Source organism: Breznakiella homolactica, assembly GCF_016616095.2.
GTDB classification, from domain to species: Bacteria; Spirochaetota; Spirochaetia; order Treponematales; family Breznakiellaceae; genus Breznakiella; species Breznakiella homolactica.
On sequence record NZ_CP067089.2, the window covers coordinates 3,858,036 to 4,088,721 of the forward strand.

Here is a 230,686-nt window from a genome sequence, read left to right on the forward strand (position 1 = left end):
TGGGCCCGCGGCAGAATGTTACGGCAAAGATCCTGGAAAAATACGCATCCCACATCCGGGCAGGGGACATTGTTGTCCTCAGAACCGGGTTTACCGATGATTACTACCTTCGGGAAGATTTCCTTACGTATACCCCGGGCTTTGCGAAGGATGCCGTACAATGGCTCATTGACAAGGGCATAAAGATGCTTGTCACGGATACGGCTTCAATAGAACCCGCTCCCTATGCCGGCAGTCCTGTGGCAAAGGAAAACACCTGGGCTCTGTTCAGCAACGGAATTCCCGCGGTGCTCTGCGCCGCCGATATGTGGCGGCTCCAGCATCCCCGCTCACTGGCTTTTGTATCTCCCATGGCTCTTGCCGGATTGAACGCGTCCCCGTGCCGGGTTCTTATTATTGAAGAATACAAATAGAAACCCAAGATCAAGGGGGAACCGGTCCGGCCGATGGGACTTCCGGTTCCCTCTTTTTATTGCCCGCTGGTAGGATCGCGGACCGGAGCGGCTCCGGTCCCGGCATTTTTTTCCAGATAGATAAACCGCAGTCCCGGTTTTATTTCCTTTTCGGCAAACGGCCGGTAGCCCTGTTTTTCATACAGCCGCAGGTTTCCCGCGCTCTTGTCACCGGTAAAAAGTTCGTACCTTGGCTGAGGGCAGCGGGTTTCAATGGCCGCCAGGAGCCGGGTTCCGGTTCCTCTGCCCTGGAAATCCGGGTGAACGATGAGCTTCCCGATATACAGCGTACCGTTTTCGGCATAAGCCCTGACGGAGCCGATTATCTGCCCGCTTTCGTCCACTGCTTTCAGCACAATCCCTCTGCGGAATTCCGCCTCGAATTCCGGCAGTGTCTGCAGGAGCGGCGGGATCGCGTAATCCCCGGCCAGTTCCGCTTCACTTTGAAACGCGCGGTACTGCAGTTCCAGAATCTCAGCCAAATCCCCGTTTTCTGCCTGCATAATTTCCATGGCGGATCTCCGTACAAAATGCATGATAGGCTTCTACTTCCGATGCCGGTCATAGTATACTCCGGATATGAAACAATTTGTATTATTTCTCGCCGCGGCTCTCTGTCTCAGCGTAATTATTATGGCTGCCTTTGCCGGCGGTTTCGCTGCTTTTCCGCAATGGCTTTCGGCGGCGGACCCCTTTGTGGTTGTGCTGCTCTGGGCCGCGGGTTTTTCGCTGTGCTCCTTCGGTACGGGTATTGTTACCGGGGATTATTCCTGGGTAGACCGCCTCTGGAGCACCCTGCCGGTGGCCTTCGTCTGGTTCTACGCCTGGCGGGGCGGTTTCTCACCGGTTCTTCTGCCCGCCGCGGGGCTGATAACGCTCTGGGGCATCCGCCTGACCTGGAATTTCGCGAAAAAAGGCGGGTATACCGGCACCGAAGATTACCGGTGGAATATCCTCAGGGGCCGGATTACCAATCCCGTGTTATGGCAGGTTTTTAATCTGCTCTTTATTTCCTGTTTCCAGCTGGGATTGTTCACCCTTTTTACCTTTCCGGTGTACCGGATGGCGCTGGCGTCTTCCGGGAATCTTTCGCTGCCGTTTATCTGCGCCGCGGCTCTGGCCCTGGGTTTTCTCGGGTTCGAAACCCTCGCGGACCATCAGCAGTGGATTTTCCATGAAGCAAAACACGCCGCCGCCGGCGGGGCGGTTCCCGCCGGTCCTTTTGCGCGGGACATTCCCCGGGGATTCCTTTCCCATGGGCTGTATTCGGTAAGCCGCCATCCCAATTATTTCGGGGAACTCGGTTTCTGGTGGTCCGTCTGGCTCATGGCTTTTTCCCTGTACGGCGCCCCGGTGCAGAGCGGCATCTTCGGCCCCCTGTGTCTTACGGCACTTTTTATCGGGTCCACGGTTTTTACCGAAAGCCTCAGTTCGGCCAAATACCCGGAGTACAAAAAGTATCAGGCTTCCGTAAGTCCAATTATCCCCTGGTTTCCCCGAAAGGGCGGTCCGGATACGGAAAAACCGGAATGAGCCGCAGGGCCATGTCTTTCGGCCCCGCGGAACCGTTTCTCCCCGGGTGCTTTCCGGCTTGGGAGGCTTTGTGTTTCCCTTCCCTCTTGACCTTTTTTCCATGAATAGGTATTATAAAATCCCATTGTGCAGTTTTGCGGAATCATTACGTATGGTTGCCGTTTAATATATGTATGTTTTTTATGACTCCGAGACAATAGACAGGGGTCTTTATATGCTTCGTCGGGTGCTGACGGCGTATATTAACAAGGGAGTTTTTAGCTCATGCCTACAATCAATCAGCTGGTTCGTTTCGGGCGGCAGAAGATTACGTCGAAAACGAAATCACCGGCTCTTCAGTCCTGTCCTCAGAAGCGCGGGGTGTGTACCCGTGTTATGACCGTAACTCCGAAGAAGCCGAATTCGGCTCTCCGGAAGGTTGCCCGTGTCCGTCTTTCCCATGGTACTGAAGTGACCGCGTATATTCCCGGTATCGGCCATAACCTGCAGGAGCACTCGGTGGTGCTCGTCCGCGGCGGCCGTGTTAAGGATCTTCCCGGTGTGCGTTACCACATCATCCGGGGTGCGAAAGATACCCTTGGCGTGGAAGACCGCCGGCGGGGCCGTTCCAAATACGGCGCCAAACGGCCTAAGGCATAAGGGAGGTCTATCGTGGGACGCAAAAAGAAAACCGTGGACCGGGGTATTCTCCCGGATCCTAAATATAACAGCGTGGTGCTTTCCAAATTCGTCAACCGGATGATGTGGGAAGGCAAGCGTTCTGTGGCGCTCCGCATTGTTCATGACGCCCTGGGGGTGCTCCAGACCAAGTCCGATAAGGAACCTCTGGAAGTTTTCCTCAAGGCTATCGACAATGTAAAGCCGGTGGTGGAAGTAAAATCCCGGCGTGTCGGCGGCGCGACCTACCAGGTTCCGGTGGAAATCCGGGAATCCCGGCGGGAAGCCCTGGGGATGCGCTGGCTTATCAATGCCGCCCGTGCCCGGTCCGGCCATGAAATGAGCGAACGCCTCGCGGCGGAACTCATGGACGCTTTCAATAATACCGGTACGGCCTTCAAAAAGAAGGAAGATACCCATAAAATGGCCGAGGCCAACAAGGCTTTCGCCCATTACCGGTGGTAGGAGACAAAAACCAGCGGTTTTTGTCTCTCGCAGAAAATGATTATTGATATAATTATTTTCTGCAGCCGTCACTGCCGGAAGCCGGATAAACCGGATGCGGCAGTGCAATAAGGCTGGAGTTTCAGTTTCCAGAAACTGAAACTCCGTAAATAGTTTTTTCTGAAAGAAAAAACTATTCAGGATCTTTGAAACGATTCTTCATATCCGGCTGTAGTGCCGGATGTTGAATTACCGCGCCGAGCGGAGTGTCGAGGAGGTGTAAGGACAGTAACTTCAGCATTACTGCTGACGATCATCGGCGGCTTCGCGGTGCGGTGTCTCGATGATCCAAACCGATCATCAGGGAGCAGATGCTTCTTCGGCAGTGTTTCCGGTGGGATAGGTGGAACGGGACGGATTGAATCTGCATGTCCGGTTTTTAGACGGACCTGTGCAAAAACACTTCGTATGTTCCAAATCCCATAAATCCCTGATAACACTGGTAGTTAATCCGGTCTCCGGATGGATAGTATGCCTTGCACTTGTTTGGTTGTTTCGGTATACTGCCCAAACTTGAAATCAATTTTTGTGTGCCCATATAGAATGTAAGGAGGACACGTAATGGCAAAAGATAAGTTCAATAGAACTAAAATCCACATGAATGTCGGAACCATCGGTCACGTCGACCATGGAAAAACAACCCTTTCTGCGGCTATTACCCAGCACTGTGCTAAAAAGTTCGGTGATAAGGTCATGAAATACGATGAAATCGACAATGCGCCGGAAGAAAAGGCCCGCGGTATTACCATTAATACCCGGCACCTGGAGTATCAGTCGGATAACCGGCATTATGCCCATATCGACTGCCCCGGCCACGCCGACTATATCAAGAACATGATCACCGGTGCCGCCCAGATGGACGGAGCTATCCTTGTAGTATCCGCCCCTGACTCGGTTATGCCCCAGACCCGGGAACATATCATCCTGGCCCGCCAGGTAGGTGTACCCAACATGATCGTATTCCTCAATAAAACCGACCTTGTGGATGATCCTGAGCTGCTCGAACTGGTTGAAGAGGAAGTTAAGGAAGTTCTTACCGTCAACGGGTTCCCCGGCGATGAGATTCCGATCATCAAAGGCTCCGCGTTCAAAGCTATGTCCGAACCGGACAATGCCGAAGCCACCGCCTGTATCGATGAGCTGCTCGCGGCTATGGACAGCTATTTCCCCGATCCCGCACGGGACGCGGACAAGCCCTTCCTTATGCCGATTGAAGATGTCTTCACCATTCCCGGCCGCGGCACCGTCGTAACCGGAAAAATTGAGCGCGGTATTATCAAGCTCAACGAAGAAATCGAAATCATCGGTATCAAGCCGAACAAGAAGACCGTTGTTACCGGTATTGAAATGTTCAACAAGCTGCTGGATGAAGGCCAGGCCGGTGACAATGTCGGCGCGCTGCTCCGGGGTGTTGAGAAGAAAGAAGTTGAACGCGGTCAGGTTCTGGCAAAGCCCGGTTCCATCACGCCTCACAACAAGTTCAAAGGACAGATCTACTGCCTTTCCAAGGAAGAAGGCGGACGGCACAGCCCGTTCTTTACCGGCTACCGGCCCCAGTTCTATTTCCGGACCACCGATATTACCGGTACCGTAAAACTTCCTGAAGGCAAGGAAATGGTCATGCCCGGGGACAATACCGAAATCTTCGGCGAACTGATTCATCCCATCGCCATGGAAAAAGGACTCCGCTTCGCTATCCGTGAAGGCGGCCGCACCGTGGCTTCCGGACAGGTTACCGATATCACCGAATAATTCGTATTGACAGAGATCGGACAGGCATTGGCTGCAAGCCGGTGCCTGTCTCCCTGGAGGAATAATGACAAAGGAACGAATTCGCGTGCGGCTGCGCGGTTTCGACGTTGAATTGATCGATCAGAGCGCGAAGTCCATCGTTCAGACGGTGCAGAAGGCGGGAGCGAAAGTAACCGGTCCCATTCCCCTTCCAACCCGGATTAATAAGGTGACAGTGCTTCGTTCGCCGCATGTTAATAAAAAGGCCCGCGAGCAGTTTGAAATGCGGACCCATAAGCGGCTGATCGATATTATCAATCCTTCCGCCGAAGTAATGGATTCCCTGATGAAGCTGGAGCTTCCTGCAGGGGTTGATGTTGAAATCAAACAATAACAGCTGCGCTTTTATTGTTTGATTTTCCGGAGTTTTTAATCTTTAAGATTAAAAACTCCATACTGATACTTGCAAAAGAAATCCGTTGGATTTTTACGTTAATCACTGAAGTTTTAATCCCAGATTAAAACTTCAAAAACCAAAAACAATCGAAGATTGTTTTTGGTTCGCAGACGGTCCCGGGACCTCGGGATAACGTGCGTATTGGAGTTGGCAGATGTTGGGTCTAATGGCCAAGAAAGTGGGCATGACACAGGTCTTCGACGATGACGGTAACCTCATTCCTGTGACGGTTATGCGCATCGATCCGAATATTGTCATCGCCCAGAAAACCCCGGACAAGGACGGATATTCCGCCGTGGTCCTCGGGGTGGACGACATGAAGCAGAATAGGGCAAGCAAGCCCTATGCCGGCCAGTTCCCGGAGAATATTGCGCCTAAAAAGCGTATCCGGGAATTCCGGGATTTCGAAAAGGAATGCGCCGTGGGTGATTCCCTGGGGGTGGAGCTCTTCGAGGACTGCCGCTATGTGGATGTGACCGGCGTATCAAAAGGTAAGGGATTCCAGGGCGTTGTGAAACGCTGGGGTTTCGGCGGCGGACGCAATACACACGGGTCCAAGTTTCACCGTGAACCCGGATCTACCGGGCAGGCTACGTCTCCCAGCCGGACTTTCAAAAATGTAAAGATGCCTGGCCGTATGGGTCGGGAGCGGGTCACTGTCCTCAGCCTCAGGGTCGTCAAAGTTGACGTTGATAACCAGCTCATCATGGTGCACGGCGCCGTTCCCGGTATTAACAAGGGAACCGTGGTGGTCCGGCCAGCGGTGAAGAAGTAGAGGGAAGCAATGAATCGGACAGTGTATTCCATTGACGGCAAGGAACTGAGGAAGATTGATCTGGATGAGACCGTATTCGGCCTTCCGGTGAATGAAGATGTTATCTGGTATGCCATAAACAATGAACTTGCCAATAAGCGCCTGGGTACGGCAAGTACCAAAGGCCGCGCCGAGGTTCATGGTTCAAACGCAAAGCCCTATAAACAGAAGGGCACAGGCCGTGCCCGACGGGGTGATAAAAAATCCCCCATTCTGGTGGGCGGCGGAACCATATTCGGACCCAAGCCGAGGGATTTTTCTTATGCCATGCCTAAAAAAGCCAAACGGCTTGCCATGAAGAGCATCCTCAGTCTTAAAGCCCAGAGCGACAGTTTGAAAATTATCGAGGATTTTTCCATTGAATCGGGGAAAACCAAGGATTTAGCCGGACTCTTGAAGAAGTTCGGATCCGAAGAGCGGACGGTTATCATTCTCAAGGATGACGACCCGAAGGTTAAACAGGCCGGGGCGAATATTCCCTGGCTCAGCTTCCTTTCGTATAACCGCCTCCGGGCCCACGATCTCTTTTACGGACGCCGGGTGATCATGCTGGAATCGGCAGCCAAAAACCTGAGTGTCTTTTACGGTGCCGAAGAAAAAGCAGACGGCGCGGCTAACAAGAAAACGGAGGCCGCAGAATGATCTACGAAAAGATCCTGATCGAACCGGTGCTTTCCGAAAAAGCGAATTCCATGCGCGAAGAAGGAAAGTACGTATTTAAGGTTGATCCTTCAGCAAATAAAACACAGGTAAAGGAAGCGGTGCGCAGGCTTTTTAATGTGCATCCTGTTTCCTGTACGATTATGGTGGTCGGCGGCAAGCCCAAGCGGCAGCGCTATAAAGCCGGTTATACCGCAACTTGGAAGAAGGCAATTGTTCGGATCCGCAAGGACGAAAAAATCAGCCTCTTCGAAGGCGTATAGAAACGGAGTTTAGGGTACATATATGGGAATAAAAACGTATAAGCCTATAACACCAGGTCTCCGGCAGCGGGTAAGCCTCGATTATTCAGGGCTTACCAAAAACGCCGAGCCTGAAAAGTCCCTTACCTCCGGCCGGTCCGAAAAAGCCGGGCGGGGCGCCAAAGGACGCATCAGTGTCTGGCACAAAGGCGGCGGACATAAACGCCGTTACCGGACTGTCGATTTTAAGCGGGACAAAATTGGGGTTCCCGGTACGGTCGTTACCATTGAGTACGATCCCAACCGGAGCGCCAATATCGCCCTGGTGCAGTATGCCGACGGCGACAAGCGGTATATTCTCGCACCCCGGGGTCTGGCGGAGGGCGCGAAAATAATGAGCGGCCCCGAGGCTCCGATCGAAGCGGGCAACGCTCTCCCTCTGGAAAATATCCCTGTGGGTTTTACGGTTCATAATATTGAATTGACCCTGGGCAGGGGCGGTCAGATGGCCCGTTCTGCCGGAACCAGCGCAATGATCGCGGCAAAGGAAGGGGACTATGTCACCCTCAGACTCCCTTCCGGGGAAATGCGGATGGTCTTCAAAAAATGCTACGCTACCATTGGTATCGTAGGGAATGAAGATCACATGAACGTGAACCTCGGCAAAGCCGGCCGCAAACGCTGGATGGGTATCCGTCCCACTGTGCGCGGTACCGCCATGAACCCGGTGGATCATCCCCACGGCGGCGGTGAAGGCCGCAACAAAGGTCGGAATCCGGTTACCCCCTGGGGCAAGCCCACCAGAGGATATAAAACCAGGAACAAGAGCAAGCCTTCCGGACGGTTTATTGTAAGCCGCGGGAAGAAAAAATAGGAGAGAAGGGTGTCAAGATCTATCAAGAAAGGGCCCTTCATTGAGAAGAGTCTGTACAAGAAAGTTTTGGAAATGGCCAAAAGCGGGGACCGGAAGATGATTAAAACCTATTCCCGCTGTTCCACCATCATTCCTGAGATGGTCGGCGGAACGATTTCCGTATACAACGGTAAAACCTGGGTTCCCGTCTACATAACCGAGAATCTGGTCGGCCATAAACTGGGGGAATTCTCGCCCACCCGTATTTTCCGGGGGCACGCGGGTTCCGATAAAAAGGCCGGAAAGAGGTAGGATGATATATGGAAACTAAAACCGGTTACAGAGCAGTAACAAAGTTCCTTATAGCGTCCCCCTATAAGGTCCGGCCGGTGGCCGATTTGATCCGCCGCAAACCCTATCCCGAGGCAATGTCCATTCTGGAAAATATGCCCCACAAGGGTGCCAAGCTTGTGCGGAAGACCGTTAAGTCCGCCGCTTCCAACGCGCTGAACAGAAACAAACAGCTGGATGAAGACATGCTCTACGTACGGGAGATCATGATTGATGAAGGTCCCAGGCTGAAGCGTGTATGGTTCCGCGCCCGGGGCCGTGCGGATATGCTTCTCAAAAGAATGTGCCACATTACCGTGGTAGTGGACGAAACCGGAAAGGCGGGGGAATAAAGTGGGTCAAAAAGTAAATCCAATCGGACTCCGGATCGGCATCAATAAGACCTGGGCTTCACGCTGGTACGTGGATCCCAAGGAGTACGCGAATACTCTTCATGAAGATCTTAAGCTGCGGAAGTTTATTCTGAATATGCCCGAGACCAAGGGCGCCGACATCGCTGAGCTGGAAATTATCCGGCACCCCCAGCGGATCACCATTGTGATTCATACCGCCCGGCCTGGTGTTATCATCGGCGTCAAAGGCGCGAACATCGAAAAGATCGGCGCCGAACTGCAGAAGTTCGTTTCCAAAAAGATTCAGATCAAGATCAAGGAAGTACGGAACGCCGACAATAACGCACAGATAATTGCCCAGAATATCGCCCGGCAGCTTCTGGCGCGGTCGTCCTTCCGGCGGACCATGAAGCAGGCGATTACCAACGCCATCAAAAAGGGCAATGCCCAGGGAGTTAAAGTCCGTCTTTCCGGCCGGCTCGGGGGCGCTGAAATGTCCCGCACCGAGGAAGCCAAGGAAGGAAGAATTCCGCTCCATACACTCCGGGCCGACATTGATTACGGATTTGCCGAAGCCATGACCACCTTCGGGGTCATCGGCATAAAGGTGTGGGTATACAACGGAATGAAGTACGGCAAAGAACAAAAAGAAGACGCGGGCGTCCTGGTCCGGAAGCGGCGTGAACGCGCCCCCGCGAGGAGTTAAGGTATGCTGAGTCCTAAGCGTGTAAGACATCGTAAGGTACAGCGGGGCAATATGCCCGGTAATGCCACCCGGGGAAACAAAATATCCTTCGGCGACTACGCACTGGTCGCCATGGACCGGATGTGGATTACCAACCGGCAGATAGAAGCCGCCCGTATTGCGCTGAACCGTCATATCAAGAGAGGCGGAAAAATCTGGATCCGCATCTTCCCGGATAAGCCGTTTTCCAAGAAACCTGCGGAAACCCGCATGGGAAAGGGAAAGGGAGCTCCGGAATACTGGGTTGCCGTGGTAAAGCCGGGAACAATCATGTTCGAACTTGGCGGCGTTGACCGGGCCCTTGCCGAAGAGGCAATGCATCTGGCCGGATCGAAGCTTCCGATTAAGACAAAGTTCGTCGCCCGCTCCGATTTTGAGCTGGGTGCGTAACCGTACGAGTAAAGGAACAGGTTATGAAGAATTCGTTTAAGAATCTGACCTTGCCTGAGCTCAAGGCAAAACGGGACGAGCTCAACAAGAAATATATGGAACTTCGCTTCCAGGTAGTTATCGGTCATGTGGACAATCCGCTGCAGAAGCGTACCATGCGCCGGCAGATTGCCAGGGTTAATACCTTGATCCGGCAGCACGAACTGGCTTCGAAGGCGTAAAGGAGCAAAGCGTGACAGAGCAGACTGTTAAGGCCAAAAGTGGCAAGAAAGAGTTTGTGGGAATCGTAAAAAGCGACAAAATGGAAAAAACCATTGTTGTGGCCATCGCGACCAAAACCCTGCATCCTCTGTATAAGAAGTACATTACCCGGATAAAAAAGGTAAAAGCCCATGATGAAAAAAATGAGGCGAATATCGGCGACCGGGTGAGAGTCGTGGAATGCCGTCCTATCAGCAAGGAAAAATGCTGGAAGCTGGCGGAGATTGTCGAAAAGGCACGGTAAGGAGCGCAGTAATGGTACAGGTAGAATCATACCTTAACGTGGCGGACAATTCCGGCGCCAAAACCGTTCAGTGTATTAAAGTACTCGGCGGTTCAAAGCGCAGGTATGCCAGCATCGGTGACATTATCGTTGTGGCCGTGAAGGATGCACTTCCCGGATCAGCGATAAAAAAAGGTTCCGTTGAAAAAGCCATCGTGGTGCGGATTCACAAGGAATACCGCCGCCCCGACGGCACATATATCCGGTTTGATGACAACGCCTGTGTTATCATCGACGCGAATATGAACCCCAAGGGCAAGCGTATTTTTGGACCCGTCGCCCGGGAGCTGCGGGAAATGGATTATATGAAAATCGTTTCCCTCGCACCAGAGGTGCTCTAAGAGTCCTGCGGACTCTGTGTACGGGAAAACAGGGAATGTGCGGTCATTCGTCCGCACGCAGAACAGGGCTTAAGAAGGCGCTGTTTAAGAGGAAAGTGATGGTGTGTGCAGCCATAGGGCCGCATACAGAAGAAGGAGCGGTATATGGCTGCAAACGCAGAACATAAGTTCAAGATAAAGAAAGAAGATACCGTTGAGATCATTGCGGGCAAAGACAAGGGCAAGCGGGGAAGGGTTTTAAAAATCCTCCGCGCCAAGGACCGGGTCATCGTAGAAGGCGCCAATATCGTAAAAAAAGCGATGAAGCGCCGGAGCCAGCAGGACCGCGGCGGAATCGTTGAAGTTGAGGCTGCGATCCACAGTTCAAACGTGATGATCGTATGTAAAAAATGCGGACCCACCCGGATCGGGTACAAGCTTGACGGGGACAAAAAGACCCGGGTCTGTAGAAAGTGCGGAGAGGCGTTATAATGAAGAACTACGAACCGCGGCTCAAGAAGATTTATAAGGAGCAGGTCGCTCCCGAAATGTTCAAGGAGTTCGGATACAAATCGACGATGCAGACGCCGAAGCTTGAGAAAATCGTCGTCAGCATGGGCGTAGGCGAAGCTCTTCAGAACAAAAAGCTGCTGGACGCGGCTATTACTGATCTGACCATCATTACCGGTCAGAAGGCCGTTAAAACCAAGGCCCGCAAGAGCATTGCAAACTTCAAAATCCGTGAAGGCCAGGAAATCGGAGCCAAGGTAACCCTCCGTGGTGCCATGATGTACGAATTCATGGACCGTCTGGTAAATGTTGCGTTGCCCCGTGTTAAGGACTTCCGGGGTGTTAATCAGAATGCGTTCGATGGCCATGGAAATTATTCCCTCGGTATTACCGAGCAGATTATTTTCCCTGAGATCGACTTCGATAAAATTGAGCGTGTTGCCGGACTGAATATCGCCATAATTACTTCGGCGAAAACCGATGCCGAGGCTAAGGCCTTCCTGGCAAAGTTCGGTATGCCCTTCAGGAAGTAGGAGGAATACATGGCAAGAAAATCGATGATTATTAAGGCTCTGCGGACGCCTAAATATAAAACAAGAAAAGTTAACCGATGCCGGATCTGCGGAAGAGCCAGGGGCTATCTGCGGAAATATGAGATGTGCCGCCTTTGCTTCCGCAAGCTCGCAAGCGAAGGGCTGATCCCCGGCGTCACCAAATCAAGCTGGTAAGGTAGGAGTACAGGATGAGCGTTTCAGATCCCATTGCGGATATGCTGACCAAAATCCGGAACGCCGGATTGGCTAAGCATGAAAAAGTCGATATCCCTACCTCCAAGCTGAAGCTTGAGATCGTCAAGATCCTCAAGACGGAAGGGTATATCAAGAACTTCAAGAAGATTACCCAGGATGGGGCCAATACTATCCGGGTTTTCCTGAAATACGATGAAGGAACCGGACCGGTTATTCACGGTATCGAAAAGGTGTCCAAACCCGGACGCCGGGTGTATGCCGGATACAAGAATATGCCGAGGGTTTTCAACGGATATGGAACCCTGATCGTTTCAACCTCGATCGGTGTTACCACTGGAAAAAAAGCCGCGGAAAAGAAAGTCGGCGGCGAAGTTATCTGCACAGTCTGGTAAGAGGGAAGCTATGTCGCGTATAGGAAAAATACCGGTTAAGGTTCCTCAGGGCGTCAAGGTCACCTTCCAGGATGATGTGATGACCGTTGAAGGCCCCAAGGGAAAATTAACCCAGCAGTACCACCCGGTGATAACCTTTGACCCCCAGGGGGATGAGATTGTTGTCAGCAGGGTAAATGAAGAAAAGCAGACCCGGGCTTTCCACGGATTGTACCGTAATCTGCTTAACAATATGGTGGTGGGAGTTTCCTCGGGATTCACCAAGGTTCTCGTCATAACCGGCGTCGGTTTCAGGGCGGAAGTCCAGGGTAAACTCCTGGTGATGAACCTGGGCTACTCAAATGATGTGTATGTCGGAATCCCCGATGACCTCACCGTGACCGCCGACGGCAGCGGAAAAGTTTCCGTCAGCGGAATCGACAAGCAGCGGGTCGGCCAGTTCGCATCCGAAGTCCGTAAGCTCCGGCTTCCCGAACCCTATAAGGGCAAGGGTATCCGGTATGAAGATGAACAGATCAGAAGGAAAGTCGGTAAGTCCGGCGTTAAATAGGATTTAAGCTATGATACGAAAAATGGTCGAAAAAGACAGAAAGCGGCTTAAGAGGAAAATTCATATCAGGAAGCGTATTTCCGGTACCGCCGAACGGCCCCGTATGACCGTGACCCGGAGCAATAAATCCCTGTCCATACAGATTATCGACGATACAAAGGGACATACTCTCGCTTCGGCTTCAACCCTTGAAAAGGATTTGAAGAAGATCAAACGGAATGTGGAAGGAGCCGGCCAGCTTGGAGAAATCATGGGAAAGCGGCTTCTGGAGAAAAACATCAAGACGGTGATTTTCGACAGGAACGGCTACCTGTACCATGGTTTGGTTAAAGCGATGGCCGACGGAACCCGGAAAGCCGGGATCCAGTTCTAGGGGGCATGATGGAACACTCAAGGGACAACAGAGACAGAGATAACAGGGACAGAAAATACGAAGAAAAGGAATTCGTGGAGAAGCTCGTCAAGCTTAACCGCACCGCAAAGGTCGTTAAGGGCGGCCGCCGGTTTTCCTTTTCAGCCCTCACCGTAGTGGGCGACCGCAAGGGCAATGTCGGTTACGGATTCGGAAAGGCCAATGACGTTTCCGAAGCGATCCGGAAAAGCATCGACAAAGCCAAGCGGAACCTCGTTAAACTTCCCATTAAAAATGGAACGATCCCCCATGAAATCCGGGGAATCTTTAAATCATCGGAAGTACTGCTCAAACCCGCCTGTTCCGGTACCGGAATCATCGCCGGGGGACCCGTGCGGGCCATCATGGAAGCCGGCGGCGTAACCGATGTGCTCAGCAAATCCATCGGCGCTAACAACCAGTACAACGTGGTTAAGGCAACCTTTGAATGCATCAGTTTAATGATGGACGCGAAGACCATAGCCAAGAACCGGGGCAAATCCCTGAAGGAACTGTGGGGTTAATATGGCACAGAAGATACGGATCAAGCTTGTACGGAGTACCATAGGAACCCTTCCCAAGCAGCGGGCGACCGTTAGGTCATTGGGTCTGCGGAAGATCGGATCAACCACCGAACAGGAAGCCACCCCCGCCATTTTAGGCATGGTCAGGACCGTGGCGCATCTGGTGGCGGTGGAGGAGATTAAATAATGCACGATTTTGATCTGCGCGCCCCCGAAGGCGCCAATAAAAAGAAGCGTATTGTCGGCCGCGGCCAGGGTTCCGGAAGGGGAACCACCTCCGGGAAAGGCAATAAGGGGCAGAAAGCCCGTTCCGGCGGAAAAACCTACGTTGGTTTTGAAGGCGGACAGATGCCCCTGTACCGGCGTCTCGCGCACCGGGGCTTTTCAAACTATCCCTTTAAGAAGGAATTCCAGGTAATCAATCTGGGAGAAATCGAAAAGCGGTACAGTGACGGGGAAACCGTTGATGCGGCTACTCTGATACAGAAAGGGCTCGCTAAGGGAACAGTGCCGGTTAAGATCCTCGGAGACGGGGAATTCACCAAGAAACTCAACTTTACCGCTGTTGCCATGTCCGCATCGGCTAAGCAGAAGATTGAGAAAGCAGGCGGTTCCGTTGCCGCCGCCGAAAACGGCGGCGATAAAGCCGACGCGTAAAGCGCCTTATATAGGGATGTTTCATGGCTAGCAATGCATTGGTTGGTATTTTTAGGGTTAAGGAGCTTCGCGAGCGGGTACTGTTTACCACATTGATGCTCATCGTCTTCCGTCTCGGGACGGTGCTTCCCATTCCGGGCATCAATGTCCGGGCGCTGAACGCTTACTTTTTATCCATGCAGAATTCCGGGAATGCCATTATAGATTACCTCGACTTTTTTGCCGGCGGTGCATTCTCCAATTTCTCGGTGTTCATGCTGGGTATAATGCCCTATATCTCCATGTCCATCATCATGCAGCTTCTGCTTATCGTCTTCCCCAGGCTTAAGAAAATATCCGAGGAAGAGGGCGGCAAGAAAAAAATCCAGGGATACCAGCGCATCGGTACGGTTGTGGTCTGTCTTATCCAGTCTTTCGCGGTCACCCAATACGCCCAGAGTATTTCACGGACCGTGGAAGATCTGCTTACCATGCCCATGCTTTCGTTCACCCTGATTGCCATGATGACGGTCACCACGGGAACCATGTTCCTTATGTGGATCGGCGAACAGATTACCAAACGGGGTATCGGAAACGGTATATCCCTGCTGATCTTTGCCGGTATCGTGGCACGGCTTCCCCAGGCAGTGTGGGAACTCATTACCCGGGTCCGGAGCGGGGATCTCAATCTCGTATTCGTTATTGTTGTATTCGTCATGTTTGTGGCCATCGTAACCCTGGTTGTGTTCGAGCAGCAGGGGCAGCGGAAAATCCCCGTGCATTACGCAAAACGGGTGGTCGGACGCAAGATGTACGGCGCCCAGAATACCTACATACCCTTTAAGATCAATCCCTCCGGAGTTATTCCGGTAATTTTTGCGTCATCCATATTGACGTTTCCATTGCAGATCGCATCCACCATCGGCGGTAATGTTGCCTGGCTCGCGGCAGTTTCCCGGGCGCTGAACCCCCAGGGTGTGCTTTACAATGTACTCTACGTTCTGCTCATCGTATTCTTCGCCTATTTCTATACTCAGGTCAGCCTGAATCCCATTGAAATAGCCAAGAATATCCGTGAAAACGGCGGTTCCATTCCCGGAATCAGGACCGACAGGATTGAAGAGTATTTGACCAAGATCCTGAACCGTATTGTTCTGCCCGGGTCATTGTACCTGGCGGTCATTGCGGTTCTTCCGACCATTATCCAGAGGCTGTTCAACTTTCCGCCTTCAATCTCCTACCTTATGGGCGGTACATCACTGCTGATTATGGTCGGGGTTGACCTGGATACCATGAGCCAGATTGAGGCGCTTCTTAAGATGCACCACCATGACGGGCTTACGAAAAAAGGTAAACTCAGGGGTCGGAACCTGTAGGGCCGCCGGCCGGAAAATGTGCATATTTCATTTTTCGGCGGAAAGCCCTAGGCGAATCGGAAAAAATTCGCTTTAATAGTATATTACCGAAAGATCCGGGCTGCCCTCATCTACAAAAAGCCCGGATTCTTGTACGGAACTAATTGTAAGTTACTTACAAGGGAGAAAAGAAGGATGAAAGTCCGGACAAGTGTAAAACCTATTTGCGATAAATGCAAAGTGATTAAGCGGAACGGTATAATCCGTATCGTTTGTCAGAATCCAAAGCATAAACAGAAACAAGGCTAGGGGGTGTTGTATCTATGGCTCGTATAGCAGGGGTTGACCTCCCTAACAAGCACGTAAACATTGCTTTGACCTATATCTTCGGGATCGGCCGGTCCAGCGCCGATGAAATCTGCGCCAAGGCCAAGATCGATCCCATGCGGCTCATCAATGACCTGTCCCAGGAGGAACTCAACGAACTCCGGCAGCTCATTGAAAATGAATACAAGGTTGAAGGCCGTTTACGGACTGAGATAGCCCTGAACATCAAACGGCTTATGGATATCGGCTGTTACCGCGGCCTCCGGCACCGGAAAGGCCTGCCCTTGCGCGGCCAGCGGACCCGGACAAACGCGCGGACCCGGAAGGGTAAGAAAAAGACCGTTGCCGGCAAGAAGAAATAGGCGGAGGAAACAGTGGCTGCTAATACCAAGAAACGGAAAGAGAAGAAGTCCGTATATGAAGGGAACGTTTACATTCAGGCTACGTTCAATAATACCATCGTAACTATCACCGACCTTATGGGCAACGCTATTTCATGGGCGAGCTCCGGCGGTTTGGGATTCAGGGGCGCCAAAAAATCGACCCCCTTTGCGGCCCAGTCGGTAACCGAGATCGCGGCCCAGAAGGCTATGCAGGTCGGGCTCCGGGAAGTGCATGTTTACGTTAAGGGTCCCGGAATCGGCCGTGAATCGGCAATCCGGCAGCTTGGCGCTCTGGGAATTAAAGTCCGGTCCATCAATGATGTAACCCCGATTCCGCACAACGGCTGCCGTCCGCGGAAAACCAGGCGTATCTAAGAAGGGAGAGAAGTTATGGCACGATATACAGGACCAGTTTGCCGTTTATGCCGGACTGAGCAGAAGAAACTGATGCTCAAAGGTGACCGGTGCAAAAGCGACAAGTGTCCCATTAATAGAAAACGGCCGGCCCCGGGAAAGGATCCCAAAGCACGGCCCGGAAAACGCTCTGATTACGGATTCCAGCTCAGGGAAAAACAGAAGCTCAAGAGAATATACGGAATGCAGGAAAAACAGTTCAGCCTTTTCTTTGACCGGGCTCTGCGCACTTCCGGCATCACCGGTGAGAACCTTTTTATTCTCCTGGAACGCAGACTTGACAACGTCGTGTACCGGATGCGTTTTGCCACAAGCAGAAGCCAGGCCCGTCAGATTGTTCTGCACGGTCATGTCACCGTAAACGGCCGGCGTGTTAATGTTCCTTCTTTCCTGGTCAAACCCAATGATGTTATTGAAATTAAGGAACCCAGCAAAAATATGGTGGTCATCAAAGAAGCTCTTAAGGAATTCGGCAAATCAGGAGTTATGCCCTGGCTGCAGCTCGACCCTGACACCATGAAGGGAACCTTCATGGCAATTCCCCGCCGCAGCGATATAACCGATCTGGCGGACATCAAAGAGCAGATGATCGTCGAATTATATTCAAAATAAGGAGCACCCATGGCCCGTAAGAACCTGCTTAAAGGATTCAAACGTCCCAAAGGCATCACCTTTGAGCACGGTGAACTCAAGCCGAATTACGGCAAGTTCATCGCCGCCCCTTTCGAACCGGGATTCGGAACGACAGTGGGAAATACCTTGCGAAGGGTTCTCCTCTCATCGATCCAGGGGTATGCGATCACTGCGGTTAAGATTACGTCCTATGACGCCGACGGGGTTCCCCACAGCGTTTCCAGTGAATTTGAAACGATTCCAAATATCGTTGAGGATACTCTGGAGGTAATCAACAACCTCAAACAGATCCGTCTCCGGCTTCCCGAAGACGTGGAGCAGGATATACTCCTGTATGAATGGTCCGGAAAAGGCGAAATCAAAAGTGATGATTTCGAACGCACCGGACAGGTTGAAGTACTGAGTGCCGGCCAGCACATTATGACCCTTATGGATGACGCCCATGTGGAATTCGAGATCCAGGTTGATCTCGGCCGTGGGTATATTCCTTCCGAGGTGAACGAACGCTACGTGGATGTAATCGGTACAATCCCCATGGATGCGATTTTCACACCCGTGAAGAAGGTCAAATTCGCGGTGGAACCCACCAGGGTCGGCCAGCGCAGTGACTACGACAAACTGGTGCTTGAGATCTGGACCGACGGAACGGTTAAGCCCGACGATTCCCTTGCGGAAGCGGCCAAGATCGCCAAGGATCATTTTTCGGTTTTTATCAACTTTGACGAAAATAACCTCGGAACCGAGGAAGATCTCGATGAAGACGACGAGCGGATCCGGCAGATCCTCAACACTCCGGTGGAGGAACTGGAACTTTCCGTAAGGTCTTCGAACTGTTTGAAGAACGCGAATATTAAGACCATTGGGGAACTGACCCGGAAAACCGAGGACGATATTGCCAAGACGAGAAACTTCGGCAAAAAATCCCTCCAGGAAATTAAGGAAAAACTTAAGGAATGGAACCTGGGCCTCGGCATCACGGACATGAATGTCCTGAAGAACGCGGTAAAGATTACCCCGGATAAGGAAGATAAAGATGAAGCATAAACGCGGATTTAATCCCCTTGAACGGACTTCGGCCCACAGGAAAGCCCTTCATCGCAGCATGGTTACGTCCTTATTCAGATATGAAAGGATAAGGACCACTAAAGCGAAGGCCCTTGAAATCCGCCGGAGCGCGGAAAAAATGATCACCCGGGCAAAGGTGGATTCCGTCCACAACCGGCGCCTTGTCTCGAGCCGTCTCTATGATGAAGGGGTTGTGGCGAAGCTGTTTACGATCATTGCTCCCCGTATGCAGGACAGGCCCGGCGGTTATACCCGGATCATCAAGCTTGGCGAGCGCGCCGGGGACGCGGCGGAAATCGTGATCCTCGAGCTCGTGGATTACCAGCTCGACACCGGCGATTCCAAAGACAAGGATAAAAAGGCCAAGAAGCAGCCTGCCAAGAAAGCCGCGGCGCCCAAAGCAGCCAAGGAAAAGGCCAAGACCGAGAAAAAGGAACCAGCCAAAGCTGCAAAGCCCGCCGCTAAGGCGCCCAAAGCTGAAAAACCCGAAGTTTCCGATGCGGAAAAGGCTGAATAGGGGAGGAGAAGAATATGTCTAAAGCACACAGAGGAAAAGGTATCCGTGAACTTCCTTCCCGCGGACGGGGTGAATGTCCCGTCTGCAAGCGGTCCAACATCAAAGTTCTGTATGAGCAGGAATCGGGTGAAACAAAAGTGAAAATCTGCAAAACCTGCAAGGCCGCGATCAAACACGGAACGAAAAGCGTATAATAGAAGCTGTAACAGCTGTATTCGAAAGCCTTAAAAGCCGCTGGTTTTTAAGGCTTTTTTTATTCGCTGGTCAGGTTATGCCAGTGTCTGGATACTGAATACCGACGGTATGCTCCGGATGTTCTTTAAGATAAGTTTCAGGTCGTTCTGCTTTTCAAGCTGCATGGTGAAAAAACCCGTCAGATGGTTGCTGCCGCTTTCCTCAAGGCGGCCTTCTATGAGATGCCCCTGGTGTTTGCGCACCGCGCCTTCGATTTCGGAAAAAAGATCCGTAGCCATCCGCGCTTCAACCTTGAACCGTTTAACCAGAAGGGATGTGGCGTTTTCCCATTCCACATATATTTTCCGTTCCGCAAAATCGGGGATGTTTTTGAGATTGCTGCAGTTTTCCCGGTGTATGATGATTCCCCGGCCCCGGGAAACGTATCCGATGATGGGATCCCCCGTAACCGGGTGGCAGCACCGGGCGAAGCGGATCATCATGTTTTTTTCATCCTCAACCTTGACATGCAGTACCTGGGCATCCAGAACCTGTTCGTTTATCACCCGCTGCTGGATGAGTTCGGCGGGTTTCGCCTCGGGCGCCGCGTGCTGTGGTTCAGCGGACGGAAGCGGCGGCTTCTTTTTCGCCACCACGTTCTTTTCGATAATAAGGGAATCGTCGTGCTGAACCAGCCAGGACCGGATTTTGCTCCGCGCTTTGGATGTCTTTACCGCCCTGAGCCAGTTGAGGTTTGGGTGCGCGCTGGGTGCGGTCAGGATTTCCACCACCTGGGTATTCCGAAGCTCCGACGAAAGAGGCACAATGGCGCCGTTCACCTTCGCGCCCATACAGTGTTCGCCGATATCGGAATGGATGTAATAGGCGAAGTCTATGGGAGTCGCCCCGGCGGGCAGTTCAATCACCTTGCCCTGGGGGGTAAATACATAAATTGAATCTTTCAGTATTTCCCGTTTAATATCCTCCAGGAATCCCGCGGAATTATCCGGTTCCTGTTCCGATAGGTTCCAGGTTTTAAGACGGTTAACAATGGACAGGTCTTCGGGACGGACAATTTCCGAAGTGCTTCCTTTTTTGTAAAGCCAGTGGCTGGCGACACCGTACTCAGCGGTCCGTTCCATCTCAAAGGTTCTGATCTGAATTTCGAGAAGTTTTCCGTCATAGGACATAACCGTTGTATGGAGGCTCTGGTAACCGTTAGCCTTGGGCATGGCGATATAATCTTTAAACCGGCCGTCGATTGGTTTCCATAACCTGTGGACAATGCCGAGCAGGGTATAACAGTTTTCTATACTGTCGCAGAGTATCCTGATTCCGAACAGGTCATAGAGATCCCCGGCGTTTTTATTCCGCTTCCGCATTTTTTTATAAATTGAATAAAAATGCTTGGCCCTGCTTTTTACCTCGATGGGGATATTCGAGACCGCGGCCTCCCCGCGGATGGCGTCCTGCACTTTTTCGAGGAACTGGTTCCGCTCGTCCCTTTTAAGGGAAACTATTTCTTTTATCTGGAGATAGGCTTCCCGGTTGAGCTGTTTGAGGGAAAGGTCTTCCAGTTCATCCTTGAGCCAGGAAATACCGAGCCTGTCCGCCAGGGGAGCGTAGATATCCAGGCATTCCTGTGCCCGCTGTTTCCGCTGTTCCGGCGGCAGGTGGTCAAGGGTCCGCATGTTGTGGAGTTTATCCGCCAGTTTGATAAGGATTACCCGGATATCCTTGACCATGGCAAAAAGCATTTTCCGGATATTCTCGGCTTCCTGGATTGTTTTGTTCTTCGCGGAAATATCGGCGATTTCCGAAACACCTTCCACCAAAAGCGCCGCCGTATCGCCGAACCGTTCGGCAATCGCCTCCTTGGTCGTTCCGGTATTGTCCAGAACTCCGTGGAGCAGCGCCGCAGTCACGGCGTCACTGTCCAGGTGCAGGTCAATGAGAATTGACGCGACCCCCAGCGGATGGATGATATAGGGTTCGCCGGATGCCCGCTTCTGCCCGGCATGGATCTCCTCTGCCCAGCGGGCCGCGCGGAGAATCCGGTCCCGTTCTTCCGGAGGATAGGGTTCAATTTTTGCCGTAAAGTCTGAAATATATTTTTCCATGGTTACGCGTTTCCCCTCGGCGGAAAACCGTTAATCCGGAAAAGCCGCGCCGATTACCCGGTCCTTCCCTGACAGATCCCGGTGAACTTCAATGTCGGTATACCTGTGTTCTCCCAGTATCACGGCAATGGCGGGCATTTGTCTAGGGTCGGCTTCAAGGAGCAGCTTCGCCGGGGAATTCATCTTTTCAGGGGCTTCGGCGATAATGCGCCGGATGTAATCGAGGCCGTCCGCTCCGCCGTCCAGGGCGAGCCGCGGCTCATGCCTGACTTCCCTGTCCAGTCCGGAGATCATGCTTCCGGGGACATAGGGCGGATTCGAAACAATGAGATCGAATTTTCCCGGCAGGCTGCGCAGAAGGTCGCTCCGGAAGAAGCTGATAGAGCGGCTTTCCGGTTTTCCGCCGAGAAGTCTCCGGGCGTTTTCCTCCGCGACCGCAAGTGCGGCTTCTGAAATATCCGAGGCTGAAACGGAAATATCCGGTATTTCGTGCTTTACCGCAACGGCTACCGCTCCTGATCCCGTGCAGAGATCGAGCACCCGCAGCGGTCCGGTCCGGGAAGCCGCCGGCATCTTCCGGATTTCCGCGATGGCCGCCTCAACCAGGATTTCCGTATCCGGCCGGGGAACCAGCACATCGGGGGTAATAAAAAAATCCAGCCCCCAGAACTCCTTGTGTCCGGTTATATAGGCCACATTTTCCCCGGCAATACGCCGCTGTATATGTTCGTCAAAAATGGTCTGGTTTTCTTCCGGAAGTTCCATGCCGTCATGTACCAGAAGGTAGGAACGGTCGATGCCGAGAATATCCGCAAGTATCAGTGAAGCATCGAGCCGGGGTGTTCCGATACCGGCGGCGGCAAGCAGGGCTGTCCCTTGGGAAAGGGCTTCCCCGCGGGTCATGACGCCGTCGCTGCGGTGCTGGAAGCCCGGAGCAGTTCTTCCCGGGCGTGGAGTTTGAGGGCATCCAGCATTTCCTGAATATCCCCCTGCATAATGAGGTCGAGTTTGTATAAAGTAAGGTTTATTCTGTGGTCTGTCAGGCGGTTCTGGGGGAAATTGTACGTCCTGATCCGCTCCGACCGGTCACCGCTGCCTACCTGGCTCTTGCGGGCCTCCGCCCGTTCGGCATGGGCTTTGGCTTCTTCCATTTCATAGATCCGGGCCCGGAGTATGCGCATGGCCTTGGCTTTGTTTTTGATCTGGCTTTTTTCGTCCTGGCAGTGGACGCTCAGTCCCGATGGCAGGTGGGTTATGCGTACCGCCGAATCGGTGGTGTTTACACACTGGCCTCCGGGACCGCCGGCGCGCATTACATCGATGCGGAGATCCTCCTGGCGGATATCGATTTCGGTTTCATCCGCCTCGGGAAGAACCGCCACGGTGACCGCGGATGTATGGATCCGTCCGGATGTTTCGGTCGAGGGTACCCGCTGTACCCGGTGGACCCCGGACTCGTACCGGAAGTTTTCATAGACATTGCTGCCGTTTATGGAAAAGATTATTTCCTTAAATCCGCCGAGTTCGGTTTCATTGGAGTTCATTATCTCGAATTTCCAGCCCCTGGTCTCCGCGTACCGGGAATACATTCTGTAGAGGTCCGCCGCGAAAAGGGCCGCCTCATCGCCGCCGGTTCCGGCGCGGATTTCCATGATAATATTTTTTTCATCCAGGGGATCCCGGGGAATAAGGAGAAATTTCAGCCGGTCTTCGGCTTCGGTGAGGCGTTCTTCAAGTTCCCGCAGTTCCTCCCGGGCAAGCTCCCGCATTTCCGGGTCCTTCTCATCCTGGACCAGGGTTTTCGCGTCTTCCATTTGGGCGGTGAGGGTTTCTGTTTCCTGATAAGCCGCGGAAACTTCCGAAAGCTGTGAATATTCCTTCATAAGGGTCCGGTATTTCTGCTGGTCTTTAACCAGTTCCGGATCCTGAATTTCTCCGCTCAGGTTATCGTACCTCTGGAGAAGGGATGCTAAACGTTCATTCACCTCAGGTTTTCTCCTGAAAAAGAGGACAGGAATAAACCACTATTTCCATGGGATTGTCCTTGTTTGAAAACGCTTCCATGGCCTTTAAAATGGTATTCTGGACTCTGCAGGTGCCATTCTGGCTGCACAGCGGACAGGCACCGTTCCCCCGGGGATTGATTTCTACTTCCATACCTTAATAATACCAGATGTGGAATTATTTCGCAATCGGTGTTTTTTGACATTTTTATAAATTGTGTAAAAATGTTTTTTATACTTTTTAGAGGTTTGCCGCGGGTCATCCGCTGTAGTAATATGGAATGAGAAGCAAAACGGCGGAATTACCGGCTGCCGGTACCGTACTGCTTGAAACGCTCTCCCATCAGACGGGACCCCCGGGATCGATATTTCCATGCTTTTGTGAAGAATTCTATGTATACCGCGGTTGTCCGGAATTCCGCTATCGGAAATCCGTTTTTTTTGTTACAATTAAACTATGCTGAATTTGCGGGAACAGTGGGAAAAACTGAAAGCCCTGATCACGGAAAAACCGCGTTTTTTTCTGATCGGCGCGGGCGCTGGCCTTTGTATCCTCATTTTCAGCCTGATACTGATGCTGGTGGTGCTGAATAACGGCCGGAATTCCCGGCAGGAAGAGGCCAGGGGCCTGGCGGACCGGTTCGGTCCAATGCCGGTAAACCAGGACGATCTTTTCTGGCCCGATGAACCCGATTTTATTCCCGGAGTAGAGCTCGACAGGATTCCCCGCAGGTTCCCCCAGGGGGATACGGATATTCCCTACTGGACGGATCCCGGGAAAAACTCGGACCTATGGAGTGAACGGATCGGTTCCGCAGTTGATGAATTGATGGAGAAGATACCATGATTAAACGGGTTTTCCCGGCGCTTTTGTGTGCTGCCTCTGTATTGCTGTTTTCCTGCAAATCTTCCCCTGAAGTCCAGCCTGACGAAACAGCCGGCGCCGGGAATGAAGCGGTCATGGACCTCCCGGAGCCCGGGGCTGATTATCCGGAAGAACCCGCCGAAGAATTCCGGGACGATGATGAACCTTCTGTGGTGTTCCCTCCTGAAGAGCCGATACTGATTCCGTATCAGGGCGAGCTGCTGGAACCTTCATATTCATTTGCTGAAGTAAATCCCGAAGAGCCGCCCCCCGCGGAGGCTCCCGATGAACCGTTCCCGGTCCAGGAACCTGTACCCGACGGTGACGCCCTTTCGGTTCTTTCGCCGGAAGATAAGCCGCCGGCTGGTCCGGGCCAGCTTCCGGACGGCTCCGGAGAGTCCGGGGACAGTTCTCCCGGCGGCACGTCCGGCGGCGGACCGGGACAGGATCCGTCTCCGCCCTGGTTTATACGCCCCGCGGAACCGGACGACGGGATCTCGCCGGTCCGGGAGCCGCTGCCGGTTCCGGTTAACCCCATTCCCGAAACTCCGGCGTCGCCTCCTCCGGTTATCGATGACGGGCAGATCGAATATTCCCGCACCGTCCGGGCCACGGTGGGGCAGCTGATAGAAATTCCCTTCCGGGGGACGGGATGGGTCTATCTTGGCGAGCTGAGTTCCCGGCGAGGGATTGCCTATGATTCCCGGCGGCTCGATCAGGAAGGTCAAAGCTTTATCTTCAGGGCGGAAGCCCCGGGAACCTATTCCCTTAAATTCTATAAACAGGATTTTATCCGGGATTATATTCTCAACGACCATGTTAAGGTAATTATCGGGGAAGCCCCTGAAATTTCCGGAGCCGGGTGGTTTAATGCGCCGGTGGACCGGGGCAGGGTTGTGGCGGAGCCGCGGTGGCCCCTGTCGGCGGCCGATGAGGAACGGTACCGGAATTCCCCGGCGGAAGAAACCCCGGACACTTCCGGCGCTGCGGGAACGGCGGCGGATACGGTTCCGGTATTGCCGGAGCAGGCCTCTTCTCCGGCTTCTCCCGAAAGTGCTGCGGCTTCCGGAGCTCAGCCGGCGGAAAGATACGATGACGGGATTGTACCGGTGACTCCGGTGTCACCGGCGGCCGCTCCGGAGACTTCCCAGCCCGATGGGGGGATAGCCATTCCCGCTGATTCCCCACCGGATTTCTATATTACCAAAGCTCAAGAGGAATTCGACGCCGGACGGGTAGGATCAGCGCTGTATATTCTGGACCAATTCAGGGAGCGGTTCCCCTCGGGAAGTGACGAAGCCTGGTGGCTCTACGGCCAGCTGCTGGAGGCAAACGGACCTAACAGGGATATCCGCGCCGCGGTGGGATACTACCGCCGGCTTATCCAGGAATATCCTCAAAGCCCCCGGTACGACGATGCCCGGCGGCGCATCGCGTACCTGGAACGGTATTATTTCACTATTCAGTAGAGATTAAATGCTCAGGCGTTCCGTATGGTGGTACGCCTGGGACCGGAGTTCCTTAACCGACTCATCTTTCAGATAATCGTCAAAGGGCATCATCCTGTCGATCATTCCTCCGGGAACAATTTCAATAATCCGGTTGGCCACGGAATTGACGAATTCATGGTCATGGGAATTGAAGAGAATAACCCCGGGAAAATCCTCCAGGCCTTTGTTGAGGGCGGTGATGGCTTCCAGGTCGAGGTGGTTTGTTGGTTCGTCGAATATAAGCACATTGGCTCCGGAGAGCATCATCTTTGCCAGCATGCACCGGACCTTTTCTCCTCCGGAAAGCACATTTACCGGCTTAAGGGCCTCATCGCCCGAAAACAGCATCCGCCCCAGGAAACTCCGTATGTAGGTATCATCCTGGTCCGGTGAATACTGCTTGAGCCAGTCCGTGATGGAATAGTCCGAATCAAAGAATGAACTGTTTTCCTTGGGAAAATACGCGACACTTGTGGTCTGTCCCCAGTAATAATCCCCGGAATCGGCCTTGGCCTCTCCGCTGATGATATCGAACAGCGCTGTTTTCGCCTGGTGTTCCGTTCCCACAAAGGCGATTTTATCGGTTTTGTTAACCATTACGGTAAAATCGTTGAGCAGCTCCGCGCCTTCGCTGGTATAGTTCAATTTTTCGGTGCGGAGAACGTTGTTGCCGATTTCCCGGTTCGGTTTAAACGCAATATACGGGAACTTCCTGCTGGTAATCACCACATTTTCCAGGTCCAGCTTTTCCAGAACTTTCTTCCGGCTGGTAGCCTGACGGCTTTTCGCGGCGTTCGACGCGAAGCGCTGGATAAATTCCCTGAGCTCCTTGGCTTTTTCCTCGTTCTTTTTCTGCTGGTCCCTGGCCTGGCGCTGAAGCATCTGGCTCATCTGGTACCAGAAGTCATAGTTACCCGAATACATGGAGATTCTCCCGAAGTCGATATCGCATATATGGGTACAAACCGAATTGAGGAAGTGGCGGTCGTGGGAAACCACGATTACCGTATTGGGAAAATCAATGAGAAATTCCTCCAGCCAGGAAATCGATTCCAGATCGAGTCCGTTGGTAGGTTCGTCCAGGAGGAGTATATCGGGATTACCGAACAGGGCCTGCGCCAGCAGAACCCGGACTTTTTTCGTTTCATCCAGTTCGGACATGGGTTTTTCGTGGTCGGCTTCATCAATTCCGAGCCCGGAAAGAAGCTGGCCGGCCTGGGATTCCGCCTCCCATCCGCCGAGGTCGGCGAAATCGGCTTCCAGCTCGCTGGCCCGCATGCCGTCCTCTTCGGTAAAATCCTCTTTGGCGTAAATGGTTTCCCGTTCCTTCTGTATTTTGTACAGTTTCGGGTAACCCATGATAACGGTTTCCATGACCGTAAATTCCTCAAAGGCAAAGTGGTCCTGCTTGAGGACCGCTATACGCTCACCGGAGCTGACCGAAATCTCACCCTTGTCGTGTTCGGTTTCTCCGGAAAGAATTTTGATGAAGGTTGATTTGCCGGCGCCGTTGGCGCCGATTATCCCGTAGCAGTTGCCCGGGGTGAATTTTAAATTAACATCCTTGAAGAGGGTTCTCTCTCCAAAGCCGAGACTGAGATCTGTTACTGTGATCACGGATCAGGACTCCTTCTTGAATAAACCTTTAATGCGGGCGAGCAGACCTTTTTTCGCGGGCGCGGGTTTTGCCGCCGGCGCCGGCTGGCGGGTTTCCTGTTTTTTCCCTGGGGCCGTTCTGTTCCGTTCCTGATTCTGCCGGTTATTGGCGGGGCGCCGGTCGTTATTATTGTTCCCCTGGCGCTGCTTATTGCCCTGAGGATGATTCCGTCCGCCGCCTTTTCCCTTCGCTGAAGCTCCATGGGCACCGCCGCCGGAAGCTTCCTTCGAGGGCGCGTCGTATTTCTTTTTGTAGTACGCCATGCGCTCGTCAAAGGAAAGATTCGAAAGATTCCGGTCTTCCCCGGGTTTCTGCCGGGGATTTCCCTGGGCTTCCCGCCGGGGCGGCTTTCTGGTTTCATTGCCCTGCCGCCGCCGGTCGTCGTTCCTTGTCCGGGACCGGCCCTGTCCGCCGTCCCGCTGCTGTCCGCTTCTGCCCCGGTCGCCGTCCCTCCGGCCGCGGCGGCGGTCATCGTGCCGGTCGTCATAGGTATCCGTGTGGATACGCATGCCTTCACTTTTATCGGCGCCGTACAGTTCTTCCGTGGCTATTTCCGAGGGGATTTTTTTCCCGATGTATTTTTCAATATCCGGAAGTTCATAAACATCCTGCTCGCTGGCAAAGGTGATGGCCCTGCCGGTTTTTCCCGCCCGGGCGGTACGGCCGATGCGGTGGACGTAATTTTCGGATTCCACCGGCAGATCGTAATTGACCACCAGGGCGAGACCTTCAATATCGAGACCCCGGGCGGCCACATCGGTGGCGACGAGATATTTCGTGTTTCCGGCTTTGACGTCTTCGATTATTTTGAGGCGTTTTGACTGGGGCAGATCCCCCATGATGAATTCACACTCGTACCCGTTTATCCGCAGCCGTTTCGCCACGATTTCAGCGTACCGTTTGGTATTGCAGAAGATGATGGCGCTTTCGGGCTTTTCCCGTTCCATGATGCCCAGGAGCATCTTCATCTTGTCATTGCTGGGAACATGGTAGAGCACCTGGTCTATTTCCTCTACGGTGACCTTTTCCGGCGCGATCTCGATTTCCACCGGTTCCTTGGTATACTCCCATGCAAGGTTTTTTACATAGGCGTTCAAGGTGGCGCTGAAGAGCATGGTCTGCCGGCGGTCCGCCGGGGGAACAACTCTGATAAGTTTCCGGAGATCGGGATAAAACCCCATGTCGAACATGCGGTCAGCTTCATCCAGAACCAGAAATGACAGATCCATGAGATTCATGTATCCCGAGCTGTTCAGGTCGAGTACCCGTCCGGGGGTCCCTACCATGACCTGCGCGTTTTCCCGGAGCAGTTTCTGCTGATGGGCGTACCCGACGCCCCCGTAAAAGCTTCCTACTTTAAAGGGAAGGTATTTGCCGAGAACCCGGGCTTCTTCTTCAACCTGGACCGCAAGTTCCCTGGTGGGAACCATGATAAGGGCCTTTTTGCCGTTAAGAAGCGGTTCGGTGAGCAGCCGCTGGAAAATAACAATCAGAAAAGCGGCGGTTTTTCCGGTTCCGGTCTGGGATTGGACGTAGAGGTCCTGCCCTCCAAAAGCGTTGGTAAGTACCTGTTCCTGAACAGGCATGCAGGTAACGTAGCCTGCATCGGCGATGCCCCGTTGGAGGTCGGGGTGTAAGTTTAGTTCATTAAATTCCATATTATGGTACATTTATACCTTTTTTTTGTAATAGTGAAAAGTAGCATGCGGGGCGGGCGGTTATGACAGAGATCATATCGGTCCGCTTCTTGTTTGAAATATACCGGCAGCAGTGAATATACTTGGAAAGTGGAACTAAAACGGCAGCTGCCCGGAAAGTTCCCGGAAACCATTTAAAAAAGGAAATGTATGAAAACGAACTGCAGGATTATTATGGCAGTACTCTGCGTGGTTCTTGTTGCCGCCGCAGGCTGTGCCCAGAACAAAAGCCAGAGCAATAACCAGTCCGGTTCAGCGCCGGCGGCCCAGGCGGGCAATACCCAGGCGCGGACATTCACCGCTGAAGAACTTGCCCGTTACAACGGTACTAACGGGAACCCGGCTTACGTAGCGGTGGACGGTACGGTTTACGATGTAACCAATGTTCCCCAGTGGGCCGGCGGGAAGCATTACCAGGGTCTTACAGCGGGCAAGGATCTCACCGAGGAAATCAAGAAGTCGCCCCACGGAACTTCTGTTTTATCGAAACTTCCGGTGGTGGGCACCTTGAAGAAATAGGAGGCAGCTCCATGTATGCGGTCCTTGGTTTTGTAAGTCTGGCGCTGTTTATAATAGTAACCGCTCCCTACTGGTTCAGACGGCTGAACCAGTGGTTCTTCCATCTCAAAGGACCGGGGTTCACGAAATTTATGAAGGGGCTGCGGTTAATCCATAAACCCCTTGGGGCGGCATTCGTGATTGTCCCCGCTATTCACGGATATCTGGCAATGGGAGGATTCAGGCTCCATACGGGAACCATCCTCTGGTTTTTTGTGGTCATCACCGCCGCTGCTGGTCATACGTTTTATCTGTTTAAAAAGCCGGGACTTCTGAGAGTCCACAGGATTTTAGCGCTGGTTACCTTCTGCTTTATCCTGGTTCATCTTTTCGTTCCGAATCTGATTTACTATATTACTGCGTAATAAAAGTCCTCTCCGGAGGGCTTTTTATTTTTTACTTCGCATTCAGGAAGCGTACAGATGGATCAGGGACAATGCCAGCGATACAACGAACGGCGGCAGGATATAAAAGAGGGTAAGTACAAGGAGAATAAAATGCCTGCCCAAAAAACCTGATGCCTTCCAGTTGTTGAGGACTAAGACCGGAACGAAACAGAGCAGCCATCCTGCCGGAGGCGCCCACGGGGTAATATAGCCCGGGTGTACCAAAAAGATGTGCAGGAGTACCCCGCAAAGAATCATGAAAATTGCTCCGGCGATCGGATTAAAATATTTCTGAACTACCTTCCTCGATATATAAAAGATAAAAAGGAATGGAAGGAACAGCACAGTACCAATAGAGCAAACAAGTTTTAAGTCCATTTTGTTTATCCTTTGTACCAAATTCCCACGGATTGAAAAGCCTGAACCGTTAATAATACTTATATTGCTTTTTTATACTATCAAATAAAACCGTTTTTCAACGATATCCATTCCCATCAAATGCTGCGCATTTGGCTCTGTAAGGTAGTGATTAAGGGTGCGGCGATGCCGCCGCCCTGCGGGTTCAACCACTTCGTGGTTGGCTCTAGAGGAAGTTATGGAATGTGCGGCTATACAGCCGCACGCAGAGTCCGCCCATCGGCGCAGATGCGCCGCCTGGAAACACCGGCGGCGGAATAGGCGCCGACAATAAAAAAGGATCGCCTTTCGGCGACCCTTTATCTGCAATATTTTTTTTACGGGTTAATTAGTAGTCCATTCCCATCAAACGCTGCGCGTTTGGCTCTGTAAGGTAGTGATTAAGGGTGCGGCGCTGCCGCCGCACTGCGGGTACCGCCCATCGGCGCGGTGCGCCGCTTGGAAACACCGGCGTCGGAATGGGCGCCAGCAATAAAAAAGGACCGCCTTTCAGCGGTCCCTCTAAGTCGCAATAACCTACTTTTCTGGCTGGATTAATAGTCCATTCCCATTCCGCCCATTCCGCCGCCGGGCATGGGGGGCGGATCTTTCTTTTCGGGGATGTCGGTGATGGCACATTCCGTGGTGAGCAGGAGGCTCGCGATGGACGCGGCGTTCTGCAGAGCGGAGCGGGTTACCTTGGCGGGGTCGATGATACCGGCCTTAACCATATCCACCCATTCCATCTTGGCTGCGTCGAATCCGACGCCTTTCTTTTCGGACTTCGCGCGGTCGGCGATAACCGCGCCGTCGAGACCCGCGTTCTCGGCGATCTGCCGGATCGGTTCTTCCAGGGCGCGTTTTACGATCTTGAAGCCAACCTTCTCATCGTCGGTAAGACCGGCGGTATCGGCCTTGTCCAGAGCCAGTGCGGCCTGGATCAGCGCCAGTTCGCCGCCGGGAACAATGCCTTCCTCGATAGCGGCCCGGGTCGCGGAGAGAGCGTCCTCGACGCGGTGTTTCTTTTCCTTGAGCTCCACTTCCGTGGCCGCCCCTACGTTGATGACCGCTACGCCGCCGGCGAGTTTTGCCAGCCGTTCCTGGAGTTTTTCCCGGTCGTAATCGGAGGTGGTATCTTCAATCTGGGCCTTGATCTGCGCGATCCGGTCCTGGATTTCTTTAGCTTTTCCGGCTCCGTTGATGATCGTGGTGTTGTCCTTGTCGATCTTAACGGTTTTGGCCTTGCCGAGCTGTGAAATATCGGTATTTTCCAGCTTGAGGCCCAGTTCTTCGGAAATAACTTCGCCGCCGGTGAGGATGGCGATATCTTCGAGCATGGCCTTGCGGCGGTCACCGAATCCGGGAGCCTTGACCGCGCAGGTGCGCAGGGTTCCCCGGAGGCTGTTGACTACCAGGGTTGAAAGGGCTTCGCCGTCCACATCTTCGGCGATGATGAGCAGGGGCTTGCCGCTCTGGGCGATTTTTTCCAGCAGGGGCAGCATGTCCTTCATGGAAGAAACTTTCTTGTCATGAATAAGGATATACACATCTTCGTACACGCTGGTCATGGTATCCCGGTCGGTTACGAAGTAAGCTGAAATATAGCCCCGGTCGAACTGCATGCCTTCCACGAATTCGATGGTGGTATCCATGGTCTTGGATTCTTCCACGGTGATGACACCGTCTTTACCGACTTTTTCCATGGCGTCCGCGATGGTATTGCCGATTTCGGAATCGTTGTTGGCGGAAACCGAAGCGACATGGGAGATTTCTTCCTTGTCTTTGATTTCCTTGGAATTTTTGCGGATTTCCTCAACCGCAATTTCCACCGCCTTATCAATACCCCGTTTCAGCTCAATGGGGGTCATTCCCGCGGCGACCGATTTAAGCCCTTCCTTTACGAGGGAATAGGCAAGAACCGTAGCCGTGGTGGTTCCGTCCCCGGCCACATCGTTTGTTTTGGTGGCAACTTCCTTAAGAAGCTGGGCACCCATGTTTTCATAAGGATCGGCCAGTTCCACTTCCTTGGCCACGGAAACACCGTCTTTGGTAACGGTGGGGGCGCCGAACTTCTTATCCAGAAGAACATTGCGTCCTTTGGGTCCAAGGGTTACCTTAACAGCCTTGGAAATCTGCTCAACCCCCGAAAGCAACTTGCGGCGGGCTTCTTCGTTGAACATCAACTGTTTCGCCATGATTCTTATTCTCCTCTTAAAAATACCGGTCTTCGGGCATACCTTTAACTTTTTTCACTGCCCTCTTTTTCCGGTTTATTGTGATATGTAGCTGTCCATTGTAGAAATACAAGGACTATATCCTAAAATACTAAAATGAAGGCTACCGCGGCAATAGGAAAACACCCCTATATGCAACAACCTGAACAAAAATATGAATATTTCCGTATATAATAGTAGTATAAAAACAAAAAAAATGTAATCATCCGGACAATCGTTTGCCTGATTTTTTTCTGTAAGAGGAGCCGCAATGAAAAAACTGCGTTTAGGTGTCCTTGGCGCTTCCCGGCATTACGGGCTGCGGGTCGCAACGCCCCTGCGGGATTCGCTCCTGATTGAACCCTACGGTATCGCTTCCCGGAACAGCGAAAAAGCCCGGGACTACGCGGAAAAATGGGATTTTCCCGTTTCCTACGGTTCCTATGAAGCCCTTTTTGGGGACCCGGATATTGATTTCGTGTTTATAACCCTGCCGAATCACCTCCACCTTGAATACATAAAAAAGGCGGCGGACGCCGGGAAACCGGTTATCTGCGAAAAGCCTCTGGGGCTCAATGCCGCCGAAGCCGCGGAAGCGGCGGCGTACTGCGAAAAACGGGCCGTGCCGCTTATGGAAGCCTTTATGTACCCCTTCCACCCCCAATGGCGGCGGGCCTTTGAAATCGTAAAATCCGGGGAGCTGGGACGGGTTATGACAGTCAGCGGGACCTATTCATATACCAACAAAGATCCCGGAAATATCCGCAATGTCGCGGCTTTCGGCGGCGGCGGAATGCTGGATATCGGCTGCTATCTGGTTTCCGCCTCCCGGCGGCTTATGGAAGCGGAGCCCCTCAGGTCCTGCTGCTCCATGGTCAGGGATGCCGAATTCGGCGTGGACAGCCACGCGTCGGCAATCCTCGATTTCGGCGGCGGCCGCACGGCGGTATTTTCGGTGAGCACCCAGCTGTTCCCGCGCCAGGAAGTCACGGCCCACGGAACCGCGGGAGTGCTCTCGGTGGAGCTTCCCTTCAATATGTATGCCGATGCTCCCGGCCGGGTCCACGTCCGGACCAATATCGGCGGCCGGTGCGTGGAAACCGAAATCGCGGACCAGTACCTTCTGGAATTCGACGCCTTCGCGGAAGCCCTGCTTGAAGGGGCTCCGGTGCCTATCCCCGTTTCCGACGCGGTGGACAACCTCGCGGCCATTGACGCTCTGTTCCGGTCCGCTGAATCCGGCGGCTGGGAACCGGTGGCCCGTCCGCGGGGGCAGGCCTAAGCGCGGCTCGTTTGCGGGAGTTTATTATGGAAATTGACATATATACCGACGGCGCGTGTTCCGGCAATCCCGGGCCCGGAGGCTGGGCCTACGTTGTCCTTGAAAAAGACGGCGCCGGGAAAGAAACGGTCCTCGCGGAAAACTCCGGCGCGGAAAAGGAAACCACCAATAACCGCATGGAGCTTACCGCCGCCGTGGAGGCCCTCCGGGCGCTCCGGGATATTCCCGGACTGCGTCCGGAAACCCTTACGGTTTACACCGATTCCCAGTACGTACAGAAAGGCATCACAACATGGGTTCATTCCTGGAAACGGAACGGCTGGCGTACCGCTTCGAAGGATCCGGTGAAAAACCGGGATCTCTGGATGACACTGGATGAATTGAATTCCGCGTTTTCCCCGCGGTGGCAGTGGGTCCGGGGCCACGCGGGAAACAAATACAACGAACAATGCGACCGGATGGCCACCGGGGCCGCCGCGGCGCTTCCCTCTTAGTTTTCGCCTTCCGCCAGGGCTTTCGCGAGAATTTCCTGCAGGGCCTGGGCTTCTTCCCGGGAAAGGGTGATCCCTTTGCCCATTTTCTCATGTCCCGGAGCCCAGTCCCGGATATCGAATTTGGGTGTTCTGCCGTTCCATGATACCAGGTTGATTTCCTTTTTCCAGCCGCCCCGTTCCTCCGAAAGAACTCCGAAATGCTTAACTACATCAAATGTTATATCCGCCATGGCCCTCTCCTGAGTTTGTATGACAAAATTAGTTCAAAATATGACGTATGATACAATAAAATTGCCAATAGTGCACTTCTAAAATATAATTATTTAGTGTTTCCTGTGCGGAAAAAAAGAATCGCCGCCGAATATATTATTTTTCTACCCTTGTTTTGATAAGAAAAGGGGGATACAATTATGAATAGTGCATATAATACACTTTCATAAAAGTATTATTCAGGAGCTGTGTATGAAAAGAAGATATATGTTCGGTCTTTTTAGCGTAATTCTGCTTGCAGCAGCGATGGTTTCTTGTAAAAGCAGCGGAGATGTGGTCGAACCGGAACCGGTTGTCGAAGCTCCTCCTGAACAGACGACTCAGCCCACTGGGGTTGACCAAAACTTACTTAATAACATGGAAGCTGCCAGGGCCAAGGCGGAAGCCGCCCGGCAGCAGTCAATAGATTATGAAGGGGATGTGTATTTTCCGGACGACTGGAACACCGCGGAATCCCAGTACACATCGGCGGGCGGAGCGAACCGGAACGACGCCAATGCCGTAACCGAGGCAATCCGGCAGTACAATGCCGCCGCCGCCGCCTTTGATGATATTACCGCCTGGGCGCTTCCCCTGTATGCGGCTGCCCTGCGGGACGATGTAATGGCCGCCCGGCGGGACGCGCTCAACGCGGGGGCCATGGAATTTTCCCCGGACCGATTTTACCTTGCCGATGAAAAAGGCGAGGCCGCGTACCTGAAATTCGACGCCGCCGATTATTACGGCGCCATCGACGCCGGTGAGGAAGCCCTGGTTTATTACATCGCCCTCAAGACGGGAAGCGATGCCTTTGTGGTCCGGGAAGCGATCATGGACCATAATTTCGTCCGCTACGACCGGAATAATTTCGATCTGGCGGAGAACAGCGGCATGGATGCCCTGGACGAATACGACGCCGGCAATATCGAAGTTGCCCTTGATTCCGCCGAAGAAGCCCTGTTCCGGTACCGCCTTGTCTGGCGGACCGCATGGCAGGCCGTTGCCGGTGAACAGCGGGACGCCGCGTCGGCGGAGCGCAAAGCCGCCCTGGATATCAAAGCCAATGTGGCGGTCAGGCATGAGTTTGAACTGGCCGATTCCGTCTTTACCCAGGGAGCGGCGGCGTACAATACCGAGGAATTTGAAGAAGCCGCGGGACTGTACAGCCGGTCCGAATCAATGTTCGCCATTGTATGGGAAGCGGCAAATTATAAACGCCAGATGGCTGAGGATGCGATCAGAGCGGCTGAGGAAAAAGTTGCCGAAAGTGACGAAACAGCCCGGGAAGCGGAACTTATTCTTGAAGGAGGCGCCGAATGAAACAGTTCGCCCCATTATTTGTAATACTCTCGCTTTTAGCGGGAACCCAGGCCGCGTTCGGACAGCAGATTGAGCTGTGCGAACCCATGCTGGATGAATCGGTCCTTTCCCAGGGCGCGGTATTTGTGTACATTCCCGCCGCCGATGTGATTGACCTTCCGGAATATGAGGATTTGGCGTATCTCTGGGCGTTTAACCCGGGCGATGCCGCGGAACCCCTGGAGTTCCTGTCCGTGGCGAGTCTCGCGGCGGCAGCGTCCTCGGATGCCGCCACCGGAATAATCCCCCGGCATATCCGCAACAATGAGTATTTCCTGGAAAGCGTCCGCCTCCGGGATATGGCCCAGCAGGCCTTTGACTACGGTGATTACGACGCGTCGGCGAATTACGCCGCCGAGGCCCTCCGCTACGCCCAGCTGTCCGATGAGTACGTTGCGCTGCAGCTTAAAATCCGGGACGCCGACAACGCCATAGCCCGGGCCAGGGACCGCATGGCGTGGGCAGCCTCCCGGGGTATCGATAAGAGTTATCCCGCCCGGTACGGCGAGGCCCAGACATCATACGATGAAGCGGTGACCGCCCGGGGCAATGAGGACTGGGACGGAGCCATAGCCGCCGCCCAGCGGGTTCTCTACGTTCTGGCTGACGCCACTGAGGTTCTTCCCCTCCCGGCGCAGTACACCGTGCGCACCTGGGCAACCGAACGTGACTGCCTCTGGAATATTGCCGGTTACTCATGGGTTTACGGTGATTCCTTCCAGTGGAAGCGCCTGTATGAGGCCAATAAGGCCAAAATGCCCGAAGCAAACAACCCCGACCTGATTCATCCCGGAACCATCCTGGATATTCCCAGTATCCGGGGCGAAACCCGCCAGGGCATGTGGCAGGCCGGCAGGTCCTACAGTCCCCTTCCTAAAGCCAGGTAAAGGGACAATGCCGAGGCCATGAGGGCGTGCACATACGGCGGCCGCCCCATGCCTCGGAGGACTTCCTCCGGTTTTACCAGTTCTATATCGACAAATTCATCCTCATCAAGATCCTGTTTTCCCGATTCACCCAGATCTTCGGCTAAAAAGAAATGCGCCGTATTGGACATGAGCGCGGGGTTCGGACTGAATTCTCCGATTTTTGTTATTTTCCTGGCGGCGTATCCGGTTTCTTCCTGCAGTTCCCTGAGCGCGCCCCTGCTGATATCCTCCCCGGGTTCAATAACGCCCCCGGGAAATTCAAGACTCATGGACTGTGACCCGTGCCGCCACTGGCGGACCATTACGAATTCCCTGCCCCGGGGGCTTTCCAGTACCGGCACGACTATTGCCCAGTCAGATGCGTCGATAACCGTAAAAATCCCCTCTCTTCCCCGGGGAGACCGGCTCCGGTTTTCTCTGACGGTAAATACCGGGGATGTGTATACGACTGTCCGTGATTCTTCTGTCCAGATAAGGTGGCTATATTCTTTCATATACATCACAGTATCCGCTTCCGTTAATTTCGTATAGCGGGATGAAGTCAGGGCAATCCGAAGCCGGTCCTGCCGGGAAGTGTCAGTCCAGAACCAGAAACTGCGGATCGATGTGGCTCCGCAGCAGGGTTTCAATATATTTCATGCTGAATTCCGGCTCATTGTGCCGGACCCCGTGGCTGGCGGCCAGTTCCTCGGAGTAATCCCGGAACAGATAATTGCGTACATTGCTGAATCCGGATCCGTAATGGGTCACCACCGGATGCGTCCGGACATTTTCTATCCATACTTCCCGCTTGGGCCCGGCCTGTTCCAGGGTCAGTACCAGTTCAAAGGTAAGGAATATACCGACGAGCCGGGGCGCCTCGCGCTGGGCGGATATAAAATTCCCCAGGGAGTACGCCGTAAGGGTTTTTCTTCCGTCATCGCCGGTTTCTATCCATTCTACCGGCTGGATCACATGGGGGTGGGTTCCGATAATTACATCCGCTCCCCAGGAAGCCAGTTCCTCCGCCAGGGCGCGCTGGTTTTTCGTCGGAACGTGGGTGTACTCATTGCCCCAATGGACACCCACAATAACCACATCCGCCAGTTCCGCCGCCCGGCGTACGTGGTCTTCCATGATTTTGCGCTGGGATGTATATATCACCCGGGCTTCGGCGGTATTCGGAACGTACATCCCATTGGTGGATTCCGTATAGGCGAGGTAAGCAAGGTTGAGTCCCTTTACCGTGTGCAGGGTAATTTCCGGTATGTTTTCAAACCGTTCATAGAGTCCGGCCGTCATGGTATACCGGGGCATGGATGCCCAGAACCGGCGGGTGGCGGCTATGCCAGGGGTTCCAAAATCGTATGAATGGTTGTTGGAGAGTGAAAAAACCCGCCAGCCGGCTTCGTATGCGGCTCTTCCCAGATCACCGGGGGTGGAGAAAAGCGGGTAGGTGGATGGTTCCAGCTCATCATTGACCAGGGTCTCCTGGTTTATCCAGTTTATGTCAAACTGCTCCAGAAAAGGCCTGATATTTTCATATATATAAGAAAAATCATACAGCCTTTCCTGCGGCGGATCGGCTTCTTGTGCTCTGCGCCGGGCCTGATTGTACAGCGTGTTATGGATTAGGTTATCCCCCGCCGCGGAAAAACTCACCCGTACCTCTATGGCGGGTTTTTCCTCCGGCTGGATATACTCAATCTGCTGCGGCGGATCGGTTATTTCTGCCGGAAGACTGTTGAGACAGGCAGTAAAACTGAGTGAAAATACCGCGGTAATTAAAACCGTCAGGGATAAACGGATGTTTTTTTTCACCGGCGGCTGCCTTCCCATCCCGGGAGCCGGATACCGGCAATTCCGCAGGGGCGTATACGATCCATACCTATAATTATACCCCTGAATTTGTATATTTTCATGAAAACGGCGGCTCCGGAACCTGTCCCCGGCGCCATGCCGGAACTGATGCAGAACCGTTCCTTCTCATCGAGGAACCCGAAGTGGGGGGAGTGGAAGACCCGCGAAGCGGGGCTGAAACGAGGGGGAGCAGCCCTCTTGACCGGGCAGCACCGAGCCGGTTAAGCCGGAACGCACCCGGGCCATAGCGGCAACGCCGGGTGTCATCAAACCAAAGGTTTGAGTAAAAGGGCGGATGAGCGGTTTTCTAGGCCGCAGGCCGACGCACCACCATCCGCCCTTTACATGACAGGCCCCGCAGAACCGGTAAACATGGGTGCGTTCCGGCTTGAAAGACCCGGTGCTCCCCCTCATCCTTTTGACAAGTTTTCCCAATCGCTTTATGCTTTAAGGGTACCGGAGGCACAGGGGTGCTCCCGGGGACCATCCGGACCGGGATCCGGCGTATCCGTATACGGTCCGGCCACGCAAGTCCAAGGAGGTTACCATGGCAATCATTACGATTTCACGCGAATTGGCGGCCCTCGGCGATGAGACAGCCAACGAATTATCTAAACTTCTGGATTACCGTTTCGTGGACAAACATGCCCTGGAAGAGCGGATAAAATCGTACGGATTTTCCGAGCGGAAACTGGAAAAATACGATGAACGCAAGCCGTCGTTCTGGGCGTCCCTGTCACAGGACAGGGATGATTACCTTCATTACCTGAAGACCGCCATGCTTGCCGAGGCGGGGCAGGGAAACTGTGTCTTTATCGGCCGGGGCGCCAATGTGGTGTTCAAAGGAGTTCCCGGGGTTCTTTCGATTTTTCTGGTCGCCCCCGATGAAATCCGGGTTGAACGGGTTAAGAGTTATTTTCACAGCGATGATAAACGGGCCCGCCAGATTGTGGAACAGAGCGACCATGACCGGGACGGTTTCCACCGTTATTTCTTTGATATGGAATGGAAAAATCCGGATTATTACCATCTGACCATAAACACCGGCCACCTGCACCCGGCGCTTTGCGCGGAGCTGATTCAGGGGCTCAAGGACCGGCTGATCACAAATGACGTGGAATCCCTCTGCAAAGTCCGTATCCAGGAAATGACCCTGGCCCAGCAGCTGGTGCACCACATCCTGTACGAGAAAGAAATACCCATTCATTTCCTGGAAGCCGCTGTTTCCGGGGGAACGGTCACACTCTTCGGGGTGGCCAATTCCCAGTCCCTGGTGGAAGCCGCTGTTTCCTCCGCCCGGGAAGTGCCGTCGGTTACTGCGGTGCAGTCCGAAATCCAGGTGGTCCAGGAATACAGCGTAATGCCCTAAGGCCGGCTGCCGCGGGGTAGTGTCAGAATAATCTTGTTGCGGAGCGGTAATGAAAACTGAAGCACTTCTTGAACGTCTGCATGTAATTGACAGTGAATACCGCCGCCTGGAACACGCCGCCGCGCTCCTTCAGTGGGATCAGGAAACGTACCTGCCCCGGGACGCCGTGGAGGAACGGGCGGAACAGCTTGGGCTTCTGGAGGGCATCGCCCATGAACGGATCGTTTCCCCCGAAGTGGGGAAACTCCTTTCAGAGCTGGGATCAACCTCGGAAAATCCCCGGGGCGATGAAAGCCTCCCCGCTCTGGAGCGGGATTTCCTGCGGATACTCCGCAGAAACTATGACCGGCAGATAAAACTGCCTCCGGATTTTGTGCGCAGCTCCGCCCGGGCCGAAGGCCTGTCCCAGGCAGCCTGGATCGCCGCCCGCAGTAACGATGATTTTACGGCGTTCGTCCCCCATCTTGCGGAAATGGTCAGCATCTCGCGGAAAAAGGCCGAATACTGGGGGGCGGGCGGGGCTGTGTACGATGCCCTTCTTGATATTTACGAACCCGGAATTACCGCCCGCGAAATCGAAGGGCTTTTTGAGCCCCTTAAACTCCGGCTCAAGACGCTGCTGAACAGGATCGGCTCGGTTCCCCAGATTCATGCTCCCTTCCTTTCGGAGGCCTATGACTGCGGGGCGCAGCATACATTCAGTATGTACCTTCTGGATTACCTCGGATTTGACCAGAACCGGGGACGGCTCGATACCAGCGCCCATCCCTTTACCACAACATTGGGGGCCGACGACGTACGAATCACCACCCGGTTTATAGAAAACAATGTGGTTTCGAGCATTTTCTCAACCATCCATGAAATGGGGCACGCTTTTTACGAAATGGGCTTCCCCGCGGAGCTCCGCGGAACCTCCCTGGGGGAGGGTGTTTCCATGGGTATCCACGAGTCCCAGTCACGGCTCTGGGAGAATGTTATTGGCCGGAGCGCTTCCTTCTGGCAGGGGCTGTACCCGGAATTCCGGCAGCGGTTTTCCGGCCGGCTCAAGGCCGTATCCATGGAGGATTTTGTCCGGGGGATCAACCGGGTGGAGCCTTCGCTTATCCGGATAGAAGCCGATGAAGTCACGTACTCGCTGCATATCATCCTCCGTTTTGAACTGGAACAGCAGCTTTTTTCCGGGGCGCTGTCCCCGGAGGACCTTCCCAAAACGTGGAACGCCCGCATGAGGGATCTCCTGGGGACGGAACCGCAGACAAACGCCGACGGTGTGCTCCAGGATGTGCACTGGTCCATGGGCGCGTTCGGTTATTTCCCCAGTTACGCGCTGGGTAATTTGTACGGTCTCCAGTTCTGGCGGAAACTGAACGCCGACATACCTCACGCGGAAGCTGCCATAGCCCAGGGGGAATTCGCCGGAATCCGGGAGTGGCTCCGGGATACCCTGTACGTATGGGGCAGCCGCCTCGAACCGGCGGAGCTTCTTTTTAAGGTGTGCGGTGAAAAATTATCCGTGGATCCCTTTGCGGAATACCTGGAGCGCAAATATTCGGATATCTATGGATTTTGATAATCTTCCGCTTTCGCGGGACCTGCTGTACCTGGCCGCCGCTTTGCTGGGAGCCGCCGCGGGACTGCTGCTGTATCTGGTGTTTCCCCGGAGACGCTCCGCCAGGAGCCGGAGCCGGATTGTGACCGTCTGCCTGTGCGTTCTTTCCGCCGCCGTCGTATCCGCGGCGGGGGCAGTGGTTTTTTCAGCGGGAACCGTATTTTCGGATACAAATATTCTGGCAGTTTCCCTGGCCGCGGCCGCGGTTTTCCTCCTTGCCGTCCGGTTTCCCCGGGCCGCGGGGTTTCCTCTGGTTATTCTCGGCGGAATCGCCGTGGTGGGGATTGGTTTTGCCTTTCTCAGGTTTCCCGTACTCGACACCCGGGGAATTGCCCTGGCCGCGGTCCGCAATGACGGCGGAGACCAGTTCTCCATGAGTATTGCCGATGGAGCGGGAAACGGCGCGTACCGGGGTTTTTCTCCCATAGAAGGTACCGGCAGCGAGGGCATTCTTGAATTTTCCGCCGCGAAAATCAGCTTTGCCGGGTATTATCCCCTTATCGGCGGCGGAGAACGGGGCATTCTGGCTTCTGTGCGCCGGGGAGATACGGAACTCTATGCCGATCCCCGGCTTGCTGAACCCCCGCTGGCCGGATTTTACGCTTTGTTTCCCGTGCCCGGCGGCCGCCTGGGGATTTCACTTGCATCATACAGCGGCAATCTTTCCCTGGGCACAATTCCCCCGGGAGCGCGGCGCGATGCGGTATTTGACGGAGAAACCGTCCGTTTTATTTCCCCGGGACTTCCCGTAACTCCCTGATCCGCGGAACCATCAGGCCCTGATGGATTTGATGAAGTATACTGCTTTATCGATAATAGACAGGCTTATCAGGATCCCCACGATAATTTCCGGATAAATAAGATACGGTACGAGCGAAGGAAACACGATCCGTACCAGTTCCAGGGCAAACAGCACCATGGTGGACGCCACCGCAACCTTGCCGAATATCGTTGTCTGGGGGATGAGCTTTTGCCGTCTTATATACAGTATCAGCATTAATATGCCCTGGAAAAGCAGCCGGAATACGATAAGCCAGAACAGCCAGGCCGGCAGAAGCTGGAATATGTAATAGGCAATCCCTACCACCATGAGCAGCGAATAGTCGCTGATGGAGTCGAGGATCTTCCCCATATAGGTTTCTTCTTTCCGCGACCGTGAAACATGCCCGTCGATCAGATCCGTCAGGAAGGTCAGCGCCGTGGCCGGCACCAGTATGGGGCCCACCGGATATTGGCTGGCCGCCAGGATCAGAAATAACAGGAAGGGAACCATGCTGATCCGTATCATGGTGATTTTATTGGCAATGTTAACCTTGGTCATGTGTTCGCCGCTGCTGAGGTTGTAAAAAAGCGCGGAGTTGTACAGTAAAAAGAGGATCAGACCTATATGGAAAACGATCTGCACCGCCGCAAACAGCATGGTAAACCCCGCGGGGAAGGAAAGCGAAAAAGCCACCGCAAGAAAACCCGCCATTTCAAGCAGGCAGTACAGGACCGCGGTTCCTATAATAGATTTGGACAAAGATTTGGATAAGGAATCTGCCCGTAGAGAGCCCATAAAATCCTCCTGTTGTATATGCCTCTAAAACCTAGCGCTTGACAGGGGTCTTGTCAAACCTCATACTGAAATTATGACCATCGCGGACAAAATAACTTTTTCGCGCCTTGTTATGGCGCCGTTGTTTTTTATAGTGTATCTGCTTCAGGTTTTTTTTCCCCGCTGGGACGCGGCTGGGGCCTTTTGGACAATTCCCGTATTATGGCTTCTATTTATCGTTTCGGAAATCACGGACCTGGTGGACGGAAAGGTCGCCCGGGGACGCAATGAGGTCACCGATTTTGGAAAACTCTTCGATCCCTTCGCCGATGTCTTGGTTCGGATCACCTATTTTCTGTGTTTTGTGGTGGATGGGATTCTTCCGGTACTGCTTTTCCTTTTAGTGCTGTACCGCGAATTCGGTATTCAATTCCTCCGTACCCTTATGATGAAGCAGGGTATTGCCATGGGCGCCCGCTGGGGCGGCAAGATTAAGGCTTTCACCTATATGCTTTCCGGCGGGGTCGCGCTCATCGCGTCCACCGTCCGGCGGCTTGGCATGGATGAATCGCTCTTTTCAATATTTAAGTATATTGCGGTTGGTATTTTCGCGGTTTCCGTGATTATTTCCGTGGTTTCGTTCTTTGACTATGTTTCGGTGTACCGGAAAGCGGGAAAAAACTGATTTCAAAAATTCTCTGATTTTTATTTCAAAATAAAATATTTTTTGCCGGAAAAGTGTGAAGAAGACGGTAAAATGTATTGACTTTTTCTTCGTATAAATACTATATTTGTTTCTGCGCCGCTGGGTAAGCGGTGTACATGGAAAGCGTTGTAACCGTAAGTTCTTTTGGTCTTTTTGAAAAACTTATACATTAAAATGCTTGACAGAAATGAGCGGATGTTGTAATGTCTGCAAACCGCCTGAGAGGCGTACTGCGGCCTTGGCATAGAAGTTGCTGTGGGTTGAGGCAGAGGAAACGATCTGAGGGTCTGTTTGAGAGAACGGACAGAAGATAGAGCGGTGCGAAGCGGAAGCTAAAGCGCCGGAGATATTTGGAAATACAGGGAAGGGGAGGAATGAAAAAGCGGAGCTTTTTCATTTTCGAAGAAATAAACCTCGGTTTATTTTTTCATAAAGGAAATGAGGAAGCGAAGTGGATTTATTCAAGAAAGAAGAAAGAGAAAAGCCAGCAGAGATAGCTTTACGGAAGTGAAGTTATGGAAGCGAAGCGTATAGAGAGATTGTAGAGATATGATCTCCCGTCTTTTTGAGGAAGGGGCTTGAAATGATATCTACCAGTCTTCGGACTGATAGAAAATATATCATGGAGAGTTTGATCCTGGCTCAGAACGAACGCTGGCGGCGCGTCTTAAGCATGCAAGTCGAGCGGCAAGTCGGTGCTTGCACCGGCCTAGAGCGGCGGACTGGTGAGTAACGCGTGGGTGATCTACCTTAAGGTTGGGGATAGCCGTTAGAAATAGCGGGTAATACCGAATGTGGTTTCCGGACTGTGGTCTGGAAAAGAAAGGAGCTTTGGCTCCGCCTTGAGATGAGCCCGCGTCCCATTAGCTAGTTGGGGGTGTAAAGGACCACCAAGGCGATGATGGGTAGCCGGCCTGAGAGGGTGAACGGCCACACTGGGACTGAGATACGGCCCAGACTCCTACGGGAGGCAGCAGCTAAGAATATTCCGCAATGGACGAAAGTCTGACGGAGCGACGCCGCGTGGATGACGAAGGCCGAAAGGTTGTAAAATCCTTTTGTTGATGAAGAATAAGCATGGGAGGGAATGCCCGTGTGATGACATTAGTCAACGAATAAGCCCCGGCTAATTACGTGCCAGCAGCCGCGGTAACACGTAAGGGGCAAGCGTTGTTCGGAATTATTGGGCGTAAAGGGCGCGTAGGCGGTTTTATAAGCCTGGCGTGAAAGCCCGCAGCTTAACTGCGGGACTGCGTTGGGAACTGTAAGACTAGAGTCATGGAGGGGGAGTTGGAATTCCTAGTGTAGGGGTGAAATCTGTAGATATTAGGAAGAACACCGGTGGCGAAGGCGAACTTCTAGCCAATGACTGACGCTGAGGCGCGAAAGTGTGGGGAGCAAACAGGATTAGATACCCTGGTAGTCCACACCATAAACGATGTACACTAGGTGTTGGTCCGAGCGGATCAGTGCCGAAGCTAACGTGATAAGTGTACCGCCTGGGGAGTATGCCCGCAAGGGTGAAACTCAAAGGAATTGACGGGGGCCCGCACAAGCGGTGGAGCATGTGGTTTAATTCGATGATACGCGAGGAACCTTACCTGGGTTTGACATAGCGAGGGATGTGCTAGAGATAGTACAGCGTAGCAATACGTCTCGTTACAGGTGCTGCATGGCTGTCGTCAGCTCGTGCCGTGAGGTGTTGGGTTAAGTCCCGCAACGAGCGCAACCCCTACTGCCAGTTACTAACAGGTAACGCTGAGGACTCTGGCGGAACTGCCGGTGACAAACCGGAGGAAGGTGGGGATGACGTCAAGTCATCATGGCCCTTATGTCCAGGGCTACACACGTGCTACAATGGTCGGTACAAAGCGAAGCGAAACCGCGAGGTTAGAGCGAAGCGCAAAAAGCCGGCCGTAGTTCGGATTGAAGTCTGAAACTCGACTTCATGAAGTTGGAATCGCTAGTAATCGCGCATCAGCACGGCGCGGTGAATACGTTCCCGGGCCTTGTACACACCGCCCGTCACACCATCCGAGTTGGAGGTACCCGAAGCCGGTAGTCTAACCTGTAAAGGAGGACGCTGTCGAAGGTACGTTTAGTAAGGAGGGTGAAGTCGTAACAAGGTAGCCGTACTGGAAAGTGCGGCTGGATCACCTCCTTTCACAGTGAAAGGGGACAAAAACCTGACGGTTTTTGTCACGGAGTTTCCTGATGGAAACTTCATAATGCAGTCGCCGATGGTAACATCTGATCAGACTGAAGGCTTTGTACAGCCGAAACCGGTACGGATCTTCAGGGATCCGTACCACCCTTCCTTCTTCTTTCTGCTCCCTCTCCCTTTTTTTGAATGTAACATCGGGTTTTGCCGGATGATGCATATAGATTCCTTCTGAGCGGGGATATAGCTCAGCTGGCTAGAGCGGCGGCTTTGCAAGCCGTAGGTCAGGGGTTCGAATCCCCTTATCTCCAGTAAACGCCGCTTTGGCGTTTATACAGATGTAAAATTCTGTATGTAAGATGATCTTTGAAACGAATAGGGAAGGGACGGAAACGTGCGGAAGTGCTGAGAGGCACAGACGCATGGGAAGGATATTTAGGGCGCGAGCTGTGGATATCCTGGAACGATAATATGGTCAAGCGAAGAAGGGTTTATGGTGGATGCCTAGGAGTTAAGAGGCGAAGAAGGCCGTGGTAAGCTGCGAAAAGCCAGGGGGAGGAGCACACATCCATTGATCCCTGGATGGCCGAATGGGGTAACCCGGCGGACGCGAGTCCGTCATCCGGCTGCTGAATACATAGGCGGCGGAAGTAATACTGAGGGAACTGAACCATCTAAGTACCTCGGGAAGAGAAATCAATAAGAGATTCCGAAAGTAGCGGCGAGCGAAATCGGAAGAGCCTAAACCGTTAGCAATAACGGGGTTGTAGGGCCGCTTTGGGGTAACCCGCGGAGTAAGAAATCATAAGTATAGTGGAACGGTTTTGGGAAAGCCGGACAGAGAGGGTGAAATCCCCGTACACGAAATAGTTATGACTCCGTGGAGCGGTACCTGAGTACGGCGAGACACGAGAAATCTTGTCGGAATCTGGGTCGACCACGATCCAAGGCTAAATACTCCTTAACTACCGATAGTGCAGAAGTACCGTGAGGGAAAGGCGAAAAGAACCCCGGTGAGGGGAGTGAAATAGAACCTGAAACCATAAACCCACAACAGGTCAAAGCCGGCGTAAGCTGGTGATGGCGTGCCTTTTGTAGAATGAGCCTGCGAGTTACGGTATGCAGCGAGGTTAAGTGATGGAAGTCACGGAGCCGGAGGGAAACCGAGTCTGAAATGGGCGAATTAGTTGCATGTCGTAGACCCGAAGCCAAGTGATCTAGTTATGAGCAGGTTGAAGCTCAGGTAAAACTGAGTGGAGGACCGAACCCTAGTCTGTTAAAAAAGGCAGGGATGACTTGTGACTCGGAGTGAAAGGCTAAACAAACTTGGAAATAGCTGGCTCTCCCCGAAATGCCTTGAGGGACAGCCTCATACAAATGTGCTGGAGGTAGAGCACTGGATGGACTAGGGGGCTTCACCGCCTACCAAACCCAATCAAACTCCGAATGCCAGTACACAACGTATGGGAGTGAGACTGCGGGCGACAAGGTTCGTAGTCAAGAGGGAAACAGCCCAGACCGTCAGCTAAGGTCCCGAAATACCGCTAAGTGTAAAATGATGTGTGATTGCGAAGACAGCCAGGAGGTTGGCTTAGAAGCAGCCATACCTTAAAAGAGTGCGTAATAGCTCACTGGTCGAGTAATGATGCGCAGATAATGTAACGGGGCTAAGCGGTATACCGAAGCTACGGAATCATATCGTAAGATATGGTTGGTAGGGGAGCATTCCACGGACTGATGAAGGTGATCTGTAAGGATTGCTGGAGGGGGTGGAAGAGAGAATGCAGGTATAAGTACACGAAAAGACGGGTGAGATCCCCGTCCGCCGAAAGCCTAAGGATTCCTGGGTAAAGGTCATCTGCCCAGGGTAAGTCGGCCCCTAAGGCGAGGACGAAAGTCGTAGTCGATGGGAAACTGGTTCAGATTCCAGTACCTTGATAAGTTTCGAAGGGATGACGCATGAGGTGAAACCCGGCCGGAGAACGGTTGTTCCGGTCGAAGCAGTAAGCCGTTGATTCTGGCAGGCAAATCCACCAGAAGAGGTGAGCTGTGACAGCGAGTGGAGCTACGGCAAAGCGAAGCGGGCGTAATCATGGTGCCAAGAAATAATCTCTAAGGTTAGGCTTATCAAGACCGTACCGTAAACCGACACAGGTAGGCGGGATGAGAAATCTAAGGCGCTCGAGAGAACTCGCGTTAAGGAACTCGGCAAAATACATACGTAACTTCGGGAGAAGTATGACCCCTGGCAGTTTAGCAATAGGTTGTTGGGGGTGGCACAAAGCAGTCCCAGGCGACTGTTTACCAAAAACACAGGCCTCTGCGAATCAGCAATGAGACGTATAGGGGCTGACACCTGCCCGGTGCCGGAAGGTTAAGAGGAGCGGTTAGCGGTAACGCGAAGCTGTGAATTGAAGCCCCGGTAAACGGCGGCCGTAACTATAACGGTCCTAAGGTAGCGAAATTCCTTGTCGGGTAAGTTCCGACCCGCACGAATGGTGTAACGATCTGGGAGCTGTCTCAACGCGAGACTCGGTGAAATTTAAGTACCGGTAAAGATGCCGGTTACCCGTGGTTAGACGGAAAGACCCCGTGAACCTTCACCGTAACTTATCATGGGGACTTGATGCGACATGTGTAGGATAGGTGGGAGACTATGAACTGTGGTCGTTAGGCTGCAGGGAGTCATTGGTGAAATACCACCCTTGTCGGATTAGGTTTCTAACCCTGGCCATGAAGCTGGTTAGGGGACAATGATAGGTGGGCGGTTTGACTGGGGCGGTCGCCTCCTAAAGAGTAACGGAGGTGCGCGAAGGTCTCCTCGCGCTGGTTGGAAATCAGCGTATGAGTGTAAAGGCACAAGGAGGCTTGACTGCGAGACTGACAGGTCGAGCAGGTACGAAAGTAGGTCTTAGTGATCTGGCGGTAGCGAGTGGAAGCGCCGTCACTTAACGGATAAAAGGTACTCCGGGGATAACAGGCTGATCTTCCCCAAGAGTTCACATCGACGGGAAGGTTTGGCACCTCGATGTCGGCTCATCGCATCCTGGGGCTGAAGCAGGTCCCAAGGGTTTGGCTGTTCGCCAATTAAAGCGGTACGTGAGCTGGGTTCAGAACGTCGCGAGACAGTTCGGTCCCTATCTGCCATGGGCGTTGGATGGTTGAGAGGAGCTGTTTTTAGTACGAGAGGACCGAAATGGACGAACCTCTGGTGTACCAGTTGTCCTGCCAAGGGCAAGTGCTGGGTAGCTACGTTCGGAAGGGATAACCGCTGAAGGCATCTAAGTGGGAAGCCCACCTCAAGATTAACCATCCCTGGGGGTTCAACCCCCCTGAAGGTACCAGGAAGACTACCTGGTTGATAGGTTGGAGGTCTACGCATGGTAACATGTTCAGCCGACCAATACTAATCTACCGTGAGGCTTGACCATATTATCGTTCCTGAACACAAAATCCTTTGGATTTTGTGTTTCCCAAGAAACTATTGCATAGTTTCTTGATGAATACTGAGTTTGTGGGGTAACCCCACAAACTCAAACGTACAAACACGCAGTTGTTTGTACGATCCGTCCTTGTGAGCAGCACCCGCTCGGGTTTCTGTTCACCCCTAAACTGGTTAGTAATTGCCTGGTGATTATGGTGGAGGTGTTATACCCGTTCCCATTCCGAACACGGAAGTCAAGCCCTCTCACGCCGATGATACTGCCTCTCTAAGGGGTGGGAAAGTAGGTCATCGCCAGGCTTTTTTATTTGTCATGGATAGAGGGGCTTTCAGTTTTTGTGGCTCCTTTTTTCTTGGTTTCGCTTATTTTTGTCCACAAAAACTGTGATTCAAAAACCTGAAGGTTTTTGTACGTCTTCGCCAGACGTTATCTGGCGGGTCTTTCCCTTGATTGTTGATATGCTGAAAAAAGCCTCCCGTACTGGGAGGCTTTTTTATTCCGCTGCGGCCCCTCTCTTATTTCCCCGCAAGCAGCTGCTTCAGATTCGTTATTTCAGCAGAAGTCATACCGTTATTCTGAAGGTACGCCTCCGCGGCTTTTGAGAAATCGGTACCCCGGAGAGTATTGGTTCCGGTGATGGTTTTGAGCATAACCACGGCGTTGTCGTCGGCAATAACCGTATATTTCGCGGTGCCTTCCTCAACGCCGTAATAATTAACGTAGCTGAGCATGTAATCCCTGGTGATTTCCTCCTGGGTCGCGCCCATAAGAGCTTCCATCAGAATGAAGATAAAACCGGTCCGGTCTTTTCCTTCGTTGCAGTGGAGATAATACGGAGCGGGATGGGAGAGCATAAACCGCAGCCCTTTGATCATGCTGTCAATAAAAACCGGGTCCGTATAAGTCATTCCCATGCTGAGGCAGATAACGTTCCCTTCAGAATAAATCTTTTTATAATACGATGATGCGTAGGGATTGGAGCTGTCCAGATACGCCTTGAGTTCCGCTTCGGAATCCGACATGTTGATCACAGTCCGGATCCCGGCTTTTTCCATCAAGGCCGATACGTAGGGAGCCCGGGGCCATTCTGTCTTTGTGGGATGGCTGCCGCGGTAGAGCACCCCGGGAGCGATACTTCCGGCGGTCACTTCCCGGAAATTGGCGAAAACCGCGTCGGAGGAATAATCGGACCGTTCGTCGGTCCTTGTGAGCTGGCGTATTTCATACTGCGATAAATAGCCTGCCTTCTGCTTCATGGAGAAGGTTACCGTATCTCCGACACCAACCCCCGCTTCCTTGGCCAAATCGCCGTAATTGATACACGCGGCCACATATCCGTTGCCGTATTCGGTACGTACCAGATACTGTCCCCGTTCGACATCATAGGCCGAAACCAGAGGCGCATCAAAGGTATACCCGTTGGCAAAGGTCACCGTAAGTATATCCCCATGGGCATATCCGGCGCCGAACATATCCGCTACGGCCACATCGGTAACCGTATGGCCGTATTTTTCAACTTCCGTAATGGTGCCGGTAAATTCCGGATAGGAAGCAGCCTTTGCCGGACTGCCGGCACAGGAAGCGGAAAAGACCAGCAAAACAAGACATAAGCCGATAAAAGGTGTTTTTTTCACATATTCCTCCTAAATAAGCACTGATTTTTATGACTATATCCTTTTCTAAACGCCGGCACAAGATTATAACGGAACCTGCTGACCGCGGTAAATTCCGAATACCGCCATATAAATTTCTCCAAAAAATCATTTTTTATAAAAATTTTATTTGACCTCCGGGAAATTCAATGTTATAAATAACAATAATGTTAGATATAACATTATTGTTCGAACAATTTTAGTTCGGTTCTTATTTCATTTTGGAGGTTGAAATGAAAAGAATTCACGGTTCAAAGTTTCTAGTTTTTATGCTGCTGATGATTATTTCAGCGGTCTCGCTGTTTGCCGGCGGTGAAAAAGAGGGGAGCGCTCCCGCCAAACCAAAACTGGTGATGCTGTTTTCCGCGGGGGGATCGGGAAATTCCCTTAAATCATCCGCGGAACGGTTCGGAGAACTCTATGGCGTTGAGATTGAAGCGCTTCTGTTCTCTATCACCGAAGTGTACGAGAAGGAAGTCCTGGCCCTTACTTCAAGGCAGGGTACGCCGGATATTATCTCCATGGATGATACCTGGTTCCCCCTCATGAAGGATTTCCTGGAGGAACTCAATTTTTCCCAGGATTACTACGACCAGTTTATTCCATCTATGCTCGGCACGTTCCGGTGGCCGCAGAATGAGAGCGGCAAGCAGTACGGTATTCCGGTGCGGATGGGCGGCGAAGTCATTGTCTACCGGGAAGATGTATTCAGGGCGGCGGGAATCGATCCCCTTTCCTTAAAAACCTGGGAAGATCTGTACGCCGCGGGGCAGAAAGTAACGGACCGCAACAACGGTGTCTGGGGCTGGGTCGGCGGCTACAGCGAACCGGCGTATATCACCGCAATCTGGCTTAATATCATGAGTTCCTACGGTGTGGATATTTTCAACGATGATATGACCGGTTTCGTGTTCAACACACCCCAGGGTGTCGCGGCAACTCAGATGTTTGTCAATCTTACCGCGAATCTGGCGAGCCCGGGCATCCTCAGCTACGGATACGCCGAAGAAATTGAAGCCCTCCAGAACGGCAGCGCCGTCATGGGACAGCTTTGGTCCGCCCGTTATTCCGCGGTGGACAAAGCCGGACTCCCCAACACCGGAAAATTCAAGGTGCTTCCGTTCTATCCCTACGGGCGGAACAGCGGCCTTACCACCGGCGTGGACCGGGTAAACGGCTGGGGACTGGGTGTCAACAAGAATTCAAAGAACAAGGAAATCGCCGCCAAGTTCCTGGAGTTTATCGGATCCTATGAAGAACAGCTCCGCCTCGCGGTGGAAACCAGCAACTCCCCGGTTCTTTCCGGTATCTTCAATGAGTCTTCGTATCTTGAGGCCGTACCGGAGGCAAAGAATATGGAGCTGGCCATGAAAGACGGTATCGCCCGGCCGATGCACATTAAATGGCAGGAAATCGAAGGTTCCATCGCCCTCAATCTGCAGAAAGCCGTAATCGGTGAGCTGACCGCAGCGGAAGCGCTGGCAAAAGCCGAAGCCGACGCGATCAGGATTCTCAGCAGGTAACGCAGCCGGATGAAGTATTCCCGGAAAAACTCCGGGAATACTTCCGAAAATCCCTTTCATGGAGAAAGGTCTATGGATAAACGTGAATTGAATAACCAGCGCTATGCGATGCGGTACATTTATCCGGCTCTGGGATACCTGGCGGTTGTACTGTTTATTCCCCTGGCGTACAGCATTGTGGTTAGTTTTTTCAAATGGGACTTGATCGGAGACACCACCAGGAAATTCATCGGCTTTAAAAATTACATTGATATTTTTAAGGATGAAGAAGTCCTGAGGTCCTTTGGTGTCACCTTTAAATATTTATTCTGGTCCGTGGTTCTCGAAATGCTTTTCGGTTTCCTGATCGCTCTGTTCCTCAACCGGAAATTCTGGGGCAATAAGGCGGTACGGATTGTGGTGCTGCTTCCGATGATGTTATCTCCCTCGATTATCGCCCTTACCTGGAAGCTTATTCTCAACGCCGACCGCGGGATTCTCAATTATATACTGACGGTTCTTTTCGGAAGGGACGCCGCTCAGGTCTGGCTCGGCAAGGATTTTGCCATGGCCACACTTATCGCTATTGAAGTATGGATGAACACCCCCTTTGTGGTGCTGATGGTACTCGCGGGGCTGCAGTCCATTTCCCAGGATGTCATCGAGGCTTCCCTGGTGGACGGAGCATCCAAAATGCAGCGGGTGTTTTATATAACCCTTCCGCTTATGCGGCCGGTCATGTTCGTTGCGCTTATTTTCAGAACTACCTTCGCGCTCCGTAACTTTCCGCTGCCGTGGGTGCTCACCGGCGGCGGTCCCGCCAACCTGACCAATGTGTTCGGGATTGAGCTGTACCGCCAGGCTTTTACGTATTACCACATCGGATACGCCTCGGCCCTTTCGTGGGTCCTGGTGATCATCACATTCGGCTTCAGCATAATTTACGCGAAAATGACTTTAAAGAAAGAGGGATAGTATGGCTGTTGAAAAGAAATACGATGTCGTAGTGGCCGGCAGCGGCCCCGGCGGAATCGGCGCGGCCTTTGCCGCAGCCCGGGCGGGAGCGAAAACGCTTATTATTGAAAAGAACGCCGTTCTCGGCGGTCAGATGACCTCCGGCCTGGTAACCGGTTTCCACGGAATGCGGGTGCATAAAGGATTCACGAAAAAGGGACTTGGCTCCATTCTTATGGAAGACAAGCATACCCCGGTGGTGGCCCGGGGCCTTTCCCTGGAAATAATGAACCGCCTTACCATGGAAGGCGCGGCGTATTCCACCATAGACGATCCGCCCATGCGTATCGAATACGATCCCGAGGCGCTCATTCCGCTGCTGTTTAAAATGGCGGACGGATTCAAGCTGGATGTTCTCGTGGACAGTTTTGTATTCGGTGTTGAAATGGACGGCGACAGAATCGCCTCTCTGCGGGTGGCCAACAAATCCGGTGAAGTGCGGATTAAAGCAAAGACCTTTGTGGACGGCACCGCCGACGGTGATCTTATCGACTGGTCCGGTGCGGGATTTCTCATGGGTGATCCCAAGACCAAACGGTGTATGCCCCTTTCGGTATACCAGGTTCTGGGCAATGTGGATCTTCAGAAAACCATGGATTACTTTAAGGAAAATCCCGACGATCTCCACATTTCAACAATTGAACGCTGGCAGGAAATGTACGACAAAGGCGCGCCGGTTTCGCTGATCGGTCTCAAAAGCCTTGTGAACAAAGCCGCGCGGAACGGGGAGTATCCCCGGGCAATCGGGCTTGAGGCTGAAATACCTTATCCCATTTTCGATATCCAGACGAGCTTCCTTCCGCGGGGAACGGTAAAACTCCTGGTGGATATGGCCTACGGCGTGGACATCACCGACGGTGACGCTCTGTCCGCGGCGGAAAAGGATATGCGGATGAACCAGGTTCCGGGGATTTTCAGATTCATGAAAAAGTATGTCCCGGGATTCGAGAAGTGCTACATCATCAGCACCTCTCCGCTGATCGGTACCCGGGAATCCCGTCGCCTGGACGGGATCTACCAAATAACCAAAGACGATGTGCTTTCCAACCGGAAATTTGAGGATTCCATCGGCCGCTGCGGCCGGGCCATGAATGTCCACAGTTCCGGCGGCGGAAACCAGAATCAGGACCGGGGCGGACAGCAGTGGATAGAAGCTGAAAACCCGATCGGATTCGATATTCCCTACCGTTCGCTGCTGCCCAGGAAAATAAAAAATCTCGCGGCGTCGGGCCGGTGTATTTCCGTTGACCGTGACGCCCTGGGATCCATCCGGGGAGAAGCGACCTGCATGGTGGCCGGCGAAGCCGCGGGCGCCGCGGCCGCGCTGGCCGCGGGGAAAAATATTTCCATGCAGGACGTTCCGGTTCCGGAACTCCAGGGTGAACTGACGAAACACAACGTCATAATTTAGGAGACCGAAATTATGAAGATCAGGAAACTGGGAAACGGGGTTTTCAATCTGGCGGTTTCCCTTGTACTGGTAAGTATCATTGTACTGCCCCTTCTGTGGATGATTTCTTTGTCATTCAAGAATCAGTCGGATATACTCGCGTGGCCGCCAAAATTCATTTTCAGGCCGACCATGGAAAACTACCAGGCCATTTTCGGGTCAAAATCGACCCAGCATCTGCCGTTTCTGCGGGTCCTGACAAACTCACTGATCGTCACCGCCTGCAGCCTTACGGTATCACTGACCCTTTCGGCGCTGGCCGCCTATTCCTTGGGCCGGCTTAAGCCGAAGGGCAAGACCGGGATCAACTACCTTATCCTCGGTCTCAGGATGATTCCGCCCATCGCCATTGTGGTGCCCCTGTTTATTATCTGGAACAGGATCGGCCTCTACGATACGCGGCTCGGGCTGATCATTCCCTTTATTGCCCTGGATATTCCTCTTTCAACGTGGCTGCTCCAGGGGTTTTTCGAAAGCATCCCGGGGAATCTCGAAGACGCGGCGGTGATTGACGGATGCACCCGGTTCCAGGCGTTTTACAAAATTATCCTGCCGTTGGCGGCGCCGGGAATCGCGGCGACATCGATTTTCTCCTTCAGCCTGTCCTGGAATAACCTGACCCTGCCGCTTCCCCTGACCCTGACCAAGGCCGCCACCATGCCGGTGCTGGCCTCCCAGGTCAGGACCGATGAGGGAATCCTCTGGGGGCAGCTGGGGGCGTATTCGACCCTGATGATCGTTCCGATGGTGCTGTTTACAATTTTTGCCGCCAATTACCTGATCGGCGGAATTTCCAGCGGGGCCGTAAAGGAATAACCCTATTGCAAAAGACCGGGAAGTATGTAGCCCGGTCAGGATATAAGATAAGGAGATTACTATGAAGAGGATTATTGACTTGTCCATGCGGCCGCTTCCCGCACCTGTGGGCAACGGCGAAGCGCTGGTCCGGCCTTCGTTGAGCGTCGTTCCCCAGCCGGAACTTCTCAGGGAACCGGTTTCCAAGGAACGGTCGATGTCGGAGATTTTATCCTACTACGAATTCAACCATGTGATGAGCGGAGTGCAGGCCGGGGAAATTTTCACCAAGGGGATACTGACCACCAAACCCTATACAACCTGCGCGACGTATTACAATGGCAAATTCACCGAAAACCGGCGGCCTCAGTACCTGGCCGACCTTACCAGCGACCACCTGGTAGGTCACTATACGTTGATCGACCTGTCGGATTCGGTACAGCCGAAAACGGTCATTACCGCGGATATGCTGAAAGCGGTTATGCCGAAGAAAAAGGCTGAACGCATTCTCGTGATCCGGACGGGGTACAGCAAAAACCGTCCCGCGGAGCCGAGCGAAAAATACCTGACGGATTCCCCTGTTTTATCAGCGGACGCCGCGGAGTTAATCGCGGCATCCGGTGTGTATTCGGTAGCCATCGATATCCGGTGCATGGACGGCAGGTATACCGGCGCGTCCGGTGACAATATCCATGGAATACTCAACAGCAATGGTATCCTTGTGGTTGAGGACCTGACAAACCTTCAGGATATTAAACCTTCCCATGACTGGATCTTCATCGGTATTCCCCTGCCTATCCGGGGAGTCTCCGGCGGCGCCGCCCGGGTGTTCGCGGTAAACATGAAGAAGCCCACCGACTTTGTCGACTGCAGCCATGAACTGGAAAGCTATCCCGATAATCCCTACGATTACGACCTGCCCTTTGAACCACCGGTAACGAAACGGCGGCTGGATGAGTTCGGGGATTATCCCAACGTGCTTCCGGGCAGGATTGAGCCCCGGGAAATCCAGGGGATTACCCAGAAGACAGCCCGGCTTACCCCGTTTTCCATTGTCAATGATAAGCAGGAAACCATCGCCAATGAAATGTACATGGAATACGGCCACGGTACGGGGACCCACATCGAAGCGGCGTTCTACGACCCCTGGGGCCGCCACTGCGTACCGGAGGAAGTGCTTAAACGGTACGTCCGGATTCCCCGGGACCGCCTTGTGGCCAACGCGTGCCTCCTGGATCTTTCCACCGTGGTCGGTCCGAACCAGATGATCGATTCCACTCACCTCAGGGACGCCGATCCCGGACTCAAGAAAGGGGACATCGCGGTTATCCGCGCGGACTACTGCGACTGGTTCTTCTACGGAACGGTCTCCGCGTCCGGTCCCGGCCTGTCACCCGACGCGGGCATGTACCTGCTCGAAAAAGGCATCCGGGCTCTGGTCTGCGACTTTGCGGTGGAAAAGAGCGATCCCGTGTCATCCAATCCGGCGATCAAGTACACCCCCAACAAAGTCCATTACCTGCTGCACAAAAACGATATTCCCGTGGTCGAATGGGTCTGCAACCTGAAGCTTATCAAGAAAAAGCAGTTCACCATGGCTATCTGCTGCCTGCCGGCAAGCCATCAGGGCGGATTCCCGGCCCATGTTTTTGCGGTTGAAGATTGGGCTTAAAAGTACTATAGTGAATCGCTTCCGGATTTTGTGAAAACAGATCCGGAAGCGATTCACCGTTGAGAAATGATGATATGAAAAAAACAAACGATTCCAGCAAACTGGACCAGCTCGTAACCGTCTCCATGCTCAAGTATAAACTGGGGTACTCCCAGGCCCAAATTTCAAAAATGCTCGGAGTCTCAACCATGACGGTCTCACGGATGCTGGATGCCGCCATTGATCAGGGCATCGTGAAGATTTCCGTAAAAACTTCGATTGACGACGATGAGGAACTTTCCCAGGAAATAAAAGCCAAGTATAAACTCCGGGACGCGCTGATCGTCAGAACAAATCCCTATGAAGATGTGGTGACCCGGCTCGCAAAGGCGACGGCGTTTTACCTTGACCTTTCAATCTGCCGGGGGGATGTGCTTGGGGTTGCCGCCGGAAGGACCCTGTCCCAGGTTATGCCCTACATGACCCTTCCGGCTATCGGCAGGGATAAGCAGCATTTTGAGGTTGTCCAGCTCCAGGGAGGATATACCTCCATGGGAGACCGGAATCCCACTATTTCAATCATTAATTTCGCCAACCGGTTCGGTATTGAGGGCCATCTTCTGCAGCACCCTATGTACGCGTCGTCCCCGGAGGCTGCCAAAGTTATCCATGAACACTATATGGCCGATATGGAGAAGCTCTGGAAAAAATGTACCCTCCTGGTATCGGGTGTCGGTATCTGGGGACCCCATTGTTTCCAGCGGGAGGAGAAGCTCCTCGGTGAGGATGATCTCAATGAACTGAAAGAAGCCGGCGCTCTGGGGGATCTCTTCGGCCGGTGGTTTGATACCAACGGGAATTATCTCGACTGCTGCTGCAACCAAAGGGTCGTGTCCATTCCGCCCCGGATACAGAAATTCATCCCCCGGCGGATTCTCGTTTCCTATGGAGAAGAAAAACTTCAGGCCATCGATGTGGTTCTTGCCCACGGTATGATGAATATTTTCATCAGTGATGAAGATACCGCGAAACAGCTTCTCCGGAATCCCTGACCCGGAAAACATTCCCGCTTACGGCTTTTATTCGGAGTCCTCCGTTCCATCCTCCAGACCATAGGTTTTAATTTTATTGATTATGGTTTTTCGGCTTATGCCAAGCTCATCCGCCGCCTTGGTCCTGTTCCCGTCCCAGCGGGAAAGAGCTTCGGAGATAGCCTTTTTCTCGATATCCTCCAGGGAAGGCCCGCCGGAAACGTCACCGGCGGCTGGTTTTCCGCCGGTCCGCTGCGGCGGCACGCCGCCGGGTTCCATGGTGTGGAGATCAATATCCTCCGGTCTGATTTCGTTTCCGTCGCAGTAAATCAGGGCCCGCTCCAGGACATTTTCCAGTTCCCGGACATTCCCCGGGTATGAATAGTCCATGAGTTTCTTCTCCGCCTCCGGGGAAATCGTATGGGCCGGTTTCCCCATACGGGCCGCGGCTTTGCCGAGGAGATTCTCCGCCAGCAGGGGAATGTCCTCCCGGCGCTCCCGCAGCGGCGGCAGACTGACCTTGAAAACATTGATCCGGTAATACAGGTCTTCCCGGAATTTACCTTCGGAAACCAGGGTTTCGAGGTTTTTGTTGGTCGCTGAAATTATCCGGGCATTGACCGGAATGTCGCTCGTCCCGCCGAGCCTCCGGATTTTCCGTTCCTGGAGGACCCGGAGCAGTTTGATCTGCAGTGCCATGGGCATTTCGCCGATTTCGTCGAGGAACAGGGTGCCGCGGCCTGCCAGTTCAAAGAGCCCCGGTTTACGGGCCGCCGCCCCGGTGAAGGCTCCCTTCTCATGGCCGAAGAGTTCACTTTCCATAAGGGTATCATGGATGCCGCCTATGTTTACCGCCACAAAAGGGTCGGCGCTGTTGGGGCCCCGCTTATGTATTTCGTGGGCCACCACCTCCTTGCCGGTACCGCTCTCTCCGGTTAAAAGCACCGTTACATCGGTATCCGCGATTTTGTCGATCCGGAGGGAAAGTTCCTTCATAACCGGGCTTTTGCCGATAAGGCTTGTCTCCTGGGGGGCGGTTCTTTTTTCAGCTTCCAGCAGGTTTTCCCGGCGTTTGTTTTCCACCAGGCTTTTCAGTTTTATAATCAGTTCCGCGGGGTCAAAGGGTTTTGTCAGGTAATCCTTGGCGCCGCTCTTGAGGGCTTCCACCGCGTCGGGAATTTCCCCGTGGGCGGAAATCATAATCGCCGGCGACAGTATTCCCCGGGCCTGGATCCATTCCAGAACTTCCTGGCCGCTCATCCCGGGAAGTTTGAGATCCAGAATTACCGCGTCAAAATGTTCTTTTTCCATAAGTATAATGGCTTCTTCTCCGGTTTCCGCGCTGTTTGAGTCAATGCCTTCGAGGCTGAGGTATTTTCTCAGGGATTCCCGGATATTCCGTTCATCATCGACAATTAAAACGTGCATAACTACAGATCCTTTTTTTGTGTTTCCGTGTATTCCGGAAAAGTTACGGCCACCACCGTTCCGCCGCCGTCCCGGGATTCAATGGCAATCGATCCATTGGCCGCTTCGGTAAAGCGCTTGCTGATGCTGAGCCCGATGCCGGTGCCGGTACTTTTGCTGGTAAAAAAAGGATCGAAGATCCTTTTGCGGTCCGCCGCGGGGATGCCTTTGCCCCGGTCGGCTATTTTTATAACAATATTCCCATTTGATCTGGCCGCGGATAAGGTTACCCCTTCCGGGGAGCTGCCGCTTTCCAGGGCATTCCTGAGGATATTTTCGAGGACCGACCGGGCCCTGTCGCTGTCAATAAATACGGCGCAGTCCCTGCAGGTGCCGGGATCAACTATGTTTTTTCCGCAGATGCGCTGGGATATTTCCTCCAGGAGGGCATATACATTCTGGGGAACGGGAAATCCCCGGGCGTCCCTGAGATAATCGTTTACCCGGTATACCAGGGCGGACAGCCGTTCAACCTCCTGGTCGATGATGGCAATTTCTTCGGTTCCATTTTCAGGGCCGAGCTTTTTCAGGATCCCGGTCTGAAGCCGTATGGATGAAAGCGGGTTCTTTATCTCGTGTGCCAGGGTGCTGGCGGCGGTTCCCAGAACCACCAGATTTTTCTGGCCTTCGATGCGTTCCCGGTACTCAATGTTTCTCAGGAAGAGCCTGCGAATATAGAATACGATGAACAGCAGGGCAAGTTCGCAGATGGGGAAAAGAATTTTTATGGTGCTGTCGGTCCGCCAGTATTCGGGGTTGTACAGATCGATGTACAGATACGAACCCCGGTCAAGGGTGCTGAAGAACGGTGGCTGCCGTCCCCGCATCATCATACGCTGATCCTGCATGTGGCCGCCCCGGTGGGGGTCAGGCTGGGGCGGCGGCGGGGCCATGATTTCTGTCCGCACGATAAATTTTATAGACTTTCCCTGGGGATCCGCGATGGTAATCCTGCCGTTTTTACTGATTATTTGTTCATCCAGAAGCTCCTGATCGAGCAGGGCAGGGGGTTCTCCCCAGGAATACACCATCCCGAGGTCTTCCCGGTACACGGCCAGACCGGTGATATGGCTTTTAAGAACCGCTGAATCGTCTATGGCGGATCCGAAATCTTCGTAATCCCGCAGGCTGGCAAACAGCGTGGTGAGTATACGTTCGTTGTCGTTGTCGCGGATCAGCCGTGCCCGGTCATACATCTGCAGAAAAATAAATACCGTCAGGGCAGAGCCAAGGATCCAGCAGGCTAAAGCTACAATCAACGACGACGTCCGGGTGGCGATCTTCATTAAAATAGTTCCTTTTTATAAAGATACCGGCATAAACAAGTGTATCACCTGATCTTCCGATTCAAAAGCCCCGAGGGACCGTATAGCCGAAAGGCATGACAAAAATCCGTACTGGGCGTTGATAAGCTGGTTCCGGTTTGAGCTGACCAGGGCCGCCGCGTCGGAAAGATCCGATACCGACGCCTGGGAAAGCCGGTACAGTTCAAGACTGTTCTCGAAATGTTTTTCCGCGTATTCCAGGGCCTTCCGGGAGGAAATCACCGAGCTGGCCTGGGCTATACAGTCCAGCAGCCCCGTCTGTATTTCAATATCCAGATTGCTTTCGGTGCTGTAATAATCAAGCATGGTCTGTTCCAGGGCGATTTTTTTCGTATCCACATTGGTGCCGGTTACCCAGAAATCCAGCGGAATCGAACCGTTTATCGAAACCTTTCCCGGCGCCGTGCTGAAATTGTCGTTGTAGCTGTAGTTTATCCCGGTTGAAATACTGGCGCTCAGGCTCGGGAAATAATCCTTTTTCGCCAGGTTAACGGACTGGTCCGCTTTCTGTGTCTGGAGGACCGCCTTTGACAGTTCCGGGTTTTTCGCGGCAACCGCCGTCCACAGGGACGCTGTCAGGGAATCGAACTGATCGTCACTGAAGCCTGCCAGCGCCTGGATAAGCGTTTCATAGTAATCGAAATCCACCGCTTCAACCTCTGATATTCCCGAGAACCCGGTGACGGATCTGAGCTTCGCCATGCCCAGGGCAAGGTCACGTTTCGCCTGGCTGATGCTTGTTTTTTTCGACTCATGCTCCGCTACCGCCTGCAGATACTCTCCGTAACTGATAACGCCCCCGGCCAGCCGGATCTCGGCGACGGACAGACTCAGCGCCGCCACTTCCAGGGCCGCGTCCGCCGCGTCCATCGCGGCCTGGGCTTTCAGCACGCCGTAATACGCGGTATCCGCGGAATCGAGGACCGCGAAATATTCGGCCAGGGCTTCCTGCCGGGTGATTTGGGTGGCGATCTTCTGGATGGAACCCAGGACGGTATTTTTACCGCCGCTCCAGAGCGTCTGGGACAGACTAATGCTGGCCCCCGCGGAAAGGCTGTCGGTTACATCGGTATCACCGCCCCACAGGGTGGCGGACCCCGAAACCCCCAGGGAAAGGGACGGAAGGTTGCTGAACAGTTGGGTCCGTTCATCCAGCAGGGCGCTTTCCGTGGCCAGGCCGTATTTTGAAAGGGTTTTTGAATTGGAAAGCGCCAGGGCCCGGGCCTGTTCAAGGTTTATATTCTCCCCGGCGAAACAGGTAAACCCGGCGGCGGCTGTAATCAGAATAAACAGTAAGCGTTTCATGGTGTCTCCTTATGATGGAACCTATTCATACCGCAGTGCATCGATGGGGTAGAGTCCCGCGGCTTTTTTCGCCGGATAGTATCCGAAGAAAATTCCGACCATGGCGGCGAAAAGGGCCGCGACGGCAATTACCGCCGGATTGATTACCGTTGCGATGGACAGGAGCGAAAGCACCTGGCAAAGTCCGAATGCCAGCAGTATTCCCAGTATGCCGCCCATGAGGCTCAGGAGCAGGGATTCCGAAAGAAACTGCAGAAGAATATCCCGCTTGCGGGCACCCACGGACATACGGATGCCGATCTCGCGGGTCCGTTCGGTAACCGAGACCAGCATGATGTTCATGATGCCGATTCCCCCTACCAGGAGCGAAACGCCGGCGATCGCCGCCAGAAGGTTCGTCAGGGTCTGGGATGTTTTTGACGCGGTGGCGATCATGTCCGACATGTTCATTATCTCGAAGTCCGCCGCGGCGCCGGGTTTGAGTTTGTGGACTTCCCGCAGGATGATCTCTATTTCCCGCTGGGCCGCTTCCATATAATCCTTGCGTACCACGCTGACGGATATGGAGTTGAGGTTCTGGGTTTTGTTCAGCCGGGTCATGGCTGTGTCCAGGGGAACCAGAATAATATCGTCCTGATCACTGCCCATGCTGCCGGCGCCCTTGCTTTCCAGGACCCCGATGATTTTGAAGTGATTCGTCCCGATCCGGACGGTTTGACCCACGGGATCACCGGCGCTGAAAAGTTTCGCCGCCACCGTGGAACCCAGCACCGCAACCTTGCTGCGCGCCGTAAGATCCTCCTCACCAAAGAAGCTGCCTTCCGTGACATCCCAGTTTTTGATTATCAGGTAATCCGGTTCAACCCCCATAACCGTGGTTGACCAGTTGCTCTCGCCTCCCACCACGGTGTAGGTCCGCTGGCTGATTCCCGAGACCGCCTGGATATAGCTTGCCTCGGATTTCAGCTTTGCCGCGTCGTCCTTGGTAAGCCGGTTCGGGTAGTCGCGGCCCCTGCGGGGCAGTATGGTCAGGAGATTCGTGCCCATGGCTTCAATCTGGGCTTCAATTTCCGCCTGGGACCCTTCGCCGATGGCCACCATGACGATGACCGAACCGACGCCGATGATGATACCCAGGGAAGTCAGGAGACTCCGCATGCGGTTGCGGAAAATATTGCTCAGGGAAGATCTGATCAGTTTTACCGGGCCCATTATCCGGCCTCCTGTTCCCGGGAAAGCTGGGCATGGTCTTTTTTCCACTGCTCCAGATCTTCCTGGGCGTTCCTGCGTTCCGTTACCGGGAGGTCGGAGATTATTTCCCCGTCCCGCATGGTTATGATCCGTTTGGTATACGCCGCGAGTTCCGGTTCATGGGTTACCATGACGACAGTTTTCCCGTTATTGTTGAGCGCCTGGAAAAGTCCCATGATCTCCAGGGTCATTTCCGTGTCGAGGTTGCCCGTGGGCTCGTCGGCGAGGATAAACGCCGGGTCGTTTACCATTGCCCGGGCAATGGCGACCCGCTGCTGCTGTCCGCCGGAAAGCTGGGACGGCATATGGTAGAGCCGTTCTCCCAGGCCGACTTCCCGGAGCACGGCGGCGGCCCGTTCCCGCTGGTTCCGTTCCTGTTTTTTCCGGTTGTAGAACAGGGGGAGCTCCACATTTTCCAGCGCGCTTGTCCTGGCCAGAAGATTGAACCCCTGGAAGACAAACCCGATTTTGCTGTTCCGGATCAGGGCAAATTCATCGGAATTCGCCTTAGCTGTCTCCATGCCGTCGAGTATGTAGCTTCCCTCGGTGGGTTTGTCCAGGCAGCCCAGTATGTTCATGAGGGTTGATTTTCCCGAGCCCGAAGGGCCCATGACGGAAATAAATTCCCCCGCTTCCACCGAAAGATCGAGTCCCCGGATAGCCTTTACGGTAATTTCCTCAAGCTCGTACAGCCGCTTGATACCCTTAAGTTCTATCATTGCCATGGCTATACCCGTTCCCTGAGGATTATTTCTTTGCCCGACAGTTCGGGGCTGCCGATTATTTCCGTAAAGGAACCGTCGCTGATGCCGACAAACACCTCGGCGGATTCCGGTTTTCCCGCGTCGTTCAGAAACCAGATGGTTTTCTGGGTAACCGGAGCCGTCTGGGCAGTGCTGTTTTCCTGGTTGTTCCTGCCACCCGGAGGCGGGCCACCTCTTCCCATGGGCGGGCCCGAGGGCATGACCAGCGCGGTCAGGCCTGACTGGCCGGAGGAGGATGTGTTTTTTTCCGCAACCGCTGCGGTGCTCGCCGGCTGATACCGGAGCGCCGCGTTGGGCACCATCAGAATGTTTTCCCGCCGTTCCTGGATAAACTCCACTTCGCAGGTCATCCCCGGGAGCAAAGCCCCGTCCCTGTTGGAAACCGCAATGATGACCGTATAGCTGACCACGTTATCCGACGTGGTGGGCATCAGATAGACCGTCTCGACCGAACCGGAATAGTTTTTGCCCGGCAGTGCCTCCAGGGTAAACCGGACTTCCTGTCCGTTCCGAATCGCCGCAATATCAAGCTCATCCACGCTGGCTTCAATCTGCATTTCCTGCAGGCTTTCCGCCAGGGTAAACAGGCTGGATGAATTGCTGCTCGATCCTTCGACAACGTTCTGGCCGGTGCTGATATTCCGTTCCAGCACAATACCGTCAATGGGAGAGGTGATAAACGCGTACTGGTTGATTTCGGTTTCGATGACCTTAAGGGCCGCTTCCGCAGCGGACAGTTCCGCCGCCTGGATATCCAGGGTTGTTTTTCCTGTTTTAAGCTCGTACTCGGAGATAAGGTTCTTTTCCGCCAGTTTTTCCTGGTTGCCGTAGTTCAGCTGCTGGAGTTCGTAATTGGCCCGGGCTTTTACCACCGACGCAAGCTGCTGTTCCCGCTGGAGCCTGAGCATATCGGTGTTCAGTTCCGCCAGGATGTCGCCTTTGCCGATGGTATCGTTGTAATCAACGTATATATGCTCGACCTTTCCGCTCATCTGGGCCAGGACATTCACCGTGGAAACCGGCTGCAGTGTCCCGCTGGCGGAAACGGTTTTTTCCAGAGACCCCACGGTAACCGTGGTGAATTCATAGGATTTGCCGCCGCCATTTGTCCCGGCGCAGGCGCTGAATATAAGCGCCGCCGCAAAAGATGCAAGTATCGGGCCAAGTACTGATTTTATTTTCATTTCCCATTGCTCCTTGCTTATATATAAGCAGATATCATGCCAAGGGAAATAAATATACGATAAACATTTTGTTATATAATAATTTGTTGTATTGTATTGAATTACGCACACAGCCGGGATAGCGGCGCGGATCGGCGCGGCTTTTCCGCGGTCTTTTTTGTTTTTTTTACGATACCCCCGTATCGCGGGCTTAGTGTGAAAAAAATACACACCCGCGGCTGTCCGGGAAGAAATTACCCGCACGGGGGCCGGGATCGGAGAAGCTTATTCCTTGGGAGATTCCTCTGAGTCGATCGCCGAGAGCGGAATGATGACTGATATCTCAAAACCCAGGCCATGGTTCCGTATGCGGACGGTGCCGCTGACCTGGCGGATGTAATCTTCTATAGAAGCAATCCCGATTCCCCGTTCTATGGGGAGCTCCGCTCCCTTGCCGTTATCGGTGATTTTCATGCTGATATCCGTGTCCGTACGCCAGCACTGGATATTGATGGCCGTGGAATTCCCGTGTTTAACCGCGTTGGTCAGGGCTTCCTGTATAAACGAAATAAAAAAAGAATCCAGCTTGGGAGACAGGGTTTTGGGCCAGTTTCCGTAATCGATGGTGACCGAAGTCCCCGTGGCCTTCTGGAAAGACCGGCCGGTATCGTGGATTTCGTTCTGCAGGCTCAGCCGGGACGGGCCGTTATCCCGGATATTCCGCAGAATATGGCGAATTTCGTTGACACCCCGTTCGGAACAGTCCCTGGCGTCCATGATTATTCCCGCGGCTTTATCCGTATCCTTATACAGGATGGCCGAAGCCGCCTGGAGCATCATGATAACATTGGTAAACACGTATCCCGCGGTATCGTGTATTTCCTTGCTGATCCGCCGCCGCTCCTCCATGGTTGAATCGTTCTCCAGCCGGAACATCTTGGAGGTGATGGACTGGTTCATCTTTTCTAGCTGCTGGTTGACGGCTTCGAGGCTTTCCGCGGTGGTATTGAGCTTCTGCGTTTTGACCCGGAGTACGCTGATCGTGATGATCAGGGCTGTGACGGGAACGTAAAACAGCAGTATCAGGATTGAAAGGGGGTATTCCCGCTCCTGTACGGATACCAGGATCGCGGTGGACGCCTGGGTGGCGTAGCTGAAAAAAATACTCCCCGGTATACCCAGGACCAGGACCGCGGCAATGCTGGCCGGGGGTTTGAGAATAAGGGCAATCTCCATGAGTATACCCGGAATCCACAGGAACTCCATAAACAGGATGTGGGGTTCAAAATAGGCGTACAGGAGAACCGCGAAATACTCCAGCACCGCCAGGCTTAACAGGGTATACATGCTCCTGAAGAGGGGAATATACAGGACCAGGCCCATAAACAGGAACACCAGATACCAGAAATTGTGTAAAAAAAAGGGAGAAATCAAGGCGTCGTGCATATAACCCAGCAATACCAGGGTTATGATAAAACAGAGTACCTTGTACAGCAGGACCAGCTTGAGAAGTTTCTCCTGGGTAGTATTACTGGTTCTCAAGCTTGACCTTTTGGGCAATGGAAATTACCTGGAGTCTGTCCTTTGAGCCTACTTTGGCGTATATGGAACTGATGTAATTGCGGACCGTGGGTTTGGATATAAAAAGGGTTTCGGCAATTTTGCTGTTGTTGTACCCCTTTGCCACCAGTTTCAGGATATCCTTCTCCCGTTTGCCCAGCTTGTTGACGATTTCCTGGTATTCTTTATCGCTTTCATCGCCGGGAGTGTCGGAATCCATCCGGCGGGTCAGTTTTGTCAGAATATCCTGGGAAAAAAGCACCGCCCCCCGGGATATGGCCCGGATTGAGGCGATAAGGTCCTCGGGATGGATGTTTTTGAGAATATATCCGTATGCCCCGTAGTTGAGGGCATCCTGCACATAGGTATCGTCGAGAAACGTAGTGAGCATCACGATTCTTATGTCCGGATACATCTGGTGGATGGTTTTTGTTGCCTCCACGCCGTCGAGCCGGGGCATGCGGACATCCATGAGAATCAGGTTCGGATCGGTGCCTTCTATCATCTCGATGGCTTCCTGGCCGTCCCGGGCAACACCCACCACCTGGATATCATCCGCCAGGGTTTCCAGCATGAGCTTAAGATTCTCGGAAAAAAGCAGCTGGTCGTCGGCCAGCAGGATCCGGATCTTTGATGCGGCAGTATTGTTGTTTTCTGTCTTATTCATCGAAATAAACTTTCCTTACTAATACAAGAGTATATTGTAAATTAATAAAATAATTAATATAGTATTGCCCATAATGCGATTTGTGACAATTGTCACCTGACAAAATAGTAAAAAGTGTGAATTTGATATTATTGGAGGTCTATAATCCAATGATTGAATAATTCCCGCTCCACACCAAAAGGGGGATCCATGAGAAAAGGAATCGCGCTGCTGTTGGCGGCTATGCTGCCGGGAATACTTTTCGCTGGGGGGAAGAAGGAAATGGATGATAGTGTAACGACCATTCAGCTATGGCACCGGTATTCCGGAAGAAATGAGGCATCACTTAATCAAATTATAACCTTATTCGAGGCTCAAAATCCTGATATAAAAGTGGAAGTCACCCCAACGCCGGGTGAATTTATGGAACTGCTTCAGAAAATGATCGCCGATATTGCCGCAGGAAATCCGGCTCCTGATCTATTTATTGGCGGATATAATCTTCTTGAATATATCTACTCAGAGATGGAACCCACTCGAATTAATGATCTTGCTCCAAACCGGACTGCATATAGGAATTTTACTGAAAAATTTTTACCTGGTATGTTAAAGCTTGGGGAAATAAATAGAGAACAAATTAGTATTCCCTTTGGATTAACCAATTTTGTGATGTATTATAATGAAGATCTTTTTAAAGCGGCAGGCCTTACTGAGGCAGATGTTCCGAAAACTTGGGACGATGTCATTCGGGTTGGTCGGATAATCAAAGAACAAACTGGAAAGTATGCGATAGCCCTCTGGAAGGGAACTGCTTCATTTGATATCTGCCTTATTAACTCGAATGGTGGAAAAATGCTGACAGATGATAAAACTCAGGTTGCTTTCAATAACCCGGAAACAATTGAAGCAATACGGTTTTGGCAATCGTTAAATCAATTAGGTCTCGAACAAATGAGTACTACCGATGAGGATATGACCAATTTTATTGCTGGTGAAGTAGCAATGTATGTTGAAGTATGCTCAATGCTTGCGTCCTTAACGCGGTCATCCAATTTTAACCTAAAAGTTGCGGAAGTTCCTGCATTTGGAAATAAAAGAAAAGCGCTGCCAGCACAGGGTGGAACTATAATGAGTTTCACTAAAGATCGCACTAAATACGATGCCGTCTGGCGCTTTATCAATTTTGCTACTGATCCTGAAGCAATGGAAATTCGGACTGGGACCGGAGCTCTTTGTACAACTAATGCGGATGTACCCATTGTACCAGGGCAGGAGCCAGCCTACGCTCAAATGCAATACATGATCCCCATGCTGAACTGGCCCGGCGGTGCCGCCGGCCTGGAAATTGACCGAATGTACCTCAACAAGCGGACCGAAATTATCCGCAGTAATGTTGACGTCGCCGCCGCCTTACGGCAGCTCGAGGACGACTGCAACCGGCTTCTGGCGGATAACCGGTAGTCCAAACACTGCTTCGCCGGAAGGCGGGATTGGTTTGGTTTTATACAGCGCTGCGGGAAAAACACCACCCGCGGCGTTGTTTATTTTTTTCGGTTTCTTTCAAAATAGTCTAATATGGTAAATTGGTTGTATTATACTAATATATGTGTTAGTTTGTTACATATGTCACGCCGATTTGTGATAAAAGAAAAGTCACTGTTAATTGCTGCGGAAAACGGTCTTATGGTACAGTCACTGAATTAATTGCGGTGCTGTCCAGTCATTTTATGGAGGAAAAATGAAGAAGGTTCTTGTATTGCTGCTTGTACTGCTCCCCGTAATACTTTTTGCAGGAGGGAAGAAAGAAATGGACGATACTGTGACGACAATCCAGCTATGGCACCGGTATTCGGGGCGCACAGAACAGGCAATAAACACTGTTATTGCTTCTTTTGAAGAGCAAAACCCCAATATAAAAATCGAAGTTACCGCAAAACCCGGTGAATATATCGAATTACTTCATAATTTGATCGCCGACATCGCCGCCGGAAACCCTCCCCCGGATTTATTCATCGGAGGGTATGAATTGATGAATTATATTTATTCTGAAATTCACCCCACAGTTCTTAAAGACCTCGCTCCAAACCGGCGGGAATATAACAATTTTGCAAATAAATTTCTGCCTGAGATTTTAAGAATTGGAGAAATCAACGGCGACCAGATCAGTATCCCCATGCGGCTTACTAATTATGTTCTATATTATAATGAAGATCTTTTCAGCGCAGCGGGGTTAACCAATGCCGATGTTCCCAGAACCTGGGATGACGTTATCCGGGTTGGACAAATTATTAAAGACCGAACCGGGAAGTACGCTATTGCTTTGTGGAAAGGTACGGCAAACACTGATGTAGGACTTATTTATTCCAATGGCGGGCAAATGGTTTCCCGTGACAGAAAGAGCGTTTCTTTCAGTAATCCTCAAATGGTTGAAGCGGTGAGTATGTGGCAGCGTCTTAATCAATTGGGTCTTGAACCGGTCAGTACTCCCGATGAGGATATGGTTAATTTTATGGCCGGAGAAGTGGCTATGTATATTGAAACCTGCGCTATGCTTGCGACTTTGGATCGATCTTCAGATTTTTCCTTGGGAGTCGCGGAATTTCCCGCGTTCGGCAGCAAAAGAAAGGCATTGCCGGCTGGCGGCGGCGCTATTTTAAGCTTTACCAAGGACAGACAGAAATACAACGCAGTCTGGCGGGCCATCGATTTTTTTGCCGGCCAGGAAGCAATGGAAATTATTACACAAACCGGCGGCCTCTGTTCAACAAAAGCTGTGGTTCCTATTACTCCAAAACAGGAACCGGCCTACGCCCAATTGCAGTACATGATTCCTCCGCTTAGCTGGCCGGGCGGGGCAAAGGGTCTCGAAATTGACCGTATGTATATCAACAAACGGACCGAGATTATCCGCAGCAGCATGGATGTGGCCGCGGCCCTGAGACAGCTCGAGGCCGACTGCAACCGGCTGCTTTCCGAATAATAGGAATTTCGCGGTTGCTGCTGCGGGCAGTGGTCCCCCGGTCTTTGTGGGGCCGGGGGATCTTTTTACACTCCGCCGGTGGTGGATTAATTGCACTCTTTAGAGAAATAGGAGTAATAATGAGGAGCTGGGTGCCATTGGTATTTGCCGTACTGCTTCCGGGGCTTTTATTCGCCGGAGGCGGCAAAGAGGGTGAAAACCCTGTGGCGATACAATTGTGGCACCGGTATTCGGGCGTTAATGAAAGCACGATCCGTGAAGTGGTCAGTGTCTTTGAGAAACGGAATCCCGATGTAAAGGTCGATATCGTCAGCCGGCCCGGCGAGTATATCGATCTGTTCCAGAAGATGTTCGCCGAGATTGCCGCGGGCAACCCGCCGCCGGACCTGTTTATCGGCGGCTATGAACTGATGGACTACATCTATTCCGACTTGAATCCTACCATGATCAGCGACCTGGCGCCCAATCCCGGAGCATACCAGGCGTTCGCGGATAAATATCTTCCAGGAATGCTGGATCTCGGACAGGTCCGGGGCGATCAGATGGGAGTCCCCCTGGGAATTAGCAGCTTTGTCATGTATTACAACGAGGATATTTTCAAAGCCGCGGGACTGACCGACCAGGATGTCCCGAAAACCTGGGATGATGTAATCCGGGTCGGGAAAATCATCAAGGATCGGACCGGTAAATACGCGATTGCGATCTGGAAAGGGACCGTCACGTCCGACATGGCCCTGGTCTTTTCCAACGGCGGACAGATGCTTTCCGATGACGGAACCCGGGTGGCGTTCAGCAACCGGGAAATGGTGGACGCCTTAAGCGTATGGCAGACCATTAACCGGCTCGGGCTTGAACCGGTGGGTACCACCGATGAGGATATGGCAAATTTTATCGCCGGGGATGTGGCCATGTTCGTTGAAGTAAGTTCCCTCATGGGGTACATCGCGGATTCTGTGGACTTCAACCTCAAGGTCGCGGAATTTCCTTCCTTTGGTTCAAAACGGAAAGCCATTGCCGTGGGCGGCGGCCTGATTATGAGTTTTACCAAGGATCAGGCAAAATACAACGCAGCGTGGCGGTTTCTTGATTTTCTGACCGGCCCCGAAGCAATGACAATAATGAGCCGGACCGGACGGCTGTGTCCCACCACGGCGGAAGTCCCCATTTTTCCGGGGCAGGAGGTTGCCTACGCCCAGCTTGAATTTTCCGTTTCCCGTCCAAGCTGGCCCGGCGGTGTGCTGGGGCTGGAGATTGACCGGCTGTATCTCGCCAAACGGACGGAAATTATCCGCGGTACCATGGATGTGGCCGCCGCGCTGGAGCAGCTGGAACGGAACTGCAACAGGCTGCTGACGTACCAGACGGTATTCCAGTGAGACCATCCGGTAAAATGCTTATCTTTTTGGATTTTTTTTGATATAGTAAATTAGATATTTAATAAGGAATTAATATGGTTCTACTTTCCCCTGGAAAATCCTCCCGCGGATTTATCAGGAAACATAAATCTACGATCGCGTTCTTTTTATATGTAGCTCCCGCATTAATTCTGTTTTTCATGTTCAAAATCTGGCCGATTATTTACAGCTTTGTCCTTGGGTTTTTTGACTGGAATTTCGTCCGTTCCATGAAGTGGGTGGGCATGAAAAACTACGCCGGCATGTTTTTCCGGGAAGAATTCCAGACCGCGCTGAAGAATACTTTTATCTATATTCTGGGGCTGATTCCCAGTTTTATGGTCCTGCCCCTTCTTTTCGGGGTTATGCTTACCGGGGTAAAGTCAAAACGGTTCGAAAATGTCTACAAGGCCCTGCTTTTTATTCCCACGATTCTGGCTCTATCAATTATCTGCTTTGTATGGATGTGGATGTTCAACCCGAATTTCGGGCTGCTGAATAAGATACTCAATATCTTCGGCCACCGGGGTTATTCATGGCTCAGCGACCGCCGGACAGCCCTGTTTTCGGTGATCCTCGTTTCGGGCTGGAAATATATGGGCTCCCATCTGATCCTGTTTTACGCGGGGCTTTTGGGGATTTCCCGGGAGTACATCGAAGCCGCCATTATCGACGGCGCGTCGAGCTGGCAGCTTTTCTGGCGGATCAAATGGCCCCTGCTCAAGCCAACCACGGTGTATATCTTTATTACTTCGGTTATTTTTGCCGCGGAGCGGGCTTTTACGCCGATCAATATCCTTACCAAAGGCGGACCAGGAAACGCGTCCACCAACCTTTCATTTGCCATTTACCGGTTCGGTTTCCAGTATTTCAACATAGGCCTTGCCAGCGCTACCGCCATGTTTACTTCGATCTTTTTCCTGATCATAACCCGTGTCATGATACGGACCCTGGACGGATACGGATATGAAGCGTAACAGTTATCTGCGGACCAACCCCATCCTCCATGTGGTTTTTATTGTTATCGTTGTGGTCAATATTTTTCCGCTTTTCTGGATGGTGTCGTCGGCGTTCAAGCACCCCAACGAGCTTTTTACCCCTGATATCCGGCTTATTCCCCATAATCCGACCCTGGAAAATTTCAAAGTGGCCCTGTTTGAATACAACTTTTTCCGGTGGCTCTGGAACAGTGTCGTCACGACCTTGGGTATTTCCGTGGGGCAGATGGTGGTCTGCCTTCTGGCCGCTTTTGCGCTGTGTTATTATAAAACACCCTTTAACGCGGCGGTCTTTTATATCCTCATCGCGACCATAGTCGTTCCGTTCCAGGTGACCATGATCCCGAATTACATCCTCATAAGCAAAATGAGGCTGCTCAATACCACCGCAGCGGTTATTATTCCGAATCTGGCGGTGGCTTCGACTTTTTTCTTTCTCCGGCAGCACATCAAAACTATTCCCACGGATTTTTACGAAGTCGCCCTCATGGAAGGGGCAAAATCGCCCTGGATTCTGCGGAATGTAGCTATTCCGCTCTGCAAAGGGTCCATATCAGCTATGTTCATTTTGTGCGTCATCGACGGCTGGAATATGTATTTCTGGCCTTTGCTGGTCCTTTCGAAACCCGAAACCCGGACCATTACCATCGGTCTGCAGCAGTTCCTTGATTTTGAAGTCGGGAACCGGTGGGGGCCTTTTATGGCAACCGCGTCCCTGGCGTCGCTGCCGATAATTGTCCTGTATCTCTTTATCCAGCGCAGGATTATCGAAGCCTTTGTGAGTTCCGGGATAAAGGGTTAAGCCGCCGCTCCCGAGCAGTAAAGCCGTTTAAAAAACACCTCCATACCATTATACCCGACCATTATACCCGGATTGGTTCCTCATGCCGGGACTCTGCGCTTTGAACCGGCAGCTTAGCCGGAAAATAGGCACTAATAAATCTCTTTTGGCTAAGAAATAAAAATTTAAATAAATAATTGAAAGAAATATGATATACTAAATCGAAGTGATATAGTTAATATATAAAAAAATCCGACAAAAGAAAGTAAAAAACCCCAATAAGAGAGGCCGCGTTGCTGAGAACCGCGCGTACGGACTCGGTCTGTATCAGTATTATCCCCTCACCGGGGCGGCGGGCGGAGCGGGGCGGAGAGAAACGAGAAGGCGGGGAATGATGGCGAAGGAACGGGTCGGAGTGAACGCGGCGGCAGTGGTGAGCGGAGCCGGGCTGGCAGTAGTGATAGGACTGCTGGTGAGCATGTTCTTTTTTTTGGAGAGAGAACATTCATTCATTGAAGAGAGAATAGATGTTCTAGAGGGATTGGTAGTTCAAGCGGTGGAAGACGAAGTGAGCCGGGCGACCGGGGAGTACCTGCGTGCGATCGGGGATCTTGAAGCGTCGCTCGCCGAGGTGATCACTCTGTCGGGGAGCGCGGGGACGGCAGCGACGGCCGGCCGGATAGCGAGCACGAACACGCGGCTTGAGCGGCTTGAGGGAGTGTACGCGGATTTGCTTGCGGAGCAGAAGAAGAAGACGGTGGAGAGTCTGTACAGTGACCGGGATCTCGCGGGGCGGTATGGGGAGGGGCTCAGGTTGCTGGAGCAGGGGAAGTACAGCCAGGCGTACGGGGTATTTTCGCTGGTATCGGGGGAGCAGCCTGAAAACATGGACGCGCGGTTTTATATGTATTACGCGCTGTTTGAGCGGAACCGGCATGACCGTGAGCAGTACAAGAAGATCCGTGAGGGGCTGACGCTGCTGCAGCGGAACGGGTACACGCGGGAAGAGATCGGCGCGGTGCTTGATTTCATGGCGGCGGAGGAGCTGGGGAAGCTTGCCGGGGAGGCGCGCTGAGATGGTGATGGTACGGAGGGTGATGACGATTTTGGTGCTGCTGCTGGTACCGTATTGTGTGAAGGGGATGACGGTGCACATGGCGCCTGTTCTGTATATTGATGAGACGAAGGACATGCTGAAGGACCATAGGTTTGCGTACCGGGAGATACTGCGGGAGCTGCACGGGATAGAGACAGGTATGGTTTTGAACTTCACGGCGCTGAGTGACGAGCTGATAGCGCCGCCGCAGTCGATGGTGGACGCGGCGACGGTGTGCCGGAATGAGAAGGCGGATTTTCTGCTGTACGGATTTATCGTGAAGCGGGACTACACGGTACAGATCGAGATCAAACTGTTTGATTATTCGAACCGGGAGATTATCCGGAGTTTTTACGCGATAGATGACCATGGAAATTACGAGCGGATGATCGGGGACGTAGCGGTAAAGATTGTCAGTTACTTTAATGAGACGTTTAACCTGGGGCTTGCCGGCGGGCGCGGGTCTTTTGTACAGATTTCGATGCCGGCGTCGGTGGGGTATTGGACACCGCTGGGGTCGCGGTGGAATGACCTGCTGATCGGGACTGGCGCGGTGACTGTTGGGTTTGAGATTATACCGAGTGATAACTGCTTTATCGCGTTTGGGAAACGGTTTTACTTTTCCACTGGGATTGAGGCGGAATACCGGCTTGGGCTTGGGCGGCCTGACGCGTATGGCGGGTATTACCACAGCATACTGCTGACGGTGCCGGTACGGCTGCACCTTGCGGTATCGGAGCACCATAGTTTTTTTATGGGAGCTGCGTTCCAGTATGTGCTGGACATTCTGAGCGTGGAGGAGCCGTACGCGGACGCGGAGACGCGGGTGTACAACAACCTTGGCGCGGGCGCGGATATTGGGTACCAGCTGCATTTCAGCGAGCGGGTATCATTTTATTTTGACAATCTGTTCACGGTGCTGTTTACGGAGGAGCCGCTGTTTTCGTATTCGCCGCATCTTGGGGTGAAGGTCATGCTGTACACAAAGGAGCTGAAAAGGACATGGTAAAACTCCTGAACTGTTTGGCCGTGGCGGTGCTGCTGGTATCGTGCCGAGCCGGGATGTATGAAGTATTGAGCCGGGATACGGGAGACCCTGTGGTGGAGCGGCCGCGAGCGGAGTCGTTTGTGCGGTCACAGACGATTCTGCTGTCGTGGGATGAAGACGCGCGTGCGGACGCGTATATTCTTGAGCGGGCGGAGGACGCGGAGAACCTGGTGTACCGGACGGTGTACCGTGGGGCGGGCACGGAGTATACGGATACGGCGGTGGCGGCGGACACGCGGTACGTGTACCGGCTGTCGAAGCAGCGAGGGAACCGGGTATTCGGGCCGTCTGAACCGGTGCTGGGGGTGAGTTCTCTGGTAACGCGGGATGAATACGAACCGAACGGCACGAAGGAGACGGCGGTTTTGATTGGGACGATCGATACGATAGCGAATATGTATTATTACCGGTCGTATAACGGGCTGCTGCTGTCGGATGAGGACTGGTACTGCATTGAGGTGCCGCCGCTGCGGAAGGCGTCGGTAATTGTGCGTGATTCGCAGGTGACACACATAGAGGCGAATTCGCATTTTAAGGTGTATGAAGAGGAACGGTCGGAGCAGGTGGTGCTGCACATGAAGAAGTTCTGGATAGAGAACAATGAGATGGCGCCGCGGGTGATGTATTTCAAGCTGTATCCGAATGAGGATATTTTTTTCGCGTCGAGCCTGGTGAAGGTGGGCGGGAAGATCGTGCGGTACACGATAGGCGTTGAGGAAATAATTCCGTATTAAGAGGAGGAACGGCGATGAACGTGCAGAGCATACGAGCGGAGCTGTGGGCGCTGTTTCTCGCGGCGGCGGTATTAGGCGGGTGCGCGCAGCCGCAGGGCGCGGCGGATGAAGAGGCAGGAGAAGACGGGGGCATGGCCCTGGTCAATGAGCTGTTTGTCGCGACGGAAACGGCGGCGGGAACGGTGACACGGTTTACCACGAGTGATCCGCAGTACTGGTCGCGGAATGGGTTTACGGTGTGGACGGTATGGGATGAGGGAGCGAAGGATCCGTTTGAGGAACGGACGGTGCTGGTGAACAAACCGAAGGGGAACAGCTCGGCCGGGTATGGCCTGGTGATCTGCCAGGGAACGCGTGAGGTCGGCGGGGAGAACACGGTAACGATGCTCACGGTGATGGTGAATAACAACGGGGAGTACGCGCTGGGAAAGGTGATAGGGGGGAATTACGAGAGCAAGCAGTGGTGGACGGCCACGAGTTATCTGACCAGCGGCGAGGGGATGGTAAATACGCTTACGGTAACGTATACGGCGGCAAGCCAGGAATACCTGCTGAAGATAAATGGGTATGACGTGCAGCGGTTCACGGATGAACTGGCACCGGTGCACACGGGCGGCCGGAACGGGTACGTGGTGGTGATATCGCCGGTGGACCGGTTTCCTGCGTCTGAGGTGGATGTGTATTTTACGGAAGAGAAGTGAGCCGCTGGGGCGGCAGGCAGAAAAAGAGCAGTAAGAAATGAAACCGGGATCAAGAAGGAGCGCGCGATGACGGGGAGCCGGATAACAGCGGGAATACTCGCGGTGATATATGTGGGGATGCTGCATCCGGTGTGGATGTACGGAGAGACGGGCCCTGAACCGGCGGCGGGGGTACGGCTCCCCGGGATTGTGCGGGAGAGTGCAGCGGAAGTGATTGCTGCGGAGGCGGGGGGTATTGTCCGGCTTGGGGAGACCGAGGTGGCAATCCCCGCGGGTGCCTTGGAACGGGATACGGAGATCCGGATAACGCGGCTGCCGGTGACGGAAGGGACGGGGGAAGACCTGTCGAACGTAACCTGGGGCGGTGGCGGGTACCGGTTTGAGCCTGCGGGAACGCAGTTTAAAAAAGCGGTACAGATCCGGATGGCGTATGATCCGGGGATCGGGAACAATGAAGAATCGCTGGAGAACCTGTACACGTATTATTACAATACGGCGGGCCGGGAATGGGAACGGCTGGAGCGGGTTGGTCTTGAGGAGGAGCGGCACCGTATCATCAGCGAGACGACGCATTTTACGGATATGATCAACGGGACGATCACGCTGCCTGAGGGTCCTGGCCCGCTGGACTTCAATATCAATTCGATTAAGAACCTGGAGGCCGCGAATCCGGGAGCTCTGGTGATCCCCCTGGACGGGCTGGAGGGCGGGAGCAGCGGAGCGGCGGAATTCCGGCTGGATGTGCCGGTGCCTTCCGGGCGCGCGGGGATGCAGCCCCGGGTGGCGGTGGTGTATTCCAGCGGGAACGGCAGCGGGGTGATGGGCAAGGGGTTTGACCTGCAGTACGGGAGCCGGATAACGATAGACACGCGGTGGGGCCTGCCCCGGTATGACGGGGAGGATGAGTACCTTCTGGACGGGGTGAAGCTGTCCCGGAGCGGAGTATCGGGGACCACGGTGACGTACCGGCCTGAGCGGGAGAGCGGATTTGAGCTGATAGAGCGGTACGGGAGCGGCGGCGCGTATTATTGGGTTGTGACGGACCGGACCGGACGGCGGCGGACCTACGGGGCATCGGCGGGGAGCCGGATCGGGCGGAGCGCCGCAGAGCGGTACGTGTGGGAACTGGAAGAGGAGCAGGACGTATACGGGAACACGGTAACCTATGAGTACCGGAATGACGGGAACCGGCTGCAGATACACCGGATCCGGTATACGGGGAACGTGAAGCAGGGGCTTACCGGACTGTACACGGTAGAGTTCGGGTATACGACCGGACGGACTGATGTGCAGACGGACGGGCGCGGCCGGTACCTGAGTGAGCAGGTGCTGCTATTGGAACGGATTACCCTGGCGTACGACGGCCAGGCGGTGCGGTCCTACTACGCGGAATACGGCAGCAATTACTTCGGGATACCGGAGCTGAAACGGTTCGGGCAGGAGAAGACCGGAGCCACGGAGGCGGACCGGTACCTGTGGAGCTACGGGTTTGCGTTTACGGAGCCGGAGAAGAACGGGGAAACGCTGGTATTTTTCGGCGCTCCGGAAGAATGGGCCATGCCCAATGGGCTGCAGGTACGGCAGGGGGTAAGCGGGGGCGGCCAGTCGTCGGTGTCCGCCGGCGGTGGTGTGGGGACCTCTGTTGCGGATGTGCGGGGTACCGGGGGACTGACCTTGGCGACCGGGAACGGTGATGCGCAGAGCCGGCAGACCCTGGTAGACCTGGACGGGGACGGGCGTCCTGACAGTATCAAGAAAGTGGGGAGCCGGATCGAGTTTTACCGGAACACGGGGAGCGGGTTTGTGCGCACCGATGACTGGCCTATTGTGGGCGGCAGCATCGACATGCTTGAGAAGGAACGGAGTTCGAGTACGAGCCTCGGCAAAACGGTGTACGCGGGCGCGGGCGCGTTAAGCAGTGCTCTTGAGGCTGGCGTCAGTTATTCGGAAACGGACCAGGACGGCTGGACCGACGCCAAGGGCGGGTTTGTTGATATTGACGGGGATGGACTGGTTGATTACGCGGAAGCGGGAGCGGGATATTACTTTAAGAACACGGGCCGTTCGTTTGTGCGGACGGCGTATACAAGCAACGGTGTGGTGATCCCGCCGCGGGCGGATCTGCTCAGTGAAGAGCAGCGGACAAAATACGAGGAGGGATATTACCAGCAGTCGCCGCTGCGTTCGTGGCGGGCGCCGTATACGGGGAGTCTGGAGGTACGGCAGACGGCGCGGACCGATCCTGAGTCGCCGGAACCGGTAAGCGGAGACGGGATAACGGCCAAGACCTATTTCGGGGCGGCGGAGCAGCCGGAGATACGGCTGAAACTGGAGCCCGGAACTGAGACGGTATCGGACACCCGGCAGTATGAAGCCCGGGAACGGGAATCGATCTATTTTCTGGGTGATCCGGGAACGGACACCCGGGGGGATACGATTCTGTGGGATATCACGCTCCGGTATGAGAATATCCGGTACTTCGCGGACATGGATAAGGGGAATGTGTATCTCCCGCCGAAAACAATTACGGACGCGGGTTTTGGAAGCGGGTACGGTTCAACAAAGCTGCCTGATATATACGAACTGATTTACACCGAGTCTTCATCCGATGATGGTGATGATGGAACGACTTACACCTGCACACTGAAATCGGAGTGGGAGCGGGAAGCGGGAAGTGAGTATTACACCGTGGCGGCGCAGCTGGTGAAGGACAAGTGGTTTATCCCGGGCTGGATGAGCCCGGCTGGGTTCGCGATACTGTGGAACCATACGGAAACGGATGAAGAGAAAATAACCCTGTGCAGTCTGTACGGGTATGATCCGGGGAAAAACCGGTACTATTTCAATGAGAACAGCCGGATACGGCTGGGGAGCACATGGGAATCTCAGGCGCGGGTGATACAGACCCTGATTGAAAAACGCTGCACCGAAGCGGAGGTGCGAGCCCTGGCGTACTACACCATGCCCTGGGGGCAGACGATCCTGCCCGCCGGCATACACGGCAAACTGGGGTATGAGCAGAGCGGCGCCAAAAAAGACCATGAGCGGCAGGCGGGGAATCCGGGGTATGTGCACGGCAGCGGGGATGTACTTGATCTGGATATCTATGAAGGGAAGCTGCTGCAGATAGATCTTGTTCCGCCCTACGCGGTACGGCACGGCGGGGAGGTTTTCGGGTACGGCAGCGTGACCCGCGACGGAGAGAACGTAAGTGTTGATATTCCCATAACACAGCAGATAACGGTACAGGGGGTTCCGACCGAAAGCCTGCTCTATACCCAGGGATACACCTATACGAACTATGAAGGGGCGGGGAAGATCATCACCGCGGCGGAACTGGACGCGATATGGGCGGACCTGCGGGGGCCTGAGTATGACAGCCGGCACAGCCGGTGGCAGAGTCTGACCTACGCGGAGCTGACGGACGTTATGAACGGTGCTGCCGTGGCCGACGCGGCGGTCTTCCGGGCCGCCTATGACCGGATTGTGCCGGATGCATACGCGGCAACGCCGGAACTCGCGCCGGATACGGAGTGTACGTTTATTCAGAAGAGCCTTTCGGACGCGGAGCGGACCGAGGTTGACGGGGTGCTCAAGGGGTATTCCTGGAACGGGTTTATGGCCACTGACGTGCCGTTTTACGTACGCGGCGGCAGTCCGGGAATCTATGTGATGACTGGTGACTGGAACGATATCGTCGATATGAAGGATTCTGCCCGGGAAAATTACTTCAATGGGAAGAGTGCTGAAGAGAAAGCGCGGTATGAACTGCTCTATGACCGGATCATCCACTACAGCGCTGTGCTGCATCTGGAGAGCTGGCGAACGGTGCAGCGTTCGATCCGGTACTACGCGGACAGCCGGTACGGGGTGAGCGCGGAACCGATCAAAGTTTCCTATCTATCGGATGACGGGGAAACGTACCTCAATACGTACATTAATCTGGGCGGCATGAAGCTGGAGTGGAACAGCGGTGATGATTTTTCGACGGCGAATGCGGCGGTCCCGCCCTATAGCGTGACCATACACAAAAAGCTGGGGGAAGACGAAGACAGTACCGTTGAACCGGAAGTCGTGGATGTGCTGTACGGCGGGGTGCACAGCTGGTATTACGGCATCTGGGTGGGGGACCAGGCAAAGAACCGGTTCAGCGAGGCCCGGCTCTACCAGCAGCGGAACGAAAACAGCATCATCAGTGAGGAAGAGGCAGAAGCGAAAAGGACTTTTTATAACAAGAAGAAAGAGAACCTGGAAAATAACCCGCAGCTGGATGACACGGCTGAAATCATCTTCCTGCCGGTGAGCACCCGGAAAGACGAACACAACCAAAACATGATCAGCCGGGATGACGACAGCGGGCGCGCGATAACCGACGGGACGCTCATCGGCCCGATATCGAATATTGTTACCAATGAGATGGTCGAGAGCAGCAACGGCACGGTGACGGTCCAGCCGGCAGACAAGGAGTTCTGTCCGTATATCCAGGGAACCCGGGTCCATACCAACCGGGTGGGCGGGACCAGTTACTATGACATCCCCGGCATGACCAACGAGCTTGGGGGCAGTGAGTTCACCATGGTGAATATCCAGGAAAGCGTGAATACGGGCACGGATACGGTGTATAACGCGTCACTGAAACTACCGGACCTGCCATTTTCCGACTGGATTAACATATTCCGGACAATAACCCTGTACGTGGAAAAATTAAGATCCCTGGGAAACATTCTGGCGCTGGGGTTGGGAGGAAGCAACAGCTGGGGAACGAATGCGGGGACCACGGTGATGCGGCAGTCGGTGCAGGACATCAACGGGGACGGGATCGCGGATGTGCTGCAGTACACCAACGGCGGGATCCGGGTAACCCCCGGGGGCCGGGAGGGGTATACCGGCAGTTATCCCATGGCGAACGGGAAGGAACTGAGTAAGAATACCAATACCCTGACAATCTACGGCGCCGCGATCAATCCGTCCGGCTCAGCAAAGGTAGGTGTTTCGCCGTCAGGACGGATAACGGACATAACGGTTACCGGAAGTGCGGGAACAGGCTATACGGGTTCCGAGGGAACGAGTATCCAGGAGGCGGCCCTGATGGATATCAACGGTGACGGGCTGCCGGATTACGTATCGGGCAGCACGGTGCGGCTGAATCTGGGGGATGGTTTTTCCGATTCCCGCAGCATCGGCGCGCAGCTGCGGAGTTCAACAGTCCAAAGCATCGGCGGTTCATTTTCCTTAAGCAGCAGCGGCGGGGGAAAAAGCTCTAATTCCACGGCGAATGGATCCTCCACCGGATTCAGCCTCGGTGTGGGCGGTGCGATCAACTATTCGGTAACCGGAACCGAGACCACGGTGATGATGATGGACATCAACGGTGACGGGCTGCCGGACAAGGTCCGGAAGGACGGCAGCTCGAATACTATGACCGTGCAGTTCAATCTGGGCAAGAGTTTTTCCTCCCCCCGGACCGTAGAAGCCCGGGACTGGGGACTGGGCAGCGCTGATAAGAACGCCATAGATACCAAGACCGACGGCAATCTGCTGTACGGCGCCATCGAAAACCTGCCGGTGATCGGATCTCTGCTGGCAAGCACCAGTATGTTTGATCCGTCATCGGGAAACTACGCGAATCCCTACAGTTCTTCGGGGAAACTGAACAGCCTGGAACTGAGTACCTCCGTAAGCCTGGGTATCAGCGGAAGCCTGAACGCCAACATTAATATTCCGATTCAGATTCTCTGGCTCACCATTAATATTACCACCGCGTACGGCGGGGGTGTCAACGCGGGAACAAACTTAACCGGGATATCCGTGCGGACCATGGACATGGACGGCGACGGACTGCCTGACCGGGTGCTGCGGATCCCGGGATCGGAAAAGATCTACGTGCAGCGGAACCTTGGCGGGGAGGTGGGGCTGCTCAAAGCTATTGACCTGCCCCAGGGCGGCCGGACCGAACTGGCCTACGAATGGATATACGGCACCACCGCCGCGCCCCAGACCCGCTGCGTACTCCGGGAAGTGGTCACCACCGACGGAACCGGGCAGGGTATCAAGGGCATGCCCGAAGGCGCTCACCGCTACACCGTGCGGTACCAGTACTCAGCGGACGGATACTACGACCGGGCGGTCAAGGAATTCTACGGGTACGAAACCGTTACCGAAACCCGGTACCGGGACGAAGGGGCGGTCCAGGCGGACACCATCAAGACCACGGTCTACTACAATGACGCGTATTACCGCAAAGGCATGGTCAAGCAGGTAACCCTGCAGAACGCCGAAGGAACCGTCCGGCGGACCACCGAGTACCATATTGATGCCGCCCCCTTTGCGCGGATCCTCAGTGAAGACACGGAACTGCGGGAACAGGACGGCAGCACCGTGACTACCAAAACCGAATACACCTACGAAACCGTACAGGGCTACGGATACGGCAATGTGATCCGGATGGTGGAAACAGGCGGCCCGGGGACGAACCCCATCCGCGCGGAAATCAGCTACAACCACAGCCTCAGCGGCTACCTCCACGCGCACCCGGCGGAGATCAAAGTCTACGGGGGGGCCAACAGTCTCCTGCGGTGGCGGACCGCCGAGTACGATACGGAAACCGGGGCCCTGAAAAAAATCACCCAGTACCAGGACCGGAACGGTACCGGGAAAAGTGTGAGCACCGTGGACTGGGACGGCTACGGGAACCTCAGGAAAATCACGGACCCCAACGGCGCGTGGATACAGTACTCATACGACGGGGACTACACGAACGCCGGGGAAGCGGACAGCAAAAAGCAGTACCAGTACCCCGTCCGGATAGAGCGGGGCGGCACGGGCACGGGCACCTATACCTCCACCATCGGGTGGGATAAACGGTACGGGCTCAGGACCCTGGAAGTGGATGAAAACGGCAACCGGATGGAATACGTACCGGACGAGTACGGCCGGCTCGCGGAAGTCTGGAGCCCCTACGACCACGGGGGCAGCACCCCCGCGGTGCGGTACCAATACAGTACGGAAGCGGGAACGAACTGGTACGCGGTAACGGAAAACCGTATCCGCTACGATCTGACGGACAACCCCTCCTATGACCCGGTGATGGTAACAGTGGTGATGCTGGACGGCCTGGGCCGGGGCCTCATAACCGCCAAGAACGGGGAATACCGGGCGGACAACGGCACGGACATTTCCGGGTGGAACGTATCAGGCCTGGCTTCGTATGACGGCAAAGGCCGGACCATTGCCGAAGGCCAGATCCGGTTCATCGCGGGAAACCTCGAGACCCTCCTGGCCAACCCGCTCTCGGACAGCCTCAAGAATCCGGTCAGGACCACCTATGACGGCCTTGACCGGCCCGTGGTAATAGAGTTCCCGGACCCCTCGGGTCCCGCCCGGCAGTATACGGCCTACGGCATCGGGAACGGCCTGAGCTACGCGGTGACCACGGATCCCAAGGGCAACGCCACCCGGGAAGAACGGGACAGCCGGGGGAATATCCTGACCGTCACGAAGATAGACCAGCAGAACACCATCCTGACCCGGGCCACATACGAGTACAATGAACTGGGTGAAATGCTGCGGGCTCTGGACTACAACGGAAACCCCTTGACGGTTGAGTACGACCTCCTGGGCCGGCGGACCGCCATGCAAAGCCGGGACATGGGGCGGAAGGAATACCACTACGACAACGCCGGGAACCTGGTGCTGGAAACGGACACGGTGCTGCGGGACCAGGGCATGAAGATCGAGTACGAGTACGACGGCCTGAACCGGCTGACCGCGATACAATACCCCAGTGACGTGAGCGGCCGGACGAAGTACTGGTACGGCCTTCCGGGCGCGGGCAGCAACAGCGCCGGCCGGGTAACGAAGATCGAGGACGCGTCGGGAAGCATCACGTACACCTACGGCAAGCTGGGCCAGGTCGTGGAAGAAACCCGGACCATCGGGCTGCTCCCGGCGAGCCGGAATGAGACAAAGACCAAGAGCATGGCCTACGCGGGCAACTACCTGGGGCAGATGGAACGGATCGAGTATCCTGATGGTGAAGTGGTGCGGTATGAGTATAACTCAGGCGGGCAGATCCGGAGCGTGACCGGGAAACGGGGCGTGACGACCTATCCCTATGTGAAAGACATCGGGTACGATGAGTACGGCCAGCGGCGGTACATCAGGTATGGGAATGATGTGGAGACGTGGTACACGTACCAGGCGGAACGGCGGTGGCTGGACGGAATAGAAACGAAACTGGGGATTGGGAGCGCGCAGCAGTACCAGAACATCACGTATGATTTTGATACCGTGGGAAATGTGAAGGGCTATGAGAACCGGAACAGTACGTACAGTACAGCGCAGAGTTACGAGTATGATAATCTCTACCAGCTGACAAAAGTAACCGGGACCAGCACGAATGAACTGGGGACGCGGTATGAGGCGACATACCAGCAGACGTACCGGTTTAATGAAATCGGAAACATGGTGAACAAGAAGAGCGTGAGCGGGGTGAGCAACGGGAGCGGGATCGGGAGCAACCTGAACTACGAACAGAGCTACCAGTACTACGACGGGTATGCCCACCGGGTAGAACGGATTGGGAACCGGTATTACCAGTATGACGGGAACGGGAATGTGGTGATTGAGCGGGATAACGGGCACGCTGAAATAGTGGTGACGGATCACCCGGTATATGAGGATGGACACTTACAGTACACGGAGTACGGATTTGCGCTGCAGCAGCCGGGGGTGGGTACCGGGAGTGAGTCGGTGTATCAGCGGGTATACACGTGGAACGAACGGAACCAGCTGCTGGGCAGCAAGGACAACCGGTATACGGTCCAGTACCGGTATGGGGCCGATGGGGAACGGGTAGTGAAGTATGTGGAGGAGAGCGGGAAGCATACTTTGTACTACAACCGGATGTGGCAGATGAACAGTGACGGACAGGGGTGGCGTCAGAGTAAGCATGTGTATGTGGGTGACACCCGGGTGGTGACGAAGCGGAACTATGAGGGAGAGAGTAACCCGGGGTATGAGCAGGTGAGCCAGTACTGGTACCATGGGGATCACTTGGGGAGCGCCCAGGCGGTGACGGACTACAATGGGGTGATGTATGAACGGCTTGAATACACGCCGTATGGGGAGGTATGGATCGAGGAACGGGGGAATGGCGAGGAAGGGTTACCGTTCCGGTTTACGGGAAAGGAGATGGACGAGGAGACGGGGTTATATTACTATGGAGCGAGGTATCTTGATCCGAAGATGAGCCGGTGGCTGTCTACAGATCCGGCGATGGGTGAGTATGTGCCGGGGGCGCCGGTGAATGAGGAGGTGCGGAAGCGGAACGGTAACTTACCGGGAATGGGTGGGGTGTATAACTATGTGAATCTGCATACCTACCACTATGCGGGGAATAATCCGGTTAAGTACACTGATCCTGATGGGATGGAGATTAAGTGGGCTCGAGGTGAGGGTGTTTCAGACAAGCAATTTGAACGAATTCAAAAAATTGCAGAACAGCTGAAAGCTTCTGGGACAGAAGCTGGAAATAGATTTTTAGAGATGGATAGTAATACCAAACATACGGTAACAATCCATGTAACTGCAGACTTGCTTTCTGAGCAAGGTGGGGGATATACAGTGGCAAATAGTGAATATGGTGCAAGAAATGAAACAATAGGTAGTGGTACTGATGTATATATTTCTGCAAAAGGACCCTTAATAAATAGAAATAAAGTACTAGGGGCTCGCCTAGCACATGAAGTATCAGGGCACGCATATGATAATTATAACGGGACTAGTATTTTTTATAGTTATCTTCCAGGACTTGACCGGGAGACTATTGGCAGAACTGCTGCAGAAGAATATGCAGTTGGTATAGAAAATGAGTATCGAGATTTCATAGGTCTAAAACAGAGGGATAGTTATTATATACCTGGCTATGGTAAACATATGCCAATGCCAATTTATGATGGTGCAACAGGCACATATTCGGTGAATAGATGAAAAAGTATGTTCAGATATTATGTATAATGATTATGGGGCAAAGCTTGCTTAGTGCACAAAATGTGTATGAAGTAAACTTTGTGGAAAAGGATTTTTTCTATAAATTATCTTTGCCATATCAGTGTAATGAAAGACTTTCTAAGATATTTACTGACGATACAACTCTTGCAATCAATATAAAAGAGATGTTAGTTGATGGAGAGCTAATTTTTCCACAATCTGATGGTATTTTAAGAGAGTTTATTCCTAAAATAAAAACTCGAAGAACAAGAAGAAATGAATCAATTTTTTATATTACTATGACTTGGCTTCCAACTAATACAAATGATATGAGGCATATAGTTTGGAACAATTTGAGGAGTTCATATAGTTATATGATACCAGAGGGGAGTAAAACTTTATTGATTCTTTATAATGTAATATTGCCATTTCCATTCGCTAATGTGGAAAAATTAATAAATAATCAAATTCCAGAAGGTTTTTTTACGGAAGATTATTTGGTAAAAGTAAATTTAGATAATGTTTTTAAATAATAAGAATTCAATCTTTTTATTTTTAGTACTTTTATTATATTATTCGATTTTTTTATTTGGAATCATGTATTGGTATAGATCTTTGCATGATGAAATATTTGTTTTTCTAGTTTCAATAACAATATTATCCATTATAGGATCATGTATTCTTTTAAAGAATAGTACTTTCTCGAAAAAAAATATTTTGATATATTTTTTATATATAGTTATAATAACAGTACTTAGTATGTGGATTGCATCAGTAGCTTATTCAAAAGAATTATTATATTTCTTTACACTCATTGATAGCTTTCGTTCTTTTATGTTTTTTCTGGTTTTCTTATTAATTTCAATGGTTTTGCACATTCCTATTTTATTAATTTATATTATTCGTACTCGAAAGAGTTAAGTGTGTGCAGCGAGCCCGAAGTGTCAGCAAATTAAGAAACAGTGAAAAAAGAAATAAAAAGAACTGAGAATGAGGCAGAGAAAAGTTATCTTAGGATCGAACTGAGGAAAAATTCTAAAATGATGTTTAGCAAGAGAGAGAAGATAGCAGCACCGTGAGAGCAGCAAACTACCCCAGGAACCCGAAGAGGGGGTAGCGTAATAACTATTTTAGACACTGTCTAAAATAGTTATGAAGCGAGGGGGAGCCGCCCGCGCGGAAGGGCAGCATAGAGCAAGCAGAAGCAGACAGCACACGTGTGAAACAGTATCGCCGGGTGCCGCATGAAAACGGGGATGAGCGACTTTCGAGGCCGATAGGCCGACGAGGAGCCATCCCCATTTTTATGCGGCAGGACCCGCAGGTACGGTAACCCGTGTGCTTACTGTATGTAGAGACTCTGTGCTCCCCCGCATAATGAGCTGGGGACGCGGTATGAGGCGACCTACCAGCAAACCTACCGGTTTAATGAAATCGGGAACATGGTAAACAAGAAGAGCGTGAGCGGGGTGAGCAACGGGAGCGGGATCGGGAGCAACCTGAACTACGAACAGAGCTACCAGTACTACGACGGGTACGCGCACCGGGTAGAACGGATCGGGAACCGGTATTACCAGTATGACGGGAACGGGAATGTGGTGATTGAGCGTGACAACGGGCACGCGGAGACGGTGGTGACGGACCACCCGGTGTATGAGGACGGCCACTTACAGTACACGGAGTACGGGTTTGCGCTGCAGCAGCCGGGGGTGGGGAACGGAAATGATTCGGTGTACCAGCGGGTGTATGCGTGGAATGAACGGAACCAGTTACTGAGCAGCAAGGACAACCGGTATACGGTACAGTACCGGTATGGGGCCGATGGGGAACGGACGGTTAAGTATGTGGAGGAGAGCGGGAAGCATACTTTGTACTACAACCGGATGTGGCAGATGAACAGTGACGGACAGGGGTGGCGTCAGAGTAAGCATGTGTATGTGGGAGACACCCGGGTGGTGACGAAACGGAACTATGAGGGAGAGACGAACCCGGGGTATGAGCAGGTGAGCCAGTACTGGTACCATGGGGACCACTTGGGGAGCGCCCAGGCGGTGACGGATTACAATGGGGTTATGTATGAGCGGCTGGAATACACGCCGTATGGGGAGGTATGGATCGAGGAGCGGGGCAATGGGGAGGAAGGGTTACCGTTCCGGTTTACAGGAAAGGAGATGGACGAAGAGACGGGGTTATATTACTATGGAGCGAGGTACCTTGATCCGAAGATGAGCCGGTGGCTGTCTACAGATCCGGCTATGGGTGAGTATGTACCGGGGGCGCCGGTGAATGAGGAGGTGCGGAAGCGGAACGGTAACCTGCCGGGGATGGGTGGGGTGTATAACTATGTAAATCTGCATACCTACCATTATGCGGCGAACAATCCGGTAAAGTACACAGATCCTACAGGGATGATGTCGGAATTTGATTCTACCTATAGATATTCAAATGATAAGAACGTAAAGGATGCTGCTTCTGTTGGATATGATACTCCTAGAGAAGCAGCTGTTGCAATGATAGATGCAATAAACCCAATATCAATCAAAGAAAATGTGGAATATGGAGGTGTAATAACAAAAAATCCTAAAGATGGAAAATATTATGCATCAATACCAGTAACAGAAGATTCTAAAGAAGGTGTAGATCCATTTAGAAGTCAAAGAGGTCGTAAAGGTGACATTGTAGGTGATTATCACACGCATGGAGATTATTCAATTATTGATGCTGATGGTAACTATCAGGCAACTGGTGTAAGATTAACAGATCCAAGAAATGATGATTTTTCTGAAAAAGATTTGAAATCTTCATTTAGGGATGCAATGGATTCTAAAAATCCGAGAGAGTATCAGTCTTGGCTAGGGACTCCCAGAGGTATACAAGAATATCATCCTTATTCTAGAAGAATAATACCACTTAGGCCATAATTATGGAGGTGTTGCTATGAAAAAATATATAATATATATAATCTTTTTTATTATGTCCTCTGAATTGTTTTCTGATGAAAAGATAATTCAAATATATGAACAAAAAAAAGAAACAATGTCTCTTATACAACTTGAAGATATAATAAAAACTTATAATGAAATAAGAACAAGAGGAATTGATCTTACCGGTTACGAGGTTGTAATTGAAGAAGATGAGGAAAACTTATACATAACATATTATAAAAAAGATAGTAAATACCGAGGGAGGGGCTTCGCGCCTGGAGAGCCAGAAGTATTATATATAATTGATTTAAAAACACGGGAAATAAAAAATATATCTTATAGAGGATAGAGAAGACGACACCACAGTGAGAACAGCAACCTACCCCAGGAACCCGAAGAGGGGGTAGCGTAATACTAATTTAGGCAAAGCCTAAATTAGTATGAAGCGAGGGGGAGCAGCCCGCGCGGACGGGCAGCATAGAGCGAACAGAAGCAGAAAGCACACGTGAGTGGTGGTATCGCCGGGTGCCGCATGAAAACGGGGATGAGCGACTTTCGAGGCCGATAGGCCGACGAGGAGCCATCCCCGTTTTCATGCGGCAGGACCCGCAGATACAGTAGCCCGTGTGCTTTCTGTGTATAGAGACTCTGTGCTCCCCCGCATAATGAACGGAACCAGCTGTTGGGCAGCAAGGACAACCGGTATACGGTACAGTACCGGTATGGGGCCGATGGGGAACGGACGGTTAAGTATGTGGAGGAGAGCGGGAAGCATACTTTGTACTACAACCGGATGTGGCAGATGAACAGTGACGGACAGGGGTGGCGTCAGAGTAAGCATGTGTATGTGGGAGACACCCGGGTGGTGACGAAACGGAACTATGAGGGAGAGACGAACCCGGGGTATGAGCAGGTGAGCCAGTACTGGTACCATGGGGACCACTTGGGGAGCGCCCAGGCGGTGACGGACTGCAATGGGGTGATGTATGAGCGGCTTGAATACACGCCGTATGGGGAGGTATGGATCGAGGAGCGGGGCAATGGGGAGGAAGGGTTACCGTTCCGGTTTACGGGAAAGGAGATGGACGAGGAGACGGGGTTATATTACTATGGAGCGAGATACCTAGATCCGAAGATGAGCCGGTGGCTGTCTGCTGACCCCGCTATGGGGGACTATGTGCCGGGGCCTGGGATGAGTCCTGATAAGCTTTCTGGGTTGGGAGGTGTTTATAACGTGATAAATCTGCATACGTATCATTATGCGGCGAATAATCCAGTTAAATACACAGACCCTACTGGGAGAGAAGTTGAAATACTAGGTACTCCTGAATATATAGCAGAAGTTAATAGGTTATTAGAAGAAGCTGAATTAGCATCCCCTGATTTTAAGAGTAAAATGAAGGAGTTAAGAGATAATAAAGAAATAAAAGTAACCATAAGAGCTCCAGAAACTCAAGCTGAAAAGAATGGCGGTTCATCAACTCTTTATTCGGATGTTGAAGCTTTTGCGAATAATAGACCAAGTGGGTCTGAAATAGTGTTTGATCCAAGCAAAACAGTGTATGATACTAATACAAACTTCGCATTACCTCCAGTAACAGGTATTGCTCATGAAATTGGACATGCATACTTTAATATGAAAGGTGGATTTAATGGTAAAGCAAATGTATGGGACATGAGTACTAATCCCCCAACATTTATTTATAATAAAGATTCAGAAAGTAATGCAATCAATTTTGAGAATGAAGTAAGATTGGCTCTCGGATTACCTTATAGATCTAATTATGGTGGCTTCCCGGTTAATATTATGCCAGAGTCTATTATAAGATTAAGGATGAAGAATTGAAAAAAATAATTTTATTATTACTTATTAATCAATGGGTAGTATTTTCCATGGAATTACCAGAAACATATAAGTATACCAATTTATTTGGAGAACAAGTATCAATTGTAGATAAAGACTTTATAAATCATATAGAGAAATATGAGAATAATTCTTTTGGTTATTTTTATGAATTTTCAATTTATGATTATATAACAGGAAATGTATTAGAACATATATTTATTGGAGTTAATGATAAAGAAAATTGGATATACAAAAAAAGAAAGAATTGTATTTCTTTTGTTTCTGTATTTGAGTTAAATTATTTTAAGGCTTTTGCGGAAGATTTTTTGAGAATTCTTGATAAGAAAGAAATATCAGAATATTTACCTGGCAGTAGAAATGCAATGCCTTTATTTTTTATTATTAGATATGGAACAATTTATAATTATGAAATAATAATAACAAACTTATCTAATCTTAAAGAAGATGATTATCGCCTAAAATTATTTCTTGTTTTTAAAAAATTATTATTGTAGTGTCAACGGGCAAAGGATAAGAGCTGCAAGGAAGATAGTCATAGAGAGCAGAATAAGTAAAAGCGGGAATAAAATAAAGTAATGAATAAAAATGAGAAGTATGATATAGTGAGAGTAGTAAAAAGATCTTTGACAAGTGAGAGAAGGTGACCTCATGGAGGGACCCGAAGAGGGGGTAGCGTAATAACTATTTTAGACACTGTCTAAAATAGTTATGAAGCGAGGGGGAGCCGCCCGCGCGGAAGGGCAGCATAGAGCGAACTAGAACAGCAAGCACACGTGTGAAACAGTATCGCCGGGTGCCGCATGAAAATGGGGATGAGCGACTTTCGAGGCCGATAGGCCGACGAGGAGCCATCCCCGTTTTTATGCGGCAGGACCCGCAGGTACAGTAGCCCGTGTGCTTGCTGTGCATAGAGACTATGTGCTCCCCTTTACGGGGAAGGAGATGGACGAGGAGACGGGGTTATATTACTATGGAGCGAGGTACCTTGATCCGAAGATGAGCCGGTGGCTGTCGACTGATCCGGCTATGGGTGAGTATGTGCCGGGACCGGGGATGAGTCCTAATAAACTCGGCGGAATGGGAGGAGTGTATAACGTGGTGAACTTACACACATACCATTATGCGGCGAATAATCCGGTCAGATACACAGATCCCGATGGGCGGATGAATGATGATGGAACAGGGAATGATCCTACAGGAGGAGTAGGTAAAAAATATGTAATAATAGCAATGTTCCCTGGTGGTGGAAATGAGAATGTGGGGACTACCTTTGTTGACGCAGCAAATACAAGAAAAAACGAAATCGAATCAAGTTCTGGGTTTAATCAAAATAAAGATACTGTTAGTGTATTTAATATTGATAGTATAGATAAATTTAAAAATATATTGGACACAGGCAATATTGATCAATTGGATGTATTCTCTCATGGTGGAGAACAACATCTCGTTGTGGGTTCTGGAGAGGGCTCTGGAAAACGGGAGTTATTATATGCTGATGATTTAAAGAATTTTAACAGAAATGCCTTTAATGCAGGTGCCTCAATAAACTTCTTTGGCTGTAAGACTGCCTCTGAAAAAAGTTTAAACTTTTTTCAGAAAGCTTTTGGAAAGAAAACAATAGCTGATTCTTTTGCAGATTATTTTAGGGGTGCATCTGTAACTGGGTATACAGGAGGTGCAATAGCTGTCCCCTCTCCTAATGCTGAAATTGATCCAAATTTCATTCATCAAAGAGGTGATCCTGTATGGTACAAGACTTGGGGTGGTTCAAGGACTTATAAATATGATAAATAAAAATAAAATCTATTTGGGTATACTTTTTCTTTTATCTGTTTTCTTTATTGGAAATGTAATAATGAAAAAGGATTTATATTATTTATTTTTGTTTAACCAGTTGTGTAAAGAGAAATCTCTATATAGCGTAAATACTCACAATATTGAAAATGTAAATAACTGGTACAGATTATTATTCAAAAATGGAAAAAAAATAAATCCTTTTTTAGAAAAACAATTTCTCAATAAAGAAAAAACAGCCATAATTTTTAATGGGTTAGCATTGAAAAAATCCGATGTAAGTATTTTTTTATATATTGATATTAATTATGACGACATAGCTATGAATAATGTAATGCAACAATATAATATTGATAATATGAATGTTTTTTGGGTTGAAATTATGCAAAATGAGTTTCTTAAGAAAGATTTTATTAATACATTAAAAAACTTTGAGGCTTTAGATTCAAATTAACCCCCGTAGTGCCAACAAATAGAAAATAGAGAGAAAAGAAAGCTCAGCGAAAAAAATCCGCTGAGCTTTTTTGTAAAAGATCAGTTTATGCAAATAAAAATAACCATGTTTTGCTAAAAAAGTATATGAAAAATCCAAAGAAACGAGAAAATGCATCACAAAATGACTGGAAACCCAAACCTTCGGAGAGAGTAATCCCTGATAACGAGATACGAGAATAATAACCCTAGAAAACCCTTTTACTTACGCTGCATCCCTAAAGTAGTGGTTATGAAGTCCAAAAAGAACCGGCTGTTTCCTGATCTTCCCTGTGGTATTCGATATTGGTACGGGCCTATTCGGAATAGCGTTAATCCCTTGATGAGGTCTATAGTTATTGTAGTAGTGAATATAGTTGGAGACCAGATTTCTCAGCTGTCTGATGGTAACGATATAGAAGGTGAAATAAGAATTACATGGGTTCAAGGTGGTTATAATTATCATAATTACGGACTTGCAATTGACCTTGAATTTTATACTGACATTGATAATAGCTGGGCAAAAGATTGGACGATGAAAGGGCTAACTGGCAGGCAGTAATAACTACAGCGGAAAGTTTGGGGGTTTCAGCAGGTTATCGATGGGAAGGAGATCAAAAAGATTCCCTCATTTTGAGAATGGCCATGGGTTATCTGCAACTGAGCTAAAAGCTCTATATGATGCCGGTAATGTAAATAATGGATTTTTTACTTTACCGGAATAAGGGAGGGTAATATGATTAATGAAAAAAAGATTTTGGGTATATGCTTTTTGTGTATATTTATATCATGTATCGCGGAATCCCAAGAAAATCCCGCAAAGATGTTTACCGAGCTGTATGATAAATATAAAAAGACGGAATATAAAACTGTTGTTCTGAGTCAACGTGGTGAGGGTGCAGGAATGTTTATATTCGATATCAATAAGAGAATCTCAAATGATGTATTTTGTCGAGTCGAGTTAATGTCAACCTTAGGGCAGATTCAATACATTGTTTACAAAAGAGATGGTGAAAATATCTGGTATTTCTATAAAAAAGCATATTTCTATGAGGCGCCTATGAAATTAGAAAATGCTGAAATACAAGAAACATATTTCAAATATTTAAATGATTTACCATATGTTTTTAATGAAGTAACAGAAAAATATGATATACAGGCAGACACTGAAAAATATCGGGCAATAACGGATGTTGATTCATTATTGGATTTACTTAAAATAGTTCAAAATGCCATTAGCGAGAATAGAGTGTCTACTTATTCTCAGAATTGAATGAAAAACAAAAAAATATTTTATAAAAACTTTGAGGTGAGAACCTCAAAGTAGCCCCCTGCAAGGGAGAGTGTTGTGATAACTGGGCCTTTTTTGTGTGCACGCATATGGTTGCATGAAAAAGTTAATAAAAGTTATAGATCCTATTCTGGAATCCCTAGTAATGAAATTAAGGAATTTAATCCTTTTGGTATACGTGATCCCGAATCACGGTTAAGAATATTGAAAATTGAAGGTTATATGGAATGAAAACAAAGAAATTATCAATACTCTTCTTTTTATTTGTTACCAGGTTTTTATTTGCTGATGGGAATGAAGTTCCTAATTGCCTGTTTAGGCAATATGGTGATTTTTATACTATACAGTAATTCGAAGCTATCATTGAAACATATAATAATATAAAAACAAAAATACCTGATTTAAGTAATTATGACATTATGATAGAGGATGGTGAAGAATTATTGATTATATCCTATATAAATAGAATTGTGTATAGTAATGAGAGATCTAGAAAAATAGTTGGTGAGGATATAATCACATATGAAATTAGTAAAACAACAAATGAGATATTGCGTGGTTATTACAGTATTAGATGATGAAGTAAGTAGAAAAAGAGATCTTTGAAAACCGAGGGAAGATAAAACTACGGTGAGAACAGCAACCTACCCCAGAAACCCAAAGAGGGGTTAGTGTAATAAAGATTTTTGGCTTGCCTAAAATCTTTATGAAGCGAAGGGGGCAGAAAGTATACGTAATAAACGGTACCGCCGGGTTCCGCATGAAAACAGGGATGAGCGATTTTTGAGGCCAAAGGCCGACGAGGAGCCATCCCCGTTTTTATACAGCAGGACCCGCAGGTACAATAGCCCGTAAATAGGATAAAAAATGAATTAATGGAATTGCGTTAACAAATGAATTAAGATCCAATTTACAAAGAGTGGGATTATGCAAAAATGTTAGAAATAATACTTTTATATATTTTCTTTATTTTAATTATTGATATTGGTACGGTGATAAGACTAAGATTTTCATCTCATTCGGGTAAAGAAATAAGAAAATATATTGTGATAGAAAATATATTAGTAACTCTTTTTTACATTATTTATGTAATTCTTTTTTATAAGAATAGAGTGTAATAAAGATTTTAGGAGGAATCTAAAATCTTTATGAAACGAGGGGCGTAACCCGCTCGGATGAAAGACATAACTTGTCCCTTCTGCATATGGGATGAATTTTAGACGTTGGAATATTTCCGGGATGTAAATTATGAAAAAGAATATTATTTTATTTATAATTTTTTTATGTATGTTAAGTTCCTGTAGTAAGAATCGTATAAAAATCGAAGAACTATTAGAATATGATTATGATTTTACATCAGGAGAAACACTATTTAAGCAATTTGATAATATTGGTTTTAAACCAAGTGCTAATTTCGATGATGATCTGGATATGGATATTGGTTTTATAGATATATCAATTTCGGGCATACCTCGAATAGAAGAAACACAAGAGATGGGCGGCGCTTTGATAGTTTTGCATTTTTATAATTCTTCACGGCCTGTTCCATCAGAGAAAAATAAAAATAAGATAATAAAACTACTTGTAGGACGTTATGGAGAGGGCAGCTATGTTTCATTTACAGAACAAGAGTTACCTATATGGGGTTCTCCTGTAATAGTGCCAAATTTACCAATCAGAAGATGGGAATTACCAGACCGGTATTTATACTTAAACGATTATGAAGGAACAGAGTTAATGAAACGTCATGAATCCTATAAGGATAATAAACAATGGCATGATGTATTAGAGGCAATAAGTGGAGGTTTTTGTACTAATGATAAACCTGATAGTGTATTTGAAATTAGAATAAAAATGAAAGAGTAAAAGTCCTTAAGAGAAGGTTCAGCTAAATAAAAAAGCGGTGCGACGGTATTCAATCAAGAAAGTTGTGTTCGATATATAGTAAAAAGTCGCTCTTGATGTGTCAAGAAATTAGGGAGCAGAGAAAATAAAATGGAAAGAAGATGGAGGAGATAACTGAGTTAAACTACGTAGAGAAAAATAATCCTTGACAAGGATGAGAAGGCTGCAACACTAAGAACAGCCGCCTGATCCAGGAACTCGAAGAGTAGGTAATATAATAAATATTTTTTGTCTTGCTTTAAATCTTAAGGATAAAGATGGGAATTTTATAATATTAGAAACAGTAGACAGAGGATTTAAATATAATCCTAATACTGGACGGTTACTTCTACAGAACCATATTATGCTGAAAATCCGTCAGATTTCAGTAGAGATACAGTACGGGGGTTAAATAAATGAATAAAATATTGTTAGTACTATGTTTATTTTCTGTACAAAACTTATTTTCATCAACAATAAGAATGGATTATTGGGGGCCAATTGACAAGCCATTACCAATAATTGCGTTTACAAAAGAAATAGAATTAAGATATGAATATAAATTTTCGATGAATAGACTTTCTAAATTTGAGATGCATTTTACAATTACTAATGATATATATAGTTTTATTATAGAAAAGATAAAACTATGTTCAAGTGAAGAAAATGTTGGTAAAGAAATGTATATAATATGTGAGGTTTTTGAAGCAGAAAATGAAGCTTTATTTTTTCTGATTAAACCAAAAGAATTAATATTAATTCTTAATGAAGTGATGCCATTTATTGAAAATAATAATATTATTAGTCAAATAAATAATTACATTCTAAATCTATCAGCCATAGTGTTGGAGTATTCGAAAAAAGAATAAAATGAGAGTTATAACAACACAAGAAGTGACAACTTGAAGTTATTTACTGATACAAGATTTATAAGGTGAAAACAATTGAGGGGTAATATGTGGTATTCAATAAGTATTCTTTTAAAATGCTCGTTGAAAAGTAGAAAGGAAGTAGAAGCCTCTTGGGAAGAAAATATAGTATTATGCAATGCAGCTAACATAGAGATGGCAAAGCAGAAGGCAGAAATTGTGGGGCGTAATCTCGAGTGTGATTATGAAACAGCTGATGGAGATTTTATACAATGGAAATATAATGGAATATTAACAATATATGAATTAGAAAATGATGATATAAATGATAATAATGTAATTTTTGCACGCCTTTTGCGTGACAGTGAAGTATCTAGTTTAAAGCATCCATTCAATGATTAAGGAGCTAATTAGTTAGTGAGTTTTATAAAAAAATCAACAATAATATTTTTGTACAGGGATAATAAAATTTATTAAACCATTCTCCGAATAATGTTTGATAATCAAGAGGGGTGATAACAGTCTGCCTAAGGAGTCCAGAGCGGAGATAGTGTGACAAAGATTTTAGAAGGTGTAATTCCATTTAGAAGCCAAAGAGAGCACATAGGTGACATTATGTGTTATTTTCACACGCATGGTGATTATTCAATTGTTGATGCTGACAGTAACTATCAGACAAGTGGTACAAGATTGACAGATCTAAGAAATGATGATTATTCTGAAAAAGATTAGAAATCTTTATTTAGGGATACCATTGGTTCTAATAATCCGAGAGAGTATCAGTCTTGACTAGGGACTCCCGGAGGCATACAAGAATAACATCCTTATTCTAGTAGAATAATGCCACTTAGGCCATAATTATGGAGGTGTTGTTATGAAAAAACAGCTATTATGTATAATCACTTTTATAATGGGCTCTGCGTTGTTTTCTGAAGAAATTATAACTCAAATAAAAATACAAAAAATGGAGACAATATCTGTAATACAACTTGAAGATATAATGAAAACTTATAATGAGGTTAAAACGAGAGGAATTGATCTTACTGGTTACGAAATTGTAATTGAAGAAGATGAAGAAAATTTATTCATTACATATTATAAAAAAGATAGTAAATATCGGGGAAGGGGCTTCGCACCTGGAGAGCCGGAAGTATTATATATCATTGATTTAAAAACACGAGAAATAAAAAATATTTCTTATAGAGGATAGAGAAGGCTGCAGCAAAGTGGGAACAGCAGCCTACCTCCGGAACCCGAAGAGGGGGTAGCGTTATAAAGATTTTAGGAAGAACCTAAAATCTTTATGAAGCGAGGGGGAGCCGCCCGCGCGAGAGGGCAGCATAGAGCAAGCAGAAGCAGAAAGCACACGTGAGAAACGATACCGCCGGGTACCGCAGGCAAGTAACCCGTGTGTTTTCTGTGCATAGAGACTCTGTGCTCCCCCGCATCTATATCATAAGCTTGAACTTGTCTCCGATAATCAGCTGGCGGGAACGGTAAACCTTTTTATCGTCATGGTCAGAAACAACGCTGGTGATCTGCAGCAGGGGGTAACCCGGTTCAAGGCTGAGATACTTCATAATATCGTAATCATTGCAGAAAATGACCTCAAGGATTTTGACCGACTTTTTGAAACTGATATGGTGTTTTTTTCCGAGCAAATCGTAGAGGGAATTGTCGTTTAAATTTTCATGCAGCAAAAATGAATAATCTTCGGTAAAACGGTTGTACTCAATGGAAACAGGAATATTGTCGGCGTATCTGATCCGCTCCAGGACGTATACCTTTGCGTCCGCCGGGAGATTCAGTTCCCGGATGTCATCCTCTGAGGCGTCCTCAATAGCCGATTTGACTACCTTTGCCCCGGGGACCCGGTTCTGTTCCCGGCAGACCTCCGAGAATCCCGCCACCACCGACAGGGTCCGGTGCAGCTTGTTCCGCTCACTCACAAAGGTACCTTTCCCCTGAATTTTCTGGAGCAAATTTTCCTTTTCCAGTTCCTTGAGCGCGTTCCGGACCGTTATTCTGCTGACGTGGTACCGCCTGCACAGGACCGCTTCGGTGGGGATCTGCTCGCCTTCTTTGAAGGTACCGTTTTCGATCATTTTCTGCAGTATATTCTTCAATTGTATATATAGAGGAACGCTTATTTTGGTATCCAATGTCATGGTGATTTCCTTATTGTATCCTATAACAATATAGCATATTTTGAATTTCCGAAAGTAAAAAGGTATTCCTAATTTTTACCGGCAGTATGTACAGTATATTTCTTTTTTATGCAAAGAAATATTTAAGTTTTCCCGAACCGCGGCGGATGCGGAACATCCCGGTTTTCTGTTGACATACGGGGATGGGATGATATAATACAACTATTGATGATACAACATGTGACAACTAATGAGGCCAAAAAACAAAGGAGACCGGAATGGAAATGACGGAAATCATAGCGGACATTATTACCCGGAAGGAATCAGCCGGAGGGCTTAAACAGGTTTATTATGCCGCCTGCGGCGGGTCCCTGGGAGCCTTTTACCCGGCAAAATGTTTTCTTGAAGCGGAAGCCGGCATGCTCCGGACCGGCTGGTACAACAGCAACGAATTCGTTCATTATCCGCCGAAGCTCCTGGGGCGGAATTCACTGGTGGTGGTGGCTTCCCAGAAGGGGAATACCCCCGAGACGGTAAAAGCCGCGGAAATGGCCCGGGCCGCCGGCGCTTCGGTAATCGCCCTTACCTGGGAAACCGATTCTCCCATAACCAAACACGCCGATTACGTGGTTAAGTACACCTACGGCGACGGAAAGGACATCGCCGGAGAAAAGACCATCATGGCACTCCTGACCGCCGTTGAGGCCCTGGCCCAGACCGAAGGATACGAAAACTACAATAAATTCCGCGGCGGTGTTTCAAAGATTGACGGAATCGTGAAACAAGCCGCCGCGTCCGTGGCCGGCCGTGCGGAAGCTTTTGCCGGCGAGTACAAAGACGATACGGTGATCTATACCATGGGGAGCGGCGCCAGCTGGAGTTCCGCGTATATGCAGTCCATCTGTATTTTTATGGAGATGCAGTGGATCAATTCCGCCTGCATCCACTCCGGCGAATACTTCCATGGTCCCTTTGAAATTACCGATGAAAAAACACCCTTTGTGCTCCAGATTTCCGAAGGGAAAACCCGGGCACTGGATGAGCGGGCGCTGAAATTCCTCAGGACCTACGGGAAACGCTTTGAAGTTCTCGACGCCCGGGAGCTCGGCCTCGGCGCTATCGATCCGTCGGTGGTGGATTACTTCAACCATTCCCTGTTCAATAACGTCTATTCGGTTTTCAACAAAGCCCTGGCCGAAGCCCGGAACCATCCGCTGTCGACACGGCGGTATATGTGGAAGGTGGAATACTAGTTCATATCCTGAAATATAAACACAGACAACGGAGAAGCCGGCAGTCCCAAGCGATACACTTGTTTTGCCGGCTTTTTATTTTGGTTGTTTTTTCAAAGAATACAAACACCCTGTAACACACTACCCGGCCTGCCCGCCGGCGGAGGAAATGGAGTATGCCTTTGCGGCCGACAATTCCCGGTAAAGGCCTGCGGACATGCATGCTGCGGCAGCAGCGGCCATGGCATCGGCGATGGGCTGCGCGTAAAGGATTCCGTTTACACCCCACAGCGCCGGAGCGGTCAGAATGACCGGTATAAAGCAAAGACCCTGTCTGCATATTCCAAGAAAAAAGCCTTCTTTGGCTTTGCCCAGTGCCAGAAAAAGTGAAGAAAATACCGTATAGAATCCAAAGAGCATAAATGATAGCCCATTCGCCCGTAAAGCTTTTTTGCCGAACAGGACCAATCGGGTATCATCTTTCGTGAACAGGGAAACAACCGCGCCGGGGAATAAAATTAATACTAACCCAAAGAGCACACAGAATAGTGTTGTCCATAGTACGGAAGTTTTTACCGCTTCATTGAGCCGTCCGTAATTTTTCGCCCCATACGCATAACCGGCTATAGGCTGGAAACCTTTGATAAACCCGAATACGATTAAGCTGCCTAAAGACATAATTCTCGTTACCGCTCCCATTCCCGCTATCACCGAATCTCCGTAGTCCGCGGCTTTCATATTTATCAGCGCAGCCGCAAGGCTGGTTAATAACTGGAATACCAATGTGGGTATGCCTATTTTTAGAATTTCCGCCATCATCTCTTTAGACATGCGGAAATCCCTTATGTGAAAACTGAAGACACTTTTTTTTCCGAATATATAGCGGAGGTATACCAATGCTGAAACAAGCTGCGAAATGGCTGTGGCGTATGCCGCTCCGGCGATACCCAATCCCAGGTCGTAAATGAAAATGGGATCCAAAATCACATTCAGTACGGCTCCCGCCAGCATTGTAAACATAGTTGTTTTCGCGGCGCCTTCACTGGTGACTATATTGTTCATCGTGACATTAAAAACACAGAATATAGACGCCGCTATATAAATGCGGGTATATGCCGCCGCGTAGGGTAGAATGCTTTCGGTCGCGCCTAAAAATATAAGAATCGGGTTTAAAAAAGTTACAGTACAGATTATCAGTACAGCGACGGCAAAGAGGCTGCTGTAAAGCGCGGTACTGGCAGCGCAGCCGGCTTTTTCCTTTTCACCGTTTCCCAATAATCTGGCTATGTATGACGCCGCCCCGTTTCCGAACAGCAGGCCAAAGCCAACGATAACCTGGCTCAGCGGAAAAGCAACGGATACCGCGGCCATCTGGCTCGTTCCAAGTCCGCCGACAAAGTACGCGTCCGCCAGGTTGTATAACGCATTGATCATCATACCGGCCATGGTGGGTACCCCCATCGCTAAGAGCGCTTTCGGTATTGGCGCGCTTCCAAGCAGTTCTGTTTTCTTGTTATGTCCATTCATAATCGAGGCTCCTTTCTTGACAGAGAGTGTAAAAAATAATACTATAAAGTATAGTAGTGAAAGTGATACTATTATAAAATATAATAAATTGTCAAGAATAGAAATAAACAGGAGGAGATATGGCAGCAATTGATTTGATAGTATTGGGGATAGTAAAAAACGAGCCGTTAAGCGCTTACGACATTCAGAAACTCGTTGAGTACCGTAATATATCCCGGTGGGTAAAGATCAGTACGCCTTCAATTTATAAAAAAGTAATCCAGCTGGAAAAAAAAGGATACATTACAAGCACTTTGGTTAAGGAGGGTAAGATGGCGGAGAAGGCTGTGTATTCCTTAACAAAGGATGGAGAAAAAGAATTTGAAGAACTGATGCTGGGGACCGCTTCCCAGCCAATCAGCATTTTTTTAGATTTTAATGCCGTAATAGTAAATTTGGACAGCCTTTCGCCGGAAAAACAAAAAGCCTGTATAAAAAATATTGAAAATAACGTGAAAGTGTTAAAATCATCCCTGCGGGAAAATATCAGCGCTAAAAGAAACCTGCCTGAGATTCCTGATACCGGAAAAGCGGTCCTGCAGCAGCAGTTTATATTGGCGCAGGCAATTGAGAAATGGATTACCTCAATTAAAGCGCGTTTTTAAAACCGGCTATAACGTGGTATTGAAGGTTACCCTGGAAAAAAGAAACGGCACAGCCGGAGCCATGCCGTTCCCTGAATTTTTTCTGCCGTGTTTAATTGGACAGGACCCGACAAGGCAGCCTGTTACTTGATGCGTTTGTACGCTTTGATTTCCTTCCGGATCCGTTCCGCCAGCTCCGCCCGGGGGATGCGGACCTGTTCCATGGAATCCCGGAACCGGAGAGTGACGGTGTTGTTGTCCTTGGATTCGTAGTCCACGGTAACACAGAAGGGAGTGCCTGCCTCATCCTGGCGGCGGTAGCGCCGGCCGATGGCGCCGGACTGGTCGTAGTCGGTGGAGAAATCCTGCTTGAGTTCGTGCTGGATATCCTTAGCCATTTCCGCGAGACCATCTTTTTTCATTAACGGCAGGACCGCCACCGTAACCGGGGCCAGGCTGGGGTGGAACCGGAGTACGGTCCGCCAGTCGTCGTCGTTTCCTTTGTCGGCTACCTTTTCCTCGTCATAGGCGTCACAGAGCACCATAAGAAGCGTCCGGGTAAGCCCCGCCGAGGTTTCGATGATAAACGGAATGTACCGGTCGTTGTTGTTGTCCTGGTCGATGTACTGGAGGTCCTTGCCGCTGAACTGCATGTGCCGGGTAAGATCGTAATCCGACCGGTTGTGAACCCCCTCCAGTTCGCGCCAGCCCATGGGGAAGAGGTACTGAATGTCGTAGGCGTCTTTGGCGTAATGGGCGAGTTCATCCGGTCCGTGCTGGTGCCACCGGAGGTGGTCCATCTTGACGCCCATTTTTTCGTAGTAGGCCCAGCGCCGTTTCTTCCATTCGTTGAACCATTCAACGTCGGAGCCGGGTTTTACGAAGTACTGCATCTCCATCTGTTCAAACTCGCAGGTGCGGAAGATGAAGTTTTTGGTGACGATCTCGTTGCGGAAGGCTTTGCCTATCTGGGCGATACCGAAGGGCACCTTCATCCGGTTCGACTGGATTATGTTCTTGTAATTCACGTATATACCCTGGGCGGTTTCGGGCCGGAGATAGATGACGCTGGATTCGTCCTCCAGAGCGCCGATATGGGTTTTGAACATGAGGTTGAATTTACGGGTATCCGTCAGTTCCCCGCCGCAGTCGGGGCATTTTTTCGCCGCAAGATTTTCTTCGGGGATCATGTCCGCCCGGAACCGGGACTTGCATTTTTTGCAGTCCACCAGGGGATCGGTAAAATTTTCCACATGGCCCGAGGCTTCCCATACCCGGGGATGCATCAGTATAGCCGCGTCGAGGCCGACAATATCGTCATGGAGCTGGGTCATTTCCTTCCACCAGTTCCGGGAAATGCGGTTTTTTAGCTCAATACCGAGGGGACCGTAGTCCCAGGCTCCGCTCTGTCCGCCGTAAATTTCCGAAGACTGGAAAACAAAACCCCGTCTCTTGGCTAGGGACGTGATTTTCTCCATAGTTGCAGGGCCCTGGTACTCGGTTAACTCTTGTGACATATATTTCTCCTAAAGATTGAGGTCCGCTGTTGGAGCTGCCGGAAGCAGTCTACAACAGACCGTGACAGTATATAGAAAAAAACCGCCATTGGCGAGGGGGTTTCTGTTCTAGGCAAAACATGCGTGCGGGTACTACTAAAATATTTTATTTGCCTTTATTCTTATTTCCATGACCATTGTATTAGCGGCGATCCATCTTGAACCGGGGGCTGAATCCGTCCCCCTGGGAGCCGCGTGCGTCGCATCGGCGCTGAAAAAGGCCTTCGGCGGAAATGGGGATGATCCGGGCGGGTTTTCCGTGATCCTCGAAGAAAGTATTCTTTCGGAGGCCCCCGGAGCGCTGGCGGAAAAAATCATCCGGCATAAACCTGACGCTGTGGGATTTTCTTTATACCTGTGGAACCGTTCCTCCGCGGTTAAGACCGCTTCTCTGATCCGGGCCTCCCTGCGGGATGTTTTCCTTTTTGCCGGCGGCCCGGAGGTCACGGCTCTGCCCGGCGGCCTTTCGGCGGCCGGCGGCGGACCCTTTGACTGCCTCGTTCAGGGTGAAGGGGAAAATGCCGCGGTCCGTTTATTCGGGGATACCCTCAGCGGAACGGCGTATGAGCCGCTGATCCGCGGCGAAACCCTGGGGCCGGAAGAACTCGGCGCCCTGCCGTCACCCTGGCTGGACAGAACCCTGGACATTTCCCGGTATACCGGAGCGCTTTGGGAATTGGCCCGGGGCTGTCCCTACGGCTGTACCTACTGTTATGAATCCAAGGGAGAAAAGGCCGTACGGTACTTCCCGGAGGAACGGCTCCGGGAGGAACTCCGCCTCTTCGGCCGCAGCGGTGTTCCTTCGGTATTCGTGCTGGATCCTACTTTTAATACCGACAAAAAACGGGCGGTGCGTCTCCTGGACGCGATCCTCAAAGAAGCGCCGGCTCCCCACTGGCATTTTGAAGTCCGGGCGGAACTGCTTACCCGTGAACAGGCGCAGCGGTTCGCGGCTCTGGGCGCTTCCCTGCAGATCGGGCTGCAGAGCGCGGACCCCAGGGTCTGCGCCGGTCTCGGCCGTTCCCTTAACAGGGATGTTTTCCAGTCGCGGATAGGACTGCTCCACGAAGCGGGGGTGTCCTTCGGGCTGGATCTTATCTACGGTCTTCCCGGTGATACCCTTGCGGGATACCGGAAGAGTATCGACTTCGCCCTTTCCCTGTATCCCGACAATCTTGATATGTTCCGGCTTTCGGTGCTTCCCGGAACTGTCCTCCGGGACCAGGCGGCCGGAGCCGGCCTTGTTTTTTCGGCGGAAGCGCCCTATGGCGTGATCTCCGCACCGGGGTTCCCGGCGCCGGATGTGGCCCGGGCGGAAGCCCTGAGCCGGGCCGCTGATATTTTCTATAACCGCGGCAGGGCAGTGGCGTGGTTCAACCAGGTTCTGTATCCCCTGGGGATGAAACCTTCCCGGTTTCTCGAAGGCTTCTCCGGATTCCTCGAAGCCCGGAACGGAGAAGTTCCCAACGATTCCATCGCCGTGGAAAAACTGCAGCTCGCCTACCTCGATGATCTCTACGGCCGGGCAAAAAAGCCCTACCTGCTTCCTGCGGTGTGGGATATCGTTCGGTTCAACGGCGCCTGGGGCAGAGCCCTGGCGGAGGGAATTACCACGCAGATCGATTTTAACTACGATCCGGAAGAACTCCTGGAAGGCGGGATTCTCGATATAGAAGAATTAGCCGAATTCTGCCGGCCCTGTCCCGGAAAAAAACTCGTCAGACCCTGTTCCGGCGGCGCGGAGCTGCTGGATCCCTGATACCGGTTACCCCCTGGGCTGGCGCGTCTCTTCCTTGGATTGTTCCGGGGAGTTTTCTTTTTCGGAATCCTTTTTTTCCCTGGGCCAGAGTTCCTTTATATTCTCCCTGGCGGATCTGAATAAAGCGTGGATAATGTCCATAAGGCGTTTCCGGGTGGCGTCATCCACATCGCTGATGGTTTTTATCATGGCGCCCATTTTCTTCACCCAGGAGGCCGATAACTCGGGGACCGTCTTCGCGTCGGTGGAGCACAGCAGTTCATACAGCCCGTCGCTGAATTCCCGGCGCTGGGACGGTTCCAGACTGTCTATCCAATGTTTAAGGGTCTTGTCGACAAATTTGCTGTTGTTATCCACGGAGTTGAGCCGTATGAGATCGTTCCCCAGAATTTCCCAGGAATACATATCGTGCTGCATAAGGCCTGACTGGGTGCTGCGGACCACGGTATAGTTGTTTTCGTGTTCAAAAAGCATGCCGATTACCGATGACTGGGGCAGGTAGGTTTGTATCCTGTCACGAACCGCGTTGTAGCCGGCGCTGGCAATAATCTTCTCATTAAATCCGGGACCGTCAAAATTGTAGATCTCCGGGATACGCCGCTGGGTTTTTGGTCTGCTGAATGAGGAAGCGTACACCGCGAGGTTTCCCCCTTTGGAATGCCCCCCAACCCTGAAACGGCCCCGCAGGGCGGCGGCGGTTTTTTCCAGATATTCAACCGCTTCCAGCTGGGAAGGAATTGAATCCATGAAACTCATATTAAAATCTTCCTTCCATCCCACCAGGGTATTGTCGGTTCCCCGGAAGGAAATATACGGAAGAATACCGTCACCCATGATCGTAACAGCGGAAAACTGTTTTTCTTCCTCAATATCGATGATATTGACGTACCGGCTCAGGCGCAGACCACCGAACCGTTTCGTTTTGCCCAGTTCCGCAAGAAACCGGGGATCTTCCTTAAGAATAATCTCATCGTTGATTTTCGAATTCTTTTTGGCGCTTATGGCGGTAAACTGCCGCGCCGCTTCGGAGAGCAGAACCGCATCATCGGAATCCTCCTCCGGCAGAATGCCGCCGAAGGGAAGATACGAGAGGCGGCACAGGATGAGGCTGTCTACTATATTGAATCCGTCCCGGGTGAACTCTAAATCACCGCGCCAGGCCAGATAATCGAAAAGATTTGACATGCGGTTCTCCGGAAGCATTCCCGGCGGACCGCGGCAGCCGCGGCGCCGGATGCTGTTTTATGTTATAGTGTCGCCTTGAACCAGTTCAGGGTTGCGTCGGTTAATATGGTAAAGGCTTTCATATTCCCCGAAAAAATATTGAATGTATGGTCCGCGTCATGGATAACCAGAGTTTCGGACTTTCTGTTTGATGAAGCCTCAGCAATCCGGTACACGTTTTCCGGAAGGACCGATGTATCGTTGCTGCCTGTTATGGCGAGAATCGGTGCTTTGGATTTCGAAAGTTCCCCCAGCACATCGGTTTTCCGGGCAATCTCAAACGCGTCGATTCCCAGCTTAAGAGGCGTCCGCCAGTTGAATTCCGCAACCGCGTAGCCGTCACGTTTGGCGATCGCGTAGGTTTCTTCATCGGAAACAAATTTCGCCGATTCCGGAGCCCCCGCCCAGGTTACCGCGGATTTGTAAATCCGGTTCCTCCCGGCGGAAAGCATGGCGATGGTACCGCCCTGGCTCCACCCCAGTACGCCGATCCTTTTCGCGTCGATTTCGGGCAGGCCGGCAATATACGCCGCCGCAGCGTCGGCGTCGGAAACCGCCGTATCATAGTTGAAATATATATGGTCCACGGTACTGTCCCCGGTCCCTATAAAATCAATCCGTATGGAAGCTATGCCGTTTTTGGCGAGTTCCGGAGCAAACAGTTTATACCCGTTTCCGGCTTCGTTTTTATCCGATCCGTATCCGTGAAGCATAACCACCGCGGGGAACTGTTCACCGCCGCCGCCCCGGGGCAGGGTGACGATACCGGGGACTCCGCGCCCGCTGTTCATGATGGTGATATTCTGTTCAGTGTAGTCATAGGGAATATTCGCCGGTACCTTTGGTGATGAAGCACAGGACCCGAGCAGCAGCACTCCCGCCGCGGCAGCAAAAACCGGAAATAATTTCATAGCAGCTCCTTTGGCTATAGTATAATAATTTTTCCTGAACAAGGAAATTGCTTTTCTCCATATCCTCCTATCTGTTTACTTGTGGGTACGTTCTATACTACTATAGTATACAGTATGAGAAAACAGCGGTCTCAGATAGAAGCGGCCATTTGTTCCGGATCGGTCTATGGCGTGCATCCGGGGCGTATGCTGGCGGGGCCGGAGAATCCGCCGTTGGCTCGCGCCGGAAGCCGGACGTAAATTTGGCAAAAGTACCGGATACGGCGGCGGTAAAACAGGAAAACGGCCCGGTCCCTTCATACCGGGGCTTTCTCGTTCACGCCTACGCTGATGTAAGCGGCAACCGGCTTTTTTTTACCGGCCGCCTGGAAGACGGGCGGTCCTTTGCCGCGGCGGACGCTTCCTGGCGTCCGTACTTCCATATATATGAATACGATGCCCACCGGTGCCTTCCGCTGCTCTCTTCAGTACAGTATGACTGCGCCCCGTCTTCCCGGCAACCCTTTGAGGGCACCGGAACCCTTCTCAGAATTACCCTCCGGAATTACCGGGACCGGAACCGTGTTCTGGATCTGCTGGCCGGGGCCGGGATCGCAACCCCCGACGGGGACATAAAACCTCCGGACCTGTTCCTCATGGAACGCGGAATCCGGGGGCCGCTGATGATCAGGGGAACCTACCGTTCCGGGACCCGGGTGGATGCTGTTTTTCCCTGCCCGGAATTGCTTCCCCTGACCGAATCCGCTGCCATCCCGCTTATGCTGGTTTCGGCGGATATTGAAACCGATACCCGGACCGGCGCCATCCGGGCGGTATCCCTGTGTTCTGCGGATGTTTCCTTTTCCGGGTACAGCGGCCTCGTACGGATCGCCGATCCAGCCGGGATACGTCAGGATGAAATAACCGGGCCCCGGGGCGAACGTATTATTTTCCATGCCCATGAGGAATCCCTGCTCAGAGCCTTTGTCGAGGATATCCGGTCCCGGGATCCCGATATCATAACGGGGTGGAACTTCCTGGATTTCGATTTTCCCCGCCTGGCGGACCGGTGTTCCCTGTTCCGTATACCCTTTGCCCTGGGACGCTCGCCGGAGCCGGCCAAGTTTTTCGCATCCGACGGCCGGCGGTCCGCCGCCGCTCTGGTCCCGGGCCGCCAGATCATAGATGCCCTCAGAATCGCCCGGGCCGGGCCGGAACGGTTCCCGGACAATTCCCTGGAGACTGTGTCCCGCAGTGTTCTCGGCGAGGGTAAGGATGTCGCTTCATCGGGGGCGGCGAAGATCGAAGAACTGGACCGGATGTACGGGGCTGATCCCGAAGGGTTCGCTTCCTACTGCTACGGGGATTCCGAACTCGTTCTGCGGATCCTGGAAAAGACAGGGCTGTTCCGGCTCACCATGGAACGGGCCTCCCTTACGGGAGTTTCCCTGGACAAGGCCTGGACCAGCGTCGTCAGCTTTGAGCGGATCTACGGCGCGGAGCTTTTCAAACGCGACATCGCGCCCATTGCCGTGGGCCGTGCAACAGGCCACGATGAAGGCGCCGCCGGCGGCACGCTCCTGGATCCCCAGCCGGGGCTGTTCCGCAACGTGGCGGTGTTCGATTTCCGCAGTCTGTACCCCAGCATTATGCGGACCTTCAATGTAGACCCCCTGGCGTACGCCCGGTCAGGGGTGGCCGCCGGGACGCAGCAGGCCGGCGATTCCCGGGACCGGTTAACCGCGCCCAACGGCGCTGCCTTTTCCCGGGAGCCGGGAATAATGCCGGAACTTATCGCCGCCTACTTCCGGGAACGCAGGGCTGCCCTGGATGCGGGGGACACAATTGCGGCCCATGTATATAAAATTCTTATGAACAGTTTTTACGGGGTTTTGGGAACCGGCGCCTGCCGGTACGGCAAGGCCGCCATTGCGGGGGCCATCACATCCTACGCCCGGAAATGGCTCCTCCTTTCCCGGGACTGGTTTGTCGAACAGGGCTATACGGTCCTCTACGGTGACACGGATTCCCTGTTTATCGAAACCGGCCTGCCGGAAGGCTCCGCCTACGGGGAGTTTCTTTCCCTCTGCTCCGGCCTGGCATCCCGGCTGAATACCTTTATTACCGGGACCATTGACCGGGAGTACGGCCTGGAATCTTTTCTGGAACTCCGCTTTGAAAAAGTGTATACCCGTTTCCTCATACCTCCCATCAGGGCACTGCGGGATGCCGGGGAACTCCGGGGCAGGGCAAAGGGATACGCCGGATATCTTCTGGGAGAGGATTCGCGTTCCGAGGTTGAGGTAAAGGGCATGGAGGCGGTCCGCCGGGATACTACACCATTGGCCAGACGCCTCCAGCTGGAACTCCTGGATCTTGTATTTTCCGCGGAGGACCGGGACCGGTTTAAGGACCATGTGGTCGGAACGATACGGTCACTCAAAGCCGGAGAACTGGACCGGGAACTGATCTACCGGAAACGCCTGACCCGGCCGCCGGAAAGCTATACCGCGTCAACGCCGCCCCAGGTTAAGGCCGCCCGGGCCCTGGGCTGGAAAGGCCGCCGGGGAACCGTGGAGTATCTGTGGACCATGTCGGGCCCGGAGCCTACCGCCCTGCAGACATCCCCGCTGGATTACGACCATTACATCGACTCACAGGTCCTCCCGGTGGCGGAATCCATTGCCGCCGCCCTGGGCTGGAACGAAGAGCTTTTTCCCCATAAAGGGCGCCGCCGTCTGGATCTGGAAAGCGGCCAGATGGAGCTGGGGCTGTAATCTGTAATTTCCTCTCAGCGCCAGCGCCTTCCCGCCGGCACGTCGGACCCCTTGTCATTGACCGCTGTAACCGGTCTCGTCAGAACTGTCCCGGTTGACAGGGAAGACCCCGTACGCACCGTGTACGCGGACCCTGTTTTAAAATCCGGAATACTGATGACAATACTGCGGAATTCCTTTTTTGCTGTAAACTCCGCCAGTTTTTTTCCTCCGGAATCCAATACCGCCACCGCCGTGCCTGCCGGCTGGGTCGCGGTGTAATATATCATCAGGGACGGCTGTTTGGATGACTGGCTCGGAGACTGGGCCATACGGTCGGTGCCGGCGGCAAACAGTGTTCCCCCGGTCATAGCCAGGGTCCCGTCGTAATCCAGGGCACCGTTCATGCTGCGCACCGGTCCATGGATGTGAATTATTCCTCCGGAAATTTCTCCGCTGCCGTTAATATCAATGCCGTCTCCTTCCGCGTCGACCGTAATCGCACCCCCGCTGATGCTGAGCCATTGACCGCTGTGGTCACCGGTGATATTGATACCGTCATTGCCGGAAACAAGGTTGATGGTTCCGCCGGAGATAGTGACGGTGTTTCCTTCAATACCTTCCACGCTTGCTGTTACGGTAATGTCCCCGCCGGTTATGGCGATATCCCGGTCCGCGTGGACGGCATCATCCCCGGTGGCGAGCCGGAAGCTCCCACCGCCGATTGTTATGTTCCCGTTGGAATGGACCGCGTCATCGGCGCTGTTTACGGTAAAGCTTCCGCCCGTAACAGTGAGATCCGTTCCCGCCTTGAGCCCCTTGCGGCTGGAATCATCCGGAACAACGGTACTCCCGCCGCCGCTGGTTATGGCATAATTCCCGCCCGACACGGTCAGGGCTGTCTCGGCCTGGATGCCGTCGGAATCGCTGGTAATCTGGTAGGTTCCGCCCTGCAGGGAAACCCAGCCTTTGTCAGGGTCCTTGTCATTGCTGGTCTGGATTCCGTCATTCCCCGCGGTGATGGTAAAATTCCCATCCAGAACCGTCACGGAATCCTTTCCGCGGATTCCGTGGTTTTTCGCGCCGACCGATATGGTTCCGTTCTCAATGAGAAGGCTGTCTTTAGAACCGATTCCGTTCCGGTAATTGCCGGTTACCGTCAGCGCCCCGGTCCCGTTTATGGTCAGATTGCCGCTGCTGAAAAGCGCCGCGTCGGGCTCTTTAGCTTCGGTATCGGCGTAGATAAACTCCCGGGCGTCCCGGAGGGTGTTTTCGGTCCCCTCCGCCAAAGTAATAAAAAGGGACGCTTTGGAAGGACTGTAAATAGCGGCGTTCGTTTTTCCGGTAATTTCCGCCCCATTGAGCACGAGCCTGACCGTTTCAGCATTCCCGGGGCTGACGAGAATCTGGCCTTCCCGGAGGGTTCCCTCAAGAATATATACACCGCCCCCGGTGATGGTCACGGCCGATCCGTCGATCCGCACCCCGGGACCGTCCGCTTCCGCTGCGGAGCCCTTCAGGGTGATCCGTGTAGTATTCTCTTCCATAATAATATCCGGAACTGTATTTTTTTGTTCCCGGGAATCCTGGTTTCCTGCCCCGCAGGCTGCGGCTGCGAAAAAGGGAATCAGAAATATCCCGGTAATTACTGCTTTTTTTATATGCATAATTACTCCTTATATAGTAAGTATACGGAAAAATCATCCCTTAAAAAGCAGGGTTTTGAAACTTTTTTTGTTGACATCACCGCAATACCGGTTTATTCTGTTTTAACTGGTATCTGAGATCTCAGATACCAATAGAGCAATAAGGAGTGGAAAATGAAACGAATTTGCTTAGTATTATTAATGGCATTGGTCATTGGCAGCCTTGTTTTTGCCGGAGGCGGCGGTGAGAAGGGTGGTTCCGCCGGCGGTGACGGAAAGGTTACCGTCACCGTTCTGACCACGGTTACGACCCAGAACCCCGAAGGTCCCCTGGCGGAGAAATACATCGCCGAATTCCAGGCGGCCAACCCCAACGTTACCATTGAAGTGCTGGGGGTTCCCATGAACCAGGCCCTCACCAGAATTACCACCCTCGCGGCGGCGGATTCCCTGCCGGACCTTTTCGTGAATACCGAAAATCTCCGGGGCAAACTGTACGACATGGGCATCACCGATGACTTTGGTCCGTATCTTTCGGCGGCGGAAAAAAACAACATCCTGGACGCTATCCGGGAAAGCTGCACCATCGACGGAAAACTGGTAATCTATCCCTGGTATACCGCTCCCAACGCGGTGCTGTACCGGTCGGACTGGCTGGCCGCAAAGGGCCTGTCCGAACCTCAGAACTGGGATGACTTCCTCAAAATCGCCCAGGCTTTTACCGAAGATACCGATAAGGACGGGAAGATTGACCGCTGGGGATTCGGCATGGTGGGAACCAATGACGATTCGGGCCAGTGGCGCTTTGTCCAGGTTCTGCGGGGCTTCGGCGCCCGGGATCTGTACTTTGAAAACGGCCAGTGGAAAACCGAAATCGGTTCCCCCGCCAGCGTAAACGCCTTCCGGTACTTCACCGAACTCAAGACAAAATACAACGTCGTTCCCCCGGGGAGCCTGGAAAACAGCTTCAACGAGAATGTCAGCCTTTTCGCCGGCGAGCAGATCGGCCTCATCATCTCCGGCCCCCATACCACCGGAAAAGTCTTTGACATGAATCCTTCCCTCCGGGGCAAGCTCGGCAGCGTAATTGTTCCCATGGGTGTCACCCGGTATACCCCGCTTTCGGTACTCGGTTTCTCCATGAATCCCAGCAGCAAAGTAAAAAAAGAAGCGGTGGAATTCGTCAAGTTCCTGACCACCAAGGACCGTATGGTGGAATGGGTGGAAACCACCGGACGCATGCCCTGTTTCAAGGACGCCAGCGACGCCGATTACATGAAGACCCCGCTCTTCAAAGGGTTTAACGAAAGTGTCGCCACCCAGGAAATGGTTCCCGACGCTCCCTTCTATCCTGAAATCAGAACCGTACTGGGCAGGACCTACCAGAAGATCATGCTCAACCCCGGCATTGACATCCAGAAAGAAGTCACCGACGCGGGACGGCAGATCCAGACTATCATAAACCAGAACAGCTAAAGTACCGGAGCTGCCCGGGATAAATCCCGGCAGCTCCGCCTATGGAGCCGTCGCCCAAGGAGGCGTTATGAAATCATCAACCTACCGGCTGCAGCAGAACTGGATGGGGTATTTCTTTATTTTTCCCGCCCTGTTCGTCCTGGTTATGATGATCATGTATCCCCTATTGTACGGAATATACGTCAGTTTTTTTGATACCAACCTGGTCAACAAATGGAACTTTGTGGGTTTCCGTTTTTATCAGCGGGTAATAACCAACCTTTCGTTTTACCAGTCCCTGGGAAGAACCTTTGTATTTACCTTCAGCACCGTATTGGGGCGGGTAGTGCTGGGGACCGGGTTTGCCATGATACTCAACAACAAGCGCCTGCCCCTGCGTCCGGTTTTCCGGTCGATCATGGTACTGCCCTGGTTTTTCCCCGATGTGGTCATCGGCATGCTCTGGAAATGGCTCTACAATTCCGGGTACGGCCTGATTAACCACATCCTGATGTCCCTGCATATCATTAAGGCTCCCGTGGAATGGCTGAGCAATACCAGCACGGTTATGGCCGCGGTGGTGGTGGTATGTATATGGAAGGGTTTTCCTTTCATGATTGTCATGATTCTGGCGGCTCTCCAGACGATCCCGGATGAATTATACGAAGCCGCGGAAATGGACGGATGCGGCCCGCTGAGCCGGTTTGTCCATGTGGTGCTTCCCGGTATCATGCCGGTGCTGTCCACCGCGACTATGCTGGAGATCATGTGGTGTTTTAAACACTTTACTATTATATGGAACCTTACCTACGGCGGTCCCGTGGACGCGACCAATGTAGTCAGTATTGATATTTACAAAACAGGCTTTGAATACCTCCGGTTCGGGGAATCATCAACCCGGGCGGTGCTGGTGTTCATCATCATCATGGTGCTCAGCATTATCCAGCGCAAACTGGTGAAGGAGAAATAATCATGGGAAAACGGAAAAGAATTTCTGGGGCGCGGAAAAGATTTCCTGTGGTGTCGATAGCTTTCCTCCTTTTAGGATGCCTGATTGTGCTGGTCCCCGTATTATGGATGGTGATTACCTCCCTGAAAACCGTGGTTGAGACCTTCGCAATCCCGCCCACGCTGCTGCCGAAAAGTTTTAATATTACCGCCTATAAGACGGTGCTCACCGATTACTCCTTCGGTACGTACTTCAAGAACAGTACCATCGTTGTCTGTTCAGCCACGGCCCTGACATTGGTGGTAGCGACCCTGGCGGGGTTCGGTGTTTCCCGGTTTAATTTCAAAGGAGTCGGGGCGTTCCTGGGATTCATCCTGGTGACCCAGATGTTTCCCTCGGTGATCATGCTGGTACCGTATTTCCGCATTCTCCGGGCGTACGGCCTCATCAACAAATACATGGGACTCATCCTGGTCTATATCTCGTTCCAGACCCCGCTGTGCACCTGGCTCATGTACGGTTACTTCAAGTCCATACCCCGGGAGCTGGATGACGCGGCGAGCATCGACGGTCTGGGAAAATTCAAAACCTTCCTGCTGATAATTTTCCCGCTCTGCCTGCCGGGGCTGGCCGCGACGGCAATCTACGCCTTTATCAACAGCTGGAACGAATTCCAGTTTGCCCTGGTCCTTACCACATCTGAGAAGATGAAGACCGTATCCATCGGAATCGGCCAGATGATCGAGGATACCAAGGTGAACTGGAACGAAATGATGGCTGCGAGCCTCCTCGCCAGTATACCCCTTATTCTGGTATTCTTATTCTTCCAGAAGTACTTCTTCGCGGGACTGACCGCGGGGAGCGTAAAACAATGAAAGGGAGAATGTAAAAATGCTGGAAAAAATAGATGTTCCGCTGCCTATATCAGACCAGGTTGCGGATACCATCCGTCGGGGAATAATCTCAGGTGAGCTGAAGGTCGGGCAGAAAATTTCGGTCAACGGCATCTGCAGTATGCTGAACGTGAGCGCCACTCCGGTCAAGGAGGCGTTCAAGATACTCCAGGCCGAGGGGCTGCTCATTACGAAGGCCCGGAGCGGAACGACTATCTCCGATTTTGCCCGGCGGAGCCTGGAACACACCGCCCTTATCCGGGCAGCCCTGGAAGGATCCGCTGCGTATATCGCGGCCCAGACCATCAGCGAGAATGATCTCGAAAAACTCGAGGGGGTACTCATCGAGGGAGATAAGGCTATTGAGCGGGGCGACCTGGACGCCCTGGTGGCGCTGAACACCCAGTTCCATAAGGGAATCAGGGACGCCACGAAAAACAGCTATCTGATTTTGCTTATTGAGCGGCTCGTTTCATTCGATTATTCCTTCCGGCGGTCGGCGCTGCAGACTCTGGAGGAACGGCGGAGCGGCAGCCGCGACCACTGGGCTGTATTCCGCCACATCCGGGACCGCAATCCCGAGGAAGCGGAACGGGCCCTTAAATGCCATATCCGCCGGAGCGCCAGCGACGTGGTGTCCGGCATTCAGGAGGAAACGGACAATCCGTAACTGCCCGTGAAAGTTTCCGGGCGCTATACAATAACCGGCCGCTGCTGTGCCGTTAAAACAGGAAAGGAGCAAGGATGAAGATTACCGGCGTTAAAACCTATATGCATTTTTCAGTATGGCGCAACATCATTTTTGTCGTGGTGGACACCGATGAGGGAATCAGCGGCATCGGCGAGGCGACAATCCGCAACAAGGAAATGGCGGTAAAGGAAACCATCGAACACCATCTGGCTCCGGTCCTGATCGGGATGTCGCCGTTTGAGATAGAGAAATTCTTTCATACAACGTTTACCCGCGACCCCTGGCGCAACGGCGCGGTGTTTAATACCGCAATCAGCGGTATCGAAATGGCCATGTGGGATATTATCGGAAAGCATCTCAAGGTGCCGGTGTACAATCTTCTGGGCGGGAAAATGCGGGACACCATTCCCCTCTACGCCAATACCTGGTTCATGGACGCGAAAACCTGTGACGACTTTGCCCGGGACGCCAAAGCCGTGGTGGGGAGAGGCTTTAAGGCCATCAAATGGGATCCCCTCAAGGCCGCCCCCGACAATGCCGGCGAACGGGTAAAAGTCGAAACCGGACTGGCCTGTCTCAAAGCCGTGCGGGAAGCCGTGGGCGACGGAATCGAACTTCTCATCGAACTCCATGGTTCCCTGAGTTTTGACGGCGGCCTTGCCTTTGCCCGGGGCGCCGAACAGTACCGGCCAATGTTCCTGGAGGAACCCATGCATCCCGATGACTTTGCGGGGTACCGGAAGCTGGCCGCCCTTTCCCCGCTTCCCATCGCGGCGGGGGAGCGGTCCTTTACGCGCTTCGCCTACCGCGCTCTGCTGGAGGAGGGGTTCCTCTCGGTGGTGCAGCCCGACCTTTCCCACTGCGGCGGTATCCTGGAAACCAAAAAAATCGCCGCCGCCGCGGAAACCTACTTTATGAAATTCGCCCCCCACAATTCCAGCGGGCCCGTGGTGACCATGGCCTCCGCGATGGTGGATGCCACGGCGCCGAACTTCCTGATCCAGGAATTCAGCGTGGAAAATTTTGATATCAAGGAACGGTTCTTTAAAAAGTCATTCACCGTGAAGGACGGAGCTATCGTCCTCGACGATACGCCGGGCCTCGGCTTTGAGCCGGACATGGACGCGATCCGGAACGAAAATTACGTACGATTCCAAACATATTGAGGTGAAAAAAATGAGTTTTATACCCAGGGGAATCATCCCCGCAGTTGTGACCCCCATGACCCCGGATGAGCAAGTCGACCATGCCGCCCTGCGGCGGATAATCCGCTTTCTTCTTGAAGGCGGTGTCCACGGAATCTTCGTAATAGGGACCACCGGTGAATTCTACGCCATGACCCAGGACGAGAAGCGGGCCCTTATCGAAACGACGGTTGATGAAACCGCCGGGAAGGTTCCGGTGTACGCGGGGACCGGCGCGATTACGACCAAGGAATGCATCGCCCTGACGAAAATGGCGGAATCCTGCGGGGTCGACGCGGTTTCAATCCTCACCCCCATGTTTATCTCTCCCAGCCAGGACGACCTGTACGAGCACTACCGGATTATTGCTTCGGAAACCGAACTGCCGATTATCCTGTACAACAATGTGCCGCGGACCGGCGTTACCATATCCGCGGGGACCGTGGAAAAACTTTCCCGCATTCCCAATATCGTGGGCATCAAGGACAGTTCCGGGGATTTTACCCTGACCGCGGAATATATCCGTCTGACCCGGTACCGGAAGGAATTCGCCGTGCTTCAGGGCCGGGATACCCAGATCCTGGCGGGGCTGCAGTACGGCGCCACCGGGGCGATCGCCGCCTGCGCCAACGTTGCTCCCCGGCTGTGCTGTGAAATTTACGACCGGTTCCAGGCGGGGGATTACGCCGGTTCCCTGGAGGCCCAGTTTGCCCTGGCGCCGCTCCGGCTGGCCTTCAATATCGGTACCTTCCCGGCGGTTATCAAGGAAGCCCTCAACATGCTGGGCCTCAATATCGGCGGATGCGTAAAGCCGATCCGGGATCTGCTCCCCAACGAAAAAGCGGAACTGCAGTCAATAATGAAGGAAATGAAATTAATCTGAAAGGAGCCGACCGATGAACGATTTGTTTGAACAAGCGAAAAAGCTGCTTTCCGCATGGAAAGGGGATTCATATATTTTCGGCCGGGGGGTACTCCCGGAAATAGGACGCCTCGCCGCGGGATACGGAAAAAGAGCTCTTTTGGTCTGCAATACCACCTACATGAAAGCGACCGCCGATGCGGTCGCGGCATCCCTGGAAAAAGCCGGGGTCTCCCTGGCGGGCGGAGCGATTGTTCCCGACGCCGGACCAAACGCGCCCCGGGAAGATGTATACCGGATAGAAACCTATATTCTTCACCACAAGCCCGACTGCATAATCGCCGTGGGCGGCGGTTCGGCCATTGACGCGTGCAAAGCCGCAAATGTGCTGGCCTGCCTGGGAAAGGACAACACCCCTGAGATAGAAGCCTATTTCGGAACCGGCCTCGTGACGGAAGCCCTGACAAAAACCGGCGCCAAGCTTCTGCCGGTCATCGCGGTGCAGACTTCCGCCAGCTCCGGGGCGCACCTTACGAAATATTCCAATGTGACCGACCCGGTGGCGGGACAGAAAAAACTCATTGTCGACGACGCGATTACGCCGCCCAAGGCGCTGTTTGACTACGATGTTACCGCGTCCATGCCCGTGGGTGTTACCGTTGACGGTGCCCTGGACGCGGTTGCCCATTGTTTTGAGGTTTTTTCCGGGGTTTCCGCGGACAAGTACGATCTCGCCGCGTCCATAACCGAATGCGCCATCAGCCTGACCGCGGAATACGCCCCCCGGGTGGTAAAGAACCCCGGCGACATGGAAGCCCGGGAAGCCATCGGAATGGCCACGGATCTTGGCGGCTACGCCATCATGGTGGGCGGCACCAACGGCGCCCATCTGACGAGCTTTTCCCTGGTGGACCTCACCAGCCACGGAAAAGCCTGCGGTATTATGAACCCGTACTACGCGGTATTCTTTTCCCCGGTTATTGAGAAACAGCTCCGCCTGGTGGGCGGTATATTCAAAAAATACGGCTATATTCCCGAAGACCTGGACAGTCTGACCGGCCGGGAACTCGGAACCGCTGTGGCCCGGGGAATGATTGCCTTCGGAAAGGCTATCGGCGCTCCGGTCACCCTGCGGGATCTTCCGGGATTTGACGAAAGTTATATCCGGAAAGCCCTGGACGCCGCAAAAGATCCGCAGCTGGAAATGAAGCTCAGGAACATGCCCGTTCCCCTGACCGCCGCTCTGGTAGAGGATTACATGGGGCCGATACTCCAGTCAGCTGTACAGGGTGATTTTTCTATGATACGCTTAATGGTATGAAGTCAGTACAGATTCCTCTGGGCGGCGGCATAGACATCCCGCTGCCTGACGGGACAGACATATACAGAATGGCTTCCCCCGGTAGTATCGAGAATCCCGGAAAAGCCATCCGCGCGTCCCTGGATAATCCTGTTTCATCGCCGCCCCTGGCGGTTCTTGCCCGGGATGCGTTGGACCGTTCTATTGAATCTGGAAAACCGCCCCGGGCGGTAATTCTCGTTTCCGACAATACCCGGCCGGTTCCTTATTCCGGGGAACAGGGTATTCTCCTGCCGGTTGTGGAACTGCTTCTCCGGGAAGGCTTTAAACCGGGGGGAATTCTCGTTATTGTCGCTACCGGCACCCACCGGGCTATGACTGACACGGAAATCCGGGCTATGGTTGATCCTGAAATTTTCCGCCTGGGTATTACTGTCGAAAATCACGACTGTAAGGATACGGCGAATCTGACGGATCTGGGTACCACCAGCCGGGGCGGCAGAATCTATATCAACCGGAAGTATCTTGAAGCGGATCTGAAAATACTCACCGGCCTTGTGGAAAGCCATTTTATGGCGGGTTTTTCCGGGGGCCGCAAGTCGGTCTGCCCCGGGGTTATCGGTGAGGAAAGTACCTTTGTCTTCCACGGCGCCGATATGATGGCCCATCCGGAGGCCCGGGATCTGGTGCTTGACGGGAATCCCTGCCATGAGGAATCCCTGGAAGTCGCCCGCAGGGCTGGGGCTGATTTTATCGTAAACGTAACCCTGGATCATTCCTTCAATATAACCGGAGTTTTTGCCGGGGAACTGGAAGCGGCTCACCGGGCCGCGGCGGAGAAGGTCCGGAGCTATGTCGGTATACTGCTGGAAAAACAGTACGATATCGTAATTTCCCATGCCGGATTTGTGGGGGTTAACCATTATCAGGCCGCCAAGGTCGGAGTCGCTTCCATTGCCGCCCTTAAGGAAAAGGGCCACCTGATCGTGGCGGCGGACAATACGGATACGGCGAATCCCGTGGGCTCCCTCCAGTACCGGACGGTTCTCCAGCTCCTCAAACTAAACGGCCCCGAAAAATTCCTCCGGATGATTACATCCGCGGACTGGACCTTCATCCCCGAACAGTGGCAGGTACAGATGTGGGCGAAACTGTTCAGCCGGATACCCATGGAACATTTCTATTACTTCGCGCCGCAGATCGACCGGCGGTACGCCGAGATAATTCCCGGCCGTGACGGGCGCCTGCTTCTGCCGGCGGACCGGCGGGATACCGCGGACCTCCGGGACATTCCGGCATTTATCGAGGCGGCCCTCCGGGCGGCGGCCGAAACGTATCCGCCGGAACAGCGGGCCGCCCTGTCCGTTGCGTATCTGTCCGACGGTCCTTACGGCATCCCCTGCATACAGGATAAATAAACGGATTGTTTTTATATATAAATAGAAATAAAAAAATACTAATTTTCTTCTGTTTTTGATAACCTTATTGGAAGTAATAGATATATTTGATTCAAAAAATTAATATGTTTCCTTGGTAAAGCCATCCCATGATGATATACTAGTCTTACGCGTATCTGAAAAAAACAATCTAAAAAACGGCAGTTGTTTATTTGTATTTTTTCTTGGGAAGGCAGCGGTATGCGCACCGTCATGGTTGTTTTTTGGGTTTTTATTATCAGCCTTATTGATATAAAGACACTCCGTATTCCTGATATGATTTTACTCTGTTTTTTTCTGTCCCTGCTTTTTCTGGACCGTTCCCGGGATGTGTCTTTTTTCTGCGGCCGGCTCGCCTCTGTAGCGGTCTGCTTCGGTGTTTTTTATTCCCTTTATTATTTTACCGGCGGAATGGGATACGGCGACGTTAAATACGCCGCGGTTCTCGGGTACGCCCTGGGGCTGGATAAAAGCCTCTGGGCGTTTACGGTTGCCTCCCTCGGCGGTATTGCCGTGTATCTCGCGGGGATAAAGTTCAGCCGCTGGAACGCCTCGGTTAAAATACCCTTCGCGCCGTTCCTGGGAATCGGTTCCCTGGCGGCGCTTCAAATCAATTTCAATCTGCTGGATTCTCTATGAAACGTTCTATTAAACATACCGCCCTGGTCTGCGTGTTTCTCCTGGTTTCGGCCCTGGGCTATACCCAGACTATCCGGAAAATGGATTTCAGGAACCAGAATATAACCGATATTCTCATGGTTCTGGCGGATATGGGAAAACAGTCCATCATTGTGGATGAGACCGTTATGGGAACCGCGACGTTTTATTTCAGCGATTCGGAATTTGAGGAAGCCCTCTTCAGGTTTACCGATGCCTGCAAGCTGTTCTGCGAGAAGAGAAACAACGCCTACTATGTTTCGCGGATGAAGATCGAATACCAGGGGACATCCCTCAATGTGGCGGCGGAGGAAGTCGACATAGAGATGCTCGTAAAAAACCTTTCCCGCAGCATTGGAAGAACCATTCTGTACGACGCCCTTCCCAGGGCGACAATCACGGTCCATACCCAGGACAGCACCCCCAGGGATATCCTGGAAATTATCATTAAAAAATACCCAGAATATTCATTGGTTGAAGAAAATAACGCGTTTTATCTTAAACGGGCGGCTGATCCTTCGTCGGGCAGCGCCTCCCGGCTCGGCAGTTCCTCCATAACCCGCAACGGCGATCTTTTTTCCATGAATATACATCGGGGCGCTTTTTCCGCGATTATTGCCCTGCTGTTCCGCACGGGGAGCCGGGAGTATTCGCTGCTCCAGCGTATCGATACCACCCTGGAGAATCTGTATTTTGAGGATAAGCCCTTCGACCAGCTGCTGCGGCTCGTCCTGGAGCAGGGCAACTGCGATTACGTTGAGAACGGCGGCATTTACTATATTTTCGAGGTCCAGCGGAAGGATATCCTCAAGAAGCTAAAAAACATTATTGTGATGCAGCTCAAACACGTGGCGGTGGAGGACATTTCGAACCTTCTGCCGGCGGATTACAGCAGTTCCTCCTACATGCGGACCGACAAGAAAACCAATTCGGTCTACCTCACCGGGAGCACCGAAGAAATACAGCCCATCGCGGACTTCCTGGCGATGCTGGATGTTCCCGTGGAGGACAAGGATTTTAAACGGTTCGAAATCCAGTATCTTTCCGTGGGAGACTTTATTTCACTCCTGCCCCGGGAACTGTCCGCAGCCGGGCCTTTGGTCATTCCCGATACCAACGCCTTTGTCGTACAGGTTTCTCCGGAAACCGGCCGGCAGTTTGAGGATTACATTACCCTGATCGACCGGCGCGGCGTCGGCCTTCCGGTTCACCTTAAGTATATCAAGAGTGAAGAACTGCTGCAGTATCTGCCGCCGTCGGTGGGCAAGGATGAGCTTACGGTAACCGCCGACCCGACACTCGTATTTTACAGGGGATCCGAGGAAAAACAGAAACAGTTCCTGGAACACCTCAAACTGATTGACCAGCCGAAACCCCAGATCAGGTACCAGCTGCTGGTTATCCAGTACCAGCGGAGTGACAACACCACCTGGAACAAATCCCTGACGGTAAATACCAGCGACGATGCGGCGTCAACGGTGGTGTCCGGTACTTTCTCAAATCTGCTTAACGTCAACTTCGATATTATCTCGGAATTGGGGTACCAGCTCGCCCTGCAGCTCAACCTGCAGATCGGCGAGGACAAGGCGCGGGTGCTGGCGGATACCACCCTCAACGGAATTTCCGGGGAGGATATAAAGTTTGAAAATACCACAACCTTCCGGTACCGGGATACGACCATCGATCCGGAAACCGGAAAGCCCCTGTACACCGGGACAACCCGGGAGATTACCTCCGGTCTGGTTCTGGGGGTCAACGGATGGGTTTCCGGTGACGGTATGATAACCATGAAGGTCAACGCGACGGTGTCGAAGCAGGATGAGAGCGGCGCCAATACGAGCGCCACGACGAATCCGCCGCCCACGTCGGAACGGGTGGTCAATACCCAGGTCCGGACCAAGTCGGGAACCCCGATAATTATCGGCGGCCTTCTGCAGGTTGAAAAAGTCGAATCCATAAAAAAAGTTCCCTTCCTGGGAAGCATTCCCCTGATCGGAAAGCTGTTCCAGGATATTGATATATCCGACATCACCACCGAGATGGTGATATACATTGTTCCGTACGTGCATCACGGAGAAACCACGGCCGCTGATTACGCAAAAAAGAATGAAGAGTATTTCAAGAAATACATTCTTCAGGAGAGGCCCTGATAAATGGACCGGGTGACGCTGCAGAAATTTAAATTTACCTCCGATGCCGGACAGCAGTACCCCCGGGAATTTATCAGCCGCCGCGGGGCGGTTAAGCTGTCCGAAGACGAACAGGAAGTCCGTGTCGCCGTGGTGGACGGAAGCGGGGAAGATGTTTTTGAATACCTGGAAGGATTCCATCTTCCCAAAAAGGTGGTGTTTTTTTCCGTGGGCAAAGCGGAATTCGCCTCATTTATCGGAGAGACCACGGATATAGAACCGCTCTCATCCGTTCCCGGTCAGGCTTCCCCGGAGGATTCGTATTTCGCCCTGGATACTATCACCCAAGACGCGCCGGTAATCAATATCATTAATTCAATCTGTATTGACGCGATCCGTCTGGAAGCGTCGGACATCCACATCGAAGCCCAGGCTGATTCCGTGCATATCCGGTACCGTATTGACGGAATTCTGCGGATCGTAAAAAAAATAGACAGATCCCTGTTCCATTCAATTTCAAACAGAATAAAAATCATGGCCGATATGAACACCATGGAGCAGCGGCTCCCCCAGGACGGCCGCATGACCGTGGCGGTGGAAAATACCGCCATAGACCTCCGGGTTTCCGTTATACCCGTCACCAACGGCGAATCCATTGTACTGCGTATTTTTAATAAATCCACCAAACGTCTGGGGCTGGATGAACTCGGATTTTTTCCCGCTGATCTGGAGCGCATCAGCGCCGGTATCCGCCAGCCATACGGCCTTATACTGCTGACCGGTCCCACCGGAAGCGGCAAGACCACCACGCTCCACGCGCTCCTGGGAACGCTCCCGGTATCGGATCTGAAAATCATCACCATCGAGGATCCGGTGGAACAGCTTATCCCGGGGATCAACCAGGTACAGATAAACGACGCCATCCAGCTTTCTTTTGAAGGTATGCTCCGGCGGGTGCTCCGGCAGGATCCGAATGTTATCATGGTCGGGGAGATCCGGGACGGGGAAACCGCGGAACTGGCGGTCCGTTCCGCCCTTACGGGGCACCTGATTCTTTCAACCCTTCATACCAACGACAGTATTTCCGTAATAGCCAGGCTTGAGAATATGGGGCTGGAACCGTACCTTATCGCCGCGGTGCTGCGGTGCTCCGTGGCACAGCGTCTCGTCCGCCGGGTATGCCCTTCCTGCAGAAAGGAGGTCAAGCTTCCGGGAAAAGTGCGGTCCCTGTACACGCAGTACGGTATCGAAGGAACGTCCATGTTTGAGCCCGCCGGATGCGGAGAGTGCGGGTACAGCGGGTACAAAGGCCGTACCGTGGTCAGTGAAGTATTTACGGCGGACCCCGCCGCGGAGGAGATGATTGTCCGGCGGGCCCCCGCCGCCGAAATCCTCCGGTACGCCCGGGACGCGGGAATGGAAATAATGGCCCAGGACGCCCTGCGCAAGGTTGCCGCCGGTATTACCACCTTCAGTGAGGCGGAGCGGGAGGTGTTGTTCTGATGGCCCATTACCGCTGCATCATCGTCGGCAGGGACGGCAAAAAAACGGATACCATCCGGGAAGCCTCCAGCGAAAAGGAACTTATCGCGGCCTGCGGCAGTTCCGGACAGTTCCTCGTTTCCTATACGGTGGTGGAGGAATCAGAATTATACCGGGCGAAAAAACACTTCCGCCGGGACACCATTCTGGAGTTTACGGAAATAATGGCATCCCTGCTGCAGTCGGGGGTCACCATCCAGGACGGGCTGGATCTGTGCCGGTCCATCGCGGGGGGCCAGAAAACCGCGGAACTCGCCGAGGGCCTGCTCCAGGGGGTCCGCCGCGGCGTGCCCTTCCACCGGGTCCTTAAAATGTACGCACCGTCATTTTCCCCGCTTTACCAGTCCCTGGTGCGGCTGGGTGAAAAAACCGGTTCCGTCGCCGGCGTGTTTGTCCGGCTTGGATCGTATCTCAGATCGGAAAGAATGCTGCGGGGTAAACTGGGCAACGCCATGCTCTATCCGATGCTCATACTGTTTATTGCCGCCGCCGGATGTCTCGGTATCCTGTTTTACGTCATGCCCAGGATGTCGGAAATATTTTCCGCCTTTAATACCGGCTCCGGGGATGACCTTGGGCTGGAGATCGGCAGGATATACACGTCCCTCTGGATTTCCCTGGGCTTTTTTGCGGCGGTGCTGGCTTTCGCGGCGCTTGTCCTGATCTTCCGGAAAAAGTCGCCCCATTTCCTTCTGTTCACCGACCGGATCATTCTTTCGCTTCCGGTGATCGGTCCCTTTGTCCGGTCGGTGCAGACCCTGGATTTTTCCTTTGCCATGGAAATGCTCACCGGTTCCGGAATAGTGGTGAGTACCGCCCTGCGGGAATCCGCCTCGGTGGTGAGCAACAGGGCCTTCGGCAGGGCAATAGAATCGGTCCATGGGATGCTTCTGCGGGGGGAAAAACTTTCCGCCGCGTTCAAAGCCCACGGGGAATTTCCGGAATATATCGGTACCTGGATTGCCGTAGGGGAGCGGACCGGCGCGGTGGAGCCGGTTTTTTCCCAGATCCGCGAGTATTTTCAGGGGACCGTGGACCATTCCTCTGAAAAAATGATGGGAATGATCGAACCCGTTCTCACACTGCTGATCGGTATTATTGTACTCATTCTGGTGGTGCAGTTTGTGCTGCCCGTGTTTTCGCTGTACGGCAGGATTATATAAGGAAGGTTTATGGATACGGAAAATAACAGCAATCCCCTTTATGACGGCGGCTGGACTTTTATGGAGACGCTCATTGTTATCGCGATTGTGCTGATCCTCACCTCGTCGGTGGGTTTTATGGCCATACAGTACCTGGATAAAGCCCGGATAGCCACCGCCCGGAGCCAGATTGATTCCTTCAGCATTGCCCTGGAATCCTATTACATTGACTGCGGCCGTTATCCCACCACCGAACAGGGACTCGCGGCTTTGTGGCAGAAACCGTCGGTGGAACCGTCAAGTGCTAATTGGTCCGGGCCGTATATGTACAAGAATGTCCCCAAGGATCCCTGGGGGAACGATTATGAGTACCTTGTTCCCGGGCAGAACAATTTACCCTACAGCATACGGTCCTTCGGGGCCGACGGGAGGGAAGGGGGAGAAAAAAATGACGCGGATATCACCTCCTGGAGCGATTAACGACGGCGGATACGTCCTGCTCCGCGGCTTGGTGGTTATGTTTATTGTCCTCATCTGTTTTGCTTCGCTCCTTGCGGGTATGGCGGTGTTTTCCCACAGAAGCGCGGTGATCCTGCGGACTGTCCAGGATGAAGTCAGATACCGGAATACGGAAATACAGAAACTGGTAAAGTAATGATACTGCAAACAGACCGGGACGGCGGATTTACGCTGATGGAAACCTTGATATCCATCGCGGTTATGCTTATTATCAGCGGCTGCGTTATCTTTGCCTTTACCGCGGCAATGAAGGCTTCCGCAAAATCCGCGGCGGCGGCCAATGCCGCCCGGGAAATTATCCGGGTAGACCGTTTTATCCGGAACCAGGCGGAGGAGCTCCATATCCCGTACTGGGCGTATTCTTCCCCGTATATTGCGGAATTCAAAAACAGCCTCTGGCGGTCGGAGGCGGGAAAGTACATTACGGTTGTTGAATCCATGTATACCTCCGCGGGGCTTCCCTGCGGGGTAAAGGTTACCTACGAGATCGGCGGCAGAACAATGCAGACTTCCGCGTTGTTTCCCGCTGTTCCCGTGGTGGAGAGGGTACGGTGAGCCACAACGAAGGCGCCGTTGAATTCGGCGCAGTGATAATTCTGTTTTTTCTCGCGGCTATTCTCGCGGGAGGGTCGCTGTATACGGCGGTAACCCAGACCTATGTTCAGCGGAATACCAACGAATTCCGGGGAAAGCTGGATTCGGAAATTCTTCTGAAAAACATTGTTGCGGATATGCAGGAACTCACGGGTTTTGAATACGACGCAGCGGACAGCGCGGTCCTGGATGATCTCCGGGTCCGGTATTCCGCGTACGGTCTGGAAATAACCGATGTTTCCAGCGGGTATCACCTGGATTTTCTTTCCGATGGTGAACTGGCGGATGAAAAACTCAGCAAATTCATTTTTATAAATGACACGGCGGCGGATTTTATTGACTGGCGCGACCTCCATGGCCTTTCGGTTAAAAAAGACCAATGGAAATCCTTTGTCAAAGAAGAAGCCTGGGACGCCTGTGTATCGTACGGATGGGTCCCCGAAACCCAGACCGATTCCTTTGCCTACCGCTTTATCGTAACGTCCTTTAATACAACCAGCTATGACCGGCTTTTCCCGCTGATCAATGATTTTCCTATGATGAATGTTAATATGATCGATCCCGAAATTCTTGTTCCTCTGGTGACCCGCGGTTCCTTTAAAATAGAGAGGGCGGAACATAAAATGGAACTTCTGGCTAACCGGCTGCGCGAGGGGCCCATGGGCACCGCGGATATTTCCTCCCTCCTCGATGTGCCGGTGACCCACGATATTTTCGATTACCTCGGGACAAAGACGGCTTTCTGGCGGATCAGTTTTTCGGCAAAAAAGGGATTGTTCACCGAAGCCGTGGCCGCGGCGATTCCGGTCAGGGACGGAAAACGCCAGGAGATAAGTGAATACAAACTGGTCGGCCGGAGGTTCATCCATGAGCCGTAACCTGACCCCGGAAGACATTATCCCGCGGACCGCCTATTCACTGTTTACCGTGGATATTCCCCGTCTGTCGGGAAAAGACCTCGCGGCCGCGGTCAGGAACTATCTTCACGGTGTGTATCCCGGAGATATCGAAAGGGCCGTAATTGCCGTCAGAAAAAACAGCCCCAAAAAATACTCATACCTTGTTTATGTGTTCGATGAATCCTTCGCGGGAAAACCGCTGCCTGTTTCTTCCCTGCTTGTGAAGCAATGCCTTAAAAAGCAGGATGCCGATGTTCTGTACATCGGCGATACCTGGACTGAGCAGATCCGGATAGAACAGGGTGTCCTGTGCGGATCCACCGTAAAAAGAAGGGACGATAAGGATCTGACGGACAAGATTCACCGCCTGTATGCGGACGGCAAGGCCAGAGTCGCTGTTTTCTGTACCGAGGGCGACACCTCACTGATCAAAAAGAACTGCTTTAAGTACGAATACACACTGTATAATCTTGAAAAGGAACTGCGCGCTGCGGGACCCCGGGGCACAGCGCTGTTTACCGAGCTAACCCCGGAGTGGCGCCAACGCAGGGTTCTGCTTGTCCTTCTGGGGCTGAGTATTCTGTTCGCCGGTACATCATTGGGATACCAGTATAAGCAGCATCTCGACGCGGAATCGGCGGACATCCGCCGGGCTCAGGAACTGTCCGACAGGAAAAATGAGGAAGCCCGTCGGGAGGCGCAGCGCCTGGCCGAACTCAGGCAGGAATACGCGCTTTTAGCCGCTGAACAGAAAGCCGGACCCTATGAAATTGCCGAAGTTATATCCGACTGCCTCGACGGAAGAACCCAGATACTTTCGGCGACCATAAAGGAAAACTTCTTTCAGTTTGATGCCTACGCGCCGGATTCCCTGGCGGTCCTGGAATCCTTTGAGCAGCATCCCAGGGTACGGGATTCCCGGCTCCAGCAGATCCGCCCCTCGGGAAGCCGGGAACGGTTTACCGTGAGCGGTTCCGTTGTTCCGGTAACGGAAATTGCGGATACCGGCGCGTCAGCGGCGGATCAGATCGCCGCCCTGGAACGGATCACCGCGGAAATGCGCGGCCGGAACCGGGGGGCCGGTCCTTTCAGCGCGTCTGTCTTCGGCGCTCGTATCCGTTCCATGCTGGAAAAATCCGGGTGCCTGATCAACTCGTACCAGTATCTTCACGGCGACAGCGGCCGGGAAATGGAATTTTCCATCAGGGCCCGCAGCGTGAGATTCTTCGGATTTCTTCAGGAAGCTTCTTTGGGGACTGAAGGATGGGAGTTCTCCCTGGTCCAGATCAGGAATCTTGCTCCCCAGGACGCGCTTGATGTGGTGATCCGGGTAAAGCCAGACGCCGCCATGGATTTCACCGTTCCGCAGGCAGTGCCGCAGCCCGTGGGCGGCGCGTATCTGCCGAAACCGATTGCGGCCATCAGCAGGAATTACTATTCAGCCCCTGCGCTTCCCCCCGCGCCTGCCGCTGCCGCGCCACCTCCGCCGCCGGAGCCGAAAAAAACCGAAACGGCTTCGTGGCTTGAGTATTTAGGGGATGTGGGTGACGCCGCGGGAGAAAGTATTTACATAAAAAACACGAGAACCGGACAGATACTCAGGCTTGTCCACGGCGGCGCCGGTGATTTCCGGTACCGTATGTTGGATTCCGGCAATATCGAAGCGTATATTGACGGGAATACCTATGAAATCCGGAGGAGGCGATAATGAAGGTGAAAGTACCAGCTGCGTTTTTTCTTTTGTGTATATTCTGTGTTTCCTGCAGCACCGTAAAAAACGCCAAAGGCACGGACAACTCCGGGATGATGTTCGCTATGATTTACGACCATGAAAACATCCCGGTCAGCGGAGTACATGTATTCATTAATGAAAAAAAAATCGCCGAGTCGGATACGCAGGGCCGCTTTGTACTGGATTTCCGGAAACCCGGCGAATATGCGGTCAGTTTGACGAAAGCGGGGTATGAGCCCATTGAACAGCAGTTTTCCTATGACCCGATGAATGTGCTGTACTTTAAAATGGTAAACGCGTCGCAGCTGCTGACCATGGCGGAGGATGCCCTGGACCGCCGCAGATTTGCCGCGGCCGATGATTTCCTTGAGCGGGCTTTGGTCCTTGACCCATACCGAACGGATGTACTATATCTTAAAGCCGTTTCCCGCTATCTCCAGCAAAGGGACCGCGAGGCTGCGGAGGTTTTGGAGCTTTTAGCCGCAATGGGTAACCGGGAGGAGCCGGTTGCCGCTCTTCTGCAGCTTATACGGGACCGGGCAAATTAATCGGCATACGAACAATTACATATTGTTTTTTTGTTAATAACGGGATATAACTTAATTAAACGATATAATAAAATATAAAATTGTATTTAAAAGGTAAAAAAAGATGAGATAGTATAACAGCAGTCAGAGTGGTAAAAGATATGGATGGAAACGGAGTTTTGAAAAAAAATACGGTTTCCGGAATACTCCTGGGAGTATCCATATTTTTTACGCTGGTGCTGTTGATATATTCGATATTATTAATTAATTGGAAAAGTGAAGCCCTCCAAAACCGGCTGGATGCTCTCGAAGAGCGGATGGAAAACGACCGGCTGTCCATGGAGCAATACCGGGAATCGCTGGCGGCGGACCTGGACGATATCCGGACCGTATCCGGAGAAATGGCTGAACTGATTGATTCCGAAAGCCGCCTGATACAGGACGAACACCGCAGAAGCGGAAACCGCCTGGCCGGTCAGATCCGGACGGGGTTTGCCAATGTGGATGAACGCTTCAACGGTCTTGAGCAGATAGTTGTTCCGGGGGAAGCGCAGCCTGTCCGCGTTCCGGGCGGACGGATTGAAACAATTGACCTCCAGATTATCCGGGCCATGCGGGAAGGCATCGCCGCGTTTGAGATCCGCCGCTTCCCGGACGCGGTCCAGTCCTTTAAATCCGTCCTTGATCTCGATCCCGACCACCGTGAAGCCCAGCTGTACACCTCCATAAGCCTGTATTACCAGAATAAAAACAACCTCCGCCAAAGACGGGATACGAAAAATCTTCTAACCGCCGTTCTCGACCGTGAACCCGGAAATACGATAGTCCTGGAAACCCTCGCCGATATAGCCGCGGAAGAAGGTAGCTGGAATGAAGCAATACTGTTCTACCGCCGAAGGGTTGAACTGTCCGCCGCCGGGGCTGAGGTATACGGCCAGGCAGGATTCGCCTGTCTCTACGCAGGTAAAATTCAGGACAGCATAGATTACTTTGCGCAGGCCATCGGCCGGGACCCGGCGGAAAGCCATTATTACTACGGCGCCGGGCGGGCTTATGAAATATCGGGAAATACATCCCGGGCCGCAGAATTATACCGGCAATGTCTTGCACGGAACCCCGAACACAGCGAAGCGCGGAAAGGGTACGAAGCGCTGAAGACGCAGTAACGGATCAGTACCGCCGGATCAGTGATACACATTAGGCGGAATAACAGAGGAAAGGGACGTGAAAAAAAATCTGGCAGTTTTTTTCTGCACAATTATCTCGCTTGCCTGTATATCCGCGCAGCGTGTTTCCGGTATGGACGTTTATATTGCCGCGGTAGCCTTTATCGATGAAAGCAGTGACGCGGGAATAGCCCGGATTGATATAGCCAAAGACCTGCTGCGGGTCCTCAATGCGGAAGAGTTTGCCCGCCCTCTCACTATCAATCAGAGCCGCGGCGGGACGATTCCACGGAGTTTTATGGACGCCCTTAATCTGTGCCAGGCAAACGGGTATGACTATCTGATCTACGGTTATATACAGAAAACCAATGACGCTTACACTGCGGAATTGAAACTGGCCGACCGGAAAGCCGGCGCTGTGGGGAAAACTTTTTTTTCCTCCGACACAAGCGATCAGTATGAACGGCTTATACGGGATCTCGGGTCTAAGATCGCAGGCTACTTCCGGGATGACCTTGGCTTTAAACCCGCGGGCTGGACTTCCGAACCAGTCAGGCATATCTTCGGCCTGAGTATGGATGTCGGGTACTGGGCTCCTCTGGTCAACAACTGGAGCAGTGTCGTATCGGGCCTCGGCACCGCTCAGCTGGGATTGCGTTATGTCCCGGTTTCGCCGGCGTTTGTCACCGGATCCCGCGCCGGAGAGTATTCGGTCAATCTCGATCTGGAATACGCCGTCGGAAGAACCGAACGCGGGCTTGAGGAAGCGCTGATACATACCGGGATAGTCAGAGTAGGGGTAGGTCTCGATATATGGCTGAACAAAACCGCCCAGATCGGACTGGGGTTCGGCCCGAGTTTCCGGCTTGACTTCGCGCAGCGAAACCCAAAATACGCCGATTCCCGCACGGAAATGACCGGAGCGCCGGGCGCTTTTATGGAGTTTACCAACCGGTACGCGGTTCATTCCATGGTCAGCCTGGGATGGAATGTTATTGCCGAGTGGACGTTTTACGACAAACCCCTTTTTACGGTTTCACCCCGTTTTAATGCAATCGTAAATTTCAACAGCAAAAGGAAGGGATTATGAAAAAACTATTCCCCCCGGTGTGTACTGCCGCCGTGATCTTTATTGTTCTTGGGTGTACCCAGAGCTTCCTGGATGAACTGAACCGCACCGATGCGGACCCTTACATTGAGGTTCCGGCGGTGGAGTCGTTCCTTGCCGAAGGCCTCGTGTCCGTGAGCTGGTCCGCCGACGAAGGTGCGGACGAGTATATTCTCCAGCGCGCCCTGGATCATACCAGCCTTTCCTTTGAAACGCGGTATCGCGGCGCCGGAACAGACTATACCGAAGTAATACCGGTACCGCACGAACGGTATATTTACCGGCTTTCCAAGGTCCGAGGATCGAAAACCTTCGGTCCCTCGGACGGCGTCATGGGGGTCGGCGGTGATTTCCGGCGGGATGATAACGAGCCCAATGACACCCAGGAAACGGCAACCCTGCTGGACCGGGAAATAACCAGCAACCTGTATTATTACCGATCCTACGGGGATGAGATTGTCCAGGATACGGACTGGTTCGTCCTTGATGTGGAACCAAGGACCATTGTCCGGGTAAAGGTAACCCAGGCGGGGCTTGGCGTGGGAAACGTGGCGACGAAAATGTATTTAACCGTACCGGGGCAGAATTCGGTCCAGCCGGTCAACGCGGATTTTGTGGACATCGAAAACAGGGCCTACGAGCGCCAGCTGGTTTATTTCAAGATTACTCCCATTCCCAATGAATTTACGGGCGGAATACATCAGGTGGGCGGGACGGTCATCACCTACACCCTGAGTCCTTCCCGGCGGGATCTCATAGGAGGCTGACATGAAGATTCTGAAAAACTGCATAAAATTTCTGCTCATGGCGGCGGTTCTGACCGGCTGCCCGAACCCGACGAGTCCCCGGACCGATTCTGACAGTGACCCCGGCAAAACCTTTGAGGAAAACAGCGAGCTCTTTGAAAAGAAGGATAGCGGGGCCATTGTATTCGAAACCAATGAGCGGAAGTATGAAAGTGAACGGGGCTATACCGTATGGGGGCTCAAGGAAGGAAAGCAGGAACCCTTTGCGGCGAGGGATGTGGAAATGGTCAAGGTCAGGGGATACGCCGGCGCGGGCTATGGGATAGTCCTCTGCCACGGCAAGGAAACAGGAAGCGAAGAGGAGAGCATGCTGGTGGTGATGATCAATACGGAGAAAGAATACACCGTGGGAAAAGTTGTGGACGGTGTCTTTACGTATATTGAACCCTGGACCTACACCGACGCTCTCGACTCCGGATACGGGGCAAAAAACAGGCTCCGGATCGAACGGGACGGAAGCGGAGAATATACGATCAAAATAAATGGCGCCGAAATGGAAAAAGGCTTCCGGGATGAGAACGATCCGGTAAAAACCGGCGGAGATGACGGATATATCGTAGTCCTGTCCCCGCGGGACCGGTTCGGGCAGGAGGGAGTCCGGGTTGAATTTACCGAAGCGGCGCCGTAAATACCGGGAGCAGACCCAGTGGTTCAGAAGCTGACAATAGTTCGGACTTATCAATTTAAAACTAAATAATAACGGAAAAAATGCTTCAGCGGATATATGAGAGGAGAGGAAAGGTAATGAAACGACTGACCGCAGTGATGATATTGGCCTCGCAGATAGGGATGATGTTTCCGGTACCGGTATACGGAACGGAAGCTCCCGGGGTACTCCCGGGTTTAATGATTCCCGCGGAAGGCGAAAGCGTGAGCGAAGTGGTGGAACCCGGAACCGGGAGCACCCTGCGGTTGGGAGAGGCGGAACTGGAGATACCCGCTGGAGCGGTGAAAGAAGCGGTGGAGATCCGGATAACGGAACTTCGGCGGACGCATGAGCTGGATGAGGGAATGGCGAACGTAACCGGAGGAACGGCGGGGTACCGGTTTGAGCCGCGGGGTATGGTGTTTGAAAAGGACGTGGTTGTTCGGATTCCGTACAGTGAGGATATCGCTGAATCTGAGATGGCACTGGAGAACCTGTACACGTATTTCTATAACGAAGACGCGGGCCATTGGGAGACACTGGAACGGGTGGAAATAGACCGTGACCGGCGGGTCATAGCGAGCGTGACGACGCACTTTACTGAGATGATCAACTCGACGCTGACACTGCCTGAGGGGCCGTCGCCGATAGAGTTTGATCCGACAACGATCAAGAATCTGGAAGCGGCGAATCCCGGGAGCGGAGTGGTGCAGGCTGAGGTACAGGGCGGAAGCGTGACCGGGGAACTCGGGTTCCGTATAAAGCTGAATGTTCCTGCCGGGCGGAACGGGATGACGCCTGAGGTGGCGGTGCAGTACTCAAGCGAAGGGCAGAGCGGCCTGATCGGGCGCGGATTTGACCTGAGTGTGGGAGCGATAACGACGGACACGCGGTTCGGGATGCCGAAGTATGACGGGAGCGACCGGTACTATTACCGGGGCGAAGAACTGGCGGCTGTGGAAAGCCGGAGTGATGAAATAGAGTACCGCCCGGTGGTGGAACAGGGGTTTGAGCGGATAGTACGGAACCGGGCGGGGAACTACTGGAGTATAACGGACAAAAGCGGAACGGTACGGGAATACGGGCGCGACGAGGGATGGATAGGGCCTGCACGCGGTAACCGCGGAAAGGTGTTCACGTGGTACCTGACACGTGAAAAGGACATGTGGGGCAATACGGTGGAGTACGGGTACCGGTACGACAGCGTGAACCGGTATACATACCTGGACAAGATAGTGTACACGGGCCGGGACACGGGGAACAGCTCTGAGCGTGAAGAGGGAGTATTTGAGATCCGATTCGGGTACGCCGAACGGCAGGACCGGCGAATAGACGGACGGGGAGGATTTGTCTCGAAGCAGGGAGACCGGCTTGAGCGGGTGACAATATGGTACCGGCCCGGAAACCGGGCGGTGCGGAGCTACTGGTTTGAGGGTGACTACAATGAGTTCGGACAGAGGGTTCTAAAACGGTTCGCGGAGAAGAGCGGAGACGGGAGCCGGGAATGGTACGCCTATGAGATGGATTATTACGGCCTGGCAAAGCACGGCGACGGATATGACGGATTTGACACGAGCCGGATGTGGACTGTTGAAAACGGCAGCAAATTCGACGGTATAAGCGCCCAGACGAGCGCTAACTTCGGGGGGAGCACCACCGGCGGGATAAAATTATACGGCCCGAAGTTCTGGTTTCCCGGATGGGGGGTTCTTGCGGAGACGTCTGTGTCCGTGGGCTTCGGCGGAGGCCTCGGCGGAACGATAAACTCCATAGTGGACGTAAACGGGGACGGTCTGCCGGATCTGGTTCGCCGGGACCAGGACAAGCTCTATGTCAGTTTTAACAACGGCAATGGCGGATTTTCCGACAACAAGGCGCTGCCCGGACTCGGAGAATCAATAGACAATGAGCGGAGAAGCTATGTCAGTTTCGGCGCGAAAGCCACACTGAATGTAATTGACGGCGTTCAGGTAGGGGCTGCGGGAACCACGGTAACAACGACATCCAAGACCCTGAGCGGATTTATGGATGTGGACGGAGACGGGTATGTTGATTTTGTCCGTCAGGGCCGGCGGTTTGACCGGAACCAGGGCGGACGTACGGGCTTCCTGGCTCAGAGCTGGGTGGGGCTTGACGGTATCAATACACCGGTCCAGCCCATAACCGATGATGAGAAAGAGGATAATGACAAGAGTTTTTACGTACAGGAACCGGTGCGCGCATGGAGCGCGTGGCGGACCGGGACAATCTCGGTAAGTGAACGGGGTACCCTTAAGAACGATACCCGGAGTACTGAGATTCGTCTGGACAGCTATAGGGGCAACAGCAAACTGGCAAGTATTCCTCTGGCGGGATCGGGCGGCCAGGTAAGCGGGACGGCAGTGTTTACCGCGGCGGTGGAACCAACCGACCGGCTGTATTTCCACCAGAACACCGGGAACGATAATGAGCACGGCGCTGTTGATTGGGGAATAACGATAAAGTATACGAATCTGCGTTTATTTGAAAATCTCGGGAAGGGACTGCGGTACCGGATACCGCAGGTATTGGTAAGCAAACCGCCACAGCAGCTTCTGGACAATGAGTATTATAAAGAAGTATCAGGGGATACAAAAACATATTCCCGGCAGGTCAGTGATGAAACCCTTACGGCTTATGTTTCGACCAACAGTGAATTAAAAGCCTGGGCCGTAAAAAACCGGTATTTTATAGTGGATACCGTACCGGCGGAATTGTATAAAAAAATCCTCCAGAAAGCACGGCCCGCGTCGGTGAGCGATGAAGACAATCCCAATACGGAAGCGGAGAAAGCGTACCAGCGTTTGTATTTCGGATATGAATATGAAGCGGAATTTGAACGGTACATCAGGGTCGACCCCGCGAAAATAACCGGAACAGATAATGACTCAAAGAAAGTACGGGATCTTCTGAATGACCAGACCGGAGTGGACAATGCTTTTATATCCGGGCTGCAGTATCTCAGCGAATCTGAACTACTGCAGATAGCGCGGATAGCGGGTGTGGATGACGACGGTGAGGCCTATCCGTACAAGGATGGAAGCACCGGATATTCCTACCGGCGGACCGCGGCGGCGCTCCAGAAACCCCAGGAAATTATAAAGGAAGGCGCGGTAACGAAATACCAGAGCGGCGTCACCGTGGAAAACCTGGGGGTGCTTCTGGAAACGCGGAACGCGCCCTACGGCGGCGGGATCGAGCGGCTGTGGCTGCGTAAAAAAGCCGGTGATACCTACGGAATCTTTTTTGAGTCGAACGGAGTAACCCGGGAGATTACCGCGAAAACCGTTTCAGAAACACAGGCCATTTTTATGGATTACGGCGTTGAGCGGACGTTTTTACTCCAGAACAAGAAGTCTGATCTCGCGACTATACCGGATAGTATTTACCAGGAACTGGTATATCCCAAAGCGGTGGAGGGGAAAACCTTCTCCGAGCACAGTTACAGCGCTATCCCGGGGAGTATCTACGCGGCTCTGCGGGCTGTTTTTTCCGACGAATACATACCGGCACGAAAAGCGGATAAGGTAATATTCGCTGACGCTTATGAAATAAAAACCCGGACGGAGGGTTCCGGAGAGAATGAGACAACGATAATAGAATATAAGTACAAAGGGGACGGTGAAGACTACACCCTGGCGGACATCAGGCTCATGGGGGAAAATGCTAAAGCATCCGCCGGGATATCAGAAACAATAAATTACTCCCTGATGAAAGAAGAACACTACACGAAACTTCTGGAAAAACTCAGCGGGGATTACCTTGTGTATCTTCCCTCGGCGCGGAATATTTTTACCGGCGCTTATGAACGGACCGAGGAAATTGTTACGGTTCCCGGCGGAGAAGGTGAGGAACCGGAAGAGATTGTTGCGGTGGTATATGTCTATACCACTGTGAATAATGACTATCCTCAGTGGTATATAACGCAGCTGCTTACGGCGGTTGGAGAGTCGGTGGCTGATAGTGGAAGGATTCCCGAAGAGGACTGGAGCCGGATCGTCGCCAAGCTGGCTGAAGAGGATAAACATTACATTCCCTCCGACCAGGAAGTGTTTGAGTCGTATTATGAAATCCGGGACGGGTTGTATATTCTGAAGGATACGGTGACCCGGGATGAAACGGAATGGGTGCTGGAATACGTAAAGGACACCGCCGCGGCGGGCACCGCTGACGGACTTCTGCGGCTCATGGCGGGCAGCCCGGACCTTCGGGTGTTAACGCTGAGCGCGGCCGACTATAACATTCTTACCGGTATAGCGAAAACGGATGTACGGAACTGCTTTGTGCGGGGTATCCCGGAATCCGGGGACGGGTATTACTATGTTAAGACCGGGCTGCCGGAGGAATCGGCGGCGGCCCTGCGTGAGGCCATGCGGTATTACTATTTTGTGTACCGCGCGTTTCCGTATTACGACTACGTAAGTTCAGAAGGTATCTGGCAGCTTAAGAGCGGCCTTGATCCCGCGGGCATCAGCGCTGTTAAAGCGATTATAGAAGAACTGAAGCTGGATGTCTTAACGGTGATCCAGCGGTCAAATAAATACAACTCACAGACGGCGCACACGGTATATTACGGAAGTGACGGAACCGGCGTTGCGCTGCCCGGCGGCAGTACAAAACTGTCCATGGATCCGTACAGCGGGACCCTGGGTATGCTTGGATCAACGTCGGGCGAAAAAGTAGGACAGATAGCGTTCCCGGGGATCAACGGCAGCGGCGAAATTGTGTGGAAACACCGGTATGTGCATATCTTTGAGACCGGAAAAGATTTCAGCGCGGAGAATATCAGCGCTCCACCGGAACCTGAGGAAACCAAAAACGCCTGGCTTCAAGGAAAGGTGGAGCCGGAAAACGTGGTGACCATGGAGCATTTTGTCGGCGGTGTGTATGGCTGGTATTACGGGTTATGGACCGGATACTACACCTGGGACGTGAATAACATCGGGCAGGCGCCCACGGTGGATAAGAATAAGGTAAAGGAAGGCCGTGCCACAGACCCGATTTTCTTTTCAATAATGACGCGGAACCGGGAAGAAACCGGCGACGCGGAGAAACAGCTGCAGACAACCGGAAGCGGCGCCGATGAGGTTGCAGTGCCTGAAGACGCCCTGGTAGGCCCGGTGGCAAGCGCGGTAACGTCGGAAATGGACGATGAAATGAATATCACCACCCGGACCCGCTATTACGGAGCGGTGGTGTACCGGAACAATCTGTATCCGAATGTAAACGCCGGGGACAGTGAGGATGAAGGCGTGTACGACGGTTCCCCGGCCATCGGAAGCAGCGGGCTGACACGGATCAGGCGGAGCAAGTCAAAGACAAAGGACTACTTTTTAGGGGTAAATCCGCCGACGCTGAACGACGGTACGTCCCGGCAGACCGAAGGACTCATGGATATCAACGGGGACCGGTACCCCGACATGGTAGTGCTCGAATGGGATAATTCCGGGAATAATATTGTTTCCTGGAAGGTCTATCCCGGTACCGGCACCGGATTCGGCCCGGCGGAAACCTATACACCGCCAAAAAACAACGCCTACTTAAGCTCAAATGAAACGAAATCCTACGGCATGGGCGCCAGCCCCGGGGACGCCATCGGTTCTATGATGGCAACGTTTAAGGGCGGCGGAAATATGAGCGCCGTAAGCGGCAATGAATCTTCCAGTGACAGTGCTTCCTTTAGTATAAGCTTCAACGGAAGCGCCGGTGTATCCACCGAGGAAGAAGGCCTCATGGACATCAACGGGGATGGGCTTCCGGATTACGTGGTTTCCCAGGGAAGCACCATGGATGTGTACCTCAACCTGGGTGATGGAACGTTCAGCGAAAAGATCACCTGGCGAAATACCGCCACCAATACCAACGCGCTTTCAATACGGTTTAACGGCGCGACGGAAACGGAAACCGCCCGGGGATTGAGCCAGTCTCTGGTTGGGAGTGTATCCGGCAGTATCGGATTTGGTACTGACATTGTGGTAGCCAATTCCGGGATCGGGGCAAGCGTCACCAAAACCGTCATGCGTTTCGCGGATATGAACGGGGACGGCCTGGCGGACCTGGTGATAAAACGGGACGGGGATGATTACTTCCTGGTCCGGTTCAATCTCGGGGATGAGTTCATGGCGACGCCGGTAAAGATCTACCGGCCCAACTGGGGAAGCGAAATCGGGGACTATGCCTTTGACCTGGGGAATGAGCTGGGACAGCTGCTGAAAAACTCCCTTGCCGGGGTTGGGCTGCCATCCCAGGCGGACTTTGTTACAAAACTCATACCCAGCGGCGTGCTGAAGCTCCCGACAATAGACGCAAGCAATCCGATTGTACAGTCTCTGAACCCGACGCAGATCGATGATGACCTGGAATATTCCAGCGGCTTCAATATCAGCCTCGGAGGCGGGGTAAACATACAATACCGGCTGTTCTATATACTTGCGTTCTTCTTCAATGTAGGCGTAAACGGAAGCGTGGCCAATACCTCGGTGAACATCAAGTTCATGGATATAGACGGGGACGGCCTGCCGGACCATGTGCTGCGGATTCCCTATTCCCGGAACAACAACCACGGGAAGATTTATGTGAAGCGGAATACCTTGGCCGAAGTCGGCCTTCTCAAAGGCCTCACCCTGCCCATGGGCGGCAGCTACAATTTTGCCTATGAGCGGACGGAAAACAGCGAAGCCCTGCCCCAAAGCCGGTGGGTGGTAACGGAAATCACCAAACGCGCGGGGAACCAGCCTTCAGGCCGCGGGGTAAGCGAATACACCGAACGCTATACCTATGAAAACGGGTACTACGACCGGGCTCGCCGGGAATTCTACGGCTTCGGCAAGGTAACGGCGGAACGCGGTGACGGAACCACGATGGAGACGGAATACTACACCCCCGACATAGCCGGAGCGGACGCATACTACCTGCGGCGGCAGCCGAAACAGGTAACGGTCAGGGATGGAGCCAGGGATCTGCAGCAGACTGTATACACCACGACGGCAAAGAATGTCGGAAGCTACAGCGCAATTAAATTCCCGGCCATGGAAAGCCGCACCGTCCGGACCTGGGGCAGCACCGGAAGCGGGTACACCCAGCAGACAGTGACCTACACCTATGAGATGCTGTATGGAAACGTGGTGAAACTCCAGGACCTTGGGGACACCCGGGGATCCGACGGGACCGTGATAGCAACAATTGAATATGACAACCCAACAGGCGGATACCTCCACGCCCACCCCGAACGTATCACCGTAACCGACGGCTTCGGCCGGGTTCTCCGGAAACGGGAAGGAGACTATAACAGCAAAGGTGAACTGACCAATTGGCGGGAGTATTATGAAAGCAGCAAATATATTGAATACATTCTGACCCGGGACAAATACGGAAACCTGGCCAGCATCACGGACCCGAGGGGGAGTGAACGGGCGTACACCTATGACCCCGTAACCCACAGCCTTCCGGCAAGCATCACCGTGCGGAATGGAAAAATTCTGGGAACCCACGCCTATACCAGCCGGAGCACCTGGCTTCCTGAGTATGGAGCGCCGGAGACGCAAACCGACGCCAACGGCCGGACCATGACCTACACCTACGATGAACGCGGCCGTCTGTCCACCGTAAAGACCCCCCATGATACCAACGGGATACCGGCGGTATCCTATGAGTACCTTGTATCCGGCGGCTACTGGACCGCGGTGACCTACAACAAAATCGGCTACGATTCAGGCTCAGGCGAAGTCATGCGGACCGTACTGTACACCGACGGCCTGGGCCGGATCATCCAGACCGGGAAGGATGGCGAGTTCACAGACAAAAACGGAAACCGCCGTACCGGATGGAACATATCCGGAGCGGTAGTCTATGACAGCAAAGCCCGGGTAATAGAGGAAGGCCAGACCCAATTCTCCGCGACAATGAGCCAAAGCGAACTGCCCGGAATCGCAGAAATCGTGCGGCCGACAAAGAAAAGCTACGACGGCCTTGACCGGATTCTGCGGGTAGAACTGCCCGGCGCGGCGGACAAGCCGCCGGTAATAACCACCATAGCGTACGAAGTGCGGAACAACCGCCAGTACGAAATATCCCGTGACCCCCTGGGAAACGTGACCGAACGGAGCTACGACGAGCGGGGCAACATCTCCCTCGTACGGCGTCTGGACAGCATCGGCAATGAGCTGATGAAAGGAAGCTACAAATACGACCTCATCGGCCAGCTCCTGGAAGCCCGTGACAGCCTTGGCGGCACGGTACAGGTAACCTACGACCTCGCCGGCCGGCGGCTGACCCTGACAAGTCCCGATACCGGAACCGTGGAAAGCACCTATGACGAATCCGGGAACCTCATCCGGCGGGTGGACTCCCAGCTCAAAGCCGACGGCAAAGACATCTGGTACGAATACGACGGCCTCAACCGTCTGGTAAAGATCAAATATCCCACCAGTGAGGCGGTGACGTATACGTACGGAGACGAAAGCGCGAAGACCGTCAACGGCGCGGGCCGGATAATCAAACAGACCGACGGAACCGGAAGCATCGAGTACAAGTACGGGATCCTAGGGGAAGTAACCGAGAAAACCCGAGAGATTAAACGGCTTGAAAGCGGACGTGACCCGCTGAAAGCGCGGTTCCGGTACCGGGGAAATTACCTGGGGCAGCTCGAGTGGATAGAATACCCCGACCTTGAAGTAGTGCGGTACGGATACGACACAGGCGGCCAGATCCAAAGCGTGAGCAGCACTAAGGAAAGCCTCACCACGGAATACGTAAAAACCATCGGATACGATGAGTATGGTCAGCGGACCTACATCGAGTACGGAAACGGCGTGCGGACAAGCTACACCTACGACGAGAACCGGCGGTGGCTGGACAGCATCCGGACAAGCCACGGCGCGTACGGCCCAGTGTACCAGAATATGGCATACGAGTTTGACGAGGTTGGGAACGTAAAAGGGTATATAAACCAGAGTTACGGGTACGAAGTAACCCAGCAATACACCTATGATAACTTATACCAGCTGACAAAGGCAGACGGGACAACCCGGTCGATGATGGGCGGAAGTTTAGAAGACTACCGGAGTACGTACAGCCAGGAGTTTGACTATGATGTAATTGGTAACATGGTGAACAAGCGGAGTACGAGTACGGTCACGCCCTGGAAGAACATCGGGGACGATCTTAATTACACACTGGACTACGAGTATATAGAAAAGGACGGAATAAAGAGCCATCAGGCGAAACGGATCGGAGACCGGTACTACAGCTGTGACCTGAACGGGAACATTGTGGAAGTACGTGAAGGAGGAAACCGTGAAGAAGCGCCGAAGAGTAAAGAACCGATCGGAAAGGACGGCAGCCTCCGGTGGACTGAGTACGGGATGGGCCTTGACCGGGGAAACAACTCAGGCGGCGGGAGCAGCGGGGGAGAACCGTGGAGCCGTCAGTACGTGTGGGATGAAGAGAACCGGTTAATCAAGAGTACCGAGGGAACCCTGGTGGTGACGTACTCATACGGAGCCGATGGACAGCGAGCGGTGAAGTACTCGAGCCGAGGAGAGACGGTATACTTTGACAGCATGTGGCAGGTGATGGCGACAAGCAACCGGCGGAGCAAGCACATCTATGTGGGGACGGAACGGATCGCGACGCGGCTGGGTGAGGTGAATAACGACACGATAGGGTTCAACAAGGTCCAGACGTATTACTACCACAGTGACCACATAGGGAGCGCGCAGTTTGTGACGGACTACCAGGGAGATGAGTACGAGCGGATAGAATACACGCCGTATGGAGAGCTTTGGGTAGAGAAGACTACCAATGGGGTGGTGCAGCTGCCGTTTAGATTTACTGGAAAAGAGTTGGACGAAGAGACGGGATTGTATTATTATGGAGCGAGATACCTGGATCCTAAAACGAGTCAGTGGCTGAGTGCTGACCCGGCGCTGGGTGAGTACCTTCCTGGGGCGCCGACAAATAAGCAAGCCCGGGAACGGAACGCGAATCTGCCTGGGATGGGAGGTGTATTTAACCTTGTAAACCTGCAATTGTATCATTATGCGGGGAATAATCCGGTCAAGTACACAGACCCTGATGGACGGAGTAATGATAAAGGGCCATTAGGGTTTAAGGAAACATGGGATGCCTTTGTCAGCGGGAGCAAAAAGGCTCGTTCTGAGATTGTTGGAAAATGGTTTGGAAAGGCAGACTTTGAGAAAAACAAAAGAGGCTTTAGTTTTAGCTATAATAAAAAATTACCATTTGGGGGCGAGATAAATCTTCATATTGAAGGGGGGGTAGCTCCACAAATTCCTGAATCTGACAAAAAGGAAATCGCTCAACATAGTTATGATGGTGGCCATGGTCCAGAGGTTAATTTAGAAAACCCCACTGTCGATGGAATAATGGAAAGAATCGACGAAATATTAACTGATCCTAATACAGAAATAGGAATAGGTGTTGATAAAGGTACTAAAGAACCAAAGATTGGATATCTTGCAGATGATGGTACCTTAATCATTCACAATCCAACGGCTGATGATAAAGGAACAGCATTTTATGATCCAAATGGAACTGTTTTCTATAAGGATTTTACGCCAATTGATTGATTTTTATATGAAAAGGGGTATTAAATATGAAGATACAAGAATTCCTTAAAACTTTAAAATTCTCAGATAAACTAATTAAATTAGGAGGATTTGAATATTTACTTGAAAAGTGGGAAGATATTGTTTTACATATTCCCTATAGTAAAAAATACCAATATGATGATTATTTGCATGATATCTCGATACGTGAAACAATCCTTCAGTTTCAAGAAAATTGCGAAATAGACCAAATAGTACTAGACAGGATTTACAAAGCGGATTCAATATTTAAATCAAAAACAATAGAAGTAAATTATCTTTGGTCAAAAGGATTGGAAAAAAGTAATAAAGAAAAAGAATGGTTTTGTTATCGGGTGCCACCTGAACGTATTTGCGATTGGTATTCTATAAAAAGCGAAGAAATGAAAATTTATTTTGAATGGGTAAAAAATCAATCAGAAGTATCAAGAAAATAGGAGAACAGGAATGAAACAGAAAAAACTGTGAATGAAGCGAAAATTGGAGACCGTAGTGCCAACAAATAGAAAATAGAGAGAAAAGAAAGCTCAGCGAAAAAATCCGCTGAGCTTTCTTGTAAGAGATCAGTTTATGCAAATAAAAATAACCATGTTTTGGTAAAAAAGTATAAGAAAAATCCAAAGAAACGAGAAAACATATCATAAAATGGCTGGTAAACTAAGTCTTTGGACAGAGAAATCCCCGGTAAAGAGAAACGAGAAAAGTAATCTAGAAAATCCCTTGCTTACGCCGCATCCCTAAAGTAGTGGTTATGAAGTCCAAAAAGAACCGGCTGTTTCCTGATCTTCCCTATGGTATTCGATATTGGTACGGGTCTATTCGGAATAGCGTTAATCCCTTGATGTGGTCTATAGTTATTGTAGTAGAGAATATAGTTGGAGACCAGATTTCTCAGCTGTCTGAAAGAAAAGATAATAAAATGATCGAGACACTCCTGACGCAGAGAACGTACAAAGCGTTCGGCATAGGCATTCATGTTAGGACAGTAGGGTAAAATGGAAACATGGTTAAACGAGTAATCCTGATAGGGAAAAAACCTAAACTCACCTGAATTGTCATGAATAAGTGTTGTTCCGGGATGGGTGTACTCAAACTCAATAAACTGATTCTTAAGAAAAAGTCTGTTCGGATGATCGGTAACTCCGAACTGAATAATTTTGCGGGAAGCAATTTCTATAATGAAGAAGACATAGAAAGGATGATTACCGGAGAAGACGGAATCGACGGTACAGAAGTCACAGGCAAAGAGAGATTGAAGATGACTGGAAATAAAACTTTTCCAGGATTCGTTGTATTGGATCTGCCCTGAACGGAAGGCGTTAGAGATAATTCTGCGGATAGATTCGTGAGAGACAGAGATAGAGATCTTCTTGAGTTCATCCTGTATGCGCCGAGCACCCCAGAGTGGGTTGTGTTTTTTGAGAGAAATAATGAGCTGAACGAGATCCTTTGATAAAGGTTTTCTGCCTTTCTTTTTGTGTGGGAAAGACCACCTAAGTTTTCTGATGATACACCACCGGGACAGAAGTGACGTTGGTGAGAACGGCCAGGTGTGATGTTTTGATAAAGAGAAATGTTTAAGTCGTTGTAAGAGAACGAGGATTTGCATGATGAGGCAAAGGATAAGTGATGAAAGGATGAATATCATAGAGAGCAGAATAACTAAAAGCGGGATTAAAATAAAGTAATGAATAAAAATGAGAAGTATGATATATTGAGAGTGGTAGAAAGATCTTTGACAAGTGAGAGAAGGCGACAGTAGAGAGGGACCCGAAGAGGGGGTAGCGTAATACTAATTTAGGCTTTGCCTAAATTAGTATGAAGCGAGGGGGAGCAGCCCGCGCGGAAGGGCAGCATAGAGCGAACTAGAGCAGCAAGTACACGTGTGAGAAGGTACCGCCGGGTGCCGCATAAAAACGGGGATGAGCGACTTTCGAGGCGAACGCCGACGAGGAGCCATCCCCGTTTTCATACGGCAGGACCCGCTGGTACGGTATCCCGTGTGCTTGCTGCATGTAAAGACTCTGTGCTCCCCCAACTATAAAGGCAACACTTGGATATCGGGGCAACGGCCTCGGTCAGCTCCAATTCACATAGACGGCAATGGGGTTATGGCAGATGAATGGATATTGATTCATCCAAATGAAATTACAAATCCTGAAAGTCAAAAATACCCTGGAGGTCCCTATGATCCTCCAGGAAGTCTTGGTTGGCAAATACCCAATTTAGAAGATTGTAATGAAGTAATAGACGTTTAAAATACATTAGGATTTGATGTTGGTCATGACATTAAAATACGAGTACTCAATAAAGGTTATAAGGAATAATCGATAATGAAAAGTCAATGTTTTATATGCATGGTATGCTTTTTTATTTGTACCATATCAATTTTTGCAGATGGAGTATCTGGTATATTATATGTCGACTATCCATTTTCTGTTAAATTTTCTGGTGATGAGATTGTATTTACGGAAGTAAAAGATGGAGGGGACACGGCAATATCACGAAAAGGACGATTTGTTATAACTTATGAATATTCAATCCCTTTTTTGAATATAAACTATGATGATGGTGAAAATATAAAACAATTAATGATTAAGAATGACAATATTTGTGCTCTTCTTGACGAAGCAAAATTGATTTTTTTGGGAGCAGCGAGTAGTTTCAATCAACGCGAAGGGTATTTACCGCCATCGAATGTTACGGCAACATCCTTTTTGACTGAAAAGGATAAAACATACACACCTGAAAATTTAACGAAAAATCCCTATTCGGAAAATCCTTGGGCGGAAGGTGTAAATGGTCAGGGTATAGGAGAGAAATTGTATATAAGAAATACAATCGCAAGAGAATTATATATTTCAATAGGATTTGTTTCTTATACTAGACCATATCTTTATATTATGAATTCCAGACCAAAAGAATTAAAATTTTCAGTGGATGGAAAATTTTCGTTTATACAACATTTATCAGATACACCAGAATATCAAAAAATAATATTTCCAGAACAAGTTAACAGAAATGATATTTTGATAGTTGAAATTATATCCGTATATGAAGGCACAATGTATCAAGATACATGCATAAATAGTCTTATTGTAAAGATGTGGTAAATGCATTGTAATGCTAACAAATAGAAAGCAACTGAAAAACAAATCTGGTATGAAACTGAGTCATTTTCTTTGTTTAATCTGAGAAAAGGGAAGAATTTTATGGAAACCAGATCGAATAAAGAATCCATGTTTTAGCATTTATACTATTGTCATTTCCTTACTATTCTTTAGTATGTAAGGATAAGGTTTTAAAAAATTAAATGATATGAAGCGATGGGAGCCCCTTCGAACGATGGTGGTATAGTGTTTATTTGAACCGAAAAGAGCAGAAATGGACAGTACAACAATATTTAATCGATTGGTTCAGGTTCTCTGTCTTTTATCATCCAGCTATGAAATTCAAAAAAGTGCTTTACCGGCAAATATTGTTTTAGCTGATGAACTTGCGCTTCTCTTTGATGATGTATTTATTTTTTGTGAAAGACTTCAAAAAGAAAAATTCATATCGTCCGAACAGTTTAGCTTGCTGAAGCAGTTAGACACTGTTTTTAACGAAATGAGTGCTATAAAAGAAATTTGGTCGGACTCGGCATTGGAAAAAGAAAAAGACTGGGATGGTATCAGGGAAAAGGCATCTCTTTTATTAAAAAACTTGGGACAGGACTATACTCTTCCTTCAATAGATTGGGTCACATTTATATTTTAACAGCAAACCCCAATCGTCTTTGAGCTATAACGGGTTTGCCAATGAGCTTTCTCGGCTGTGATATCGATATTCTTCGGCATGACTTTCCTCAAATATAAAAAAGCCCGGAACCATTTCCGGCTCCGGGCTCACTGCTTAATTTCTAGGAATCGGTTCGCGGAGCCGCCGCAGGACGGCGGACTCCGGAAATACCATTAGAAGGGCCGTTCTGAAATATACTTGTATTCCTTCCAGGTCCGTTCCGCCTGCGCCTTGGCCTTTGCTAGGAGCGCTTCGGCCCGGGCCGGATCAGCGGCCTTAAGGCTCTTGAACCGTACTTCCTTGTACATAAAGTCTTCCAGGGTCGTGGTCGCTTCCTTGGAGTCCAGCTGGAAGGGATTCTTGCCTTCGTCCTTGAGCCGGGGATCGTACCGGAACAGCGGCCAGATACCCGAGGTCACCGCCGCTTTCTGCTGGTCCATACCGGTCATCATGTTGATACCGTGGTTGATACAATGGGAGTAGGCGATGATGATTGAAGGTCCATCATACGCTTCAGCTTCCCTGAATGCTTTGATGGTCTGGCTGATATTGGCGCCCATGGAGATCTTGGCTACATACACATAGCCGTAGCTCATTGCCATGGCTCCCAGATCCTTCTTGGCGATATCCTTACCGGCCGCCGCGAACTTGGCGATGGCCCCGAAGGGTGTTGCCTTGGACATCTGGCCGCCGGTATTGGAATATACCTCAGTATCCATCACCAGGATATTTATATTCCGGCCGGAAGCGATTACGTGGTCCAATCCGCCGTAGCCGATGTCGTAGGCCCAGCCGTCGCCGCCCAGGATCCATACCGACCGCTTGATAAAGTGGTCTGCCAGGGAAAGCAGGTTTTTGGCGGTGGGTTTGGAATCGCCCTTCAGGGCTGCCTTGAGTTCATCCACCCATTTGCGCTGCTGTTCGATTTCCTCGTCGCTGGCCTGGGCGTTCCCAAGGATCTTTCCGAGGAGGTCGGCCTGGATGCCTTCACCCTTGGCTTTTGCTCCCACTTCCCGGACGTGCTCCGCCAGCTTGTCGCTGGTCAGCCGCATACCCATACCGAATTCGGCGGCGTCCTCAAAGAGGCTGTTGGACCATACGGGACCGCGTCCGTCATCCCGCTGGGCATAGGGCGTGGTGGGCAGGTTCCCGCCGTAGATTGAGGAACATCCCGTGGCGTTGGCGATTACCGCCCGGTCTCCGAAGAGCTGGGACAGAAGTTTTACGTAAGGAGTCTCACCGCAGCCCGCGCAGGCGCCGGAGAACTCAAACAGGGGCTGCTTCATACCGATGCCTTTGGCCAGGCTGAGGTTGAGCAGTTTGGGATCCGTATTGGGGATCTTGAGGAAGAAGTCCCAGTTCGCGGCTTCGGTTTCCCGGAGGGGAATCTGGTGTTCCAGGTTGATAGCCTTTTTGCCTTCCTCGGTCTTGCTCTTGGCAGGACAGATGTTGACGCAGGCGCCGCAGCCGGTGCAGTCCTCGGGAGCCACCTGGAGGGTGAACTTCATGCCTTCGAATTCCTTGCCCTTGGCGTCCACTGATTTGAACGTCGCGGGAGCGCCGTTAGCCTTGTCCGCCGCATAAGCCTTCATGCGGATAACCGCGTGGGGGCAGACCATGGTACAGTTGCCGCACTGGATACAGATATCCGGCTGCCATACGGGGATCTTTTCGGCGATATTCCGCTTTTCGTATTTCGTGGTGGCCGTGGGGAAGGTCCCGTCGTCGGGCATCTTGGATACGGGGAGTTTTTCGCCCCGGGAGGCGATGATCTCTCCGATCACTTCCTTGACGAATTTGGGAGAATCCGCGGGAACCGGGGGCGCCATGTGCAGGCTGCCGCTGGTGGTCTTGGGATAATCAACCTTCTCAATTCCGGCCAGGGCCATGTCAATGGTGTTGATGTTTTTCTTCACCACTTCTTCACCCTTCTTGCCGTAGGTCTTCTTGATGGCCTGCTTGATCAGATCCACCGCTTCGGCTTCCGGAAGAATGCCGGAAATCTGGAAGAAGGCGGTCTGCATGATGACGTTGATCCGCCCGCCCATGCCCGCTTTTTCGGCGATGCTGGTGGCGTCGATCACGTAGAACTTCAGTTCCTTATCGATAATCTTCTGCTGTACTTCCACAGGAAGGTTCGCCCAGATTTCATCCTTGCTGAAGGGGCTCGCCAGGAGGAACGTACCGCCCTTCTTGATCTTGGCGAGCATATCCTGTTTTTCCACAAAACTGAACTTGTGGCACGCCAGGAAATTCGCCTTGGATACCAGGTAGGGTTTCTTGATGGGTTTCTTCCCGAACCGGAGATGGGAAACCGTAATGGTTCCGGCTTTCCGCGAATCGTAGGAGAAGTACCCCTGGGCGTTGTTGTCGGTATTCTCGCCGATAATTTTGATGGAGTTCTTGTTGGCGCCCACGGTTCCGTCGGAGCCGAGTCCGTAGAACAGGGCTTCATGGACCCCGGTTTCGTCCAGTTCAAAATCCTCGTCAAAATCCAGGGATGTATGGGTCACATCATCGTAGATACCCACGGTGAATTTATTCTTCGGCTCCGCCGCCTTAAGGTTGTCGTAAATCGCCTTGGCCATGGCGGGGGTGAATTCCGCGGAACCCAGCCCGTAGCGTCCGCCCACGGTGACGGGGTATTCCTTGAACTGGCTTTTGCCGCCGATCATGGCTTCGCCGATGGCGGTGCGAACGTCTTCGTACAGGGGTTCGCCCAGGGAGCCCGGCTCTTTGGTCCGGTCCATGACCGCAATGGCCTTGACCGTGGAGGGCAGGGCTTTGACAAAGAGGTCCGCGTCAAAGGGCCGGTAGAGCCGCACTTTAAGAACGCCGACTTTTTCCCCCTTGCTGTTGGCGAAATCCACGTATTCTTCCACCGGTTCCGCGCCGGAACCCATGATAATGACCACCCGTTCCGCGTCGGCGGCACCGTAGTATTCGTAGATTTTATAGCTTCTGCCCGAAAGTTTCGCGAACTGGTCCATGTATTTCTGGACGATCGCGGGGACCGCGGCGTAGTACTTATTGACCGTTTCCCGTCCGGCGAAGTACACATCCGGGTTCTGGGCGGTACCGCGGATGGCGGGTTTTTCGGGGGTAAGGCCCCGGGCCCGGTGGGCCGCGACCAGATCGTCGGAAATCATCTGACGCATCACGTCGTAGGAGATTTCCTCTACTTTCTGGACTTCATGGGAGGTCCGGAAACCGTCGAAAAAGTGCAGGAAGGGGAGTTTCGCTTCCAGGGTGGAAGCGTGGGCGATCAGCGCCATATCCATGACTTCCTGAACGTTGTTGGACGCCAGCATGGCAAAACCGGTCTGCCGGCAGGCCATTACGTCCGAATGGTCACCGAATATGGAAAGTCCCTGGGCGGCCAGCGCGCGGGCCGCGATGTGGAATACCGTAGGAGTCAGTTCCCCGGCGATTTTATACATATTCGGGATCATCAGCAGAAGTCCCTGGGATGCGGTGAAGGTGGTGCTCAGGGCGCCCGTTGTGAGGGCTCCGTGCACGGCGCCCGCGGCCCCGGCTTCTGACTGCATTTCTACAACCTGGGGGATGGTATCCCACAGGTTTTTCCGGCCCTGGGCGGAAAACTCGTCGGAGAGCTCACCCATGGGACTGGACGGCGTGATCGGATAGATCGCTATCACCTCACTGAGCGCGTGGGCCACGTGGGCTGCCGCAGTATTTCCGTCAATCATAACCATGTTTTTTTCGGACATTGTTCTTCCTCGTTGGTAGTGTGACACCATTCTAATTGGCACCATGAATTTTTGCAAGCACCGGGCGGGAGAGAACGCTATATTAGTGAAGAAAAATGATAAATACCTGACATTCCGGCGGCAGGATATCCGTGGTAAATGGGGAATTTTCAGAGAAGCATGGGCTGCTATTGCCGGGGCCGTAACGTACGGCACCCCGCGCGGCCTTGTTCCCGCCATGCTTCTGTGCCGCTGCCCGGTATACGGCGGGTATTCTGCCTTTGATGGGGATGGGTATGGAAAACACGTCCGGAAGGGTGTGTTGCCGGGATAGTGATGTGCCTAGGAAAATACCCATAGGATTGGCACACTTCCTGAGGTACTTATTCTTCCCCGTTTTCCCCGGCGGGCCGGGCAAAAAACTGCATCATCTGTATAAAATAGTATATTTTTTTGTACACCTCGGTTATCCGCTGGGCAATGGGCTCCTCCGAGGTGGATTCTATTTCCTTCCAGTTCATGATGAGTTCATGGGGATTTTTCTGGTAATCCTCGAGAATTCCCTTAAAATGCTTGCCGATAACAATCAGGGCCTGAGCCGAGAGGATGATCATCTTCTGGGCCTCTTCGTTTACCGACTTCAGGATAATCCTGATATATTTGGCCTGGCCCTTGTCCCGGTCTACCTTCGCCAGAGCCGCCTTGAGCCGGGAGCCGTTCTCCCCGTTGTCGCTCAGGGCTTCGTCAAAAGCCAGGATTTCCTCGGATATTCCCATAATAGTGTGGAATCCCTCGGACATCTGCTGGGACAAGATCGGCGAGGCCCACTGCCCGCGGATCAGGAACAGATCACAGAGTTCCCGGATATCCCGTTTAAAGAAATCAAGGAGAAAGGCTTTGAGGTAGTTGAGCCCCTGGGCGTGGGTAAACCCGTCCATGCCTTTTTTCAGGTAAATTTCGTTGTTTTTGTCGGTGTAGTACTTCATCCGCTCCACATCAGCGGTGCCGAATACAGCCTTTGCCAGCTGTTCAAGCTGGGCGTTCCGTTTATCGTTGAGAATGCGGTTTACAAGTCCCTCGGTTTCGCTTTTCTTTTTATCCAGAAATGGTTCGACAATATGCTCATCGGGAATCCGGGGCAGGGACTGCCAGTAAGGATCCTTGTCGATTTGTCTGACCATGAGTTCCAGGATTTTCGAACGCTTTATGTCCCGGAGGAGCACCAGAAGCTTGTTCCACTGAGCCAGGGAAACGACGTCGATGTCCCCTTTGTAGTTTTTCAGCACCTCCATGGCGGTTTTCCAGTCCTGGTCGGGGTCCACCGCGTAGGCAATCTCGAGGAAGTCCTTGATATCCTCGGTGATATATTCCGCCCGGATTGCCTCAAATTTCGGCTGGTACGTAAAATTCCGTTCCGACATGTTGGCGTCGAATTTTTTAAGGAGAAAGAAAAAGTCGAAATTGACGAACTGGTTGAACGCCATGATAAGGTTGTAGCCGTCGTCAATGGCCTTAATCCGGGTATTGTCAAACCCGGAAACGAGCTGGCTCAGCTCTTCCCGGAGCTGGCGGGCCAGTTCTTTGGTCTGGACCGTTTTTGCCCGTTCCTCAATAGCCTCTTTGGATAACCGTTCCTGGATACTCAGGAGTTTTTTGTCCATAAAAAACTCAATGGTTATCTGTTTGAGCTGTTCCGATTTCGCCGCGTTCTGGAGAAAAACCTGAGCCGGGGATACGATTTTGTACATATCGTAGAAAAACTTGGCAAAGGGCGGTTCTACCGCTTCCCCCTTTACCTTGTAAAAACGGGCGTATTTATTTTTTGAGAGATCCTTGGTAAGCTGTTTTAAGAGCTTTTTTTTGCCCGATTCAGGGTCATCACCGCCGCCGAACAGGGAAAGAATTTTTTCTAAAAAGGCAATGGCCATATATACCTCTTATTGTAATAACAAGTGCAAAAAAAAACCATGAACCATCGGTTTTATGCTATCTTAAGGGTAAAGTATCGACAAAATGCGAAAATCGTCAATAGATAAACGCCTGCTTAAGGACAATATCCGCGCCGCCGTATCCGCCGCGGGACTGCTTCCGCCGCGGATTCTCGCCCCTTTTGAGCCCGAAACCATCCGCCGGGGCAGTGTTTTTTCCGGGGAAATCCCCGAACAGTACCGCAAAGGCGCTCCCAGCCTCCTGGTTACGGCGCTGCCGTACGGAAATACCCGGGAAAACGGCGGCGTCACGGCGGAATTCCCCGCCGGAACGGCCCCGGGTACGATCGCTCCATTCGCGCAGCGCAATTACTACCGGGAAGCGGTCCGGCGTCTCCAGGGAATTTCCCGGGAATTGCGCCGTTTATACGGCGGGAAGAAATCCGATTACCGGATTCTATGCAATTCCCCGGTTCCGGAAAAACCTTTGGCCGCGGCCTGCGGATTCGGCGCCCTGGGCCGGAACGGGCTTATAATTACCCCCGAAGCGGGATCCCTGGTTATTATTGCCGCCATGACCCTGCCGTTTGAGCTGGAAGGGGACGCCCCGCCGGCGGACACGGCTGAATTTTCCCCCTGTACGGGCTGTGATTCCGCTGCGCCCCCCTGCAAAGCTGCGTGTCCGACCGGGGCTCTCCGGGGAGATGGTTCCATAAACCTTATCCGGTGCATTCAGTGGTACGCATCCGGAAAGGAAGACTCCGTTCCCGGGGATATCGCCGCCCTCTGGGGGAACCGGCTGTACGGATGCACGGAATGCCAGGATGCCTGTGTCCGTAACCGGCGGCCCATCCGCGGGGCGGACACGGCGGAAGGGCCGCTGCCTCCGGCCATGGATACCGGTGAACTGCTGTCCCTCTCCGACGAAGCCCTGAAGGCCCGCTTTAAGGGTACCGCCATGGGCCTTTCCTGGCTGGGGCCCGGGGCAATCCGGCGCAGCGCGCAGCTGGTTTTCAAAGGAACCCGTCCGGCGGACAGCGCCGGCGGCAGCGGTAAACCGGACCGGTGAATAAAAAAGCCCGCTCAAGCGGGCTTTTTCCGTATTCCGGGGCTACTGTTTCCGGGAAGCTGCCCTGATTCCGTCGGATATGGCCGTCATGGTTCCGGCCAGGATGGAGCGGGCGTTTTCGGCCTTTGTTGTGGCGTCGGCCACGGCATTCCGGGCCAGGTCCATTTCGGCCTGTTCGGTAAGGTTCCGGGCGTTGTTTATCTGTTCACCCAGGGTTTCAAAATTTATCCGCCTGTTCTGGGCCGCTCTGGCGGAATTCAGGGCGTTTGACGCCTCATCCGCGGCGCGTTTGGCTTCGGTGATCAGCCGGGTCGCGTCGTCCCTGCCGCGGACCGCCGCCGCCTTTCCGTCCGCAATGGCCTTTTCAGCCGCAGCAGTCGCTTCCTGGGCGTAGGTCTTTGCCGAATCGTACCGTTTCGCGCTGGCTTCCTGCTGCATGCGTTCCAGGGAACTCCGGGCCCGGCGGACCGTGGCTTCGGCGTAGGCTACCGCGTCGGGATCGTTTTCCGCCCGGGTTACCGCGGCCTGGGCCGCTTCCATTTCCTGGGTAGGCGGTTTGGCGCATCCCATGATAGCGGCGGCAATAATCAGGCTCAGTACTATATAAGCGATGTGCTTATGGTTTTTCACTTTCATTCCTCCTCACCGTCTCCGCGGTGCATTTTTTTATATTATCGGACACAACGACGTATATAATTGAAATATAATGCTAAAATCAGTATTTTTCAAAAACTTCGGGCAATTAGCGGTAAATATGAATAAAAAAACGGGCGATTTCCGGCGGGAAAAAAGGGAAAAATACCGGCTGGATCGGTACCCTGATTTTAACACGCTGTACCGGCGTAGACTGTTTTCTTAATAAATTATTGATCACAGGTTTGAGTTTTGTATATTCAGTATTATGCCGAAAATAACATATTAGAAATTTGAACACACAGTTAGGTGTATGCCGAAAAAACGATCATTAATCAGGCTGCTGCTGCCTTTGCTGGCAGGGATTTTCTTTGTTCTCCTGGGGGTATACCTCCTTTTGGGGCCCCGTCTGGGTCCGCATTACGATTTTCTGCTTAAGAAACGGCCGGCGCCGGCTATCGCTCCGGGGCTGATGCTTATCGATACAGGCCGCACCAATGGCCTGGAGAATTTTCTTGATCCCATGACGCTCATTGCGGCCATGGAATGTACCGCGGAACTGGGCGCTGCCTCGGTTCTGGTCCAGGCTCCGGTGCTGGGAATGTCCGCAGGGGGAGCTGAGAATGCCGGAGAACTGCTTCTCCGTTTTGAAGATGAATTCAGCAGGGTTAAAGAGAATATTGATTCACTTTTTACCGCTATCCTGACCGGTTCGGTGGATCCCGCGGATACCGGAAGCTATGTCACCAGCCTGCTTTTTCTGGTGGACCGCAGCAAAGACCGGCTGCTTTCGGACTTATACCGGAACGGCCGGATCGGTAGCGAACAGATCAGCCAGGCCGCTGAGGCCTACGGGCCTGTATGGTTTGCCCGGGATTTTCAGGCATCTCTGTTCCGTCCCGGCGAAGGAGACAGTTCCGGCGCCGGGGAGGCCGCGGATTATCCGGGAAATCCCTGGTATTTCCGGGTTCCCCCGGATCCCGATGGAACGGTCCGGCGGATCCCTCCGGTACTGTATTCCGGCGAGGAGGAACGGGAGTACATTGCCTTTGCTGCGGTAAAGGAAATGCTCCGGCCTTCCGCTGCCGGCCGGGATGAGTGGGGGATGGTCCTGCGGGGGGTGTCGCTGCCGGGAAAAACGGGGAGCGATCTTTTCATACCCCTGGATGAAACCGGAGCGGTCCTTATTCCAATTCTCCCTGAGGGTGCAGTATTCCCGCGGATAGGCCTTTCTGAACTGATCCGCTACGCAGAGCTCGACCGTGAATTGTACCGGATTCTCACGGAAATGCAGCAGCTCGGTTATTTCAGATCCCTGGAACCGGAACAGTATCCGGTGTTCCTGTATGATTTCGCGCTGGACGCCCGGAACAGCCTCCTGATTTCAAAGGATCCCGCGGACCGCGGTGAATGGGTGCTTCTCCGGGAACAGTACCTGGAGGGGCTGAAGTTTTTTTTCTCCGGCCCCGCGGAGTCCGATTTGGTCAACGGGTATGAAGAGATTATTGGATCGGGAGAACTGGATGAAGCCGGAATAGCGCAGCTCGGGGAATTCCGTGACGACCTTATCGCTGTTTTCGCCGGAGCCCGGAACTTGTTTGAGGAATTTTCGTCCCTCCGGGAAAGCCTCGCCGTCCGTCTTTCCGGAGCGTTCTGCGTGTTCGGCGCTCCGGCTTCCGGGGGACATCCGGAAAACGGAGCCGGACCCGTGAACCCTTCGGATACCGAAGCTTCCCTTTTATTCGCCAATACCGTAATCACCGGACAGGGACCGGTGCCGGTTCAATGGCCTGAACTCGCCTTCTGGTCGCTGATTCCGGTGATCCTCTGCGCCCTCCTGGTCTGGCGCTGCGGTCCCTGGCTCAGTCTTTTCCTGGGAATTGTTTTCAGCACCGTCGCGGGGATCGTTTTTTCGTATATATTTATTTACAGCGGACGCTGGATCGATCCTCTGGTTCCTGCCGCCGGGGTTTTTGCCGCGGCCGCGGCGGCCGCCGTCCTGGGATTAATCCTGAAGCGCCGGGACCGGTCCCTGTTCCGCCGGGCCTACGGCCCGTATGTATCGGGAAAAATTCTGCGGCGCATCGTCAGGGCCGGCCGCCCGGAACCCTCCGAAACGATTACCCTGGACGCGGTCATTGTGGCGGTCCGTTTCCCTGATTTATTCAGCAGGGAAAGCAGGGATAATCCCTCAGCGTCCGCCGGAATGGTGCGGGGCTACCGGGACACGGTTTCCCGCATACTGAAAGACGCGGGCGCGGCCATGGTCGGAAGCGACGGTGACCTTGTGCTGGCCGCCTTCGGCTCTCCTTTGGACCGGCAGCACTCCCGGGCCGGCAAAGGGGCCCGCCCGGAGCTGCCGCCGGAAAATCACAGTGCGGCGGAAGGAACGAAAAAAAAGCACGGAAAACATATCCGGAAAATCTCTGATTCTTTGGAAAAGGCCCTCCGCACCGCGGCGGATATTTCCGAAAACGACGAAGCCCGGTCATGGTATTTTGGAATCGACGCGGGAGAGTGCGCGTTTATGTATTCGGAGGCCTTCGGGTACGCGGCTTTCGGCCATCCGGTAGTACGGGCGCGGCTCCTGTCCAGTATTGCCTACCGGTATGAATCCCGGGTTCTGATCAGCGATACGGTTTATGACCGGCTGTCCCGGCAGAATGCCTTTGCCGGGGATACACCGGCGATCAGGAAACTGGATACCATGACCGAGCGGATTTCCGGGAAAGAAGAAGAGTTTTTCGGTATCTTCCCCGGCGGGCCGGCCGGGGATACATAAACCGGATTACCGCCGGGCGGACAGGTTTCTGATGGGGCCTTCCATGGCCCTGAGCCGGACAACCCTGCCGCCGCCGTGCTCCGGAAAAGCCCGGTAGCGTTTCCCGTCATCCGAAAAGGGAGACGCCTTTTCTCCGGGGAACGGGGGATACCGTTTCTGAGTCCACCGGATGGATTCATCCTTTAGACTCATGTCCGGACTGGACGGATCAAAGTAAATATACGATTCGTGGGCGCCCCGTTCAGACAGGGGCGCCTCATCGGTGCATTGGACGTACCGGATAATTCCCTGGTCCCGGTCCACGGACTGGATCACCGCGGAATGCACCATGGAACCATCCTCCCCGCGGAAGAGAAGCACGTCACCGGGCCTGAGATTGCCTACCCGGTCGGTCACGGCAATAATCTCCGGACTCCGGGAATTGAAAAAAGCCGTTCCCGCGTAATACGCGGGGTCCGCGTTCCGGGGAGCTCCCAGGGCTGTCCGCAGCGCTCTGCCGAGATCGAGCCCGCCCTTGCGGGCCGTATAACTGAGTACATGCCAGACGAATCCCGAACAGTCCAGCCCGACCCATCCGACGCAGTAGAGGTAATTGTAGACATCACTCTGGGTTATTTCGTTACCCTGATTGAGCACATAGGGCCGGTGGGGCAGACCCCGGTAGGAGCCGGCCTTCATTCTGGCAATATCGAATATATCCCGGGATGTGGTCCAGGTCCGTTCCGGAATATCGAAGATGACCACCTTCTCCCTGCCGTCCTGGAGGGTTTTTGCGTATTCCCTGAAACCATCGCTTTCAAGGATTTCAGTAATAGCCTCCCACAGGAATGCCGGGCCCGCCTTGCCGCCGCCGACGAATTCCCACGGCTGTTCCGCAAGTTCCGCCCGTTCATAGTTCTGGGCAAAGGGCAGCCTCAGGTTCATTACCCGTTCTCCGATGATAAACGTTCTGAAACACTGGCGGTAGGCTTCTTCGATGGCGGATTCAACACCATTGCCCCAAATCCGGGAAGGATCGGCGAACGAGGAAAACGCTTCCGCCGCGGTATCGTCAGCGTGTAAAACCGGCGGCAAACACGCGGATGCCAGGAAGAACAGAATTATTGAACTATAGAAGGAAATACAATTTCCAAAGCAGAGAGTTACCCGTTTTAGCGGCGCCATAATGTAATTATCGGGAATTCAGCGGAATATGTAAAACCTGACTGGGTTCAGCGCATACCGGAGTTTGGGTGAGGGGCCCTCAGGACTGGCTGGTCCCGGCGGTGCCGCTTTGTTTTGCGGGTCCGCTTTGGTGCCCCGCGGAGACTCATTCCTGTGACGGAAAAAGAGCCCAGAGCATTTCGGTCTTGGTGTTCGCGACATTGACCACTTCATGGTTTTTTGACGCGTCAAAACAGATGCTGTCGCCCTCATTGAGAATATACACACCGTCTTCCAGTTCGACCCTGAGTTTGCCGGACAGTACAAACCCAAACTCATAGCCCGTGGCTCCCTTGGGGTTCAGCTCCGGCGACGCTTCCGTACTGGTGCCGATTTCGAGAATATTGTAGGTGACACTGAATTTATCGAGGTTTTTGCTCGTCAGAAGGTACGCGTTCCAGCCTTTGTTTTTGCTGAGCACGGAACGGTCGTTGGCCCTGACCACGGGGCTGTCGAAACGGTCGAGTTCACCCCCGAAAAAATTGACCACATCGACTTTCAGGGCGCCGGCAAGAGCCTTAAGGGTATTGAGAGAAGGGTTCCCCTTATCGTTTTCGATCTGGCTGATCAGACTGGGAGTAATGCCGGACAGGGACGCGACGTCCTTAATGGTTAGCCCGCGTTCCTTTCGGATAAATTGTATATTACGGCCGACACTCACTGAAATCCATACCCGCTTGTTGTTAGTATATTACTTTTTAATATAAATTCAAAGTTTTGGCAAGGGTTTTATTGAATAACTGTATGAAATAATATTTAATAAATACAAACAAATCCATATAATATTTAATATATACTATCTTTTTTGAAATTATTATTTGACTATTGTAAAATACGGTGCTAGCATAATGGAGATATATTAGGGGGATATCTAATATATTAAATATTCAATCTGTCTGATTGGGTGTTTTATTTTCAGGATTGTATATGAATGTGAAGGGAGGTTCGAGTCATGAAAGCAATTCAAAAATTGGCGGGCGCTCTTGCCGCGGCGGTGCTGGTACTGTCGTTTGCTGCCTGCGGAGGGTCGGGAAGTAAGTCCTCCGGAGAATCCGCGGACAGGTCCGTGGCAAGAACCCAGCCTCTGACCCTGCGTCTGGGTTGTCTGGGGAGCGGCCGTGAAGATGACTGTCAAAGCTATCCGATCGGAAAATTCAAGGAAATTGTGGAAAGCCGTTCCAATGGCATGATCAAGGTCGATGTGTTCCCCGACGGGCAGCTCGGCGGAGAACCGGATATGATGGACCAGGTCCTGACGGGTTATCTCGATGTGGGCTGCCTCTCGGCCAATGTCCTCGCGACAGTCTGGCCCCAGTTATACGTGTATAATCTGCCCTTCGCGTTTTCAAACCTCACCGAATTCTGGCAGGTATGCGGTTCGGAAAACCCCGAATTCCTGAACGCTGTTACCGCGGCGGTTGACGGCAGCGGTAAGGCTAAATTCATTTCGTCCTTCTCCGCGGAATTCCGGGGCTGCCAGAACACGAAGCGTCCCATCCGCAAACCCGCGGATTTCAGGGGATTAACCTTCCGGGTAATGGCCGGCGAGATTTTTACGGATATTTTCCGCGCCCTGGGCGCGTCCACCGCAACGGTACCCTTTGGTGAGCTGTATACGGCCCTCCAGCAGGGCGTCGTCGACGGGGAGGATATCGGATTTTCCATGTTCTACGACAATAAGCTGTACGAAGTAGAAAAGTACGCCACCCAGTTCAACATTACCCCTACGGTCAATGCCCTTATTTTCTCGAACAGCGCCTGGAACAAACTCAGTGACGCGGAACGGGCCATTATTTACGAAGCTGCCGCGGAAGCGGAGAAGCGGAGTTTTGATGTGGTGAACAATGTTCTGAGCGTCAAGTATTTTGAACCCATGGCGGAGAAGGGTGTAACGGTTATTAAAAACTCCGATCTTACCGCGGATGAAATCAACGCATGCCGGGAAGCGGTCAGACCGGTGTGGACAAAATTCGAGCCTGTCATCGGTTCCGCTGTCTACAGCGCGTTTTCCAGCTCCGTGGACCGGGTCCGTTCCGCAGCAAAATAATTCTTACCGCTGCCGGGATTAATCCGCGCGGCGGTGTGATACGTAAAATTTTCCAAGCCTCCGGAACCGACGGTTCCCGAGGTGTATCAACGGCAAATTAATGGAGTGACTGATAATGAACAAATCCTATTCAAAAGAACTTGCGGAACTGCTTACCAACCTGCGGTATGAGCAGATTCCCCAGGAAGCCATAGACCAGGTTAAAAGAATAACCCTGCATGTCATCGGGGCATCGATCGGCGCGGTCCCGATCGACCAGACGAAAAAAACCGTGGAGATCACCCAGCGGAAGGGCGGGACCGAGGAAGCGACAATCTGGTGCAGCAACGGCAAAAAGGTTCCCATGGAAGAAGCGGCATTTGCCAACGGCACCATTGCCGACATCATGGACTGGGAAGACTGCAGCTGGACGGGCCATCCTTCGGCGGGCGCGATTCCCGCGGCTCTGGCCGTGGCGGAAGCGAAAAACCTGAGCGGAAAGGATTTTATTTTAGCGGTTGTTGCCGCCTATGAAGGATATCAGCGTATCGCCATGGCCGCGCAGCCGAGCCGGGATTACGTTATGAGCGGCCAGGGCTGGGGGCTTGTAAGCTGGCAGATCTTTTCCGCGTCCATAGCCGCAGCCAAACTGATGGGATTAAACAGTGCCCAGATGGAACAGGTATTCGGCGCGTCTCTGTACAATGCCATTGTGGCCTGCAACAAGCACGGCGAGGGTCTGGCTAAATCCGATATCTACCATTACGCCCATGGTTTCTGCGCCCGCAACGGGGTTGTTTCCGCCATCCTGACAAAAGAAGGCTTCGATAACTGCTACCGCGCCCTGGATGACGCGGACGGTTTCTGGCACATGGTTTCCGATCAATGCGACTGGGAATGGCATACCAAAGAATTCGGAACACGGTGGCTGATCAATGAAACGTACCTCAAACATTGGCCGGCGAACATGTGGGTACAGACACCGCTGGAAGCCCTGGACCGGATCATGAAGCGGACCCCCTTCAAAAAAGAAAATGTCAAAGCGATTCGGGTGAGCCCGACGCTTCCCTTTATCTGCGGGGATTATTCCAAAACAACCAGGGGAACCCTGGATGCTCAGTTCAGCATAGCCTATTGCCTTACCGCGTATATCATGGATCCGAAGATGAGCGCCGCCTGGTTCAGCGAGGAGATGCGCAACAACCGGGAGCTTATCGACTTCACAACGAAATTCTCCTACTTCGGTGAGAGCCGGATCCCCTATGATAATTTCGCGATCTTCAAGAGAGGTGACTTCCCGGAGGTAACCGTTGAGATCGAGCTGAATGACGGGAGTGTGCTTACCGAAACCATGAGTTATCCCAAGGGCCATCCGAAAAACAACTTTACCCTTGCCGAGGAGTACGATCATTTCCGCATGTGCTGCGGTCCCTATATGTCCTCCGGCCAGATTGAAAAGATGATCGCCTTTATCGACACGCTGGAAACCGCTGAGTCAATGCGGCCTTTCGCGGAAATGGGGGCGATCCGGTAACGGATCCGGTGCTAATAATCGGAACCCGGTATCCCTCCGCGGAATACCGTTCGGGATGCCGGGTTCAGTAAGGGAGCGGGTTTAAATATGAAAACCGGTAGTATTGTTCAGAAAGCCGTAAAGACCTGGTGCTGGTTCTACGACAGGGCGGAGATGCATTTTCTTACCCTGTTTACCCTGATTACCGGCGCGCTTATTATGGTTGAAATTGTGATCAGGGCCTGCGGTCTGCAGGGGTTCCGCTGGATGGAGGAACTGGGCCGTTTTATGCTGGTAACCACCACATTAATCGGATGCAGCAACGCGGTTAAAAGCAACGGGCACATGGTTATGGATGCTCTGTATAGCGTGCTGCCCCGGCGGGTTTCCAATGGTGTACGGGCGTTATCCTTTCTTATCAGCGCGGTCCTGTACCTCTACCTCGGCTGGTACGCATTTCAGTGGATGCTGAAGCTTAAGGAAATCGGAAAAATGATGGAAAGCGTCCGCTTCCCGTCATACGTAATGTGGGTTTTTGTTGCGGTTGCCCTTATCACCATGGGCGGCCGGTACGTCATACAGTTCGGCCATGGCGTGGTCAAGGTTATCCGCAACGAAGAAAGCCTGCCCACGGAGACTGAAGCGGAAGTGAATAAAGCTTTCCAGGAAGAAGATCAATAGAACCTTTGAATCCGTACTGTGTGTATGGTCCGGGTTCCGGAATTTCCTGTTTGCCGGGATTGAAAACAATCCGGTAAATCTGATCGGGGGAAAATACGTTGTTAAGCAGTGTCCTTATTATATTTTTTGTTTTGCTCATTTTAGGCGTACCCGTGGCCCATGTCGTCCTGGCGGCGGCAACCAGCGGTATCCTTATGAAAGGCGGAGACGGCACCATCATAGCCCAGCAGCTCGTACTCGGGGCGAACAGCTATATTCTGCTGGCGGTTCCTTTTTTTATCGTCTCCGGGGATATCGCCGCCAAGGGAAATACCTCGGAAAAAATCGTCAACGCGATTAACGCCTTTCTCGGAAGAGTCCGGGGCGGTCTCGGTATCGCCACTATTTTTGCCTGCGCGGTCTTCGGGGCTATCACGGGATCGGCCATGGCCTGTGTCGTCGCCATCGGCGCGCTGATGCTTCCGAAGCTTCTGGAACGGGGATATCCCCGCCTCCTGGTGATTGGCATCCTTACCTGCGCCGGCACACTGGGAGTCATGATACCGCCGAGCATTCCCATGCTTCAGATCGCCATTGCCATGCGCACCTCCGTGGGGGCGCAGTTTACCGCTGGCTTTATACCGGGACTGCTCACCGCCGCACTCATGAGTATTTATGTGTATTTCGTCGCCAAAAAAATGAATCTGCCCATTGAGGAGAAAGTTCCGTTCCGGCAGAAAATGAAAATCCTCAAGGACAGTTTCTGGGCGCTGATGTTTCCGGTCATTATTCTCGGGGGAATCTACTCAGGGCTGACCACCCCCACCGAAGCCGCGGTGGTGTCGGTGTTTTACGTAATCTTCGTGGAGCTCGTTATTTACCGTACGATAAAGGTGAAGGACCTGTACAGGATTATCGGCGCGTCCGTGGTTAACGCCGCTACATTGACATTGACCATTGCTACCGCTCAGGTTTTTGTGTGGCTCCTGACCACCGAAAAGGTACCCCTCATGCTGTACGAAGCGATCACCGCGACGATCACCAACCGGTACGTCCTTCTGTTTGCCCTCTGCGGCCTGTTTTTTATTGTCGGCTGTTTTACCAACGTTGCCACGGTGGTAATTATCCTCGGCCCCATGCTGCTCCCGGTACTTCAGTATTTCGAAATCAACCTCATTCAATTCGGCATCCTGGCTGTCATGATGGCCCAGATCGGTTTTATAACTCCGCCTTTCGGCCTCTGCCTATTTGTTTCAATGAAAATGGCGAAGAGCAGTATGGGGGAGGTTATCCGGGGATCCTATCCCTTTATCATCGCCATGTTCGCAGCAACCCTGCTGCTGCTGTTTATTCCCCAGCTCAGTACATTCCTGCCGGATCTTATTTTTAAATAAAGTTCCCTGATTGTTAGGAGGAAAGGGGAATGGTTCGGAGCGAAAAGAAGAGCCCGTTGTTCAGTAAAAAATATCTTATGGGTATATCCGTAAATCTTATGGTATGTACCTTCGGGCAGATGCTGATGTGCGCTATGCCGCTGCTGATTGCCGGCGGCGGTCATGGTATCGGTTATTCCGGATTGGCGGTATCGGCCTTTTCCTTTGGGGCGGTGCTTTTCCGGCCTATAACGGGATGGCTGGCAAGTAAACTGCCGGGCCGGAAAACCGTCAGCTTCTGTCTCATATTTTTTTCCGTGAGCTGTCTCGTCCTGTTCTGTTCTCCTCCGCTTTGGCTGACCATAGTTTTCCGGGCGGCCCAGGGTATCGTCATGAGCATCTACGGAACTATCTACGGGGCTTTGGTGTCTTATCTGATACCTTCCGACCGTTTTCAGGAAGGAATGGGGTATTACAGTATTGGTGTGCCTGCCATGTCTTTTCTTGGGCCGGCCCTGGGACTTGTGGCCATAGAACTAGCGGGCGAACGGGTGATGTTTCTTTTTTTGGCGTTCTTTACTTTTGCGGCGGCATTCATCTGTTACCGCCTCGATGTCAGGGATGAACCGGTAACACCGCCGCTGCCCAAGGGTGAGACAAATCTCTTTAGGATAACCTTCGCCGGTGAGGCTTTTTTCCCGTCAATCATGCTTATGCTTGTGTTTGTTGCCCACACCAGCCTCGTTTCTTTTCTGTCTATTTTCGCCGCGTCCCGGGGGTATGAAGGAACAACCACTTTTTATCTGCTTGCCGGTGCCGGGATTATTGCCGTGAGGCTTGTGTTTACGATGATACCTTTCCGGTTAAATGAACAGACATTGATCATCCCGGCTTTGGCTGCCCTCGGTGTTTGTACTTTGGTCATGGCTCACCTGCCGCAGGGGATTATGCTGTACTGTACTGCCCTGGTTTATGGCTGTTCCCTGGGAATTGTACAGCCGGGCTTGATTGCCGATGCCATTGGAAGAAGTCCTCCGGAACGGCGGGCCGCCGCAACCGCGACCTACTACCTTGCCCTTGATCTGGGGGCCGGTGTGGGCGGTCTGCTCTGGGCTGCCGTCGCCCGGGCGGGCGGATACATCCCGGTATATTACCTGGCGTCAGTCATCATATTCACGGTGATGATTATTCTGGTTTTCGTTCCGGCGCTCCGGACCGCGGCGGAAAAAGCATCCTGAAGACACCTTTCCCGCTTAATCCCTGATCACCGGGGATACGCTTTTTCCCAGACTTCCAGGGCACCGTATTCTTCCATAAGTTCCCGCAGTTCATCAATGGTGGGACTCCCCTGCATGGGGCCGTGTTTTGAAACCGCGAAGGAACCCACCGCGTTGGCGAATACCGCGCTGTCCCGGAGGGTCAGGCCTTTCTCGCGGGCGCAGATAAACGCCGCGTTGAAACTGTCACCGGCCCCGGTGGGGTCCACGGGTTTTACCCCGTCAAAGGTCGGCACCTGGTAAGGCCCTTCGGCGCGGGACGCTACGGTGCAGCCCTTGCTTCCCTGTTTGATGCATACCACTTCCGGGCCCATTTCCAGCCCCCGTTCTATGGCTTTTTCGACCGAATCGGTTTCGAAATAAACCAGGGCTTCTTCTTCGCTAGGCATAAAGTGGCGGGCTTTTTTTATAAAGGAACCGTACTGGCTTTTGGCGGTTTCCAGGGACATCAGCTCCGGCCGGAAATTCGTATCGAAACTCAGGGACCCGCCGCCGGCAAGGATATGGTCGATGACCTGGACACCGTATTCCTTCCAGATGGATTTTTCCCCCAGGAGCGTGCCGTTGATGTGGATCCACTTTGACTTCGGAAGACCCGGGAGTTCGAATTCCGGTACACCGTCAAAAGTGACGGCCGAATAATCGCTTACGTAATTGAACATCCGGGACCCGTCGCTGCGGTACATGACAAAGGCGATACCCGTGGCGATTTTATCGGTAATAAGGACGTGGTCGAGGTTAACCCCGTCATCCTGCATCCGTCTGTAGGCAACATTGCGGCCGAAGAAGTCGTCGCCGCTCACCCCGATAAACGCTGCGTTCAGCCCCAGGCGGGCGGCGGTGCTGATGGTGATGGCCGACGCGCCGCTGGGGTAGGGCCCCATGATGGGATAAATCTCATCCAGAGGCATATCCACATCGGGCCGGATGAATTCAACAATGAGTCCCCCCAGGGAAATGATGTCGAACATGATGCTACTCCTTTACGGCTCCGGAGGTCAGCACCTGTACCACATAGCGCTGGAGGAGCCAGAAAATCAGAATCGGCGGAATAATCGTAACCACCGTGATGGCCGAGACAATGTGGGTATCCACGGTGGCCCGGCTTTCCTGGTACAGGTAGATTCCCACGGACATGGGCATCTGCTTCGTGCTTGACAGCAGGATAAAGGGTATGAGGAATTCCGACCAGCTCATGAGGAAGGTAAAAATAAACGCCGAGAATATGCCGCTGGCGGAAATGGGCAGTACGATCCGCAGCAGGGACTGTATCCGGGAGCAGCCGTCAATCATGGCGGATTCCTCAATGGAATAGGGAACCGAGTCGAAAAATCCCTTAAGAAGATAGGTGATGAAAGGAATCTGGGCGGCAATATACACCAGCGCCGTGCTGAGGTGGGTTCCCAGGAGTCCGATCTTCGTAAAGTACCGGTACATGGGGATGATAATAATCATCGGGGAGATCATTTTAAACAGCAGAATAATGATCATAATCTGCTTTTTGAATTTCATCCTGAACCGGGACAGCGCGTAGGATCCGGGGATCGCGATGATCAGGCAGCCCAGGCATGTATACAGGGACAGCAGCACCGAGTTCTTTAAAAAACCGAAGACTTCGCTGCCTCTGAAAATATACTTGTACGCTTCAAATGAGATGGGATTCGGGAACAGCTGGGGCGGGTTCGTAAATAACTGCTGGGGTGTCCGGAACGACAGGGACACGAGCCACAAAACCGGTCCGCCGAATACGAAAATTACCAGGATATAAAAAAAGACGATTACGATTCTGGTAATCATTGTGTTTTTCTTGGAATCAACCGTTGCCATGGCACTGTCCTTTACTACTTGGTTTCGCCTTTTCTGATAAAAGACATATTGTATAAAACCGCACTGATAAGATTGATCATGAGCAGCACCATGGACAGGGCCGCGCCCCTCCCGAGGTTCATCCGTTCAAAGATCGTACGGTAGACACTTAATGCCAGAACCTCCGTGGACCGTCCCGGTCCGCCGGCGGTCAGAGCCATGATGAGCCCGAAGGAATTGAATGTGTATATTGTCGCCAGGGACAGATCCGTAAACAGGAACGTCCTGAGGGACGGCAGCGTGATGTACCGGAATTTCTGGAATCCGTTGGCGCCGTCCACCATAGCCGCTTCGTACAGTTCCTCGGGGATCTGCTGAAACCCCGAATACAGTATGAGCATACTGAAGGCGGTGCCGCACCATATATTAGCAATGGTTACCGAAATGATGGAAAGGTATTCACTGGACAAAAACGCGAGGTTGTGTCCGATGAGCAGCCTCATCACATAATTAATGATACCATAATCAAATTCACTGAGAAGGATTTTCCAGATGATCCCGATTGCCGGTGCGGGTATGATCCAGCAGGAAAGCACCACGGTTCTGGTGAATACCGCTCCCTTGATACCGAGTTTCTGCCCGGTATGTACCAGGAATGCGATCAGCAAACCGATAAGCACCTGGAAGATAAGGCTTCCGATAACATAAATGAAGGTAACCTTCATTATCTGCGCGAAATCCTTAGTCGTAAAGAATGAAATATAGTGGAAAAATCCGTACCGGGTCGGATCCCGTATCAGGGTCGCGTTGGAAAAACTGAGCCGGGCAACATCCAGCATGGGGTATAGATAGAAAATTACCAGGGACAGGAGAACCGGCAGCAGCCATAGCCAGGGGTATTCCTGAATATTTTTTCTTCGCATAATAACGTTCTCCAACAAGATGAAGTGTGGGTTCAAAGAGCAGCCCTGTAATTCAGTCAGAATACAGGGCTCGTTACAAATAGACCGGCGCATGGAAAAGCGCGCCGGCCTGCGGAAAAATACTACAGATTATAAACCGACATTACCTCATTCCAGGCATCATCGAGAGCCTGTTCCGGGGTTTTGGTCCCCAGGATCACTTCGCCGATTGCTACCTGCATGGCCAGGGAAATATCGGAGTACGAAGCCGCCGCCGGTCGGAGCCTGGCGTACTGGAGCATCTCGAAGGATTCCTGTTTGGTCCGGCTGGTTTCGGTGGATACCCAGTTCTCGGCTACATTCTTGAAGGTGGGGATTCCGTCTTCGGAAGCCGCCAGCATACCTTCGACTCCGCCGTATACGTGCCACAGGAAGTCGATAGCCTTCGCCCGGAGCTTGGGATCCTGTTCCAGGACCACCATGGACCATCCGCCGGCGCCCGATACGGGCCGCTGTCCTGCCTGGAGTGTGGGGATAGGAGCTATGGCGTAGTTCTCGAATTTTTCATCACCAATGACCAGCGGAAGCGTCCGGTCAATCCATCCGCCGGTGAGAATAAACGGGGGCATGCTCATATTGACCGCCGCGTTCAGGTCACCGCTTCCGGCGATGCTGGCCACTTTGCTGGGCATAATGCCTTCATCCACCAGACGTTTGTACAGTTTAAGGCTGTCCAGCATAATCTGCTTGTTTCTGCCTTCCGCGAAGACCGGCTTGCCCGAGGCATCCACCAGCTCGCCGCCGGCCGCCCAGAACATGTTCACAAAATAGAAGAAAGTATTTTCGTGGCGTCCCCCCTGGGTGAGGATACCTTCGGTAGCCCGCCCCTGGGACTGGAGACGCTTGGTGATGCTGATCAGTTCGTCCCAGGTCTTGGGCGGAGCATCCATCAGGTCTTTCCGGTACCAGAGAACCCGCACATCGGTGTAAACAAAATGTGCAATCATGCTGCCGTTTTCATCGGTGCAGAATTCCCGGTAGGACTCAAAGTAGTTATCCAGTTCGCCTTTGGTCAGGTAGGGATCAAAAGCCTGGGGGGTCTGTTTAAAACCGGCTTCCTTGTCCAGGAGTTTCGGCAGGAAGAATGAGTCCACATGGGCGATAGAAGGAGCGTTTCCCGCCTTCATGGATTCATAGATTTTAACCATAAACTCATTGGTTTTCTCTGCGGGAATTTCAATGTCGACCTGAACCTTGGTATCGGGATTTTTCCTCGCCCAGCTTTCAATCCGTTCGGTTATCCGCGCGGCGGTCCGGGGATAATTGGAGCTGGGGCTGAGAACCCGGTACGTCCAGAACGTGATGGTGTTCTCCGCGTTGGGATTGCCGTAGACTTCGGGTTTTACCAGGTTTGCATTCTGGGAAATAGTCCAGGCTGCCTGATTGGAAGAACCGGACGATGACGTTCCGCCGCCGCCGCTGCATGCGGTAAACAGAAGAACACATCCGGCCCCTACGATTACCATCAGGTTTAGAAGTTTTTTCATCTTCTCCTCCTTATATTTTGCCGTCCGGAATACCTTCTGATATTCCGGAACGCCTCGGTGCCATACGCGCTGTTTGTACCGCTCTCAAGTTCAAAAACGGCATGGCTCCAGGTTAAAATTTATTGCGGACCTCCGGCTACCGTTCCGAAAAGTCCCTGATCAAGGCCGCCGGGTTATTTATTCCCGCAGACCTGAATCACATAACCGCGGGTTTTGGGCCCGTCGAGTTCCGCCAGATAAAATTCCATCCGCGAACCCAGTTTGAGTTTTCCGTCCTGTATCGGAGCGTACGCAAAATACCCCATGAGAATACTCTTCATATGGGCGGGCGCGTTGTAGGCTATACAGCCGTCGGAGGGCAGATAGTGGTTATGGATGTAGTCGCCGTTGTCCGGGGCGAGTTTTTCCATGTGCCGCAGGATATCCTCCTCAACACAGGGGAAGCCTTCGTTCATTACGACACTCACTGTGGTATGCTTGGACATGATGTGCACAAAGCCGTCTTTTATTCCGGACTTCTCAACACATTCATTAAGCTGGTCCATGAGGTTGATGAGCTGGGTCCTTCCCTGGGTAATTATCTTGAATTCATACAACTCTATATGCATTGTTATCCTCCGTATGCGCCGTTAAGCAGCCGCTGGGCATTGTCGTTAAAGAGGTACCGTTTCGCCTTGTCGGAGACAGGCCATTTTTCAATAGCGGCTTTCATGCTTTCCATCCGGACCCGGGGGTAATTGGACCCGAAGATGATTTTTTCCCGGATGCTCTTTTCGAGAATCGACGGGGAAATGATCTTCTCATGGATGAACGCCGCGTAGGCGTTGGGGTTGTCGAAGTAGGCCATGGAAGTATCCATATAGATGTTGGGAAACTTGATGGCCAGCAGGGCCGCTTCCATAACCCAGGGAAAAGCCATATGGGCCATGACGAAGTTGATCTTCGGATATTTTATAGCCAGGGCTTCTACATCCTTGGGTGTTGAGGCGTACATGCTCATATCCGGGGTAAAGGAATAGCCCACATGGAGCACCACCGGCCACCTGTATTGTTCCACCAGGCGCCACATGGGATGGTCCAGGGTTTCATCCAGGCTGAATCCCTGGAGGCCCGGGTCGAGCTTGAGACCCACCAGCCCCATGGCTTTGGCGTCCTCCATATCTTTGAGAGCACTTTCCTTTTTCGGGTCCACGCTGGCAAAGCCGATAAAGTTGTTATTCATGCCCAGGAGGGTCTTAACTTCCTGGTTGGTGAGCAGCGCTTCGCCTTTGGTCCGTTCGCAGTCTACGGGAAGTATGACGAGCTGGTCGATCTGACCGCAGTTCATGCGGACCTGGATTTCATCGATGGGTTTGGAACCGTAGGGATACTTTGAGTTGGGATAAATAAAATACTTTCCTATTTTATCCCATTTTTCCTTGTTCTTAATTCCGTCAACAAAAATGATATGGGTATGAAAATCAATCATAACGTGCTCCTAATACTCGACCTTCCACATATACCGCCGTTCCGAAAGAGGGTGGTTGCGGATACTTGCCAGTTCTTCGGCGTACTGCCGGAGAATAACCGTCAGGAAAATATGGTCAAAAAACTCGCATACGTTTTTTCCGATTTCCGGCAGGCCCAGCTCCTGGGCGTCAAGGGTGATGAATTTTTTTCCGTATTTCTCAAGGAATTTCAGTGCCCTAAGATCCAGCGGCCGGGTCCGTCCCGAGGATTTGAGCAGGATAAAGGGAACATCCGGTTCGGTGATTTCAAAGGGCCCGTGGAAATATTCACCGGAATGGATGGCCGAGGAATTGATCCACTGCATTTCCATAAGTATGCAGATCGCGTAGGAATAGGCCGCGGACATGCCGGTGCCGCTTCCCATGGTGTAAATTATTTTTTCGTCCTTGTAATCCCGGGCAAAGGCTTTAGCGTTTTCCGCGGTGGCGGCTTTGGCTTTGCCGGTTACGGCATTCAGCTTGCCGCAGGCCTGACAGAATTCATCGTAATGGGCGTAACCTTCAACCTGGTGCAGTATCTCCGCGGCGATCCGCATGACGGTCACCACATTGGAGTTCTTCTGGTCGGCGTCGGGCCCCCATTCATAGGGCAGCACAAAATCGCCGTATTTGCTCAGGGGAGAATCCTGCTCAAAGGTCAGAGCTATGGAAGCGGCCCCCAGTTCCTGGGCTTTCTTCGCGGCTTCCACGGTTTCGGGGGTGTTCCCCTTGTGGGAGATGGTGACTACCACGGAGTTTTTTCCGATATATGACGGCGTGGCGTGGACGAATTCATTTGCCGTGTAATGTCCCGCCCGCAGTTTCTTTGATTCACTGTCGAGGAAATACTTGGCGGGATACAGTGTTGAAAAAGATCCGCCGCACGCGACAAAGGCTACACTCTGTATGCCCCCGATTCCATTTTTCTTTTCTACGATCTTGGTGATCATTTCCCCGATCATTATTCCATCCTCCTATTCTATTATTCTTGCATAAAACGTCATATAACGTTATGCTACATGCTATAACGTTATTTTTGAAAAAGCAAGAAAAAATTTACTGCAAATAGTAAAAATATCCAAACACCGGCGGGGCGCGTTCCGGTATATTTTAGGAGGCGTTTAATATTTTTTCATTAATCGATATAGTTGGGTATGGAAGATGCGCGGGCAGGAAATAAAAATGAAGAATGATTTACTGATGAATGATATGGTTCCCCTTTACCGGCAGATTACCGAAAGGATCAAGGAAGCCATCAGGAACCGTGAGTACAAACCGAATGAGCGTATCCCCGGAGAACCTGAACTCATGGAGTTTTTCGGGGTCAGCAGGATCACCATCCGAAAGGCTATGACGGAACTTGAGAATGAAGGACTGCTCGTAAAAAAACAGGGGAAGGGAACCTTTGTTTCCAATGTGATTGTGTCCTCTACCCTGGATGAGCTCAACGGTTATACCCAGACCCTCCGCAGGATGGGCTACACCCCGGGGCGCAAACTCCTCCACAGGGAAATACTCAAGGAGTTCGACGATACCGTCCGGGAAAAGCTCAACCTCGGTCCGGCGGATGAGATCATCCATATCAAGCGCCTGTTCCTCGCGGACGGGGATCCCGTTGTTCTCGAAGATGCCTACTACCCGCTCAAGTTCCGCTTCCTCTACGAAGAAGATCTCAATACCCAGTCGACCTATACGCTGTTAAAGGAAAAGGGCGGGGTTATCCCCTTTAAATCGGAAAAGATAATCGGCATAGAACACGCCTCCAGGGATGTGGCATCCTATCTGGCGCTTAAAAAAGGATATCCCCTGCTTCTGACCCACGAAACCGTATTTGAGCAGAACAACACCCCCATCCATTATTCAATCTGCCGCTCCATCGGTGAACGGGTTAAGATCCGGATGGTGGCCTGCGCCTCCGTGGGGGTCAATGTTTCTTCCTATGAACTGCGGCGCTCCGCCCCGGCAGCGCCGGAGCAGTAAACCGCCGCCCTAGAGGTTGTCCTTCTCAATATCCTTGAAGTACCGGACCGTGCCGACCTTGAGCTCATCCGTGGCGGCATCGTCGCATACAATGACGGCTTTAGGGTGAAGCTGGAGGCATGAAAGGGTCCACATGTGGTTGATCCCGCCCTCAACGGATTCCCTCAGCGCCCGGGCTTTGCCGTGTCCGCTGGCGATAATAACCACTTCCCTGGCGTCCATGACGGTCCCCACGCCCACGGTAAGGGCCGTGGTGGGAACCTTATTGATGTCCCCGTCAAAGAAGCGGGAATTGGCGATCTTCGTGTCCAGGGTAAGGGCCTTAAGCCTGGTTCTGGATGTCAGGGACGATCCCGGCTCGTTGAAAGCGATATGGCCGTCGGGTCCCATACCGCCGAGGAACAGTTCTATCCCGCCGAATGACGCGATGGTCTTTTCGTATTCGGCGCATTCCTTTTCGGGATCCGGCGCCATTCCGTTGAGGATATGTACGTTTTCCCGCTTGATATCGATATGGTTAAAAAAATTGTCCCACATGAAGCGGTGGTAGCTCTGGGGATGGTCGTCCGGGATGCCGACGTATTCATCCATGTTGAAGGTAACCACATGGGCAAATGAAAGTTTCCCGGCTTTATTCATTTTTATGAGTTCCGAATAAATTCCCAGGGGACTCGATCCTGTGGGGAGGCCCAGCACAAAAGGCCGGTCCGGTCCGGGATTGAATTTGACAATCCGTTTCGCGATATGATCCGCTGTCCAGCGGCAGGCTTTGTCGTAATTTTCATGGATGAGCAGACGCATGTTTCCTCCGGAAATAAGCAATACATAAACCGGTCCCACCGGACCGGATAGGGAAGCCGAATAATTCTTTTATTATATACTGTTCTTTTTAAGCATGCCGCCGACCACCGTGGCCAGTACCTCGAAGTCCTTGTTAAAGACCACCACATCCGCGTCCTGGCCCGGTATAATGGTTCCCTTCCGGCCGAAGCGCATAACTTCGGAGGGGTTAGTGCTGGCGGTTTTTACCGCTTCCTCCAGGCTGAACCCGAAGGAAACCAGGTTCCGGACTCCCTGTATCATGGTCAGCCCCGAGCCGGCAATGACATCGTCTATTTTACGGTGGAATACTCCGTCATGGAAAATCACTTCCTCGCCGTTTGCGATAAACGGTCCCTTGGCCTGGGCCGTGGTTTTTAGGCCGTCGGTTACCAGAACGATCTTATCAATGGGCTTATCCCGTTTCAGAAGTTTAATAAGATCGGGATGCACGTGGTGCCCGTCGGCAATTATTTCGCATGACATTTCCGAATGGATAAGGATGGCCCCCACGGCATTGGGGTTCCGGTGGTCCAGTTTGCTCATGGCGTTGAAAAGATGGGTGGAATGGAGGATCCCCACCTGCATACCTTCGACCATATTTTCGTAATTGGCGTTGGTATGTCCCGCCTGGAGCACGATTCCTTTTTTTATGCAGAAAAGCGCCAGATCCCGCATGTTTTTCAGCTCCGGCGCGACGGTCATGTTGACGATATGGCCGCCGGAGGCTTCCCACAGCTGTTCCATAAATGAAATATCCACGGGGCTGAGGGTCTCGGGACGCTGCACGCCCAGGCGTTCCGGGGACAGGAACGGTCCTTCCAGGTGGAGGCCCATGATCCGCGCCCCCGACTCTTTGCCTATGGCCGCTGACACCTTGGTTACCGCTTCGAGCATGGCCTTGGGTTCCGACGGGTACAGTGTCGGATTAAAGGCGGTTACCCCGTACTGCGCCAGAAGCCGGGACATTTCCACCACCGAATCGGTGGAGGAATCATCGGTCCCGAATCCCCCGAATCCGTGGATATGGGTATCCACGAAACCCGGGGCGATAAACGCTTCGTTGACGTCGATTATCTGAACATCCGCGCTGAACCGTTTCTGTTCAAACCGGCGTTTTGAGAAAACATCCGCCACCACACCGCCTTCGATAAGCACCGCGCTGTGCTCCATGGCGGCGACACCGGTTAAAACGGTTCCGTTATGAAAACAAATAGGGGTCATACCAGCTCCCGGATCCGGCCGGTAAGCCGGATCCTCTACTAATAATATAGTAAAAAGGCGTGAAATATCAAAACGCCGCCCCGGCTTACAGGGCTTTAACGATCCTCGCCAGTTCCCGCCCTTTTTCCGTCAACGCCGCCAAACTGTCGTCCCCGGGATGACCCGCCCATTCCAGGGATTCGAGGCTGTTCCATTTTAACGGCTCGATGGCGGCTTCGTATTCTTTTTTCGCTCCGCCGACCCAGCCCCAGGACCCTATACGCAGAACCTGCTTGCCGAATACGTGTTTACGCCGCAGTATATCGATGGCGTACGCCATGGGCGGGAACATGGCGTATTCGTAGGTCGGCATGGCCAGAACCAGGCCGGCGCTTTTGTACGCGTCCGCCAGCACGTAGGAAACATCATCGTCCGGCACCCGGCGGATGGAGCAGGGGACCCCTTCGGCTTCTATTCCCTTAATGACCGCGTCAACCCCGGCTTTGGTGTTGCCGTACATGGAACCCCAGATCACGGCGATTTCCTTTTCTCCGGGGCCTTTCGCGTACCCGGCGTAGGTCACATAGAGATCAATGATTTTTTTGGGATTGGTCCGCCATACCATGCCGTGGCTCGGGGCAATACATTTGATTTCCAGCCCCGCCAGTTTCTGAACCGCCTTTTCAACAAACATGGAAAAAGATGACACAATATTCGCGTAATACCGGAGGGTTTCTTTTTCAAAAAAAGCGTGTTCTTCCGCGCTGAACTGGTCGTCGAAGACCTTGTCCCCCAGGGCGCCGAAGGACCCGAAGGCGTCGCAGGAGAATAGGGTTCCCGATTTTGCTTCCCAGGTCATCATGGTTTCCGGCCAGTGGACATTGGGGGTTTCAAAGAATTGAAGCACCATGCCTTTGCCGAGATCCAGGGTTTCGCCGTCCTTGACCTCCCGGAGTCCCTGGGTGATTTTATAAAAGGGCTCAATAAGTTTTATCCCCTTGGCAGTGGCGATGATCTCCGCCTTGGGACTCAGTTCCCGGAATTCCCGGAGCCAGCCCGTATGGTCCGGTTCCAGATGGTTTAAAATAAGATAATCCACGTCGCTGAACTTTACGCCGATGGAGGCAAGTTCCTCTTCCAGCTGCCGGGGCGCGTCCGTCCAGTCACGGATAAGATCCACCAGCGCGATTTTTTCGCCCCGGATAAGGTATGAATTGAGGGACACCCCATCGGGGATGGGCCAGATTCCTTCAAAACGATCGTTGGTTCTGACATCCGCGTGGAGACAGTAAACCGAATCGGAGATAGCGTATGCTTTCATGTGGTTTCCTTTACTCTTTTTTTTGTTCCACCAGCAAAAGCTGACTTTTGTAATACTTATACTATAACAAAATACACTCAAAGTTGAAAGAAGCCGAAATAATAGTACAATTGTCTCAAGGTTTTCAATAATGCAGGTTTTATTAAAAAAGAATTTCGTAAATAGTAAGTCGATTATTTCAAAAATTGATGAATATAACATCCAATCCTGGGAATACGCTCCCTCGGAACCTGCAAAATCCCTTGAGATTGCCAGAAAGGCCCTGGAGCTGTCGGACAATATCCATTATACCAAAGGAACCGCATACGCAAACCTGAATTACGGATGGAGCAACTACTTTCTTTCGAGCCTTGACGACGCGGAACAGGGTATCCACGAAGCGCTTAATTATTTCTCCCCCCATAACAACAACGATGCCCAGGCATCGGCGTTTATGATCCTCGGGGTTATAGAAAAGGAACGGGGCCGCTTCAATAAAGCCCTGGATAATTCGAAAAAATCCATTGAGCTGGCCCGGCTGTCAGGGCTCAAAGACCGGGAAGCCGCGGCCCTTAATACCATCGGCGAGCTTATGTGCGGTTCCGGCAATACCCTGGAGGGGCTGGAATACTACCAGCAGGCCATAAAACTGATCGAATCCCCGGATAAACAGCGGGCGGTGAGTATCTCCACGCCGGAGATTGAATCGGTTACGTACAGCAATATCGGCGAGGCGTATATCCTCAGGGGGGAACTGAATACTGCCCTGGGATACCTGGAATTGGCCCAGCATCTCGCCAGGGAATCCGGCACCTTCGGAATTGAGATTAAGGTTCTCAAACAAATGGCGGAGATAAACCGGCTCCAGGGGCTGTACACGGAGGCCAAAAGTCTGCTCCGGCAGGCCGATGAGATGGCACGCCGGTGCGGACAGATTCTGTACCAGATGGATATTCAGATGGCCCTTGCCCGGGTACATACCAGCCAGGGACAGAACCGCCGCGCCATGGAACTGCTCAATAGAACCGTCAGGAACTGTGAAAAATGCGGGCTGTATTCAAAACTGCAGGAATGCTACTCCCACCGTTCCCGGATCCATGAATCCCTGGGAATTTTCAACAAAGCCCTGGAGGACCTCAAAAAAAGCAACTGCCTCAACGACGCATCCTGCGCCGACCGGATAGCCCAAAGCATCCATGATGTGTATAAAACCTTCGAGGTGGAGCAGGCCCGGAAGGAGGCTGAAATTTTCCATCTCCGGAATGTGGAGCTGCGGAGCGAGCACGAAAAACTGGAACAGGCGACCCGGCGGATGGGAGCGGTGATTGAAATCGGCAAGGTAATTGCCGTTTCCATGGATATTGAATCGGCGGCCATGATCGCCCATAAGCGGCTTCTTGAACTAATAGACGCCCACGAATTCGTCCTGGCCATTGCCCATGAAGAAGACGGGACCATTGAATTCATCAGCATTCTTAAAAACGGAAAATTCAAACAGACTTCCACTATTTCTATGGATGATACGAACAGTTTTGCCGCCTGGGTTATCCGAAACAATAAAACCCTCAGGCTGGATGATATCCCCAGGCAGTATAAAAAATACGTGGAGGAACCGCTGCTTTTTTCGATTAAACGGGCGCTTTCCATTGCCCTGGTTCCTCTCCAGGCGGACAGCCGGACCATAGGCGCCATGGGACTGCTGAGCAAAGTCCCCGGTGCCTACAGCGACGACGATATCCGGTTTATCCGGGTGCTGGGGGTTTTTCTTGCGGTGGCGATCCATAATAACCGTACCCGCTCAGAACTCATCCGCCTCAATACGGAACTGCGGAACGAAAAGCAGTCCCTGGAAGAACTCAACGGTACCATGAAAATTCTCGCCAACCATGATGGGCTGACCGGACTGGCGAACCGGACCCTCCTGGACGAGCTTTCAGAATCGGTAATCGAAAACGCTAAGCGGTACAGCCGTCAGTTCGCGGTACTGTACATGGATCTCGACAATTTTAAGCCTATTAATGACAGCCTCGGGCACGATTCCGGGGACGCGGTCCTGGTGGAAGTCGCCCGGCGGCTGAAGAAAAGCATCCGTTCCTCGGATATCATTGCCCGGGTAGGGGGGGATGAATTTATTGCGGTTCTTCAGAATGTGGATACCCCGGAAACGGCCCAAAACATCGCGGAAAAACTGATTAACGGGATGCAGCGGCCGATACGGGTCGGAAAAGATACGGTACGGCTTGGGATTTCTATCGGTATTGCGCTGTATCCCCTCCATGGAGAGGATTTTAACAGCCTCTGCAGAAATGCGGACAATGCTATGTACCAGGTCAAACAGGATAGGAAAAACTGGTATGCTTTTGCGGATAAAAATAAAAAGTCCCGGTGATTACGGGACTTTTTTACTCATAACGGCCTAGCGTTTCAGGACGGAAACAACCCGTTCCAGTACCTTTTTACGGTCCAGGGGCTTAACGATATAACTTTTTGCCCCTAACAGCAGGGATTTTTTTACCACATCCTCTTTACCCAGGGCACTTACCATAATAACGGTAGCTTCTTTATCGAATTCCAGTATTTTTTCCAGGGCAGTGACACCATCCATGACAGGCATGGTTATATCCATGGTTACCAGGTCGATATTGGGGTACAATTCCTTGTATTTTTCGACACCCTGAGCTCCGTCTGAAGCAGTAGCTGCGACCTCAAAACCTTCGGATGTAAAAATCTGCCCAAGCTGTTTCGCAATAAACATGGAATCGTCTACAATGAGTACCCGGTATGAACCGCCTTCAGGCTTTATGCCGTCAGGGTCTTTTTCATTAATACTGGGCATATCACTCTTTGCTATCATGCGGTACGCTCCTCTTATCCTTTATAATCTATGGCATGATTCCTTGCAAGTCAAGGTCTGCTTATTTTCTACATATTTTATTCAAAAACCTGACTTTTATAAAGTACTATTCATTTGATGGTATCTTTCTTTTTATCTTCCCGCCCAATAAAATACTAGCATGGGTATGCCGTTCTTGCTAGCTCCAATGGCTGAATTGAGCCACCGGCCTTTACGGGAACTGATTCATTCCTTCGGAGGCTGTGATGAGTATTATACTGAAATGATCAGCGCTCCGGCACTGCTGTCGGGGGGTGAATTTGAATCTTACTACATTGACGGCCTTCCCGACCCCGGAAAGACGGTTTACCAGCTTGTCGGGGCAAATCCGGAACAGCTTGCCGCCGCCGCGGCGGCCCTCAGCGGTAAGGAATGCGCCGGAATTGACATCAATATGGGCTGCGCGGCTCCCGCCATCACGCGGACCGGGGCCGGCGCTGCCTGGATGAATTCCGCCGATGCCGCGGCCCGGATGATTGAAGGAGTGCGGAAGGCGACGGACCGGCGCCTCAGCGTGAAGCTCCGGATCGGTCCGTCGGACGATTACGAGTATCTTCTGGGGTTTTGCCGGGCCCTGGAATCCGCGGGGGTTGAACGTATTACCCTGCATCCCCGGACAGTTAAGGAAAAGTTCCGGCGGCGGGCCCGCTGGGAGTATGTGGCGCGCCTCGGGAACGATCTTTCCGTCCCGGTGGCCGGGAACGGGGATATCGCCGACGCCGCGGATCTTGCTGAAAAAGCCGGGGGGCCCTGGGCCGCGGTTATGGCCGGCCGCGGGGCGGTCCGTTTTCCCTGGATATTCGCCCGGGCCAGGATGCTGGAAGGCGGAGAATCCCGGAAACAAAACTTCCTTGGTGACTCAATAGATCTTGCGGAAACCGCCGCCCGGTTCCTGGATCTGCTGGTCCGGTACCAGCCCCGGGAATTCCATTTAAGCAGGGCCCGGCGGTTTTTCGCGTATTTCTGCGACAACCTGACCTGGGCCCACTACGTCAAAACACTGATTGGACGGGAACCGGACATATCCGGAATAGCCGCGGTGCTTGCGGGCTACTTCCGGGACCATCCGGAGGAACGGTATATCAGCCTAAATTCAGGGCCTTCCTGAAGTTTTCCACCACCTCATCCACCGACGGGCGGGCGTCCACATCAACGAGCAGGCCCTTGTCCCGGTAATACTCTATGAGGGGAGCCGTCTGGGCCCGGTAGACTTCGAGGCGTTTCTGAACGGCCTCTTCGCGGTCATCATCCCGGGTATAGACTTCGCCGCCGCAGACATCACAGATGCCGTCATGGGAAGGTTTATTAAAGAGGATATGGTAATTGGTACCGCACTTCCGGCAGACCCGGCGGCCCGACAGCCGCTGGATAACCATGGAATCGGGGATTTCAAAATTCACTACTTTATCAACCGAAGAAAAACCCGCCAGGGCTTCGGCCTGGGGAATGGTCCGGGGAAATCCGTCCAGGATATAGCCCTGCCGGGTATCATCCTTGCCGAGCCGTTCCTTTACCAGTTCAATCGTGGTCGCGTCATCCACCAGTTTTCCCGCGTCAATAATGGCTTTTACCTGTATTCCCAGGGGGCTTTGGGCCGCGATAGCGGCGCGGAATATCGCTCCGGTGGAAATATGGGGGACCTTGAGAATCTCTACCGCCTTTGCCGCCAGTGTCCCCTTGCCCGCGCCCGGGGGACCGAGAAAAATGAGTTTCATCGGGTTGCTCCTCTGTGATAGTGTCCCCCTCGGGGGCGTACAAATGATACCGATTATCCCAGGCCAACGTCCAGAGCCATCATCAGGGCGAAACCAAGCATGAGCCCCAGGGTGGAAATGTGCTCATTCCCTTCCCGCTGGGATTCGGGGATGACTTCTTCGGCAACCACGAAGATCATGGCCCCCGCGGCAAAGGACAGGGCGTAGGGCAGTATGGGCTGTATATAGAAGACCAGGGCCGCGCCGAGGACGCCGGCAACGGGTTCCACAAGACCCGAGAGCTGGCCGTACCAGAAAGCCTTGCCCCGGCTCATGCCGTCCCGCCGCAGGGGGATGGAAACCGCCGCCCCTTCCGGGAAATTCTGGAGCCCGATACCCAGGGCCAATGCCATGGCGCCGGCCATTCCCGCTCCGGGGATCCCCGCGGCCACCGCGCCGAAACCGACGCCCACCGCAAGTCCTTCGGGTATATTATGGATGGTTATGGCCAGAACCAGAAGCACCGACCGCTGCCATCCCGTTTTGGGGCCTTCGGCATCTTTAATGTTGTATTCAATGTGAAGATGCGGCAGGATCTTGTCCACCAGCCGCAGGAAAAATCCACCCGTAAGAAATCCGACCACCGCGGGAACCCAGGGAATCATCCCCATGGATTTGGCCATGGCAATGGACGGCTCCAGAAGGGACCAGAAGCTGGCGGCGATCATAACCCCGCCGGCAAATCCGAGCATTCCGTCCAGGATCTTGCGGTTTATGGTTTTGAAGAAGAAAACCGTCCCCGCTCCCAGGGCCGTAACGCCGTAGGTAAAAAGGGTCGCCAGAAGCGCCTGGAGCACTACGTTAAGATTTGAGAACCATTCCATAGTATAAACTGTAGCAAAAGAACGGTGATTAATCAAAGATTCGGAGATTGAATTTTAATTCTTCTGTATTTTAACTGATAAGGAGATCTTGAGATTTGATTTTCATTATTTTTTTGCTCAGTTCCAGCCAGGCAAGGGCAATGAGAAAACCGAACAGTACATCGCTGGCAAAATGCGCGCCGTTAACTATCCGGCTGAAGGCCACTATCCCGGTATAAATAACGCTTATACAGAAAAATATGAATTCCTTTCCTTTATATTTGGGATGGCGGGACAGTAAAGTCAGGAACAGCATCGCGGCGGCTCCGCTTGAGTGGGCCGAAGGAAAGGAATAATTGCCGGTGATTCCCCGGGGAGTGAACCATCGGGTAAACTCCGAAGCCACCGGGTCAAGATCGTAAAACCGGCCCCGGCCCCAGAACAGTTTGGTGATCTGCACCGTAAAAAATGTACCGGCGATGAATACAATCCCCGTAAGGGCGATCTGCCGGTATTCAGCCATTTTTTTGCGGTTCGTTTTACGCGCCGCGGCTGTCAGGGCCGCGGTCCCCAGCACTGAAACAATAAAAGCAAGCGCCCAGGTAAGGGGCGTAAATAAGCCGATCCTTCGTATCAGCTGCAGCCGGTGGTTCCGCCGCAGGTGTCGCACTTCATGCAGGTTCCATTCCTGACCAGGGTAAAGGAACCGCAGGCCGGACAGGGATCGCCTTCGTATCCCTTGATGCGTGCCTGGGCTATTTTAGCGGCCTGCTCCATCTCGTTTTTCCGGGCTTCCGCCTTAACGGCATCCACCAGGGCCTCCGCCGGTTTCCCCGGATCCGCAGGCTTTTCCTGCGCCGGGGTATCGGGTGTCTCGTTGTCCTGGGGTTTGAACCCCGCGCTCAATTTCGCGCTGCCCCGTTCATGTTTGCCGGTGCTGGATTTCGTCCCCGTCGCCAGGAGGTCCTCGGGTTTTATCTGCCCCAGGTCGGTCCGTTTTAGGTAGCTGATTGCCAGATCCCGGAAAATATAGTCGATAACGCTGGTCGCCATTTTGACGTAATCGTGGCCCTGGACAAGGCCGTTGGGTTCGAAACGGCTGAAGGTAAAGGCATCCACATACTCTTCCAGGGGAACTCCGTACTGGAGCCCCAGGGACACGGCAATGGCGAAGCTGTTGAGGAGGCTCCGGAAGGCGGCGCCTTCCTTGTGCATATCCAGGAATATTTCCCCCAGTTTTCCGTCGTCGTACTCACCGGTCCGGATAAAGATCGAATGGCCCCCGATTTTTGCCTTCTGGGTGTATCCGGCCCGCCGGTTGGGGAGCGGTTTGCGGACACCGCGGATATCGGATTTTTTTGACAGCTGCGCCGCCGGGTCCGGCGTGCCGGCGTTCATGTCCCGCTGAACCTGGATAATGGTATCCGCCAGGGGATCGGTCCCGGGGGCAAAGGACGACAGTGGCTGGGAAAGTTTTGATCCGTCCCGGTACAGGGCCACCGCCTTGAGGGCGCTTTTCCAGGCCATCATGTACGCGCCTTTGACATCCTCATAGGTTGCGCTGTTGGGCATATTGATGGTTTTGGAAATGGCTCCAGAAATAAAAGGCTGGACCGCCGCCATCATACCGATATGGGCGGTCCAGGCAATGGACCGCCGGCCGTTTTTCCCCGAAGGCGTCGCCGTATCGAAAACCCCGAGGTGTTCCTTTTTTAGATGCGGCGCCCCTTCGATGCCCATGGTCCCGCAGGCGTAGAGCTCCGCTTCCTGGATTTCCTCATCGGTAAAGCCCAGGTGCCTGAGCAGGCTGAACCCCGGGAGCGACCAGGTCGCTTCCGGCACCCGGAGTACTTCTTCCACAAATTCCTTTCCTATTATCCATGGGCTGAAGACCCCCTCCAGGCTGAGGGCGCTTTCCACCGCGTTTTCCACTGCCGCCAGGGTTTCCTTGGTGAAACCCTTTGACTCCAGGATTTCCAGAGAAATCCCGGGCGCGCCCTTCAGGGTTTTCCGCCCCGTGGCGTAGGTGATGATACCGTCTATTTCCTCGGGGCTGTAGCCCAGGGCTTCCAGAGCGGGGGGGACCGACTGGTTGATTATCTTGAAGTATCCGCCGCCGGCGAGTTTTTTGAATTTGACCAGGGCGAAATCTGGCTCCACGCCGGTGGTATCGCAGTCCATGAGCAGGCCGATGGTCCCCGTAGGGGCGATGGCGCTTACCTGGGCGTTCCTGAATCCATGGAGCTTTCCGAGTTTAAGGGCCTCATCCCAGACGGATTTTGCCGCCCCCAGCAGTTCCTGGGGGCAGAACGCCTGATCAATGCCCCGGGGTACGGTATGTATTTTTTCATACTCCGATGCCGGAGCGTTGTACACCGCCCGCCGGTGGTTTCTGATGATCCGGAGCATGGCTTCCTTGTTTTCCCCGTACCGCTCGAAGGGACCCAGGCTGCCGGCCATGCGGGCCGACTGGGCGTAGGCTTCGCCGGTAAGCAGGGCGGACAGGGCCCCGGCCACGGCCCGGCCCGGCTCGGAATCATAGGCAAACCCCATGACCATGAGCAAAGTTCCCAGGTTCGCGTATCCCAGCCCCAGGGTTCGGTATTCATAGGACAGTTCCGCGATTTTCGGGGCAGGAAACTGGGCCATGACCACGGAAATTTCAAGGATAGTCGTCCAGATCCGTACCGCGTGCAGGTAGCCGGTAATGTTGAACTCCCTTTTTTCCCGGTCATACAGGGTCGCCAGGTTGATGGAGGCCAGATTGCACGCGGTATCATCCAGGAACATGTACTCAGAACAGGGATTCGATGCCCGGATTTCCCCGCCCGCGGGACAGGTATGCCAGTCGTTGACCGTGGTATGGTACTGGAGTCCCGGATCGGCGCACTGCCAGGCGGCCCGGGCTATCTGGTCCCAGAGCTGCCGGGCTCTGACGGTCTTCATGGTTTCGCGCTGTATCCTGCCGGTAAGGTTCCAGTCTTTATCATCCAGAACCGACTGCATGAATTCATCGCTGACCCGGAGGCTGTTGTTTGAAGACTGGCCTGATACGGTATTGTAAGCCTCGTCGTCCCAGGCGGTGGAGAAGACCGCGGGATTTACGGTTTCATCCCCCTGTTCCAGCCTGCGGAGCAGCTGGTACAGATACGTGGCGGGAATCTGGTCTCCCAGGGCACCCCGGAGGGCCTTGGCCAGTTCATGATTTTTCAGGGCGTTGAAGCTGTCCGTATCGGGTCCCCTGAATGCCGCCACCGCTTTTTTTATGCTGTCCAGGTGTTTCCGGACAATTTCCGATCCGGTTACCATGGAAGCGACCTTGTGTTCTTCCCCGGCTTTCCAGTCGATATATTTTTCCACATCCGGATGGTCCGCGTCGAGGGTAACCATTTTGGCGGCCCGCCGGGTGGTACCGCCGGACTTAATAGCCGAGGCCGACCGGTCTCCGATTTTAAGGAACGAAAGAAGCCCCGAAGAAACCCCTCCGCCGGAGAGTTTTTCGTTTACCGCCCGGATTTTCGAGAAGTTTGATCCCGTTCCGGAGCCGTATTTAAAAAGCCGGGCTTCCCGGGTAATGAGGTCCATAATACCGCCCTCATTGACCAGGTCATCTTCAATAGAAAGAATGAAACAGGCGTGGGGCTGGGGCCGCTTGTAGGCGGAATCCGATTTTTTGAGGGTCTTGTCCGCGGGGTCAAAGTAATAATGTCCCTGGGCGGGACCGTCTATTCCGTATACAGCGTACAGTCCGGTATTGAACCACTGGGGGCTGTTGGGGGCCGCCATCTGGTGGGCCAGCATAAAACAGGTCTCGTCGTAAAACGCCTGGGCATCGTCCTCGGAATCAAAGTATCCATTCTGCCTGCCCCAGTCCATCCAGGTAAAGGCAAGCCGGTGGAAGACCTGCCGGGCATCGTGTTCGGCACCGTCGGCCGGCAGCTTTTCTCCGGGATCTGCGGCCTTTTTCTTAGTCCCGTCTTTGGGGGCCCACTTTTTCCACTCATAGATTTTGTCTTTGGGAACCCCGGCCTTGCGGAAATATTTCTGGGCAATAATATCGGCGGCTATCTGGCTCCAGAACGAAGGAACGATAACGGTATCTTCGGAAAAAATCGCCTTCCCGTCGGGGTTTCTGATTTCACTTTTCCGCTTTTCCCATTGTATATCCCGGTACGGACCTTCGCCGGCTTTGGTAAATAGACGTTCGATTTTCATGCCTGTTTCCTTTTTTCTGAATTACAGTACTACAATACCTGTAGCGGAGTTTTTCGTGATGATACTCTATATAGGGTGGTCTATCAAGCGGTGAAATGCAAGATTACCAATAAAAACCCAAATTCCTCCATTGGCGCGCCGTATACACCGAAAATCTTACCAGGGGCGTTGTACAAAACCGCAAACCGCTATACTGTAAATTTGGAGCTTTTTTGATTGTGGCGCTGTTTGTTCTGGGATAGTATAAACAGTAAAGGGATTTGGCAGTTATGAATGAAAGAGAGGGCCTCCGGTGCGTATCGCGTTAGTTCACTACCACCTGCGCCGGGGCGGGGTTACATCGGTGATACGGCATCAGGCCAAGGTTCTGACAGAATCCGGTGATGATGTACTGGTCATTACCGGAGAAATCAATAACGACACCTTTCCGTATCCCCAGGCCCAGGTGGAGGAACTCCAGTACGACCGGAACCGCGGTGACGGAGCGGCTAATCCGGAAGAGACCGCCGCACGGATCGCCGGCAGAATGGTTGATGCCATGAAGGCCCGCTGGGGAAAACCGGCGGACGTAGTCCATATTCATAATCCTCTTATACAGAAGAATTCGGCGCTGCTTCCCGCGCTCCATATACTGAACGATCAGGGGATCCGGCTGCTGCTGCAGAACCACGATCTGGCGGAGGATTTCCGGCCGGATGTGTATATATCCCGGGGTGACTATCCGGAAAACTGCCATTACGGGGTGATAAACAGCCGGGATTTTTCGTTTCTCCGCCGTGCAGGGCTCGATTCCGCGGGGCTCCATCTTTTACCCAATGAGGTTGTCCCCGTTAAAGCCGTGGAAACCGCCGAGCGGACGCGGTATCTCTATCCCGTGCGGGCCATCCGCCGGAAGAATATCGGGGAAGCCCTGCTGCTGTCCTTTTTCATTCCCCGGGGCCGGACCGTGGCGGTTACACTCCCGCCGACAACCCGCAAGGACGAGACTGTTTACCGGCATTGGAAGGATCTGGCGGAATCCCTGCACCTTCCCGTGGAATTTGAAGTCGGGATGGAGCATGATTTTTCCCATCTCATGGGAAGCGCGGTCAGTGTCATTACCACATCGGTAAAGGAAGGTTTCGGGTTTTCCTTCCTGGAACCGTGGACCGCCGGACGGGCGGTGATGGGCCGGCGGATCGATTACGTCTGCAGCGATTTTGAGGAAGCCGGGGTCAGGTTCGATTCCCTGTATTCTTCAATTGAAATTCCTATGGTATACCTGTCTCCGCCGGTGCTCCGCAAAAAGATGGAACGGGCTTTGTCCGCGACTTATGAAGCCTTCAGGCTGGAACCGCCTTCGTATGTTATCAATATGATGGCGGATGATATTGTTTCCCATAATTCTTTCGATTTCGGCCGCCTCGATGAGGAGCTCCAGACCGGCATCATCCGGACCCTGGCGGCGAACAGCTCCGCGCTCCGGGATATTGCGGACGTAAATCCTTTCCTGCAGCAGCTCCCGGAATGGACCGAAAACCCGGATCTCATAGCGGACAACCGGGAGGCCATCATGGATTCCTACGGTGAAGAACGGATATCCGGGATTCTTAAGAACACATACCGGCAGGTTATGGAAAACAACGTGGTCCAGAGACTTTCTAAAACCATGCTCCTTGAACTGTACCTGGATCCCCTCAAGCTGTCCCTGGTAGGAGTGGGGCATGAATGAGGCGGAACGGCAGCGGTACGTTTCTATAATACGGGATTCGTCCGAACCTCTTGAAACTCTTCCTCAACCGCCGCTGCCCGCGGAATTTGAAGCCCGTCTGATTCCGGGGAAGGAGCAATCCCTCCGGGGGATCAGCACGGTTCTGTTTGATGTTTACGGAACGTTGTTTTCCTCATCCGCCGGAGATATCGGCGTGAGCAGCGGGTATGTCAGGGGCAGCCTCGACGATCTTGCCCTCAGGTATACCGAGGACTGCACCGGTGAGGAACTCAAGGCGTACTTCCGGAACGCGGTTCTCCAAGCCCATGAACGGCTTTTTTCAGAAACCCCCTATCCGGAAGTACGGGTGGATGAATTGTGGAAGGCGTTTCCCCGGAAGGCCGATACCATCGGGTACCGGGAGCTTGCCCTCAGGTACGAGCTGGCGGTCAATCCGGTATACCCCATGGCCGGCGCCCGGGACTGTCTCCGGGATCTTTCCGCCGCGGGAATTACCCTGGGAATTATCTCGAATGCCCAGTTTTATACGCCCCTGCTGTTTGAGGCTTTTTTCGGCTCCCTCCCCGAAGCCATGGGTTTCGACCCTGACCTTCTGGTTTATTCCTACCGGGAAGGGGAGGCAAAACCCGCGCCGTCCCTGTTTAACAAAGCATTGGATGTGCTCCGGTCCCGGGGACAGGACCCCGGTTCGGTCCTATATATAGGAAACGACATGCTTAATGATATATACGGAGCCGCTTCGGCGGGGTTTAAAACCGTTCTTTTCGCGGGGGATCCCCGTTCTCTCCGGCTCCGGGAGGGTAACCGCCTGATCCGGAATACCATGCCCGACGGTGTGGTGCGTCGGCTTGAGGATCTGCTTTTTCTCGCTGACCGTCCCCGGCAGTAACCGGTGTCTTTTGTTCTGTCCCGCAAATGCCGAAAATATGAGTATACATTCTTCCGGGAATAGGAAATCCGGGAATACCGCAAGGGGTTAATGGTGTTTTCCAAGGAACTGCTCGATTTAATTCTGGAATTACTCAAATCCTGGCAGGTTATCGGCGTTACGGTGGTCCTCATTTTTTACTTTGCCCTGGTATTGTATGTGGCCAGGCTGTACCGGCGCCCCCGCGCCGGGGGATTTTCCGCTCCCAGGAAGGCGAAAAAAGCAAAACCAAAACCGGCTCCGGCGGCGGAAATCAGCGTTGAGGATGATGATCTCGGCCTCGATGATGAATAAGCAGTGTAACTGCATAATACCTCAGCCTTGCAGCATGGAAATAACGAATCCGCGGGGCCTGCCGTATAAAAAGATATTCCGCCCCGCGGTATTTCTTTTTATACGACACCCGGCGTTTCCCATCGGACACCATGCTTCTTTGCTGTACTGTTAATACTGCAGGTGCCCTGAAGGATTAACCCGTTCCGCGGGACTTATTTTCCCTTTCCAGAAAGGGCCCTTCCCCTGTTTTAAGAGGCCTGACCGTAAACAGTATCCCAACGCCGTACGGATTTCCTCTTTTTCCCATTGTACGGTATCCATTCCCGCGAGCACTTCCGCCGCTTCCTTTACGGTATACCATCTCCGGTTCCTGCGGAAAAACCCGAGGATGCTTTTTATTTCCCGGAGTTCCGGAGACGCGGTTTTGCCGCAGACATCGCAGCAGCTGTCTTCCGGTGATTCCCCGGCGCCGGTGTAATTGAGCAGTGAAAGGAGCTGCTCCCTCCTGCATGCGCCAATATTGCGGGCATAGGTCAGGAGCGCTTCAAAACGGCGGCGGTCCGCTTCCTTGCCAATACGCTCCGCGGCGGCCCGGTCATCGGGTCCCCAGATAAGGATTGCCTCTGACGGGAGTCCGTCCCGCCCGGCTCTTCCGGATTCCTGAAGGTAGGCTTCTACCGTCGGCGGGCAGTCCCGGTGGATTACGGTCCGTATATCGGGTTTGTCCACACCCATCCCGTAAGCGCAGGTACTGACCAGAATCGCGTTTTTGTTGGCGAAAAACCACTGTTCAACGGCGGCCTTTTCTTCCCGGTCCAGGCCCGCATGATAGAATCTGATTTCCCTGTCCCGTAGCTGTTCCCGGAGGTACCGGGCCAGACGTTCCGTTCCGGGGCGGGAAGAACAGAACACGATTGCCGGGCGGGGGTGTGCAAGAATACTGTCCCGAACTGCCATGTCCCGGAGTACCGCTCCGCGGGCCGCGTAGTGAATATTGATACGGTTGGGATTGCCGATAATCCGGTGCGCCCCGTTTCCTCCGAAAATATAGGAATTTATTTTTTCCAGCACCGGGTCGGAAGCGGTTGCGGTAAATGCCGTTATGAGATTGGTTTTTGCCGCGTCGATTATTTTTCCGATTTCCAGATAACTGGGCCGGAAGCTTTCCCCCCATTCGCTGACACAATGGGCTTCGTCGATGACGATGTGGACAATGCCCCATGATTCCAGCATGGCGAGTACCTTCGGCACCAGAAGAACCTCGGGATTGGCGATAATAAAACGGCTTTTTCCGGAAACAACCTTCTCCCGGATTTGATCCCGTTCTTCCGCGCTCTGACCACCCCGGAGTGTGACCGGGCTGAACCCCCGCTCCTCCAGGCGGCGCTGCTGGTCGGCCATGAGGGACAGGATGGGATAGATCACCAGGGTCGGTCCACCGAGCAGCATGGCGGGAAGCTGGAAACACAGGGATTTGCCCGCCCCTGTGGGGAGGATTACGATCTGCCGGCCCAGGTTCTGCCGGTCGCCGCCCTCGTCACTATCTTCCCGTGAGTTCTCCTGCCCGCCGGGGCTAATCTGGTTATTCCGATTCTCCGGCCAGTTTACGGGTATGCCCGATGCCGCGGCGGCCCCCAGAATATTGGTTATCACCAGCCGCTGATAGGGAAAGAGGTATTTCATTCCGAATAAATCCGCCGCGGCTCCGCGGAGGGGATCACTCAGCTCCGCTGTGTCCCCGGGTTCACTCTTTCCCATTAATAACTCCCCGGAGCAATATGCCCCGGAAAAGCCCTATGCTTCAAAAGTATGTACTATATTATTAATAGCCGAACCAAGGCGCGGCGGATGTTACTTTCTTGAGAATCCGTATCCCAGGCTTATAAGGAGAAGATGGCTGGGATAGTCTGTGCTAAGATAGAAGTTATACTGGTACGCCGCGCTGAGGAATAATCCGGGAATCGCCGCCGTGGTAAACATAACACCTCCCTGGGCGGAAATACCGAAGTTCATATCAAAAGAATCATCCCGTTCTTCTGTTTTCATAAAGCCAACGGAAGCCTTTATCAGCGGCATGACCGCGAAGCCGTTCAGCCGGATCGGCATGTAAGCACCAAACCCGAATTCAGTCTGCATATAATCCGAGCCGCGGTATTGGACGGTTACACCCCAGATTGTAGAATTCCCCCGGTAGCTGATATTCGCGTTCAGCGCCGGTCCGGTTCCGAATACCTGGGTATACCCCGCGGACAGCATTAAAAAGTAATCGGTCTTGAGTTTATCCTCTCTGGTCCGGAGGCGCTCCTTTTCTTCGACGAGGGTTTTATCGCCGCTGGCGAATCCTCCGAAGGTGTTGATCCTCCAGATTCCGAATTCCTTTACCCATGCCGACGTTACGGTATTTCCGCTGACGTCAAAACTGACGGAGTATTCGGTATCATTGATTTTCTCAATAGTATCCAGACTTATTTTTATTGCACCTGATTTCGACCGGATGGAGTCTTCGACGAGCCAGCCCACCGCATACCGCATGCCGTCCACCGGATTCCAGCTGAATGCCCGGGCTATGGAATTCCACACGGTTTTTGAACCTCTGTCGTCCAATTCGGAGATGGCAAACTTTGCGTTGAGGGCCACACAGTCCGTGGAAAGGAATTTCGCAATATGGTCATAGACGGCTTTCGGAACCGTAAGTCCATCCATAAAAGCCTGAACCCGGGCTTCCAGCAGTTCCTGTTCGTTCTCCCGGGAGGCGGCAAGGCTTTTCCCGATAAAATCCAGCACCGTCTGCGATGGTATGGCGTAATTAGCGGCCTGACGGGAGAGTACCTTAAGGGTATTTATTCCCGCCACCGCATAGCTGCCGGGAGCGCCCGGCTGGGCAATAAGGAGCGGACCGCCGGAGTTTCCCGGGTCTACCTGGGCCGTATGCTGAATATAGGGGCCACGGGTTTCAGTGCTGTCTTCGCTTACCGGGAGCCGCACCGAGGAATTTGACACAATTCCCTTTCCGAACTGCCATAACGCGTTATTTCCCATTCCCGGAAAACCCGCCGAAAAAACATCGGTACCGTCTTCAAGCATTGTCGTGTTGAAGGTTAACCCGCCGGCAAAGGGCTGCACTCCCGCGGGAAATTTGAGCAGCGCCAGATCAATATCTTCATCAATTGATACAATCGCCAAATTGTCATAGCTGGTTTTTGTCCCGTCTGTTTTTTCAAAGGTTACTTTCAGGCTGATGGCCTGTGCGATGACATGGTAATTTGTAAGTATATAGTTTGAACCATCCGGAGCAACGTATACAAAGCCGGTTCCCGAAAGTCCCTCAAGAAAATAGCTGATGCTTTTTACGGCATCGCTGTTGCCGGACTTTTCAAAGTCCGCCTGGATTTCTTCCATAAAACTGATAACTTCCGGATGGTACACCTGGTTTATGATGCCAACGTAATCCCTCATGGTATTTGTTTGGGCAAAGCTGTGCTGGATGGCTGTTACCAAAATTAATCCTAAAACCGCGATTCTCCGTTTCACTGCTTCCCCCTGGCTGCGTTTTTTGAAAGAAAAGCGCAGATTTTATTGGCAGATAAATTAAATGAATGTAATAGTATTATACCAATATTCAGTATAATTTTCTTGCAGAAATTGGGGATGAAAAGAATTTTTTTCCGCGGCGCTGCGAAAACGATACTGAACTCCCGTACGAGCCGCCTGTACAGGGAATGTCGGCCTTCGGACTAAAGTGCAATAATTAATAAATGTCAAAAAAATCAACATAAAAAAGCCTCCCCGGACATACGGCCCGGGGAGGCAAAATACTTCAATAGAATTTTATTTCCGGTCAGTTGTCCGCGGACTCAAAAACACCCTGTTCGTAGTTTTTCTTCACCCTATCCCAGGGGAATACCTTGCCGTTCATGACGATAAAAACTCCGGGAGCAAGGAGCTGCACCGCGGTAAATGCCGAACCCAGGTTGAAAAGAGCGTCGCTCCCCGCCACCGAGTAGGGAACCATGGCACCGGTCAGGACAATGGTCTTATCCAGGCCGAGCTGTCCCAGGGCCCGGGCTGTCTCCGCCATGCGGTCGGTTCCGTGGGTGATGAGTATCCGGGATTCAGGGGCCCGCTCGCAGGCCGTTACGATGGTCTCCCGGTTTTCATCGCCCATGTCGAGGCTGTCGATGAGCTGGTTTATTTCCAGCTCCACCGGAACGGTGATCCTGGACTGCCGGATAATATCCGGGAGGTGGCTGTCCTTGAAGGTCAGCATGCCCTTGAGTTCATCGTAGTGTTTGTCGAAGGTTCCCCCGGTTATGATGATACGGACGGTATCGTTCATTTCAGTTTTGCCAGGCGCCGGCAGGCTTCTTCCACATCGCTCCGGTGGCCGAAGGCGGAGAACCGGATAAAGGACTCTCCCGCCGGTCCGAATCCCGAACCCGGAGTGGTGACCACATGGCATTTTTCAAGGATTTCCCCGAAAACTTCCCAGCTGTCCCTGCCCGGGAACTGGGCCCAGATGTAGGGTGAATTGTCACCGCCGACGCAGTTGATTCCGAGCTCCCGCAGGGCTGAACGGATCAGCTTGGCGTTACCCAGGTAGAAATCGGTCAGTTCCTTCATTTCTTTAAGCCCCTCCGGTTCCAGGGCCGCCAGCCCGCCGGCCTGGGCAATGTTGCCGGCGCCGTTGAACACCGTGGTACAGATCCGGTTCCAGTCGGCGTTGACGCTCTCCCCGGAGGAATAGACCAGTTCTTTGGGAACCACCGACCAGCCCAGGCGGACCCCGGTAAAGCCGATGGGCTTTGAGAAGGAGTTCACCTCAATGGCACATTTTTTCGCCCCTTCAATTTCATAAATACTCTTGGGAAGCGCCGGGTCCCGGATGTACTCCGCGTAGGCCGCGTCGAAAATAATAACGGAACTGTTTTTGTAGGCCGCTTCCACCAGTCTCTCAAGCTGCTCCCGGGTAGCTACCGCGCCGGTGGGATTGTTGGGTGAACAGAAATAGATGAGCCCCTTTTTCGGGAGCGCCGATAGATCCGGAAAGTAGCCGTTTTCCGCGGTGCAGGGAAGATAGGTGATGCCCTGGTAGCCCGTTCCGGTCCAGGAGCCGGCGGCGCCGATGAGCACCGAACCATCCACGTACACGGGATAGGACGGATCCTGTACCGCAACCTCGGTCCCGGCGCCGAAGAGAAGCTGGAGCCGGCCGATATCGCACTTGGCGCCGTCGGAAATAAATACTTCATCGGCGGCGACCTTGCCGTTGTAGAAAACCGCCGCGATCCGTTCCCGCAGGGCCGTAAGACCCTGTTCATCCCCGTAGCCCGAATACCCTTCGGGGGTGCTCAGCTTCCGGGCCGCTTCCGTCAGGCCGGCGTCGATATGGGGCGTTATGGGCTCGGTGGTGTTGCCGATACCGAGGCTGATGATTTTGGCGTCCGGATGGGTCTCCGCGAATTCCCGTCGCCGCTTGGCCACCTCCGGGAAGAGATACCCCGCCTTTATATTCGCAATGCATGGATTCCGCTTTATCACTGTATTCTCCTCATTTTATATGCTGTTATGGATTGAATTTTTTCAGGGCCTCAAGATCCAGGGTGGCGAAGTAATCCTCCACGGTCTCCGGCCGCCGCACCATCAGTGCCGATCCGTCGCTCCGCAGCAGGATTTCGCCGCACCGGAGTTTGCCGTTGTAGTTGAATCCCATGGCCCTGCCGTGGGCGCCCGCGTCGTGGATGACGATAAGGTCGCCTATGTCTATTTTCGGAAGTTTCCGCTGGACCGCGAACTTGTCGTTGTTTTCGCAGAGGCTTCCCACCACATCGTAGGTCTCCGCAGCGGGGGCGTTTTCCTTGCCCGAGACCGTCATGTGATGGTACGCGCCGTACATGCCCGGCCGCATCAGATCCGCCATGGAGGCGTCCAGGCCGATGTATTCCCGGTAGATGCTTTTTCGGTGGATAGCCCGGGCCACAAGCCAGCCGTAGGGGCCGGTTACGATCCGCGCCCATTCCATGTGCATCCCCATGGGATCGAGGCCGGCGGGAACGATGACTTCATCGTAGGCTTTTTTAATTCCTTTTGCGACGTAATCGTAATCGATGGGATCCTGCTCCGGCCGGTAGGGGATTCCCGCGCCGCCGCCGAGGTTGACGAATTCCATGGCGATGCCGGTTTTCTCCTTGATCTCCACGGCGAGTTCGAAGAGGAGCCGGCCTGTTTCGATGTGGTAGTCCGGATTGAGTTCATTGGACGCCACCATGGTGTGCAGCCCGAACCGCTTGGCGCCCTTGTCCCGGAGCAGCTTGTATCCTTCGATAATTTGTTCCCGGGTAAACCCGTACTTGGCTTCCTCTGGCGTGCCGATGATGGCGTTGCCTTCCTTGAGGGGGCCGGGGTTGTAGCGGCAGGAAACCAGTTCCGGGATGCCCGCGGTCTTTTCCAGGAATTCAATATGGGTGAAATCATCGAGGTTGATCACCGCCCCGAGTTCCCGGGCCTTTACGTATTCCGAAGCCGGGGTTTCGTTGGAGGTGAACATGGATTTTTCACCCTTCATGTTTGACATATCCGCCAGGAGCAGTTCCGGGAGGCTGGCGCAGTCCGCGCCGAAGCCTTCGCCGGCGAGGATCTTCAGGATAAAGGGATTGGGCAGGGCCTTGACCGCGAAATGCGCCTGGAAGGACGGAAAAACCGAAAAGGCCTTATTTATCCTCCGGGCGTTATCCCGGATAGCCCTTTCGTCGTAGACATAAAATGGCGTAGGGTACTGAGCGGCCAGCTTTTCCAGCTGTTCCTTTGACAAGGGGAAAGTCTTCGTATTCATATAGTATCCTTTTGAAAGCCGGACCTCGGTCCTGCCTGGTTATTATTGGTTCCCCGCCGGGGCGCCCCTGTTCCTGGGCGCCCGCGCCGGGTGCGAAATTGTTTTTACAGATAACCCTTTGACTTCAGCAGTTCCGCGTTGAGGATTCCGCCTCCGGCGGCGCCCCTGACGGTATTGTGGGAGAGTCCCACGAACCGCAGGTCGAAAAGGTTGCAGGGCCTGATCCGGCCGACGCAAACCGCCATGGCTTTGTCCAGGTCCCGGTCCTTCCGGGGCTGGGGCCGGTCGGCTTCTTCCCGGACAATGATGGGCCGCTCCGGCGCCATGGGCAGCTTCAGCTCCTGGGGCAGGGCGGTAAATTCCGACCAGATCTTTTTGACTTCTTCTATCGAAGGTTTTTTTGAACCGAATTCCAGGCTGACGCAGGCGGTATGGCCGTCCACCACCGGCACCCGGTTGCAGTGGGCCGTGATCAGCGGGCCTTCGGCGCTGACAATGGCGCCTTCCGTCACGGAACCGAGAATCTTGAGGGGTTCCTGCTCGCTTTTTTCTTCTTCGCCGCCGATGTAGGGAACCACATTTTCGATAATGCTGAGACTGGGCACCCCGGGAAAGCCCGCGCCGGAAACGGCCTGCATAGTGGAAACAAACATACGTTTGACTTCATAGCCTGCCTGGATAAGCGCCCACAGCGGAGTCATGTAACTCTGGATCGAACAGTTCGGTTTTACCGCGATAAAACCCTTGTCCCAGCCGCGGCTCGTCTGCTGGATCGGGATGATGTCGGTGTGGCTGGGATTTACCTCGGCGATGAGCATGGGCACATCCCTGGTCCACCGGTGGGCTGAGGCGTTGGAAACCACCGGAATGCCCGCCGCGGCGTAAGCCTCTTCCAGGGCCTTTATTTCATCCTTGCCCATTTCCAGCGCGGAAAACACGAAGGCGCATTTTCCCTGCCCGGCGGCTGCCGCGGCTCTGGATATATCGTTGGCGTCTTCTACAATTAAAGGGCCTACCGCGGGGCTGTAGGGTTTCGCCAGCTGCCACCGTCCGGCAACCGCGTCCGCGTATGGTTTGCCGGCGCTCCGGGGCGATGCTGCTACATAGGTGACTTCAAACCAGGGATGGTCCGCCAGCAGGGCAATGTACTGCTGGCCCACCATACCGGTCGCTCCAAGCACTCCGACAGGAATTTTTTCCATTGCTGTTATCTCCTCTTCACGCAGATTTTTTCCGAAAAATCCTGCCGCCGCTCCCCATGCCTCTGCGGGAGCAGCGGGGAGAGGGGCGGGTTCAGGTAAGTTTAACTTTTGACGCTGCCTGGGACGCTTCCAGGGCCTGCCGGAGCAGGGTTTCGTTTTCCGCGGCCATGGGGCCCAGGGGCAGCCGCACGGGACCGGCGGGAAGACCCGCCCAGGCCATGGCGGTTTTTATGGGCACGGGATTGGTTTCGATAAAGGCGCCTTTTACCAATGGCAGCAAACCGTAATGGAGTTTCCTGGCTTCCTCAAAATTCCCGCTGAGGCAGGCTTTCGTTAAAGCAGCCACTCGGCGGGGGACGAGATTCGAGATTACCGAAATGATCCCGTCGCCGCCCAGGGCGCAGAGGGGCAGGGTAAACGCGTCGTCCCCGGAGAGCACCGAAAAAGCTCTGCCTTCGTCCCGCCGTTTCCGGGAGACCATGTCAACCATATCCCCAATCTGGGGAATGTCCGCGGAGGATTCTTTGATGCCGATAACCGTAGGTATCCGGGATATCTGTTCCATAAGAACCGGCGGAATGTTCCGTGCCGTTCTGGACGCAATATTATAGATAAGAATCGGAATATCGACCGCCGCGGCCACTGTCTCGAAATGGCGGAGCAGTCCTCCGTCGTTTGGTTTGTTGTAGTAGGGGGTAACTACCAGGGCAATATCCGCCCCGAGCTCTTTTGCCCGTTTCGTGTTTTCGATGGTGTGTTTTGTTGAATTGGACCCCGTGCCGATAATGACCGGCACCGTGCCCGCGGCTGCTTCCGCGGCGGTTTCGATGATTTTGTCCTGTTCTTCCCGTTCCAGAGTGGGGGTTTCGCCGGTGGTCCCCAGAGGGAGAATGCCGTCGATCCCTTCGCTGATCTGGAACCGGATCAGGTCCCGCAGTCCGGCGAAATCCACATCGCCGTTTTCCTGCATCGGTGTTATGAGCGCGGTATACGCGCCCCGGAGTTGTATCATGGTAAGCTCCGAAATAAGAAGACTCCCGGGGTTTCCCCGGTTCCCGTAATTATTGCATAAGCGCCGGTGCGCCGCAAGATCCTATCAGGACACCCGCAGTGTAATAAAACTTCCACAGAAGCATGGAACTACAAATCCCGGGGTCCCGTCGAATGAAAAAAATCCCGCGGGGCGGTATTTCTTTTCATTCGACACCCCACGTTTCCTGCTCCCACCATGCTTCTGTGGCCTTTCTCCCGTTCCGGCTGTCCTGTTCTTAACGAGGGTTGATCTCTGTGTGCTGTATGGTTTCTCAGCTCCGCATTGGACCGTTTCTCCAAAAAATGCCTGTTTTGCTCCGGAGATCCTACGCACCGATAATTTCTTCCAGGACATCATCCATGGTGAAAATGCCCCGGCGCGTTTCCCGGGCAAGCCATTCGGCGGCCTGTACCGCCCCGGAAGCCAGGCCTTCCCGGTTCCGGGCCGTGTGGGTTATTTCTATGGTATCCGCCGGGGAGTCGAAAATCAGGGTATGTGTTCCGGGAACGGACCCAACCCGGAGACTTCCAACGTGGAGTTCCTCCGGCGCCGGAGCCCGGTGCTCCAGGGCTTCATATACCGCTTTTGTTTTCCGGGTCATGGAAGAAAGGACAAGCTCCGCCAGGGTTTTCGCGGTCCCCGAGGGACTGTCTACCTTTTTGTTGTGGTGGGCTTCAAAAATGCCCCCATCATATTCCGGAAAGGGGTTCATTATCTGGGCGGCAAAGGCAGCGATGCGGTAAAACAGATTCACCCCCAGGGAGAAATTCGACGCCCACAGCAGGGATGATCCGTTTTTCCTGACGATCTCCTCCGCTTCGCCCAGGCGGTCCAGCCATCCCGTGGTTCCCACCACCGCCGGAACCTTCCGCTCCGCCAGGGCCGTAACATTGGCAAAGGCCGTATCCGGACTGGTGAATTCAATGGCGGCATCGGTATCGGCAAGTTCCGCTATCCCGGGAATATCCCCGTAAATCGGCGCTCCGGAGCTGCCGGTTCCCCCGGCCGCAAAGGGATCCGCGATGGCGGTGATACTGTGGCCCCGGGCCAGGGCAATGGATTCGATCATTTTTCCCATTTTCCCGTAGCCGATAATGGCAATATTCATGGCTGGCTCCTTTTGGGCTGTGCCTCAGCGGGCAGGCTGCTGTTCTGTTCCTCAAAAAAGGTTTTGTGGAGCGCCCGAATGACATCATCCGCCTGGGTATCGTTCACAATAAAACTGATATTCACCTTGCTTGCTCCCTGGGAAACCATCTGAACCTGCACACCCAGGCCGGCGCATACCCCGAAGGACCGTTCCAGTATTTCCGATGACCGGCGAACATCCCCGACGATGGTAACCACGGCCTTGTCTTTTTTGATTTCGATGCTGGCGATCCGGGACAGGTCTTTTTTTAGGGGTCCGAGATCGTAGCTTTTATCCAGAGTCAGGGAAACAGAAACCTCGCTGGTGGCCACCATGTCCACCGAAATCCGGTGCTTCGCGAAATCCGAAAACACACCCTCCAGGAATCCGTACTGTCCCAGCATGCGGGTGGACACAATGTCCACCAAGGTGACATTTTTCCGGGAGGTAAGGGCCTGGACCGGGCCGGTTTTCTTGTCCAGGGACGCCACGATCCGGGTGCCCGGAGCCGCCGGGTTGTAGGAATTTTTGACCCGTACCGGAGTACCGGTTCGGATACAGGGCTGCATGGCCCGGGGATGGAGAACCTGGGCGCCAAAATACGCCAGTTCCGCCGCTTCCTCATAGGTTACCGCTTCCACGGGCCGGGCCTGTTTTACCAGCCGGGGATCCGCGGTGAGGATGCCGTCCACGTCTTTCCAGACCTGGGCTTCCTCGGCCCGGCATGCCGCGGCAATCATGGTGGCGCTCAGGTCCGAACCGCCCCTGCCCAGGGTGGTTATGTTTCCGCCTTCATCCTTGGCGATAAACCCGGTCACCACCGGCAGGACCCCGGCATCGGTCAGGGGACAGAGTATTTGGGGAATTTTTTCCCAGCTTTCCTTGGTGAGCTCCGCGGAAGTAAAATTCGAATCCGATATAAAACCCGCGTCCCAGGCGTCGAAAGCCTGGGCTTTAATATGTACGGACTTGAAATAGGCCGCGGTTACCCGCACCGAAAGCCGTTCCCCAAAAGAAACAAGATAATCCTTTGTCCGGGGCGTGAGTTCCCTGATCAGGGATATTCCCACCAGGAGATTGTTGAGTTCCTCAAGAAGGGGTTTAATTTCCTGGTGTATCTGAGGTTTCAGTCCCAGGGAATCAATGGTCTTTGTGTGGAGCTGCTCGATTGTTTTTATGGAGACCGTTCCCGCGGTCAGGGCTTTTTCCGCCGCCTCCAGCAGATGGTCCGTGGTATCTCCCATGGCGGAGAGAACAAGCACCGGTTTCCGGGGAAGAAACTGTTTGACGATTTCTGCCGCATTACGGATGCGTTCCGCGTTGGCCACGGAACTCCCCCCGAATTTCATTACAATCATTGCAGTGATTCCTCCAGATATTGGTCCATATCCTACAAGAATATGCAAAAATATGCAATACTTTCCTCTTTTTTGTATATATATTTAATTCTCCGGGCACACAGCCCCCATGAAACCGGAAGCATAGAACCGGTTAAGCCGGAAAGTACCCGGCCGTAATGGTAACGCCGGAAGTCATACAAAGAAGGGAATGAGCGACTTTCGAGGCCAAAGGCCGATGAGAAGCCATACCCATTTCTCTATGACAGGACCCGCGGCACCATTAAACACAGGTGCTTTCCGGCTGTAAAGATTCTGTGGTACAGTCTCCCCATGGTACAGGAAAAAAGTCTTGCGGTGTATAAAAACCGTCCCGCGGTGGTACTCGGGGGCGGCGACAAAATAGAAATTCTCCTTCCCGGTGGCGAAAAACTGAAAGTCCGGCCCAAGGACATTGAAATAATCCACCCGGGCCCGGCGGGTTCCCCGGACAGCTATACCGGAGAGCTGCCCCCGGGGGATATCCGGGGCGCCTGGGAACTCTTGGAAGGGACCGAAGTTCCTTTGGCGGAACTGGCGGATCTGGTATACGGTGAATTCACCCCCCAAAGCGCCTGGGCGGCGTACAGCCTCCTTTCGGAGGGCCTCTATTTTACCGGATCTCCCGGGGCCATCCGGCCCCGGCCCGCCGAAGCGGTCGCCGCGGATGAGGCAAAGCGGGCGGAAAAGGAACGGGAAGCCGGAGAGCGGGAGGCCTTTCTGGCCCGGCTTAAGGAATCGAAGCTCATCCTTCCCGACGACCGCCGGTTCCTCCAGGATGCCGAAGCCCTGGCGTACGGTAAAAGCGACAAAAGCCGGACCCTCAGGGAGCTCGGTTTGGCGGAAACACCCCAGGAAGCCCACCGCCTGCTTCTGGATTCCGGGGCATGGACTCCCTTCATCAACCCCCATCCCTTCCGGTTCGGCGTATCCCCCGGTTCCGCCAGGGAACCCCTGGCGGATACCCCCGGGGAGGACCGGAAGGATCTTACCCATCTCAAGGCCTATGCCATAGACAATGAGTGGAGCACTGATCCGGACGACGCGGTATCAATAGAAGGAAATGTTCTGTATGTTCATGTTGCGGATCCCGGTTCGGTGATTCTCCCGGAAAGCCCCGCGGATATTGAGGCCCGGGGCAGGGGAGCGACATTGTATCTTCCCGAAGGGACCGCCCGGATGGTCGCCGAGGAAGCGCTTCCGCGTTTTGCCCTGGGCCTCACGGAAGTGTCTCCGGCGCTGACCTTCAAAATAAGCCTGGACAGCGGCGGTTCGGTGGCGGAAATCGAAATTTTCCGTTCCTCCGTGTCTGTTACCCGGATGACCTACGCCGAAGCGGACGCCGCGGCGGATAACCCCGATCTCACCGCGTTGACAGCCCTGGCCGAAGCGAATATCCGCCGCCGGATGGCCGCCGGGGCAGTCGCCATTGACTTCCCCGAGGTCCATATCACGGTTTCCGGGGAACACGTAACCATCGAACCCATCCGGCAGTACCGGTCCGCCGATACGGTCCGGGAATGCATGCTTTTGGCCGGCGAAGCCGCGGCCCGCTGGGCTGTGCAGAACAGAGTCCCCTTTCCCTACGTCATCCAGGAAACCGGGGAGCTCCCGGCAAAACCTCTGGCCGGCCCGGCGGGCTCCTATCAGCTCCGGCGCTGCATGCGGGCCCGGTCCCTTTCGGTAAAGCCCGGGCTGCACGGAGGATTGGGGCTGTCGGGATATTCCCAGGTCACCAGCCCCCTCAGGCGGTACACCGATCTCCTGGCGCACCAGCAGATCCGGGCTTTTCTCCGGGGGGCGCCGCCCATTCCCGATGACGAACTGCTGGTCCGCCTTGCCGCGGGAGAAGCCGCCGCCGGCGCAACGGTCCAGGCGGAACGGGCATCCCGGCAGTACTGGACCGCGGTGTATCTCATGGATAAAAAGGGGAGTACCTGGACCGGTATTGTTCTTGAGAAGAAAGGCCCCCGGGCAGCGGTAATGATCCCGGATCTCGGCCTGGAGATCCAGGCCGCCATTAAGACCGATGCCGAGTCCAACGATACGGTTAGCCTGACCCTGGGTTCCGTAAATCTATACCAGCCGGAAACGGTGTTTTTTTCAGCCTAGGGTTCTGGCAGTAAATGTCAGGGTCTTAGAAATCGGCCCTTTGGGGAATCGTCCAGATGCATCCGGCATAGGCTTTAAACAGAAATGTATTGTCGCCGGGCCCTTCGAAGGGTTCCTCAGCCCAGGTGTAGACGGGAATTTCGGCTCCCACAAGGACGGTCACGGGTTTTACCGCATTCCAGCGGAATTCAAAGCCCGCAAACAGTGATCTGAGCTCATCGGTTTCCGTCTGGGCGCCGATGTAGCTCCGCTTCAGGGTTTGGTATCCGAGGTTTATATCCACGGTAAAGGGAACATTTTTCTTATAGGCATTAGCGGTAAACTGGTACCGTGTTTTTTCATCCTGAATGGTAAGCCCGCCGCCATGGAGTTCGGTATACTCCTCGCGGGCGGCGCTGAGGGTGACCACCGCGTAGGGCACCCAGAATCCCGCGGCAATCCGGCCGTATTCCTGGACGTAATCGCCCTCAACGATAAGCCCCGTTCCGACGGTGGAATGGGCGCTCAGGGACGCGAAGACGATTCCCGGCACTCTGAAATTTACCGCGGCGGCCATTCCCGGCTTTAACGGTTTATCCAGGTTGTTGAATATTCCGAAAAACGGCCCCAGCTCCAGTCCCAGATAGGTAAAATCGAGTCCGACAGAAGCCAGCAGCCTGTTTCTCAGGATCGGCCCCCGGTCGTATTCGAGGGAATACCCCAGGATGTCGGAAAACCTTCCCGCGGCTTTAATGTTGGCCACGACAAAATAATCCGGCTCAAAGGACTTCCCCGCCGTTCCCTGGGAACTACGGAGGCCGGGGTCAAAGGCAAAATTGTCCACCCCGCCGACAAAACTCAGGTCCAGGGCGCGGAGCGTTCCCGCGCCGGAAAAGTACAGTAAAACCAGGGCAAGTGCAAATCGTTTCATCAGTATGCCGTCCGTATTCCTATAAAGGTATCAAACATTTCCTTGGGGGTATCGTAATCCAGGGGTTTTACCCGGATTTTCAGGTCCCACCGGAGTCCGCCGGTTGCCGCGCTCAGAAAGGGCGAAACCATAAAGTAGCTGCTGTCTATTCCGCCGCTGTGCAGGCCTCCGGTCAGTTCCAGGCCAAACTCAAACATTCTGCTGACCATATCCCCGTACAGGAACTTAAGGTTAATATCGGCCTTTCCCTGCTCATCGGGAGTTTTTTCCTGGAGATACCACAGAGGATGGTAAAAAAATGTCGTATATACGGCGAACATGCCGAACCTGAGCCGGGGTTCTATAAGGAAATACAGGTTATCCACACTGAATGTATCCCCCTGCTCCCAGCCCGGGATACCGCACTGGATAAGAAACGCCGCCCCTTCCCCGGCGGTGAGGTGTGCCAGAAACCCGCCCCTATAGATCGTATCCTCCCCCGGCCGGAAGCTTATTCCCCCAAAGGCTTCAAGTTTTGCCGGGCCGGCGTTGACGAGGACCCGCAGATCCCCGGAATACTTCCCGAGATCGGGAAGCCCCGTGGCGCTGTCGATGGTCCCGATATCCTGGTAAAAATACGCCATGGGAACGATCTTTTCCCAATAGGTGACCGCCGCGGACAGGCCTGTTCCCCGTACCTTATGGATCCCGTCGTACTGGCGGGTAATATCGCCGCCGATTCCTTCCGGAAAATACATGAAACCCTTAAAATCCGTCCCCATGGGAGGGGTCCCGAAAAACAGCGGAAAATCGTCCCCGGAACAGAAAGAATCCGCCTCCCCCAGAAAATAGGCCACCTCCAGGGGCGCTCCGAAGGGCTCCCGGGCCGCGGCTTTGGCCACGCGCAGGGCAACAACCGCCTGGTTGTTGAGCCGGTCCGCCAGGGCGTTGTAGTCATCCGCGGTAGGGGCGGCGGTCACCGGCGTAATACGCACATTCCCGTAGGCAAAGGCCTTTTCCAGGTTGGGCGCGGCAAAGGAAAAACCCAGATACACGCCGTATTTGCCGCCGCCTTCAATGGCTATATCGGCGGACGCGGCCGATGACAGCACAAAGGTATCGTCCTTAACCGCGCCCCGGGTGGCGAATTCAAGCTTCGGAACCGTAATTTCCGCGCCGAAAACCGGTACCCCCAGCGCCGGCAGAACTATCAGGACCGCAAGAAGCGGAGCGTACAGCGGGAGCACCGGGTCGCGTTTCATGGCCTTATTCTACCACGCGGATTTAGTTAATACCAACAGAATTCGGTCAATAATCCCTTGACGTAAGACGATTTGTGTATAAACATTAATGCAATATGAGTGATTATTTAGATCCTAATAATGAAGAATTACTCAAGGATTTCTTCAGTGAAGCCCAAATGCAGGTGGATACACTGGAGCAGAACATTCTGGTCCTTGAGAATGAAAGCGGAAACCGGGATGCGGTGGATGAGATTTTCCGGGCTGCGCATACATTAAAGGGAGGCGCCGCCACTGTTGAGATGATGGAGCTTTCCCACTTCACCCACCTGGTAGAGGACGTTCTTGACGCTATCCGCTCGGATACCGTGACGGTCGATGAAAATGTGGTGGATACACTTCTGGCTGCCATTGATATTATTAAAATAATGCTGGAAAAACGCATGGAAGGTGCGGTTTACCAGGAGGATACTTCGGAGGTTGAAGGCAGGCTTTCGTCCCTGCTGCCGGATGGTTCGGCCCGCAAAAAAAGCGCGGCCCCCCAAAAAGCCGCGGCTCCGAAGGCTGCCCCGAAACCGGCCGCCGCTCCTGCCGCCGCTGCCGCGTCGGGGCTTTCCGAATACGAGATCCTGGAACTCAAGGAAGCCGCCGAGCCCGGAACCACGGTATACCGGGTTTCCGTCACTTTTGATGAAGACAACATAATGAAAAGTGTCGGGGGCATCCAGGTTTTCGCGGCCCTCAAGGAGCTCGGGACGGTGCTCAAGACGAGTCCTGACTTTGAACAGCTCTACGAAGATGAATTCCACCCGGTGGTGGATTACTTTATCTGCACAAACCGGCCGGTTGAAGACCTCCGGCGGTATGTGGCCATTCCGGATGTAACGGTTTCCTCGGAGATAAGCGACATAAGCGCCGGCGCGGCGCCGAAAGCCACCGCTCCCCAGGCCGCGGCTCCCGCGGCGGCCCCGAAACCTGCGGCTCCTGCCGCCCCCGCCGAGGAAGAGGAATCCCCCGCGGAGGAGGCGAAATCAGCCGCGGCGCCGGCAAAGGCCATGTCCCCCGCGGACAAAGCAAAGCAGGACGCGGACGCCAAAAAAGCGGGCAAGGACGCGGGATCCATCCTCAGGGTCGATTCCAAACGTATCGACGACCTGCTCAACCTGGTCTCCGAAACGGTTATCACCAAGGCGACCTTCAACCAGATTTCAAACCAGTTCAACGAACTGGTAAACGAACTCCACTCCATTGAGTCAGGTTACCGGGAAAAAGTCAAAAACCTTTTTGACGAACTGCCGAAATACCTGGAAAACATCCAGGACGGCCGGTCCGTCAAGGATATCCGCAAGCAGATCGGCGAGGAATACGGCGACCTGTTCTCGGTGTTTGACGCCTTTGAGGCTTCCCTTAAAAACAATGTGGGCAAATTCCGGTCAACCTCCCAGAACCTGGGACGCATCACCGGGGAGCTCCAGGAAGGGGTCATGCGGATCCGCATGGTGCCCATCAGCCAGATATTCAGCCGCTTCCCCCGGCTCGTCCGGGATCTTTCCAAGAGCCTCAACAAAAAGATCAACCTCGTTATTGAGGGTGAAGACACCGAACTCGACAAGTCGGTTATCGAGGATCTCCTGGATCCCATCATGCACTCGGTGCGGAATTCCATTGACCACGGTGTCGAGTCGGTGGAAGACCGGATCGCCGCGGGCAAACCCGAGGAAGGCAAGGTTCTTCTCAAGGCTTCCAGCGAAGGCAACATGATCATCATTGAAATCGCCGACGACGGGAAGGGTATTGATGTCAACGCCGTCAAGGCGAAAGCCGTCGACCGCGGGCTGATCCACCCCAACAAGGAACTCTCCGATCCCGAAGCTTTCAATCTTATCTTCGAACCGGGATTTTCCACGGCAAAACAGATCACCAGCATATCCGGCCGGGGTGTCGGCCTCGATGTGGTCCGCCGGCAGATAGAAAAACTCAACGGTACGGTCACGGTAACTTCCGAAAAGGGCAAGGGAACGAAATTCACCATCAAACTGCCCCTTACCCTGGCGATCATCCAGGGGCTCCTGGTCCGGGTGGGCACGGAAATCTACTCCATTCCCATCACCTCGGTTATCGAAAGCCTCAGGCTCAAGCCCGAGGAAATCAAGATGATCGACAATTACGAAGTCTTCAATATCAGGAACGACGTCATATCCCTGCTGCGGCTCAACCGCCTCTTCGGCATTAAAACCGAGGAACAGCAGGAATACAATTTTGTGGTCATCGTCGGAACCGCTGAAAAGAAGATGGGCTTTATGGTGGACAGCCTTATCGGGGAAGAAGATGTGGTTATCAAACCCCTGCGGGACCAGTTTACCAACTCTCCGGGTATTGCCGGGGCATCCATCCTGGGCGACGGTTCCGTTTCCCTCATCATTGACGTGAGCCAGCTCCTGGAGCTGGGGCTTAAGAAGGAAATGGAAGAACGCCGGTTCCTGGAAGCATCGACACGGTAGAAAGGACGCGATATGGAAATGAATGATTTAAAAGCCGTTAACGCGGCCATAAACGCTGAAATACAGGAACAGAAGGAACGGGTGGATACCATTGATTTTAAGATGGTGACCTTTTCCCTGGGAGGCAAGGATTACGGCGTTGATATTATGAACGTCAAGGAAATCGCCAAGGCGGATAAATTTACCTACGTTCCCAACGCGGCGTCCTTTGTCCGCGGGGTATACAATCTCCGGGGCGATATTATCCCCATTGTGGACCTGCGGACATTTTTCCACCTGCCCATCGAAAAGAAATCCGCCGACGGATCGGAAAACATGCTGATCCTCCGGATCGGGGACAAAGTATTCGGGACCATCGTCGATCAGATCGACAAGGTCGTGGGAATTAATTCCGAAACGATCCAGCCGCCCCATCCGATTTTCGGGGATATCAACATCAAGTACATCAGCGGAGTAGTGGAAAAACAGGGACAGCTGTTCATCATCCTCGACGTGATACGGATATTCACCTATCAGGAAGAGGAAAAGACCCGGACAGCGGCGATACCTGATTCCGGCTCCGATACCTATTACGCGCCGCCCGCCGCCGAAAGCGCCACGGAGGAACCGAAAAAAGCGGCCCTTTCCGACAGCGCCCTGGATTTTATCAAGGAAAGTCTTTCCGCGCTGAAGCATTTCTCCGCCACAATCATCAACGACGATTGGATCCGCCGGCGCTTTGTGGATTGGACCACCACCCGGCCCGAGGGAGAGGTGCAGCTTAAAAACCAGGCGGACGCGGATGAATTCCTTTCATCCTTCTACTCCCCGGATACGGGCCGTTTCTGGGACGATGATTACGCCCAGATCGTTAAGAATATACTGCCCAACATGAGTTCTTCCGTTATCCAGGTATGGAATCCCGGCTGCGGCAAGGGCTATGAAACCTTTTCATTTGCCTGTATATTAAAAACCAGATATCCCGATGCCCAGATTAAGATATGGGCCAACGACAACGATATAATGGCTATATCGTCGGCGCCGAATATGGTTTTTGATCTGGATGAGGTTCCCGAATACTGCCGCAGTTTTATGGTCCGGGGAAGCAGCGGGTACAGTTTCAATCAATCGGTCAAGGATTCGATTATGTTTGAGTACCACGATGTACTCCACGCGAATCCCTTCCCTGATCTGGATATTATCCTTTCCCGGGACCTTCTGTCGTTTATGACCGCCCAGGATCAGGAAAAGATCATGGCCGATTTCGGGGAGAAGATAAAAAACAGCGGTGTGATTATATTGGGTAGGAACGAAGAAATGCCGGGCAGAGAATGGCGGCGTATTGCCAATGACCCGGTTTCTGCGTATATGCGAAATGAATAGTCCAGTTATTTGAAGGAGCAATGATATGAGAGTGGAATACATCAACCCCTTTGTTGAAGCCGCGTTCAATGTACTTAAGGAAGTAATCGGCGATGATGTACGGCGGGGTGAACTCTATCTTAAATCAACCACCGTGCCGGTTATGGGTGTGGCTGCACTCGTCGGGCTTGCCGGTGATGTGGAAGGACGGGTTCTTTTCGATATGACTAAACAAACCGCGCTCTACATAGCCGGCGCCATGAACGGCGAAGAATTCACCCAGCTGGATGAACTGGGCAAAGCCACGATTCAGGAACTTGCCAATATGATAACCGCCCAGGCCGTGACGAAGCTGCACGATCTGGGATTCAAATTCGACCTGACCCCTCCGGCCCTCTTTACCGGAGATAATATGGAAGTGTCCAATTCCGATGTTGAGGCGCTGATCGTGCCCATGGAGCTGGGTACCAACGGTAAAATTGAAATTAACGTAGCCATCCGGGAACGAAGCTAGTCTCCGGATATTCACAATGCGGAAAAGGCTCCTATTGACACAATAGGAGCCTTTCTGGTATATGTATGGAGTTACGGGCGGTTAGCTCAGTTGGTTAGAGCACCAGTATGACACACTGGGGGTCGTTGGTTCAACTCCAATATCGCCCAATAAATTAGATATGTGCTGATCTAAAAAATCAGCGAAGCTTTCTGCTTCCACCGAAGAACGGTGAAGCGTCAAGTTTACCGAATGCAGTACGGAAGATAGTTTTTTCCGGCGCGAAGGTTGAATGAGACGCGGTCGCCGTTTTTTTTGTTTCAATTACCGGCGCTTTCGTGTTCCATGGATGCGTAGATAAATGGGCCCACGCCTTTAAAGTCATCGGTCACAACGGGTTCATTGACGTAATATTCATAAGAGCCGTCCCGGTACGGCGTCCCGCCCAGGCCGGCGACGCTGCATATCCCGTTCAGGTGGAGTTCGCCGTTTTTCTCTTCGGTAAGCATGTGCTTAAGCAGTCCCGCATAACCCTTCTTGGCCGCCTGTTTTACCGTTTCCGTGTCACTGGCCGGAACGTATCCTTTTCGGATCATCTTAAAAAGGAAGTACGTGAACATGGACGAGGCCGAACTCTCCAGGTAATTCCTGCTTCTGGTTGGCTGGTCAAGAATCTGGTACCATAAACCGCTTTCCGTATCCTGAAATTTGAGGACCGGAATAATCAGCCGTACCGCAATTTCCTGAAGCTGGCTGGCATAGGTTTTTGCCGCGGGGCTGTCCGGCAGGAAGTCAAGGACATCCAGCAGGGCCATACAGTACCAGCCCATGGCCCTTCCCCAGAAATGGGGGGAGCAGCCGGTTTCCGGGTTTGACCAAAGCTGTTTGCGGGATTCGTCCCAGGCATGGTACAGGAGACCGGTGACAGGGTCCCGGGTTTTTGCCTCAACCAGGACAAACTGGTGAACCAGATCCTCCCAGTCCCCCGCGGGGCCGAATTCGGCTATATACTGGGCATAAAAGGGTCCCTGCATATACAGTCCGTCCAGCCACATCTGCCAGGGATAAATCTGTTTATGCCAGAATCCGCGGCTTTTCGTTCTTGGCTGGTTCCGCAATTGTTCCCTGAGTCTGTTAATAGCCAGTTTATATTTTTCTTCACCCGTATCTGAATACAGGGTGAATAGGTTTTTTCCGGCGTTAATTTGGTCGAGGTTAAATTCGTTTTCCCTGTAGGTATCAATACTGCCGTCGGGCAGAATTTTCGTATCGTACATTTTTTTTACATAACCGCCGTATTCGGCGTTGTTTGTCCGTTTCCCCACGGTATAGAGCGCCTGGAGTACGAGGCCATGTTCATAATGCCATTTCATTTGGCTTGGGGTATACCGTCCCTTTACGGAAAGAGCCATGCGCTCGGAGACGGGCTTTGTTTTGTCTATGGCTTCCATGGCCTTATCCTTTTTCTGGTTATAAAAACCCGAAAGAGCCGCATTGCTTATAGCAGCCCTTTCGGGTCATAACTTTTATAAATGCTATTTAATGTAATTCGCCGCGGTGGCCGCTTCGATTCCAGCTGTATCCCAGGCCGATCCGCCGAGTCTGTCGAATTCCGATACAAAGGTATTCCAGTTTTCCCTGGTCAGAACCCGTCTTCCGGTCATGAACTCAACCACACCTTGTTCGTAGAACCGTTTGATATCCGCGTTTGCCGGAGGCAGCGCGTCGGCGCCGATATTCGGGGTCCATGCCCGTTTCTGCATATCGTACAATACGGTCAGGGCGCTCATGGTTTTGCCCGACGTGGGGGCTTTGTAGGTAGGATACCGGGCCAGCAGTTCGACGTTGCTGTTGTAATACACCATGTTGCGGAGCTGGGTCAGGGGCTGCATTTCGGGCCTGCTGAATCCTTTGCTGGCATCGGGGATACCATTTATTGTGGGAACGCCGTCGGCATCCTTCACATAGTTCACCCCTTCTTCGCCCCAGCCGAGGAGATAGTAGCCTTCGTCGGAGGACATCCATTCCAGGAGGCGGGCGATGGCGGGACCTTTGCCCGCATTGGCCGCTTTGGTGGACACAGCGTAGATCCGGTACGCCTGGGTATACACGCCGACGGATGATTTTCCGCTGGGTCCCCGGGGCGGATCAATGACGATCCATTCGCCGTTGGGGAAGTTTTTGTCAAAGGGCGCGTAGTTGGATTCGGAAGCGTAGGCCGCGTTCTGTTCCCGCATAATCCCGAACCGCCCCTGTTTCCAGGCAGCCCGGAAGTCGTCTTTCCCGTAGCTCATCCAGTTGGGATCGATAACCTTTTCGTCCACCAGGCGTTTAATGTACACCATGGCGTCATAGTAGGCGGGTTTCCGCAGGTTGAGCCCGGGGTCCGACTTGACGAGGCTCCAGGTTCCGGGAACGCCGAAGGCGCCGAAGAAGGGATCAAAGCGGCGGCCCAGGCCTTCCTCAAAGTTGTTGATTTCGATAAAGGCGCCGTAGCCGTAGGTGTCGTTCCTGCCGTTGCCGTCGGGATCGTTGAAGGTGAAAGCCTTCATAACATTCAGGTAGTCTTCGGTGGTTACGGGGATCTGAAGTCCCAGTTTGTCGAGCCAGTCCTTCCGGATAAGCATCCCTTCATTCCGCGCGATGGCTCCGGGGGACGCTAGGCCGTAGGATTTTCCGTTGACCGTAGTGAACGCCTTGGAATCCGCGTCGTACTGGGTATTTGTCCGTTCGGGCATCAGGGGATAGAGGTCATCCACGGGAGCGACCAGACCCATCTTAACCAGGTTGAGCCAGGGATCCCGGCGGACCATGAACAGATCCGGCAGGCTGTTGGCCGCGCCGGCGGCGTTGACCTTTACATCCTGGTCCGATTCATTGGAAGGAAGAGCCGTCAGTACAAGGTTGATATTCAGTTTGTCCCTGATAATCTGCAGAGCCTTCCAGTCCGCGGGAGGCGGGCCGGCTTCGGTCACCGCGGCGCCGTACCACAGTTCTATGGTTACCGGTCCGTCACTTTTTGCGTTGTCGGAACCGCCTCCGGCGAAAGCCGGGATAAGCATACCGGACAGCAGGCACAGTACCAAAAATACCCTCATTTTTTCTTTCATATTAACTCCTTATTGCAAATTCCTTATTAACAATTCCGCGGCGGTCCGGTTTGGTCCCCGCGGAACAGATTCCACCGTAACGGAAACGTTTATCCCTTGACGCTTCCCAGCAGGGTTCCCTTGGCGAAGTATTTCTGGATAAAGGGATACGCGATGATCATGGGAATGGCTGCCATGAAAACGCTGGCGGCCTTAATTGACTGTACCGACGCTTCGCCGAAGGCGTTTACTTCGACAAACTCATTCATGCCGCTGGCCATCAGGATATTGCGCAGCAGTATCGGCAATGGCTGGAGGGCATTGCTGTTCAGGTACAGCATGGCGTGGAAGAAGTCGTTCCAGAATGCGACGCCGTAGTACAGGCCGATGGTCATGATAATCGGCTTTGACAACGGAAGAATTATCCGCAGCAGAACGAGCCATTCGGCGGCGCCGTCAATCCGGGCGGATTCCTTCAGTTCTTCGGGAATGCCCTCAAAGAAGCCCCGCATGATAAGGCAGTTGTAGGTGCCGATCGCTCCGGGCAGGAACACCGCCGCCAGATGGTTGGTCAATCCCAGCTTGGTAACCACCAGGTAGGTAGGGATGAGTCCGACGTTAAAAAGGTAGGGCAGCAGGATGAATATGTTCAGCCATTTCCTTCCCGGCAGGGATTTTACGGACAGTACATACGCCATGGGGATGGTCAGAAACAGAGACGTCGCCACACCCATGACCAGGATTTTAAGGCTGTTGGAAAATGCCAGAATGAAACCGTTGTTTCCCAGCAGGGCTTTGTACGCCGCCGTGGACCATTTCCAGGGCGCCAGAAACATGCCTTCCAGATTTGATCCGATAAAATGATTCGGTCTGAATGAAAGGGTAATGGTGCTCCACATGGGTATGGCAACAACGATAAATATCAGAACGAGAAATATATCGAGACAAATATAAAACGTTCTGTCGCCGCCGGTCAGCCGTACCGTAGTACCTTTAATTTTTTTTCCCATAATTCGGCTCCTCAATTAGAACAGCGATGAATCGGAGACCCGTTTTACGAGCCAGTTTGAAACAGTTATTAACAGCAGGCCTATAACGCCCTTGAAAATACCCACCGCGGTGGCCAGGCCGAACTGAAATTCCAGGAGTCCCTGGCGGTACACCCAGGTATCGATGATATCCGCCACGCTGTAGACGGGGGTGGAGTAGAGCATAAACATCTGGTTGAAACCGGCGTCAAGGATGGTGCCCAGCCTGAGCAGCACCACCATAACGATTACCGGCCGGATTGACGGAAGGGTGATGTACCACACCCGCTGAATGGCGGTTACCCCTTCGACCATGGCCGCTTCGTACAGGGTAGGGTCAATGGCGATCAGGGCCGCGATAAATATGATGGCGCTCCAGCCCATTTCCTTCCAGGCATCGGAAAAAATGACTATCCAGGGAAAGGTTTTTACGTTGGTCATAAAATCGACCGGCTGGCCGCCCAGCAGTTTTATCAGGTCGTTGATGATGCCGTCGCCGGGAGCAAACAGGACCAGCAGTATACCGTACATAATTACCCATGACAGGAAGTGGGGAAGGTACGCCAGGGTCTGCACCACCTTTGCCAGCTTCGGTCTGATGCATTCGTATAAGGTAACCGCTAAAATGATTGACAGGGGAACACTGACGAGTAATTTACCGAAACTGTAAAACAGGGTATTCCGCAATAGTTCCGCAAAATAAAACGAATTAAAAAACGTCTTAAAATGGGTTAAACCGATCCAGGGACTTCCAAGAACACCGTCTATGGGTCTGAAGTCTTTGAACGCGATCTGCCCGTTCCAGATTGGTACGTACTTGAAAATAACGTAATACACAAAGGGGATAACCATCAGCGCGTACACCGACATGTGCCTGCGGATGTCCTTTAGTAACCTGTTATTTCCGGGAATTGTTTGTGTCTTCTTCATAACTCACCTTGATATCAGGATAGATTAGGTGCCGGGTAAAATGCAGGCAGTTTATTGGATTTTTCCGTCATTATAATTACAGTTTTTCGGGATGAAATGGCCGGTTTTATTGGACTAATTAGATAATCTTGTTGGTTTTTCCGTAATTTCCGTGGTTTCGGGGCGTTTTAGGCCGCAAAATATGTATTTTTTCTGCGGAACCTGCCCGGCAGCCGGCTTTTTCTAAAAATATATGGGAGCCGTTCGGTAACCTCATTTGTCCCGGACGCGGATTGTCCGCAGCAACTTCCGCAAATGCCGGCTCCGGACTTATAATTTTTCCTATTGTACCTACGGATTTGTATAAATTATTTATTCTTTTTTGCTAACGACAGTTTTCATTTCATGCCGTTATACTAAGAAAACTTTTAAAGCAGCCGGGTAAAAAGAGGCGCATTTCATACACCCGGAAACCGGAGGACAGGAAGAATGAAGAAAAATGCGGTATTTCTTTTGGCATTTCTTATCGTTTCTGCAAGTATGGTATGGGCCGGCGGCCAGAACGACGGCGGTTCAAAGACTGTGGTCAAAGTCGCTTCGGCGGATAATACCTATGGACTCAGCACGGATCCTGATCTTCAGGATGCGGTCACAAAACTTATTGAAAGCAAAACCAATGTGACTATTTCACCGATTATTCCGCCCCTGGCAAGCTACAGCGATAAACTGGCAACCCTGGTAAACAGCGGCGATATTCCCGATGTATTTTCCGTTTCACAGGCCATGACCAGGATTCCCCAGATGGTTGCCCGGGAACAGCTTCTGGATTTAACCGATTATATCGCCAAATCGCCGGTGCTGTCCCAAATGGACCCTTCACTGTTCAATGATCTTAAAATCGACGGTAAAATTTATTTTATTCCCTACAACTTCCCCAAGGCGAAGGCTCTCTACATCCGCCAGGATCTGATGGACCAGTATGGGGTCAAACTGTCCCACACTCCCACCACGGAGGAATTCAGCCGGGAAATGAAAAAGTTCGCGGGAAAGGGAATCGTCCCGTTCTGTTTCCCGAAATGGGTGGATAACTTCCAGTATTTTTATAATTCCTTCGGCGCCTGGGGCGGCATCTATAAGAAAAACGGAACCTTCGTGGACGGGTTCCAGACCTCCGAAATGCGGCAGGCCTTGGCGTATCTTAGGCAGCTTTATGTCGACGGTATCCTCAACCAGGAATTCCTCACCACGGAAAATACCGCCATGCGGGAAAAAACCTACACCGCCCAGGCGGCCAGCGATATCGATTACGTAACCAACTACATCAACTACGTTCAGAATACCAAGGCGGCCAACAAGCCCACCGATATGTTTCTGATTTATAAGATTGTCGGACCCAACGGCTACGGCGGCTCGCTGAATGAAGCTACCCAGACTGCCTGGGTGGTATCCTCCCGGACGAAGGACCCCGCGGCGGCTGTCAAGGTTATCGAAACCATCGTAATGGATCCCGAAGTGTACCAGGCATTCTACGGTATCGGTCTTGAAGGATACCATTACACCCTCGATCAGAATAAGCAGATTGTCCCCACCTCCAAGGCGGCTAACTCCGGGTATAAATACACCTTTAACTACCTGAGCGATTCCATCGTCTCCTACGATGTCACCAAATTGTCCTTTGCCCTTGACCAGGCAATGCAGGACGGTGTGAAACGGCAGGTTACGGAAATCCGCGCCATGCAGCCGAACCTGGGTCCCAATTATTCCGCCGATGTTCCCGTGGGGATTTCCCTTACCTATGACCGGGTGGCGCCTTCCATAAAGAGCACCAGGGAATCCATCGCCGCGAAAATCATTGTCGGCAGCGTTTCCGTTGACGCCGGCATGGCGGAATACGAAAATTTCTGGAAGAGCATCGAGGGTCCCCGGATCCTGCAGGAACTGAATTCCGCTAAATAGCAAAAGACTGAAAATGATTCCGGCCGGCCCTTCCAAAGGGCCGGAACCCGGATTAAGCCGGAACAGAACAGGCGCACCACTATGCACAATATCCAGCGATTCAGAACACAGGCGAAACAGCTTGTCTCAGAGATGACCGTTGAGGAAATGATTCCCCAGCTGCTGCATACCGCTCCGGCGGTTGAACGGCTGGGCATACCATCCTACAACTGGTGGAACGAGGGCCTGCACGGCGCCGCCAGATCGGGTACCGCCACGGTATTTCCCCAGGCAATCGGACTGGCGGCCACATTCAATTCCGAACTGCTTTTTAAGGCCGGGGATATTACCTCCACCGAACAAAGGGCCAAGTACAATACCTTTTCTAAAATGGGTGACCGGGGAATTTATAAAGGCCTTACCGTCTGGTCCCCGAATATCAATATTTTCCGGGATCCCCGATGGGGAAGGGGGCAGGAAACCTACGGGGAGGATCCCTTCCTGACCGGACAGTTAGCCGTTGCGTTTATCCGCGGCCTCCAGGGTGACGGCCCGTATTTGAAAACCGCCGCGGCGGTAAAGCATTTCGTTGCCCACAGCGGGCCGGAACCTCTGCGGCACCATTTCAACGCGGTAGTTTCTCCCAAGGATCTCTATGAGACATACCTTCCGGCGTTTGAATTTTCCATCCGGGAGGGATACGTAAACGGTGTCATGGGTGCCTACAGCATGATAAACGGAGAGCCGGCCTGCGCCAACGGCATGATGGATTCGCTGATCCGGGGCGGCTGGGAATTTGAAGGAATTTATATTTCCGACTGCTGGGCAATCCGGGATTTCCATCAGGGCCACCATATTACAAAGAACCCTGAGGAATCGGCGGCAATGGCCCTGCGGTACGGCTGCGATCTTAACTGCGGCTGTGAATACAATTCCCTGGAAAAGGCCTACAGAAAAAAATTGGTCTCTGCCGACGAGATTCGGCGGTCCTGCGAACGGATAATGACCACCCGGTTCCAGCTGGGGATGTTTGCGGATGACTGTCCCTATGACGCTGTTAACTACGATCAGGTTGATACGGATGAACACGCCGAGGCGGCCCACGAAGCGGCACGCCAAAGTATGGTGCTTCTTCGGAATGCCGATTCCTTTTTACCTCTTAACAGGGAAGCAATTTCTTCCATTGCGGTTATCGGCCCAAACGCGGACAGCAATACCGCGCTCTGGGGCAATTACCATGGAACATCGAGCCGCTACACCACGGTACTGGAAGGAATCCGGCGGGTTGCGGGGGAATCGGTCAGGATATATTATTCCCAGGGCAGCGGCCTGGTAAAGGGAAATGTTGAAAGGCTGGCGGAGGAAAACGACCGGATCGCCGAGGCGGCGGCCTGCGCGGAACTGGCGGATGTGGCGGTTCTGTGCCTCGGTCTTGATGAGACCGTTGAAGGAGAAATGCGGGACGACGGCAACGGCGGATTCGCGGGGGATAAAAAAGACCTACGGCTTCCCAAAGCCCAGAGGACTCTGCTTGAAGCGGTAGCCGCGGTGAAGAAACCCGTTATTGTGGTACTGCTTTCCGGCGGCCCCATTGATCCGGAAATTACGGGAATGGAAAATGTCAAAGCCCTTATCCAGGCCTGGTATCCGGGACAGACCGGCGGACTGGCGCTGGCGGAAATTATTTTCGGTATCTATAATCCCTCAGGGCGGCTACCCATCACATTCCCAAAGGCCGAAACGGTCCTTCCCGATTTTACCGATTATTCCATGAAGGGAAGAACCTACCGTTATGCCCTGGAAGAGCCACTCTATCCCTTCGGATTCGGGCTCTCGTATACACAGTTTGCGTACGGTGATATAAAAGCTGAAAAAAAGAAAGACGGTTCTGTGGTGGTTTCATGTTTCGTTGAAAATACCGGAGAACGGGACGGCCGGGAAGTTGTCCAGGTATACGGAAAAACCGCTGATCCGGATTTTCCGCTCCATCCCTGTCTGTTTGGTTTCAGTTCCCTGTTTTTGAAGCGGGGAGAACGCAGGCAAGTCTCTGTTGCTGTTCCCGCCAGGATGTTTACCTGCGTTGATGGTAACGGCTCCCGGAGCCCCTGCACGGTGAATGGACACTCCAAACCGGCGGCCGCCAGGGAGACAGCCTGAGCAGGAAATTATGCGGCGACGAAGTGCTGGAAGTAAAAGTAGTTCTGTGAGAACATAGTTCTCTATTTATCCGCATCAATGGAAAAAATTTCAGGGAGGAGCCGTGAAAAAAAATAGCGTCCCCAATATACACAAACCATTATCCGTCCGGGTGAGAAGGCAGAAATACCTTCTGCTTATGCTGCTCCCCGGATTAATCTGGTATATCCTGTTCAAATACCTCCCCATGATGGGATTGGGCCTGGCGTTTACCGATTACGGATTCAGGGCAAAGGTTTCATTTATCGGATTTGAGAATTTCCGGCGGCTGTTTAACTCCGCTATCTTCTGGAAGGCCTTTAAGAATACCCTTATTATCAGCATGGCAAATATCGTTTTTTATTTTCCCGCTCCAATCATTGTAGCCCTTTTAATCAACGAACTGAAAAGCCTCCGCGCAAAGCGGGTTATACAGTTTCTTATTTATATACCCTATTTCTTCTCATGGGTTGTGGTGGGAAGTATTTTCGTGACCCTCTTGTCGCCGTCATCGGGACTGGTGAATTCCATTATTAAACTGTTCGGCGGCGATCCAATATATTTTATGGCCAGTACAACTTATTTCAGGCCTGTGCTGGTATCGTCGTATATCTGGCGGCAGATGGGATACGGGGCCGTTATCTATGTGGCTGCCCTCAGTACCGTTGAACCGGACTTGTATGAGGCCGCTACGGTGGACGGCGCTGGCCGCTGGATGAAACTCTTCAACGTAACCCTGCCGTCAATCCGTTCCACCATTGTGACCATGCTCCTCCTCAATCTTTCCCACGTACTGCTTATTTTTGAACAGGTTCTCGTTATGTATAACGCCGCGGTGTACGATGTGGCGGATGTACTGCAAACCTATGTATTCCGCGAGGGGGTGCTGCAGGGCGATATGGGATATTCCATCGCGGTAGGTATGTTTACTTCTATTATTAGCCTCGTTCTGGTATTAACGACGAATAAGATAAGCAGCCGGTTCCTGGACGAACCGATTTTGTAGGGAGACGGAAAAATGAGAAGACGGTCATTCAAAGAACCCGCAAGCCGCAGGGTATTTATGATTATTAACTATATTATTCTCGGAACGGTCTGTCTGATAGTGGTGATTCCCATCTGGAACGTCCTTATTACATCCTTTGCAAAAGATGTTGATGTAATGGGAAACGAATACCTGTTGATGCCGCGGTCCTTTACTTTTGACAACTATTATCGGGTCCTGAACAGCGGGTACATGAACGCCTTTAAGAACTCAATTTTTGTCGCCGTGGTGGGAACGCTTTTTTCCATGGTTGTCACGGTGCCCATGGGTTACGCCCTGGCGCAGAAGGAATTGATCGGAAGAAATATTCTCATGAAGCTGATTGTTTTTACCCTTGTATTTGATGTGGGGATTATGCCCTTTTATATTGTGGTCCGTTCGCTCGGGCTTATCAATAAAATGGCAGCAATTATTATTCCCGTGGGCCTGTCAACGTTTAATCTGATCATCGTCAAAAACTTCATGACCAGTATTCCTGTTTCGCTGATAGAATCGGCAAAACTTGACGGTTACGATGATATCAGGATTCTGCTGAAGATTGTTGTACCCCTGGCCGTTCCTATTATTGCAGCGGTAACACTTTTTTATTTTGTCGGCTACTGGAACCGGTATTTTGAGGTGGTCATGTTTATCAACGACAGCCGGAAATACACCCTCCAGGTGGTGCTGCGCAGTCTCATTTTCGAATCCGATGATTCCCTGGGCGGCAATGCCGCGTATGTATACAATAATCTGAAAATGGCCGTTATGGTTTTGGGCATGCTTCCTGTGCTGGTAATTTATCCGTTTATTCAGAAGCATTTCGTATCGGGACTGATGGTCGGCGGAGTGAAAGGATAATCCCTTCGGGAAGTGGTGTGTTGCGCGGATTAAATCTTGATGGTCTCCGTTTTCGCTGGTACGATGCAAACCGGGGTGCGGATTTGGATTATAAACTGACTTTTTCAGGACGATTTCACTACCGCTGCGGAAGCGGCGTTTCCGGGCATTACCATCCGGAGGATTACCAGATACAGCTGGTGTACTCCGGCGAGGCAGAAGCCCACGTGAACGGCAAGCCATACCGCCTGAAAAAGAACTCTATTATGCTTATCCCGAAGGGTTCCGCCCATGACTTTCATGTTATTTCTGAAGACGGAATGAAGACGGTTGAGGTTAAGTTTGTCAGCGATGATCCCGGCTTTACGGAATTAATATCCGGGCTTGATATGGTAATGGCTGACGATGGTTCCATTTTCGAAATACTTTCACGGGTTGTTCTGGAAGGCCAGCGGAAGATCAGTTATTACCGGGAAATGTCCAACGCTCTGCTTTTGGAATGTCTGCTGATGATGTACAGGATGGCTCACCGGAATTCGATCCCGGTTTTTGAAGTATCGAAACTCAGTAAAGGTGAAATCATAAAAAACGATATCCTTCTTGATGTTATTGACGATTATATCGAAAAGAATATCCACAAAAGATTTTCCCTGGCGGATGTCGCCAAAGCCTGCGGCTACAACCAGGATTACATATACAGGCTTATCCGAAAAAAGACCGGACTTTCGGCGGTTCAGTATATAAATGAAAAAAAATTCGACCGGGCAAAGCAGCTTATCATGCACACGGAATTGTCCCTTTCGGAAATAGCCTGGAACCTGGGATTCGAAACGCTCCAGTATTTTTCCCGGTTCTTTAAAGAGCATGCCGGCATATCGCCGTCGGATTACAGCAAGGAAGTCCGTTCAACAATCAGAACGGATTATTAAAACTGTTTCCAAGTCTGACAGGAATCCGGCCGGCTGATTGGGTGTCTAACTCGAGGCAATTGTTAAAATTATAGAATGGTATGTACCATGCGGGGAAGGGGATAGCTTCGAAAAAGTATAAGTTATTTTCCGTTCCCTGCAACGACAGATATACGTTCTTTGGCGTATACTTTATTAGTCTTCAATACGGAAGGAGATGCTTATGTCTAAAAAAAGATATGCCCAGGTAGGTACCGGCGGAAGGGCCCGGATGTTTTACGAAGCCATTGCAACCAGATACAATGACAGTTCGGAATTGGTCGCCTTCTGCGATCAAAGTCCCGCCAGAATGAAATTTGCCAACAGTACCCTTGAATCCGAATGCAAAAGCGCCGCGGTGCCGATGTACACCGCGGACAGATTCGAGGAAATGATCGATACGGAAAAGCCCGATACCGTCATTGTGACCACCGTGGACCGGACCCATGACGATTACATTGTCAGGGCCATGCGAAAGGGCTGTGATGTAATTACTGAGAAACCCATCACCATTAATGAAGAAAAGGCCCAGAGGATTATCGATGCCCGCCGGGAAACGGGCCGCAATGTCCGGGTAACATTCAACTACCGGTATGCCCCGAATCATACAAAGATCAGGGAGCTTATCAAAGACGGCGCTATCGGCGAAGTATTCTCGGTTCATTTCGAATGGCTGCTCAATACCGTCCACGGCGCCGACTACTACAGAAGATGGCACCGGAATAAGATAAACTCCGGCGGCTTATTGGTGCATAAGGCCACCCATCATTTTGACCTGGTGAATTTCTGGCTCGGCACCGAACCGGTTAAGGTATATGCCAACGGTGCCCTCAATTTTTATGGCAGGGCTGCCGCTGAAAAAAGGGGCGTTAATAATTTCTACGACCGCTGTCACGGAAACCAGAACGCAAAGGGCGATCCCTTTGCCATTGACCTTGAAAGCAACCCTACCTTGAAAGGCCTCTATCTGGACGCCGAAAAGGACAGCGGCTATATCAGGGACCGCAGTGTTTTCAGCGACGATATCAGTATAGAAGATACCATGGCGGTTCTGGTGAACTACCGGAGCGGCGCAATGATGTCCTATTCCCTCAATTCATACCTGCCCTGGGAAGGGTACAATGTGGTGTTCAACGGATCAAAAGGAAGAATAGAATACAACGCTGTTGAAAAACCGTATATCAATGCCGGCGGCAATAAGAGTGAAGAGGGGGCGGCGGTTACCCATACAATACGGGTGTGCCCCATGTTCGACGCCCCCTATGGTGTTCCGATTGAAATGGCCGAAGGCGGCCATGGCGGGGGTGACCCCAAAATGCTGGATGATATTTTCTTGGAGAACCCGCCCCCCGATCCTTTCCATAGAGCCGCGGATTTTGTGGACGGGATTAAATCAGCGCTCACGGGAATCGCGGCGAATAAATCCATTGCTTCAGGTTTGCCGGTATATATTGATTCACTTGTAAAATGGTAAAGAAGGAACAGTTCCATGGGTGTGACTCTTTTTATTGATGACTTCACCGCCTTTCCAATAGGGCCCTTCCCATACGATCCCGAACATTCAGCCATGGGGGAATACCATTATATTCCGCCAAAGGGATATTCCGGGGAATGGTACGATCCCATTGTCAGTTACCGCTATAAAGGCCCTTCCTGGCTGGTGACCGCTCCTTTTATGGACGGGGTCCGCTGCATGGAGCAAATGAGAATCTGTACCCCCGGAAAAAATCTCGCCACACCGATGCTTGCCGGCGGTGATACCCGATGGACTGATTACACCGTAACAGTGAAGGTAAGGGTCTTCGGCGCGGAGGAACCCTGCGGAGTATTGTTCCGTTACCAGACGAGTCTCATGCATTACGGATTTTATCTCGTCAGGGGAAGGGCTGAAATTCACCGGGTGCAGAAATGCGAAAGAACCGTTCTGGCGTCCTGTGATTTCAGCTGGGATAAGGATTCCTTCCATGAGTTAACGGTGCGTGTTAAGGATGATACCTTTGTCTGTTCAGTGAACGGAAAGGAATTGCTCCGTGTGTCCGATGGTGTGTATAAGACAGGCTGTATTGCCATAAGCGCGGGAATGCCGGCCCAGTTTCTTTCCGTTCATGTTGGGGTTGATGAAGCAGTGGCCGCCGCGTTTGAAAAATCGGAACAGGAAAAGCTGCATCTTCTGGATAAAAAACGTGAAAGCCATGCGGCCATGAAATTGGCAAAGAAAATCGATCTGAAGAATTTCGGCGCCGGGAGGCAAATCCGGTTTGGCCATCTTACCGGTACGGAAGAAATGTTTTTTATTATCTGCCAGCACCAGAGAAGGGTTTATAAAGACCGGTATCCCTTTATCAGCTGCATGACCGCGGTCAGCCTGGAAAGCGGTGTTGTTCTCTGGCAGATCGGCGAACCCCGGGATGATGAAGACGTAATCGAGCTCACCACCGATTTGCCTGTTCAGGTATATGATATTGATAACGACGGGATCGATGAGGTAATCTGCTCCTGGGATTTTACCCTGTTCATACTTGACGGCGCCACGGGAAAAATAAAAAAACAGATTCCCTGCCCTGAAAATACCGAGAAGGAATCGGATCTCTGCGGTATTGAATTCGGGCGGCATGCCTATACCAGGCTGAATGTTGACGCCATACGGATTGCCAATGTTTCGGGAAATAAAAGGCCTTCGGATATCCTGATTAAGGACCGGTATTCACGGCTGTGGGTATACAACAGCGATCTTGAACTCCTCTGGAAATTTTCCCACAACAACACCGGCCATTTTCCGTATTCGTTCGATTTTAACGGCGACGGAAAGGACGAGATCTTCAGCTGCTATAATATGATCGGCAGTGACGGAAAGCTGCAGTGGAAACTTCCCATCGAAGAGGACCACACCGACGAAATCATTTTCGGCCACTTTGATCCCGGCCATCCCGAGGGGCTTCTGGCCATCGTATCAGGATGGGAAGGGTTTATGATCGCCGATATACACGGGAATCTTCTTGCCCGGGATATAAACGGCCACGGGCAGCGGATAAGCACCGGGAATTACTGCCCTGACAGAAAGGGATATGAGATTTGTACCACCACATTCTGGGAAAATCAGGGGATTATTTATTTATATGACTGTAAGGGAAATGAAATATGGCATAGGGAATCCCGGGCAAACGGCAACCTGATAAGCCCCGTAAACTGGGACGGCAGTGGTGTTGATCTTATCCTTCTTAACGGGAATTCTGTCCATGGCGGTTTAATTGACGGTGACGGTGACGTGGTGGTCAGTTTCCCCGACGACGGCCATCCGGATCTTTGCGCGGAGGTGCTTGATCTTAACGGAAACGGCAGGGATGAAATCGTTCTTTGGGACCGAAGGCGGTTATGGGTATACACCCAGGAAAACGATTCCGTCCACGGCGACGAGCCAGTCAAATATCCCGTTTACAACGCAAGCAACTACCGGGGAGAATATTCCTTCCGGAAGAATTGAGGATTTACTATTTTTTTCTCAGCTGGCCCGGTGATGTACCGGTTATTTTTTTAAACACCCTGCAGAAATAGGCTTGGTCCTGAAATCCGGTCTTTTCGGAGATTTCATAAATGGTCCCGTCGGTATGCAAAAGCAGTTCCGAGGCAATATATACCCGGTACCGGTTCAGATAATCCCAAAGCGGAAGGCCCAGTTCCCGGTGGAAAATTCGGGTTAAGTAATCTTCACTGACATTTATTGAATCCGCCAGTTTCCAGCGTGAAATGTGGGACTCCACATGCTGATTAAAATATAAGACCGCTTTCTTAACCAAAGCGCCGGTATGGGGCGGGAGAATCTCCTTTCCGGCAATGATATCCTTAACCCGGGCGGAAAACTCCGGCGCCGCGGCTACGCAGCGGTTGCAGAAGATCAGCCGTGAGAAACGGCAGATCTGCATCACATCCGGCGCGGACTCGATTTTTTCGGGTAAAACAATCAGGGGTACCATTACCGTAGCCGGGTGCCGGCGGATATTTTCAATAGTCTCAATGTCAAGGGTATCCAGTACGATGAGGACCGGAACTAACATGGCAACCGCGTCGGCAAACTGGTTTATGGAGTTGATGTGCACCGCCGTATCGGGACAGGCCCAGTCAAAGGAAAAGTGCGACGGATGTCCGATAAAGAGGGTTATGCCTTCCTTCGGTTTCTGAATGCGGGAGTCCACCGCGTCAATGAGGGTTTCGCCCTCTAACTTTGTACCGTAACAAAAGAACGGAATAGCTGCGGCCTCCGTCTGGGAACGGAGCCTGGCCACATACATAAATTCTTCAGTGGATGCCCTGTCGGCATCCCAGACAATACAGGCGGCTTCACCGGGTATCGGGAAATTCTGATTAACCTCTGAGGCAAAAACCACCCGGTAATCATCCATCCCGGAGATGGGCGGCGGAGGGTCTGAAATGGAAAACACACAGGTCCCGGGTGCTGTTTTTGATTTCACCGGAAGCTGACCTGAAATCGTCAGCCAAGGCAAATGCACCGTACAAACAGAGCTGTCAATATGGAAGTCTCCGCCGTGACGCAGGATGATCCGTTCCGCAAGCAGAAGGCTCTGCTTGGACCAGAGCGACTGGGGCAGCGGTTCCGGCGGCCTGAATTCAAGGATAAGTTCAGTCCGGCCCATACGGGCGGAAACACGGCTTCCGTATTCCTCCCGTATTATAGAAAAAGCCTGCAGAAGATAAACCGGGTCCCCGGTTAAAAGCGGGAATAAACCCAATTCAGGCAGGAGCTCATTTATATTGAAGAGTTTCTTCTTAAATGAAAACTCATCGATCTGAGAAAGGGATAAATCAATGAGCTTATTCGTCTGCTCCTGCTGTGTGTTAATCCGGGATTTCAGGAGCTGTACCGTGTTATGCAGCGGCCCGGGGGATGAAAGTCCCGGCTCCATGGTATCCAAATCTTCCAGGATATCCGAAAGGAAATCCGACATGCTGTTTCCGGCGGTGATGAAAAATTCCGTTTTGGTCTGTTCCGCTTTTTCCGCTATCTGCTTCAGCGCCAGTGTTTCCTGAAACAAGAAAATCCCCCGGAGGGCGTTGCTTACGGTCTGCCGCAGCTCTTCAAATATTACCCCATCGTAAAAAGGTATATTGAAGATAATATAGCCCAGGGACTGGTTTTCTATGAACAGCGGAAGAACCATAAACATCCCGCCGGAAAAATAATGTTTGATATGTTCAGGAAACATCCACCGGACGGGAAAATCGGTATCATATTCAGGGGCCATGCCGTCGGGTGAAAAACTGCCGATACATCTGGTAGTCCTTTCGTCGGTATACAGCATAATCGCGGAAGTGGTAATCCCGATGGCGGGAAGATGCCGGGATAAAATCTGGATCAGGGACCGGCTGTCTCTGATGCCGAACATTTCGCATTTCAGGGTATTCAGAACACTCTGCCATTTCTGGGTCTGGTATTCCTCAAAAGCATAGGTACTCTCCTGCATCCGGGCAACCATTCTGAATATGAGAGGCTCTATCTGTTGTACTGTTTCAGTATCAATAAACCCGGATTTCCTGATTTCGGAAAACATGGTAAAAAGAACATCGATATCCTTTTTGCTGCTGAAAAATGATACCAGGGCCCGTTCAAAGAGCCGCAGGAATTTCCTGAGGTCCTTTTTCTCCAATGCCTGTACCAGAGGCACGATCATGGCCTGTACATCTTCATCATCCAGGGACAACTCCTTCTGGATCAGACTGACCAGCGCTGCTTCCCAATCAGCATTGTTTTCCAGATCGATTTTACCGAAGCCGCTGTCCAGGATGTTTCCGTAGCTGCTGCATCCGCAGGATTC

Annotated in this window: 197 protein-coding genes, 2 tRNA genes, 3 rRNA genes and 1 pseudogene (2 of these 203 only partly in view); 138 read left to right on the top strand and 65 right to left on the bottom strand. The window is 52.5% G+C overall.

Translation table 11 applies throughout. The features are described from left to right. Positions 1-413, top strand: partial view of a cyclase family protein gene (locus JFL75_RS17340; RefSeq protein ID WP_215627932.1) — the 3' portion only. The gene continues 1,114 nt to the left of window position 1, outside the view; only the last 413 of its 1,527 coding nucleotides appear in the window; the start codon falls outside the window, past its left edge; its stop codon occupies positions 411-413. A gap of 56 nt (positions 414-469) precedes the next feature. On the opposite strand, the gene JFL75_RS17345 is transcribed toward JFL75_RS17340, so the two are convergent. Next, positions 470-964, bottom strand: a complete 495-nt coding sequence (locus JFL75_RS17345; RefSeq protein WP_215627933.1) for a GNAT family N-acetyltransferase — start codon at positions 962-964, stop codon at positions 470-472. A gap of 67 nt (positions 965-1,031) precedes the next feature. Here JFL75_RS17345 and JFL75_RS17350 point away from each other — a divergent pair, with 67 nt between their 5' ends. The 33 genes from JFL75_RS17350 to JFL75_RS17510 all read left to right on the top strand — a co-directional run bounded on the left by JFL75_RS17350 (position 1,032) and on the right by JFL75_RS17510 (position 19,225). After that, positions 1,032-1,985: a DUF1295 domain-containing protein gene (locus tag JFL75_RS17350; RefSeq protein ID WP_215627934.1), complete on the top strand. Its 954-nt coding sequence runs from the start codon at positions 1,032-1,034 to the stop codon at positions 1,983-1,985. A 264-nt stretch (positions 1,986-2,249) separates the two neighbouring features. Then, the gene (gene rpsL, locus JFL75_RS17355; protein ID WP_215627935.1) at positions 2,250-2,624 is read left to right on the top strand and encodes a 30S ribosomal protein S12; all 375 of its coding nucleotides are present in this window, start codon (positions 2,250-2,252) and stop codon (positions 2,622-2,624) included. A gap of 12 nt (positions 2,625-2,636) precedes the next feature. After that, entirely contained in the window at positions 2,637-3,107 is a 471-nt protein-coding gene (gene rpsG, locus JFL75_RS17360; protein ID WP_215627936.1) for a 30S ribosomal protein S7, read from the top strand. A gap of 600 nt (positions 3,108-3,707) precedes the next feature. Next, positions 3,708-4,898 (top strand): elongation factor Tu, encoded by a 1,191-nt coding sequence (gene tuf / locus JFL75_RS17365; protein ID WP_215627937.1) that lies wholly within the window; start codon positions 3,708-3,710, stop codon positions 4,896-4,898. A gap of 64 nt (positions 4,899-4,962) precedes the next feature. Then, positions 4,963-5,271 carry a 30S ribosomal protein S10 gene (gene rpsJ, locus JFL75_RS17370; RefSeq protein ID WP_215627938.1) on the top strand — a complete coding sequence of 103 codons (309 nt, stop codon included), beginning with the start codon at positions 4,963-4,965 and terminating at the stop codon, positions 5,269-5,271. A gap of 217 nt (positions 5,272-5,488) precedes the next feature. Then, on the top strand, positions 5,489-6,109 hold the full coding sequence (gene rplC / locus JFL75_RS17375; protein WP_215627939.1) for a 50S ribosomal protein L3: 621 nt from the start codon (positions 5,489-5,491) through the stop codon (positions 6,107-6,109). 9 nt (positions 6,110-6,118) lie between these two features. Beyond that, positions 6,119-6,790, top strand: a complete 672-nt coding sequence (rplD, locus tag JFL75_RS17380; RefSeq protein WP_215627940.1) for a 50S ribosomal protein L4 — start codon at positions 6,119-6,121, stop codon at positions 6,788-6,790. Continuing rightward, on the top strand, positions 6,787-7,071 hold the full coding sequence (gene rplW / locus JFL75_RS17385; protein WP_215627941.1) for a 50S ribosomal protein L23: 285 nt from the start codon (positions 6,787-6,789) through the stop codon (positions 7,069-7,071). Before rplD ends, rplW begins: the two co-directional genes overlap by 4 nt. Positions 7,072-7,093: 22 nt before the next feature. Continuing rightward, entirely contained in the window at positions 7,094-7,924 is an 831-nt protein-coding gene (rplB, locus tag JFL75_RS17390) for a 50S ribosomal protein L2 (protein WP_215627942.1), read from the top strand. A 9-nt stretch (positions 7,925-7,933) separates the two neighbouring features. Then, positions 7,934-8,215, top strand: a complete 282-nt coding sequence (gene rpsS / locus JFL75_RS17395) for a 30S ribosomal protein S19 (RefSeq protein ID WP_215627943.1) — start codon at positions 7,934-7,936, stop codon at positions 8,213-8,215. Between the two features lie 8 nt (positions 8,216-8,223). Next, positions 8,224-8,586, top strand: a complete 363-nt coding sequence (gene rplV, locus JFL75_RS17400) for a 50S ribosomal protein L22 (RefSeq protein WP_215627944.1) — start codon at positions 8,224-8,226, stop codon at positions 8,584-8,586. A 1-nt stretch (position 8,587) separates the two neighbouring features. Next, entirely contained in the window at positions 8,588-9,292 is a 705-nt protein-coding gene (gene rpsC / locus JFL75_RS17405) for a 30S ribosomal protein S3 (protein ID WP_215627945.1), read from the top strand. A 3-nt stretch (positions 9,293-9,295) separates the two neighbouring features. Further along, positions 9,296-9,721 (top strand): 50S ribosomal protein L16, encoded by a 426-nt coding sequence (gene rplP, locus JFL75_RS17410; protein ID WP_215627946.1) that lies wholly within the window; start codon positions 9,296-9,298, stop codon positions 9,719-9,721. Positions 9,722-9,744: 23 nt separating this feature from the next. Then, positions 9,745-9,942: a 50S ribosomal protein L29 gene (rpmC, locus tag JFL75_RS17415; protein ID WP_215627947.1), complete on the top strand. Its 198-nt coding sequence runs from the start codon at positions 9,745-9,747 to the stop codon at positions 9,940-9,942. An 11-nt stretch (positions 9,943-9,953) separates the two neighbouring features. Then, positions 9,954-10,226 (top strand): 30S ribosomal protein S17, encoded by a 273-nt coding sequence (gene rpsQ, locus JFL75_RS17420; protein WP_215627948.1) that lies wholly within the window; start codon positions 9,954-9,956, stop codon positions 10,224-10,226. An 11-nt stretch (positions 10,227-10,237) separates the two neighbouring features. Continuing rightward, complete coding sequence (gene rplN / locus JFL75_RS17425) at positions 10,238-10,606, top strand: 50S ribosomal protein L14 (protein WP_215627949.1); 369 nt, start codon at positions 10,238-10,240, stop codon at positions 10,604-10,606. 144 nt (positions 10,607-10,750) lie between these two features. Beyond that, positions 10,751-11,077 (top strand): 50S ribosomal protein L24, encoded by a 327-nt coding sequence (gene rplX / locus JFL75_RS17430; RefSeq protein WP_215627950.1) that lies wholly within the window; start codon positions 10,751-10,753, stop codon positions 11,075-11,077. After that, a complete protein-coding gene (gene rplE, locus JFL75_RS17435; protein ID WP_215627951.1) occupies positions 11,077-11,628 on the top strand; it encodes a 50S ribosomal protein L5 in 552 nt (183 codons plus the stop codon). The genes rplX and rplE overlap by 1 nt, the downstream gene beginning before the upstream one ends. A 9-nt stretch (positions 11,629-11,637) precedes the next feature. After that, positions 11,638-11,823, top strand: coding sequence for a type Z 30S ribosomal protein S14 (locus JFL75_RS17440; protein WP_215627952.1), 186 nt, complete (start codon positions 11,638-11,640; stop codon positions 11,821-11,823). 14 nt (positions 11,824-11,837) lie between these two features. After that, positions 11,838-12,236, top strand: a complete 399-nt coding sequence (gene rpsH / locus JFL75_RS17445; RefSeq protein WP_215627953.1) for a 30S ribosomal protein S8 — start codon at positions 11,838-11,840, stop codon at positions 12,234-12,236. 10 nt (positions 12,237-12,246) lie between these two features. Beyond that, on the top strand, positions 12,247-12,786 hold the full coding sequence (gene rplF / locus JFL75_RS17450) for a 50S ribosomal protein L6 (RefSeq protein ID WP_215627954.1): 540 nt from the start codon (positions 12,247-12,249) through the stop codon (positions 12,784-12,786). A gap of 10 nt (positions 12,787-12,796) precedes the next feature. Further along, on the top strand, positions 12,797-13,159 hold the full coding sequence (rplR, locus tag JFL75_RS17455; protein ID WP_215627955.1) for a 50S ribosomal protein L18: 363 nt from the start codon (positions 12,797-12,799) through the stop codon (positions 13,157-13,159). Between the two features lie 8 nt (positions 13,160-13,167). Continuing rightward, on the top strand, positions 13,168-13,701 hold the full coding sequence (gene rpsE / locus JFL75_RS17460) for a 30S ribosomal protein S5 (protein ID WP_215628645.1): 534 nt from the start codon (positions 13,168-13,170) through the stop codon (positions 13,699-13,701). 1 nt (position 13,702) lies between these two features. Next, positions 13,703-13,888 (top strand): 50S ribosomal protein L30, encoded by a 186-nt coding sequence (gene rpmD, locus JFL75_RS17465; RefSeq protein ID WP_215627956.1) that lies wholly within the window; start codon positions 13,703-13,705, stop codon positions 13,886-13,888. Next, on the top strand, positions 13,888-14,358 hold the full coding sequence (rplO, locus tag JFL75_RS17470) for a 50S ribosomal protein L15 (RefSeq protein WP_215627957.1): 471 nt from the start codon (positions 13,888-13,890) through the stop codon (positions 14,356-14,358). Before rpmD ends, rplO begins: the two co-directional genes overlap by 1 nt. Positions 14,359-14,381: 23 nt before the next feature. Further along, positions 14,382-15,713, top strand: a complete 1,332-nt coding sequence (gene secY, locus JFL75_RS17475) for a preprotein translocase subunit SecY (protein WP_215627958.1) — start codon at positions 14,382-14,384, stop codon at positions 15,711-15,713. A 174-nt stretch (positions 15,714-15,887) separates the two neighbouring features. Next, positions 15,888-16,001 (top strand): 50S ribosomal protein L36, encoded by a 114-nt coding sequence (gene rpmJ, locus JFL75_RS17480; RefSeq protein WP_215627959.1) that lies wholly within the window; start codon positions 15,888-15,890, stop codon positions 15,999-16,001. A gap of 14 nt (positions 16,002-16,015) precedes the next feature. Continuing rightward, positions 16,016-16,381, top strand: coding sequence for a 30S ribosomal protein S13 (gene rpsM / locus JFL75_RS17485; RefSeq protein WP_215627960.1), 366 nt, complete (start codon positions 16,016-16,018; stop codon positions 16,379-16,381). A gap of 12 nt (positions 16,382-16,393) precedes the next feature. Continuing rightward, the gene (rpsK, locus tag JFL75_RS17490) at positions 16,394-16,777 is read left to right on the top strand and encodes a 30S ribosomal protein S11 (RefSeq protein WP_215627961.1); all 384 of its coding nucleotides are present in this window, start codon (positions 16,394-16,396) and stop codon (positions 16,775-16,777) included. 15 nt (positions 16,778-16,792) lie between these two features. Continuing rightward, on the top strand, positions 16,793-17,428 hold the full coding sequence (gene rpsD / locus JFL75_RS17495) for a 30S ribosomal protein S4 (protein WP_215627962.1): 636 nt from the start codon (positions 16,793-16,795) through the stop codon (positions 17,426-17,428). 9 nt (positions 17,429-17,437) lie between these two features. Then, entirely contained in the window at positions 17,438-18,493 is a 1,056-nt protein-coding gene (locus tag JFL75_RS17500) for a DNA-directed RNA polymerase subunit alpha (RefSeq protein WP_215627963.1), read from the top strand. Then, positions 18,483-19,031 carry a 50S ribosomal protein L17 gene (rplQ, locus tag JFL75_RS17505; RefSeq protein WP_215627964.1) on the top strand — a complete coding sequence of 183 codons (549 nt, stop codon included), beginning with the start codon at positions 18,483-18,485 and terminating at the stop codon, positions 19,029-19,031. The genes JFL75_RS17500 and rplQ overlap by 11 nt, the downstream gene beginning before the upstream one ends. A 14-nt stretch (positions 19,032-19,045) precedes the next feature. Continuing rightward, on the top strand, positions 19,046-19,225 hold the full coding sequence (locus JFL75_RS17510; RefSeq protein WP_215627965.1) for a hypothetical protein: 180 nt from the start codon (positions 19,046-19,048) through the stop codon (positions 19,223-19,225). Positions 19,226-19,300: 75 nt separating this feature from the next. Here the strand turns inward: JFL75_RS17510 and JFL75_RS17515 are convergent, their stop codons facing one another. The 4 genes from JFL75_RS17515 to JFL75_RS17530 are packed head-to-tail and all read right to left on the bottom strand — an operon-like array spanning position 19,301 to position 23,482. Further along, positions 19,301-21,325 carry a RelA/SpoT family protein gene (locus JFL75_RS17515; RefSeq protein ID WP_215627966.1) on the bottom strand — a complete coding sequence of 675 codons (2,025 nt, stop codon included), beginning with the start codon at positions 21,323-21,325 and terminating at the stop codon, positions 19,301-19,303. Positions 21,326-21,355: 30 nt separating this feature from the next. Then, positions 21,356-22,228 (bottom strand): peptide chain release factor N(5)-glutamine methyltransferase, encoded by an 873-nt coding sequence (gene prmC / locus JFL75_RS17520; RefSeq protein ID WP_215627967.1) that lies wholly within the window; start codon positions 22,226-22,228, stop codon positions 21,356-21,358. Beyond that, positions 22,225-23,310, bottom strand: coding sequence for a peptide chain release factor 1 (gene prfA, locus JFL75_RS17525; RefSeq protein ID WP_215627968.1), 1,086 nt, complete (start codon positions 23,308-23,310; stop codon positions 22,225-22,227). The genes prmC and prfA overlap by 4 nt, the downstream gene beginning before the upstream one ends. A 1-nt stretch (position 23,311) precedes the next feature. After that, on the bottom strand, positions 23,312-23,482 hold the full coding sequence (locus JFL75_RS17530; RefSeq protein WP_215627969.1) for a hypothetical protein: 171 nt from the start codon (positions 23,480-23,482) through the stop codon (positions 23,312-23,314). A 303-nt stretch (positions 23,483-23,785) separates the two neighbouring features. On the opposite strand from JFL75_RS17530, the gene JFL75_RS17535 reads away from it, so the two are divergent. Together JFL75_RS17535 and JFL75_RS17540 are read left to right on the top strand one after the other, a co-directional pair. Further along, a complete protein-coding gene (locus tag JFL75_RS17535) occupies positions 23,786-24,175 on the top strand; it encodes a hypothetical protein (protein ID WP_215627970.1) in 390 nt (129 codons plus the stop codon). Beyond that, positions 24,172-25,662, top strand: coding sequence for a tetratricopeptide repeat protein (locus JFL75_RS17540; RefSeq protein WP_215627971.1), 1,491 nt, complete (start codon positions 24,172-24,174; stop codon positions 25,660-25,662). Before JFL75_RS17535 ends, JFL75_RS17540 begins: the two co-directional genes overlap by 4 nt. 3 nt (positions 25,663-25,665) lie before the next feature. Here JFL75_RS17540 and JFL75_RS17545 read toward each other — a convergent pair whose 3' ends face one another. After that, a complete protein-coding gene (locus JFL75_RS17545) occupies positions 25,666-27,300 on the bottom strand; it encodes an ABC-F family ATP-binding cassette domain-containing protein (protein WP_215627972.1) in 1,635 nt (544 codons plus the stop codon). A 3-nt stretch (positions 27,301-27,303) separates the two neighbouring features. Continuing rightward, on the bottom strand, positions 27,304-28,998 hold the full coding sequence (locus tag JFL75_RS17550; RefSeq protein ID WP_215627973.1) for a DEAD/DEAH box helicase: 1,695 nt from the start codon (positions 28,996-28,998) through the stop codon (positions 27,304-27,306). A gap of 189 nt (positions 28,999-29,187) precedes the next feature. On the opposite strand from JFL75_RS17550, the gene JFL75_RS17555 reads away from it, so the two are divergent. Together JFL75_RS17555 and JFL75_RS17560 are read left to right on the top strand one after the other, a co-directional pair. Next, entirely contained in the window at positions 29,188-29,556 is a 369-nt protein-coding gene (locus JFL75_RS17555; protein ID WP_215627974.1) for a cytochrome b5 domain-containing protein, read from the top strand. Positions 29,557-29,567: 11 nt separating this feature from the next. Next, complete coding sequence (locus JFL75_RS17560) at positions 29,568-29,960, top strand: hypothetical protein (RefSeq protein WP_215627975.1); 393 nt, start codon at positions 29,568-29,570, stop codon at positions 29,958-29,960. Between the two features lie 971 nt (positions 29,961-30,931). Here JFL75_RS17560 and groL read toward each other — a convergent pair. Next, positions 30,932-32,572, bottom strand: coding sequence for a chaperonin GroEL (groL, locus tag JFL75_RS17565; RefSeq protein ID WP_215627976.1), 1,641 nt, complete (start codon positions 32,570-32,572; stop codon positions 30,932-30,934). Between the two features lie 289 nt (positions 32,573-32,861). Here groL and JFL75_RS17570 point away from each other — a divergent pair, with 289 nt between their 5' ends. Both JFL75_RS17570 and rnhA read left to right on the top strand, forming a co-directional pair. Beyond that, positions 32,862-33,872, top strand: coding sequence for a Gfo/Idh/MocA family protein (locus JFL75_RS17570; RefSeq protein WP_215627977.1), 1,011 nt, complete (start codon positions 32,862-32,864; stop codon positions 33,870-33,872). A gap of 26 nt (positions 33,873-33,898) precedes the next feature. Beyond that, positions 33,899-34,366, top strand: coding sequence for a ribonuclease HI (rnhA, locus tag JFL75_RS17575; RefSeq protein ID WP_215627978.1), 468 nt, complete (start codon positions 33,899-33,901; stop codon positions 34,364-34,366). Here the strand turns inward: rnhA and JFL75_RS17580 are convergent. Beyond that, positions 34,363-34,596 carry a YdbC family protein gene (locus tag JFL75_RS17580; protein ID WP_215627979.1) on the bottom strand — a complete coding sequence of 78 codons (234 nt, stop codon included), beginning with the start codon at positions 34,594-34,596 and terminating at the stop codon, positions 34,363-34,365. The two genes, rnhA and JFL75_RS17580, sit on opposite strands and share 4 nt — an antisense overlap. A 232-nt stretch (positions 34,597-34,828) precedes the next feature. Here JFL75_RS17580 and JFL75_RS17585 point away from each other — a divergent pair, with 232 nt between their 5' ends. Further along, positions 34,829-35,935, top strand: coding sequence for a hypothetical protein (locus JFL75_RS17585; protein ID WP_215627980.1), 1,107 nt, complete (start codon positions 34,829-34,831; stop codon positions 35,933-35,935). Then, a complete protein-coding gene (locus tag JFL75_RS17590; protein WP_215627981.1) occupies positions 35,932-36,861 on the top strand; it encodes a LysM peptidoglycan-binding domain-containing protein in 930 nt (309 codons plus the stop codon). Before JFL75_RS17585 ends, JFL75_RS17590 begins: the two co-directional genes overlap by 4 nt. Here JFL75_RS17590 and JFL75_RS17595 read toward each other — a convergent pair. Further along, positions 36,834-37,397, bottom strand: coding sequence for an NUDIX hydrolase (locus JFL75_RS17595; RefSeq protein ID WP_215627982.1), 564 nt, complete (start codon positions 37,395-37,397; stop codon positions 36,834-36,836). The two genes, JFL75_RS17590 and JFL75_RS17595, sit on opposite strands and share 28 nt — an antisense overlap. A gap of 82 nt (positions 37,398-37,479) precedes the next feature. Continuing rightward, complete coding sequence (locus JFL75_RS17600) at positions 37,480-38,703, bottom strand: CapA family protein (RefSeq protein WP_223292695.1); 1,224 nt, start codon at positions 38,701-38,703, stop codon at positions 37,480-37,482. Between the two features lie 586 nt (positions 38,704-39,289). Between JFL75_RS17600 and JFL75_RS17605 the strand changes: the two genes are divergently transcribed. Genes JFL75_RS17605 through JFL75_RS17615 form a run of 3 tightly spaced genes read left to right on the top strand, consistent with a single transcriptional unit; the run spans position 39,290 to position 42,480 of the window. Continuing rightward, positions 39,290-40,111, top strand: coding sequence for a cytidylate kinase family protein (locus tag JFL75_RS17605; protein WP_215627984.1), 822 nt, complete (start codon positions 39,290-39,292; stop codon positions 40,109-40,111). 49 nt (positions 40,112-40,160) lie between these two features. Beyond that, positions 40,161-41,681 carry a carboxypeptidase M32 gene (locus tag JFL75_RS17610; RefSeq protein ID WP_215627985.1) on the top strand — a complete coding sequence of 507 codons (1,521 nt, stop codon included), beginning with the start codon at positions 40,161-40,163 and terminating at the stop codon, positions 41,679-41,681. Then, the gene (locus JFL75_RS17615; RefSeq protein ID WP_215627986.1) at positions 41,671-42,480 is read left to right on the top strand and encodes a hypothetical protein; all 810 of its coding nucleotides are present in this window, start codon (positions 41,671-41,673) and stop codon (positions 42,478-42,480) included. The genes JFL75_RS17610 and JFL75_RS17615 overlap by 11 nt, the downstream gene beginning before the upstream one ends. A 12-nt stretch (positions 42,481-42,492) precedes the next feature. Here JFL75_RS17615 and JFL75_RS17620 read toward each other — a convergent pair whose 3' ends face one another. Next, complete coding sequence (locus tag JFL75_RS17620) at positions 42,493-43,278, bottom strand: CDP-alcohol phosphatidyltransferase family protein (RefSeq protein ID WP_215627987.1); 786 nt, start codon at positions 43,276-43,278, stop codon at positions 42,493-42,495. Between the two features lie 73 nt (positions 43,279-43,351). On the opposite strand from JFL75_RS17620, the gene pgsA reads away from it, so the two are divergent. The 5 genes from pgsA (at position 43,352) to rrf (ending at position 49,866) form a co-directional block, all read left to right on the top strand. After that, a complete protein-coding gene (gene pgsA, locus JFL75_RS17625; protein WP_215627988.1) occupies positions 43,352-43,942 on the top strand; it encodes a CDP-diacylglycerol--glycerol-3-phosphate 3-phosphatidyltransferase in 591 nt (196 codons plus the stop codon). Between the two features lie 640 nt (positions 43,943-44,582). Further along, a 16S ribosomal RNA gene (locus JFL75_RS17630) occupies positions 44,583-46,127 on the top strand. 234 nt (positions 46,128-46,361) lie between these two features. Beyond that, positions 46,362-46,435, top strand: a tRNA-Ala gene (locus JFL75_RS17635). Positions 46,436-46,597: 162 nt separating this feature from the next. Next, positions 46,598-49,555: ribosomal RNA gene (locus JFL75_RS17640) — 23S ribosomal RNA — on the top strand. Between the two features lie 195 nt (positions 49,556-49,750). Next, positions 49,751-49,866, top strand: a 5S ribosomal RNA gene (gene rrf / locus JFL75_RS17645). Together the 16S, 23S and 5S rRNA genes with 1 tRNA gene alongside form the textbook arrangement of a ribosomal RNA operon. A 216-nt stretch (positions 49,867-50,082) precedes the next feature. Here the strand turns inward: rrf and JFL75_RS17650 are convergent. Then, a complete protein-coding gene (locus JFL75_RS17650) occupies positions 50,083-51,201 on the bottom strand; it encodes a tyrosine-protein phosphatase (RefSeq protein ID WP_223292696.1) in 1,119 nt (372 codons plus the stop codon). A 251-nt stretch (positions 51,202-51,452) separates the two neighbouring features. On the opposite strand from JFL75_RS17650, the gene JFL75_RS17655 reads away from it, so the two are divergent. The 6 genes from JFL75_RS17655 (at position 51,453) to JFL75_RS17680 (ending at position 58,683) form a co-directional block, all read left to right on the top strand. Continuing rightward, positions 51,453-52,742 carry an ABC transporter substrate-binding protein gene (locus tag JFL75_RS17655; RefSeq protein WP_215627989.1) on the top strand — a complete coding sequence of 430 codons (1,290 nt, stop codon included), beginning with the start codon at positions 51,453-51,455 and terminating at the stop codon, positions 52,740-52,742. Between the two features lie 72 nt (positions 52,743-52,814). After that, positions 52,815-53,696, top strand: a complete 882-nt coding sequence (locus JFL75_RS17660) for a carbohydrate ABC transporter permease (protein ID WP_215627990.1) — start codon at positions 52,815-52,817, stop codon at positions 53,694-53,696. A gap of 1 nt (position 53,697) precedes the next feature. After that, positions 53,698-55,146, top strand: coding sequence for an FAD-dependent oxidoreductase (locus JFL75_RS17665; RefSeq protein WP_215627991.1), 1,449 nt, complete (start codon positions 53,698-53,700; stop codon positions 55,144-55,146). 12 nt (positions 55,147-55,158) lie between these two features. After that, positions 55,159-56,001, top strand: a complete 843-nt coding sequence (locus JFL75_RS17670) for a carbohydrate ABC transporter permease (RefSeq protein WP_215627992.1) — start codon at positions 55,159-55,161, stop codon at positions 55,999-56,001. Between the two features lie 61 nt (positions 56,002-56,062). Further along, positions 56,063-57,652: a cyclase family protein gene (locus JFL75_RS17675; protein ID WP_215627993.1), complete on the top strand. Its 1,590-nt coding sequence runs from the start codon at positions 56,063-56,065 to the stop codon at positions 57,650-57,652. A 74-nt stretch (positions 57,653-57,726) separates the two neighbouring features. Beyond that, positions 57,727-58,683, top strand: coding sequence for a sugar-binding transcriptional regulator (locus tag JFL75_RS17680; RefSeq protein WP_215627994.1), 957 nt, complete (start codon positions 57,727-57,729; stop codon positions 58,681-58,683). 27 nt (positions 58,684-58,710) lie between these two features. Here JFL75_RS17680 and JFL75_RS17685 read toward each other — a convergent pair whose 3' ends face one another. The 8 genes from JFL75_RS17685 to JFL75_RS17720 all read right to left on the bottom strand — a co-directional run bounded on the left by JFL75_RS17685 (position 58,711) and on the right by JFL75_RS17720 (position 68,164). Further along, a complete protein-coding gene (locus JFL75_RS17685) occupies positions 58,711-60,090 on the bottom strand; it encodes a sigma-54-dependent transcriptional regulator (protein WP_215627995.1) in 1,380 nt (459 codons plus the stop codon). A gap of 2 nt (positions 60,091-60,092) precedes the next feature. Continuing rightward, positions 60,093-61,415: a sensor histidine kinase gene (locus JFL75_RS17690; protein ID WP_215627996.1), complete on the bottom strand. Its 1,323-nt coding sequence runs from the start codon at positions 61,413-61,415 to the stop codon at positions 60,093-60,095. Positions 61,416-61,430: 15 nt separating this feature from the next. Then, complete coding sequence (locus JFL75_RS17695; RefSeq protein ID WP_215627997.1) at positions 61,431-62,759, bottom strand: TolC family protein; 1,329 nt, start codon at positions 62,757-62,759, stop codon at positions 61,431-61,433. A 21-nt stretch (positions 62,760-62,780) separates the two neighbouring features. Next, positions 62,781-63,971 (bottom strand): ABC transporter permease, encoded by a 1,191-nt coding sequence (locus JFL75_RS17700; protein WP_215627998.1) that lies wholly within the window; start codon positions 63,969-63,971, stop codon positions 62,781-62,783. After that, positions 63,971-64,735, bottom strand: a complete 765-nt coding sequence (locus JFL75_RS17705) for an ABC transporter ATP-binding protein (protein ID WP_285291953.1) — start codon at positions 64,733-64,735, stop codon at positions 63,971-63,973. Before JFL75_RS17705 ends, JFL75_RS17700 begins: the two co-directional genes overlap by 1 nt. A 2-nt stretch (positions 64,736-64,737) precedes the next feature. Then, positions 64,738-65,958, bottom strand: coding sequence for an efflux RND transporter periplasmic adaptor subunit (locus tag JFL75_RS17710; protein ID WP_215627999.1), 1,221 nt, complete (start codon positions 65,956-65,958; stop codon positions 64,738-64,740). Positions 65,959-66,222: 264 nt separating this feature from the next. Then, the gene (locus JFL75_RS17715) at positions 66,223-67,479 is read right to left on the bottom strand and encodes a sensor histidine kinase (protein WP_215628000.1); all 1,257 of its coding nucleotides are present in this window, start codon (positions 67,477-67,479) and stop codon (positions 66,223-66,225) included. After that, a complete protein-coding gene (locus tag JFL75_RS17720) occupies positions 67,466-68,164 on the bottom strand; it encodes a response regulator transcription factor (RefSeq protein ID WP_215628001.1) in 699 nt (232 codons plus the stop codon). The genes JFL75_RS17715 and JFL75_RS17720 overlap by 14 nt, the downstream gene beginning before the upstream one ends. A 189-nt stretch (positions 68,165-68,353) precedes the next feature. Between JFL75_RS17720 and JFL75_RS17725 the strand changes: the two genes are divergently transcribed. The 24 genes from JFL75_RS17725 to JFL75_RS17840 all read left to right on the top strand — a co-directional run bounded on the left by JFL75_RS17725 (position 68,354) and on the right by JFL75_RS17840 (position 100,175). Beyond that, complete coding sequence (locus tag JFL75_RS17725) at positions 68,354-69,604, top strand: ABC transporter substrate-binding protein (RefSeq protein ID WP_215628002.1); 1,251 nt, start codon at positions 68,354-68,356, stop codon at positions 69,602-69,604. Positions 69,605-69,881: 277 nt separating this feature from the next. Continuing rightward, complete coding sequence (locus JFL75_RS17730; protein WP_215628003.1) at positions 69,882-71,123, top strand: extracellular solute-binding protein; 1,242 nt, start codon at positions 69,882-69,884, stop codon at positions 71,121-71,123. Positions 71,124-71,242: 119 nt separating this feature from the next. Further along, the gene (locus tag JFL75_RS17735; protein WP_215628004.1) at positions 71,243-72,499 is read left to right on the top strand and encodes an extracellular solute-binding protein; all 1,257 of its coding nucleotides are present in this window, start codon (positions 71,243-71,245) and stop codon (positions 72,497-72,499) included. A 179-nt stretch (positions 72,500-72,678) separates the two neighbouring features. Next, complete coding sequence (locus JFL75_RS17740) at positions 72,679-73,494, top strand: carbohydrate ABC transporter permease (RefSeq protein ID WP_215628005.1); 816 nt, start codon at positions 72,679-72,681, stop codon at positions 73,492-73,494. After that, positions 73,484-74,317, top strand: a complete 834-nt coding sequence (locus JFL75_RS17745) for a carbohydrate ABC transporter permease (protein ID WP_215628006.1) — start codon at positions 73,484-73,486, stop codon at positions 74,315-74,317. The genes JFL75_RS17740 and JFL75_RS17745 overlap by 11 nt, the downstream gene beginning before the upstream one ends. Before the next feature lie 370 nt (positions 74,318-74,687). Further along, complete coding sequence (locus JFL75_RS17750; RefSeq protein WP_215628007.1) at positions 74,688-75,371, top strand: hypothetical protein; 684 nt, start codon at positions 74,688-74,690, stop codon at positions 75,369-75,371. Position 75,372: 1 nt separating this feature from the next. Further along, positions 75,373-76,401, top strand: a complete 1,029-nt coding sequence (locus JFL75_RS17755; RefSeq protein WP_215628008.1) for a hypothetical protein — start codon at positions 75,373-75,375, stop codon at positions 76,399-76,401. Continuing rightward, positions 76,395-77,174: a hypothetical protein gene (locus tag JFL75_RS17760; RefSeq protein ID WP_215628009.1), complete on the top strand. Its 780-nt coding sequence runs from the start codon at positions 76,395-76,397 to the stop codon at positions 77,172-77,174. Before JFL75_RS17755 ends, JFL75_RS17760 begins: the two co-directional genes overlap by 7 nt. 14 nt (positions 77,175-77,188) lie before the next feature. Continuing rightward, entirely contained in the window at positions 77,189-77,875 is a 687-nt protein-coding gene (locus tag JFL75_RS17765; protein WP_215628010.1) for a hypothetical protein, read from the top strand. 66 nt (positions 77,876-77,941) lie between these two features. Beyond that, complete coding sequence (locus JFL75_RS17770) at positions 77,942-87,865, top strand: toxin TcdB middle/N-terminal domain-containing protein (RefSeq protein WP_215628011.1); 9,924 nt, start codon at positions 77,942-77,944, stop codon at positions 87,863-87,865. Continuing rightward, positions 87,862-88,398 (top strand): hypothetical protein, encoded by a 537-nt coding sequence (locus JFL75_RS17775; RefSeq protein ID WP_215628012.1) that lies wholly within the window; start codon positions 87,862-87,864, stop codon positions 88,396-88,398. Before JFL75_RS17770 ends, JFL75_RS17775 begins: the two co-directional genes overlap by 4 nt. 909 nt (positions 88,399-89,307) lie before the next feature. Further along, entirely contained in the window at positions 89,308-90,786 is a 1,479-nt protein-coding gene (locus JFL75_RS17780; protein ID WP_215628013.1) for an RHS repeat-associated core domain-containing protein, read from the top strand. Positions 90,787-90,802: 16 nt separating this feature from the next. Then, on the top strand, positions 90,803-91,138 hold the full coding sequence (locus JFL75_RS17785) for a hypothetical protein (RefSeq protein ID WP_215628014.1): 336 nt from the start codon (positions 90,803-90,805) through the stop codon (positions 91,136-91,138). 333 nt (positions 91,139-91,471) lie between these two features. Then, a complete protein-coding gene (locus JFL75_RS17790; protein WP_490337717.1) occupies positions 91,472-92,635 on the top strand; it encodes an RHS repeat-associated core domain-containing protein in 1,164 nt (387 codons plus the stop codon). Beyond that, positions 92,632-93,150 (top strand): hypothetical protein, encoded by a 519-nt coding sequence (locus JFL75_RS17795; protein WP_215628016.1) that lies wholly within the window; start codon positions 92,632-92,634, stop codon positions 93,148-93,150. The genes JFL75_RS17790 and JFL75_RS17795 overlap by 4 nt, the downstream gene beginning before the upstream one ends. 424 nt (positions 93,151-93,574) lie before the next feature. Then, positions 93,575-94,450 (top strand): RHS repeat-associated core domain-containing protein, encoded by an 876-nt coding sequence (locus tag JFL75_RS20895; RefSeq protein WP_223292847.1) that lies wholly within the window; start codon positions 93,575-93,577, stop codon positions 94,448-94,450. Beyond that, positions 94,440-94,904 carry a hypothetical protein gene (locus tag JFL75_RS17805; protein ID WP_215628018.1) on the top strand — a complete coding sequence of 155 codons (465 nt, stop codon included), beginning with the start codon at positions 94,440-94,442 and terminating at the stop codon, positions 94,902-94,904. Before JFL75_RS20895 ends, JFL75_RS17805 begins: the two co-directional genes overlap by 11 nt. A 270-nt stretch (positions 94,905-95,174) precedes the next feature. Next, positions 95,175-95,483 carry a M15 family metallopeptidase domain-containing protein gene (locus JFL75_RS17810; protein ID WP_215628019.1) on the top strand — a complete coding sequence of 103 codons (309 nt, stop codon included), beginning with the start codon at positions 95,175-95,177 and terminating at the stop codon, positions 95,481-95,483. A 174-nt stretch (positions 95,484-95,657) separates the two neighbouring features. Beyond that, the gene (locus tag JFL75_RS17815) at positions 95,658-96,194 is read left to right on the top strand and encodes a hypothetical protein (protein WP_215628020.1); all 537 of its coding nucleotides are present in this window, start codon (positions 95,658-95,660) and stop codon (positions 96,192-96,194) included. 1,266 nt (positions 96,195-97,460) lie between these two features. Then, the gene (locus tag JFL75_RS17820) at positions 97,461-98,078 is read left to right on the top strand and encodes a hypothetical protein (RefSeq protein WP_215628021.1); all 618 of its coding nucleotides are present in this window, start codon (positions 97,461-97,463) and stop codon (positions 98,076-98,078) included. A gap of 434 nt (positions 98,079-98,512) precedes the next feature. After that, positions 98,513-98,965, top strand: a complete 453-nt coding sequence (locus JFL75_RS17825; protein WP_215628022.1) for a hypothetical protein — start codon at positions 98,513-98,515, stop codon at positions 98,963-98,965. A gap of 87 nt (positions 98,966-99,052) precedes the next feature. After that, positions 99,053-99,367 carry a DUF4288 domain-containing protein gene (locus JFL75_RS17830; RefSeq protein WP_215628023.1) on the top strand — a complete coding sequence of 105 codons (315 nt, stop codon included), beginning with the start codon at positions 99,053-99,055 and terminating at the stop codon, positions 99,365-99,367. Between the two features lie 150 nt (positions 99,368-99,517). Beyond that, on the top strand, positions 99,518-99,697 hold the full coding sequence (locus JFL75_RS17835) for a hypothetical protein (RefSeq protein WP_215628024.1): 180 nt from the start codon (positions 99,518-99,520) through the stop codon (positions 99,695-99,697). Between the two features lie 142 nt (positions 99,698-99,839). Next, positions 99,840-100,175, top strand: a complete 336-nt coding sequence (locus JFL75_RS17840) for a hypothetical protein (RefSeq protein WP_215628025.1) — start codon at positions 99,840-99,842, stop codon at positions 100,173-100,175. Between the two features lie 238 nt (positions 100,176-100,413). Here JFL75_RS17840 and JFL75_RS17845 read toward each other — a convergent pair whose 3' ends face one another. Further along, positions 100,414-101,133, bottom strand: coding sequence for a GntR family transcriptional regulator (locus JFL75_RS17845; protein ID WP_215628026.1), 720 nt, complete (start codon positions 101,131-101,133; stop codon positions 100,414-100,416). A 257-nt stretch (positions 101,134-101,390) separates the two neighbouring features. Here JFL75_RS17845 and JFL75_RS17850 point away from each other — a divergent pair, with 257 nt between their 5' ends. Next, positions 101,391-102,365: an SIS domain-containing protein gene (locus JFL75_RS17850; protein WP_215628027.1), complete on the top strand. Its 975-nt coding sequence runs from the start codon at positions 101,391-101,393 to the stop codon at positions 102,363-102,365. Positions 102,366-102,485: 120 nt separating this feature from the next. Here JFL75_RS17850 and JFL75_RS17855 read toward each other — a convergent pair whose 3' ends face one another. After that, positions 102,486-103,871 (bottom strand): MATE family efflux transporter, encoded by a 1,386-nt coding sequence (locus JFL75_RS17855; protein ID WP_215628028.1) that lies wholly within the window; start codon positions 103,869-103,871, stop codon positions 102,486-102,488. 119 nt (positions 103,872-103,990) lie between these two features. Between JFL75_RS17855 and JFL75_RS17860 the strand changes: the two genes are divergently transcribed. Continuing rightward, a complete protein-coding gene (locus JFL75_RS17860; protein ID WP_215628029.1) occupies positions 103,991-104,515 on the top strand; it encodes a PadR family transcriptional regulator in 525 nt (174 codons plus the stop codon). Between the two features lie 122 nt (positions 104,516-104,637). Here the strand turns inward: JFL75_RS17860 and JFL75_RS17865 are convergent, their stop codons facing one another. Continuing rightward, a complete protein-coding gene (locus JFL75_RS17865; RefSeq protein WP_215628030.1) occupies positions 104,638-106,011 on the bottom strand; it encodes a glycine--tRNA ligase in 1,374 nt (457 codons plus the stop codon). Between the two features lie 169 nt (positions 106,012-106,180). On the opposite strand from JFL75_RS17865, the gene JFL75_RS17870 reads away from it, so the two are divergent. Continuing rightward, a complete protein-coding gene (locus JFL75_RS17870; protein ID WP_215628031.1) occupies positions 106,181-107,809 on the top strand; it encodes a B12-binding domain-containing radical SAM protein in 1,629 nt (542 codons plus the stop codon). Between the two features lie 6 nt (positions 107,810-107,815). On the opposite strand, the gene JFL75_RS17875 is transcribed toward JFL75_RS17870, so the two are convergent. Together JFL75_RS17875 and JFL75_RS17880 are read right to left on the bottom strand one after the other, a co-directional pair. Continuing rightward, positions 107,816-108,994, bottom strand: coding sequence for a DUF2974 domain-containing protein (locus tag JFL75_RS17875; protein WP_215628032.1), 1,179 nt, complete (start codon positions 108,992-108,994; stop codon positions 107,816-107,818). A 62-nt stretch (positions 108,995-109,056) separates the two neighbouring features. Continuing rightward, positions 109,057-109,944 carry an alpha/beta hydrolase family protein gene (locus JFL75_RS17880; RefSeq protein WP_215628033.1) on the bottom strand — a complete coding sequence of 296 codons (888 nt, stop codon included), beginning with the start codon at positions 109,942-109,944 and terminating at the stop codon, positions 109,057-109,059. Positions 109,945-110,186: 242 nt separating this feature from the next. On the opposite strand from JFL75_RS17880, the gene JFL75_RS17885 reads away from it, so the two are divergent. Next, entirely contained in the window at positions 110,187-112,700 is a 2,514-nt protein-coding gene (locus JFL75_RS17885) for a DNA polymerase domain-containing protein (protein ID WP_215628034.1), read from the top strand. A 14-nt stretch (positions 112,701-112,714) separates the two neighbouring features. Here the strand turns inward: JFL75_RS17885 and JFL75_RS17890 are convergent, their stop codons facing one another. Then, a complete protein-coding gene (locus JFL75_RS17890) occupies positions 112,715-114,226 on the bottom strand; it encodes a carbohydrate-binding domain-containing protein (protein ID WP_215628035.1) in 1,512 nt (503 codons plus the stop codon). A 273-nt stretch (positions 114,227-114,499) separates the two neighbouring features. Here JFL75_RS17890 and JFL75_RS17895 point away from each other — a divergent pair, with 273 nt between their 5' ends. The 24 genes from JFL75_RS17895 to JFL75_RS18010 all read left to right on the top strand — a co-directional run bounded on the left by JFL75_RS17895 (position 114,500) and on the right by JFL75_RS18010 (position 147,624). Beyond that, positions 114,500-115,801 (top strand): ABC transporter substrate-binding protein, encoded by a 1,302-nt coding sequence (locus JFL75_RS17895; RefSeq protein ID WP_215628036.1) that lies wholly within the window; start codon positions 114,500-114,502, stop codon positions 115,799-115,801. Positions 115,802-115,868: 67 nt separating this feature from the next. After that, positions 115,869-116,750, top strand: a complete 882-nt coding sequence (locus tag JFL75_RS17900) for a carbohydrate ABC transporter permease (RefSeq protein ID WP_215628037.1) — start codon at positions 115,869-115,871, stop codon at positions 116,748-116,750. A 2-nt stretch (positions 116,751-116,752) separates the two neighbouring features. Further along, entirely contained in the window at positions 116,753-117,604 is an 852-nt protein-coding gene (locus tag JFL75_RS17905) for a carbohydrate ABC transporter permease (protein WP_215628038.1), read from the top strand. 16 nt (positions 117,605-117,620) lie between these two features. Next, complete coding sequence (locus JFL75_RS17910) at positions 117,621-118,292, top strand: GntR family transcriptional regulator (RefSeq protein ID WP_215628039.1); 672 nt, start codon at positions 117,621-117,623, stop codon at positions 118,290-118,292. Between the two features lie 74 nt (positions 118,293-118,366). Continuing rightward, positions 118,367-119,479: a mandelate racemase/muconate lactonizing enzyme family protein gene (locus JFL75_RS17915; protein ID WP_215628040.1), complete on the top strand. Its 1,113-nt coding sequence runs from the start codon at positions 118,367-118,369 to the stop codon at positions 119,477-119,479. Between the two features lie 10 nt (positions 119,480-119,489). Next, complete coding sequence (dapA, locus tag JFL75_RS17920) at positions 119,490-120,380, top strand: 4-hydroxy-tetrahydrodipicolinate synthase (protein WP_215628041.1); 891 nt, start codon at positions 119,490-119,492, stop codon at positions 120,378-120,380. Between the two features lie 13 nt (positions 120,381-120,393). Beyond that, entirely contained in the window at positions 120,394-121,680 is a 1,287-nt protein-coding gene (locus tag JFL75_RS17925) for an iron-containing alcohol dehydrogenase (protein ID WP_215628042.1), read from the top strand. Continuing rightward, the gene (locus JFL75_RS17930) at positions 121,677-123,077 is read left to right on the top strand and encodes a lactate racemase domain-containing protein (protein WP_215628043.1); all 1,401 of its coding nucleotides are present in this window, start codon (positions 121,677-121,679) and stop codon (positions 123,075-123,077) included. The genes JFL75_RS17925 and JFL75_RS17930 overlap by 4 nt, the downstream gene beginning before the upstream one ends. Positions 123,078-123,308: 231 nt before the next feature. After that, entirely contained in the window at positions 123,309-123,734 is a 426-nt protein-coding gene (locus tag JFL75_RS17935; RefSeq protein ID WP_223292848.1) for a prepilin peptidase, read from the top strand. Continuing rightward, on the top strand, positions 123,731-125,902 hold the full coding sequence (locus tag JFL75_RS17940; RefSeq protein ID WP_215628045.1) for a secretin N-terminal domain-containing protein: 2,172 nt from the start codon (positions 123,731-123,733) through the stop codon (positions 125,900-125,902). Before JFL75_RS17935 ends, JFL75_RS17940 begins: the two co-directional genes overlap by 4 nt. 3 nt (positions 125,903-125,905) lie before the next feature. Continuing rightward, positions 125,906-127,384, top strand: a complete 1,479-nt coding sequence (locus tag JFL75_RS17945) for a GspE/PulE family protein (protein WP_215628046.1) — start codon at positions 125,906-125,908, stop codon at positions 127,382-127,384. Next, a complete protein-coding gene (locus JFL75_RS17950; protein WP_215628047.1) occupies positions 127,384-128,586 on the top strand; it encodes a type II secretion system F family protein in 1,203 nt (400 codons plus the stop codon). Before JFL75_RS17945 ends, JFL75_RS17950 begins: the two co-directional genes overlap by 1 nt. Positions 128,587-128,595: 9 nt before the next feature. Beyond that, complete coding sequence (gene gspG, locus JFL75_RS17955) at positions 128,596-129,045, top strand: type II secretion system major pseudopilin GspG (protein ID WP_215628048.1); 450 nt, start codon at positions 128,596-128,598, stop codon at positions 129,043-129,045. Beyond that, a complete protein-coding gene (locus JFL75_RS17960; RefSeq protein ID WP_215628049.1) occupies positions 129,014-129,220 on the top strand; it encodes a hypothetical protein in 207 nt (68 codons plus the stop codon). The genes gspG and JFL75_RS17960 overlap by 32 nt, the downstream gene beginning before the upstream one ends. After that, the gene (locus tag JFL75_RS17965; RefSeq protein ID WP_215628050.1) at positions 129,220-129,639 is read left to right on the top strand and encodes a PulJ/GspJ family protein; all 420 of its coding nucleotides are present in this window, start codon (positions 129,220-129,222) and stop codon (positions 129,637-129,639) included. Before JFL75_RS17960 ends, JFL75_RS17965 begins: the two co-directional genes overlap by 1 nt. Then, positions 129,636-130,556 carry a hypothetical protein gene (locus JFL75_RS17970; RefSeq protein WP_215628051.1) on the top strand — a complete coding sequence of 307 codons (921 nt, stop codon included), beginning with the start codon at positions 129,636-129,638 and terminating at the stop codon, positions 130,554-130,556. The genes JFL75_RS17965 and JFL75_RS17970 overlap by 4 nt, the downstream gene beginning before the upstream one ends. Further along, complete coding sequence (locus tag JFL75_RS17975; protein WP_215628052.1) at positions 130,546-132,285, top strand: hypothetical protein; 1,740 nt, start codon at positions 130,546-130,548, stop codon at positions 132,283-132,285. The genes JFL75_RS17970 and JFL75_RS17975 overlap by 11 nt, the downstream gene beginning before the upstream one ends. Beyond that, a complete protein-coding gene (locus tag JFL75_RS17980) occupies positions 132,285-132,857 on the top strand; it encodes a carboxypeptidase-like regulatory domain-containing protein (protein ID WP_215628053.1) in 573 nt (190 codons plus the stop codon). The genes JFL75_RS17975 and JFL75_RS17980 overlap by 1 nt, the downstream gene beginning before the upstream one ends. Positions 132,858-133,015: 158 nt before the next feature. Continuing rightward, positions 133,016-134,002: a tetratricopeptide repeat protein gene (locus JFL75_RS17985; RefSeq protein WP_215628054.1), complete on the top strand. Its 987-nt coding sequence runs from the start codon at positions 133,016-133,018 to the stop codon at positions 134,000-134,002. Between the two features lie 58 nt (positions 134,003-134,060). Further along, positions 134,061-135,092, top strand: coding sequence for a hypothetical protein (locus tag JFL75_RS17990; protein ID WP_215628055.1), 1,032 nt, complete (start codon positions 134,061-134,063; stop codon positions 135,090-135,092). Further along, positions 135,089-135,877 (top strand): hypothetical protein, encoded by a 789-nt coding sequence (locus JFL75_RS17995; protein WP_215628056.1) that lies wholly within the window; start codon positions 135,089-135,091, stop codon positions 135,875-135,877. The genes JFL75_RS17990 and JFL75_RS17995 overlap by 4 nt, the downstream gene beginning before the upstream one ends. Position 135,878: 1 nt before the next feature. Beyond that, positions 135,879-136,544 (top strand): hypothetical protein, encoded by a 666-nt coding sequence (locus JFL75_RS18000; protein WP_215628057.1) that lies wholly within the window; start codon positions 135,879-135,881, stop codon positions 136,542-136,544. Between the two features lie 116 nt (positions 136,545-136,660). Beyond that, on the top strand, positions 136,661-147,169 hold the full coding sequence (locus JFL75_RS18005; RefSeq protein ID WP_215628058.1) for a toxin TcdB middle/N-terminal domain-containing protein: 10,509 nt from the start codon (positions 136,661-136,663) through the stop codon (positions 147,167-147,169). A 26-nt stretch (positions 147,170-147,195) separates the two neighbouring features. After that, positions 147,196-147,624, top strand: a complete 429-nt coding sequence (locus tag JFL75_RS18010; RefSeq protein ID WP_215628059.1) for a hypothetical protein — start codon at positions 147,196-147,198, stop codon at positions 147,622-147,624. A gap of 287 nt (positions 147,625-147,911) precedes the next feature. Here the strand turns inward: JFL75_RS18010 and JFL75_RS20990 are convergent, their stop codons facing one another. Next, positions 147,912-148,367: an integrase core domain-containing protein gene (locus JFL75_RS20990; RefSeq protein WP_223292849.1), complete on the bottom strand. Its 456-nt coding sequence runs from the start codon at positions 148,365-148,367 to the stop codon at positions 147,912-147,914. On the opposite strand from JFL75_RS20990, the gene JFL75_RS18020 reads away from it, so the two are divergent. Continuing rightward, positions 148,266-148,496: a hypothetical protein gene (locus tag JFL75_RS18020; RefSeq protein WP_223292852.1), complete on the top strand. Its 231-nt coding sequence runs from the start codon at positions 148,266-148,268 to the stop codon at positions 148,494-148,496. The genes JFL75_RS20990 and JFL75_RS18020 overlap by 102 nt on opposite strands. A 27-nt stretch (positions 148,497-148,523) precedes the next feature. Here JFL75_RS18020 and JFL75_RS20995 read toward each other — a convergent pair. Next, positions 148,524-148,835: pseudogene (locus JFL75_RS20995) on the bottom strand (helix-turn-helix domain-containing protein); the annotation flags it as partial. Positions 148,836-149,298: 463 nt separating this feature from the next. Here JFL75_RS20995 and JFL75_RS18030 point away from each other — a divergent pair. The 3 genes from JFL75_RS18030 (at position 149,299) to JFL75_RS18040 (ending at position 150,946) form a co-directional block, all read left to right on the top strand. Beyond that, positions 149,299-149,445: a hypothetical protein gene (locus tag JFL75_RS18030; protein WP_215628061.1), complete on the top strand. Its 147-nt coding sequence runs from the start codon at positions 149,299-149,301 to the stop codon at positions 149,443-149,445. Between the two features lie 75 nt (positions 149,446-149,520). Further along, a complete protein-coding gene (locus tag JFL75_RS18035) occupies positions 149,521-150,300 on the top strand; it encodes an NADase-type glycan-binding domain-containing protein (protein ID WP_215628062.1) in 780 nt (259 codons plus the stop codon). 271 nt (positions 150,301-150,571) lie between these two features. Continuing rightward, positions 150,572-150,946, top strand: coding sequence for a hypothetical protein (locus JFL75_RS18040; protein WP_215628063.1), 375 nt, complete (start codon positions 150,572-150,574; stop codon positions 150,944-150,946). A 194-nt stretch (positions 150,947-151,140) separates the two neighbouring features. Here the strand turns inward: JFL75_RS18040 and nifJ are convergent, their stop codons facing one another. Next, positions 151,141-154,698, bottom strand: a complete 3,558-nt coding sequence (gene nifJ / locus JFL75_RS18045; RefSeq protein ID WP_215628064.1) for a pyruvate:ferredoxin (flavodoxin) oxidoreductase — start codon at positions 154,696-154,698, stop codon at positions 151,141-151,143. A gap of 85 nt (positions 154,699-154,783) precedes the next feature. Here nifJ and JFL75_RS18050 point away from each other — a divergent pair, with 85 nt between their 5' ends. Continuing rightward, complete coding sequence (locus tag JFL75_RS18050; RefSeq protein WP_215628065.1) at positions 154,784-155,011, top strand: hypothetical protein; 228 nt, start codon at positions 154,784-154,786, stop codon at positions 155,009-155,011. A gap of 49 nt (positions 155,012-155,060) precedes the next feature. Here JFL75_RS18050 and JFL75_RS18055 read toward each other — a convergent pair whose 3' ends face one another. Next, on the bottom strand, positions 155,061-156,605 hold the full coding sequence (locus tag JFL75_RS18055; RefSeq protein ID WP_215628066.1) for a DUF5312 family protein: 1,545 nt from the start codon (positions 156,603-156,605) through the stop codon (positions 155,061-155,063). Positions 156,606-156,690: 85 nt separating this feature from the next. Between JFL75_RS18055 and JFL75_RS18060 the strand changes: the two genes are divergently transcribed. After that, on the top strand, positions 156,691-157,674 hold the full coding sequence (locus JFL75_RS18060; RefSeq protein ID WP_215628067.1) for an epoxyqueuosine reductase: 984 nt from the start codon (positions 156,691-156,693) through the stop codon (positions 157,672-157,674). A 42-nt stretch (positions 157,675-157,716) separates the two neighbouring features. Here the strand turns inward: JFL75_RS18060 and JFL75_RS18065 are convergent, their stop codons facing one another. After that, the gene (locus tag JFL75_RS18065) at positions 157,717-158,304 is read right to left on the bottom strand and encodes a DUF4398 domain-containing protein (RefSeq protein ID WP_215628068.1); all 588 of its coding nucleotides are present in this window, start codon (positions 158,302-158,304) and stop codon (positions 157,717-157,719) included. 316 nt (positions 158,305-158,620) lie between these two features. Here JFL75_RS18065 and JFL75_RS18070 point away from each other — a divergent pair, with 316 nt between their 5' ends. Further along, complete coding sequence (locus JFL75_RS18070) at positions 158,621-161,089, top strand: CHASE2 domain-containing protein (RefSeq protein WP_215628069.1); 2,469 nt, start codon at positions 158,621-158,623, stop codon at positions 161,087-161,089. Positions 161,090-161,095: 6 nt separating this feature from the next. Here the strand turns inward: JFL75_RS18070 and JFL75_RS18075 are convergent, their stop codons facing one another. Both JFL75_RS18075 and JFL75_RS18080 read right to left on the bottom strand, forming a co-directional pair. Next, entirely contained in the window at positions 161,096-162,163 is a 1,068-nt protein-coding gene (locus tag JFL75_RS18075; protein WP_215628070.1) for an NlpC/P60 family protein, read from the bottom strand. Positions 162,164-162,398: 235 nt separating this feature from the next. After that, a complete protein-coding gene (locus JFL75_RS18080; RefSeq protein WP_215628071.1) occupies positions 162,399-162,953 on the bottom strand; it encodes a helix-turn-helix domain-containing protein in 555 nt (184 codons plus the stop codon). A gap of 291 nt (positions 162,954-163,244) precedes the next feature. Between JFL75_RS18080 and JFL75_RS18085 the strand changes: the two genes are divergently transcribed. The 5 genes from JFL75_RS18085 to JFL75_RS18105 all read left to right on the top strand — a co-directional run bounded on the left by JFL75_RS18085 (position 163,245) and on the right by JFL75_RS18105 (position 169,102). Beyond that, positions 163,245-164,339 (top strand): TRAP transporter substrate-binding protein, encoded by a 1,095-nt coding sequence (locus tag JFL75_RS18085; protein ID WP_215628072.1) that lies wholly within the window; start codon positions 163,245-163,247, stop codon positions 164,337-164,339. 115 nt (positions 164,340-164,454) lie between these two features. Beyond that, the gene (locus tag JFL75_RS18090) at positions 164,455-165,852 is read left to right on the top strand and encodes an MmgE/PrpD family protein (protein WP_215628073.1); all 1,398 of its coding nucleotides are present in this window, start codon (positions 164,455-164,457) and stop codon (positions 165,850-165,852) included. Positions 165,853-165,939: 87 nt separating this feature from the next. Beyond that, the gene (locus JFL75_RS18095) at positions 165,940-166,512 is read left to right on the top strand and encodes a TRAP transporter small permease (RefSeq protein ID WP_215628074.1); all 573 of its coding nucleotides are present in this window, start codon (positions 165,940-165,942) and stop codon (positions 166,510-166,512) included. A gap of 98 nt (positions 166,513-166,610) precedes the next feature. Further along, on the top strand, positions 166,611-167,885 hold the full coding sequence (locus JFL75_RS18100; RefSeq protein ID WP_223292697.1) for a TRAP transporter large permease: 1,275 nt from the start codon (positions 166,611-166,613) through the stop codon (positions 167,883-167,885). 29 nt (positions 167,886-167,914) lie between these two features. Next, positions 167,915-169,102, top strand: coding sequence for an MFS transporter (locus JFL75_RS18105; protein ID WP_215628076.1), 1,188 nt, complete (start codon positions 167,915-167,917; stop codon positions 169,100-169,102). 26 nt (positions 169,103-169,128) lie between these two features. Here JFL75_RS18105 and JFL75_RS18110 read toward each other — a convergent pair whose 3' ends face one another. The 7 genes from JFL75_RS18110 to JFL75_RS18140 all read right to left on the bottom strand — a co-directional run bounded on the left by JFL75_RS18110 (position 169,129) and on the right by JFL75_RS18140 (position 175,845). After that, positions 169,129-170,112 (bottom strand): carbohydrate kinase family protein, encoded by a 984-nt coding sequence (locus tag JFL75_RS18110; protein WP_215628077.1) that lies wholly within the window; start codon positions 170,110-170,112, stop codon positions 169,129-169,131. Between the two features lie 4 nt (positions 170,113-170,116). After that, positions 170,117-170,968 (bottom strand): carbohydrate ABC transporter permease, encoded by an 852-nt coding sequence (locus JFL75_RS18115; RefSeq protein ID WP_215628078.1) that lies wholly within the window; start codon positions 170,966-170,968, stop codon positions 170,117-170,119. A 14-nt stretch (positions 170,969-170,982) separates the two neighbouring features. Beyond that, on the bottom strand, positions 170,983-171,870 hold the full coding sequence (locus JFL75_RS18120; protein WP_215628079.1) for a carbohydrate ABC transporter permease: 888 nt from the start codon (positions 171,868-171,870) through the stop codon (positions 170,983-170,985). A gap of 122 nt (positions 171,871-171,992) precedes the next feature. Next, positions 171,993-173,396, bottom strand: a complete 1,404-nt coding sequence (locus JFL75_RS18125) for an extracellular solute-binding protein (RefSeq protein ID WP_215628080.1) — start codon at positions 173,394-173,396, stop codon at positions 171,993-171,995. Positions 173,397-173,569: 173 nt separating this feature from the next. Beyond that, the gene (locus JFL75_RS18130; RefSeq protein ID WP_215628081.1) at positions 173,570-174,004 is read right to left on the bottom strand and encodes a secondary thiamine-phosphate synthase enzyme YjbQ; all 435 of its coding nucleotides are present in this window, start codon (positions 174,002-174,004) and stop codon (positions 173,570-173,572) included. Between the two features lie 2 nt (positions 174,005-174,006). Continuing rightward, positions 174,007-174,864 (bottom strand): amidohydrolase family protein, encoded by an 858-nt coding sequence (locus JFL75_RS18135; RefSeq protein WP_215628082.1) that lies wholly within the window; start codon positions 174,862-174,864, stop codon positions 174,007-174,009. Between the two features lie 9 nt (positions 174,865-174,873). Beyond that, a complete protein-coding gene (locus tag JFL75_RS18140) occupies positions 174,874-175,845 on the bottom strand; it encodes an SIS domain-containing protein (protein ID WP_215628083.1) in 972 nt (323 codons plus the stop codon). Between the two features lie 220 nt (positions 175,846-176,065). On the opposite strand from JFL75_RS18140, the gene JFL75_RS18145 reads away from it, so the two are divergent. Next, complete coding sequence (locus tag JFL75_RS18145; protein ID WP_215628084.1) at positions 176,066-176,863, top strand: GntR family transcriptional regulator; 798 nt, start codon at positions 176,066-176,068, stop codon at positions 176,861-176,863. A 9-nt stretch (positions 176,864-176,872) separates the two neighbouring features. Here the strand turns inward: JFL75_RS18145 and nagB are convergent, their stop codons facing one another. From nagB to JFL75_RS18160, 3 genes are all read right to left on the bottom strand, one after another. After that, on the bottom strand, positions 176,873-177,664 hold the full coding sequence (gene nagB, locus JFL75_RS18150; protein WP_215628085.1) for a glucosamine-6-phosphate deaminase: 792 nt from the start codon (positions 177,662-177,664) through the stop codon (positions 176,873-176,875). 72 nt (positions 177,665-177,736) lie between these two features. Beyond that, entirely contained in the window at positions 177,737-178,906 is a 1,170-nt protein-coding gene (nagA, locus tag JFL75_RS18155) for an N-acetylglucosamine-6-phosphate deacetylase (protein WP_215628086.1), read from the bottom strand. Positions 178,907-178,991: 85 nt separating this feature from the next. Further along, positions 178,992-180,206, bottom strand: a complete 1,215-nt coding sequence (locus JFL75_RS18160) for an FprA family A-type flavoprotein (protein ID WP_215628087.1) — start codon at positions 180,204-180,206, stop codon at positions 178,992-178,994. Between the two features lie 130 nt (positions 180,207-180,336). Between JFL75_RS18160 and JFL75_RS18165 the strand changes: the two genes are divergently transcribed. Continuing rightward, positions 180,337-182,574 carry a diguanylate cyclase domain-containing protein gene (locus JFL75_RS18165; RefSeq protein WP_215628088.1) on the top strand — a complete coding sequence of 746 codons (2,238 nt, stop codon included), beginning with the start codon at positions 180,337-180,339 and terminating at the stop codon, positions 182,572-182,574. Positions 182,575-182,601: 27 nt separating this feature from the next. Here JFL75_RS18165 and JFL75_RS18170 read toward each other — a convergent pair whose 3' ends face one another. Then, the gene (locus tag JFL75_RS18170) at positions 182,602-183,039 is read right to left on the bottom strand and encodes a response regulator (protein WP_215628089.1); all 438 of its coding nucleotides are present in this window, start codon (positions 183,037-183,039) and stop codon (positions 182,602-182,604) included. Between the two features lie 187 nt (positions 183,040-183,226). Here JFL75_RS18170 and JFL75_RS18175 point away from each other — a divergent pair, with 187 nt between their 5' ends. Further along, positions 183,227-184,186, top strand: a complete 960-nt coding sequence (locus JFL75_RS18175) for a tRNA dihydrouridine synthase (RefSeq protein WP_223292698.1) — start codon at positions 183,227-183,229, stop codon at positions 184,184-184,186. Here the strand turns inward: JFL75_RS18175 and JFL75_RS18180 are convergent. The 4 genes from JFL75_RS18180 to JFL75_RS18195 all read right to left on the bottom strand — a co-directional run bounded on the left by JFL75_RS18180 (position 184,161) and on the right by JFL75_RS18195 (position 189,850). Continuing rightward, positions 184,161-184,793, bottom strand: coding sequence for an adenylate kinase (locus JFL75_RS18180; RefSeq protein WP_215628091.1), 633 nt, complete (start codon positions 184,791-184,793; stop codon positions 184,161-184,163). The genes JFL75_RS18175 and JFL75_RS18180 overlap by 26 nt on opposite strands. Positions 184,794-184,846: 53 nt before the next feature. After that, positions 184,847-185,656 carry a ZIP family metal transporter gene (locus tag JFL75_RS18185; protein ID WP_215628092.1) on the bottom strand — a complete coding sequence of 270 codons (810 nt, stop codon included), beginning with the start codon at positions 185,654-185,656 and terminating at the stop codon, positions 184,847-184,849. 70 nt (positions 185,657-185,726) lie between these two features. After that, positions 185,727-186,305 (bottom strand): phosphatase PAP2 family protein, encoded by a 579-nt coding sequence (locus tag JFL75_RS18190; protein ID WP_215628093.1) that lies wholly within the window; start codon positions 186,303-186,305, stop codon positions 185,727-185,729. Next, the gene (locus JFL75_RS18195; RefSeq protein WP_215628094.1) at positions 186,269-189,850 is read right to left on the bottom strand and encodes a vitamin B12-dependent ribonucleotide reductase; all 3,582 of its coding nucleotides are present in this window, start codon (positions 189,848-189,850) and stop codon (positions 186,269-186,271) included. The genes JFL75_RS18190 and JFL75_RS18195 overlap by 37 nt, the downstream gene beginning before the upstream one ends. A gap of 292 nt (positions 189,851-190,142) precedes the next feature. Here JFL75_RS18195 and JFL75_RS18200 point away from each other — a divergent pair, with 292 nt between their 5' ends. The 3 genes from JFL75_RS18200 to JFL75_RS18210 all read left to right on the top strand — a co-directional run bounded on the left by JFL75_RS18200 (position 190,143) and on the right by JFL75_RS18210 (position 192,783). Next, complete coding sequence (locus JFL75_RS18200; protein ID WP_215628095.1) at positions 190,143-191,561, top strand: glycosyltransferase family protein; 1,419 nt, start codon at positions 190,143-190,145, stop codon at positions 191,559-191,561. After that, complete coding sequence (locus tag JFL75_RS18205) at positions 191,554-192,450, top strand: HAD family hydrolase (protein ID WP_215628096.1); 897 nt, start codon at positions 191,554-191,556, stop codon at positions 192,448-192,450. The genes JFL75_RS18200 and JFL75_RS18205 overlap by 8 nt, the downstream gene beginning before the upstream one ends. Before the next feature lie 90 nt (positions 192,451-192,540). Then, positions 192,541-192,783: a hypothetical protein gene (locus tag JFL75_RS18210; RefSeq protein WP_215628097.1), complete on the top strand. Its 243-nt coding sequence runs from the start codon at positions 192,541-192,543 to the stop codon at positions 192,781-192,783. Between the two features lie 150 nt (positions 192,784-192,933). Here JFL75_RS18210 and JFL75_RS18215 read toward each other — a convergent pair whose 3' ends face one another. From JFL75_RS18215 to JFL75_RS18255, 9 genes are all read right to left on the bottom strand, one after another. Beyond that, entirely contained in the window at positions 192,934-194,523 is a 1,590-nt protein-coding gene (locus JFL75_RS18215; RefSeq protein WP_215628098.1) for a RecQ family ATP-dependent DNA helicase, read from the bottom strand. Between the two features lie 93 nt (positions 194,524-194,616). Then, on the bottom strand, positions 194,617-196,296 hold the full coding sequence (locus tag JFL75_RS18220; protein WP_215628099.1) for a S1C family serine protease: 1,680 nt from the start codon (positions 196,294-196,296) through the stop codon (positions 194,617-194,619). Between the two features lie 307 nt (positions 196,297-196,603). Further along, on the bottom strand, positions 196,604-197,101 hold the full coding sequence (locus JFL75_RS18225; RefSeq protein WP_215628100.1) for an asparaginase domain-containing protein: 498 nt from the start codon (positions 197,099-197,101) through the stop codon (positions 196,604-196,606). Further along, positions 197,098-198,303 carry an LL-diaminopimelate aminotransferase gene (locus JFL75_RS18230; RefSeq protein WP_215628101.1) on the bottom strand — a complete coding sequence of 402 codons (1,206 nt, stop codon included), beginning with the start codon at positions 198,301-198,303 and terminating at the stop codon, positions 197,098-197,100. Before JFL75_RS18230 ends, JFL75_RS18225 begins: the two co-directional genes overlap by 4 nt. Before the next feature lie 25 nt (positions 198,304-198,328). Next, a complete protein-coding gene (locus JFL75_RS18235) occupies positions 198,329-199,594 on the bottom strand; it encodes a diaminopimelate decarboxylase family protein (protein ID WP_215628102.1) in 1,266 nt (421 codons plus the stop codon). A 104-nt stretch (positions 199,595-199,698) separates the two neighbouring features. Further along, on the bottom strand, positions 199,699-200,796 hold the full coding sequence (gene asd, locus JFL75_RS18240) for an aspartate-semialdehyde dehydrogenase (protein WP_215628103.1): 1,098 nt from the start codon (positions 200,794-200,796) through the stop codon (positions 199,699-199,701). A gap of 91 nt (positions 200,797-200,887) precedes the next feature. After that, positions 200,888-201,808, bottom strand: a complete 921-nt coding sequence (dapA, locus tag JFL75_RS18245) for a 4-hydroxy-tetrahydrodipicolinate synthase (RefSeq protein WP_215628104.1) — start codon at positions 201,806-201,808, stop codon at positions 200,888-200,890. Positions 201,809-202,154: 346 nt separating this feature from the next. Further along, the gene (gene dapB / locus JFL75_RS18250; protein ID WP_215628105.1) at positions 202,155-202,937 is read right to left on the bottom strand and encodes a 4-hydroxy-tetrahydrodipicolinate reductase; all 783 of its coding nucleotides are present in this window, start codon (positions 202,935-202,937) and stop codon (positions 202,155-202,157) included. Beyond that, positions 202,934-204,316, bottom strand: coding sequence for an aspartate kinase (locus JFL75_RS18255; protein ID WP_215628106.1), 1,383 nt, complete (start codon positions 204,314-204,316; stop codon positions 202,934-202,936). The genes dapB and JFL75_RS18255 overlap by 4 nt, the downstream gene beginning before the upstream one ends. A 312-nt stretch (positions 204,317-204,628) precedes the next feature. Between JFL75_RS18255 and JFL75_RS18260 the strand changes: the two genes are divergently transcribed. Further along, the gene (locus JFL75_RS18260; protein WP_215628107.1) at positions 204,629-206,446 is read left to right on the top strand and encodes a ribonuclease catalytic domain-containing protein; all 1,818 of its coding nucleotides are present in this window, start codon (positions 204,629-204,631) and stop codon (positions 206,444-206,446) included. A gap of 25 nt (positions 206,447-206,471) precedes the next feature. On the opposite strand, the gene JFL75_RS18265 is transcribed toward JFL75_RS18260, so the two are convergent. Together JFL75_RS18265 and JFL75_RS18270 are read right to left on the bottom strand one after the other, a co-directional pair. Then, complete coding sequence (locus tag JFL75_RS18265) at positions 206,472-207,356, bottom strand: hypothetical protein (protein WP_215628108.1); 885 nt, start codon at positions 207,354-207,356, stop codon at positions 206,472-206,474. Beyond that, positions 207,356-208,597 (bottom strand): hypothetical protein, encoded by a 1,242-nt coding sequence (locus tag JFL75_RS18270; protein WP_215628109.1) that lies wholly within the window; start codon positions 208,595-208,597, stop codon positions 207,356-207,358. The genes JFL75_RS18265 and JFL75_RS18270 overlap by 1 nt, the downstream gene beginning before the upstream one ends. 95 nt (positions 208,598-208,692) lie before the next feature. Between JFL75_RS18270 and JFL75_RS18275 the strand changes: the two genes are divergently transcribed. The 4 genes from JFL75_RS18275 to JFL75_RS18290 all read left to right on the top strand — a co-directional run bounded on the left by JFL75_RS18275 (position 208,693) and on the right by JFL75_RS18290 (position 213,081). Continuing rightward, a complete protein-coding gene (locus JFL75_RS18275) occupies positions 208,693-211,077 on the top strand; it encodes a chemotaxis protein CheA (protein WP_215628110.1) in 2,385 nt (794 codons plus the stop codon). 12 nt (positions 211,078-211,089) lie between these two features. After that, positions 211,090-212,439 carry a CheR family methyltransferase gene (locus JFL75_RS18280; protein ID WP_215628111.1) on the top strand — a complete coding sequence of 450 codons (1,350 nt, stop codon included), beginning with the start codon at positions 211,090-211,092 and terminating at the stop codon, positions 212,437-212,439. Positions 212,440-212,464: 25 nt separating this feature from the next. After that, a complete protein-coding gene (locus tag JFL75_RS18285; protein ID WP_215628112.1) occupies positions 212,465-212,932 on the top strand; it encodes a chemotaxis protein CheX in 468 nt (155 codons plus the stop codon). A 75-nt stretch (positions 212,933-213,007) separates the two neighbouring features. Then, a tRNA-Val gene (locus JFL75_RS18290) sits at positions 213,008-213,081 on the top strand. A 150-nt stretch (positions 213,082-213,231) separates the two neighbouring features. Here JFL75_RS18290 and JFL75_RS18295 read toward each other — a convergent pair. The 4 genes from JFL75_RS18295 to JFL75_RS18310 all read right to left on the bottom strand — a co-directional run bounded on the left by JFL75_RS18295 (position 213,232) and on the right by JFL75_RS18310 (position 217,958). Then, positions 213,232-214,362, bottom strand: a complete 1,131-nt coding sequence (locus JFL75_RS18295) for a glycoside hydrolase family 88/105 protein (RefSeq protein WP_215628113.1) — start codon at positions 214,360-214,362, stop codon at positions 213,232-213,234. Between the two features lie 84 nt (positions 214,363-214,446). Continuing rightward, on the bottom strand, positions 214,447-216,021 hold the full coding sequence (locus JFL75_RS18300; protein ID WP_215628114.1) for an extracellular solute-binding protein: 1,575 nt from the start codon (positions 216,019-216,021) through the stop codon (positions 214,447-214,449). A gap of 89 nt (positions 216,022-216,110) precedes the next feature. Continuing rightward, positions 216,111-217,010, bottom strand: a complete 900-nt coding sequence (locus tag JFL75_RS18305) for a carbohydrate ABC transporter permease (protein WP_215628115.1) — start codon at positions 217,008-217,010, stop codon at positions 216,111-216,113. A gap of 15 nt (positions 217,011-217,025) precedes the next feature. Further along, positions 217,026-217,958: an ABC transporter permease gene (locus JFL75_RS18310; protein WP_215628116.1), complete on the bottom strand. Its 933-nt coding sequence runs from the start codon at positions 217,956-217,958 to the stop codon at positions 217,026-217,028. A gap of 468 nt (positions 217,959-218,426) precedes the next feature. Between JFL75_RS18310 and JFL75_RS18315 the strand changes: the two genes are divergently transcribed. The 7 genes from JFL75_RS18315 to JFL75_RS18345 all read left to right on the top strand — a co-directional run bounded on the left by JFL75_RS18315 (position 218,427) and on the right by JFL75_RS18345 (position 228,339). Next, positions 218,427-219,893 carry an extracellular solute-binding protein gene (locus JFL75_RS18315; RefSeq protein WP_215628117.1) on the top strand — a complete coding sequence of 489 codons (1,467 nt, stop codon included), beginning with the start codon at positions 218,427-218,429 and terminating at the stop codon, positions 219,891-219,893. 81 nt (positions 219,894-219,974) lie between these two features. Continuing rightward, positions 219,975-222,029 (top strand): glycoside hydrolase family 3 C-terminal domain-containing protein, encoded by a 2,055-nt coding sequence (locus JFL75_RS18320; RefSeq protein ID WP_223292699.1) that lies wholly within the window; start codon positions 219,975-219,977, stop codon positions 222,027-222,029. A gap of 103 nt (positions 222,030-222,132) precedes the next feature. After that, a complete protein-coding gene (locus tag JFL75_RS18325; RefSeq protein WP_223292700.1) occupies positions 222,133-223,053 on the top strand; it encodes an ABC transporter permease in 921 nt (306 codons plus the stop codon). A 12-nt stretch (positions 223,054-223,065) separates the two neighbouring features. Further along, positions 223,066-223,932 carry a carbohydrate ABC transporter permease gene (locus JFL75_RS18330; RefSeq protein WP_215628118.1) on the top strand — a complete coding sequence of 289 codons (867 nt, stop codon included), beginning with the start codon at positions 223,066-223,068 and terminating at the stop codon, positions 223,930-223,932. Positions 223,933-224,015: 83 nt separating this feature from the next. After that, positions 224,016-224,840 carry an AraC family transcriptional regulator gene (locus tag JFL75_RS18335; RefSeq protein ID WP_215628119.1) on the top strand — a complete coding sequence of 275 codons (825 nt, stop codon included), beginning with the start codon at positions 224,016-224,018 and terminating at the stop codon, positions 224,838-224,840. Positions 224,841-225,042: 202 nt separating this feature from the next. Further along, on the top strand, positions 225,043-226,332 hold the full coding sequence (locus JFL75_RS18340; protein WP_215628120.1) for a Gfo/Idh/MocA family protein: 1,290 nt from the start codon (positions 225,043-225,045) through the stop codon (positions 226,330-226,332). Between the two features lie 15 nt (positions 226,333-226,347). After that, on the top strand, positions 226,348-228,339 hold the full coding sequence (locus tag JFL75_RS18345) for a hypothetical protein (RefSeq protein WP_215628121.1): 1,992 nt from the start codon (positions 226,348-226,350) through the stop codon (positions 228,337-228,339). Between the two features lie 7 nt (positions 228,340-228,346). On the opposite strand, the gene JFL75_RS18350 is transcribed toward JFL75_RS18345, so the two are convergent. Next, a protein-coding gene (locus tag JFL75_RS18350) for a helix-turn-helix domain-containing protein (protein ID WP_215628122.1) crosses the window boundary here: on the bottom strand, positions 228,347-230,686 show its 3' portion. It continues 867 nt past the right edge of the window; the window shows 2,340 of its 3,207 coding nt (coding positions 868-3,207); the start codon falls outside the window, past its right edge — the gene reads right to left on this strand; the stop codon is at positions 228,347-228,349.

Bases quoted from the DNA above. Each gene is read 5' to 3' on its own strand.
- JFL75_RS17345 (WP_215627933.1), bottom strand. From the start codon at position 964: ATGGAAATTATGCAGGCAGAAAACGGGGATTTGGCTGAGATTCTGGAA.
- JFL75_RS17350 (WP_215627934.1), top strand. From the start codon at position 1,032: ATGAAACAATTTGTATTATTTCTCGCCGCGGCTCTCTGTCTCAGCGTA.
- rpsL (WP_215627935.1), top strand. From the start codon at position 2,250: ATGCCTACAATCAATCAGCTGGTTCGTTTCGGGCGGCAGAAGATTACG.
- tuf (WP_215627937.1), top strand. From the start codon at position 3,708: ATGGCAAAAGATAAGTTCAATAGAACTAAAATCCACATGAATGTCGGA.
- rpsJ (WP_215627938.1), top strand. From the start codon at position 4,963: ATGACAAAGGAACGAATTCGCGTGCGGCTGCGCGGTTTCGACGTTGAA.
- rplC (WP_215627939.1), top strand. From the start codon at position 5,489: ATGTTGGGTCTAATGGCCAAGAAAGTGGGCATGACACAGGTCTTCGAC.
- rplD (WP_215627940.1), top strand. From the start codon at position 6,119: ATGAATCGGACAGTGTATTCCATTGACGGCAAGGAACTGAGGAAGATT.
- rplW (WP_215627941.1), top strand. From the start codon at position 6,787: ATGATCTACGAAAAGATCCTGATCGAACCGGTGCTTTCCGAAAAAGCG.
- rplB (WP_215627942.1), top strand. From the start codon at position 7,094: ATGGGAATAAAAACGTATAAGCCTATAACACCAGGTCTCCGGCAGCGG.
- rplV (WP_215627944.1), top strand. From the start codon at position 8,224: ATGGAAACTAAAACCGGTTACAGAGCAGTAACAAAGTTCCTTATAGCG.
- rplP (WP_215627946.1), top strand. From the start codon at position 9,296: ATGCTGAGTCCTAAGCGTGTAAGACATCGTAAGGTACAGCGGGGCAAT.
- rpmC (WP_215627947.1), top strand. From the start codon at position 9,745: ATGAAGAATTCGTTTAAGAATCTGACCTTGCCTGAGCTCAAGGCAAAA.
- rplN (WP_215627949.1), top strand. From the start codon at position 10,238: ATGGTACAGGTAGAATCATACCTTAACGTGGCGGACAATTCCGGCGCC.
- rplX (WP_215627950.1), top strand. From the start codon at position 10,751: ATGGCTGCAAACGCAGAACATAAGTTCAAGATAAAGAAAGAAGATACC.
- rplE (WP_215627951.1), top strand. From the start codon at position 11,077: ATGAAGAACTACGAACCGCGGCTCAAGAAGATTTATAAGGAGCAGGTC.
- JFL75_RS17440 (WP_215627952.1), top strand. From the start codon at position 11,638: ATGGCAAGAAAATCGATGATTATTAAGGCTCTGCGGACGCCTAAATAT.
- rpsH (WP_215627953.1), top strand. From the start codon at position 11,838: ATGAGCGTTTCAGATCCCATTGCGGATATGCTGACCAAAATCCGGAAC.
- rplF (WP_215627954.1), top strand. From the start codon at position 12,247: ATGTCGCGTATAGGAAAAATACCGGTTAAGGTTCCTCAGGGCGTCAAG.
- rplR (WP_215627955.1), top strand. From the start codon at position 12,797: ATGATACGAAAAATGGTCGAAAAAGACAGAAAGCGGCTTAAGAGGAAA.
- rpsE (WP_215628645.1), top strand. From the start codon at position 13,168: ATGGAACACTCAAGGGACAACAGAGACAGAGATAACAGGGACAGAAAA.
- rpmD (WP_215627956.1), top strand. From the start codon at position 13,703: ATGGCACAGAAGATACGGATCAAGCTTGTACGGAGTACCATAGGAACC.
- rplO (WP_215627957.1), top strand. From the start codon at position 13,888: ATGCACGATTTTGATCTGCGCGCCCCCGAAGGCGCCAATAAAAAGAAG.
- secY (WP_215627958.1), top strand. From the start codon at position 14,382: ATGGCTAGCAATGCATTGGTTGGTATTTTTAGGGTTAAGGAGCTTCGC.
- rpmJ (WP_215627959.1), top strand. From the start codon at position 15,888: ATGAAAGTCCGGACAAGTGTAAAACCTATTTGCGATAAATGCAAAGTG.
- rpsM (WP_215627960.1), top strand. From the start codon at position 16,016: ATGGCTCGTATAGCAGGGGTTGACCTCCCTAACAAGCACGTAAACATT.
- rpsD (WP_215627962.1), top strand. From the start codon at position 16,793: ATGGCACGATATACAGGACCAGTTTGCCGTTTATGCCGGACTGAGCAG.
- JFL75_RS17500 (WP_215627963.1), top strand. From the start codon at position 17,438: ATGGCCCGTAAGAACCTGCTTAAAGGATTCAAACGTCCCAAAGGCATC.
- rplQ (WP_215627964.1), top strand. From the start codon at position 18,483: ATGAAGCATAAACGCGGATTTAATCCCCTTGAACGGACTTCGGCCCAC.
- JFL75_RS17510 (WP_215627965.1), top strand. From the start codon at position 19,046: ATGTCTAAAGCACACAGAGGAAAAGGTATCCGTGAACTTCCTTCCCGC.
- JFL75_RS17515 (WP_215627966.1), bottom strand. From the start codon at position 21,325: ATGGAAAAATATATTTCAGACTTTACGGCAAAAATTGAACCCTATCCT.
- prmC (WP_215627967.1), bottom strand. From the start codon at position 22,228: ATGACCCGCGGGGAAGCCCTTTCCCAAGGGACAGCCCTGCTTGCCGCC.
- JFL75_RS17530 (WP_215627969.1), bottom strand. From the start codon at position 23,482: ATGGAAGTAGAAATCAATCCCCGGGGGAACGGTGCCTGTCCGCTGTGC.
- JFL75_RS17535 (WP_215627970.1), top strand. From the start codon at position 23,786: ATGCTGAATTTGCGGGAACAGTGGGAAAAACTGAAAGCCCTGATCACG.
- JFL75_RS17540 (WP_215627971.1), top strand. From the start codon at position 24,172: ATGATTAAACGGGTTTTCCCGGCGCTTTTGTGTGCTGCCTCTGTATTG.
- JFL75_RS17550 (WP_215627973.1), bottom strand. From the start codon at position 28,998: ATGGAATTTAATGAACTAAACTTACACCCCGACCTCCAACGGGGCATC.
- JFL75_RS17555 (WP_215627974.1), top strand. From the start codon at position 29,188: ATGAAAACGAACTGCAGGATTATTATGGCAGTACTCTGCGTGGTTCTT.
- JFL75_RS17560 (WP_215627975.1), top strand. From the start codon at position 29,568: ATGTATGCGGTCCTTGGTTTTGTAAGTCTGGCGCTGTTTATAATAGTA.
- groL (WP_215627976.1), bottom strand. From the start codon at position 32,572: ATGGCGAAACAGTTGATGTTCAACGAAGAAGCCCGCCGCAAGTTGCTT.
- JFL75_RS17570 (WP_215627977.1), top strand. From the start codon at position 32,862: ATGAAAAAACTGCGTTTAGGTGTCCTTGGCGCTTCCCGGCATTACGGG.
- rnhA (WP_215627978.1), top strand. From the start codon at position 33,899: ATGGAAATTGACATATATACCGACGGCGCGTGTTCCGGCAATCCCGGG.
- JFL75_RS17580 (WP_215627979.1), bottom strand. From the start codon at position 34,596: ATGGCGGATATAACATTTGATGTAGTTAAGCATTTCGGAGTTCTTTCG.
- JFL75_RS17585 (WP_215627980.1), top strand. From the start codon at position 34,829: ATGAAAAGAAGATATATGTTCGGTCTTTTTAGCGTAATTCTGCTTGCA.
- JFL75_RS17590 (WP_215627981.1), top strand. From the start codon at position 35,932: ATGAAACAGTTCGCCCCATTATTTGTAATACTCTCGCTTTTAGCGGGA.
- JFL75_RS17595 (WP_215627982.1), bottom strand. From the start codon at position 37,397: ATGAAAGAATATAGCCACCTTATCTGGACAGAAGAATCACGGACAGTC.
- JFL75_RS17605 (WP_215627984.1), top strand. From the start codon at position 39,290: ATGGCAATCATTACGATTTCACGCGAATTGGCGGCCCTCGGCGATGAG.
- JFL75_RS17610 (WP_215627985.1), top strand. From the start codon at position 40,161: ATGAAAACTGAAGCACTTCTTGAACGTCTGCATGTAATTGACAGTGAA.
- JFL75_RS17615 (WP_215627986.1), top strand. From the start codon at position 41,671: ATGGATTTTGATAATCTTCCGCTTTCGCGGGACCTGCTGTACCTGGCC.
- JFL75_RS17620 (WP_215627987.1), bottom strand. From the start codon at position 43,278: ATGGGCTCTCTACGGGCAGATTCCTTATCCAAATCTTTGTCCAAATCT.
- pgsA (WP_215627988.1), top strand. From the start codon at position 43,352: ATGACCATCGCGGACAAAATAACTTTTTCGCGCCTTGTTATGGCGCCG.
- JFL75_RS17655 (WP_215627989.1), top strand. From the start codon at position 51,453: ATGAAAAGAATTCACGGTTCAAAGTTTCTAGTTTTTATGCTGCTGATG.
- JFL75_RS17660 (WP_215627990.1), top strand. From the start codon at position 52,815: ATGGATAAACGTGAATTGAATAACCAGCGCTATGCGATGCGGTACATT.
- JFL75_RS17665 (WP_215627991.1), top strand. From the start codon at position 53,698: ATGGCTGTTGAAAAGAAATACGATGTCGTAGTGGCCGGCAGCGGCCCC.
- JFL75_RS17670 (WP_215627992.1), top strand. From the start codon at position 55,159: ATGAAGATCAGGAAACTGGGAAACGGGGTTTTCAATCTGGCGGTTTCC.
- JFL75_RS17675 (WP_215627993.1), top strand. From the start codon at position 56,063: ATGAAGAGGATTATTGACTTGTCCATGCGGCCGCTTCCCGCACCTGTG.
- JFL75_RS17680 (WP_215627994.1), top strand. From the start codon at position 57,727: ATGAAAAAAACAAACGATTCCAGCAAACTGGACCAGCTCGTAACCGTC.
- JFL75_RS17685 (WP_215627995.1), bottom strand. From the start codon at position 60,090: ATGCACGTTTTAATTGTCGATGATGAACGGAATATCCGGGAATCCCTG.
- JFL75_RS17690 (WP_215627996.1), bottom strand. From the start codon at position 61,415: ATGAAGATCGCCACCCGGACGTCGTCGTTGATTGTAGCTTTAGCCTGC.
- JFL75_RS17695 (WP_215627997.1), bottom strand. From the start codon at position 62,759: ATGAAACGCTTACTGTTTATTCTGATTACAGCCGCCGCCGGGTTTACC.
- JFL75_RS17700 (WP_215627998.1), bottom strand. From the start codon at position 63,971: ATGGGCCCGGTAAAACTGATCAGATCTTCCCTGAGCAATATTTTCCGC.
- JFL75_RS17705 (WP_285291953.1), bottom strand. From the start codon at position 64,735: ATGGCAATGATAGAACTTAAGGGTATCAAGCGGCTGTACGAGCTTGAG.
- JFL75_RS17710 (WP_215627999.1), bottom strand. From the start codon at position 65,958: ATGAAAATAAAATCAGTACTTGGCCCGATACTTGCATCTTTTGCGGCG.
- JFL75_RS17720 (WP_215628001.1), bottom strand. From the start codon at position 68,164: ATGAATAAGACAGAAAACAACAATACTGCCGCATCAAAGATCCGGATC.
- JFL75_RS17725 (WP_215628002.1), top strand. From the start codon at position 68,354: ATGAGAAAAGGAATCGCGCTGCTGTTGGCGGCTATGCTGCCGGGAATA.
- JFL75_RS17730 (WP_215628003.1), top strand. From the start codon at position 69,882: ATGAAGAAGGTTCTTGTATTGCTGCTTGTACTGCTCCCCGTAATACTT.
- JFL75_RS17735 (WP_215628004.1), top strand. From the start codon at position 71,243: ATGAGGAGCTGGGTGCCATTGGTATTTGCCGTACTGCTTCCGGGGCTT.
- JFL75_RS17740 (WP_215628005.1), top strand. From the start codon at position 72,679: ATGTTCAAAATCTGGCCGATTATTTACAGCTTTGTCCTTGGGTTTTTT.
- JFL75_RS17745 (WP_215628006.1), top strand. From the start codon at position 73,484: ATGAAGCGTAACAGTTATCTGCGGACCAACCCCATCCTCCATGTGGTT.
- JFL75_RS17750 (WP_215628007.1), top strand. From the start codon at position 74,688: ATGATGGCGAAGGAACGGGTCGGAGTGAACGCGGCGGCAGTGGTGAGC.
- JFL75_RS17755 (WP_215628008.1), top strand. From the start codon at position 75,373: ATGGTGATGGTACGGAGGGTGATGACGATTTTGGTGCTGCTGCTGGTA.
- JFL75_RS17760 (WP_215628009.1), top strand. From the start codon at position 76,395: ATGGTAAAACTCCTGAACTGTTTGGCCGTGGCGGTGCTGCTGGTATCG.
- JFL75_RS17765 (WP_215628010.1), top strand. From the start codon at position 77,189: ATGAACGTGCAGAGCATACGAGCGGAGCTGTGGGCGCTGTTTCTCGCG.
- JFL75_RS17770 (WP_215628011.1), top strand. From the start codon at position 77,942: ATGACGGGGAGCCGGATAACAGCGGGAATACTCGCGGTGATATATGTG.
- JFL75_RS17775 (WP_215628012.1), top strand. From the start codon at position 87,862: ATGAAAAAGTATGTTCAGATATTATGTATAATGATTATGGGGCAAAGC.
- JFL75_RS17780 (WP_215628013.1), top strand. From the start codon at position 89,308: ATGGTAAACAAGAAGAGCGTGAGCGGGGTGAGCAACGGGAGCGGGATC.
- JFL75_RS17785 (WP_215628014.1), top strand. From the start codon at position 90,803: ATGAAAAAATATATAATATATATAATCTTTTTTATTATGTCCTCTGAA.
- JFL75_RS17805 (WP_215628018.1), top strand. From the start codon at position 94,440: ATGATAAATAAAAATAAAATCTATTTGGGTATACTTTTTCTTTTATCT.
- JFL75_RS17810 (WP_215628019.1), top strand. From the start codon at position 95,175: ATGAAGTCCAAAAAGAACCGGCTGTTTCCTGATCTTCCCTGTGGTATT.
- JFL75_RS17815 (WP_215628020.1), top strand. From the start codon at position 95,658: ATGATTAATGAAAAAAAGATTTTGGGTATATGCTTTTTGTGTATATTT.
- JFL75_RS17820 (WP_215628021.1), top strand. From the start codon at position 97,461: ATGAAAAAGAATATTATTTTATTTATAATTTTTTTATGTATGTTAAGT.
- JFL75_RS17825 (WP_215628022.1), top strand. From the start codon at position 98,513: ATGAATAAAATATTGTTAGTACTATGTTTATTTTCTGTACAAAACTTA.
- JFL75_RS17830 (WP_215628023.1), top strand. From the start codon at position 99,053: ATGTGGTATTCAATAAGTATTCTTTTAAAATGCTCGTTGAAAAGTAGA.
- JFL75_RS17840 (WP_215628025.1), top strand. From the start codon at position 99,840: ATGAAAAAACAGCTATTATGTATAATCACTTTTATAATGGGCTCTGCG.
- JFL75_RS17845 (WP_215628026.1), bottom strand. From the start codon at position 101,133: ATGACATTGGATACCAAAATAAGCGTTCCTCTATATATACAATTGAAG.
- JFL75_RS17850 (WP_215628027.1), top strand. From the start codon at position 101,391: ATGGAAATGACGGAAATCATAGCGGACATTATTACCCGGAAGGAATCA.
- JFL75_RS17855 (WP_215628028.1), bottom strand. From the start codon at position 103,871: ATGAATGGACATAACAAGAAAACAGAACTGCTTGGAAGCGCGCCAATA.
- JFL75_RS17860 (WP_215628029.1), top strand. From the start codon at position 103,991: ATGGCAGCAATTGATTTGATAGTATTGGGGATAGTAAAAAACGAGCCG.
- JFL75_RS17865 (WP_215628030.1), bottom strand. From the start codon at position 106,011: ATGTCACAAGAGTTAACCGAGTACCAGGGCCCTGCAACTATGGAGAAA.
- JFL75_RS17870 (WP_215628031.1), top strand. From the start codon at position 106,181: ATGACCATTGTATTAGCGGCGATCCATCTTGAACCGGGGGCTGAATCC.
- JFL75_RS17875 (WP_215628032.1), bottom strand. From the start codon at position 108,994: ATGTCAAATCTTTTCGATTATCTGGCCTGGCGCGGTGATTTAGAGTTC.
- JFL75_RS17880 (WP_215628033.1), bottom strand. From the start codon at position 109,944: ATGAAATTATTTCCGGTTTTTGCTGCCGCGGCGGGAGTGCTGCTGCTC.
- JFL75_RS17890 (WP_215628035.1), bottom strand. From the start codon at position 114,226: ATGGAAGAGAATACTACACGGATCACCCTGAAGGGCTCCGCAGCGGAA.
- JFL75_RS17895 (WP_215628036.1), top strand. From the start codon at position 114,500: ATGAAACGAATTTGCTTAGTATTATTAATGGCATTGGTCATTGGCAGC.
- JFL75_RS17900 (WP_215628037.1), top strand. From the start codon at position 115,869: ATGAAATCATCAACCTACCGGCTGCAGCAGAACTGGATGGGGTATTTC.
- JFL75_RS17905 (WP_215628038.1), top strand. From the start codon at position 116,753: ATGGGAAAACGGAAAAGAATTTCTGGGGCGCGGAAAAGATTTCCTGTG.
- JFL75_RS17910 (WP_215628039.1), top strand. From the start codon at position 117,621: ATGCTGGAAAAAATAGATGTTCCGCTGCCTATATCAGACCAGGTTGCG.
- JFL75_RS17915 (WP_215628040.1), top strand. From the start codon at position 118,367: ATGAAGATTACCGGCGTTAAAACCTATATGCATTTTTCAGTATGGCGC.
- dapA (WP_215628041.1), top strand. From the start codon at position 119,490: ATGAGTTTTATACCCAGGGGAATCATCCCCGCAGTTGTGACCCCCATG.
- JFL75_RS17925 (WP_215628042.1), top strand. From the start codon at position 120,394: ATGAACGATTTGTTTGAACAAGCGAAAAAGCTGCTTTCCGCATGGAAA.
- JFL75_RS17930 (WP_215628043.1), top strand. From the start codon at position 121,677: ATGAAGTCAGTACAGATTCCTCTGGGCGGCGGCATAGACATCCCGCTG.
- JFL75_RS17935 (WP_223292848.1), top strand. From the start codon at position 123,309: ATGGTTGTTTTTTGGGTTTTTATTATCAGCCTTATTGATATAAAGACA.
- JFL75_RS17940 (WP_215628045.1), top strand. From the start codon at position 123,731: ATGAAACGTTCTATTAAACATACCGCCCTGGTCTGCGTGTTTCTCCTG.
- JFL75_RS17945 (WP_215628046.1), top strand. From the start codon at position 125,906: ATGGACCGGGTGACGCTGCAGAAATTTAAATTTACCTCCGATGCCGGA.
- JFL75_RS17950 (WP_215628047.1), top strand. From the start codon at position 127,384: ATGGCCCATTACCGCTGCATCATCGTCGGCAGGGACGGCAAAAAAACG.
- gspG (WP_215628048.1), top strand. From the start codon at position 128,596: ATGGATACGGAAAATAACAGCAATCCCCTTTATGACGGCGGCTGGACT.
- JFL75_RS17960 (WP_215628049.1), top strand. From the start codon at position 129,014: ATGACGCGGATATCACCTCCTGGAGCGATTAACGACGGCGGATACGTC.
- JFL75_RS17965 (WP_215628050.1), top strand. From the start codon at position 129,220: ATGATACTGCAAACAGACCGGGACGGCGGATTTACGCTGATGGAAACC.
- JFL75_RS17975 (WP_215628052.1), top strand. From the start codon at position 130,546: ATGAGCCGTAACCTGACCCCGGAAGACATTATCCCGCGGACCGCCTAT.
- JFL75_RS17980 (WP_215628053.1), top strand. From the start codon at position 132,285: ATGAAGGTGAAAGTACCAGCTGCGTTTTTTCTTTTGTGTATATTCTGT.
- JFL75_RS17995 (WP_215628056.1), top strand. From the start codon at position 135,089: ATGAAAAAACTATTCCCCCCGGTGTGTACTGCCGCCGTGATCTTTATT.
- JFL75_RS18000 (WP_215628057.1), top strand. From the start codon at position 135,879: ATGAAGATTCTGAAAAACTGCATAAAATTTCTGCTCATGGCGGCGGTT.
- JFL75_RS18005 (WP_215628058.1), top strand. From the start codon at position 136,661: ATGAAACGACTGACCGCAGTGATGATATTGGCCTCGCAGATAGGGATG.
- JFL75_RS18010 (WP_215628059.1), top strand. From the start codon at position 147,196: ATGAAGATACAAGAATTCCTTAAAACTTTAAAATTCTCAGATAAACTA.
- JFL75_RS18020 (WP_223292852.1), top strand. From the start codon at position 148,266: ATGGGTGTACTCAAACTCAATAAACTGATTCTTAAGAAAAAGTCTGTT.
- JFL75_RS18030 (WP_215628061.1), top strand. From the start codon at position 149,299: ATGGCAGATGAATGGATATTGATTCATCCAAATGAAATTACAAATCCT.
- JFL75_RS18035 (WP_215628062.1), top strand. From the start codon at position 149,521: ATGAAAAGTCAATGTTTTATATGCATGGTATGCTTTTTTATTTGTACC.
- JFL75_RS18040 (WP_215628063.1), top strand. From the start codon at position 150,572: ATGGACAGTACAACAATATTTAATCGATTGGTTCAGGTTCTCTGTCTT.
- nifJ (WP_215628064.1), bottom strand. From the start codon at position 154,698: ATGTCCGAAAAAAACATGGTTATGATTGACGGAAATACTGCGGCAGCC.
- JFL75_RS18055 (WP_215628066.1), bottom strand. From the start codon at position 156,605: ATGGCCATTGCCTTTTTAGAAAAAATTCTTTCCCTGTTCGGCGGCGGT.
- JFL75_RS18060 (WP_215628067.1), top strand. From the start codon at position 156,691: ATGCGAAAATCGTCAATAGATAAACGCCTGCTTAAGGACAATATCCGC.
- JFL75_RS18070 (WP_215628069.1), top strand. From the start codon at position 158,621: ATGCCGAAAAAACGATCATTAATCAGGCTGCTGCTGCCTTTGCTGGCA.
- JFL75_RS18085 (WP_215628072.1), top strand. From the start codon at position 163,245: ATGAAAGCAATTCAAAAATTGGCGGGCGCTCTTGCCGCGGCGGTGCTG.
- JFL75_RS18090 (WP_215628073.1), top strand. From the start codon at position 164,455: ATGAACAAATCCTATTCAAAAGAACTTGCGGAACTGCTTACCAACCTG.
- JFL75_RS18095 (WP_215628074.1), top strand. From the start codon at position 165,940: ATGAAAACCGGTAGTATTGTTCAGAAAGCCGTAAAGACCTGGTGCTGG.
- JFL75_RS18105 (WP_215628076.1), top strand. From the start codon at position 167,915: ATGGTTCGGAGCGAAAAGAAGAGCCCGTTGTTCAGTAAAAAATATCTT.
- JFL75_RS18110 (WP_215628077.1), bottom strand. From the start codon at position 170,112: ATGTTCGACATCATTTCCCTGGGGGGACTCATTGTTGAATTCATCCGG.
- JFL75_RS18115 (WP_215628078.1), bottom strand. From the start codon at position 170,968: ATGGCAACGGTTGATTCCAAGAAAAACACAATGATTACCAGAATCGTA.
- JFL75_RS18120 (WP_215628079.1), bottom strand. From the start codon at position 171,870: ATGCGAAGAAAAAATATTCAGGAATACCCCTGGCTATGGCTGCTGCCG.
- JFL75_RS18125 (WP_215628080.1), bottom strand. From the start codon at position 173,396: ATGAAAAAACTTCTAAACCTGATGGTAATCGTAGGGGCCGGATGTGTT.
- JFL75_RS18130 (WP_215628081.1), bottom strand. From the start codon at position 174,004: ATGCATATAGAGTTGTATGAATTCAAGATAATTACCCAGGGAAGGACC.
- JFL75_RS18135 (WP_215628082.1), bottom strand. From the start codon at position 174,864: ATGATTGATTTTCATACCCATATCATTTTTGTTGACGGAATTAAGAAC.
- JFL75_RS18140 (WP_215628083.1), bottom strand. From the start codon at position 175,845: ATGATCGGGGAAATGATCACCAAGATCGTAGAAAAGAAAAATGGAATC.
- JFL75_RS18145 (WP_215628084.1), top strand. From the start codon at position 176,066: ATGAAGAATGATTTACTGATGAATGATATGGTTCCCCTTTACCGGCAG.
- nagB (WP_215628085.1), bottom strand. From the start codon at position 177,664: ATGCGTCTGCTCATCCATGAAAATTACGACAAAGCCTGCCGCTGGACA.
- nagA (WP_215628086.1), bottom strand. From the start codon at position 178,906: ATGACCCCTATTTGTTTTCATAACGGAACCGTTTTAACCGGTGTCGCC.
- JFL75_RS18160 (WP_215628087.1), bottom strand. From the start codon at position 180,206: ATGAAAGCATACGCTATCTCCGATTCGGTTTACTGTCTCCACGCGGAT.
- JFL75_RS18165 (WP_215628088.1), top strand. From the start codon at position 180,337: ATGCAGGTTTTATTAAAAAAGAATTTCGTAAATAGTAAGTCGATTATT.
- JFL75_RS18170 (WP_215628089.1), bottom strand. From the start codon at position 183,039: ATGATAGCAAAGAGTGATATGCCCAGTATTAATGAAAAAGACCCTGAC.
- JFL75_RS18175 (WP_223292698.1), top strand. From the start codon at position 183,227: ATGGCTGAATTGAGCCACCGGCCTTTACGGGAACTGATTCATTCCTTC.
- JFL75_RS18180 (WP_215628091.1), bottom strand. From the start codon at position 184,793: ATGAAACTCATTTTTCTCGGTCCCCCGGGCGCGGGCAAGGGGACACTG.
- JFL75_RS18185 (WP_215628092.1), bottom strand. From the start codon at position 185,656: ATGGAATGGTTCTCAAATCTTAACGTAGTGCTCCAGGCGCTTCTGGCG.
- JFL75_RS18195 (WP_215628094.1), bottom strand. From the start codon at position 189,850: ATGAAAATCGAACGTCTATTTACCAAAGCCGGCGAAGGTCCGTACCGG.
- JFL75_RS18205 (WP_215628096.1), top strand. From the start codon at position 191,554: ATGAATGAGGCGGAACGGCAGCGGTACGTTTCTATAATACGGGATTCG.
- JFL75_RS18210 (WP_215628097.1), top strand. From the start codon at position 192,541: ATGGTGTTTTCCAAGGAACTGCTCGATTTAATTCTGGAATTACTCAAA.
- JFL75_RS18215 (WP_215628098.1), bottom strand. From the start codon at position 194,523: ATGGGAAAGAGTGAACCCGGGGACACAGCGGAGCTGAGTGATCCCCTC.
- JFL75_RS18225 (WP_215628100.1), bottom strand. From the start codon at position 197,101: ATGAACGATACCGTCCGTATCATCATAACCGGGGGAACCTTCGACAAA.
- JFL75_RS18235 (WP_215628102.1), bottom strand. From the start codon at position 199,594: ATGAATACGAAGACTTTCCCCTTGTCAAAGGAACAGCTGGAAAAGCTG.
- asd (WP_215628103.1), bottom strand. From the start codon at position 200,796: ATGGAAAAAATTCCTGTCGGAGTGCTTGGAGCGACCGGTATGGTGGGC.
- dapA (WP_215628104.1), bottom strand. From the start codon at position 201,808: ATGATACAACTCCGGGGCGCGTATACCGCGCTCATAACACCGATGCAG.
- dapB (WP_215628105.1), bottom strand. From the start codon at position 202,937: ATGAATATTGCCATTATCGGCTACGGGAAAATGGGAAAAATGATCGAA.
- JFL75_RS18255 (WP_215628106.1), bottom strand. From the start codon at position 204,316: ATGATTGTAATGAAATTCGGGGGGAGTTCCGTGGCCAACGCGGAACGC.
- JFL75_RS18260 (WP_215628107.1), top strand. From the start codon at position 204,629: ATGGTACAGGAAAAAAGTCTTGCGGTGTATAAAAACCGTCCCGCGGTG.
- JFL75_RS18265 (WP_215628108.1), bottom strand. From the start codon at position 207,356: ATGAAACGATTTGCACTTGCCCTGGTTTTACTGTACTTTTCCGGCGCG.
- JFL75_RS18270 (WP_215628109.1), bottom strand. From the start codon at position 208,597: ATGAAACGCGACCCGGTGCTCCCGCTGTACGCTCCGCTTCTTGCGGTC.
- JFL75_RS18275 (WP_215628110.1), top strand. From the start codon at position 208,693: ATGAGTGATTATTTAGATCCTAATAATGAAGAATTACTCAAGGATTTC.
- JFL75_RS18280 (WP_215628111.1), top strand. From the start codon at position 211,090: ATGGAAATGAATGATTTAAAAGCCGTTAACGCGGCCATAAACGCTGAA.
- JFL75_RS18285 (WP_215628112.1), top strand. From the start codon at position 212,465: ATGAGAGTGGAATACATCAACCCCTTTGTTGAAGCCGCGTTCAATGTA.
- JFL75_RS18295 (WP_215628113.1), bottom strand. From the start codon at position 214,362: ATGGAAGCCATAGACAAAACAAAGCCCGTCTCCGAGCGCATGGCTCTT.
- JFL75_RS18300 (WP_215628114.1), bottom strand. From the start codon at position 216,021: ATGAAAGAAAAAATGAGGGTATTTTTGGTACTGTGCCTGCTGTCCGGT.
- JFL75_RS18305 (WP_215628115.1), bottom strand. From the start codon at position 217,010: ATGGGAAAAAAAATTAAAGGTACTACGGTACGGCTGACCGGCGGCGAC.
- JFL75_RS18310 (WP_215628116.1), bottom strand. From the start codon at position 217,958: ATGAAGAAGACACAAACAATTCCCGGAAATAACAGGTTACTAAAGGAC.
- JFL75_RS18315 (WP_215628117.1), top strand. From the start codon at position 218,427: ATGAAGAAAAATGCGGTATTTCTTTTGGCATTTCTTATCGTTTCTGCA.
- JFL75_RS18320 (WP_223292699.1), top strand. From the start codon at position 219,975: ATGCACAATATCCAGCGATTCAGAACACAGGCGAAACAGCTTGTCTCA.
- JFL75_RS18330 (WP_215628118.1), top strand. From the start codon at position 223,066: ATGAGAAGACGGTCATTCAAAGAACCCGCAAGCCGCAGGGTATTTATG.
- JFL75_RS18340 (WP_215628120.1), top strand. From the start codon at position 225,043: ATGTCTAAAAAAAGATATGCCCAGGTAGGTACCGGCGGAAGGGCCCGG.
- JFL75_RS18345 (WP_215628121.1), top strand. From the start codon at position 226,348: ATGGGTGTGACTCTTTTTATTGATGACTTCACCGCCTTTCCAATAGGG.